This is a genomic window from Peribacillus sp. Bi134 (genome assembly GCF_918698065.1).
GTDB lineage: Bacteria > Bacillota > Bacilli > Bacillales > DSM-1321 > Peribacillus.
Genome location: NZ_CAKKLN010000005.1, coordinates 115,343 through 346,028 on the forward strand (window position 1 = coordinate 115,343; position 230,686 = coordinate 346,028).

A 230,686-nucleotide genomic window follows, 5' to 3' on the forward strand; every position below is an offset into this window, starting at 1 on the left:
GAACCTTCTCCGCCATCATAAGCAATGAGTACCGTATCATTGGTGATTCCATCTGATTCCAGTTTACCTTTAATGGTTTCCAGGTCAGGAAGAGGATGTCTTCCTCCATGTTTTTTAACCTGACCCGATAAGTCCTTTTCTAGATCGAAATAAACAGCGCCTGAAATATGGTCTTTTTTGTATGCCTTATACCCTGCATCAGGAGTGCCTAGCTGAAAGCGGCAGTCACAAATTCTGATATCATTGGAATTCAACAACGGCAACAGCTCTTCTTTTTCGATTATTAAACTCATCTGTATAACCCCCTACTTCAAAATGGCCCAAATTAATTCATTAAGCTCCGTTTCCATGCTCTTCCCTTGATGTAGCCCAGTTATCTCATTCTTTAAGGAAAGTGATTTCCCTTCCAATAGCAAATGATTCTTTTCACTTTCATTGTTGCTTATACATTCTTCCATTTGTTTTGCCTTGAATATCCGGGTCATCCCGGTTTTCAATTCTTGATCAATTGAAACCAAATCAAGTAATTCCCATACCGATAAAGGTGGCAGTGAACCCCGTTGGATGATATATTCCAAGATTAAATATGAACGGCATACTTGTACCCATATTTTTAGTTCTTTTCTTTTGGATTCTTTTGTTTTTGTCAATTGTTGAAGATTGTCGCTCATCATCCGATAATAATGGTGCCCCAGTGCCTTTTTGGAATAGCAATCCGCTATCAAACCATTCATCTTCCTATAATAATCCGGATGCATAATCAACTTGATTTGCGACTGAAATAATTCAAATAAAGCAGGATTACTCTTTAAGGTAAGACGTGATGTTTTAAATAGATCCCAGCCTTCCATGTCAAATTGGCCTTCTTTCATTTGAATGACTTCAACTGGCTGACTTAAGCTGAGGTATGATCGCTTATCATTATGAACATATATAAATCGAACATCATAATCAGATTGGCCGGATGCTAAACCAAAAGAATGGCTGCCAGTAACAGCAGCCATCAAAATGGTCATATCCTCTTTCTTTTCCAGGTATCTCAATCTTGAAATAAGGTTTTCTTTCATGAATGAACCTCGTTTCTATTTCGAATGCATTTTTGCCAATTCAGCTACAGCATTTTCATAATACGGTAAATCGACCGTTTCCTCCAATGCTGCACGTAAGCCTGCAAAGATATCCGATATTTCCGTTTTAAACTCTTTTTGAATCGCAAGTAACTCTTGATCGAGGACTTCAGTATACATTTCGAAAATCCGCTCACCCTGTTCTTTAACATATATAAGGGCAGGTTCATCCAAACTCTTCTGAAGCCCTTCGCTCATTTTCGCTTTCTCATTTTTTTCAAAGAAAGATTTTGGATTTTTAAATAATGATAATTCCTTTTTGAATTCTCCCGTATCCAATTGGGCAAAAGCTCCTGTAAATTCAATGGACTCCCTCTCATTAGGCTCATATGGCTGCAATGAAAGGGTTCTTCTTACTTTTTGCATTTGCTGAAGCAAACTGCTTTGTTTCTCATTCAGTAATTTATTTACGAACATTTCCGTCCTTAATGCCGTTGCCCGCATTTCCTGGGCAAGGTCAAAGCCTAACGCATCCAATAAGTTCTTCATCGATTGCTTGAGGACAATTTTCAGATCGCCTCCATCATCTTTTAAAACAGCCGGATTGAACGATTCTTTAAAGAAATCATTAAACCGGAAGAAGACTCGTTGTTTACTATAGAAGGTCAATTCGTCGACTTCTTTTTTCAAACGCTGCCTTTCTGCATCCCCTTTAATGACTGAGAGGAGTTCCGAAATGGACTGTGACTCTTGAGAAAGGGTTTCCAGGGCATTTCGTTTCGCTTTCTCATCCTGCCTTGAAGCTGTAATTACATCTCGTAGCAGTTCTTCCGTTCTTTTTACAGCCGCTTGAGCCGATTCAATTGCAAGTCCAGTTAAATCGTTTTCTATGAAAGAATCGAATTGGCCTTGGAATTCGGAAATTCCGCTATTAGGAAGGAAAGAATGCTTAAATGAACCAGGCGTTTGTTTTTCCATCAACGCTCCCTTACTCGTAAGCGGGAACAGTTTTGGAAAACGGATTCCGAATCCATTCAATTGATCTGTGACATAATCCATCACTTCGTCCAATTCGTCAGTGGTTTGAGCCAGATCGACGGCATTGACAATGAAAAACATCTTATCCATAGCGAATGAATCTTTCACACGTCCAAGTTGTATCAAGAACTCCCTGTCCGCCCGTGAGAATGGGTGATTATAATAGGTCACAAAAAGAATGGCATCCGAATTCTTAATATATTCGAAAGCTGCTCCTGTATGTCGTGCATTTATCGAATCCGCCCCAGGCGTGTCAACAAGGACCATCCCCTGCTTTGTCATTTCACAGTCATAACGCAATTCAATCAGATCAACAAGACATGACTTGGACTCTTCTGCAGCAAAACGTTTAAATCCTTCAAGATCTACCGTAACCACATTTCCTAGATCATTTTGGTACTCTGGCAGCCCTTGATGAAAAGCCCTTAGAAAGGATAAATGAGTCTTCCCCTTATCGACTTCCCCCGCCTTCGCAATGATTTGCCCTGCTAGTTGGAGGGCTTCATCTAGAGTCTTTGCCGATTTATCAAAAGCTGCCAAGGCCAGGCTTACATCTTCAAACAGCATCGCTTCGGTCTTTAATTTGACGGTTGCCGTTCCATGTGGATGCTCAGCGTCCGAAGACATGATTTTGTTGATTGCGGCAGTTGTCGGATTTGGTGAAACAGGAAGAACGCTTTCTCCCATCAACGCATTGGCAAAGGAAGATTTGCCCGCACTGAATGCACCGAAGAGGGCAACCGTGAACGTCTGCTGTTCCAAGCGATTTGCCTTCTCTTTCAATTCCTTATAAAGTGATTGAAATCCTCTCAAAGGTTGTATAAGCTTGGCTGCCTGTTGTAAACTCGCTGCAGTCTCCATCAGCTTTTCTTTTCCGCGTAAATCAGCAGCATCAGATGAAGAAACTGTCACGGAAGGTACAGCTTCCTTGTTTTCTTTATCATAATCACTTTCAGGTTGTTCGTTGACGGACCTTGAATTACTTCCTTTTTCGGTTTTCATGATTTTGACCGTAATATTTTTTTCCTCTTCATTCCATTGAGTTAACAGCATATCGATATCACGCTCATCTGCTAATGATTCAGTTTGATGGGCAATGGCCTCTAAACGCTCCGTTTGGTAAACGATTTCCGCGTTCATCGCAGCAGTAACTTTAAGGGCTTCCGCAAATTCAGAATATCCTTCAAGCTCCTTATCGATGGATATAGACTGCTGTTCCACTATTCCTTCCATAACGGTAACCATTTCATTCAAAAATCCTTCAGATACATCACGTGCTTTCTTTTTGATGGCTGATGCTAAATCATTCGTATAGTTTAAAACGTATTCACCCGTAATATCGACTTGAGGCCTCAAAGAATTTTTTATGTAAGATTCCGTTACCTCGATCTGAAGTGCCTGAGCCTTACCTTCAAGTGTTGAATCATGGATCTCCGCTTGATTAAGCATTTTAACTGCTAATTCTTTAATATGCCATTCAAGCTGGGTTTTTACCTTTTCTTGTAGATCGCTCAAGAACGCCTTGATACGTGCCTCACGTTCGGCATCCGTTTTTTTCTTGGCAAATAATAGACCCATTTTAAAATCTGGCTGAGCCGATTCCAAGAAAGATTTACCCAGGTCCCGTGTTGCCGCGGGCATGATGTACGCACCTTTCAAAATCGTTTCTAATGCATCAGCGTATTGGACCTTGATGTCCTCTATGCGTCCCGTTAATGATTTTTTTTCTTTCAATAGGCTGTCCACTTGATTCGTCAGGTGTACTCGTTCTTCATGAGGAAGTTCTGACAATACTTCAAAATCATCGGCATGTTCCTCTTCATACTGCTCCTTCAGCCAATTAAGATGCCTTTCGACAAGGGCATTAGCAGATTGCATGATGGCATCTTTGCCATCATTTAGACCTTTGCCAGCCATTTCATATATGAATTGCTTGACCACTTCTATTTCATTTTCACTATTGTTCAAGTCTCTTACGGAAGTATAAAAAATCCCGTCAGGATATACATTCCAGTTCGCAAATGCTTCAGAAACGGAAAGCTTGAAGTCTTGAAAGCTAAGCTCGTTCTCATCATGCTTATCAATCATATTGATAATTAAGTATGTCGGTTTTTCAGCCTCTAACAGCTCTTTAGTGAATAGGAAGTTCACCTCTGATTGGACGTGATTGTAGTCCATGACATAGAAGACGACATCAGCTAGATGCAAGGCAGATTCCGTAGAAACTCTATGTGCATCATCTGTTGAATCAATTCCTGGAGTATCCATGATCGCACATGAATCCGGCAGTGAAAAATCATTGGAGCTTATCGTTATTGCCGATACTGAGTCTCCATCCTTGGCAAATTTCTTGACCTCTTTAAAATCATAAGGTGCAGGAAATAATACTGGTGGCTGATGATGGTAATAGACCTTGGCATAGTCTTCGCCTTTTTGGACTTTTACCGTATTTGCACTCGTTGGAATCGGACTTGAAGGCAGTACTTGATCACCAAGGAAAAAATTGATCATACTGGATTTCCCCGCTGAAAAATGCCCGCAAAATGCAATGATGAACTCCTCTTTATTCACTTTCATGATTAACTGTTTCAGTTTATCGGCATTGCCTGTATCACCTGCCGATTGAAATTTCTCATACATGGCAGTCAAAATCCCCAATTTGGACTGTTGCTTTAATGTTTCTTGAATCATGAATCCATACCCCTTAATCTATCGTCATTTTGATATTCTTATTGTAAACGATTTCGTTTGTTATTCATACCATCAGCTTTATTTTTACTATATGATTCATTACAGTCCATGTTCAAAAAAAAAACCACCGATTGGTGGATTCATGCAGTTTGATTCATATTGACTTGGAATGCAAAAAAAAAACCAGGATGTTTACCTGGTTGTAGGGGTGGGGTTAAAAGCAGCTCGGTTTTCAATTGGTGACTCGGTATAAGGTTTTAATGCCTTTACCGGTTTTTGAATATTATTCAATACATGTTTCATCACAAAACCATATGTAGCGATTGTCAATAAAATGAATACCCAAACCATTACCAACACCATCCTCTTATATATTGTTTAGCTTTTAGTTATTAGTTATTTAAATAAAATTATCGAGATCCGAATGAGAATAATTTTCATCTTCATTTAGAATCTTATCACGAACGATAATCATTTTCAATAAGAAATTAAATTTATTTATTATTTTCCCTTAAAAACCGTAGAATATTCCGTATGTTCCTTTAATGCCTTCTCTTCCAGCGGGATTCTTACCGTCATCATCCAAACATTCAATAAACTAAAGATGATAGCAGTATAATATGCATTGAATAATAAGGAAATAACTAAAATCTCAGTTGCGACTATGATATAGTTCGGATGTTTGAAATATTTATAAGGACCTTTAATGACTACATCGGCATCAGGAACCACTATGATTTTTGTATTCCAATGTTTTCCCAATGAACGGATTACCCAAATCCTGCCTGACTGCGCAATTATAAAAAGGGTCAGCCAAATTGGCCAAAGTCCAGACATATTCCTTTCAAGCACGATCACTTCAATAATGAGAACAATAAAAAAACTAAGATGCATTAGAACCATCCACCTGTAATGGGACTCACCGTATTCCACTGCTCCTGCAGCTTTCAGCTGTTTTTCATTTTGTTTGGCGATATATAATTCAACCAGGCGCTGTATAGCGATCAAGATAATGAGAATGGCAAAGATCATCACTTCCACCTCATTAACACAAGTTCAGATGAAAACCCAGGCCCTAATGCAGCAGCCAGGCCCATCTCACCTTTATTCCCGCCCCGCTGCATGAACCTCTCCAGAACATACAAAATAGTCGCTGATGACATATTGCCAAATTCACGCAATACGCTCATTGACTCTGCCGTCATGCTTTCATCGAACCCGAGAGCTTCGTGATATGCATCAATTACTTTCTTGCCTCCAGGATGAGCGATGAAATCTTTTATATCATTTAAATCGAATCCATTCTCCATTAAGAACTCTTGAACATTCGGTTTAAGCCAATCCTTGATGATTGTAGGGATATCTTTCGAAAAGATCACGTATAACCCTTGATCTTTTACATCCCAACCCATGACATCCAATGAATCCGGCATAAGCGTCGATTGCGAATCCAAAAATTGCAAATGTCTTACTTTTTTTGAAAACTGTTCATTCGGCACTTCATCACCGCAAACCAAAACACAGCTTACTCCGTCGGAAAATAAGGAAGTCCCAATTAAATTGCTTTTGGAGATATCATTCCTTTGAAATGTCAAACTGCATAACTCCACGCTTAAAACAATGACCTTCGCAGTCGGGTATGCTTGGCAATATTCAAAAGCACGTGATAGTCCACTCGCTCCCCCTGCACAGCCAAGCCCCCAAATCGGAATCCTTTTAGCATGCGGGTTAAATGGAAGTTCATTCATTATCCTGGCATCAATGGTCGGGGTCGCAATCCCCGTGCTTGAGATAAAGAAGAAAGCATCTAACTCGTTTGCCGGCAGTTCTTCTTTTAAAAATGCTGTGTTCGCTAAGCATTTTTCTATAGCTTCTTTCCCAAACTTGACTGCCTGCTGTATATATAAATCATTCCGCTCGGCAAAAGAATGATCCTCTTTAAACCAATCGAGATCATTTGAAAAATATCGATTCTCCACTTGTCCATTCTTAAAGGCCTTCAGTAACCGTTCTATATTCTTAAAAGATGTTCCAAATATTTCTCTCGAAAATTCCATGATTTTTTCCTGTGAAAGTAAATATGGCAGCTTTACATGTGATGCAGATAATAAATACGGCATGATTCCACCCCTAATTATTCATGATATGGTTAATATACCCACCAGGATATCAATTATGCTTTATAGCTAAATGGTTATATTTATCTGGATTTTATAATATTTTTTCTTTTTTTCTTATAGAAAAAAAAGACTATAAATTCGATAAAAGAACATAACCATACAAGTGGGAATGAAATTGGAAATCAACACTATAATCACAAAATTGTTATATGGAACCATCCAGGGCGGTAGTCCCTTATTCCTTTCTCTTTGGACATTCAAAAGCCTTACATTATAAGACAGCCTTTCGAACAGGAACCCAATAGCGTCCTTATTGGCATGACAGGGGATATCCGTGGGAGAATAATGATTGAGGGGACTAACGGATGCATGAGTAAAATAGGTGAAAGTATGTTTGGCATGCCGTTAGAAGGTGAAATGCTTGATCTTATGCAGTAGAATTCGGCAACATAATTGCCGGTAATATTACCGCCCCTTTAGCAGAAGAGAATCCATTGATTTATATTACACCGCCCACCGTCATTGTGGGCTATGGCGAAATGCATGTTACCCATATCATAAAAAGGCGTAGGTACCCTTCTTATCATCTTAATGATCGAAATGTAATTCACGAAACAATAAAACCCCCTTACCGATTTTAGGTAAGGGGGCACTTTCATTCTTCCTTCTTTACTGAAGATTGATTTTGCACTTGTATGATGATATTTTGAAACTCCTCTTTTCCACACACACTGCACCTATACTCCTGGCTTAGAATGGTCCGACAATGAATACAATATTTTTTCTCCATCCCTATCACTACTTTCCTGAACATATACTATCAATATATTCAAAAAGTGAAGAGAGTTTCCTTTTATCTGACAAAACGCCAATTTGATTATCAATGATATTATTCGGCCTAAATGTAAAAATGCCCAAAATCCTCATCATCTGAGAAATTTGGGCATTTAATGGGTGAATCTATCAAGTTTAGCGAAACTATTTTCAGGCTACATTTTGACCTTCAATACGCGTTTCCTTCACTTTGCCTTTTGTAGGGACGATGTTAAAGACAATATTCAAGAAAATGGCTGTCAAACTTCCGGCTACAATACCGTTTTCAGTTAAGATTTGAAAGCTTTCCGGAATTTGCGCAAATAACTCAGGAACGACCGTCACTCCAAGTCCCATACCTACTGAACAAGCGATGATCAATAAATTTTCTTGAGAAGCAAAGTCCACTTTGCTCAACATCTTAATTCCAGCGGCAATTACCATCCCGAACATCGCAACCATTGCACCGCCAAGCACGGATGAAGGGATAATAGTCGTGAATGCACCGATTTTCGGAACAAAACCTATGAAAATGAGAATGCCGGCTGTTGTGTATATGACATTTCTTGTTTTAATGCCTGACAATTGAATCAAGCCGACATTTTGTGAAAAAGCTGTATAAGGAAACGAATTGAACAAACCGCCAATCATGATGGCAAGTCCTTCAGAACGATATCCGCGAGCTAGATCGTCTTCTGAAATCTCTTTGTCCGTGATTTCACCAAGGGCATAATAAACACCAGTCGATTCCACCAAGCTGACGATCGCCACCAATGTCATTGTAATGATTGCCGTGACGTTAAATGTCGGAGTTCCAAAGTAGAAAAAATGTGGCATATGCAGCCAATTGGCACTGACCACTGAGCTAAAATCCACTTTTCCAAGGAAGAAGGCCGCAAAGGTTCCGACTAACAGCCCCAATAAAATAGAAATGGAGCGTACGAATCCCGTCGAGAATTTATACATGAATATGATGAATAACAAAGTTCCAAAACCAAGAGCTACATTATTCAAGTCTCCGAAATCAGCAGCTCCCTGGCCTCCACCAAGGTTGTTGATGGCAACAGGAATGAGCGTAATGCCAATAATCAAAACGACCGATCCAGTGACAATGGGCGGGAAGAACCTTGCCAGTTTTCCGAAGAACTTACTAATGATAATGACGATCAATCCCGACGCCAAAATAGATCCATAAATGGAGTTGATTCCATATTGCGTACCAATTGCAATCATCGGGCTAACTGCTGTAAATGTGCAGCCTAGGACGACCGGAAGCCCAATTCCAAAGAATTTATTTTTCCACACTTGCAATAAAGTTGCTATCCCACACATCAAAATGTCTATCGAAACTAAATAAGTTAACTGCGCTGCAGTCAATTCCAGCGCCCCACCGACAATCAATGGAATGACGACGGCACCGGCATACATGGCGAGAACATGTTGTAATCCTAAGGATGCAACTTTTAATGGTGATTGATTAGACATTGACGGCTGCTCCTTCCTTTTCCTCAGCGAACGTTATCTCACCGAATTTCAACTCAGCAATTCTCGCAAGTGATTCCACTTGGAAGCCTTGTTCCCTAAGATCCTTACCACCACTTTGAAATGCTTTTTCAATCACGATGCCGATTCCGGCCACTTCTGCTCCAACCTGCTTACAGATTTCCACCAAGCCCCTGGCTGCCTGTCCGACCGCAAGGAAGTCATCGATGATCAAGACCTTATCTCCAGCTTCAATATATTTATTGGAAACCGTAATGGTATTGGTTTCTTTTTTTGTAAAGGAATGAACGGAAGCCGTCACTAAATCATTTGTTAAAGTAAGTGATTTACGTTTACGGGCAAAAATGAGCGGAACTCCCAATTCCAAAGCAGCCATCAAACCAGGACCAATGCCTGATGATTCAATTGTCAGCACTTTCGTGATTTCCTTGTGTTCGAAACGTTTAACGAATTCTTTACCAATTTCTTTCATTAGCATAGGATCCATTTGATGATTTAAGAATGAATCTACCTTTAAAATATCTTCTGATAAAGCTTGACCCTCGGACAAGATTTTTTCCTTTAAAAGTTGCATGAAGGTTCCTCCCAATCTTGGATGTTTATTGACCCATAAACCACACAATTATTTCCCGGCATATAAAAAAGCCCAAGAAATATTGCGGCACTTTTTTGGAGTGAAGCAATACTTCTTGGGCATGAATGAAAAATGAATCAACAAAAGCCTTCATTACGCAACAAGATCTATTACTCACCCATAGTCGAATTATTTACGGTAATTCGGTAGAAACTTGCAGGCCATATCCCTGCTATTATACGAGTGAAACATTATATTATATTAATATCTGAATTATACCAACGCTGGCTCTATTTGAAAAGTAATTTTTGATAAAAAGCCGAACTTTAAATTAAAAAAATAAATCATTATTCGTATTATTAGAAAATTGTGAAATCACCAAACCTAAATAACTTGGATTTCCTATCAAAAAAAACACCATTTTCCATTTTACTGGTATATACCATGCGTTTTTGTAGCGACCCTAAAAAAAGAAGAAGGGTTTGAGATTTAACCCAAGTCCTTCTCAGACTGTAGGCAAACTTCGATTAAAATCGAGTTTGTCTACAGTTATTTATGGTTTGTACAATTTGACCGTTGATTTCCTCTACAGGCACTCGCTTTCCGGGGACGGTCCGGGAGCCTCCTCGTCGCCTTTGTGCCTCCGGGGTCTCCCCTGGACTCGCTTTTCCCGCAAGAGTCTCGCACACCCGCACCAATCAACTTTTTTTAACTTTTAATAGAATCCTTTTGCTTAAAGTCTTGATTGTTTTTAAATTTATAAAACTTGAGGGAATGAGGATGCTTTCTATCATGATTCTATTCAGCGAAATCAAATGAAAATGATTACTTTAAATCAACTAGTGCCAGCGAACCATTTGGTTCGTGAAATGGAGGCTGCCATTGACTTTTTTTCATTTATGATTTGGTGAAAGATATGTATTCAACATATAAAGAGGGCTATCGTGAGTACAAATCACCAAAACACCTCTGTGCAACATGCTCATCATCTTTATCACCGTGTACAAAAGAATATCAAAAAGTGGTGACACGGCCTATCTGGCAAACATATGCGGAAGAAGCAGATCATCTGCGTCATCATTAAGATGTAAAACCTATATATGCGAAACGTAAAGAAACGATTGAGCGTGTATTCGCAAATGCAAAAGAATGGTATTCAATGGACTACTTTAAGGGGACTTAAAAATTGTCAATGCAGGCGATGCTTACTTTCGCTGCTGTTATTTTAAAGAAGATGGCCAATTGGACATGGTAAGGTCCAAAAATGGCCTAACCTGGTGGGCTTGTAGAGCCCCAATCTCTTAATTTCAGGCGGAAATTTAAAGGGAATTTCAAAAGGGGTTTCGGAATTTTTAATTCCGAACCCCTTTTGTCTACAAACTGAGAAGGGCTTGAGATTTAATCCAAGTCCTTCTTCTTTGATTCATTTGATTTTATAAACTTCTTTATATTTATCTTCAAGATACTTTATTAAATACTGAACATTCAGGCCTTCCCCTGTCGTTTCTTTCAAAATCTCCAGAGGCTTTTTTGTTTTTCCGTATTTATGTATTTTTTCATTAAGCCATTTCCTGATTGGTTCAATATCACCCGCTTCCAACAGTTCATCAAAATCAGGCAAATCTTTAAGCATCGATTGCTTGATTTGAGCTGCATACATATATCCCAATGCATAAGAAGGGAAATAACCAAAGCTGCCATCTGCCCAGTGTACATCTTGCAACACGCCCATTGCATCATTTTCAGGCACAATTCCCAGATAATCCTTGTATTTTTCATTCCAGACTTCCGGTAAATCCTTCACTTCAAGTTCCCCATTAAAGAGGGCCTTTTCCAGTTCATACCGAATCATAATATGTAGAGGATACGTCAGTTCATCTGCGTCAATACGGATGAACGATGGTTTTGATTCGTTAATGCCCCGGTAAAATTCATCCAGCGTCACATCTTGGAATTGTTCGGGAGCATATTCCTTTAATAAGGAAAATTTATTTTTCCAAAAGCTATGGTTCCGCCCAATGAAGTTTTCAAAAAACAAAGATTGTGATTCATGGATCCCCATTGATGTCCCGCTATCGAGAAGTGTTCCGGTTAACTCTTCAGCGATATTCTGCTCATAAATGGCATGTCCACATTCATGAATGGTACCAAAGATTGCCCCCCTAAAATCATTTTCATCGTATCGGGTCGTCACCCGGACATCGCCCCTATTTATTCTAATTTCAAAAGGGTGAACTGTTTCATCAAGCCTGCCAGCCTTGAAATCGTATCCTAGCTGTTTTAAAATTTCCAAGTTGAATTGATGCTGTTTTTCTTTTGGAAATTCTTTATATAGGAACGCTGTTTCCGGTCTATGTTCGCTTTTTGCAATCTGTTTTACCAAGGGAACGATCCTCGACCGAAGCTCACTGAATACGCCATCAAGTATATCTACAGTCATTCCTGGTTCATATATGTCTAAAAGGGTATTATATTTCGTCCCTTCATATCCCCAGTACTCTACGAACCTGCGGGTATATGCTACAATTTGCTCCAGATAAGGTTGAAATAAAGAAAAATCAGCTTTTTCCCTTGCCTCTTCCCATGCACTTTCGGAACGCGATTGTAAAATGACGAATTCCTTATATTCGTTCACAGGAATTTTCTTATTCCTTTCAAACTCTTTTTTACACTCTTGTACCATCTTATTCGTCGATTCACCAAGAATGGCTTTATCCATCGAAAGTTCTGCAATGAAGGATTCCATTTCCTTACTTGTGCTCATATTAAACACTTCGGAGGAAAGCATACCGATAACTTCGGAACGCTGCTCAACTCCCTTTTTAGGTGCACCTGTACGCAAATCCCAAAAAATTAACGCGAGAGCTTCATTATAAGCAGAGATTTTCTTTACATATTCTTTAAACTCTTTTTCTATCAGATCTATACCCTTTTTTTTCATATTCACTGCTCCTTCCAACTACACTTTACCATATTATACAAAAGTCTTTCATATCAGAACCACTCCGATTAATAAATTAAAATAAAAAAGAGCCAAGGGGTTCCCTTGGCTCTTTTTTTGGGGGTATATTTAAATCGTTACAGGAAGAATGGATACAATCTTCTCTTTCACATGTTCCGAAAGATTCTTTTCAATCAAAATCTGGACGGTTCCCGAATCATTGCTCGTCCTGATCAAACGCCCTATTCCCTGGCGCAATCGAAGGAGCATGTATGGAAGATCCACCTCTTCGAATGCATCGGTAACCGAGTTACGTTTGGCTTCGAAAACCGGATCGCGAGGCGGGAAAGGAAGCGAGTGTATCACTACATTTTGTAATGAAGGTCCTGGAACATCAAGTCCCTCCCATAAATGATAGGAGAAAAGGACAGATTGCTCATCCTCTTGGAACTTCTTAACAAGCTCGCTGATTTCCGCTTCCCCTTCAAAATAAAATGGATAGGATGATACTGGGCAGTTTTCCTTGAACCATTGCAATTCTTCTTTTGAGTGGAATAACACTAGTGTTCGACCTTCATTTTCCTCAATTGTATTCATTGTATATTGAAGTTTTGCCAATTGGTCTCCATTTTCGAAGACCGGCATGTTCATTTTCATGACTTCATCGTAATCAAATGGTGATTCAACGGAAAAGCTGTCATACTTTTCTATCCCTAAACTATCTGCAATATATTGGAAGGATTTATTATCCGATAATGTTGCCGATGAAAAAATGTAAGGGATTTTTTTCGAGAATACCTGTTCAGACAAGATATCCTGCACTAGCCTTGGCATGATCACCAATGTTTTGGTCATTTCATTTTCTTCAAACCAGGAAACGGCCTGTTCATCCTTCACAAATAGAGAAAGGGAGTAGCCCAGCTGCTCTAAATACTCTTCCGTCACTTTTAAATCATAATCATTGATCGTGTACATTTCCGCTTCAAAAACTAGGTTCTCCTCTAACTCTTCAACCTTTTTATGAAGCTTTTGGGCAAAGTTTGTTATTTCTTTTGACATTGGGATTTCATAACGATTAGACCCGCTGACATGTATCGCTTTTTCATCCAACAAATCAAAAAACTCTTCATTGATATCAATTAAGTCCTCGATGATGTATAAGGTTTCTTCACGAACCTGATTGGCTGTTAGCAATTCCAGAACCGAAGCGAGGGTTTGTTCCCCAACTTTATAAGTTAAAGCCTTTTGAGCAGCAAATTCCAAAAGATGGCCTTCATCAAAGACAACACAGCTATGTTCAGGCAGTAATGGTAACTGTCCTTCACGCTTACGCTTTTCCTTAGTCCATACATGCTCCATGAAGAAGTCATGTGAACAAATGATCAAATCACTTGATTTTCGATAGTGGTCCCGTGATAGGGTTTGCCCACAACGATGGCGTTTATCACAAGTAAAACAGTTTTGAAGCTGATCCCAGCCAACTTTAGACCAGTCTTCATCATTTAAATATGGATACTGTTTACGGTCCCCATATGGTGTATAGGCGTTCATGGATGAGTTATCATGAACAAACTTGGGAAGTTCATCATAGAGCTGATCTATCCCCTCGGAATCCTCATGATTCACAGCATAATCCAATTTCTTAAGACATACATATTGATCGTGATATTTGGCAAGCCGGACATCCACTTCAATACCTAAAGCATTCTTGATTTTTTGGATGTCGCCTTCCTCTTTGACAAGCTGTTCAATCAACGTTTCATCTGCACATGAAATAATTGCCGGTTTATTCGTATATCTCGCATAACAAATCGCATATAGTAAATAGACCAAAGTCTTACCAGTCCCTACCCCTGCTTCAGCAAAACTTATATTTTTTTCTTTAAAGGCTTTTTCTAACTGAAAAGCCATGAAGATTTGTTCGTCACGCAGCTCAAATCCTTTTTCGGGAAGAATATCGTAAAAAACATCACCGATCCATTCTGAAAGCTTATCGTAAAAAGAATCTTCCTTTGTTACCGAAAAAGGCAGTGTTTTAAGCATCATGGTCTCCCCTTTTATCTATCATCATTATATAAAATCCGAATCATTATTATCTTAGGCAAAAGTATATTATCCTTTATTTCACATTAGTAGTCAAGATATTTACCTATTATCAGAATGTAAGGCAATATGTATGTATGCTGTCTGGTTGCCCGATTCGTAAAATAAAAGACAGGCTCCAAGAGAGCCTGTCTGTAAATAATATAGGGTTGAATTAAGCTTTGTTTACGTTTGATGCTTGTGGTCCACGTTGACCTTGTTCTACATCAAATGTAACGTCTTGGCCTTCTTCAAGTGTTTTGAAACCTTCGCCTTGGATAGCTGAGAAATGTACGAATACATCGTCTCCACCTTCACGTTCGATGAATCCAAAACCTTTTTCTGCGTTAAACCATTTTACTTTACCTTGTTCCATTTTTGTTGCCTCCTAGTGTGTTCTCCACACATTATATTACTATCCTTGCTCAAAAGAATATTAAGGTATTCCTTAAATCTGAACAAAAATAATTCATTATTAGAATAACAGAAAAGGAAATGATAAGCAAGACTGGAACCTATTATGAATAAATCGTCCTGACTAGCAAAATCCTCCATTATATTCTACCTACTCATTCACCTTGAGGCTGCCTTGGCGGCCTTTTCCCCCAATATTGATAAAGGTCAGCACGGATGAAACCATTGAACAATTTCCTTTTTTTCGTTGCAGGCTTACCATAATGCTGTTCGAAGTCAGGATTGGAGGTAATCATGTATACCGACCATGTATCAAGCTTCTTGAAGGCTTGGCCCATTTCCCTATACATCTGCTCTACCGCTTTTTTCTCACCTAGACGTTCTCCATAAGGCGGGTTCCCGACAATGACACCATACTCTTTCTTGGTTGAGATATCCCTTACCTGCATTTGTTTGAATTCAATCAAATCACCAAGACCGGCTTCAAAACTATTCGCTTTAGCTATATCGACCATTCGATGGTCAATATCACAACCGGTTATGTCCAAGTATTGATCATAGTCGGCTAAATCTTCAGCCTCAATCCGCGCTTCATCCCATACCTTGCTGTCCATCCATGACCAGGTTTCAGAAACGAATTCCCTGTTAAACCCCGGTGCTATATTCTGTCCAATTAAAGCCGCCTCGATGGGAATCGTTCCAGATCCGCAAAATGGATCTATGAAAGGTTTATCCGGCTTCCAATTGGTCAGCATGATTAACGCAGCCGCCAATGTTTCTTTAAGGGGCGCCTCTCCCTGCCCTGTCCGATAACCCCGCTTATGCAAACCAGCACCTGAAGTGTCTATGGTAAGTGTCACTACATCTTTTAAAATAGACACTTCAATTTTAAACAAAGGACCTGTCTCTGCAAACCAAGATATTTGCTTATATTTACTTTTCAATCTATCAACAATCGCCTTTTTTACAATAGCCTGACAATCAGGGACACTGTATAGCTTTGACTTAACGGATTTTCCACTAACGGGGAACTCGACATCGGCTGATAAGAAATCCTCCCAATTCAAGGCCTTTGTTTTTTCAAACAACTCATCAAATGAATAAGCTTTGAATTCCGCGACTTTAATTTTCACCCTATCGGCACTGCGCAGCCATAAATTAGAGCGGGCAATGGCGGATTGATCCCCTTTATAGGTGATCTTACCATTTTCGACTTGACAATCGTAACCAAGATCCCGCACCTCCTTGGCAACAATTGATTCCAATCCCATTGCTGATGTTGCAATTATATCGAATTGTTTCATTAATCCTGCACCTTCTTTCCATTAATCCAATCAATGGCACTTTTTCCCGAATTTCTTTCATTTATGTATTTAGAATCAGGCATTGATTTTTTACATGTAAACCTTATGGCCCACCGCGTTTTTATATTTCAGTTAGCCGATCATGTAGCGTATTAATCACCGTGATGTAAAGCTATACTCAATTATCCATGTACCTTAGGATACATGCTGCAATTAAATCATCCGACCAATTATGTATGCTTCCCATCCATTATCCTGAAGTTTGAAGTTCTGTTTTGATACCTTCATTTTAGGGCTAATAAGGAACCTTTATAAATAGGATACCCAGAATCAAAGAAATGCTTAACATTCCAACACTATTTTTAAAAACGTTACCGACAGACTTCATTTAAGCCATTTTCCTAATCATTCGAACGCAATGAAAAACTTGCCAAGTTTTAAGTTTAACACAGCCATGTTTCAGAAAACGAAAAATAAATGGAAATGCCCAATCTTTTTATTATAATGCATTCTCCATAAACAAAAACTCTCCTTTTAAAAGGAGAGTTGTGCTTTTGGTGTTATATGATAACGTTTTGTAAGCCATGTTTTGTTCCTCAGTACTGCAAGCGACTCGCGTCTCGTACTTCGGCGGTAATCATCTATCTACAGAAGCATATGCTTCTGTCCTTCTCCTCGTTCAATTCCAAGGAAGAAAGCGCCCCTACCATTAATTTGGGTTTCTCGCTCGTGGGGTTTACCTCGTTCCACCCTTTACATTTCTGTAAAGGCTACGTCACTGTGGCACTTTTATAGGTATTCATGCCATATCCAAAAGGACTTAGGCATTTTCCCAGCCGTCAGCAATCCAAGATTGCTGCCCAAGCTTATTTTTTCGCCAGGCACGAACACTACGGACATCGCAGTCCGTGCGAGCATGGACTTTCCTCAACTGCATAAATGCAGCAGCAATTACCCAAACGTTAACATAACATAATTGATTATACTCCATTATTCACGAAAACACAATACCAAAATCATTTTCACTTTTACAATGCAAAATCTCAGTCAAAAAGCTTGTTACCAAAAACGTGCTTTTCCAAGTTGGATAACCGTTTAAGGATGTCAAAGTTAGTGGTTCCCGGAGTGGCACTGGGAGCAGGTTGATTTGGACGTTTTGTACTCTCTTCGGCTTGTTTTTTCAATTTAAGATTTTCTTGTTTAAGATCTTCAATTTCCTGATGGAACACTTCATAATCTTTAATGATCAGATCCAGGAATTGATCCACATCTTCAGGTTTATAACCGCGCATGGCTGTTTTAAAATCTTTTTCAAGAATATCTTTAGCCGTTAATTTTATCTTATCGGATAGCATAAGACTTCACCTCAATACTTTCGCCAATACAATCGACTTTTTATTATTTTTTCAAATCTGCTTGGGTTTGTCAACGAAACACCATTTTGTAAGCTTACTGTTTCAGAGAACGATATGTAATCCCATTAAATCTGTATCTAAATTTCATCATAATATGATTATGCTTTAGAAACAACTTTTAATCCATAATTATTTTCACTCCATCATTCTTCGGACCAGCTGGCTTCTTCCGCAGCCAGTTGCAGATCATCAAAGTTTATCTGAAAGATGGGGTATGGCTGTGTTTCCGCCTTTTTCATCGCCTCGAAATAAGGATATCGGGCTGATCCTTCTTTTTCAGCTTCGAAAATGATGAGCATGGCATCGCTTTTATGGACCATATACCTATTTTTGGTTTTCAGCTGTTGTGGCCCTTCATATGGTTTGTTGAAAATGGATTCGACAAAATCGGCACGGGCCAATATGGATCGGTAGTAATCTTGATTCGTCTCGTTCCATGACTCTTCCTGTTTCAGAAAAGGAGTAAGCACCCCTAATTTAAGCTGATGATATTCTTCCTGTAATTCGAACACCACTTCGGCACCCCATAGTTCCGTACCCAACTGACCTGAGATGATCACCCATTCCAGCCCGTCTTCCACCAATGGCAGGAGACGCTCCTTCATCGCTTTCTTTATATATTTTACGGCTTCATGGTCATTTTTGAATATCCCGAATTCAAAAGCTTTGTAGCCCGTCATATACAAAACCTTCATCGCTTGGCTAATCTCCTTTAACATGATTATGTATGAAAACAAGGGCTTAATAAGCCCTTATTTTTTAGTATCCGAAATGCTTAGGTGGACAGCATGGGTTTTGCGGCGGCCTGCCACAAATCAAGTGTTGATTATAGCACTCGTTCACCACGGATTGAGTATGCGGGAAATAATGCTTATACGTGTTCACATGTTTATTGACATTTGTAGTATGTGATGGATGAACGACAGGGATCACTGTGTTCGATACATTCGTATTGACATATTGCTGTGTTGGAGAGACTTGCGCTGGGGCAACTTGAGATGGAGATGTTTGGGTTGGACCATATTGCGCTGGAGACACAGCCGATGGACCATATTGCGCTGGAGATACAGCAGATGGACTATAGGCTCCCATTACGTTAGAGTTTTTACCAGCTGACGCTCCCATTACGTTGGAGTTTTTACCGGTTGATGCGCCCATTACTCCAGGTGCGTTCCCGTATGCTCCCATTACATTGGATGCTCCCATTACATTGTTAGATGCGCCCATTACATTGTTAGATGCGCCCATTACATTGTTAGATGCACCCATTACATTGTTGGATGCTCCCATTACATTGTTGGATGCTCCCATTACATGGGGTTTATTTCCTCCACAATTACGAAAATACATTTATAATACGTCCCCTTTCATCATGATAAGTTTAGTCTTACCATTACAGACTATGAAAAAAAGGGGATACGTGTACTGATGAAATGACCTATTTATACAGAATAAGTATAAAACGATGGATGGCTGTCAATAAGTACACTATCATTATTATATCTGTCTAACCGTCAAATGAAATGAGGAATTTTCTATAAAAAGGAATAGAGACTGTCTTTTAATGAAGTAAACAAAACTATCGTTAAACAAAGAACTACAAAAAATAGAAATAAAGTCGTTTTATACATTTCTCCGCTCCGCTTTCACCTTAATTTTATATGATGTAAAGGCATGAAATGAACGCTTCGGAATTTCACCCTCAACTCTTTCCATTTTACACACAATAGTTGAAGGCTACAATAAATGTATACATATTTTTTATTTTCGGCCTTTTGCACTAAAAGAAGTTTCTCGCTCCCTAATCTTATACAGAAATATCCTTTGATTCCTCTTTCTTTTCGAGCCGCCGGATCCTCTTTTCCAATTCCAACTGTTTTTTCCCCAGGGCGGTCCCTTCCCTAACCATCTCTTGATGCGCGATTATTGAACATTTTAGAGCATGACCGACGTCCTTAAATTGATGTTCGTATAATTTCGCACATTCAATCTGTGCCTGTACCCTAATTTGCACATTCCCTTTTAAGGCGACTTCCTTCCAAATTTCCAAAGCTTCATCGAATTGTTTTTGCTTCTTTTTCTGGAAGGCTAATGCATGGCCAGCTATAATCCGATCTTCCTCATTACCCGCTTCCAATATTTTTTGATATGTCTCAACTGACTCCTCTTTTTTCCCCAAATAAGCAAGCCATCGTGCAATTTCCATGGACTCTTCCGTATATCCATCGATTTGGAGGATTTTTCGGGACAAATGAATATACAAAGTGATCAATGATAAGATATCCAATTCATTATGCTTCATGATTCCAAACAGTATTTCCGGATTCTTCCTCTCAACAAAATCAAAATAAATCATCGGTGCCAAATATCCAGGAATATCATCCTCCCTATGTACACCTAGAATATCTGTTTCGACAGCTGATAATTTCACTCGTTCCAATTTGTTTCTCCATAGGCGTCTTGAAGCATGATACAAATCGAAATGTCCGAATTCCGGTAGTTTTGGCACATGTTCCTTTATCAAGGTATGTCTCGTTTTTAACTGTGGCCAATCAAAGGACTTACCATTATAAGTGACAAGTGTTTCGTAATTGATGTTTTCCAAAAAGCTTTGATAAAGCGGTATTTCACTTCCAGGCTGCGGAAGGATATGTTGCTTCACGACTACTTCTTCACCTTCTAAATAGGCATACCCTAGTAAAAAAATGGTATTGCCGGCTCCGCCTCCTAGTCCTGTCGTTTCCGTATCGAAGAAAAACAGATCTTCACTTTTAACGCTCCTGGCGGAAAGTGGATGCTCCAATGAAGTTTGATTCCACTCTTTTACGACCTTTTTCAGCTCGGAAAATTCATATAACCCGTGTTTGTGATTTATAGGGTAGCGGACTTCCCTAATGAAACAATAGTCACCGTCGAAATGAAAGGAAACGGTATCGTTCTCAAGCCACTTTTCAAAGTAAGGAATTTCTTCATTCACTTTCTGGTCATTTTCTTCTACAGGAGAAGGTTGTTTCCCTAGGTTCATATGCGTTTTCATACGGTTCAATTTATTTTTTAAAGACATGAAATTACACCTCTTTTCACCTATCAATGCAATCTATTAATGTTTTTGCTTACAAAATTGACCTAATAATTGTTTGGCATCACTCTTGGCTGTTTTCGTTGCGGATTCCGTACCGATACAGGAAGGGCAGCCACTCTCACAAGTGCAATTTTCAATCATTGATATTGTTTCCAGCAAAATGACTTCAGAGTTTTCATATACTTTATCACTTAACCCTATGCCACCCGGATAACTATCATAGATAAAAATGGTCGGTTTTTCATTATGCGCTGCTTTAACCTGCGGATAAACATGAATATCATGCGGATCGCACATAACATATAGCGGAATCATGTAATTAAGTGCATGCGACGCACCTATCATTCCTTGTTCTATTCGATTTTCGTCCCACTTAAATATATCAGGATCCATGGAAAGCATGGCCGAACTCGTATGCAGTTCCATCTCAGGGAGACTGATTGGACCTGAACCAATATTTTCATGAGTTTCGAATTTGATTTTTTTGAAGATCGTAGGCATCGCCCGGATTGCGACATCACCAAAAGCAGCTGCTGTGGAAGCGAAAGTTCGCTGTTTATCGACTTCCAATACAGACAATTGAACAGCAAGGTTAGCATCCGTATAATAGTCCACATTGACTTCACGTACATAAGCCTTCTTTTCATCCCAATCAAGTTCTTCCACCTGAAATTGAATACCCTGGTGCAAATAAATGGCTTCATCGTGAAGAAGGGTCATTGCACTGAAAGTATCCATTTCCCCTATGACCCGATTAACCGGTGCATTCGTTTGGTCGATGATCACGACATTTTCCTGTGCCGCTGAGCGCAGGCTGATATTGCTTGCGGGAAAAGCATCATTCATCCAATGCCATTTGTCCCCATTTAGGTGTAAGACCCTTTCTTCCGTAAGGAATTCAAGAACGTCGATAATCTCTGTTTTCCCAAAAGTATCGCCTTTTTTAAATGGCAGCTCATATGCTGCGCATTTTACATGATCAACCAAGATCAAAAGATTATCCGGATTGATTCTTGCAGTTTCTGGATTTCTGGTAAAGAAATAATCGGGATGTTGTACGATATATTGATCAAGGGCACTGGAACTGCCGACCATGATGATCAATGCTTCACCATGCCTTCTTCCTGCTCGCCCAGCCTGTTGCCAGGCACTCGATATGGATCCAGGGTAACCTGTCATTATGCAAACCTGAAGCTGACCGATATCGACACCCAACTCAAGTGCATTTGTGGAAACCACCCCATAAATGGAACCATCCCTGAGGCCTTGTTCAATTTCCCTACGCTGTGTTGGCAGATATCCGCCTCGATAGCCCCTGATCGATTTTGGCCCCAATTGCTTTGACACAAGTTCCTGTAAATATGTCAATAGAATTTCCACTCGAACCCTGCTTCGCGCAAAAACGATGGTTTGTATTTTATTTTTCAAAAATTCATTTGCCAGCTTCCTGACTTCCAATACCGCACTCCTTCGTATGTTGAGCGGTTTATTGACTATTGGGGGATTATAAAATACAAAATGCTTTTTCCCACTTGGGGCTCCGTTATTATTGATCAGGACCATTTGTTTTTCCGTAAGCTCTTCTGCTAACTCCTTTGGGTTATTGATCGTAGCGGAAGTACAGATGAAAACAGGGTCGCTTCCATAAAACTTGCAGATCCTTTTTAACCTTCTTATGACGTTGGCTGTATGACTTCCGAAAACGCCGCGGTAAATATGAAGTTCATCAATGACCACATACTTCAAGTTTTCAAACAAAGAGACCCATTTCGTGTGATGGGGCAGGATTCCCGAATGTAGCATATCAGGATTGGTGATCACGATATGCCCGGCCTGGCGAATTTTTTGCCTGATGTTTGAAGGTGTGTCCCCGTCGTATGTATAACTATTTATATTAGCATCCATTTCATCAATCATTTCATTCAATTCGCTTTTTTGGTCATAGCTTAGCGCTTTTGTCGGAAATATATAAAGCGCCCTGGTTTTTTCATTTTCCAGTATTTTTTGTAGGACCGGCAAATTATAGCATAATGTTTTACCAGAAGCTGTTGGTGTGACCGCCACAAGGCTATTGCCACTGACAGCAGTGTCGAATGCAGTTGCCTGATGGGTGTACAACCCATTTATCCCCCGTATTTCAAGAGCATGCTTGATCTTATCATTCATTGCAGCGGGAAAAGGGACATGTTTTGCCTCTTTCGCTTCAATTACTTGCCAATGTACGATGTTATCTTTAAAATCCTCATTAGTTTTTAAATCCTTAATAACTTCTTGTAAATTTTTTCGCAGTTTCATATAACCACCTCATACTCCTATTCTACCGAATGAACGTTCTATGCAAAAGGGAAACTATTTCCTATTCACAAAAAAAAGCTGGAAACGGCAATATCCCGTCTCCAGCTCGGTCTTTTTTATCATTTAATTCTTTTCGGCAAAGCGAATGATTTCTTCGAGTAGTCTGCTTGGAGCTTCCAGCATTCCCATATGGCCGCTGCCCTTAAGTATAACTTCATGGATATGGCTACCTTTTGCAGAAAAGGTTTTTTCAACGGGAATTAGCTTATCCTCTTCACCTGCAACCAATAAGACAGGCAGCTTTGTGTCTTTGAGTACATGATTTCTGTCTATTCTGTTCCTCATGGCATGTAAAGACCCTATCGCACCGCTTTCACTTGTTTTATATCCGATTTCCTTAGTTTGTTCAATATTGGAATCTTCGGGATTAGAGAAAAGCTTTGGTATAAGTCCGTCAATGAAAGCGGGAATTCCTTCACTTTTGATTTTCTCGACAGATTTTAAGCGCCCAGCCTTTCCTGTTTCATCGTCCGGCAAAGCTGTAGAATGTACCAATGAAAAACCAGACAATTTCCCAGGAAACCTTTCTGCGAACGCCAAGGTGATATATCCCCCAAGCGAATGACCAAACATATATACCTTTGCGATTTCCAGTTCGTCCAGTAACGACGCAATATCAGCAGCCATATCATCAATCGAGAAAGATTCCCCTATTTCCTCACTTGCACCATGCCCCCGTAAATCAACGGCAATAACCCGGTAATCATCCTTTAATTCAGCAATGATGTCACTCCAGTATTCATGACTTCCGCAAAATCCATGAATAAACAACAATGTTTTATTTCCTTTCCCGGTATCTATGTAGGAAAGCTTGCCATTATCTTTCATATAAATCCCTCATTTCCTTTTCTAATCATTCAGTAACGTTATTCCCTATAGTCCTTTATCTGAAACCCAACAGCGCATTCACATTTCTTAATTCCTCACATAGCCTATAGGCAAAGGAATTTTTTAGAAAGGAGCACCGTGATGACCTCTTCTGAAAAAAATAATAATCGGAGAATAGAACCCTTTACCCACTTCATTAACAAAATGGATCGGCTGTTTTCCGAAAGGCCTCCTAAAGGCATGCTGCAATCTCTTGACGATTTCTTCGGTTCGGCGAAAGAACGCAGCTTTCCGGTTGATGTTCACGAAACGCATTCAGAATATACACTTACCGCTACTTTGCCTGGAATTGCACGCAGCCAAATATCAATTGATGTACTGGCCCATGCTGTAACCATAACTGCAAAGCAAGTAGATAGAAGACATAAAAATCAAGGAATGTTTCAAAAAGAAGTTTCAGCAGGTACTCTTTCAAGAACCATTTCTTTTCCAAAACCCATTGATGAAGCAAAAGTCACCGCTCGACATCGCGATGGCATCCTCACGCTTCAGCTACCCAAAATCAGGGGGAATCGGATTGAAATCCATTAGACATGAATAAAAGCAGACTTAAAAAAGTGGCTGGGTCACTTGTAAGTCTGCTTTTCCTTTATTCACCATCTAAGCTTTGAAGAAGCCCCCTACTCCTTTGACCATTGAAGATACTTGAGAAACAGTATTCATCATTTGTCCAGCTGTATTCATCATCTTCGTTATATCCATCGAGCCATCTTGTGTTTTGAATTGATTCATGACCGATTTGAAACCCGATGGCTGGGGTTTTTGCATGAACTGCTGCTTAGGATATGGATTATGAGCCTGCTGCTGACCTTGCGGAGGTCTTTTAGCTGGCTGTAGCGGATTGGCGAACGGGCTAAAAGCTAGCGGCTGCTGATTGGACTGGATTGGCTGCATTTGTGCCATTGACTGCATTTGTGCCATTGGCTGCATTTGTGCCATAGGCTGACTTTGTGCCATTGGCTGCATTACACTGCTGCCCGGATAAGCTCCCACAGGCATCGCCTGCTGCTGGACAGATTGGAATGGATGATAGGCCGCTTGCTGATAAGGATCATGATATGGTGTCATATAGCCCCCTGTATCCTGGAGATGATATGGATACATAAATGGTTGTTCATGATTATTGGGCGGAGGATACGGCATTGGCTGCTGGTACCCTCCCCAATATTCCGTCATTGATTGAGGAAACTGTCCTTGATTTGGGGAGATATGGTTAAAACCGGATCTCATCATGTCAATGAGCCCTCCTCTTTTTTCATTACATGGTTCTGATAATATATGAAAAAAGGGGAATAAAGTGTAGGTATTTTTATGATAAAATCCGATTGATTTCCGTTCTTACATTATTAAGGATGAATTCCACCGATTGAACATGGCTTTTAAATCGCTTATAACTTGTTTTTGGAAAAAATGCCTGTACGGCCACATCAGAAAGGTTATGGGCGGTTTGTTCGATTTGCTCGGGGAAAAGATGCCTAAATTCAGTTTCTTTCATCCACTCCTTCATTCCGGTTTCCCATTCGATGCATGCGGTCCTTACCTGGTCTGCAAACGGCTTGACTTCCGAAAAAAAATCCTTTTCCTTTCCTTCCTTCCGTACACCCTCATAGATATCATCCACTTGGTCCGTATATTTTATTAATTGTTCTGTTAATAGCTGAAGTTTTTCTTTTTGCACAATATATTCCTCCGCACAATTGTTTCCCTTATTATAATCCAGTTCATTATAAAATGATATTCCTCTGGCTTATACGTGCAATTCAGTGAGAACATTGTGCTTTATTATTGTTTTTTTCGGGACAATGGAAAAGGAATGGTTTACACCTTCAGCATTCACCCAATAATCCTCGGCTTTCTCAATGGCTTCCTGGGCTTCGTTAACCAATGTATATTGCTCCGCCCATAGTTTGCACCGCACTGTATTTACAGTTTCCCCATATGAAATTTCCAAACGATCCAGGCTGGTACTGATCTCAGCTATCATCCTTAATATCTCCTCTGTTGCGACACTTTTATTGACCATGCTGATCCCTCCCATTCTTTACCTGTACTATTCTTTTTTTTATCAGAAAGCCCTTCATGACTGACAAAACTAGAAGGGAATCGGCAAAGAAAGTGCAATTCGCTTAATTTATTATGCCCTTCGACAACAATGGCAGAATGAAGAATGAAGTTTTAAACAAGAATACAGACAGGAGGTGATTTTATGCAGTCGAATGAAAGCAGACAGCAAAAAAACGAAAAACGACAAAAGCCGCCCACTAAAAAGGCAGGAACGGGAAATCCGAAGCTTAGCGGAGAAAACCGCCCCTCTACGTAAGACATAAATACTGACTGATAAAACAGGGAAGGCTTACATGACGCCTTCCCTGTTTGCTATTATAATATCCAATTTTTAATCATTGCTGCCGTATGTAGCTGCTTTTGTTTAAGGTCATACCAATCGGTCAAATGCGGGTCTTCTTCCCATTTGGGTTCAATGAACCATTTTTTTTTAAACTTTTTTTTCATATCCCATTGCTCTGTCATTCCTGCTTGATGATGAATCAATGGATATACTCCCCTCAGCATCGGGGTTTCATGGTACCTAGGATTTTTTCGATATTGTTCATAATCATATCTGGCACCCGTTGGTTCTGTCCTGCAGGAAAATTCATAGAATAGCGGAAACAAATCTTCAGAAAATAAAAGGCCGGCCAACCTTTTCCCCAATTCAATCCTTTTATCGATATTTCTAAAATGCGAAACGGACGATCCATATAGTTCTCCATTGCAAGCAGGAAATAAAACCGTGCTAAAATGCATCCAGTCCTGCAGGAAAAATAAGAGAGAATGAAATACGAAAGATTGTTTTTTAATAACCGGTTCTTCTATGATGTTTTGTTCATTTATGATGAGCGCAGTGACTAATTTTTCCCGATTTCCATGTTTCCAAAAGGAATACCATTCGTTCGTCATGAATTTGGTAATAAAAAAATAATGACATAAGTGAAACAAAGGACGTCCATACTTCGTCGAATAATGATAGAGAAGTAATTGCGGATAAGCATCTTGGAATATTCTCCAGTTGGCTTCTTCATACGTCAGGAATAAAAGATGCCTGTATTTCTGGCCAAGCAAATGGGAAAACCAAATCCCTTCAAGATCACACATATTCCAGCCTGCATTTCTAGAAACCATCCCCGCTAAAAAAGACCATTGTATTTCGGGATGCATTTTGAAAAATCGTTCATATGCCTTTGTCCTTGATATATTATCCCTATTTCCTTTAGCGGTTTGGGCTTTTATGGAATGTAGCAATTGCTTTTCCGTCATTAATATTCGCATCTATGTGTCCGCCTTTCTATAGAGATGAATTGTGACATATAGTTGTACATAAATCCTATCGTTCTAAGAAACAATTCTTTTTATTCACATTTTGGATTCTTTTTTTGCTAATATAGATAAGTGAAAAAAAGGAGGGGTAAAAGTGGCATTTCATTATCCCAACGGACGAAGATTTGTACCGCAGGCTATGGAAGAAAAGAAAAGCCCACTTAAAAAAATCAGTTACAGCAACCGGGGAAAAACATTGGAAGACGATTTGAACGAAACCAATCAGTATTATTTAGCACACGGCATTGCCGTCATCCATAAAAAACCGACACCCATTCAAATTGTCGATGTCCACTATCCGAAAAGAAGTGCTGCAGTCATTAAAGAAGCTTATTTCAAACAAGCATCGACCACCGATTACAATGGTGTTTATAAAGGAAAGTACATTGATTTTGAGGCAAAGGAGACGAAAAACAGCAGTTCTTTCCCTCTGAAGAATTTTCATGACCATCAAATTGAACATATGAAACAAATCGTTCAGCATGACGGAATTGCATTTGTGATCATTCGGTTTTCAGCAATGGATGATATATATGTAATGAGTTCTGAACAACTGAGTTTTTATTGGAAGAGAATGAAAGAAGGCGGGCGCAAATCTATAACTCTTCAAGAGGTTGAAAGCAGTTCACGAAAGATTACTCTTGGCTTTCAACCGAGAATTGACTATATTAAAGTAGTAGATTCGCTCATCGCAGAAAATTTTTAGTTTTTTTAGAAAGGCAGGTTAGCTGTAATGGCTGAAAAATATAATACTAGAGAAGAACGCCGAAAGCAGGGGCAGACTCAAAAAAAGGGACAGAAAACAGGTCCTAAAAAGCCAACAAATATGCTTAAGCGAATTTTCCTTATACTTGTTACAATCGGAATAATAGGTCTTGTTGCCGGAGGAGCTGCAATGGCTTACTTTATCAGCGACGCTCCAAAACTTGACGAAAAGCTTTTGAAAGATCCGGTCACATCCAAGATTCTCGATGAAAATGGTAAATTGCTAGCTGAAATCGGTAAGGAAAACCGGGATTATGTAAATTATGAAGACATACCCGACCTTGTCAAGGAAGCTTTCCTGGCAACGGAAGATTCACGATTTTATGAGCACCACGGTGTCGATTTCTTACGTCTGGGCAGTGCCGTCATAGCCAACGTCAAAAACGGATTCGGCTCAGAGGGTGCAAGTACATTGACCCAGCAGGTTATCAAGCGTTCTTATTTAACACCTGATAAGACCATCAAAAGGAAAGTCCAGGAAATGTGGCTATCCATACAGCTTGAAAGAAAATATACAAAAGAAGAAATTTTTGAAATGTATGTGAATAAGATTTTCTTTGCAAACCGCGCAAACGGAATCTTAACTGCATCGCAAACTTATTATGGAAAAGATCTAAACGAATTAAAATTGAACGAAGCGGCCATGCTTGTAGGATTACCGCAAAGTCCAAGCAGGTATGACCCGTATAAATACCCTGAACGTGCAAAAGAACGCCGTGATATTGTCCTGCACTTAATGAATAAACATGGATATATCACCGAAACGGAAATGAAAAATGCACAAAGCATCGATATAACAGAGGGACTTCAAGAAATCGATAAGAGTCAAATCGATACGACGGCTTACGATGCATTCATCGATTTGGTAATTGAGGAAGTCGGGGATATGGGTGACTATAACGTCTTTACCGATGGTTTGGAAATCCAAACGACAATTGATAAAGATGCCCAGGAATATGTCTATAACATGTTGAATAGTGATGAAATCATCAATTATCCAAGTAAAGATCTCCAAGCCGGAGTCACATTACTCGATACAGAAACTGGTGAAATTAAAGCAGTGGGCGGCGGCAGGAACACGACGGTTAAACGCGGCTGGAATTACGCAACGGATGCCAAGCGATCACCTGGTTCGACCATCAAGCCGATTCTGGATTATGGTCCTGCCGTAGAATATTTAAATTGGTCCACCTACCATCAAATCAAGGATGAGGAATATTCTTACAGTGATGGAACATCGCTTAAAAATGCTTCCGGACGACATTATGGTACTGTAACAACTCGTGAAGCACTGGCACGGTCATTAAATATTCCTGCCTTAAAAACGCTTCAAGCAGTCGGCTTGGACCGGGCACGTGGTTTCGCCACTGAACTTGGCATTCCTTTTGACAAGGAAATTACCGAATCTGCAGCATTGGGCGGCGGTAAGGATGTTTCAACACTTGAACTTGCCGGTGCATACAGTTCATTCGGAAACAACGGTATATATAATGAACCGCATAGTGTGAAAAAGATTGTTTTACGTGATAAAACAACCATCAAAAACAAGACGGAATCAAAACCGGTCATGAAAGATTCCACAGCTTTCATCGTGACGGATATGTTGAAAAGCGTCATGAAAGAACCTTATGGAACAGGAAGGTTAGCCAATATACCAAGTCTACCTGTAGCCGGTAAAACGGGTTCAACCAATTTCACACCTGAACAGCGTGCAGCGAACAACATCCCATCTTCCGGTGTAAAAGATAGCTGGATGGCAGGTTATACAACCAATTATACTGTCGCGGTTTGGGCTGGTTATGATAATGCATCTGGTGAGAAAATGGAATATCTGGGTGAATCATCTCAAAGGATCCCTAAATCCATCTTTAAGAACTTAATGGAACATATGGCTCAATCAAAAGAAACGAAAGACTTTGATCAACCTGACAGTGTTGTGAAGGTTGGAGTCATCAAAGGTTCGAATCCAGCTGTTAAAGCCAATGAATACACACCAAGCAGTAAAATCACTTATGAATATTATGTTAAAGGTCACGAACCGACACAAGTGACGACAGAATATGAAAAAATCGACTCACCTGGCATTAACGCTTCTTACAATCAGGAAAGCAATGAAATCAATCTTTCATGGTCATATCCTAAAGGAAATGGGAATACCCAATTCGAGGTTAAGATGTCCGTTGATGGCGGAGCAGAGAGCGTATTAAAAAAATCGAAGGATACTAGTTTAACGATCCCTAATCCAACCCCTGGTAGTAAATATACTTTCTCAGTGGTAGCTTTAGTGGATAACCAACAAAGTGATCCTGCGAGTACATCAGTCAAAATACCTGCTGAAGCGGAAGCTCCTGAGGATACTGAGGACGAGGAGATTAAAGATCCAGCCGAAGGTGAAGATCCTGAACAAGAAACGCCTGCTGAGGGCGAAGAAGATAAGCAAGACGAAGACAAAAATAACAATGGCGAAAACGGCAATAATGGAAATGACGAAAATAACGGCAATAATGGTAATAACGGTAATGGCAACAACGATAATAATGGTAATGGCAACAACACTGATGATGGAAATGGAAATGGCAATAATGGTGGTGATGAGGACGTCGAAGGCGGGGATGATGCCACTGACCCTGGAACGGTAGAAGAGGAAAAACCAGTCGAGACCCCTGACCCTAACCCTAACCCTAACCCGGACCCAGATCCAAACAAAGATACGGAATAAATATATATAAGGATTGACTTAAAAAACGTCTAAGCTAAAAGCTTAGACGTTTTTTTGGATGTTCTTATTTTTGATCATGAACTTCACATATTGCTTTTCAAATTCTCGGAACAACTCACTAAGCTGTCTATATGAATGAAAAAAAGCGGGTCTAGCAAGGATGAAAGAAAGCCTTTCAGCAAGGTTCACCGGAATATTGGTAAAGGATTCTATTTTTGCCCGTAAATCACTCAAAACCACTGGCTTTCCATGCATCCAGAAGATTGCGGTTAAAAATAAACCGATCCCCTGCTTCATGAGTAACAAAGTCTGCCCCACTTTTCGCTCGGAAAATAGCAAACTGCATTCTGAATCAATTCCCTTCCATTTTTCCAGCAGTTCCTTTATATGCAATGCCCCCATAGTCCAAGGAGCATAAGCCTCTACATTATTATAATAAAGTAACTCATACGGAAAAGCCTCGAATGGGATCGTTCCACTCCAACCTGCAAAACGCTCTTTTTCCAAGTTGGTTTCCTTTTCAGGAAAAAACAAAGGGTGGTCCAATACTTCAGGGACTTTTAATGATATGGACTGCGTCAATTGGCTTCTTTCCTTTTCATTCTTTTTTTTCCTTCACGGCATAATTCAAGAAGCGGGCAGGTTTCACATCTTGGTGACTGGGCCTTGCAATGATAGCGTCCAAAGAATATCAGGCGGTGATGCGTAACGGACCATTCATCCTTTGGTATCTTAGCCATCAACGTTTTCTCAACATCAAGGACACTATCCTTCCAACGGCATAATCCCAGACGCTTGGAAACACGCTCTACATGGGTATCCACAGCAATCGCAGGCACATCAAAAGCAACGGAAACGACTACATTCGCCGTCTTTCTGCCAACGCCAGGCAATTTAACAAGCTCATCACGATCTCTGGGAACTTCCTTACCGTATTCTTCGATCAGCATGCGCGACAACTTTTGTATATTCTTAGCCTTGTTACGAAACAAACCGATTGAGCGAATATCATTTTCCAGCTCTTCTATCGGAACGCTTATGTAATCCTCAGGCGTTTTATATTTTTGAAATAAATCCTTCGTTACTTTATTGACTAATACATCCGTACACTGAGCTGACAGGGCAACAGCAATCACCAATTCAAATGGATTGGAGTGATTCAGCTCACAATGGGCATCCGGAAACATTTCACCCATCGTATCCAGACAATATCGAATTTGAGCTTTATTCAACATATTGGTTCTCCTTCAATTTACATTACTGCTCGAGCCAGTTATAGAAAGGCACATCTTTCAATGGTCGTGCATTTTCCGTCTTTCGGTCCCTCTTTTGGTGAACTCTAAATTTTTGTCCTTGCTCCCTTGCCTGTTCCAAGGTTTTAATTCCATTCTTTTTCCACTCGAATAAAATTCGATCAATATATCTGAAATTCAATTTTCCGGAAATGACAGACTCCCTCAAAGCTGACTTAATGATTTCGGGTTGATGGTCATCCTCCATCCACATTGCCAATGTCTCACATTCATAAGGAGATAAAGGGCGGCCGAACTCCTGTTCAAAAATCGTATAAAGGCTCTCCCCCGCTTTTTGGATTTCAGCAGACTCTGTCTGTTTCAAAGTTTTCAAGAAACAGTCCATCATTTTTTCATAAAGTGGAGACAACGAGTATTTTTCCTGTCCGATTTCTTGGCTATCCTCAACCATCATTTCAATAAATCCCCTTTGGACCAAACGCTGGATCAAGAATAGACATTCCGTTTCCTGCAATGTCATTCGGTCAGAAAGTTGGGATGGTGCAGGGAAATGGTTACCTTTATCTATGAAGCTTTGCAATTGTAATAAAAGGACCATTTCTTGTTCATTTAGTCCCATTGTACTATAGTTAGTCAGCAAAAAGGATGGAATCGTTATCGTTCCTTCCTTAAACCACGCATATAAATGTTCTTTATTCATGTTTTTGGACACCTCTGGTTAAGTATAACATGAATACGGCTCCCCGAATAAGTTTATAATTTTAACAAAAAACGGTTATCTGCCAAATATGGCAAGATAACCGCTTCATTACGGAATCAAGGATATAATCGATTTAATAGGCGTGGGAACGGGATGGTTTCACGGACATGCTCGACTCCACTGATCCATGCAACGGTACGTTCCAATCCCAAACCGAAGCCTGAATGCGGTACAGAGCCATATTTTCTTAATTCCATATACCATTTGTAAGCATCCTCGCTCAAGCCATGCTCATTGATTCTCTGCTCTAGCAATTCCTGATCATGAATCCGCTCTGAACCGCCAATTATTTCTCCATATCCTTCTGGAGCGATCAAATCGGCACAAAGAACGACTTCTTCCCTGTCAGGGTCTGGCTGCATATAAAAAGGTTTGATTTTAGTTGGGTAATGAGTTATGAAAACGGGCTTATCATAACTTTCCGCAATCGCAGTTTCGTGCGGAGCCCCAAAATCATCACCCCATTGGATATCATTAAATCCTTGTTCATGAAGGAACTTAATGGCCTCATCATATGTAATACGCGGGAAAGGAGCTTGAATTTGTTCAAGCTTCGCTATGTCGCGGCCCAGTGTATTCAACTCAAGCTGACAGTTTTTCAATACGGATTGGACGATCGAAGAAACGAATTGCTCCTGAACCTCCAGGTTTTCTTTAAATTCGATAAAAGCCATTTCTGGTTCAATCATCCAGAACTCGATTAAATGTCGTCTTGTTTTGGATTTTTCTGCCCTGAAGGTAGGTCCAAATGAAAATACCTTCCCAAGTGCCATGGCAGCCGCTTCCATATAGAGCTGACCACTTTGTGAAAGGTATGCATCCTCATCAAAGTACTTGGTCGCGAACAATTCACTCGTTCCCTCTGGTGCGCTTCCAGTTAAAATTGGGGGATCCACTTTAACGAAACCTTCTTCATTAAAGAATTCATATGTAGCACGGATTATTTCATTACGGATCTTCATGACTGCATGCTGCCGTTTTGAACGCAGCCATAAATGGCGGTTATCCATTAAGAATTCAGGACCATGCGCTTTAGGTGTAATGGGATAATCCAATGATTCATGAATGATTTCAATATCTTTCACCTGTAACTCAAAACCGAACGGCGAGCGTTCATCCTTTTGAATGACACCTGTTACATACAAGGATGACTCTTGCGAAACCGATTTCGCACGAGCGAATATTTCTTCACCCACATCAGCTTTCACGACCACACCTTGAATGAAACCAGAGCCATCACGGATTTGAAGGAAAGCAATTTTCCCACTGGAACGCTTGCTGGCAAGCCAGCCTCCAATGGTTACTTCTTGTTCGACGAATTTGCTAGCATCTTTTATTGTAATTTTCACGGAATTTACCTCCAAAAATAGCTTAACTTACTAAGGAATTTACTCTACTTATTATACCCATAGCCCTGCTTACAAGCAAATAAATCAATTGAAGTAGAACTTCCATGCCTTTTCTATCACTCTTATTATGTTTGGAGCATACCCGCCAGATTATATGGTAGATTATTTTTCACTATCGCCCAAAGCTCATTACAGTAAAGTCATCTTGGTATATGTATCATTCGACATTTCCATTTTCAACAAGGGATTGAATCCTATCAACCAATGGTAATCATTTTCGCCTTCAACAAAGTTTCAAATGATGCATATAATTGAAAAGCACTTTTAGGATCTCTTATTTGGCAGGAAAGCAGCGCTTCAAGTCTTTTGATCCGATACCGTAATCCACTCATTGAAATGTTCAATTCTTTCATACTGCATTCAAGATTTCCACCACATTGCAGGAATACATAAAGCGTTTTCAATAATTCCTTCATTTTTGGGTCATCTTTCATTAATAAAGGAGCCAGCATTTTCTCTGCCTTTTTTAGTACCGTTGGAGTACTCCCCGTATGCATTAAAATGGATAGCAGATCTACTTCTTCAAATTTGATAATATCGCGAGTACCTTCATTCATATTCAATGCGGTTAAAGCTTCTTGAAAAACCTCGTGAGCCCGTTCCAATTCATCACTTATTGTGCTAAGACCCATTTTAAAGTTATATCCGCTAAAAACAGTATATAAGTGATTGATGCATTCCTTGGTACGAAGCTGATATTCAGTTCCCGGACTCAGCGGTATAAGCAATACGATATTACCATCCCTTAAGGCTGTTAAGACAACTTGATTCCGCTTTTTAAAGAAACTATAAATCTCTTCGATGATTTTCTGCTGAATGAAATAGTCATTCGCTGTCCCCCGATCGGAGGAAAAACCATAGCCAAGCAACGCAATGGTGAAAGGATGATCCAATGAAGCGTCTAAATACATGCTTTTTTTAATTATTTCTTCTCTGGAAGCAAACTCTCCATTTAATATTTGTTCAAGAAATAAACCTTTTACCCTTTCAAGGGCTTCAAAACTGCTTTTCTCATTTAAGAGGAATAAGGAACCGGTCATGGAAACCCTTTCAAGAATCATTCGATTGATTTCCAGGTTCGTTTTTCCTTCAACCGGATCCGATTGCGCAAAAACACAATAGCCGTAAGTTTTATTTTGTAACGTTATGGGAGTATAAAGCAGCTCCATCCCATCTTTTACGATTCTTCCGGTCTCCAATGTGACAGGACCATTTTCCCTCATCAGTTTGAGCTGATTCCTGACTTCCCTTACCTTCCCTATGTGAAACCCAGCATGATAAACCTGATTGCTATTGAAATTCTCCATCAACAAAGGAATTTTCGTTTTCTGATAAACCATCCTCACTATCGATTGAAGGCTTCTTCCGTTAATTAACTCCTCTGTCAGCAAATTATGAATATCCATCACTTTTGATAAACTATTGCGTTCCTCCAGCAGCTTTTCATATGTTACGGCAAGCTCTTGTACAATCGGTTTGGTTTTATAATATTTCAACTCATCTTGAATCTCCATGCCCCATAAATGTATCGATTTACCTTCGTATCTACACTCTGATTGCCCTGCTCCCTTACAGGCACTTTCTTTAAAAATCACTTCGTGACCGCAGACCGTCGAATAAAATCCACTTGCATAACCCGTCAATGTATAACAGACTGGCTTTTCCGCAATGCCTGTCTGGGTGATATGTTCCTCTGCCTCATAGGAATTCACCCAAACCCCTTCCACCTTTACAGAGTGTACATCCGTTTGATTATCCATTGATAATTCCAGGTTCGTAGTATTAACTTTTGTATAACCCTGCAGCATATGTAAGATTGGACCTTGCCTCAGTATTTCCTTTACCGTTGACAAATCCCCTTTTAGTGCCTTTTTAGCATCATTGACTCCGATATTCCAGCCATAACGTATTAAAAAAGACTTCATTCTTTCAAATCCAATATTCTCGATCAAGTCTTTTCTTAGGGTACCGAAAATTGAAGAGGAAGTCAGGATCATCCTCTCATCATTTAAATGAATTTCCCCTTCATCATTCTTAAGATTCAAAAGATTCGTCATGATTCCCCACGGCTTTCCTTTTACATAATATTATACTTTTTCCACACCTTACCTATCAAGATAAAAATGTAAACGCATTCATATCATGCAGTGGTGGAAAAGCCGGTGGGAGTCCGATACAAACCTTTCTTTTTCACGTTTTTCTACTCAGATTAATTCGTTCGGAGCCGGATCAAATCAGCATCAATGCCTTCATCTTCATTTATCCACTTATCGTTTGTCCAGCCATGAAGGTCATAATCGTCCATTGCCAAGTCCACAAAAGCTTTGAATTTATCTGATTGTCCATTTGAATCTGCCATTTTCATGGTTTCCAGCCTAATATTTTCATGGTTACCCGCATAATTGATTTCATATAATTCATTCCTGCCACCAAATTCAGTTCCGATGGAATCCCATATAAGTTTCATCAGTTTTACCCTTTCCACTGCCGAAACCCCGCCAGAACCCTTATAATATTTTTCGAGATACGGACGGACCTCAGGGTTTAAAAAATCCTTGGAGCTTGATGGGAGTTGAATGAGATTACCTGCTACAACCTGTTCAAATATCTGTTTTACCTTTGGCCATACCATAGGTGCAAACACCCTATATGCAGTTGCGTATGTGCTATTGGGCAGAACAGTGCCATACGGCCCTTCCATCGGATCTGTAGCCATCGCTGTCGAGATTGCCCAAAACATATTCCTGTAAGCAAGCACTTCCCCGATGTTGGCTTGTACTCCCCTAAATTGATTCGTTCCTGCCATCTCCGTAGCCTTCATCAGAAGCCCAGCCATAAAGCCCAATTTCACCGCATAGCGTGTACAGCCATGAAATGTATATCGGTTCATCCACCCAGTCTTGGATCTAAATCCATTGGCAATTTCCACATTATTATAGGCGAATACATTCTCCCATGGGATGAATACATGATCAAGGACGATGACTGCGTCATTCTCGTCGAACCGACTAGAAAGCGGGTAATCGAAAGGAGTGCCTGTCCTCGCAGCCGTTTCTTCAAAAGACTGTCTGCTGATCATTTTTAATCCCGGCGCATTCATCGGCACAAAGAAAATCAATGCATGGCTTCTATCCCCTTCCCCAAGATCGACAGGAGAATAATTCGCGACAAAATTATAATTCGTAAGTGCTGCTGAAGTTCCAACCATTTTAGCTCCACTTACGATTATTCCATCATCCCGCTCTTCCACCGTACGTACAAATACCTCTTTATTTTCATGTAGCGGTTTATTCCTGTCCATTGCCGGATTTATAATTGTGTGGTTACAGAAGGGAACGTCCTTTGTGGTTTTTTCATACCATCTTTTCGCATTATCTTCAAATCCCTTATAAAAATCGCTATACGGTCCCAATGATCCTGTAAAGGCAGCTTTGTAATCAGGGGTACGCCCCATGAAACCATAGCTCAATTTTGACCATTCTGCTATGGCATCCCTTGCTTCAAGCAGCTCTTTTGCGTTCTTTGAAGCCTTGAAGAACTTATGGGTAGTATGGCCTTCATCTGTCTTAGCCGTTAAAATCCGAGCACTAACCGGATCATGGAGAGCATCATATAGTTGGCCAATTGACCTGGCAGAATTGCGATATGCTGGGTGTGTCGTCACATCATCTACCTTATCGCCGTTCAAGAATACCGTTCTTCCGTCTCGTAAACTTTCTAAATACTCTTTGCCATTCATCATCGGAACATCCCCCATTCACAATCTTTCAATTTGGATTTCTAGCTTTATACTAACTAAATGTTCAAGGCATTTTTCTGTTGAAACCCATCTTTTTTCTAACATTTTTTGTCTGATTTTACTGAATAATCTAAATATGTTGAACTTAAACAAATAATCATATACGATATCATATATGATTATTAATAAAATCAAGGGGTGAGTGTCCATGGCAAAAGCAAGAGTGAAACTCAAACAGTCAGATTATTCGGAAGAAATGGAAATACTGTCGAACCGCTATATATTAATGAACGGTGATAAGTATGAGGTATCACAAATCAATTTGGATAACCCTATTTCAGGAACGGTATATGGAACATTATTAAACTATAAAGGATCATTGGAAGCATTGAAGGGAAAGATCGACCATCCTCCTTATAATGAACCTCCTAAAGGGCCGATCCTATATATTAAACCTAGAAACACGTTTTCTTCTTTTTCAAATCCAGTTCCCCTTCCAAACGGCATACCTGAATTGGAAATCGGGGCCGCACTGGGAATTGTAATCGGTAAAACGGCTACAAGAATCAAGAAAGAACATGCATTGGATTATATAGAAGGTTTTACGATCGCCAATGATATTAGCGTTCCACATGAAAGTGTTTTCCGTCCTGCTATCCGCCATAAAGCCCGTGATGGATTTTGCCCGATCGGTCCATGGGTCGTATCCAAGGAATCGATATCCAGCCCCGATTCTTTAGGAATCCGTGTATATATAAATGGAGAGCTAAAGCAAGAAAATTCAACTTCAAATCTAATTCGCTCCATATCCCGCCTTATTGAGGATGTAACAGACTTCATGACCTTGAGTACGGGTGACGTCCTTCTAGTTGGAGTTCCAGAGAATGCACCGCTGGCAAAAGCCAATGATCATGTCAGAATAGAAATAGACGAAATCGGGCATTTGGAAAATACTATCATTTCCGAGGAAAAACTATCACTGGAGGGGATTTTATGAAGAGAGCACGTGTAGCCTATGCAGGTGCCGTACATCCAGCAAGTGAATATTATGGCCAGCTCAAATTGGCGGATGGACGGATTGTCAATGAGCAGGATGTTGTCTGGCTTCCCCCGGTGGAACCACGAACTGTCTTCGCGCTTGGCCTGAATTATGCAGACCATGCGAAGGAGCTTGCTTTTAAAGCCCCGGAAGAACCCCTTGCGTTCTTAAAAGGTCCCAATACCTTTATCGGCCACCGTGGGCAGACAAGACGGCCTGCTGATGCAGCTTATATGCATTATGAATGTGAACTTGCAGTCGTCATAGGTAAAAAGGCGAAAAACATAAAAAAGGAAGAAGCCTATAAGTATGTAAGTGGATATACGATTGCAAATGATTATGCAATACGTGATTATCTGGAGAATTACTACCGACCAAACTTAAAGGTCAAAAATCGCGATACCTGCACCCCCATTGGACCTTGGCTAGTCGATGCCGAAGATATTCCAGATCCTTCGAACCTTGCCATCAAAACTTACGTCAACGGAAAATTGACTCAGCAAGGCAACACGAAAGACATGATTTTCGGCATTGCTGATTTAATTGAATATTTCAGCAGCTTCATGACATTGAGTCCAGGCGATATCATTTTGACAGGCACACCTGAAGGATTGGCGGATACCGCTGTAGGCGATGAAATCATCACTGAAATTGAAGGAATCGGGAAACTCATCAGCACAATAGTCGGTGACGATGCATTTACTGAAGGCGGGGATCGGCCGCATCTAAAAATCCATAATTAACGGAAGGGACTAATCACATGCCTCATATAATTATTGAATATACGGATAATATCAAAGATGAAATCCAGATTGATGGCTTATTAAAGAAGGTGAATGATGTCCTGATATCTTACCCTTCCATCTTTCCAATTGGCGGCATTCGATCCCGGGCCATTGAATTGAAGCATTATCGTGTTGCCGATGGTACAGAGGATGATGCCTTTGTTCATGCCATCCTAAAAATTGGCGCTGGACGCCAGGACAGTGATAAAACCAAAGTATGTGACCATCTATTCGAAACGATGGAATCTCATTTGGCATCCCTCTTTTCAAAAAGATATCTTGCACTCTCCATGGAACTTACGGAATTCAGTAATTTTGGCACATATAAAAAGAATAATATCCATGATCGATATCATAAATGAACAAGATTTCATATTTAAAGGCCTCCCCCTTCATTGGGGAGGCCTTTAAATTATTATGTTTTGCCACTGCTGCCGCGCTCAGTTGATTTCTGCAAGGTTTTCAGTACGATTCAAGAACTCCTTGACACGATCCACATATTCCTGTTTATCATAGCCGTTATATAAAGCGCTCGCCATACGGACCGGATCTCCAAAAAAGAATCTTTCGTACAGCGTTTGCCTGGATCCAAATGAACTCATGCATACATCCCATGCGAGACGATACAATTTGACCCTGTCATATGCTCCACCATTCGTGGCTTGAAGATATTTATCCAAATCCGGTCGAAGCTCCGAATTGAAATCGGCTTCATTTGGAATCGCCATTAAGCCGCTAGCTCCAAGAAGCTGCATTATTTCACTGAATCTAGGGTAAATCTTCGGATAATAATTACGGGCAATGTTTAATGGTGTAAAATCAGGTGTCATCATTCCCCATTTATCCAATTTCGCGTTTGCCTCCGAAGCTGTTATGAAAGCCTTTAGCGTTTCAAGCGCCATAATGACTTCCGATATTTTCTCCTGAACATGCTGGTATTGCCCGATATTGATGGTTTCCGCCATAAGTTGCAAAATCCCCAGAATGAACTCGGTTTTGGCGATATTCTTCGATACCACCTGATGGGTCATATGAACAACTGCATTGCTTTCGTTATATGCCTGGTTGCAAATGCCTACATCCCCATATGCAAATACCCGATTCCAAGGAACGACTACATCATCAAAAACGATAATCGTATCCATCTCCTCGAATCGTGAACCAAGTGGATGGTCAAAATGTGATTTGCCATAGTCGAATGATTCACGACAGATGAATTTCAACCCCGGTGTATTATTTGGAATGGAGAATGCGAATGCATAAGGGTTTTCTTCTTCTGATTGTTTTAGCAATGTCGAAGGGAAAACCATGATTTCATCCGTTATTCCTCCTTGTGTAGCTAATAATCTGGCTCCCTTTATAATAAGCCCTTCTGAATTCTTGCCAGCAATTCTTGCAGCGATGTAAGGATCCGGAAGCTTTGCGGCACTAACTCCCCTATTAACCTGTGGTTGAATCAAGGTATGTGTCAACGACAAATCCTTTTCCCGGCAGAGCTCATAATAATCCTTCATATTTTTTGAAAATGCCGAATCCTGAGTGCCGAACATATCCGCTGCAGTACCGTACGCCATCATCCCACTGTTGATATAGTCAGGGGAACGTCCCATCATTCCATTATTATGCCTTGCCCATTCTTGAAACATCTTCCTCCTTTTTTCAAGGTCTTCCTTTGTCCTCGGCTGCATGAATGAGGTCCCTACTCTTTCGTTTGAAGTTGGTGAAATATAAGTCATGATGTCATTTTTCGCGGAATCATGCTGCAAATCATATAATTCAGCCTGTGTTTTCATGACCCCTTTAAAAGCTGGGTGTTGACTGATCTTATCTTTTACTTGCTCTCCATTGATCCATACATTCGCCTTTGCTTTGTCTACCCTATCGATATATTCTTTACCTGTTTTAGCCGACATGCTTGCATCCCCCTTTAAAATCGATATAAATGAAGCGCTTACAATTAAAATTCCAAATATTGAATTAATTTATATAACAAAATATACCATGTGTTATGATATATATAAAATACTTTAAAAATTCAAAATGTATATGTAAATCATATGTATGAGGTGTATAAAATGGACATCCGGCAGTTAAAATATTTTGTGACAATCGTTCAGGAAGAACAAGTAACCAAAGCTGCAAAAAAATTACATATGGCTCAACCGCCTCTTAGCCAACAACTTAAATTGATGGAAATGGAAATTGGTGAAAAACTTTTCGATCGGAATGGAAAGAAACTTAAACTCACTGAGACTGGTCAGGTTTTATATAAAAAAGCTGAAGCTCTATTGAATCAGTTTGAAGAAACACTTCTGGAAGTGAAGGAAGTCAGTAAAGGGGTAAAGGGCACTCTTTCCATAGGGTCTGTAAAAACCTGCTTTTCTTACATTCCGCAAAGGATGAGAACCTTTAGAGTAAAATACCCTGATATACGATTCAAGTTAATGGAAGGTGATACGTTCCGTTTAACGGAAGGCTTAATAAACAGGGAAATCGAGTTGGCCATCGTGCGACTCCCAATTAATGGTAAGCAGTTTTCGTCGGTTAACCTTCCACCGGAAGATTTTGTACTTGTCACCCCACATGATTGGGATATCCCAGACTTCATCGAATTTAAACAAATCAAGGAATTTCCCCTCTTGTTGCTGCATAGGGTAAGCGGTCAAGGTACATATGAGCTTATAGTGGATGAGTGCTTCAGACATGGATTTGAACCTACGATTGTATGTGAATGTCCTGATGCTGCAATGATATTATCTTTAGTGAAGGAAGGAATAGGAGCTACCATCATGCCACGTACCACATCCAATTCGTTTTCAACCCAGGGTATAAATATAGTCGAATTGATAGATTGTGAAGTACAATCCGAAGCCGCCCTTATTTGGCTCGAAGAACGCTATCTTTCCAAAGGCGCCGTCAAATTTCTAGAAACTTTTTCCGAATGAATGGCCAGTTATCCTTAAATCTTCATTTCATTTGCACCTTTTCTAATAATCTATGGTGTTGATTGGAATTTCTATTCCATTGAAAAGAAAAAAAGCAACCTAGATGGCTGCTTTTAAAAATCGATTCACAAGTTCGATGAGCTGCACTTTATTTATATGCATATCATTCAATGTCGCAAAACACCCTTAACATCATGACCCGTATTGGACTTTACGAGGATCTCATTATAATTGTCTTTTGTAACCGTTTCCAAATCTGTCCTGCGGTTACTGAACAGGGAACCTAAATAGCATGCGAGGAACCCAAGAGGAATGGAAACGATTCCTGGTGAATTCAAAGGGAAAATCGGGTCACCTGTCATGATGGTGGCTCCGGGAACCGGGTTCCAGACATTTGGACTTAAGGCCACGAGCAAAAGTGTACCAAAAAGACCTGTCATCATACCGACCATTGCACCGGTTTTATTGAATTTTTTCCAATAGATGGTGAGAAGGATGACCGGCAAATTCGAACTGGCTGCCAATGTAAAAGCAATCGATGCCAGAAACGCTACATTGAATTCCTGTAGACCTAATGATAAAACGATTGCAAGTGCAGTCACACCAATGGACGCCCATCTAGCCATCGTCATTTGCTGTTTTTCCGTTGCTTTTCCATCTTTTAAAATTTCATTGTAAAAATCATGTGAAAATGCCGTAGCACCTGTTAAAACGATTCCCGCAACAACTGCCAGTATCGTTGCAAAGGAAACGGCCGCAATAAAGGCGAATAAGATGTCCCCGCCCACAAGTTGGGCCAATAATGGTGCAGCCATGTTACCCGCTGGATTAGCGGTCATGATATTCGATGTTCCAACCAACTTCGCAGCACCGAATCCGAGAAAAATGACCATGATATGAAAAGCACCCATAATCCACATCACCCAAACAACCGACTTCCTTGCCACTTGTGCATTCGGGACAGTCAGAAAACGTATTAAAATGTGCGGTAGACCTGCCGTTCCCAGAATTAGGCCCAGGGACAAGGAAGCTGCATCCCACCCACTGGCATATTTAATACCTGCCTTCAGGTAAGCTGCTCCCATGGGTGTCGCTGTTTTCATTTCCGTGAAAATTCCGATGAAACTAAAATTCAACTTCCACATGACGATCATAAATAATATAAACACGCCGCCAATCAGCAGGATTGCTTTAATGATCTGCACCCAGCTCGTCGCCGTCATCCCCCCAAATAGTACAAATACCAACATTACAATACTACGATAATGACAGAGGTATTATACGGGATTCTAAAAGCAATTTAAATAAAGCACCTGCCGCAACAAGTTGACCCAGCATGTACATCACTGATATCACCAAGGTATTAAAAGCGGTCACTCCCCGGACCTGTTTATATTTAAACCTTGTAGTCACCATATCAGCCAATGTGTATTTCCCTAAGTTCCTTAAAGGTTCAGCCACCAGGAATAATACAACAAGGAATGAAACAAGTGCTCCGTACATCAGGAAAAATCCATCATACCCCGTTAAGGAAAATGCTCCAATCAACCCTAAAAATGTGGAAGCCGACATAAAATCCCCGGCCAATGCAAGTCCATTTTGCCTAGCTGTCAAACCGCCCCCAGCCGTATAAAAAGAGCCTGCCGTTTTAGTTTTTTTGGAAGCGAAATACGTAATGAAAAGGGTGCCTATCGACATTAGTGCAAAAAGAATAATAACTGTCCAATTCATGTTTCAAAGCCCTTCTTTCTCGATGATTTCTTTTATTTGTTCATCGATTCTTTCGGATTTCCTTACATATACGCTGCAAACCCATACAGACATAACCGTGATGGAGACACCGTACACCCACGCCCATGTTATGTCTCCAATGAAAGGGTGATCCAGGATATCAGTGTAAAAAACTAAGAAGGGCAAAAGCAGGGAATATCCCATAAAGAATATCGTAAAAGGGATGACGAATTTCTTTTTATCGGAAAGCATATTCTGAAACTCTTTGGAAGCAACAATCCTTTCATAATCCACTAGATTAGTTTGTTCCGATTCTTGAAGGTTTTTTCCCAACCGAACCATCTCTTCACACCTCTTCTGATATTTATTTTTCAAAGGACGGCACTATAAATAGTATTGAGCCTTTCCATTGCCAAATCATTTTCCAAAAACCCAAACAACTTATCTGCACAAGAAGGGCTAAGCCCATCCCTAAGCTTTCCGAACGCATTTTGTCTAACCGGTGACACATACAGATAGGGCAGCAGTTAGTTCCCACTGCTGCCCTGTCCCAGACTATATCTTATAGAAGGCTTGCACTTTCGCAATAGACTTAGCTTGCATATCCTTCATCCGTTTTAGTTTATTTATACTTTCACGTTTCAAATCTTCCAGTTTTCCATCAAACTTTCACCAATTCCCTAAACGGTGACAATTGGTCTTGGAACAGGTATATATAAACAAGCGCCCTATCAAAATGACAATGTGCGGTCAATGTATGTTTTTGCCGAAACACTCGATCATTCATCCTGAATCCCGCTTTTTTCAGATGATGAATTCAGGCTTGCTTTTTGCCAGAATCGGTTCTTTAAGAGGAACTTCTTCACCTGATATTATATCAAGGACAGCAGAAGCCTCATCAAACCATGAATCCGGGGCTTTTGCTCCCCAAAATGTCTGGCGTCTTGGATCATTCAAATCCCAATGAATCGGTTCGATATCCGGGTCAGATGTTAAGTAATCCCCATTGTATAATTCGATTCTGTGACCGTCCGGGTCTCTTAAATATAGGAAGAATGCATTGGATAGGCCATGCCTTCCTGGTCCGCGTTCTATGGACTGTGCATATCCAAGTGATGCCAGTACATCACAGGCATGGATAATTGCAAGGGGGTCAGGCAGAAAGAAGCCTACATGATGAAGTCTTGGACCGATTCCGTTCATGAATGCCTGGTCATGGACGGTTTGCTTTCTATGTAGCCACGTAGCCCATAATTGGCCCGACTCATCCACTGTATCTTCCGAGCAGGCAAAACCTAATTCTTTCACATAAAAATCATAGGCTTTTTGGACATTTGTTACATTACAATTCACATGATCGATCCTTTGGACCCTTGACCCCCTATGCATATCGAATCTTTGCAGCAATCTCTCTGCTTTATCCATTTTGCTGAAAAACTCGATTGGCAATCCTGAAATATCCTGAACTCGGAGCGACTTGCCTAGTGCATGCTGTGTTCCTTCCTTCATCCACTTCATTTTCATTCCCTTGGACAGGAAGAAAGATTCCAATTCTTCAAGGTCTTCCTCTTTTTCAACCTTGTATCCTATCGCTTCAACGCTTGGCTTTTCTGCCTTTTGCAAGATAAGCGAGTGATGATGCGCTTCCTCTAAACCACGTAAATATATGTGATCATTCGTTCTTTCCGTTTCAATAAAACCTAAAGCATCCACATAAAAGGCTCTTGATTTATCTAAATCCGTTACATTAAGTATCGTTCTCGCAACACGAATAATAGAAAAATTCATTGTATTCTCCCCTTCTTTATGACACCCGATTATTTTTCAGCAGAAGAAACGGCATTTCGTTTTATGTCCCCAAATTTCGGAATGTGATGTTCTCCAATTGCTACGTGGATAACTTGTGTTTCCGTATAGAATTCAAAGCTATAATGGCCACCTTCACGTCCTACCCCACTATATTTCGATCCTCCAAACGGTATCCTCAAATCCCTTACGTTTTGGGAATTCACCCATACCATCCCACTATCGACAGCTTGAGCAAACCTATGTCCCCGTTTCATATCATTTGTCCATACATATGCAGCAAGCCCATACTTTACATCATTAGCCATTCTCAGTACTTCCTCTTCGGTCTTGAAAGGAATGACTGCCATGACTGGTCCAAAAATCTCTTCTTGTGCTACCGTCATATCATTTGTACAGTTCAAGAGAAGCGTCGGGGCAATATAATTCCCTTCGTTGAACGCACTTGGTATCGCACCGCTTATAATTTCAGCCCCTTCATCTTTTGCTATATCCAGATAACGGGAGACATTATTAAAGTGGTCACGATGGATCAGCGGTCCGATTTCCGTTTCTGGATCCATTGGGTTTCCAATTTTGATATTATGAACACGTTCCTTCAATTCTGCAACGAACTGGTCTATTATCGATTCATGGACAAATAATCTGGAATTGGCTGTGCATCGCTCCCCATTGAATGAATAGATTCCCCAAACCACCGAATCCAGGGCCTTTTCCAGATCGGCATCTTCAAAAATGACGGCTGGTGATTTACCTCCGAGTTCCATGGAAAAACGTTTCATCGTATCCGCACCATTTTTAATGATTTCAGCGCCAGTTGTCGTTTCTCCGGTAAAGGATATCAATTGGACCTCTGGATGGGCAACCAAGGACGCCCCAGCTGTCTCCCCAAAACCGTGAACGATATTGAATACGCCCTTTGGCAGACCGGATTGGTCAATGATTTGTGCTAATTTATTGGCAGTCAATGGAGACCACTCCGCCGGTTTAAGGACACATGTATTACCTGTAGCCAGAGCCGGGGCGATCTTCCAGGTTTCTAACATGAAAGGCGCATTCCAAGGAGTGATTAATCCTGCGACTCCTATCGATTTATGAATCGTATAATTGATGAAAGTGTCATCCACTTGATACGACTCCCCTATCAGCCTGCTTTTCACCATTTCAGAATAAAAACGGAAATTCTCCGCTCCCCTTGCCGCCTGTTTTTTTGTCTGGCTAATCGGCAACCCTGTATCAAGGGATTCCAAAAAGGAAATTTCTTCGGCATTCTCTTCAATTAAATCAGCAATCCTATTAATGTACTTCAATCTTTCTTCCACTTTCATCGTTCTCCATGGACCGTTATCGAATGCAGCTCTTGCGGCGGCTACCGCTTGATCAATATCCTCTTTAAATCCTTCTGCCACATTATTGATTGCTTGATTATTAAAAGGGCCTAGATTTTCAAATGTTTTTCCTGAGATTCCATCAACAAATTGACCATTGATGTAATGCTTGACATCTTGCACCGGAAAAGTTTGCATGAATAAATCCTCCTTTAAAAATTAATTCAGGAAGATGACAATAATCGTTTGGATTTGTGCAATCTTCCCAATCTAGCAATTATGACTGGATTTTTTGGTCAATCAAACCGTATGATTGAAGGGTTTCACGCAGTTCTTTTTCCAACGGTTCCGAAGGCGGTCCCATCGGCGGCCGTAATGCAGGATTGATTTTCCCCATCATCCCCATCGCAGCTTTTAATGGTCCTGGATTGGTTTCTTTAAACAAAACATCATTCAATGGCATTAATTTGTAATGGAGGTCAAGTGCCTTTTCCACATCACCCTCCACCCAATGGTTATAAATTTCAGCCACTTCTTTAGGAGTGATATTAGCTGTAGCACTAATATGTCCTGCTCCTCCAATAGCCAGCATCGGATAACATAATAATTCGATGCCAGAATATAAGAGAAAATCCCTTCCGCAATTCAATAAGACACGGTTCACATGTTCAAAATCTTTATTAGATTCCTTTACGCCAATTATATTTTCACAATCTTCAGCAAGGCGTGCCAATGTCTTAACTTCCAAATTCGTTGCAGTTCTTCCGGGAATGTTATAAACGATAAGCGGGATATCAACGGAATCGGCCACCGTCTTAAAGTGATTGTAAAGTGCCTGCTGATTCGGCTTATTGTAATAAGGAACGATGACTAAAGCAGCATCAGCCCCCATTTCCTGTGCCCTTTTAGTCAAATGCAATGTTTCTTTCTGATTGGCAGATCCAGTACCTGGTGCAACCGGAACACGTGCTTTTGCTGCTTTGATTGCCGTTTCCATCACTAATTCCCGTTCCTCAATCGTTAGAGAACTCGGCTCGCCGGTAGTCCCGCATACCGAGATTCCATGGGAACCGCTTTCAATATGCCAGTTTACTAGATTTTCAATGGCCTTTACATCCACTTCCATCTTGTCATCAAATGGAGTGATAATTGGAGCTATGGATCCTCTTAAACGACTTTTGATTTCCTCGTACATTTTTTCTACCGCCCTTTCGTTATTTGAATATTCGGAATAATTAAACGAAAAAATCGGCCTTGCTTTTATGAATAATCGATCGACTATTATAAAACAAGGCCTGGGTCATCAAAGTGCCTGATCGTGATTAGTTTCCGACCTCTGCTTGAATGTATTGATGGCATTCAGTTTATGCTTTCTCACCAGAGATTCAATTTCTTCAAAAGATGCTTTTTCCTTTAAAAGCTTTATGATGCTTTCATGTTCGCGAATCGATTGGACTGCGCGTTGCGGTACCATGGTGAACATGGACTTTCTGACTCTATTCATTCTTTGTTGAGCCTGTTTAATTTCCTCCTTCAAAAAGGAATTTCCGCACTTTTCATAAATTTCCTCATGGAAACATTCGTTTAACTTACCAAACAGCTCTAATTCAAAGTTATGGAGGGCTTTTTCCATTTCCTTGTTTAAATTAATCAGATTTTCAAAATCATCATCTTTCATCGTTAAAGAACTAAGGGCAGCTGCATATCCTTCAAGCAAAGATAGAACTGAAAGAGTTTCAATGTATTCGCTCTCATTAATACTTGTAACCACTGCTCCACTATAAGGCTTATATTGAATAAGGCCGTCGGATTCCAGTTGTCTGATCGCTTCCCTGACAGGAATCGGACTTAGACTAAGTTCTTTTGCCGTTTGATCGATAATGATCCGCTGTCCAGAACCATATGTTCCATCCAAAATTAATTTACGAAGGTGCTCATAAGCTATTTGCTTTTTGCTGGGTATTTTGTTTTTCTCTTCCATATTTTCATCATATATGAAATCATATATGATTGCAATCGATTTTTATTAAAAATCATATATGATTTTTTTCTTTATGTACTGTTTCTCTGCAGGACTTAATGGGACAAAAACTCCATTGATAAAAAGGGAGATCAGTAATCGACCTTTCCTGTGCCATAGATATAATTCAACTAAAATAACCTGCAGACACTGATGTAGCCAGGTAGTCTGCAGGTTATTAAAAAATTATGCCATTTTTGATTTAACGAATGAATGTATTCTTTCAACTGCTGCTTCCAGCAGCTCCAGTGAAGTTGCATAAGAGAGTCTGATGTTATCAGGTGCACCGAACCCTGAACCTGGAATAACAGCCACTTGAGCTTCTTCCAGCAACGCAGTCGTAAAATCTTCGACATTGCTGTACCCTGTTAATTCAACTGCACGTTTAACATTCGGGAATAAATAAAATGCCCCTTGTGGTTTAATGCAGCTTACGCCTGGAATTTCAACCAATTTATCATATATCTTATTCAAACGGCCTTCAAATGCCTGACGCATTTCCTCAACAGGCTCCTGCGTACCTTCATAAGCCGCAATCGCACCATATTGAGCAGTTGTGGTAGGATTTGATGTGCTATGGCTGGCAAGGTTCGCCATTGCTTTAATGATGGACTCATCACCGGCTGCATAACCTATTCTCCAGCCAGTCATCGAATGCGATTTAGAAACACCATTGATGATGATCGTTTGCTTTTTCAATTCAGGTGAAATCTCTGCAATGGATGTATGTTTAGCATTTCCATATACCAATTTTTCGTAAATTTCGTCGGAAACGATCAAGATATCATGAGCCAGGCAAACTTCCCCGATAGCCGCCAATTCTTCCCTGGAGTAAAGCATGCCCGTTGGATTGCTTGGCGAGTTGATGATAACCGCTTTCGTTTTTTCGGTAATTGCTTGTTCTAATTGTTCTTTAGTGATTTTATATTGATTTTCTTCCGTACCGACTACATAAACCGGCTTTCCGTCAGCAAGCTTGATTTGCTCAGGATAGCTCACCCAATATGGTATCGGAACAATGACTTCATCTTCTTCGTCCAGGATAGCTTGAAACAATGTGTAAAGCGAGTGCTTTGCACCTGAGCCAACTACAATTTCAGACGGTTTGTAATCCAAGCCTTGATCACGCTTCAATTTAGCCGCAATTGCTTCTTTTAGCTTCGGCAGACCAGCGGATGGCGTGTATTTAGTTTGACCTTCATTCATGGATAGAAGTGCTGCATCTATGATATGTTGGGGTGTATTATAGTCTGGTTCACCAGCACCCAAACCAATTATATCCAGACCTTGGGCCTTAAGCTCCTTTGCTTTTGCCGTAATGGCCAATGTTGTTGATGGCGTTAATGACTGAACCCGGTTCGCTAATTTCATATTAAATTAATCCTCCATTCTAAATGCTTCGATAATACTTTAGCCATTCCCCAGTTTTAAAATCATAATAGTCATAGTTAAAACGCTCGGATTCATCAAGATACGTTACTTCCCAAAGCGGAACGTTTTTTTCCATGCCTAGCTTAACCGAAATGATTTTTTGGGGATTAAGCTTTTCTTTGACAATGTTTAAAATCTCTTTTTTTGATTTACCATCTTTATAGTTTTCCACTACTATTTCTTTCTTCTTGTTCTCAGGAAGCCAGACTATTTTTTTAGTCCCTTTTTCTCCCTTACCAATGATGACGGAGTATGAATCCTGCCCATTATAAAGGTAGAATTCTTCCATGGTCACAAGGCCGCCCTCTTCCTTCGCCTTTTTAAAAGCCTCATTACCAGCCTCTTTTTTAGGCTGCAACGCTTTAATATATGCCCCGCTGACAAATCCGATAAAACAAAGGACCAGGATGGAAGCAATAATCAACCATTTTTTCAAAGCTGCTTTTCCCTCTTTCTATGTACGATAAATTGTAAATATCGCTTTTTCTTGATCTTCGGAATCCAATGCCAGACCGAACATTAAATCATCTTTTTTCAATGTTCGGTTCAAGGAATCCACAATTTTATACAGATCAGGAGAATGTTGCAACCTGACTGTTGAAATTACTTCGATTTTACTTTCCATGAGACGCCCCTCCATTTTAATAAATTGTCAACAACCACTGGTATGAATAGGATTTGAAGGCTTTACCACCTATCACATTATACCAGTTCAAAGGTTATTTTTCTTTATAAATTCATAAAAATCCATTTTAGATTAATGAAATATCTAAAGATTCTTTAAATCCACTTCTCTATCATTTCAGCCATTTCTGTTATTGAGGCTTGGTGCCAGTTCACTTCGGGAATGGCCTTTTGAAATTCAGGTCCGTATTTGGCAGTGATTATGCGGCGATCAAGTATAACCAAAACCCCTTTATCTTCTGGCGTCCGTATAAGCCTGCCGAATCCTTGCCGGAACCTTAACAGGGCCTCAGGTAAAGAAAAAGCAGAGAAAGGATTACGCCCTTGCTTCTCGAGAAGTTGACATTTTGCTGCTGTCACTGGTTCATCCGGTGGCGAAAATGGCAGCCTGACAATGATTAAACAAGATAAATCCTCGCCTGGGATATCGACGCCTTCCCATAGGCTGGTTGTTCCAAACAGGACTGCTTTCTCGAAGTTTTGGAAATTCCTGAGCAGCCTCATCCGGCTTCCGCCAGAAATCCCTTGTGCAAACAGGGTGAACTCATCCAGAACCCCACTGTCTTTGATGGAATTATAGGTCGCCCGCAGCATTTCATGCGAGGTGAATAATACCATCATCCTCCCTTTCGCTGCTTGAGCGGCAGCAATAATATGGTTTGCCGCGGTTTCGGAGAATTCCTCCACCGATAAGCAATTGATATCTGGTAGATCATTTGGAACCAGTACCTTTACGAGTTCCTTATAAGGAAAGGGAGAAGGAAAACTTGCTGTCTGCATTGGTTCATTCTCTAAACCGAGTTGTTCTTTAAAATACTTAAAAGAATCTTTCACAACGAGGGTTGCCGATGTCATGACCACACTTTTTTGGCGTCCGAAATAGGAATCCCATAACCGTTTGCTTCCTGCAATCGGCTGAACCGTCAAAGTCACCCCATGCTGGGGTGCTGCATTCGTATAATCAAGCCAATAAATATTTTCTTCATGCGGCTTGATGAAGAATTCATGCAAGGAGTCCCTGGTATCCTGTAAATGTCCAAGCAGCACCTCGATATCATTCAAATGAAATAATGAATTTTTTCCTAATGGGGACTCATTATTCAATAAAAGGGCCAATCTTTTCTCTAACTCCGTGATGATGTATCCTAATAAATCCACCAATCGCTCAGCGACCAGAATCGCCTTACCCCATCTTCCATCATCTATCTTGAATGAAAGCCGTTTCGGACTCTTGGAACGTGAAAGTTTTTCCGCCTGATTGGAAATGTAATAAAAAAGCTGTTCGAATTCATATGAAAAATCACTAAGCTTTTGATCTAATTCATGCGTGGACTTCCCCTCGGCCAGTCCATTATTTATGAGCATCCTGCCCAATTTATATAATAATTGCTTTTGATCTGATGTCCCTAGTCTGTTTAAAACCGTCTTCACCGAAATGTAATTTAGCCTGCTCCCAAGCTGTTTAGATGCTGCCTGTTCCAAATGGTGTGCTTCATCGAGTATCAAATACCCTTTTTTTGGAATCAAGGCATCTTCTGTAAGCAGATCCGTCATTAAAAATGAATGGTTAGTAATGATGATATCCGCCTTGGCGGCTGTTCTTTTTGCCCGTTCAAAAAAATCCAATTCAAGCCAGGGCTGTTTTAATCCGGCGTATGTAAGACCATCACTTTGCAGCCGATTCCAAAATAGCTGACCGCCGCTTGTAAGATTCAATTCATCTTTATCGCCTGTTAAGGTTTCGGTAAGCCAAACCAATATCTGCATTTTCGTTAATGCCGTTTCATAATTATCTTCCTTCTCACGCAATGCCCTTTCAAACTTTGCCAAGCTCAAATAATTACTTCTCCCCTTTAGCAAAACAGCTTGAAAGGTAAAGGGAAGTATTTTTTTAAGCTTGGGAACCTCATTTTGAAGAAGTTGATCCTGTAGCTGAAGCGTGTATGTTGAAACGACGACAGGTTTATGATGTTTTTTTGCAAAATAGACGGCCGGAAGCAGATAGCCTATGGATTTCCCAATACCTGTCCCAGCTTCAATGATTGCATCCTGGCTGGATTCGAAGGAATGGTGAATCATGTTCATCATATCAAGTTGTCCGCTTCTTGCTTCAAAGGCAGGGTATGCACTTTGAAGCATGGCTATTTTTTTCTCATCATCAAGCGGAAATTCCGCCCCCGTGTCTTTTTGATCACCTTCGTCTTCGGCCTTTTTAAATGCAAGGCCCCTATAAGTAATAAGATCAGGTGAATGGACTTCTGCTTTAGCAAGTTTGCTTGCAATGCAAGCATCTATCAATTCGGAAATCTCACTTTGTAAGGAATATGATAATCGATATAACTGTTTAAGTGTCATCACTGGAAGATTCATCAGCTTTTTTTTCAATTCCAATAATAATAAAGCGGTCGCATATGCATCACTATCCGCTTGATGGGGCCTGGAATGATCTAGATTTTCTTCTTTAGCCAGCTGGTGCAGCTTATATCCATCGGATGTTGGTTTTAATATTTTCGCTAACTCCACTGTATCAAGGGTGGAACCATAAAACGGCTCAAACCCGCATCGTACTAGTTCTTCCTGTAGAAAAGATAAATCAAATAATACATTATGGGCAACAAAACAAGCCCCTTCTATAAGCCGGGCAATATTTCCTGCAACATCTTCAAAGTCAGGTGCATTTTTTACCGTCTCGTTGCTTATTCCGGTCAACTCTTCAATAAACAAGGAAATTTCCTGTCCAGGGTGGATATATGTGGAGTATTCATCCACAATTTGGTCATTTTCGATGACCACGCCAGCAAATTGAATAATCCTATCCCCTTTTTTCGGAGAATTCCCTGTTGTTTCCAAATCGACCACTACATATCGTTGCATCATGAATTGTACACCTCAAACTTCACTTTCTCCACTTCCTGATGGAATTCTCTTATCTTTTTTATACCATAATAATCGTAATAAAGGAAACAAGCGGTTCATCAACGGACGAAAAGGGCCGGCACCTGTATGCATGATCCATGCATATTGTGCCGGCCCTCCGCTTACATGACAGTAGCTGCAGGTTCGTTTGAAATCAGATCAATGATTTTGTTATTTTCATCCATGATCGCAACTTTTGGTTTATGATCCCCCAGTTTATCCTCTGAAACCATCACATAAGAAATGATTATCACGATATCATCCGGCTGCACCAGTCTTGCTGCCGCTCCGTTCAAACACACGACACCGCTGCCCCGTTCTCCCGCAATCACATACGTTTCAAGTCGTGCACCATTATTATTATTCACGATGGCGACTTTTTCATTAGGCAGAATACCCACCGCATCAATTATATCTTCATCAATCGTAATGCTGCCTACATAGTTCAAATTAGCCTCAGTAACCCTTGCACGGTGGATTTTTCCATTCATCATCGTTCGAAACATCTCAATACCCCCTGATTTTCATGAATTATTCTACATTTAAAGTGATATTATCAATTAGTCTTGCATGCTTGAACTTTACAGCCATTGCAATGATGATGTTTCCAGCCAGCGATTCAAGCGGTTTAAGTTCAGGGTATTGATAGACTTCAATATAGTCGATCACTCCACTTGTGTGGGCACCAATATGTTCACTTAATAGAGCCGTGACGGTTGCTGCATTTCTTTCACCTGATTCAACCGCCTCTTTGGCCTTCAATAAACTTTGGTACAGCTCTTTAGCCTCCAAGCGCTCCTGAACTGATAGGTTCACATTTCGCGAGCTCTTCGCTAACCCATCTTCTTCACGTACAGTATCTACAGCAATAAGCTGAATAGGGAAATTGAAGTCTTTGATCAGTCCATCTATCACGGCGACTTGCTGGGCATCCTTCTTACCAAAGTAAGCTCTATCAGGAAGGATGATATTGAAGAATTTCGTTAAGACTGTCGCAACACCATCAAAGTGTCCGGGCCTTTGTCTGCCGCATAAAACATCCGTCCTGCTTTGGACAACAACTTTTACAGATGGTTCTTCACCGTACATTTCGTGGACAGTTGGATAGAAGAGATAATCAACTCCGCCATTGGCTGCGACTTTTTCATCCCGTTCCAAATCCCGCGGATATGTTTCAAAATCCTCATTGGGTCCAAATTGCGTCGGATTGACAAAAATACTTAATACCACAATGTCATTTTCTTTACGCGCCTTTTCCAGAAGGGTTGCATGCCCCTCATGTAAAAACCCCATTGTCGCTACATAGCCAATGCTTTTGTTATTGTTTTTTTCCTCTCTAAGTGCCAATTGCAAAGCAGCTGCTGATGTAAATGTTTTCATCTTTTCCCTCCGTAAAGTTCGGAAAGCTGCTCTTCCTTCATCGTGAATGTATGTTTCTCCGACGGAAAAACTTTAGATTTCACTTCATTCACGAAGCTTGTAATCGATTGGCCAATCAGTTCATTTGCATCTCCATAAACTTTTACGAATTTCGCCAGCCGGTCTACCCCGTACTTGATGACATCATGGTAAACGAGGACTTGACCATCCGTTTCAGCTCCTGCCCCAATTCCAATGGTTGGAATGTCAAGGTTCCGTGTGACGAGTTCCCCCACTTGATATGGAACACATTCTAAGACTACTGCCATCGCCCCCGCAGCTTCACACTTTCTCGCATCTTCCAAGAGCTGTGCTGCACTTTCGGCATCTTTTCCTTGTACTTTATATCCGCCCAGAACGCCGACTGATTGAGGAGTCAAGCCAAGATGGGCTACAACCGGGATGCCCGCCTTGGTCAATGCTGATATTTTTTCAACAACATCATCCGCTCCCTCAAGCTTTACGGCATCCGCATGACCTTCCTGCATGATCCGGGCTGCATTCTTGAGTGTTTCATCCATAGATAGGTGATAGCTCATAAATGGCATATCCGTTACGACAAATGTATTTGGTGCCCCGCGTTTTACTGCCTTTGTATGATGGATCATGTCATTCACCGTAACTGGAATCGTTGAATCATATCCCAATACGACCATTCCTAAAGAATCTCCGACTAAAATCATGTCTACACCTGATTGTTCGGCTAACTTTGCTGACGGGTAATCATAAGCCGTCAGCATGACAATCTTCTCTTGATTTTGTTTCATTTTCAAAAAATCTCCGGACAATTTCATTACGTTTCCTCCTTTTGATGGAGGAGATGAAAACATCAGCGAAAACTGGTGTCTATACATTCATCCGCAAAAAAAGGACTGACTAAAAAAGTATCTGTTTCGCTACGAAAAATGGCTGAAAAAGCCACAATTCGATCAATAAACAGACTCATCTTTTAGTCAACCCCTTTGTTTCATCAGAAGTTTCATCCCTCCGTCCCCGTCCAGTTCTCTGGATCAAGGCAGATTTTCAAATAATTTGGTATTTATGGGGGTGCAGTTCACATGATACTGCCCACTTGCATTATATCAAGCCAAATTGAAAATTTCTATTTAATTTTCACGAATTTGACAAAAATCTACTGAATTTCAATATCTGCAGAATATATCGAATGTACGGTTCCTTTGCCGTCTTCAAGAAGTAAAACGCCTGAATCCGTTATGCCCAACGCTTTTCCGACAATCGTGTCATTAACGGTACTCGCTTTGATTACCTGTCCAAGACTGATCGCATAACTCTCCCATAAATCCTTTATTGGCATGAAGCCCTGATCTAAATAGAGTTCGTACAAATTTTCCAGACGAAACAATGCTCGTTGAATGACCTTGGACCTTGAAACCGTCACTCCACTTTCTATGAGAAGGGAAGACGCTTTTTCCTGCAGATCTTCAGGAAAATCCTCCAATTGCTGATTGATATTCATTCCAATTCCGATAATGACAGAATGGATCCTATCTGATTCCGCCTGCATCTCCGTAAGGATGCCCACCACTTTCTTGCGATTCACCAAAATATCATTCGGCCACTTTATTTGCGGCTTCAAATCAGTGGTATCCTCTATAGCCTGAGCAACAGCGACCGCGGCCAATAATGTAAGCTGTGGAGCCTCATGAATCGGGATTTTCGGCCTCAAGATGAGACTCATCCATATGCCGCTGAATTTTGGGGAATGCCAAGATCTCATTAGCCTTCCTTTTCCGGATATCTGCTCCTCGGCAACGACGAGGGTCCCCTCCTGAACGCCTTCATTTGCGAGTTGATGCGCAATTTTTTGCGTGGATTCTACAGTTTCCTGATAGTGGATCAGCTTGCCGATCGTTTTTGTTTCCAAGCCAAGCTGTATTTCGCTCTCGGACACTTTTTCCGGCGCTGATATGATCCGGTAGCCTTTTTTCCTTACGGCCTCAACATTATACCCTTCACTGCGCAGGTCTTCTATATGCTTCCAGACAGCTGTGCGCGAACAGCCAATGTATTCAGCAATTTCCTGACCGGATATAAACGCACCATCCGCTTTTGAGAGGGCTTCCATCAGCATTGTTCTTAACTCAGATTGCATTTCACCAGCCACCTCTTTATTTCTTCTTTATCATTTCTTAATTCTTCATTCAAGACAGCTTTCAATACTTTTCCCAAGTATTCCTTGACCCATGGACCTGGCTTTTCTTGTTGCCAATTCAATAAATCCGTTCCCGTAACGGCAAGATCCGACATTTGTTTAATAATAAGTCCATTATAGCTTTGATGTGCATTCTCCTCCGCATCCGATACATTCCCGCCAGTCATCGCCGCCCTGACTTTTGCAGCTTGTACAGTTACGTCATGCCCTGCCTGAAATACATCGATGGCTGATGGATCTTCTTTCTTCACTAGCTGTATCGTACGTTGAACGTTTCTTATGCTTTTCAATGGCAGCTTCCATTCCCTCAAAGCCTCTTCCATTTCCTGATCTTTTGTGTGAACCATGATTATAGACCATATTTCTGCCGCTTTCAGTTGATGAAGCGGCAGGTTCAGTAATTCCATTAAATGTTCCTTTTTACTGGAGAATAGAGGTAGGTATTTATATAAACCGCTTTCCAGCAAGAGTGAAAAAGCCCTTAACTTATTCGAGCCTGCCAATAGTTTCTCAAATTCAACCAGGATTCTTTCGACAGCAATTTCACTGATGATCTGGGCGTTTTCTTTAAGGGAATCAAAGGTTTCTTGATCCAGTTCAAAATCAAGTTGACTGATGAATCTTAATGCACGCATCATTCTCAATGCATCCTCATGAAACCTTTCATGCGGGTTACCAACCGTGATGATCCTTTTTTCAGCCAAATCTCGCTTACCATTAAATGGATCGATGATTTTACCGGTCTTATCCATTGCCATTGCATTCATCGTAAAATCTCTTCTTTGCAAATCCTCAGTCAAAGAACGGACAAATTGTACAGCATCGGGTCTGCGAAAGTCCGAATACCCGCTTTCCGTTCTAAACGTCGTAATTTCGTATGTACCCGTATCCGTTATGACGAGCACTGTTCCGTGGTCAATCCCGATATCAGCCGTATTAGGAAAAATCCTTTTGATTTCCTGGGGTGTTGCGGAAGTCGCTATGTCCACATCGTTAATGGGTCTGCCAAGGATATAATCCCTTACAGAGCCGCCAACGAAATAAGCCTCGTATCCTGCTTCTTCAATCAATTCCAGAATGGGTACTGATTTTAAGAATAACCGATCCATCAGCATCCCCTCCCTATTCGATGGATTTACCTTCAAGTGCTTGAATATAGATGGCTTCATACTCAGCCATAATCGTATCACTGTGAAATTCAGTATTGGCCCTTTCCAGCGCAGCTTCAGAAAAGCGTTTATGTAAAACCGGGTCGCTTAAAAGTCCAATCGCTTTTTCAGCAACCATTTTGACATCTCCCAATTCACAAATATAACCAGTCTCCCCGTCAACGATGACTTCAGGAATTCCCCCGATATTTGTCCCTATACAAGGAACTCCACATGCCATCGCCTCGAGTAGCACAAGTCCGAAACTCTCTTTTTCCGATAACAGGAATATCAAATCACTGATTGAATATAATTCGGCAAGGTTATCCTGCTTACCAAGAAACAAGACCGAATCATCGATTCCAAGATCATTAGCCAATTTCAAAACGGTTGTCACTTCCGGTCCGTCCCCTACGAGCAGAAGCTTTGCAGGCATTTTCTTTTGAGTTAGATAAAAAGCTTGGATGACGTCTTTCACTCGTTTGACCGAACGGAAATTCGAAACATGTATGATCACTTTTTCATCTTCACTGATTCCGTATTCATCCTTAAGGTAATCGGAATTGGATATATGGTAATCTCTTTCATCAATAAAATTATAAACGGTTTTGATTTCCTTATCCGGTGCGATTAATTCGTGCGTCTGCTGAACTAGGGAATTAGATACTCCTGTAACGACATCCGATTGCTCTATCCCGAATTTTATCAAATTGGTCAATGAGGGATCATGGCCTAATACGGTTATGTCCGTACCATGCAGTGTGGTTACGATCTTTACTTCATTACCTGACATCTGCTTTGCAAGGATTGCACAAACAGCATGGGGAATTGCATAATGAACGTGGAGAATATCTAATTTCTCCCGTTTTACGACATCCGCTATCTTGCTCGCAAGCGCCAGGTCATATGGTGGATATTGAAAGACAGAATACGAGTTCACTTCAACTTGGTGATAAAAAATATTACAGTACATCTTATTCAAGCGAAAAGGGAGGCTTGAAGAAATGAAATGTATCTCATGTCCTTTTTCTGCAAGCATCTTGCCTAATTCAGTTGCTACGACACCAGAACCCCCAACTGTAGGGTAACAGGTAATTCCAATTTTTAATTTCATAAGATTATTTTTCTCCTAACAAGTCGGCATCGATCAGTAACGGTTTTTTAGTCATGAATCCCTCCGCATAGGCGACACCCACTTCTTTACCGAACATCCGCTCCCGTGCCTCGACAGTCTCGATATAGCCATTAACCAGCGGTGTTTCTACAGATACTTGACTTTCTTCGAATTGGCTGCGATATGCCCTAAGGCTATCCAGTTTTTTCGATATTGTGGAACTGATGTCCACGACGAAGTCCGGTTTGTGAAACCCATTGATCATATAATAGTACATATTTTGGACACGATGAGAATCCACGTCTGCTTCTTCCATATATTTCCTTACTCCTGCCGAAAAAACTGCTTCCTCCACTAATTTGGCACAGTTACCATGATCGGGATGGCGATCTTCCAAAAATGGTGCAAATACAAGTGCAGGCTTATATTGGCGAATGACCGTAATGATTTGATTTATGTATTCCGCTTTCATGTATAGGCCCCGGTCGGGTAAATCAAGGGAAATCCTCTTCACCCCAAGGATTTCAGCAGCCTTATGTGCTTCCTCCTGACGCAATGGAACGGTTCCATTGGAAGACATTTCAGCTTTTGTCAAATCACAAATGACAATTTCCCTGCCTTGTTGCGCATATTTGGCGATCGTGCCACCCATACCGATTTCAACATCATCCGCATGTGCGCCAAAAGCCAGAATATCTATGTTACTTTTGTTTATCATTTATCTCACCTTGTTTTTTCCGTAGTTTTAGCCAGTCCATATACCCATGCTTCAAACCTTGTATCAGCACTTCTGCCGTGCCCATATTTGTCGCCAAGGGAATTTCATAAACATCTGATAGGCGTATAAGCGCCGATACATCAGGTTCATGTGGCTGTGATGTCAATGGATCGCGGAAAAATAGGACCATGTCCATTTCTCCACGAGCAATCATCGCACCTATTTCCTGATCCCCTCCAAGAGGTCCTGAATGAAAACGATGGACAGGCAGCGATACTTCTTCCATGATTCTTTTCCCGGTCGTTCCTGTAGCATATAATTCATGCTGCTCAAATACATCTTTATAGGCTGTTACAAATTGAATGATATCTTCTTTTTTCATATCATGGGCAATTAAGGCAATTTTCATCGTAAACCCTCCTGATCCCTATTCAATAATATTTTCCAGGCCGTATACCAGAACATCCAATTTCATGACAGTATCGACAGCAAGTTTGACTCCTGACATGAAGGAAGCTCGATTAAAGGAATCATGCCGAACCGTCAATAACTCTCCATCACTTCCGAAAAGCACCTGTTGATGGGCAACCAATCCAGGTAGCCGGACACTGTGGATATGCATGCCATCTACATTTGCGCCTCTTGCCCCCTGGATGGTTTCTTTTTCATTAGGGTGCCCCTGTTGTTTCGTTTCACGTACTGCTGCAATCATGTCTGCCGTTTTTGAAGCAGTTCCAGAAGGTGCATCCAGTTTTTGATCATGGTGCATTTCTATGATTTCCACATCCGGGAAGTATTTTGCGGCCATTTGGGAAAACTTCATCATCAAAATGGCTCCAATTGCAAAGTTTGGCGCGATGATGCAACCAATGCCCTTTTCTTTTGTTAATGAATCCAGCTTCGTTAAATCTTCCTTAGTAAAACCAGTCGTTCCCACTACAGGGCGGATGCCATGATTAAGTGCCGTTTCGGTATGAAGCATCCCCACTTCCGGTGTGGTCAAATCAATCAATACATCCGCCTTTACGGAAGAAAAGCATTCATTTATATCAGAAAAAACAGGTGCTTCAATACCGTGAAAACCTTCTATTGCGGAGAGGCTTTCCCCGTTATGCTTGCGATCTATGACAGCTGCCAATTCAAACCCTTCTGTCCTATGTACAAGCTTCACCGCTTCATTACCCATTCTGCCACGTGGACCAGCTACAATCACTTTAACTTTACTCATCTTTACCTTCCTCCTCCATTTTTCCTTCTTTTCTTGTCCATCTATCTTTATCACGGGTTGTGAACTTTTTCATGACCAAATCATGCGAATTTTGAAGGTCGATCCCTAAAGAATTGGCAAAACAAATCAACACAAAAAGCATGTCCCCCAATTCCGCTTCAATCGTATTCTCTTCTTCTGTTGCCTTCTTTGGTTTTTCACCATGGTAATGATTGACTTCCCTAGCCAACTCCCCAAGTTCTTCAGACATACGGGCCAGCATGGCCAGAGGGCTGAAATATCCTTCTTTAAATTGTCCTATGTATTGGTCGACTTCCGCTTGCATTTGTTGAATCGTCTTATGGTTTTCCATATAGTCACCCATTCTTGAATTTCGTTTTCAAACATCATACCTTCTCCATGTTAGCTAAAAGTGAAACAGATGACAACAGATACGTTCACGAATCAAAATTGCCCATAGTTGGTTAATTAGTTATAATAAGTAAATTAATGAAATGTAAACCTTTGGAGGTATAGGACATGCTTTTGGGCTTAAAATTGAAAAATATCATCTTCATCCTTTTTGGGGCTGGAATCTTCGCCTTTGGCCTTGTGCATTTTAACATGCAGAACAACTTGGCCGAAGGCGGATTCACCGGTCTCACATTGATTATATATCAACTTATCGGGATAAATCCTTCTTATTCTAATTTGATTTTGAATATTCCCTTATTTTTAATAGGGTGGAAATATTTAGGGCGCACTTCTTTCTTTTATACGATTATCGGAACGGTTGGCCTCTCCGTTTGGCTATGGGTTTTCGAGAGATACGAAATCGAAATCGACCTCGGAAACGATTTGATGCTGGTCGCATTGTTCGCCGGGGTCTCTGTTGGTGTCGGGCTGGGCATCATCTTTCGTTACGGCGGGACAACAGGCGGAGTGGATATCATTGCCCGTTTTGCCCACCGTTACTTAGGAATGGGCATGGGACGTACGATGTTCATCTTTGATGCAGTCGTCATTAGCCTGTCCATCCTTACCTACCTGGATTACCGTGAAGCGATGTATACCCTCGTTGCCGTATTTATAGGTGCCAGAGTAATCGACTTTATGCAAGAAGGAGCCTATGCTGCTAGAGGTGCAATGATCATTAGTGATAAAAACATGGAAATTGCAGAAAAAATCATGAATGATATGGAGCGGGGCGTAACTGTATTAAGGGGATATGGATCCTTTACACGCAATGACCGGGAAGTACTCTATTGTGTTGTCGGGAAAAATGAGTTAGTCCGCTTAAAAAATGCCATAACATCGGTGGACCCTCATGCATTTGTATCAGTAAGTGAAGTTCATGATGTATTGGGTGAGGGCTTTACCCTTGATGAGAACAAGAACCCCATTGAAAGGTAATCCATTGATTAATGTTGCCCTGTCTAACTGCATTTTATTAACAATGTGCAGCAAAAACTCTTTAAAATGAAAGGCTTTGTTAAGTAGTATTGTTGTTGTTTTTCAGGAATAAGAATGGGAACGTCCGATTTGGACGTTCCCATTCTTATTCCATTAAAGCCCCCTATAATGGAATAACCGTAAAGCTAATGAAGCTTTTTTAAAAGCTGCGTTTCCCTGGCCAAGCTCCTTGCATTTTACTAAGGAATACAATTTGCCCAATATGATATGCGTCGTGCATTGCTAAACTCTTCAGTTCAAGCACTAATGAATTATCTTCTCCTGGGATCTGTCTATACAAATCTTCATGTTCTGATTTTGCTAGTATTTTTCCAAGTTCACGATGAACATGAAAGTATTCTTGTTTTGTTTCCTTCCAATTTTCTAACGTCATAGGTGGTAATCGAAATGTAGATTCATTATTTTCTGCCTGTGGTTCATTCGCTGTTTCACCAAGAAATCGCATCAGAAATCTCTTTTCATAGAAAAGTAAATGACAAACTAATTCCCAAATGGAATTCATTTCCACATCAACTGGTTTCCAAATTGCCTGTTCAAAAGTAATATCCTCTAGCACTTTTTCAAGTGGTGGAAACCAGTCTTCTTCATCTAAGCAGCTTGCCCATTGTTGTAGCAAAAGTGTCTTTACATCCATTTTCTATTCCCTCCAATTTAACCCCTTTAATAGATAATCCCTTTGGTCAAAATTCATTTGCGGCGTGTTGTAGATAGCTCACGGTGTCATGCCAATTCCTTGTTCAATTAAACTGGCCCTTTAACGGAACAATGAACGTTCCGTTATTTGGAAAATTCTGATAATATTAGTTTATCATAAGTTGTGTTAAGTGAGAAAGAACAACTGTCTAAAACCATTTTGGTTTTCGTAAAGTTATCTTTTATATGTTTGATGGTGTCTAAGAATTGGAACCAGCTCAAAAAATGGTCTAGATATTAAGTCGCTACATCATCATTACTTAACGACCATTCGATCAAATCAAATAACAACATTATTCTTTAACAAAGCCAAATGAAAAGGACCCTATCCCAAGATGGAGTCCTTTTTTCAAATTAATCTTCTTCCCTCATTCCTGTATACATAAGCAGAAGACGAACTAATTCCAGTACAGCTACAAGAGCGGCAGCAACATAAGTCATCGCAGCAGCACTTAATACTTTTTTCGTTTCCCGTTCTTCATCATTCCGGATGACCCCAGCGGAAACGAGTTGATCCATAGCCCTAGAAGAAGCATTGAATTCAACCGGCAGTGTTATCACTTGGAACAATACAGCAGCTGACATAAATACGATACCCGCCAAAAGCAAATTAGGAAGTGAAGCTAGCATCCCGATTAAAATCAAAATCCAAGATATGTTAGAGCCAAAATTAGCTACCGGTACTAATGCATGGCGGAAACGCAAGAATGCATATGCTTCTTTATCTTGAATCGCATGTCCCACTTCATGGGCTGCAACAGCTACGCCGGCAACTGAATGGCCGTGATAGTTATCAGTTGATAAACGCACCGTTTTGTCCCTTGGGTCATAATGGTCCGAAAGCATTCCAGGTGTCTCTTCGACCCTGACATTGAACAATCCATTTTGATCCAAAATGGCACGAGCCGTCTCAGCACCATTCATTCCGGAAGAGGCCGATACCTTTGAATATTTTTTATACGTGCTTTTCACTTTCATTTGTGCATAAATCGGGATTAAAATAATAATCGCCAAATAAATGAAATACATGGAATCCTCCTATAAATCTTATTACCCTTAATTCTATGGATTGAAGGCAACCCTGTCAAATATAGTGTTCTCTACCCGTGTCTTTTTAATCATTATGCTCTTTCCTTGGTTTTTCCCTATCACCTTTATATTTTCTCCAGCCTACATAAGAAAGCGTCATGATAATAATTGAGCCTGTCGAAATGATGACCCACCAAAGGGAAGGATCTGCATCATCCTCACCCATATCATCAAAAATGGAGGTTAGTTCGTTTTGCAACGCATCCAGTTCCTCTTGATTATCTCCATCACTGATTACCTCCGGTCGGTATTGGTTGATGTATTGAATCCTCGTGTCCAGTTGCTGCATCGTTTCTTTTGAAAGGTCGACTTTCAAGCTTGGATATATCATTTCATATTGTGATAGGAATAAGTTCAATTGGCTATTGAATGTAATTGTGTCTTGTTTGATGGCGGCATTCTTTGTCTGCTGGAAAGAATTCATCATTTGATCCTCCATCTCTGTCCAAAGTGGCTGATGAGTGGACTTGACCGCATCAACAACAAGCCGGAACTTTGTAACAGAATTAACCTTTTCGGAATCTCCCTTGTTCATATCCTTTATTGTCATCAACGCCTCATTATGAGCTACAGTGATAATTCGAAGTTCGTCCATGTCAAGGATCTGCTCTTTCGCTGTATCTTTTAAAAACCGGTCAGAAAAAAACGTCAGCATCTTTTCCGAATCTCCATATCGCTTCAACTTGGTCATTTCCAAGGCTCTATCGGAAATGTCATCTAATTGCTCCAAACTTGAAGAGGATTCTGCATAGACAGGGAAATGTAAGACGACAAATAAAACAGCAATGGTTAATATGAATTTTTTCAACATGCTACTCGTCCCTCCTCATATCTCTACTAAAACGATATGAAAGAAAAAACATGAGTAGACCTCGTTCAACATAAAAAAGTTAACCATACTTTTACAAAGCTGTATTTAGTGTTGATTTTTAAGAGATGAAGGACAGGGTGAACCGCTTTTTCCTATATCCAAAGAACCAGCCGACAAAAATGGAAAGTATGCTGAGCCAAAAAGTGAAATAACCTATCGAGTCCATATACACCAATAAATCACGGTATATTGGCATCATTTCAAAAACATAGTCGATTATGTCATTATGTATGGTCCAAATCCCTGCAACTATCAAATGCCAGGGTTTTATTCGATAAAACGGTGCATATAATACCCCTTGAATCGCCATCCCCAAATGAGAAGCCATTAACATATAACCTTCCCAAGGCAATGAACCTGTTGTCACGAGGGTCATCAAATTCATTGCAACTGCCCATATGCCATATTTGAATAGTGTCATTATCGCCAACGCTTCAATTAGTCCAAAATTCCTTCTTAACAGGAACCCCAATAAAACAAAAACAAAAAACAGGCTAGCTGTCGGACTGTCCGGTACAAATGCCAAAAAAATCGCAGGAGTGTTTTCCAATTGACTGCCATACCAATAATATCCATAGGCAGTTCCGAATATATTTATTATTAATAACAAAACGAGCATTTGCCGATTTGCAAGCCAACTGTAGATAACATTCATTCTTTTACCCTCACTAACATTCTCATGTATTCTCATTTTACAGGCCATCAACCAGAAAACCAAGCATTCATTTCAATTTCTTCTCATTTACACTTCAATTTACCAATAAAAAAGCCGACAACCGTAGTCGTCAGCTTCATTTGCAGCATATGAAAGAAAATGCTGTGGATGGATATATTATTTTGCCGATAAACCAGATACAAATTCAGCTAATGTTGCCAATTCTTCATCTGTACCTTTGAACATGCCAGCTGGCATAGCGCCCTGGCCTTTGACTGCGATTTTAGAGATTTCTTCTGGGCTCAAGCCAGTGTCAATTAAGCTTGGCGCTCCTGCTCCACCAGTTAATTCTGCTCCATGACAGCTAATACAGCCATTAGAATCCATCAATTTATACCCATCGCTCTCTTTATCAATATCTGCACCTTCCACGATTGCTCCTTGCTTCTTGGAGGCTTCCCAATCGTGATGGGCTGCGGACTCCCATGTTAAATAGAAAACGCCGGCCATTGCCAATAGCATGAAGCCTACAGCAAAAGGACGTTTCGCCGGGCTCCGCTCTGGACCACGATCTAGAAAAGGTGCCAAGAGCAATGCCCCGAAAGCCAAACCAGGTATTACCATGGACCCGATTGCGTTATAAGGACCTGAAGCATAGGTATACTTAAGTAATTGGTAAAGGAATAGGAAATACCAGTCCGGCAGCGGAATATACCCTGTATCTGTAGGATCTGCTATCCTTTCCAATGGTGAAGGATGTGCAATTGTCAGGCAAAGATAACCTACAAGAAATACGGCTCCTACCATCCATTCTTTTAAAAGGAAATTAGGCCAAAATGCTTCAGTTTTCCCAGGATATTCTGAATAATCTTTCGGAATATTCGGTTTACGGTCCGCGGAGATACGCGAGTCACCTACGAATTTCATACCTTTCCCACGATGCATTGAACAATTCCCCTCCTTTATGAAAAGGTTTTTTTGGTTTTTGGTTCACCATTCTTTTATAGCGGACCTGAAATACCTTGTTTTCGGATCATCAGGAAATGAGCCGCTAGTAAAGCAAATAATGCTGCTGGCAGGAAGAATACATGAATCGCAAAGAATCGTGTCAATGTCTGTGCACCAACGATTGTTGGATCTCCTGCTATCAAAGTCTTGAGTGCCGGTCCCATTAACGGTACCGATTCGACAATTGTCAAAGTAACTTTCGTTGCGAATAGCGCTTTCATATCCCATGGCAATAAATAACCAGTCAAGCCTAGCGCCAGCATAATGAAGAAAATCAATACGCCGACCATCCAGTTCAATTCACGCGGTTTTTTGTAAGCTCCCTGGAAGAAGACACGAAGAGTATGTAAAAACATCATAACGATAACTAGACTTGCTCCCCAGTGATGCATACCACGGACAATTTGACCGAAGGCAACTTCATTTTGTAAATAATAAACAGATTCCCAAGCGTTTTTAATGTCCGGGACATAGTACATCGTCAAGAACATGCCTGACAAGATTTGGATGACCGTAATAAAGAAAGTTAACCCACCAAAACAATATACGAATGCAGAAAAATGATGTGCGGGGTTAACATGTTCAGGAACCTCATGGTCAGCAATATCCCGCCATAACGGCGTAATATCTAAACGCTCGTCCACCCAGTCATATAACTTTGTTAGCAATGTTTACGCCTCCCCGTGCGGTTTTAGTTGACCCAAGTAAAGTATTCCATCTTTTTCTTTCGTGTCAAAGACATCCAATGGTGAAACCGGCGGTGTCCCTTTGACATTCATCCCATCTTTCGTATACCTGCCATAATGGCAAGGACAGAAAAATTGATTCGGATTAGTCTTATCCGTATTCCAGCCTACCGTACAGCCTAAATGCTTACAGATTGGAGATAAAGCAACGATCTTACCGTCATCCGTTTTGTAAACCCAAGCTGTATTTGTTTCTTCAGACTCATACCACCCATCGACCTGTTTAAAACTAAAGTCGACACGGGTTGGTTCGGTAGTCAGTTCACCTACCTTCTGTTTAGTTGCAACGTAATCCCCGCCTTTATCTGCTGATAATACAGGATCAATTGCAAACCTAACCATAGGCATCAACATACCGGCCGCCATAAATCCACCAACGCCAGTAAGTGTGTAATTAAGGAATTGACGTCGTGAAACATTATGCTTGCTCATGCGTTTTCCCCCCCTCTATTACTATACTGAGAGCCCAAAGGACCAATAAATAGCGACACTATAAAACTAGGACATTTCCATGATATCTCAATAATTTACCAAGGTCAATATTTGTAAAACCCAAAAGGTGGCAACTATGTGTCAAATAATGCGAAAAATCCTACTTTTTTTCATTTTTCCAATTATAAGAGAAAATATCAAGGATTTGGAGAACTTGCTGGTTAATCATTTCCCTTGCTTGTTCAATTTCAAGCCCTTCCAAGGGGATGGCAGGAATCCATACTAAATTATTTTCTAATTCCCGCTCTTCCTTTTTCCACTCGAAATCCGATGTAAGAAAAAAAACATGCTCGAAATCATTTTCTTTCACTTCATTGGCCCACCGCTTTAACCGCTCAACCTTATCCAATTCACCACTTAAGTAGTGAAATGTTGGCAATAGAAGAATCCTTCCTTTCATCTGCTTTTCAATTTCCAAGCTTAAAATGGTAAGAAATTCATTCATTGAGCCCGTTTGCTTCATTTGCCCTCGAAAAGATAGGGGAACCAAAGGAATTAAAACGGTATCCACATACTCTTTTGACTGCATATACATGTCAAGATCTTTTGCTGTCCACTTCATGTTTTTTCTTCACTCCCGATTTTTAAATCAACTCCTTATCATTTTACCATTATTTTTATAACATCTTTACCATATACCCATAGTCTTTACAAAAATGTGGATTTTATCAATGTTTTATAAAAAATAAAAACCTTTCCTGATTACGGAAAGGTCAATTTATTTCATCCAAGTACTTTTAATTGATTCAATTGTTCGGTTAAGTTCTTAAATGCTTGTTCATCATGCTTATCAAGGGCTTCATCGATTTCCTTAAGCAGACGGTCCCTTTGAAAATACAACATGCTTCTTTCCAAAAATTGTTCAGCAAGCAGCTGGTCTTTTTCATTCGATGCCGTTGATTTCGGCATGAAGGGATTGTTCTCGAGTACCGCTGCATATTGATAGGAAGAATAAGAAGATTTAAAATTAAGCTGAATATAAATGTCTTCATCTCGATTTAAACGGATATCATGAAAAGATTTCTCTGCATCGGTCGTCATGATATTGGACTTATAGAACCTGAAAGGGACCTCATCCACACAATGTGTCGACATAATCAGTCCACGTGGGCAATATTGTGCATTTTCTACAAAATGAACCTTTTTCATTAGTTGATCATGACTCATTAAGTAATTCAATATCCACACACATTCTCTTCGTTTCAGTTGATAATGATTTAAAAACCACCGAATAAAATCCTTCTTCTCATTCACAGAAACAGGGGCAGCCACCATGAATTCCCTCCTCTGTCTAGATTTAGTTTCGTTTCACTTATCTACATTTCATCTGTGCTTTCACCTAGCCGCTCCAAAATCATCGCATACTCATCATTCGCCGGGTTCATCTCAAGGAGCTTATTAAATACTTCTCTAGATGTGGCTCTGTCTCCTTCTTCAATTAAAAAGAAACCATAATCTTCAAGGAAATCTTGATTGTTCTTGAATGAATTATATGCTTTATGATAGCTGGTTAATGCCTCTTTAAATTGTTCAGTATGCTGATATGATACAGCAGCTATCCATTCAAACTGCGGATCATCCTCTCCATATCGCCTTACTTCACCAATACACTCCAATACATCTTCATACCTTTCGTGGTGCATATACAATTTCAAGAGGGTGAGTGCAGCTTCCAGGTATCCCGGATCAATGGCTAGTGCTTCTTTAAATAGATTTTCCGCCTCTTCATCAAGCCCGCTTTTCAAGGCTATCTTTCCACCAAAGAAGAAAAGTTCCTTATTGAATTCATCAGCCTTGATTCCTTCTTTGACTGTTTTCAAGGCATTTTCCAAATCTTCAAGATGTTCATAACTCTTTGCCAGGTACAAATATAAAGAATGGTATTCATGATCTAATTCTTTCAGTTCAATGAACTTTCGTACGGCTGTGTCATAAAGACCTGCCTGAAATGCTGTAAATGCATATTCAAATAGGGTATTGATTTCAAGTCCATCCTTTAAGGCCTTTTCAAAATGCGGAAGGGCCTCCTCGAACTTCCCCGAACTGCTTAATGCTTCAGCAAGCCTCTGATTGACATTAACACCAGCGATTTCTTGTTCCTGTTCCAAAACCTTTATGTAATTTGCAATGGCTTCCTGATCCCTTCCTTGATGAAAGAACAGTTCAGCTAGTGCAAAATCAATGATGATCTCATCTGGAAGCATTTCCTTGGCCTGCAGTAATTTCCTTTCGCTGACCTCGTCCATCCCCTGTAATTGATAGAGGTCCGCTTCCAAAAGCAAAGCACTTGGATATACTTCATCATCTGCACTTACTTTTTCAAGCATCAGCATCGCTTCATCTTCCTGGTCCATGTCAATCAGGATTTCTGCCAACGAAACAATTAATTCTCCTTCATTGGGATAGAGTTGCAGCAGATGTTCAAAAAGATCCTTTGCCTCCTCCGCAAAACCAAGCTGGAGCATTTCTTCGGCCAGCAACAATATGTCCTCTGCTGACTCTGATGATTTAATTCGATTTATATGTTTAAGAGCTTCTGTTAATTCCCCTTTTTTTAAATGCTGTATAACTTGTTCCACTGTGTTCATTGTTGAATCCTTCCTTTTGCATGATAGACTTGGTCCCTAGTCATACACACTCACGCCATAATGTAACATACTCTGCCATTAAGAACAAAATACCATATAATCGCGAGATGCATAGTAAACAGTATTCATTAGTTTACCATACTGTAGCCCTGTATTCCATCGATGAAGTCCCCTCCCATTCTCATTAAAAAAAGGTTACTAGTTAATTCTCCACGCTATGGTAAATCTCCTTTTTGATCATGAACACCATTTTCATCATTTTCATGATCAATACAGATAGAAAAGCCCAAATGTTAGCGCTTTCAACACTTTCCGGCATTTAAAAAAAGTTTACAGACCAAATAAGGTATGTAAACTTTTTTTATATTCACTTTATCAATTGCGTCAAATGCCCAAAAAATTGTGGATATGATACATCTATGGCATCAGGGTCCGCAAGTTCCACTTCCCCATCCGTTATCAAAGCCGCTACAGCAAGCATCATCCCGATACGATGGTCCCCATGGCTTGTAACCTTACCACCATTCAAGGCTTTACGCCCTTTGATGATCAATCCGTCTGCTGTCGGGGTTATATCTGCGCCCAGGACGGAAAGCTCATTTGCAACAGTATCAATTCGATTCGTCTCTTTTACTTTAAGTTCTGCTGCATCCTTGATTGTCGTTATCCCTTCAGCCTGTGTTGCCAGGAGTGCAATTACCGGTATTTCATCGATGAGACGGGGAATTAAATCACCGCTGATGGTCGTTCCCTTTAGCCGGGAGCTTCTGACAGTGATGTCTCCTGCAGGTTCACCCTTACTCGTCTTCTTCTCAATCGTAATATCCGCCCCCATCGATTTCATGACTTCGATGATTCCAGTCCTTGTCGAATTAAGGCCGACATTCTTTAAAACCACTTCACTATTTTCCGTAATCGCTGCAGCCACCATGAAGAAAGCCGCTGAAGAAATATCACCCGGGACATGGATGGTAGTCCCCTTGAAGACTTGGTTTCCGCTTACTTTAATCGTTTGACCGTCTTTTTCGATTCTTCCGCCAAACTCTTGAATCATTCGTTCTGTATGATCCCGGGTCTCTTCCGGTTCGATAATGATCGTTTCACCTTCTGCCTGTAAACCGGCCAAGATTATCGCTGACTTCACCTGCGCACTTGCCACAGGCAATTCATAGCGAAACCCTTGTAACTTGCCTCCTCTAATGAAGAGGGGGGTGTATTCGGCTCCTTTTCGACCGTCAATGACCGCTCCCATTTGACGAAGAGGGTTGACTACCCGGGTCATTGGACGTTTAGCTATCGATTCGTCACCTGCCAAAACGGCCGAAAATTCCTGTCCTGCCAAAATGCCCATCATTAACCTGATCGTGGTACCAGAGTTTCCGACATCCAGTACTGATTCCGGTTCCTTTAATCCATTAAAACCTTTGCCTTCAATTTTGACGTGCTGGCCATCTTGTTCAATATGAACTCCAAGCTGTTTAAAACAGGAAATCGTACTTAAACAATCGGCTCCTGGAAGAAAATTAGTGACTGTCGTTTCCCCCTCGGCAAGGGCTCCGAACATTATCGAACGATGGGAGATCGACTTATCTCCAGGTATGGCAATCGAACCACGTAATGATTGGATGTTCGTTTGTAATTTTTTTGTATTCATAAAACCATCCTTCCCTATAAATGTTATGCCAGGATCGTTTCATAATCTGTATGTCTTGAAATACACTCTGCAGCTTTTATGCGGTCAACATCCGTTTGGAAGCTGATGACCAGCACACCGTATATCTCTTCCCTGGTTTCAATGATCCTTATGTTTGTAATGCTGATACCTTCTTGTGCCAAATATCCGGTAATCTCAGAAATTATTCCGGCATAATCCGGTATATCGATATATAAATCATAAAACGCTGGTATGGCGCCTTTCGCATGTGTTGGCAAATCATCCCTGAAGATCTTGGCATCGGTAAAGAATCGAAGGATTTCTTCACTATCTTCATTCGCGACCAGGCCTTTTATATGCTCCATTTCATTCAGCCAATCATTCATTAATTCAAGTAACACATCCCGGTTATGTAACAAAATGTCACGCCACATTTCCGGACTGCTTGAAGCAATTCTTGTAATATCCCTAAATCCACCTGCTGCAAGCCTTGAAATCAACTTATTTTCCTTACTGTAATTTTCTGCCTGCTTAACGAGCCCTGATGCGACAATATGCGGGAAATGACTAATGACCCCAGTCAGCTTATCATGCATGGCAGGACTCACAACCAGAAAGTTCGCTCTTGTTCCTTGCAGCCACCCTTTCAGCTGCTCGACTTTTTCTTCTTCGATGGTATCTCCAGGAGTAAGCAAATAAAATGCATGTTCGAATAAATGCAATTTGGCTGCCGCAGCACCGCTTTTATGGGAACCAGCCATAGGGTGCCCCCCGATGAAGGCCACCCCTTTATCTATCAATGGTTTTGCTGCCTTAACGACTGTATCCTTCGTACTTCCTGCATCCGATATAAGGACATCACTTTTTAAATCCATTTCAGCCAATTGAGCTAAAATCTTCACGGTTTCATTGACAGGCACAGCAAGTAGAATCAAATCAGCATCACATGCTCCCGCTTCCAATGATGATACAGAATCATCAATGATCCCCAATAGCATCGATAGTTGAATATTCTTTTCACTTAGGTCCGTACCAACAATCACGGCTTCAGGATGTGCATGGCGTACAGCCATGGCCAATGATCCGCCAATTAGACCTAGACCTATTACAAAAACCTTACCTTTCACTCTTCTCTCCCCCGCATCTATTGTGCTCCTCTAGGTTTGATGAAACGTTAAAGCAGCGAATCAGAAGGTGCCTCAACTTCATTCAAAAAAGTTTTAATAGCGTTAATCATTCCTTCATTTTCTTCCGTCGAACCAACCGTGACCCTTAGGCTGTTAGGAAAACCGAAAGATTTCCCCGACCTTGCAATGTATCCGCGCTCAAGTAAATATTGAAACACCACATCGGCATCCTGTTTAAAATGGATAAAGATGAAATTACCTTGTGACGGGTAATAAGCTAAATTTACCTTATTGCAAAATTCATAGTACTGCTTGAGCCCTTTTTGATTTTCTTCCTTGCATTTTTCAATGAAGGCTTGATCTTCCAAAGCGACGATAGCAATATTCTGTGCGAATGTGTTGACATTGAATGGTTCCCGGGATGGATCCAGTTTCTGGATGATATCCTCATCCGCCAATCCGTACCCTACCCTAAAACTGGCAAGTCCATAGATTTTTGAGAATGTCCGGAGTATGATCAAATTTTTATATTTATTAATCCATTGATTCGTTCTCGGGTAATCCTCAGCCGTTGCATATTCACAGTAAGCTTCATCCAAAACGATAAGTACATCTTCCGGCACTCTTTCAATGAATGATAATAAGTCCTGTTCCGAAATGTATTTACCTGTTGGATTATTTGGTGTACAAAGCCAGACAACAGCTGTTTTTTCATCTATAACTTTAAGCATTCCTTCTAGATCATGAGCACCATCAATATGAGGAACTTCCCTGATTTCCGCACCTTCTAGCGTGGCATTATGGCGGTACTGTGAAAAAGTGCCTGTTGCCATGACCGTATTCTTTCCAGCTCCCAATAGGCTTCTGGAGATGATTTGAATGTTCTCATCAGATCCATTTCCAAAAATAAGCTGAGTTTCTTTCACACCTGTATGTTTTGCAACAGCTTCCCTTAGCATCGTTGCATACCCATCTGGATAGATGGCAAACGAATGGGTTGAATTCCTAACGGACTCCTGTACCTTTTCCGAACAGCCGAAAGGATTTTCATTTGAAGCTAATTTCGTGATTTTTTCCAACCCGTATAATTTTTTCACTTCATCAGTGGATTTTCCCGGTTGATAAGACTTCAAGGAAAGGACCGCTTCATTCCATTTCATGTCAATCACCTCTATATTTTTATCACTTTAAAGTAAGAAAGTGTGAGAATAGTATATCATATTCATAGATTTAAAATCATCTTATATCTGCTTTGTCAAATCTGGCCGTAATACCGTAGCCCCTGCCTGGTATACATGCTGTATCTCTTTTTGAGATTTCGTCGTATTTACATGGATCATGACCCGAATGCAAAATGGCAAGGAATTGCTGACCGGTATTTCCTTCATGCATGTAACCGGTACATAAGTCCAGCCTTCGAATTTCCTCAAGGCTTTGGCAGGGAAGACAGAACGAATCTCTTCCGTAGCAGAAAAAAACACAGAAGCTACCATTTCGGGATCAATCTCGTTGACCTGAATGATCTCTGCCATCAACTTTTCGGCAGCGGAAATCACTTCCATTTCCGTGTCTCTTTCTACAGTAGTGGCACCCCTTATTCCTCTTATCACACATAGTCCCCCCTTCTCCTGAACTCTATATCATATCGGCCATTTCCTCTATCAGCTCAGTGTCGGCTATATCCATTAATAGCGGTGACCCCACTTCGTTTAGCAGGACAAAAGTAGCTGAATCATTGACCGATTTTTTGTCTGTTTTCATTAATTCAAGCAGCATTGCATGTTCAAGCCTGGTCGGAATCGTTATTTGATAGCCTAAAGAAGATACCCAGCTAATAAACTCATCCAGTTTAAAATCGAGATCCACTTTCTTTTTGCTTAATCTAAGAGCATATACCATCCCGATTAAAATGGATTCCCCATGCGTAAAGTTTCCGTATCCCATTGAACCTTCCACTGCATGACCGAGCGTATGACCAAAATTCAAAAAGGCACGAATGCCGTTTTCCTTCTCATCCTCTTCGACAATTTTAGCTTTGATTCCAATCCCTTTTGTAATCATTGTCAGAAATTGCTCATCCGTTATATCATTCAAATCAACAATATTCGACTTTAACCATAGATAAAATTCATTATCGGCTATCAATGAATGTTTAATGACTTCTGCAAAACCTGACCTTAATTCTTTAAGGGGCAGAGTTTTTAAAAATTCAAGATCATAAATGACCGCTTCAGGCTGATGAAAGGCCCCAATCATATTTTTCCCTAGCGGGTGATTGATGGCAACCTTGCCGCCCACTGCACTATCGTGGGCGAGTAAAGTCGTCGGAACCTGTATAAATGGAATCCCTCTCATAAATGTAGCCGCAACAAATCCAGCCAAATCACCTACTGCACCACCGCCAAGGGCGATAATCAATGACTTGCGATTAATCTGTTGAGTTAAGCAGAAGCTTTGGCATTCATAAAACACATCGAATGTTTTAGCATGCTCCCCTTCTGGCACTACATGATGCAGAACAGGTTTCCCCGTCTTGATCAGGGCGTTTTTCACGGTCTGCAAATGAAGTGCCGCCACTTTCTCATCAGTTATGATCAGAATCTTGTTTAGATGATTTAATTCTTGTGATATTAATTCGGGCAATTCATTTATTGCCTTCTTGCCAATTAAAACCGGATATTGCTTGGAAGCCGTTTTTATTTGGATGGATTCCATGATTTAAAACCCCTTTACTTCTTCCCGATATGATCTTATGTATTCCGCTAATTGCTCATAACGATCTGAAGGGAATTGATCAACGATGGCAGCCGCCAGTTCCCATGCTACTACCGCCTCAGCAACCACCGCTGCTGCAGGAACCGCACAACTATCGGAACGTTCGACACTTGCTTCAAACACTTCCTTCGTATCAATATCAACGCTTTTCAAAGGTTTATATAAAGTGGGGATCGGCTTCATCACACCGCGTACAACTATCGGCATTCCAGTTGTCATACCGCCTTCAAAACCGCCAAGGCGATTGGTTTTCCGGTAATAGCCCTGTTCTTCGTCCCATGCTATTTCATCATGGACATCACTGCCAAATAGATGGGCAGCTTCAAATCCAAGACCTATTTCCACCCCTTTAAATGCATTGATGCTCATTATCGCTGCGGCTAGTTTTGCATCAAGCTTACGGTCATAATGCACATAACTTCCTACACCTACCGGCATTCCTTCTACAATCACTTCAACGATGCCGCCGATGGAGTCTCCTTTTTGTTTCGCTTCATCAATTGCATCCTTCATCTGCTGTTCTACGTTCTTGTCAAAACATCTAACAGAAGATTCTTCTGTTACTTGTTGCAATTGCTGAATATTTTCGTATTTTGGCGGTTCTGCCTTCACTCCGCCAATTTCCAAGACATGAGATGCCACTTCTATCCCCAATAAAGACAATAGTTTTTTAGCGACAGCTCCTGCTGCCACCCTTACTGTCGTTTCACGGGCTGAAGAGCGTTCCAGAACATTTCTCAAATCGCGGTGCCCATATTTAATCCCGCCGTTCAAGTCGGCATGACCAGGACGTGGCCGGGTGATTTTACGTTTAATTTCTTCAGCTTCCTCTTCTGAAAGCCCTTCGCTTCCCATAATCTTTGTCCAATGCTTCCAGTCATCGTTCTCAACCACCAAAGCAACCGGTGAACCGAGTGTGTAGCCATGTCTGATTCCCGAAGAAATAAAAGCCTGATCTTTCTCGATCTGCATCCTTCTTCCACGTCCATGCCCTTTTTGCCGGCGTCCTAATTCTTGATTGATATCCTCTTTCGAAATCGGCATTCCTGCCGGTAATCCTTCAATGATAGTAGTCAGTTGCGGACCATGTGATTCTCCCGCTGTTAAATATCTCATCTTCCAGCCCCCTTTTAGCACTTTAAAGTGTATATGTATCAATATACCACAATTTTATGAAATGTGGGTATATGTAAAACGTAAAAACCATATTGTTTGAATTTAATCACTTTTCTTTCTATTTTACAAGTACTTAAACATTTTCGATATAGTTTATTCTTTCAAATTAGAGTTCTACTGGAATTGCTATTACACGGCAAACGAAAAGGGACTGAATGCGCACGTGCAGAATCAGTCCCTTTTTTCTAAAGTATTTCCTTTTTCTTATAAAAAAATGTATCGATCGTTTCAAATTGATAGTTTCCTGGGGTGAATATTTGCTCTGTACTTCCTACAAAAAATACACCGCCGCTTTTTAGCGATACACTGAATTTTTCATATAATAAATTCTTGGCTTCTTCAGTGAAATAAATTAAAACATTGCGGCAAACGATTAAATCGAAGCCTTCGTCGAATCGGTCAGCAAGAAGGTTTTGTTTTTTAAAGGTCACCCTTCTCTTGATTTCATCATCGACACGATAATAATCCGCTTTTTTTTCAAAGTATTTCCTTTTTATTTCCTCAGGCACTTCATTTAAGGAACGTTCGGGATACATCCCCAATTTCGCTCGCGCCAATACATTTTCATCGAGATCCGTTGCCAATATCTCTATTTGGCTAAGTGGGACCAGATTGGATAATATCATGGCAATCGTATATGGTTCCTCACCAGTTGAGCAGGCAGCACTCCAAATTTTCAACTTTTTTTTGCTTTCTAATAACCTAGGCAGGATTTTCCGCTCCAACACTTCCCATCTTTTCGCATTTCTATAAAATTCGGAAACGTTGATTGTCATTCTATCCAAAAACTCATTTAAAACACCGGGATTGGTTTGCATGTCTTTGTAGTATTCACGAAATGAATGATATCCTCTTTTTTCATATAGAGATGTTAGTCGCCTTTTCATTTGTCCTTCCTTATATAATGCCAAATCAATGCCTGTCAGCATTTTGATATTACGAATAAACTCTTCATATTCTTGAGGCATTCCCACGACTCCCCTGCACATAATTATTTTAGTGATTCTTACCTTTATATATATCGGAGAGTGCCATATTTTCTTTAAACTAAAATAATCCCTTACGTTGCTGCTTGAAACTAAAAAAGCAATTAAAAAAGCGGGTTCCATCGCATAATGACGATGGAACCCGCTTTTTTAAAGAGATCGTATTAATTAATAAACCCACTCGTTAACAAGTTTAGAGTACTCAACAAGTTCTTCTTCTTTGAAGAATAAACCGATTTCGCGTACAGCGCTTTCAGCTGAATCAGATCCGTGAATGATGTTTTTGCCGACAGTTACGGCAAAATCGCCACGAATTGTTGCTGCTGCTGCATCTTTAGGGTTAGTGGCACCCATCATTTGACGTGCAGTAGCGATTACGTTTTCACCTTCCCAAACCATTGCGAAGACAGGACCTGAAGTAATGAAGTCCACTAGTTCGCCAAAGAAAGGACGTTCTTTGTGCTCGCCATAATGTTGCTCAGCCAATTCTTGAGAAATGACCATTAATTTTGCTCCTGCAAGAAGGAAGCCTTTCTTTTCAAAACGGGAAACGATTTCACCGATTAAATTGCGTTGAACGCCGTCAGGCTTTACCATTAAAAATGTTCTTTCCATGAATGTCACTCCTAATATGTATCATTGTTATTTGCCTATATAAGGCAATACTTTTAGAATATTACCATTGTTTGATGAGTTTCGCAACTCCCATTATCAAAACTTTCTTTTTCCGATATTTTTCGCGATATCCGATAAAGTTTTTCTAGCTTTAATGGCAGGAAGACCTTTCAACTCGGTAAAAGCCTTTTCTAAATACATATCACTGACCCTCGCTGCCTGTTCAATGGCACCGGAAGTTTTTATCGCATGAATTATATGGGACATTTCGTCTTTTGGCGTATCTTCCCGAACTGTTTCGATAAGCTTTTTTAACTTTGGATCTTCCATAGCAATCAATACGGGTAAAGTGATATTACCTTGAATCAAATCACTGCCGGCAGGTTTCCCAAGTTCTTCTTCCGAAGCAGTAAAATCCAATATATCATCGGTGATTTGATAAGACATACCGACATAATATCCGAATTTAAATAGCTTTTGGTGAATTCTCTCTTCAACACCCGCTGAAATGGCTCCCAACTGGCAGCTGGATGCAATGAGCAGTGCTGTTTTCCGTTTGATCCTTCTAAAGTATATCCGCCAATTCTGTTCGAAATTGTATTTATCTTTTATTTGTTCAATCTCCCCAAGACATAGTTCAACCATAGTATCAGCGAGAATTTGATGCGCTAGCGGAGACTCGATAACCGCCATCATTTCCAGTGCACGAGCAAAAATGAAGTCGCCTGTGTACATGGCGACACGATTATCCCATTTTGATTTAATGGTAGCAGATCCCCTGCGTAAATCCGCATCATCCACAACATCATCATGCACAAGGGAAGCTGTATGAATTAGTTCCAAAGTCGCTGCGACATGCTTTACGACATGAATATCATAGTTGCCAAACTTCGCACCCAATAGGACGAATACCGGACGGATCCGTTTTCCACCGGATTGCAGCAAATGCAGGGAAGCTTCCCTTAAAACCGTGGAATCCGCTTCGATTGCGGCTTCCAGTTCTTTTTCTATTAATTGCAAATCTGCATTCAAAAATGAATACATCATTTTAAATTTCATACATTCCACCCAGCTTTGTCCATTGCTATTATGCTTATTTTGAAGGCTTGTACCCGAAATGTGTTGCTGCTACCCCACCGAAATGGGCCTTATAACTGACTTTTTCCATTCCCGCCTGCTTGAACATGTTTTCAAGCTTTTTCATGCCAGGGAAATCCCGAGCCGATTCTTGCAGCCATGAGTATTCACTATAGCTTTTTGCGAATAATTTACCGAACATGGGCATGATGAAACGGAAATAAAAATAATAGCCCTGTTTAAAGCCAAGCATCGTAGGCTGTGAAGTATCCAGGCAAACGATCATTCCACCCGGCTTGGCTACCCTGTTTAACTCTTTAAGCACTTTCATGTAATCGGGGACATTCCGCAGCCCGAAACCGATCGTGACATAGTCAAAGCTATTATCCTCAAAAGGAAGCTCCATTGCATTCCCATGCATAAGGGACACTTGCTCTAGATTGAGTTCATTTACCTTTTGTTCGCCGATTTTCAGCATGTTCTTACTAAAATCCAGACCAACAACCTTTCCTTCTGGTCCTACTTCATTAGCAAGGGCAATGGTCCAGTCCGCTGTTCCACAGCATACATCCAGTGCATGGGCGCCTTTTGGGACATTCATGATGGCCATTGTAGCCTTCCGCCATTTAAGATGCTGTTTAAAGCTGATGAGGGAATTCATCTTGTCATAATTTCCGTAGATCTTTTCAAAGACATGATGAACTTTTTGCTCTTTAGACTGCTCCATGATTCACCCTTCTTTCACATATGAATTTGCTATACTCTCTGTTTGTTCCAAGATGGCCTTCACTCTTTCAAGAAGTTCATCATCCAACTTTGCCAGCTTCCGCATCGAGCACTGTACGGATTGCCTGGCATCCCTCAGGCACTTGTCGAATTGGGTGCGTACCTGTTCTTCTTTTTCCGAAATGGTAACTTCCCCGCCAATCGAGTCATCGAGAGGCATTTCCCTTAGGACATCAAAAACTATCGATTGCCCCGACTCCATATAACTGCTCTTCTCGGCATGCAACCGTTTTAAAAGCAGCAGATCTTCCGCTACTTCTATCCAGGCAGGCTCATTATAGTAATCCGCGAGTTTATGAATCAGGGAAGCCTCGATCGCTTTGATCGTCATTAAAAGCGTTGGGACATCATTAATGGACCCTTGTTGGTAAAGAATGATTTTATTGTCATTTATTTTTTTTATTGCGCTCGAAAGTATACGGATCATATCAACATTACCTACACTGGCAAGCACTTGATAATATAAGCCACTATAGTAATCACCGGCAAGCACTTGTAATTGACGATTTTTCAATACCTCGGGCAACTCGGTTCCTTCTCCTGAATTCGAGACGATTTCATGGGTATCCAGAGCTATTTGCACTAACATGGTTGAAATGATGTATTGATTGCGTTTTTCGCTTAAAACGTCCAAATCGTTAAACAATCCCCAAAGCAATATCAGTTTATCTTCGTCCAGGCTTGGCTTTTGTATATACTTCAATAAATATGGATGTTGAGCTTTCGTTTCTATTAATCGCTTTAATTGCCTTATGTCGTCCGTTATGTTTAACAATTGAGATCACCCTTGCATCCCCGAAAGATAATTTTTTTCATACATATTGGTTTCTGTCTGTGTAAAATACACATTATTATACCATAAAAACAATCAGATGAAATGGTCAACGTTTATAAAATGAAACTTCCAAAGGTAAGGAAATTATCGACTTTTGCTCTTCAAAAAAATGGATGCGGGAAATTTACAGCTTGTTAAACGTGATATCAGATGATTGATTTACTAATTAACCAAGTATTGAGAATATCATTTGTCAGGTGAATTCTTTTTGGAATCACTTTCTATCTCGCCGAATGGAGTATAGACTTTTGCATGGCCCCTGATTTTAATTGCCGAGGTATGTTCCGTGAATTGTGCGATCATCACCTCTCCTGAGTCAAGTTTTTCGGAGTGATGAAACTTGGTGTCCGTTCCCCTTGTCAACCCGATGACGTTCACACTATCCTCAATGGCTTTGATTACGACAAAATCATTCAAGATCTTTTTTTCATTCATTTTTTCCTGCCCCCATGTCCTTAGTCTTTAATGAATGCCAGCACTTCAGCTCTAGTACGATGATCCTTCGCAAAAGTTCCCCTTACAGCTGAGGTCACTGTTTTAGATCCAGGTTTTTTTACACCTCGCATGGTCATGCACATATGTTCAGCCTCTACTACAACCATTACACCATGAGGCTCGAGCTTTTCCATTATCGAGTCAGCAACTGTGGAAGTGATGCGCTCTTGAAGCTGCGGACGCTTCGATACAGCCTCAACCGCCCGTGCCAATTTACTTAAGCCAGTCACTTTTCCGTTTTTCGGAATATATGCTACATGGGCTTTCCCGTAAAAAGGGACTAAATGATGTTCACATACTGAGTAAAACGGAATATCCTTTACAAGTACGAGTTCTTCATGGTCCTCTCCAAAAACAGTATCGAAATATTCCTTTGGATCCTGATTAAGTCCAGAAAAAATTTCTTCATACATTCTGGCTACACGGCCAGGAGTATCCAGCAGTCCTTCCCTCGTTGGGTCTTCCCCTACAGCCTCAAGAAGCATTTTAACCGCTTCTTCCAATTTGGCATGATCAACATTAGCCATTTTTGTACCTCCTAAAAAATCAATAATATTATGTATTCAGATAAAAAATCCAAAGCGCGTTGCACCCGGATATCCATAATTGCAATTATTAAAGAAGACCCCTACATTGAGCCCTTGAACGGCAGTTTCGCCGGAAGCGGTTTTTGGATGGTCATTTCCTTGTGACGGATTAACCATCTACAGCGTTCCTAAAATATTCACTGTCTTTTATATTATCACAGATGGAATTTAAGAAGCAAAAAAAGGGCCGCGTTTTCACGCGGCCCTTTTCGGTTAAGCACCCGTATGTAATGGTAGAATTACTTCACTGCATCTTTCAGCGCTTTACCGGGTTTGAAAGCTGGCACTTTGCTAGCTGCAATTTCGATTTCGTCACCAGTTTGTGGGTTACGGCCTTTACGAGCCGCACGTTCACGAACTTCAAAGTTACCAAAACCAATCAATTGGACTTTATCACCGTTTTTTAGAGCTTCTAAGATTGTATCAAAAACAGCATCAACAGCTTTTGTAGCGTCTTTCTTAGAAATTTCAGTTGCTGTAACAACTTCATTAATTAATTCTGTTTTGTTCATGCCATTCACCTCCTCCCAAAAGGAATCTTTATAAAAAATCATTATTACAACACTATAATAGTGATTTGATATTAGCTTCGGTCCAAAATTTTCATTCCCTGGCAATCAAGGATTACCAAGCCGAATTGATTTCCAAATAATTCATACGAAAAGTTTATAAATACCGTTGAAATCGCTGTTATAACGCGTTTTCTGTATGTAGATTATCACAAACCCTATTAGCTTAGCAAGGGAATTCAAAAAATAATGGGAATCTTTTCATTAATAATTGTATATATTATAAATTTTGTCTTTCGCTATTCATCATTTCCCTTTTTTATAGAAATTAAACTTATTATATTGCTGAAAATCGCTTAACCACAGGGTTTTTTCAAGATTATACTAAAAAACAGCAGATTATTTCAAATTTTAGCGCTCATAAATGATATTTTTCTTGTGATCCTGAGTATTTCGCATGCAAAAAGACCAATCCATAAATGGAGTTGGTCCAGCTTTTAAACATTTTTATAAGATGATGGCAATCAATCCCCCACTGCCCTCATTGATAATCCTCTCCAGTGTTTCTTTCAATTTGTAGCGGGCATTGTCAGGCATCATCGCTAATTTCACCTGTATGCCTTCCCTTACATAGGAACTTAGGCTTCTGCCAAAAATATCTGAGTTCCAAATGGAAAGTGGATTGTCTTCGAAATCCTGCATCAGATACCGGACTAATTCTTCACTTTGCTTTTCAGTACCGATGATTGGCGAGAATTCGGATTCGACATCGACCTTGATCATATGGATGGAAGGAGCTACGGCTTTTAGCCTGACACCGAATCTGGCTCCCTGACGGATGATTTCCGGTTCATCAAGACTCATATCGTTGAGGGAAGGGGCTGCGACACCATATCCTGTTTGTTTGACCATTCTCAATGCATCGGCCACCTGGTCATACTCTGCTTTGGCATACGCAAAATCCTGCATTAAAGATAATAGATGATCCTTGCCCCGAATCTCCACACCGACAATTTCCTTCAGAATATCATCATAGAGTTCATCAGGGGCGTATAGGTCGATCTCTGCAACACCCTGCCCCATCTCAATGCCTGCAAGCGCTGCACGGTCAATGAACTCGAATTCATTGAAATGACCGACAACACGATCTACATCCCTCAGTCGTTTAATGTCCTTGACGGTCTCTTTAACCGCTTCCTGGTAACTTTCCCTCAACCAATGATCCTCGCGCAAAACCATTACCCAGCTCGGAAGATTAACATTGACCTCGAGAACTGGAAATTCGTACAGGGCCTCGCGGAGTACGCTGTAAACGTCCGATTCCCGCATACCTTCGACACTCATGGCCAATACAGGGATATCATACTTTTCCTGCAGGGATTCCTTCAGGGCTATCGTATTCGGGTGGTGAGGCTGAACGGAATTGACAATCATGATAAATGGCTTGCCAACCTCCTTCAATTCTTCGACAACCCGTTCCTCTGCCTCTAAATAATCACTTCGCGGGATTTCTCCTATCGACCCATCCGTCGTAACGACCACGCCTAATGTGGAATGATCCTGAATTACTTTGCGAGTACCGATCTCAGCTGCTTCATTGAATGGAATCGGCTCTTCATACCAAGGCGTGTGAATCATCCGGGGACCATTTTCATCTTCATACCCTTTAGCCCCAGGTATTGTATAACCGACACAATCGACTAAGCGGATATTCACGTCGAGACCTTCAGCCACTTGAATCGATGCTGCCTGGTTCGGTACGAATTTGGGTTCCGTCGTCATGATCGTCTTTCCAGCAGCACTTTGAGGCAATTCATCCTGTGCCCTTGCGCGGTCCGCCTCTGACGGAATATTCGGAATGACGACTAGCTCCATGAATTTTTTAATAAATGTGGATTTCCCCGTCCTGACGGCACCGACCACCCCCAAATATATGTCGCCACCGGTCCGTTCAGCTATATCTTTAAAAATATCTACCTTTTCCAAGGTATCCCCTCCCGAATTAGAGTTTTGGGATTTCGTTTATCCATTTGCATTTATTTAGGACAATATATATCTATGATGTTGTCCTAAAAATTTATTCCAATTATTTCCCTGGTTCAATCCCTTCCTCCACCAGAAATTTTATATAAGGGTTGTTATTTTAAAAGTAAGATGAAATAAAGATAAAAGAAATAACCCTTCCCCTACAATATATTTTGTAGAAGAAGGGTTATGCCTATTTTGTAAGAAATATTGGATTTTTTGTTTTTTCATCAATTGTATATGGCAATGAATAGGCAGGGACGAACTCCGAACTCTGCACCAGCAGTTCCCGGATATCTTCACCTGGCTTCATTTCCCCCTCATGTTTCTTCAATGCCTCAATTAAATCCGGGGTATAATCAACAAAAATACTGCCTTGACCATCAACTACGAGATATAAGTCTTTTTGTGAAAATGGACTCGTGACCGTCGGAGCTTCCTTCAGGCCCATTTTTTCATAATCAAGCGTGAAGACATTACCGGATAACCTTTCCTTAAATGGCGGATATCCGTTGCTTTGCTGATAGGCAGTCAATCTCAAGGAAACATCCTGAATCTTTTGCGCCATCCTGACATCCAACAGCTTTACGGTCGGATCATTTTCAACATTAACGAGGATGTATTGAAAGACGCCTCCTGATTCAAATGCATTGTCCGGCGGTTCAGCCATATACCTCGGTGAAATCTTTGAAAACTTTATGACATATTTTTGATAAATCGGTGTATCAGCATCTTTTGTAACGATGGGCAGTATGCCACCTTCATCTTTCTGAAATTGATCCACTGCACTTTGGACGGATTGTATTTGCTCTTTATAAGGCAATTGGTTTTGCATTTTTTGCTTCTCTGGATATAAGCAGCCAGATAATGATACAGAGATGCAAAGTAAACATAATATTTTGAAAAAATTTCTCATCATTTCTCCTCACCTATCAAGTGGTTGGCCCGCTAAGAACAACGATAAGGATGATCAATCCGGCCAGAATCATAAGTATGTATGCGATAATTGCTGTCAAGACTCTCCAAAAACCTTTTAATTTATAGCGGCTTAAGTAAATTAGAAATATAGAGATAATCATAAAGCCCATCGCTATAAAGGATATCCACATTTTTTGCAGAGCAGGTGTCATATCTTCATCACTCCTTTTTCCAGAAATTATTATAACATACCAAATTACGTTAAAGGAATTAAATCCTTTTCCAATCTGGGTAATTCCCGTTTTCATGACGCATTTTCATGAAAAAAACTATAAAACGGGAACTAAGTATAGTAAAAGTGATTTCCATACCTCCTCCCTCCAAGCAACAAAAAAAGCCCAAAGGCTGTTTCAGTTTATAAACAAACTCGATAATAACTGAGTTTGCCGACAATTTTTTAAGGTGTTTAAAATTTACCGTTGATTGGAACGCAGGGCACTCGCTTTCCGCAGCCGGTCTTTGGAGCCTCCCCGGTGCTATTAGCGCCTGCAGGGTCTCTCTTGGACCGCTTTCCCCGCAGGAGTCTCGTACCTTCCGTTACTCCTTAATTAGAAGGATGAAAACTTGAGGTGATGAGGGTACCTTTGATCAGCTTGAAATGTTTACTTTAGACCACCTGGTGCAGCAAACCATTTGGTTAGTTAGGCTGCCATTAATGTAAAGAAGATGGCCGACTGGACTTGACGAAGGGTAGAAATGGTCTAAATAATGACCTTGGAGTGTTCACTATTCCTAAAATTGCTACAAAGCAAAAAATAACAAAAAGGTTTCGGAATAAGACCATTCCGAAACCTTTTTATCTAAAATCCGAATCAGCCCAAAGGCTGTTTTTCTGCTTTTTTAAATTAAGATTGAAGCGTCGGCAAGACCTCTTTAAACGCTTCAATGACTGTATCGACTTCATCCAACTTAATAGTCAATGACGGCTCAATCCTGATTGTTTTGGAATTGATAAGCGTACCTGCCACCAAGATGCCTTTATCAAAGAGGGCTTTTGAGAATTCATAACCCACTTCATCTTTATGGAACTCAATACCAATCATCAATCCTTGGCCGCGGATTTCCAAAACCTTATCTTTGTGCTCAGCAGCAACTTCCCTTAACCCATTTAGGAAGTATTCACCAACTTCTGCAGCACGCTGCGGTAAGTTTTCTTCCAAAAGTACGTCGATCGTAGCAATGGCCGCAGCACAAGCGAGTGGATTTCCTCCAAATGTAGTTGTGTGCATGAATGGATTGTCGAACCAGCTTTTAAACACTTTCTCATTGGCTACGACAGCCCCTGCAGGCATTACTCCGCCGCCAAATGCTTTCGCTAAACAAATAATGTCCGGAACAACATCATATAGCTCAGAAGCGAACATTTTACCTGTCCGTCCCATCCCTGTTTGCACTTCATCCAAGATCAATAACGCATCATATTCGTCACATAATGCACGAACCTGCTTTAAATAATCTTGCGGAGGAAGAATGACCCCTCCTTCACCTTGAATAGGCTCCAACAGCACAGCAGCAACATCTTCACCGACCAATGCACAACTTTCAAACGTTTTTCTCATCATATCCAGATCACCGAATGGTACATGACGCACACCTGGTACCAACGGGATGAAAGGTTTTCTGAACATGCCCTTTGCCGTTGCCGATAGGGAACCAAGGCTTTTCCCATGAAATGATTTTGTCGTGGAAATGATCGTGAATCGGTCACTGTACATTTTAGCCAGCTTAAGTGCAGCCTCCACGCTCTCGGTACCGCTGTTCGTAAAGAACGAGTATTTTAGATCTCCCGGTGTGATTTCGGCAAGGATCTTGGCAAGCATTGCACGTAATGGATCAAGTAAGTCCTGGCTATGAAGGGCTTGTCTTTGCAATTGATCGGTTACGGCCTTTACTACTTTAGGGTTACGATGGCCAACATTATAAATACCAAAGCCACCTAAACAATCAATATATTTTTTTCCATTTACATCGGTAAAACAGGAATCTTGATCAGACCACTCCACGGAAGCGAATTGCGTGTCTTTAGTGACCGTCTTCCGATATTCCAAAAATCCAGGGTTTACATGGTTACGGAAATTCTCGACCGTTTCTCTTGTTACCCACTGCGCGTCTTCTTTTGAAATTTCTTTTTGTTCGATTAATTGAAGCACTTTTTTAATATAATCTTGGGTTGCTGATTGGTTAGCTTGAGTGTTTTTACTTTCTACGTTAATTGACATTTTATAAGCTCCTTTTTTTTATAACTTTAGTGGATGGTTAATTGAGATTGCTTCTTTTATAAACTTTGATGCTTACCTCCCTTTTTTCTTATACTTACTTATCAAGCAAGAACCATGCCAAGTTAATTTACCAACAAAACAGCATTCTTTTTGTTAAATTACGTTATAATTATGCAAATTTGCATAACGATATTTCAATTTGCATAACCATCCTTGTAAATCATCAAAAAGACTGCCCAAATGCTACTATAAAAATAAAAGCCGTTGACAAGCGATTTTCATCACTCGGCAACGGCTTTTATTCAATATGCATTTTTTTCGATTTTCTTACTCTGTTCAGCTAACACTTTTTGATACTTCCTGCTCACTGACGATTGACTTATCCCGAGCGCTTTTGCCGCTTTGGTCGTAGTTTTATACTGTTTCATGGCAAGCATGATCAATTGCTCTTCGACATGATCCTGTGCTTCCTGCAGCGGAAGGATTCTCGTAATGATGGGTTTCGATTGTTTAAAGTCACTGCCCACAGGTATGAACCTTTGAATGAAATCAGCATCGATCGTCTCTTCATCAGCAGAAACAACCAATCTTTCAATCATGTTCTGCAATTCACGGATGTTCCCCGGCCATGTATAGACTTCCAGGATATTTAATGCATCAGGGGAAAAGTGGTAATTCCGCTGATACCTTTCATTCAGTTTTTGCAGGAAATGAAAGGCTAGTGGCGGTATATCCTCCGGCCTTTCCCTTAAAGGGGGCACATGTATGGGTATGACGTTTAATCTATAGAATAAATCTTCTCTGAACGTCCCCATCTCGACCATTTTTTCCAGACTCTTATTCGTGGCCGCAACAATTTGAACATCAATGGAAATGGGTGTAGTGCTGCCAATCGGAATCACTTCCTGTTCCTGGAGGACCCGCAGTAGCTTGACTTGCAGGTGTATGGGCATGTCACCCACTTCATCAAGGAATAAAACACCTTTATTGGCCTGCTGAAAGTATCCTACCTTCCCATTTTTATCTGCTCCTGTAAAGGAACCCTTCGTATAACCAAACAATTCACTTTCGAGGAGGTTTTCCGGAATCGCCCCGCAATTTATCTTTAGGAAAGGCTGCTTGGACCGCCTGCCCATTTTATGAATGGCTTCGGCTATCACTTCTTTACCTACTCCCGACTCCCCGTTGATCAATACGGTTGATGAGAAATGAGCGATTTTCTTGACTTGGCTGATTATCTGCTCCATTTTAGGACTTGCAAAAACCAACTCTTTATAAAATTGATCCTGTTTTTTGAATGAATCCAGTTCTTTCCTCATTTCATTTAATTCAGATTTCAATTGTGTCGTTTCCGTTATATCCCTTGATGCAATGACTATTCGATCTATATCCCCTTTTTCATTGAACACAGGGGTGCCGACGGAAAGGACTTTCTTATTCATTTTCGTATCTTGGACAATCGATACTTTCTTTTTTTGTTCAAGGACTAACCGGGTGACCGAAGGATTAAAAATCCCTTCATCTTCTAATTGCAAAAGATTCTTCCCAATATAATCTTTTAAATCCTTACCCCAGAATCCTGAGATGATGCTGTCACTATAACGCAGCAGCTCTCCTTTTTGATTGACTACAAGTATTTCATCATAGATATTCGCTAAAATGGCATTCAAGTCTTTATTCGAGCTTTTTATCAATTCTATTTCCATGGCCATTTCCTCAACCATCGGTAAATCCTGAACGATGATGATCAGGCCTTCAACTTCTTTTTCATGGTTCAGAATCGGGCTATAGTCGACAAGCACACTCATGACATCAGTAATCTCCAACTGATTCAGAATACTGCTCCCACTGGCAAACACGCTATGTATATGCTGCTTATTGAAGATGTCCGCAGCAGGTTCATTTAGGACTTGTTCAGAAGGCTTTTTTATCATCTTCAAGCCTGATTCATTGAAGTTCACGATATTTTTTTCTTTATCAGCTACAAAAATCCCCATAGGTATGGAGGTTAAAATAACATTTAGCAGGTCTAAATTCTGTTTGCTGTCCTGCTTGAATAATTCTGCTAACACATCTTCCCTTTTTACATAACCGGTAAGCAGGCCATCATCCGTTTTTATCAGCACGATAGGTTCTCCGATAATTTGAAACAGAAGCGGCAAGGATATGTTAGGGGTTAATTTACAGACATTATCAATCGAAAAAGCATACTGTAAAAGCTGATCGACTGTCGTTATTTTTTCATTTAACGGGAGGTCATCCATGCGGATATACGCAAACACATGATTTTCCTTCATAAGAAAGAAGAAAGGTTCCTGTATCTCATGAATTTTTTGGTCTGATAATGTAGGCTGATCAATTGTAATAGTTATGAATGGTCTTATTTTATCATCCGGAATAGATAACACAGTTTCACTCTCCTTTTGTAACCTAACCTATATTTTATCACAATTCTGAATTGCTAGATAAGAAATAACATGTACGATTACTCATATCCAGCATTTACCTTTATCCATTCCACAACAAAAGGGTCCTTTAACGGACCCTTTTGACCTAAAAACCTGCTATGCACTCTAGACTTATTTTATAAAGGATCATTCACCTTTTCTTATTATTCCTGATCAGGATAGATAAAGCGATGAATATGATAATGAAAAAGCAGCCTTAGTACAGAACTCAGCCGGTTTCACCTATATCATATTGATAACAGTCACAATAATCAGTAAATTCAACACCTATGCAAAAGCCGGTACAGAAGGTAAAGCTGCTGAAAAGAAAAATGCTGAACAAGTAATTGCCCTTTGAAATGAATAAATAATCCATCTAAGAAAACCGGCATATGTATTGATGGAACTTTGCGCATACGCTTATACCGAACCTGCCGCAGGAATGACCTTTTCCTTCTGTCCATAATATACGCTGTGAGAAGCATCACCATTAAAGCGAGCAGGCAGGCCTCCGGAACCATTCCATATGACATCTATGCAGCAATCCAATTTGCGCTAAATCACTGTTGCTAATTCCATGTACAAAAAAACGAATAGAAAGACCTTTTCATTTTCTAATCAGCGATATTAAACCTCCTTCGTTCATGAAGTGAGTAAATTCACTATGCCTCTTCAAAACGGAATAACGGAGGGGATTCCGTAAACCATTTTGTTCGATACAGAAGATAACCAATCCCAATTACCGCCCATACAATTCCTAGGATCAATGAACTCGTCTCGAGATTAAGCCAAAGGATGAAGACCGATGCAGCACCTAAAACCGGGGACAGAATTGTTGAAAGAAATCCTTTAATCGTTCTGAAGCTTTTGTTTCTTATTGAATGGACGATTACACAAATATTCACGAAAGTAAAAGCAATTAATGCCCCGAAGTTTATGAGGGAAGTGGCGGTAACCAAATCAAGGAATAAGGCAACCAATGATATGGACCCGACAAATATGACATTAAAAAATGGCGTGTTGTATTTTGGGTGGACAAACCCAAATAGTTTTTTCGAGATCATTTGGTCACGCCCCATGACATATAGCAACCTAGAAACACTAGCATGGGATGCAAGCCCAGAGGCAAGTGTACCGCATAAAGTTCCTGCAAGAAAGAAGGCTTGAAATAACTTCCCGCCCACAAAAAGGGCTATTTCCGGAGAAGCTGCTTCTGGATCGCTAAAACGGGAAACATCCGGGAAAAATAACTGTGTAAAGAATGATGCCGTCACAAATAAAACCCCTCCGATAAGGGCGGTCAAAAAGATGGCCCGGGGAACCGTTTTAGATGGATTCGGTGTTTCTTCCGATAAAGTTGTGACAGCGTCAAACCCCAAGAAAGAAAAACACAGGATTGTAGCACCAGTTATGAGCGTCGACATCTCCATATGATGCCCGAAGAATGGCTGAACCGATAAGACCTCTCCAGTCCCTTCTCCACCCATGACCCCTTTTACGACAAGCGCCACAAATATAAGGATCACCAACATTTGAAAAAATACAAGGAAGCTATTAAAGTTGGCTGCAAAATTAACATTGAATAAGTTAATGCCTGTCATTAAAAGGACAAATGCCACCACCCATATCCACGGGTACACCTCCGGAAAAAGAGCGGTTAAGTATATTTTTGTTAATATGCCATTCACCATCGGTAAAAATAAATAATCAAGTAACGAAGACCACCCGACAAGGAAGCCTAAATGTGGATTGATCGTTTTTTGTGTGTAAGTATAGGATGAACCTGCCTGCGGATAAATTTTTACCATTTTCCCATAACTTGCGGCAGTAAACAACATCGCTAAAAGAGCAATGACATAAGCGGTTGGCACATGCCCCCCCGTTTTTTCGGAAACTATCCCAAATGTATCAAAAACAACCATCGGTGTCATATATCCAACACCAAGCAATACGATATGCCACAAGTTTAAAGACCTTTTAAGATTACCTGTTTGCATGTATCATTCCCCTTCCTTTTTTAGCGAGAAAAGTTAACCAACTTTTCTGGCCTCCCTTATAATTCTTTGGTCATATTACACCTCGCAATTTTCATACCAAAAAAAATAGTCGATTTATAACAAAAAACAAGGAAATATGTAGAATGTTTTATGCAAACTTGAATAACCTATTCAATTATTCATAATAGAACAGATGATTTTTTGCCCATAAAAAAAAGCAGAAGATATTAGATATCTTCTGCTCATTTGACTAAATCCCCCGTGCCGAGGTCAAATTACTAGTTTACTTTCGTTGCATTGTATGCTGATACACGGCAAGGCGCATCATCAAATGCCTAATTTAATGAAATTCTTTTATAAAAATCAACAGATTCGGATTTCAATCGTGCTGTCTGCTATCCAAAATGTTATAAAGTTCTTCCATTTCATTCGTTTTTGAACGATTCATCAAGAGGTCAACTGCCTTTTTCACTTCTTCCCCATTGAATAAAACATCGTACAGGGCTTCAGTGATCGGCATGTTCACTTCGTACTTTTGAGCTAGTTGATAGGCGGCTTTAGTGGTTCTGACACCTTCAACGACCATACCCATGTTTTCCAAAACTTCTTCAAGCTTTTGCCCTTTTCCAAGCATATTCCCAGCTCTCCAATTACGGGAGTGTACGCTTGTACAAGTGACGATCAAGTCGCCAATCCCAGCTAAACCTGAAAACGTAAGCGCGTTAGCCCCCATGGCCACCCCTAGACGGGATATTTCAGCCAATCCTCGTGTCATTAATGCAGCCTTGGCATTATCCCCATAGCCTAAACCATCCGTAATTCCGGCAGCCAATGCTATGATGTTCTTTAATGCCCCTCCGATTTCAACACCAATCAAGTCCGGATTTGTATATACACGGAAATTATTATTGATGAAGATGTCCTGAACCCTTTCGGCAGCCTTCATATTCTTGGAAGAAACGGCAACTGTTGTCGGGTGACGTAGACTGACTTCTTCAGCATGACTCGGTCCTGAAAGAACCACTATATCTTTAAGCCAATCCGCCGAAGAGACTTCTTCAATCATTTCCGATATACGAAGCAGGGAATCAGGTTCAATCCCCTTACTTACATGAACGATTGTCAATGGCTTATCATGAGCCTCTTCAATCTGACCAAGCACTTCCCGGTAGGCTTTGGTCGGCACAGCCAAAATTATTATTTCAATCCCGACCAATGCTTCCTTAATCGAAGAATAACCTTTAATCCCCAAAGGCAATTCAATCCCAGGCAAGTATTTTTCATTCGTATGTTTTTGATTTATTTCATTGATTTGATTCTGATTATGTCCCCACAATCTCACTTCATGCTGGTTATCAGCGATCACGAGCGCTAAAGCAGTTCCCCAGCTCCCTGCTCCGATCACTGCGATACTTTCTTTATCTTTCACCATGGTATAACCACCTTTACTATTTTCTCTGACGTCCAAAAATTCGTATTGGTGTTCCTTCAAAACCAAAGGCATCCCTAATTCGATTTTCTAAAAATCTCTCATATGAGAAATGCAATAACTCCGGATCGTTAACGAATACAACGAAAGTTGGCGGCTTGATCGCTACCTGAGTCGTATAATAAATTTTCAAACGGTTGCCATTATGTGTCGGTGTCGGATTCATCGCCACGGCATCCATGACCACTTCATTCAATACATTTGTCTGAACCCGGATAGCATGATTCTCACTAGCCTGATCAATGACCGGTATCAAGGTATGTGTCCGTTTTTTCGTTAAGGCAGAAAGATAAATGATTGGCGCATAATCCAAGAATAGGAAATGGGCACGGATCTTCTCTTCAAAATCCTTCATCGTTTTTTCATCTTTCTCGATGGCATCCCACTTATTGACGACGATGATGACCGCCCTACCCGCTTCATGGGCATATCCGGCAATTTTTTTATCCTGCTCACGAATTCCTTCTTCAGCGTTCAGGACTACAAGAACAACGTCTGAACGTTCAATTGCCCTTAATGCACGAAGTACGCTATATTTTTCCGTGCTTTCATACACTTTACCTTTTTTCCGCATACCTGCTGTATCAATAATGACATATTCTTTGCCATTGTATTTATACGGAGAGTCAATCGCGTCACGAGTCGTACCTTCAATATCACTGACAATGACACGTTCTTCACCTAACAATGCATTGACCAGAGAAGATTTACCTACGTTCGGTCTTCCAATCAAACTGAATTTAATGACATCATCAGCATAATCCTGGCCGTCGAATTTAGGGAAATGTTTAGCCGCTTCATCCAGAAGGTCACCAAGACCAAGTCCATGAGACCCGGAGATTGGGAATGGATCGCCAAAACCTAACGCATAGAAATCATAAATTTGATCCTTCATTTCTGGATTATCTACTTTGTTTACTGCAAGGACAACTGGCTTTCTCGATTTATAGAGAATCTTAGCGACTTCTTCATCAGCAGCCGTTACCCCTTCACGACCATTCGTCATAAAAATTATCACATCAGCTTCGTCGATGGCTATTTCAGCCTGCTGGCGAATTTGTTCCAGGAACGGCTCGTCACCGATATCAATTCCACCTGTATCGATAATGTTAAAATCATGTGTCAACCATTCACCAGAACTATAAATCCTGTCCCGGGTCACTCCAGGAACGTCTTCGACAATCGAAACCCGTTCTCCAACTATTCTATTAAAGATTGTCGATTTTCCCACGTTCGGACGACCGACTATCGCAATTACCGGTTTTGGCATTGCTCTTCACCCTTTCTGCTACTATATCTCTGTCAAAGTCACGAAATTCATGAATGCATTTATACGGTTGCTTTGCATTATTGATTTTCATTATTTCCTTTTAAAGGAAAGAGCTGTATCCATCATCATTTAAAGGAATCTTTCATCAGTAAAAAATTCGCAACTGATGTTCATTTAAATGCAAGTATTCACGGGCAGTTTGTCCACTTGACGCCCCAATTCCTGAGGTGACGTGAAGCTGACCCTCTGCTTGCTCAAACTTGATTATAAACAGCCCAAAAAAATGAAGAAAGCTTCGGCATACGGCTTCCTTTTTTATTGTTTAGAGCATTTTACGATTATCTACAGACCTCTAACTATCCTATAGTAACAAATTTCTCGCCAATCAACAATGATTGTATGAATAAAAGCCTTCTAATTCCAGTTTGCACCATTTTGATAAATTTTTCACCATACTCTTCATTGATTAAAATTCTCTTTTCCTTGTTTTGATAAAAATCTCGATTGAGAAATTGAATAAATGTATTGGCCAGCCAGTTCCAATATTCTCCACAATATGTTTGCGCCCAAAACCAGCACTGCATTATCATGCCATGCGTAAGCAAGGGCCACATAAGGTAAAGAGTGGTAAGCAAGCAATCCAGAATATATGATATCTCCCATCATCATCCCAATTAAAAGGACGAACAATCGATGTTTCCAATTTTTAAAAAGTAATAGGATAAGATAATTCAGGAAAATACACAAAAGATAAATCGGTTTCATGATGAGCCATATCGGATCAAGCAAAGAAAAAAGTTGAAAACTGGCATAAGCGAGAGTGATAATAAGACTTCCGCTGATCAGTTCCATCATCTTGATGATTGATTCCTTCCTAATATACACACACAGTATAAAGAAAAGATACGGCCCGCTCAAATGCACGGAAACCAAGGGAGCATCCAGTTTATAGCCAGCTAATACCATAACGGCTAATAGATGAAATAGAAAATCAAAACGAAAGGGAACCGTTTTCGGAATAAAAAACATGACAATGACCCAAACTATCCATGAAATCCAATAAAATATTATTCCATCCATGCAGCGCCCCCCTTTTAGGAACATTATGGCTTGTTTATTCAAAGTATAAACGTATAGCACGGCATTTAATGAGGAAACCTTTGTCCTATCATTAAAAAAGGAGGTGTAAACATGGGAAAAGATCGGCAAGAGAAGAAATTGAAAGAAAGTAAACGGGTGGAGTCCGACAGGGACCAATCACTGGAGCATAAAGGAGCAACTAGAATGGAAAGCCCTGAAGAGGCTCGAAAAAGGAATAGTTAAGTCTATCCCTGAACAAAAAGAAGCATCTCAATCCGTTCAATTGAGATGCTTCTTTTTCTGGTCATTCATTTAGCATATGCCGAACAATCAATGCCTCTTTGAGATAACCAATGATAGGTATTGCCCTTGATGACTAATTTCGATTTCCTTAGGTCTGAGATATTACCGCACCCGAGCGCAGTCATGATGATCTTTAAATCTTCATGTATGTAATTTATTTCTTTAATCAGTTGTTCCAAGCCCAGCTCTTTATAGAGCTTGAGGAAATGCCCGGCCAAGCCGACACCCTTCGCTCCTAATGCCAGGCTTTTTGTAATTTCCAGAGGACTTTGAATTCCGCCTGATCCAATGACTGATAGCTGTGGTGAAACATTAACTGCTTCGACGATCGAAGCGGCTGTCGGTATGCCCCATTCATTGAAATATCCGAGTATTTTTGCGCGTCTCTCATTCTCGATTTTAGCAAAATTCGTTCCGCCAAACCCGCCTACATCAATGATCGAAATACCAATAGAATGTAATTGCTGCACCGTTTCCATACTCATCCCAAATCCAACCTCTTTTACGATGACAGGGATTCCGATCGTTCTATTGATTTTTTCAATTCTCGAAAGGGTACCGGCAAAATCCCTGTCCCCTTCAGGCATCGTCAATTCTTGAATTACATTGATATGAATCTGAAGGGCATCTGCCCCGATCATATCGCTGGCCCGCTTAGCCTGTTCGACTGTTGCTTCTCCACCGAGATTACCAATCAACACACCATTAGGATTTTCCTGCCTTACAACTTTAAAAGAAGCCTGCTGGCTAGAATCCTTGATGGCTGCCATTTGAGATCCGACCGCCATGGCGATTCCTGTTTCCCGAGCAGCAATGGCTAGGTCACCATTCAATTTTTCGGTTTCAGGGCCCCCGCCCCCGGTCATGGCATTTATGAAAATTGGCGAACTTAATTCAAGTCCGCCAACTTCTGCTGTGAGGTTCACATTATTCAAGGAAATACCTGGTAAGCTTTGGTGAATAAACGAAATATCTTCTAATCCTGTTTTATGCTGCTGCCCTGTCTTTAGCGCAAATTCTATATGATCTAATTTTCGTTGTTTTCTCTCCAAGGACATCACCATTATTATCTTATTTTAGTTTTTTCAATTGATCGCCGATCATTTCACCTAGCTGAAAGCCCTTCGATTCCTCAGGGATCTCATAATCCGATGTATTGTAATTAGCTTGAGGTTCTTCAAGTTCCTTAATGCTCAATGATAGACGTTGATCCGTTTCATTGACTTCCAGTACCTTCACTTCGACAGACTGACCTTCTTTAAGCACTTCTTGCGGCGTGGCAATATGCTTGTGGGAAATCTGGGAAATATGAACAAGCCCTTCCACCCCTGGGAAAATCTCCACGAATGCTCCGAAAGAAACAAGGCGTTTGACGATCCCTTCCAGTGTAGAGCCTTTGGCCGCTTTTTCTGCAATGCCTGCCCAAGGTCCCGGAAGGGTATCTTTAATGGAAAGTGAGATCCTTTCGTTATCACGGTCGATGGATAGTACTTTAACTTGCACTTTATCCCCTTCGGAAACGACATCGGATGCCTTGTCGACATGCTGATGGGAAAGCTGGGAAATGTGGACAAGACCGTCTACGCCCCCAATATCCACGAATGCACCAAAATCGGTAATCCTTTGGACCACGCCCTCAAGCACTTGCCCGCTTTCAATCTTATCCAAAACGTTTGCTTTTTGCTTTTCCTTTTGTTCTTGGACGACTGCCCGATGCGAGAGGATTAAGCGATTCTTGTCTTTCTCAAGTTCAACGATCTTGAATGTTAAAGTTTTGTTTTTGTAATCAGAAAAATCTTCAACGAAATAGTCTTCTACTAGAGAAGCCGGAACAAAACCACGTACGCCTAGATCTACAACAAGCCCGCCTTTGACGACATCTTTAACTTCAGCCTCAAATACGTCTCCATTTTCAAATTTCAATTCCAGGTCATCCCATGCTTTAAGAGCGTCAATTTTACGTTTTGATAGAATGAGAGCTTCTTCTTCGACCTTAATGACTTCCAGCTCCAATGCATCACCTTCCGAAACGGCATCTGACGCCTTTTCGACATGAAGGCTTGAAAGCTCACTGATTGGTATGATTCCATCAGTCTTGCTGTTTTCCACATCAACAATGACCTGTTTTTCTTCTACCTTTGAAACGGTTGCTTTAACTTGATCCCCAACTTTGTAATTGTTCACTTCTACCTGGTTCATATCTTCTGTCATTACTAACTCCTCCTTAACCCATGACTGATCAGCAAAATTCCTCTTCATCGGCCACATTTTTTATTTAAAGTGGTTCAATAAAAACACTTTCCTAATAAAGATAAAAACAGTTTTTTTAGAGTAATAAAGTTATATTCCTTTTTATCGGCAATAAGGAACAATACCCTTATTTTATAAATTCTAACAAAATCAGAAAATTGTCAAGTATGAAGGACTATTTATGCTCGGAAATCAATTTCCCGATTTGGTCCATGATGATTTTGGTAGCTTCATCGGCTGATATTTTCTGTTCGCGATATTCAGTAAAATTTATTGGAGGACCGTAAACGACCTTCAACGGACGCAAAAATTTATATGGGCCGATGATTGCACATGGTATGATAACGGCATCAGACCGCAAAGCGAAAAATCCAGCACCCGCCAACCCTTCTCCCAATTCACCAGTCTTGCTTCTGGTTCCCTCGGGAAACAGTCCGATCGCCTTGCCCTCCTTCAAAAGCTTTAAACCTTTTCTCAGGGATTCCCGATCGCTATTGCCTCGCTTCACGGGAAATGCATTTACTCTGGGTAATATACCCTTTAAAACAGGTGCTTGAAACAACTCTTCTTTCGCCATGAAATGAATATCCCTAGGAGATGTCATTCCAACTACGGGCGGATCAAAATTATCAATGTGATTGGCACAGATCAATACTCCGCCCTCTTTAGGGATATGTTCCTTTCCGAGCGCTTTAACCCTAAACGAAGGCGTTAAAACGCCTTTTACGATGTTCTTGGCAAATGTGTAAAAATCCAATGTCATCTTTTCCTCTCTTCTATTAAAGACATGATACTTTCTGCAACTTCCTGAATCGATAATGAAGTCGTGTCGATTTCGATAGCATCCGCAGCCTTTTTCAGTGGCGATACCTCGCGTTCCGAGTCCAGCTTGTCCCTTGTTGCAATTTCCTCCCTTAACTTTTCAATATCTGAAGGAAAACCTTTCAATAAATTTTCCTGATGCCTCCGCTGTGCCCTTTCGTCCACAGATGCGATAAGAAATACCTTAACTTCGGCGTTGGGTAAAACATGCGTACCAATATCCCTGCCATCCATGACGACACCGCCATTTTCACCAAAGATTTGCTGCCTGCGAACCAATTCTTCCCGGATGCTTCGGTGCTTTGCCACTTCCGATACGGAACCAGTCACTTCATTATTCCTGATTTGGGCTGTCACGTCCTCATTATCCAAGAACACCAACTGTCCATTTTCACTTGGTCTTAATTCGATTTCCGTATTGATGAGAACTTCTGATAACGCTGGTTCATCATCAAGAAGAATCTTTTGATTAAGGGCCTTATAGGTAAGGGCCCTATACATTGCACCTGTATCCACATATATGTAATTAAACTTTTCTGCAACAATTTTAGCAACCGTGCTTTTTCCAGCAGCAGCTGGTCCATCGATTGCGACTGATAATTTTTTTTCCATAAATCCTCCCAAGAATCCTACAATCATGCTGATTATTTAGTACCCTTTCATTTTATCACAACTAGCGGGAAAATCATTAATAAAAGGGATGTGTAGGTTCAAAATCACCTTAGTTCTTTTTTTATCACTACAGCCATCAATAGTTATCCTTTTTTGAAAATCTTCATACAAAAAAGCGGATCACCGCTTCAGACTGTAGACAATTCATAGAAAAACGAGTTTGCCTGCAGTATTATCATTAAATTGTTCAATCTAGGTAGTGGTTTTTTCCATATAAAAAGGAAAATAAATATCACTTCTAAATCACGGTTCGGAGGAGATTCCTAACCTCATTTTGTCGACAAGATGAAATTAATCACCGCTTTTACTATCGGTCCCATTGAATGTTTCAATGATTTTCGTATAATTATTGCTGGTGACACCTTCATATCTCGAGAGCTTGGTCAAATCAATGATTTGATCCTCCCTGCTCAAAAGGAACTGGAAAAAAAATAAGCAGGCCAATTGAATGATGATCACTTTAATTAATAGTCTTTCAAATGTTTTCATAAGCCGCACCCTCCATCTGTTTATATTAGCAGTATGGATGGAATCGCTGTTTTTCATTCAATCATGTTAAACGTGCATGCCTTTTTTCTTTAATTCGACCTGCTTTTCAAATATAAACCTCATTAATGTCTGTACATCATTTTTTGTAGGTTCAAGAAATTTGACGTGCAGCAGCATATTTCCATGCTCTTTCTCCGTTACGCGAATGATTTTGCTTTTTAACCTTAAATAATGAATCTCACCTGATTTAAGCGTGAGCGCCATCCACAGGTATAAGTGGGAAACCGATGGTATATCAGTGCCTTTTAAAAGCCTTATCGAAGCCCCGCCTGCACTTATATCCTCTGTTAATGCGCGAAAAGGGGGAAACTCGGAATGTTCTGGATGAATGGCTGTATCCAGGGTCACATCCAGGCGCACGTATTGCCTCCGTTGGATTTTCACAAACGTTTCTGCTTCGGGCAGCAAAATTTGCATCATGGGTATCCTGCCTTTCACTTTTCCAAGCACTTCAGAATCAAATATATAAACAGCCTGCTCTTCATTGGAAAATGTGACGTTCAATAGTGTCCCGTCCATAAGGAATGCAGTTTTAGCAGTCTCTAAATTGATGGGAAAGTCGGTATAGACACAGCCATGTCCCATTTCGACAACCATACAATTGAACTTTTCCTTCTGTGATGAGTATTTCGGTTCGAGCATTAATATATCACCAATTTTAAACATTGTTATCCACGTCCTTTGACAGAAAGGGAACTACGTAATATTACCTATTGATTTCCCATATTATCCAATGATCATTTACGTTATTATGCCATGAAATAAGAAAAAGGGAAAGTGACTAAGCACTTTTCCCTACAACTAATGATTCATGATAACAATTAACATTAAATTAAATTCTCGTATATCGGTTCGGAATTCTTTAATTTTTCCACCTTTTCTTCTTGACCGGTATCTGCATTAATGAAAATACGGTAGGTATCATCTTTAATCGTACCGAGAAATTCATAACATAGGACTTCTTCACCAATATCATTGGTGATTAACGCCTTTCCTTCTTCCATTATTTTTACATTACTGTTGATTTTGTCCTTAGCTTCTTTCTCGGATATGTTCGGATTCGCTAATTCCCTGGTTTTATGTGATTTTAAATACTCGTCGGCTGAAAATCCAATAATTGATCCATCATCCAATGCGACTTTGACCTTGACTGAATCCGGGTAAATCTTGACGCCATTTTCTGATGTCACGAAATTCAATAACGCGATATTATCGTACTGAGCACTTTCAAATAATTCAAGTGAACTGAAATCATGTTCCTTTAAAAATTCTTCGGCTTTTGTATAGGCTTGATTCAAATCAATATTTGTTTTGTTCACGTCCCTATTATTGATATACCAAATAGGGTAACCGCCTTTTTTTGTCAAATCCATATTCAATTCGGTATCGGAATCTTTATCGAGGATGCTCACACTATAAAATCCAAAATCGGAACCTTTTCCGTTTTCCTCCACATTCACCTGCAAATTTCTGCTTTTTGAGTGTGCATAGTTTTTAGCTGTCGCAATGGCTTCTTTTTTTGTTATGGTTTCACCTTGCAAATTTTTAAAGTTTTCATCCCTCTGTTGTGCAGATGTAAAAGTCGGATTCATCTCATTCGTTTCGCCGTACCCAGATACTTTTTTCTCCACCGTCTTTAATCCGTCGATGATCGTGTTATCCGAATTTTCTTTCCCTGATGCAAGAGCCATTTCGACATCCATCCATCTTAAATTGTTTTTCAGGACTAGATATTGCACTTTTCTTAACTCGCCCTGGATGTCCCCTGCCTGTGTGTACAAGGATTGTAGAGTCGCATATTCCTTATCATTCAATGGTTCTTTTTCAAGGTCACGTACCGCTGTTTTATAACTGAAGTCTGCAATTTTCGATAAAAATTCTTCTGTCTTATTAAAAGGAAGCAAGGTCAATGGCAACTGCCCGACATCACTTTGGGCTTCGGAAGTGATACGCCAAACATCCGTTAAAGCCGGACTTAATGAATAACGTGAATTCATGGCCAAAGTACCGCCGACCTTATCATGCAATAAATCCACTTGATAGCTTAAATCATGAAAGGCTCGCTGATACGTATTTTCAGCGTTGATTAATACAGCATTTTTTTCCTTATGTTCTTGATAGCCCCAAAATGCAGTTCCCGCAACAACTACAACAAGCAGGGCAATCACTATATTCCTGATCATTTTCCTTCACCTCTTTACTTACAAAAGATATGTTTTCCGATTCTTTTAATTTGTTCCCTTGACCAGATCCATTTGCTTGTTGCCGTGTCGGGGTTAAAATAATATTCTGCATTACCGCTTGGATCCCATCCATTGATAGCATCCACCACGGCTTCTTTCGCCCTTTCGTTCGGTGTCAGCCAAATTTGTCCATCCGCAACAGCCGTAAAGGCCCCAGGTTCAAAAATCACTCCTGAAATGGTATTAGGAAAAGCAGCACTTTCCACTCGATTCAGTATTACTGCCGCAACGGCAACCTGACCTGTATATGGCTCCCCTCGTGCTTCTCCATAAACTGCATTGGCCATCAACTGTATATCGTTTTGAGAATATCCTCCTGGAAGATTGGCTGTAGTTGTTTTGGAAGGAGCTTTTCCGGAAGCGGCCCCTCCAGACGTAGTGCCATTTCCTTTCGCTTTTACCTGATTTTCAATGGGGACTCCCCCATAATAGGTGAACTCGTTCCCTTTATTGATCTGTTCGTGAACAAATTCTTTATTGAAATTAGAGGCATTCGTCAACTTCTGTTTTGTTGTAGTCCCTGCCAAACCATCTATTGGAAGCCCGAAATCTTGTTGAAAATTCCGAAGTGCCCAATAAGTTCCCCATCCATAGGCTCCATCAATCTTTCCATTATAGTAACCGATGTTTTGTAGGCGTGCCTGCAGTTCAATTACATCGTCTCCAACCGCACCTTTTTGAATGGTTTGGCTCGAAAAGGCGTTTGTTCTTGTTTCCGGGTAAATTCCGAAACAAATAGTAATACACGAAAACAGCAAAAGCCATTTCCAATTTGACGAAATTCCTTTCATCAAAAACACTCCTCTTTTTCTTGAATTAATGTAATTCTATTTTCTTCTTTACTGGCTTTTTTATTCCAAACATAAAAAAAACGGAGCGGGCAAAATATGCCAGCACTCCGTTTTGATAGTATTCTTCATTTGCTAAGGAATTGATTTTGAGAAAGTTTTTCAGCATGAAAGTCAGACAACAAACGTGCTTTCTTTACTTTTTTCATGCCTAGCCACCATAGATAAATCATGAATGGCATGATAAAGTACACCCAAAATTTTTGGGAAACTAAAATATAATCGTAAACCCCATGTAACGAAATTGGTATGATCAATGCCAATGATAAATAGACCTTATTATTCGATGCTGAAAATTTCGCCTTGCCCAAATAATATCCCATGATCACACCGAACAAAGCGTGACTGGATACAGGGAGAATGGCCCTGAGAAAAGCATGTTCCACCCCGTTGGCCAACAGGTACAAAATATTCTCCATTGTAGCGAATCCAAGGGAGACTGCAGCTCCGTAAACAATCCCATCATACGGCTCATCGAATGCTACATGCTGATAAATGACATAAATGAGTATGAACCACTTGAAGAATTCCTCAAGCAGTGCAGCCCATAAAAAAGCATTTGCTAAATCGGTATTCAAGATATGTTCGGTTTCGAGCACATACTGTATGAACATAATCGGCAATACAAGAAAGACACCGAATAAAAATGTTTTGACCACAACCGATATCGGTTCGGTTTCATATTGATCTTTCAAATAAAAATAGCTCAGTAGCGCCAATCCAGGCGCAATGGCCGCTGACAACATGACCAGCATTAGCTGACCCTCTTTTCATCTTCGTTTCCTTAATCGTACCATGGAATGAAGAAAAACTGAATCCAAGAATCAAGTCTTCCAAATTTTATTTTATCCTTCAGTATTTAAAGAAGGTCTCATCTATAGTGTTTTCGCTTGCCAGCATGACAGCTAACTTGATCCGGGCCTTCTTGCTGTCATAGTCTGCGCCTAATATCACACCGCGTTGTTTTAGATCAAATGCGCTGCCTTCATAATCATAAGCTGGGTAAACTTTTCCTTCTTCCGCACTTGTAGTCATGATGATCGTTATGCCTTTATCGATTGCAGCCTGTATGGAAGTTACCATTACAGGGGTAACCTGTCCCCTTCCTACACCCTCGAGCACGATGCCTTTCGCACCGTTTGCAACCGCAGCATCAATAAAGAGGCCATCAGCGCCTGTATGGCACTTGATGATATCCACCCTGGGAATGCAATCCCCAATATCATAACACTCCCTATGTAATGGTTTTTGATAGATGCTGACGACATCATTATCAATTATCCCCAAATATCCATAGCCAAAAGATACGAACCCCTGCAAATTGGAAGCATGAACTTTTTTGACATACTTGGCTGAATAGATCCGCTCATTAAAAACGACTACTACTCCGACATCCCTTATAAGATCACTCGCAGCGCATAATATCGAATTCCTTAGATTGGAGTATACATCGGTGCCCACGTCTTGAGGAGAACGTTGTGAGCCGGTTATTACGATTGGACGTTGATCCTTAGTCGTGACATCAAGGAAATAAGCCGTTTCCTCAAGTGTATCCGTACCGTGGGTCACGACGATTCCCGTAACATCAGGATCCTCCAATTCCTTTTGAATGGCTGATTTAAGCTGCTGCATTTTCTCGAAGGACATGGACATGCTTGAAATCTGGAAAAGATCAACCACTTTAACCTCGATATCGTTGGGCAATTCGCAAAGTGCTGCCAATTCATGGCCAGTCAATGCACCAGAGGCCAACATACCATTCGCTGTTGCTTTACTGGCAATAGTCCCACCAGTCGTTATTAATGATATTTTTTCCATACGGTCCCAGCTCCTTATTTATATAATCACTTTTCTTTAACAGCCAAATGATAAGCAATCAATCCACCATGGAACCTGCCGTTCTCGATGAAGATTTCGTTCGCATTATTTCCGGCTGCCAGAACTCCTGCAATATAAAGACCTTTAACGTTCGTCTCCATCGTTTCCTCGTTATATGCGGGCCTTCCAGTCTCCTTATCAATAGTAATGCCCATTGAAGCTAAAAATGAATGATCAGGATGGTATCCAGTCATAGCAAATACAAAATCATTTTTAATGACTTTTTCCTCATCGCCGACATGATAGATGACGCTGTCTTCCGTTATCCTGTCAACATTCGCATTAAACTCCATCTTGATCGTTCCATTGCGTACCAATGATTCGAATTCGGGAAGGATCCAAGGTTTGACACTTCGAGAGTAATCCGATCCTCTATAAAGGACTGAAACCCTTGCTCCTGATTTGACCAATTCCAGAGCTGCATCCACGCTTGAGTTTTTGCCACCGATGACGGCAACATCACAATTAAAGTAGGGGTGGCCCTCCTTGAAGTAATGAAACACTTTTGGAAGCTGTTCACCCGGTATGCACATATAGTTCGGATGATCATAGTATCCGGTCGATACGATGACATGCAGAGCAGTATAGTCACTCTTCGATGTCTTGACTAAAAATTTCCCATCTTCACGCTTTTCCACTTTCTCCACTTTTTCGAATTTATTGACCCGCAATTCTTTCCTTCTGACTACCTCCCTATAATAGGCTAGCGCTTGATTGCGGACCGGTTTACGGTTTTCGATTATAAAAGCGATATCACCAATCTCCAGTTTTTCACTCGAACTGAAAAATGTTTGATGTGTCGGATAACGGTAAATGGAATCAACCACATTGCCTTTTTCAATAATCAGGGACTGTATTCCCACTTCTTTAAGAGCGATTGCAGCAGCCAATCCACAAGGGCCCCCACCTATGATAATGACTTCTTCAACATTCATCTTTATTCCACTGCCTTTCCATGCACTATGTAATTCGTTCGTCTAAATATAAAAAACTCCTATCAATACATGATAGGAGTTTTTACAAATCATTTCAATGATAAAGCAATGAACATGATTTTAACTATAAATTAATACATGATTTGAAGTTTTTAGATCCAACCGCGGAAGCGAGAAGCTTCAGCCATTTTTCTTACGCCAATCATATAAGCAGCTAGGCGCATATCTACACGTCTTGATTGTGCAAGTTCATATATATTATTAAAGGATTTCACAAGGATTTTTTCCAGCTTTTCGTCCACTTCTTCTTCAGACCAGTAATACCCTTGGTTATTTTGTACCCATTCGAAGTAAGAAACCGTAACACCACCAGCAGAAGCAAGGACATCAGGAACAAGAAGGATTCCGCGATCCGTTAGGATTTGTGTCGCTTCAATTGTTGTTGGTCCGTTAGCTGCCTCGACAACGATCGATGCTTTGATATCTGCAGCATTTTCTTCAGTGATTTGGTTTTCAATTGCAGCCGGAACTAGAATATCACATTCCAATTCAAGCAGTTCTTTATTAGAAATTGTGCTTTTAAACAATTTCGTTACGGTTCCGAAACTATCTCTCCGATCGAGAAGATAATCGATATCCAAGCCTTCAGGATCATGAAGAGCGCCATATGCATCCGAAATCCCAATAACTTTAGCACCAGCGTCGTGCATGAATTTAGCTAAGAAACTACCTGCGTTACCAAAACCTTGAATGACGACCCGTGCCCCTTTAATATCGATGCCGCGTTTCTTGGCAGCTTCATTGATACAAATCGTTACACCCTTGGCAGTCGCTGATTCACGGCCATGGGAACCACCAAGCACTAGCGGTTTACCCGTAATGAATCCTGGCGAGTTGAATTCATCCATACGGCTGTATTCATCCATCATCCAAGCCATGATTTGAGAGTTTGTGAAAACATCAGGTGCCGGGATATCTTTAGTCGGCCCAACGATTTGGCTAATTGCGCGAACATAGCCCCGGCTCAGCCTTTCAAGCTCACGGAATGACATATTACGAGGATCACATACGATACCGCCTTTACCCCCGCCGTATGGCAAATCAACGATGCCGCATTTCAAACTCATCCAAATGGATAATGCCTTCACTTCACGTTCCGTTACATTAGGGTGAAAACGGATACCACCTTTTGTAGGCCCAACAGCATCGTTATGCTGTGCACGGTAACCCGTGAAAATCTTAACCGAGCCATCATCCATGCGGACTGGTATCTTCACCGTTAATAAGCGCAATGGTTCCTTCAACAGCTCAAAAACTTCTTCCGGGTAACCCAGCTTATCCAAAGCTTTATGTATTACAGTTTGGGTAGACCTCAGTACGTCGTGTTTTTCTTCTTCATTTACATGGCTATTGCCTTTTGCCGATTCCATTAAAGTACCTCCTAGAAAATCTCATCCATATATAAAATCTATAATGTACAAATAGTCCTCTTCATGTGCTAGTATACACCTTCGATACAGATATGCAAGAGTAAAAATGGGAATTTAAAAGTTGGAAATATTCTAAAAATGAAAACGTTATCATATCAACTGTTTTCATACACTTTAACCGTATATCTTCTTCGGCCGAGGGCTGAGACAAATAAGGCAAACCGCATTGTTTTTTCCTAATGTGGCTGCCTTGTCTCATTCGTTTTACATCAACTGAAGTGTGTGAGCAAAACATGTATCGCTTCATTTTCGATTATACATGTTCCGTATTCGTTGATGCGGCAGAGTGTCAATGTAGATGCATGGCCATACTCAGCCGCTAAGGATATGACCGTGTCGTAGGTGGTGTCTTTAACATTTTCGATAAGTAAATAGTATCTTCCCTCAAAATGATAAAGAGTACTTTTAAGCAAACCTTGAAAAGATAACCTGTGAGATAATTGGACGATATCTTCAAAGTCATTGAAAACATACAGAATATGGGGGAAGTCATCAATTTTCACTTGTAAATCCAAGTACTCCTCTTCATCTGTCAATAATTCCTCTTCGTCCTTTGTCACAATGATTATCAATCCTTGAGCAGGCAAGGAGAAAATTTCAATTGCAATGGAGCCACTCATTTTAAAGCTGAGTTCTTCGCATGCTTCTTCGACCATATCCTGAAATAGCTTGTGGACCTTTAAGGAATTCCCTAAAATATCTTCTTTTGTAATGCCTCTATCAATTAAATCATCAAGGGTCAAAAAAATCTTGATTTTATTATTGGTTAATCGCTCCAGCTTCATAAAAAAATGCCCCCTGGTTACCATCTTCATACATCATATGAAGCCTTGGTCGCAGGGTGCATATCCATTATTTCGCCTAAGCGGCGCAGCTAACCTTTCAGCCATTCCTCCCATTTAGATTGCGTGTCCCCCATTAAAACTCCGCTGAAGGCCGTACGGTTTTCTTCGGATATATCGCTCAGCGCCGCACCGCCAAGACCCACCTTCAAATCCGGGAAATCCTTTATTAACGATTCAAGCAGCATAAATGTTCCATCAAGATTCTCTTTCAGTGAACATGACATGAATAGGTATGAGGGCTTTATGATGTTTAAAACGGTGAAAAGGTCCTTATCAGCAATGGATTCACCTAAATAAATGGTTTCATACCCTTTCCGCTTCAAAAAAATGGTGAAGACCAACAGTCCAAATTCATGTTTTTCACCGGGAGCACAAACGGTAAGGGCTTTCGGAAGGAAACCATTAGTCGGAATCGCATGCATGACTGAACTGATCCTGGATTTTAGGATGTTCGACGCAAAGTGTTCATGAGCGGAAGTAATTTCTCCCCTTTCCCACTTATCCCCAATCTGAACCAATATTGAACCGAGTATTTCAACTATGGTTTGTTCGATTGTATACATACTGAATGCTTGGCTTATCAGCATATGGGCTTTATTTTCATTGAAATTCAATAGAGCTTCGATTAATTCATCCGATAACTTAATCGCTTGTTCATCCTTACGGTTCGTTTCAGGAACTCCAGGCGCTAGAGTGCCTGTACTTTCGAGAAGTGAAACGGCTTGGCTTATTGTAAAACCTTGCTTTGTTTTAGTAATGAGCCACTTAAGGATTTGCAGATGTTTTTCAGTATACAGCCGGTGCCCCGATTCATTCCTGACAGGTTCGATAAATTTATAGCGCCTTTCCCAAGCCCTAAGGGTTCCCGACTGAATGTCCAGCAGTTTTGATACTGCCTTTATATTATATTTACCTTCTTGCATGGTTTTACAAGGCCTCCAATAACTGTACGATCATTTGATGAAATTATAGTGGATTTTTCAAGGTCTGTAAAATCCCGGTATGCTCGCTTAAAAGCAGCCTAATAGGTTTTTTCCACAGCTTCGCCTATTTCAGTTTCTGTCCCCCTTTTCAGGGTGAAGAGGTGCGTTTCAGGCTTAGCTTCAAGCCTTAAAGGCACTGCGCTTGTCCCATAGCCATTACTCGTCATATATATACAGTCCCCCTCTTTTTTAACGCTTCCGATTTGATAGGGCCCGAATCCGAATATGCGAATCTGCCCGCCATGGGTGTGACCTGACAGGACAAGACTAATATGGTGTTCCGGAGTCAACTGTTTCTTGACCAATGGATTATGGCTCACCAAAATCCGGAAATCTTCATTCCCGCAGTCCGACAGGGCAAGGTCAAGCCTATCACGTTCTTCCGATATATCATCAATGCCCAGAAGAGCGATTTTACTGCCATCCTGAGACTCAAAAGAAACAGCTGTATTATCAAGGATCTTCACCCCATGTTTCAAAAGAGTCGCATCCAGTTCATGGAAGTCGCCTTCATAATCATTATTACCCCAAACAAAATAAAGGGGACCAAGTTCTTTTAGTTTCAATAAATTTTTTTCCACACGTTCTAAGGGAACCCCGCTTTCCCTAATGTCACCGCCGATTATCACCAAATCTGCCTTGTCACGTGTTTCCTCAATCAATTTATCCGCAACGATTCGCCGATGAAGATCGGAAATGAAAAAAATCCGCACATCGCCAAAGCCTTCAGGAAAGTCTTTAAAATATAGGTCTTGAGAAATCACCCTATCTTGCATAGCCGTACGCCACATGTAAAAGATCGTGGCAAATGACAGCAGGATGATGATTAAAAATAATCCAGATAACCATAACATCTTCGTTAAACCTTCTTTCCATCCTTATCCAAACGTACTTTCATATAACCATAAAACGGTATTACCCGCAATTAAATATGATTTAACGCGAACATCATTTATTTTCATGATATAAGTTAATATCATAATTCTTCTTCATCATTTCAAAAACCTTATGGCGATTTTTCCATTCTTCCTCTTTTTCCCACAATTGCTTACTTTTATTAATGATTTCACAGCGTAGCAGTTGAAACTCCTTTTCAGCTTTATCTAGCTTTTTTTTAATTAAAACCATATATCCATATAGACCAATTGCTGCCGCCAAAAAAAGGAAATGGCTAAAATGGTCGACGAAAACACTAAACATACTGAAAAAGGAATAGGAATAAGGTACAACGATATAAAAATAAAGATAAATCATAAAAAGGACAGCAACAATCATGGTTGCCCATAAGCTTTGAAGGTGCTTCTTTTTAAGTGCCTCGAATTTTTTCTTCCGATCCACGACATTTTGCAGCATTTGTTTTGTTGCTTGATCCGTTTTCTCATCCAGTAAAATGATTGTCGATTCCATCGCATTTCCTCCTCTGCTCTTTCAAATCATGATATGAAAGAGTAGAGGAAAAAATGATAATGTACCTGACACGATTGCCTTCATACTTACCGAGTCAAACAATTTTAAAAACACCCTGCCTATAAAAGACAGAGTGCCATCATTATTTCTTGATTGGAATTTTCAATACTTGACCTTTGGAAATTTCATTGCCATTCAGCCCATTCCACTCCCTGATCAGAGCAATCCCTTCCTGTGATTTGTAGTAATTCATGGAAATGCGAAATAATGTTTCTTCACCTTGAACAGTATGTAAGACAACTTTGTATCCCTCTTTATCCGGTTTAGCGGCTTGTACATTTTTCTTTTCTGCTGCTGCTTTCTTTGCCTTTTCCTCAGCTTCTTGCTGTGCTTTGGCCTTTTCCGCTGCTTCTTGCTGTGCTTTGGCCTTTTCCTCTGCTTCTTGCTGCGCTTTGGCTTTAGCCTCAGCTTCTCGCTGCACTTTAGCCTTTTCTTCAGCTTCTTGCTTTGCCTTGGCTTTTTCCTCAGCTTCTTGCTGCGCTTTGGCTTTAGCCTCAGCTTCTTCTTTCTCTTTCTCCGCTTCAGCCTTTGCCGACTCTTTTTCCTTTAAGTCCTCTGCCGTTGCTGTAGTTGGAATCGATTCTTTATCTTCCTCTTTTAAGACGACTTGGTCACTTTTAGTAACAGGTACAGGCCTATCCTGCAGATATGTATAAAGGGTATAAAATCCAATTGGAAGCAAAATAAAAAATAACGCTAATAATTGTATCATTGGGAACTTAATCTTCACTTTACTTTTTTTCTTTTTATTCTGGTGGACTTTGCTGCGCTTGGGCAATGATGATTTAGCCTTCTGACGTTCAATTCGCGAACGAAGTTCACCAGCCTGATCATTTTCTTTTTCATTCTTTTGTACCCGGCTCATTCAAGTCACCCCCTTTCTTGCTCAACCCTCTTTGCTTTTTGTTCCTGATTAAAATACCAAGGATAAAGTCAATCAAAAAGTGGGCCGTAATCGTCACGATGATATTATTAGTCATTTCAAATAGAAAACCGATAAAGAAGCTTAAAACCAAAACATTCAAAAATAAAAACCAATTAAAAAGGTAACGATAATGGACGGCTGCAAAAATGAGGCTCGTAAGAAGCAAACCAAAATGTGTTTGCAGCACTCCACGGAATAATAATTCTTCGCTAATCGCCACCACTAAAGCTACGACAAAAATCATCGGGTATGACAAATTACTGAAAATGCGTTCGTTAATACCACCATCATCCTGATAGGAAGAGGGTGTCACTTTCATAAGCAATAAGTCAAATAGCACGACAATGACTCCTGCGGGAATTCCAATCAGCAAAATGTTCAGGTCATCATAGATAAATAAGTCGAAAAAGGCAGAACGGTCTTTAAATAAAATAATACCTAAAAAGATGGCTAACGTTAAGAGAATAATTTGTGTAAGAAACAAATTAAATAGCAACTGTTTATCTGTAAGTTGTTTAATCATTTCAGCTTGCTTATTTTTCATTGCCATATTCCTTCTTTAATAAGATATAAGCCAATTCCTTTTTCCACGAGGAAAAGGAATTGACCGGATCCACCTTGACTTCCGGCCATACATCAGCCATTTTTTCGGTATCCATCCCACAAATATCACAACAGATGGGATTCACTTCCCGATGCTCTTCTCCAAAGTAGTCCAGTATTCCTAAACGTCGACATTCCGGTGCATAGATCCAGTGCAGGAAGTTATGCAGCTTTTCTTGATTCCTGGATTTCCTCTTTTGACAATACTCTTTCATCGCAGCCACTTGATGTAGGTTATTACCCGTAAACTGGGTAAAAAAACGCAGCTGGACTTCGTTTAACGAAAAGGATTGAGACAGCTGTTCTTTTTCTGAAAGGGTCAAATTCACCGGAATCTTTTGTGATGCATTAAGGAAAGAACATACACCATCGATTTGCGAATCCGAAGGCAACTGCTGCTCCATCAAATGCAGCGGAAGCCCTTCATCCCCTTCGCTATATAATAAGACAGCCACACTTTGCTTACGATCCCGTCCCGCCCTGCCTATCTCCTGAAGATATGCTTCCATCGTCGATGGGATATGAAAATGGATAACATATCTGACATCGGATTTATTCACACCCATTCCAAAAGCACTTGTTGCACATATAATCTTTAACTGGCCAGAAATGAATTGCTGCTGAATCAGCATCCTTTGTTCCTGTTCCATTCCACCGTGATAATAATTGACACTATCAATCCCGTTTTCCTGTAAAAATCCTGTGACAGATTCCGCCACTTTTTTAGAGGAAAAATAAATAATCCCGCTTCCGGTAAATTTCCTGACAAGCTCCAGCACACGTGCTAGCTTCTCATCGTAGCTGAACATTCGCTCGACAATAATTGCGATATTTTCCCGATCAACAGATGAGACTGTTTCATTGACCGGCTCAATATTGAGTTTACCAACGATGTCCCTCCGGACCTCAGCGGTTGCAGTTGCAGTCAGGGCAAGAGTCAACGGATTGTTCAATTCACTCCTCACTTCTCCTAAATTCAAATAATCCGGACGGAAATCATACCCCCATTGTGAGATGCAGTGAGCTTCATCTATGACGAACAAACCTATATCTATGGATTTCAAGGATTTTATTACACCATCCAGGCTTAACATTTCAGGAGATAAAAAGATAAAACGATAACTATGCAACCGGTCGAAAGCTTTCCTTTTTTGATTTAATGTCAAAAAAGAGTTGAGGGTCAATACACTTTTTTCGCCACTCATCTTCAGCTGATCTGCCTGATCCTGCATTAATGATAATAATGGGGAGACAATTAGGACAGTCTTATTTAAAAGATAAGCCGGCAGCTGGTAGCATAATGATTTACCTGATCCGGTCGGTAGCATCGCTAAGGTATGATTGCCGGACATCAATGATTCAACCACTTCCTTTTGTCCAGGACGGAATTCATCAAAACCGAATTTTTCTTTGAGGACTCGTTCTATATTCATCATCACTCACCTATTTTCGCAAGTACAAGTCTTATTTGGAAAAAGCTTATCTCTTTATTATCGACCATCTGCTTGATTGCTTTAAGCTTTTTTGTTCCAAGTTCCTTAATAGCTTCAGCAATTTTCCTCTCATCCTCGATATTCACATAATCTGAAATCGGAAAACTCTTGTCCGATAAGACAATTTCTACGAGGTGATCTTCGATGGTGTTGACTTTCAATCTGCGGATTTCAGCAATTTCACCCAGACTTTTCCCTTCATGGATGTATCGTAAAGTAGCCTGTGTAGATTGTGTCAAATGAGGATTCCCACTACTTTTCCAATCATTTGTTAATGTGGACAAGAGAGGGTAATCCTTTCCCGTTTCCATTTCAGCAAGCATTTGATGCAATGAATCAAGGAATGTAAAGCGGACATACTCTTCTTCTACATCCTTCCTTTTTGCAATCTGTTCAAACGTAAGTCCAATCCTGTTTATCCCGGTTATTTTCAAAATGAATATGTCTCGTTTCATATCACTTTGACTTTCTAAAAGGGATATCAGTTCATCATATAGATGTTGGGCAATCAATGCTCGATCCTGACGATTGGCATGTAAAAATTCCTTTACGAAGAATTGGATTTTGGGATTTCTTTGTATCGGATAAAAACGTCTTTCATTGTGGACAATATGGGATATGGTTTGAATGAGTAAGTTTAACCTTCCCCAGAAAACCGGGGTGATATTGTGATATTTCCAACCATTAATATACGCCGGAAAAGGATTATTTTTAAAGTAATCGACTAACATTCCTTCACCTTGCATACTAATTTCATATGCATCTGGTTTATCCGTTAATTTAATCAAGTCATGCTTAAGTAAATGTTCAATGTTTTGATTTAATTGCTGACGGGTAAATCGAGGTATTGTCCCAAAAATATCCGTTAGCCCGAATAAATGGGCATCCTGGATTGTTTGTGACGATTTCTTCCCCTGCAGCATATGGTATATAGCATAAATGGAGCGTTCGCCTTGAAATTTTTTTATCGCATATAGAATGATGGCCTGTAGATAATTATTCATGGGACTCACATCCTTGTTTCATTTAACCAATAAACCCATTGTAACAAATAACTGCAAAAATCGCCGTTATTATTGATGAATACAAGGAAAATTATGTGACTAAATGACGAATCATGGAAAGAACCAAGTTAAGTATTTCGATGTTTTCCGTTGACATTGTGCTACATGATAGTTATTATCAATACAATTTCTATTGAAAAGTTTGGCATTCGGTCTTACAATAAGAAAGAGATAATAATCTGAAATAAAAAGATTATCAGTTGTCAATCAACTTAGGAGGGGTTATATTCATGGCTAAATTTACTATTGTGGATAAAGAAACATGCATAGCTTGTGGAGCTTGCGGAGCAGCGGCACCAGATATATATGATTACGATGACGAAGGGATTGCATTTGTTACCCTTGACGATAACGAGGGAATCGTTGAAATTCCTGATGTACTTATAGATGACATGATGGATGCATTTGAAGGATGCCCAACGGATTCTATTAAAGTTGCTGACGAGGCATTTGACGGAGATGCACTTAAATTCGAATAACGTACAAGCCATTTTCAATCGAAAATGGCTTTTTTTTTGCCATCTCCCCATCCCAAAATGAAACAGGCATAAAAAAACAACCGAATACGAATATCCGGTTGTTTTTTATTTCTATCGTTAATGCCATTAAGCATTTTTATATAATGTTTGTTTATTGATCCATGTCTGTAATTTAATGAACAGCAACATGAATACGGATGTGATGAGTACGCCTTTTATCACATTGAAAGGCAAGATTGCCGTCGTAACGAGCTTTCTTGACTCGGGTGCCGACATTGCATCCCATCCCATAAAGAAGGTATAAGCCGGTAAGAAGACATAATAGTTTAAAACACTCATGAATACTGCCATGGAAACTGTTCCCGCAAGTAAAGCGAATGTCATCCCTTTTTTTGAATTGATTTTCTGAAATACATAATAAGTCGGCAAGACAAACAGTATTCCGGCTATGAAGTTAGCGATATGCCCCACAGGTACAGCAGTCAAGGTCCCTGTCATGACTAAATCCAATAGGTTCTTAATGAACTCGACTAGAATTCCAGCCATCGGTCCGAAAATTAATGCCGCCATCAGTGCTGGTATGTCGCTAAAATCAACATTGAGAAAAGGCGGGAATCCCGGAAACGGGAAATTTAAAAGCATCAATAAATAAGAAATGCTTCCCATCATGGCAAGTGTGACCGTTTTTTTCACTTTGTTCTTTTTCATAGGTCTCTCTCCTTCTTTTTCCGATCTACCTGAAAAAGAGGTTAGGGTTCCATATGTTGATGTTCAATAAAAAAACCTTTAATTCCAATAGAATTAAAGGGATAAATTAAAGGTTACATCAAACAAACGTTCAGCAAATAACTGTTGAAACGCACTCAGGAACCTCCATCTTCTCCCATCCAGACTATACTGTCGGCTTTGGAATCGCACCAAATCCTGCCTTGTAAGGCTCGCGGGCTTAGAAGAAGAAACTCTTCATCACCGCCGGTGGGGAATTGCGCCCCGCCCCGAAGATAGATCTATAAAATTTTTTTATACTTCCCATTATATCTGAATTACTTGTTTTTTGATAGCACTTTTTTTCTCAGTTGATTCATTCAGGATGAATATCGATCATCACAGTGAATGGCTTAAAATAAATAGTGGATACACAAAATGAAAATTCGAAATAATGAAAATTATTTTTTATACTATTCAATCCTTGATGAAGCCATTTATATCGCGACATTAAACAGATGATCAGAAGATCACCATTCTATTAAGCGCTTACATCCGGTTAAGCCAAATTGACATATTCAGCATTTCAATTGTAAAATTAACTGAAATTTAAGATAATTTTTTCCTAGGAAGGTGTTAAGTCGTGTATCGGATTTTAGTAGCAGACGCCATTAAACCAGAAGGACTCGGACCGCTATCTGAGGCATCCAATATTCATCTCATTCAAAAGACCGTAGAGGAAGCTGCAAACGAACTTGATCAGATTGATGCAATTCTTGTAAGAAGTGCTACGAAGGTTTCAGAGGATTTAATGAACCGTATGCCGCAGCTAAAAATTATAGCACGCGCTGGTGTCGGTGTAGATAACATAGATATCCCCTCGGCGACAAAACGCGGGATTGTCGTGGTTAATGCACCTGACGGCAACACCATTTCAACAGCTGAACATACATTCGCCATGATGGCTTCATTAATGCGCCACATTCCGCAAGCTTATGCTTCACTGAAGAATGGGGAGTGGAAACGTTCTTCATATACGGGTACTGAACTTCGTGGTAAAACATTAGGAATAGTTGGCTTTGGACGTATCGGAGGGGAAATTGCCAAACGCGCTAAGGTATTCGGCATGGATGTCATTGTCTATGATCCGTTCCTTACTGTCGATCGTGCAAAGAAAATGTCCGTAACTGCCCTGCCGTTAGATGAATTGCTTCCTAAAGCAGACATCATTACTGTTCATACACCACTTACGAATGAAACTAGAGGATTAATCAATAAAGAAAAACTGCTTACCTGTAAAAAAGGGGTTTATGTACTTAACTGCGCCCGGGGCGGTATTCTGGACGAAGATGATTTATATGAAATGTTAGTTCAAGGACATGTCGCAGGGGCGGCCCTGGACGTTTTCGTCGAAGAACCTCCAATTGGCCATAAACTGCTTGAACTGGATAGCGTCATTGCTACACCTCATCTGGGTGCTTCAACTAAAGAAGCCCAATTAAATGTTGCCGTACAGGTTGCCCAGGAGGTATTGACCTATTTCGAAGGAAATCCAGTCTCAAGTTCTATCAACCTGCCAGCCATATCTAAAGAAGTGTTTGAAAAGGTACAGCCATTCTATCAACTTGTCCAGCAAATGGGATCCATTGCTTCTCAGTGCATGAATGAAGGAATTCAGGAAATCTCCGTTACGTATGCCGGAGAATCATTGGATTTCGATACAGCGATTCTTACAAAAAGTCTAATCTCCGGCTTTTTCAGATCAAGAGTCGATGCATCTGTAAATGAAGTGAATGCCTTGTTGATCGCAAAAGAGCGTGGCATAACCGTTGGTGAAAAAATCTCTACGGACTCTTTAGGTTACTCGAATTTGATCAGCCTTAAAGTAAAAGGTGACCACCGTGAATTAACAATCAGTGGGACCTATATCGAAAATTACGGTTCTCGAATTGTAAGTTTGAATGGTTTCAAAATCGACTTTCATCCAGAACCGAATTTACTTTATATCCAGCATACCGATAAACCTGGTGTAATCGGTAACGTAGGTAAGGTCCTGGGTGATCACGGAGTGAATATCGCCACCATGCAGGTTGGCCGTAAAGAAGCTGGCGGGGAAGCCATCATGGTTTTGAGCTTTGATTTACCATTGGAAGATAACATGAAACAATTTTTAATGGAAACAGAAGAAATTACATTCATGGCCCGTATTTCATTATAAGACAAAAAAGTGCCCGTCAGCGCGGGCACTTTTTCTGTGAATGCAAGGGGCTTTTGCTTACCATGGACAGTGTGTTTATAACGCACCAACATATGAAAAACCTTCATATTTATTAAATCTTAGCCCGCTGCATCAATTTACTTGGTTCGGAGCTTTGGGCACCAATATGTCTTCAGTTAAATTCAGCTGGCCTACCTCTTCAATTGGAGCATTTTCAAACTTCACTTTTTCAAAACCAAAATCCTTAGCTATGAAGAGGATGGCTTCTAAAGCTTGAAGGGATTCCTCACTATTTTCAATAGCAGCTTGATCTGATAATTGAATGATCACAAGATCTCCATTCGAGCTTATCCTTTCCCATTTCAGGTCAGGCGGGATTGCAGGTGAAATTCCCTCGATGTCTGCCTCCCCTTTTCCAGCCTGCAGCGCTTCCTCAAAGTCCTGATATCCCATATTGCTTGGAACAAGAAACCTTGGGGAGGACTCATCCTTCTGGTAAAGCAGGTATGTGCGATTTTTTTGATGAGGTATATCCAACTCCTTTAAATATCCCGCATGCGCAAACATGGCACCTTGCTCACCATCTGTAGAAAATGTCATTTTCTCTATATTATTATAGGAAAGAGTTTCCTCCAACGAATGGAGAAAAAGTGTATCTTCATCCAATAGTTGGCTTTTTTCTTGAAAGTCAATATGAGCAGTGGCCGTATCGTTTCCTTGGCTAATCTTTATATCAAGTGGAAAATAATCAGATAGCCCATATTGCTCTTCATTGATGTCGGACATTTGATTAACTAACTGTTTCAATGTATCACTTTGATCGTAATGTTTGAGTTTAATTGAAATGGGAACGATGAAATTCATTTGATCATCTGGGATCCCCATCGTAATGATCGATGCATCGTTAAGGTCATTTTGATAAATCGCTTGTGCAAAGTTTTTTTCCTTTTTCCCTTTTCCGGGTTCCATTTCTGAAACCTCGTCTTTAGATTCAATTTTTGCTTGCTTACTCGAAAACTCTTGATAATCCTGTTTATCTTCTGGAGGAATTTCTTTGTTGCTTGCATCCTGCCGTTCATGATCTGCCGTTTCCTTATTTTCAGATAGAGATAATTTCCCACTACTTCCGCTGTCCTCTTGACTTGTCGTTCCTTTTTTTTCGATAATTAACGATGATGCCAAAACAACCATTAAGAATAAGGAGGCAAAACCCGCAATTAGAGGTATCCAGTGTTTCTTTCTCTTTTTATCATGTATTCTCGCAAACACCTCTGCCTTGGCTCGGTCATCTTTAAATTTCGGAAGCTCTCGGAGCAAGTCTTCAATTTCGCTTTCTTTCCAACGGGACCTTCTCAATGCGGTGGCCCTCCTTTCCTGATAAATCCTCCATCAACTTTTTAATAGCCTTCAAAGCACGGTGCTGGGTTGTTTTTACCTTACTTTCACTCCAATTCAATACTTCAGCAGTTTCCGTAATGGACAATCCCTGAATATATCGTAAAATGATGACGGATCTTTGATTCGTGGTACACCGGTTTAGGCATTGATAAATATCTTGGATTTCATCGTTCATGATAGCCACTTCTTCGGGAATGGGTTCTTTATCTTTTATCAATTGCCTATCCCATTCAAAGTTGGGAAAGATTTTGTCTTTCCACCCTTTTTGTTTCCGAAAGTAATCAATCGTCACATTTCTAGCAATCGAATACATCCACGTTTTTTCACTGCTCTTACCTTCGAAGCGTTCATAGGCCTTCATCACCCGGATATAGACCTCCTGAACAAGGTCCTCAGCCGTTTCTCGATTCTTGGTCATATAAAAAATGAATTGATAAATTTCCTGATGATATTTCTCATAAAGATCGTGGAAAACGGAATCCATCATTTCCCCACATCCGTTCATAAATATAGTCGTCAATCCTAAATAAAAGTTACATACTTCGGCTTTTATATTATTATAAAATTCCGTTAATTTCCACATATTCGGGACTTTCCTAAAAAAAAACAAAGGCAAGTTGGAAAGAAATCCAATTGCCTTTGTCTTCTCAGTTCCTTATGAAACAAGATTTTTTGGCAAGCCACCCGTCATTCATTCAGCATTCTCCAAAATTCGAGGCAGGATAAAACTGAACGTTGTCCCTTTATCAGGTAAACTGTTTACAGATATGAAGCCATCATGGGCATTGATTATATTTTTTACGATTGCCAAACCCAATCCGGTGCCCGAACGCCCGCGGGTCCTTGCTTTATCCGCTTTATAAAACCTCTCGAATACAAAAGGTAAATCTTCTTCGGGAATTCCAGATCCAGAGTCCTTCACATCAATGATCAGACCCCTTCGATCACTTGTCCTCTGAATGACATCAATGTTACCTCCTGGAGGAGTATGACGAATCGCATTATCAATTAAATTGGTCAAAACCTGTTCAATACGGTCCGGATCGAAATGCCATTGAATTTGATCATCTTCAAGACTGGCTGAAATTGTAATCCCTTTTTCTTTAGCTAGCCCGGAAAACTTACTTGTAATCCTCTTTAAATAAGGAGAAATAGGTACGCATTCATAGCTAAGGTTCATTTTACCCGATTCCAATTTAGCAAGATCGAGCAGATCATTGACCAACCGTCCCATTCTCAAAGACTCATCATAGATGATGCGGGCCATTTCCACCTTTTCCTCTTCACTGCTCGCAATGTCATCTACGATCGCTTCACTATATCCCTGCAACATTGAAATCGGCGTTCTTAACTCATGCGAGACATTAGCTATGAAATCAGTCCTAAGTTTGTCCATACGTCTTTCATCACTCATATCCCGTATGATGGCCACCGCTCCCCGAATATTGTCGGCATTTGTGTATAGGGGACTGACAATCAATCCCCAATCTCGGCCCTGCAAGGTAATTTCACCGACCTTCTCCTTATCGAAGGATTCTGATTCATCAAAAAGATTCATTAAAACCAACGGGACATTCACATTATCTTCCCGGTTATAGCCCTTTTCAAAGTACCAGGATTGCAGGAACCTTTCCGCAGGCGGATTCGTTTCAAGAATTGTGCCATCTTTATTGAAGGTAATGACCCCATCTGCCATACTGCTAAGAATGCTTGAGAGATGTTCCTTTTCCTGACTAAGTGCATTCATATTGAATTTCAGCTGCTTCCTCATCTGATTAAACGCTATGGCCAGCTCACCGATTTCATCTTGAGTCAGAATTGGAACCTTTGTATCAAATTTCCCTCGGGCAATCGCTAGAGCGGCTTCCCTCATCTTCACCAATGGGGCATTGATTCTTGTGGATAAAAAGAAAGCAAAAATCGTTGTCAAAATAATGGCGATGCCTGCTGCCAATAAAATGAACTGTGTAGTGGATTTTGTGGTTTCTTCCATGGACTCCAACGATTGAAATAGAAATACCTCATCCTGTTCTCCATTCAATTCAAGTGGAATGCCTACTACGATTGCTGACAATTCCTCGTTACCCGCATCATCGGAAAGCGACATTTCCTTTTTCACAGTCTTTCTTTCCGTAAAAACCTTGAGTAATTCGGAATCATTTTTTATGAGTTCCGGTGTGATTTCGAACTCCTTATCTCCTCCGATGGACGAGAATATCATTTTGTCATCATTTAGAATGATCATTTTCGCTTCGTTGCCTATTAGTTCCGAAGCTATTTGTAAAACCTCATTGCTGGATCCCTGATGTTCATTGGTAACCTTTATGATTTGTTCAGCGGTTTTGGTTAAATCATTTTCAATATTTTCAATTTGGAAATTCTCAAAGAATTCGACCAGCAGAACAGTTAACACGATTAATACAAACGACACGAGCAATAGGATCGTTGCCCATAGCTTCCCTACAACACTGCCCCATAGCATCAGTCATTAACGACTTCGAACTTGTAACCTACACCCCAAACGGTGACAATCATCTTGGCTGCGTTTTCGGATATGCGGTTTAATTTTTCACGTAAGCGTTTAACATGCGTGTCTACAGTTCGAAGATCTCCAAAGAATTCATAGTGCCACACTTCTTTTAACAATTGCTCCCGATCGAAAACCTTATCTGGGGATTTCGCCAAGAAATATAATAATTCATATTCTTTTGGTGTTAATGAAACCTCTTTGTTATCTGCAAGTACACGGTGGGCATCATTATCAATGGTTAGATGTGGGAAGACGATCACATCTTTCGCCGTCGTTTCCGTCTGCATGTAACTTGTGCTTGATGATCGACGTAATAAAGCCTTAACCCTTAACACCACTTCACGCGGACTGAAAGGCTTTACGATATAATCATCGGTACCCACTTCGAACCCTTGAACGCGGTTCACTTCTTCACCTTTAGCAGTCAGCATGATAATCGGTGTCGTTTTCTTTTCCCTTAATTCACGGCAAACTTCGATTCCATCTTTACCAGGCATCATAATATCCAATAAAATTAAATCATAATCATTTTCAAGGGCTTTTGTTAAAGCCACATCTCCATTTTCAGCTTCATCGATCATGTATTCTTCTCTTTCCAAATACATCTTTAACAGCCGGCGGATTCTTTCCTCATCATCCACCACGAGAATTTTAATAGCGTTATACATTATGTAATCAGCCTCCTATCATATATTCTACAAAATGAAAACTTCCATGACTAATACTTTTTCCTCACAAAGTACGATAAAGAGCGTATTTCGCATGGCTTCCATGAACCTTTCACCATTTTGTCACAAAAAAAGACTTTGACCGCCCACTTAGAATTCTTAAATGCTATTTCAACGAAATATTGTTTTATTAAAGGGAGCGACAAAAAAGGGGGCATTTTCCAGAAAAATCGATAAGCCTACTCCTCGACGTTTCTATCAAAAGACCCCCTTCATCTAAATATTACAATACAGAATCAAGCATATGAATGCAAACCAGCAATAACAAGATTTACGAATATCAAGTTAAACATTATGATGGCAAAACCGATTACGGCAAGCCAAGCTGATTTTTCCCCTTGCCACCCCTTTGACATGCGGAGATGCAAGAAAGCCGCATAAAACAACCAAGTAACCAGTGCCCAGACTTCTTTCGGATCCCAGCCCCAGAATCGTGTCCAGGCCACTTGAGCCCAGATCATTGCAAAAATGAGGGCACCGAGTGTAAAGATCGGAAAACCGATAAGGACCGAACGATAACTAATCTCGTCCAATAAATTCAAATTCACATTTTTAACGATCGGTTTAATCAATGCCGCCACTCTTTTGCGAGCGATCAACCTTATTAAACCATACAGGACGAGTCCCGCACCGATTGACCAAATTACAGTATTCAGTTTCTTGGCATTGATCAGTGCAGGCATGTCCACCAGAGGTTCAAACCGATCCGTCTCGATAAGTTTCCCTTCATGGGGACCTACCAATGCCGGCAGGTTGAATTCCTGTTTGACCTCGGCACCATGTTTATCGACCCAATCAAAATTTGCCTTATAATCCATGGCAGCAAAAGAAGAAGTGATGATGACGAAACCGAGGGTGCAGACTAATGTAAACATGATGGCTTCAAGCCAGAACGTTCTTTTGCTTGATTGTGTCTGATCGACGAATTTGATTAAATAAATGATGGCAGTAACGAAACTTATGGCAAGGATTGACTGTCCTGCCGCAGCAGTCGTAACATGAATATGAAGCCAATCGCTCTGCAAAGCAGGAATGAGTGGCGAAATTTCTGTTGGGAACATACTTGCATAAGCGATTATCAATAATGCGATCGGTAAAGCGAATAGCCCAAGGGCAGGTGTTTTATAAAGAAAATAAATTAATATGAAAGCACCGACCAGCATCATTCCGAAAAAGGTCGTAAATTCAAACAGGTTACTTACCGGGGCATGGCCTGCAGCAATCCATCTTGTGATGAAATACCCAATTTGCGCTGCAAATCCGATAATGGTAATGAAAATGCCCAGCTTAGCCCATTTGTTTTGTTTCTTTTCCTCCGCCCCGCGTTTATCCTTGATCGATCCCCCAAATAAAAAGGTAGCGATCAGATATAAAATGAAAGCGGCATATAAAAGGTTACTGCTTAATTCAGCCATTTAAAACTTCCCCCTTACTAGAAGATTTCTCCTCTTCAAGTTGATCCATTGGTTCGGAAAGTGATGTTGATTCTATCGCTTGTTTTATATCTCTTTTAATGCCATGCCAGTTTTTGTTTGTATGGCCGGCCAAAAGTATCTCATCATCTTTCCTTTTAATCCATATACGCCGGTGATTCCAATAAGACCCTTGGACAACGCCGATCATGAAGATGATCCCACCAGTGAATAGGATCCAAAGCGTTAAATCCTTCCTGACGGTCAAAGCCGTGACATCTTGGGTTTCCACACCATTAAAAGCCATTTTATAAGTGTTTTCCCCTAAGGGCTCCACAGTCTCCTTAATCGCCACGAAACTGACTTCACCCTCTGGCTTATCCGGAGTATGCATTTTAAAGATAAATGCTGGATTATTCGGAATCTTCGATATCGTTCTAGGCTCGCCTTTTTCATCGAACTCGAAATCTGGGAAGTAACTGATCAAGTCAACGGAATATCCTTCTTTCAACTCGTATTTCTTTTGAGGATTATTCAAATCAACCTTTAAGCTGCCATATTTCTCTTCGGTTTTTTTATTTATCAAATTAAAAGCCATCGTACTGAGCTCATCCAATTTATAGTCTACTTGGTAGAGAGCATAATGATCATGTTTCAGAGGTTCATTGACTTTGATTTTGTAATCTTTAAGCTTATCAAGGTCCACTTTTTCCCCTGGTAAGGTTTCTCCCTTGCGCTCATAGAGCGTAACATCGGATTGATAGGTTTTTGCGATCGTACCGGTTTTATCAATTGCAGCACTGTACTGCTCATCTTCTTCATTCTCTTTGTCATACACCTCTAAGGTAAATTCATTATTCTGGAGGTAGTATTCACCATTTGTACCCGGGATTTCTTTTCTCTCGCCTTCACGCAGCCAAAGTACTTTGTCGATATACATCCCAGGGACGGAACGCAATAATGCTCCAATTAAGAAAATGATAAGTCCAATATGATTTACATAGGGTCCCCAACGTGAAAAACGACCCTTTTCGGCAAGTATATGACCGTTTTCCTCTCGTATATGATAACGCTGCCTTTTTAGTCTATCCTTTACTCCTTCAAGGTTTATATCTTGGTCTTCAAGCTTTGTCACCCCATAAATCCGCTGACGTTTCATGAACCCGTCATGACGTGTGACCCCTTGTTTTTTTAACGATCGATATAACGGAAAGAACCGGTCGATACTGGCAATCAATAGTGATATGCCCAGCATGCCTATGATAATCAAATACCACCATGAGCTATACAAGTTATGAAACCCGAGTTCATAATACACCATTCCGAACCAGCCGTATTCCAGTTCATAATGCTCTGCAGGCGTAGCTGTTGAAGGAATGTACATTTCCTGGGGTAGAATCGTCCCGATAGCCGAAGCGATCAAGGCAATGACAATGAGCGTCACCCCGACCTTAACGGAAGAAAAGAAGTTCCATATTTTATCGATGATCGTTTTTTTATATGTTTGTGAACGCCTGGCACTTCCTTCATATCTCATATCAATAAGCTTGTTCTCTTTTTCGTTATCAAGCACCATACCGCATTTCCCACAAATCTTTGTGCCAAACGGATTTACATGACCACAATCGCATTTTACTTCTTTCATGTCAAAAACTCCCCAATATTATGGTTTAATTCTCTCCATATGCTTTTGGATGCTCTCTTCTGTCAAAGCTCCAGTGATGATATCTATCACTTTCCCCTCTTTATCAACCAAAAAGGTGACAGGCAATATATCCACGCGATAAGCATTTTCCACTTCCCTACCTTTATCGATCATGACAGGAAAGGTAAGATCATGCTTTGTAATGAAATTATTGACAGCATAGTCAGATTCCCCGACATTAACCGCCAATATCTCAACGCCCTGGTCTTTAAAGTTTTTATATTGATTTTCCATATAAGGCATTTCATATTCACACGGCTTGCAATATGTACCCCAAAAGTTCAGGAAGACGCCTTTTCCCTTGTAATCGGAAAGTTTATGCTCTTTGCCTTCCATATCAGTCAAGACGAAATTGGGTGCATCGGATCCTTTTCTCAGGCTTTCATTCTTATCTTTAGTGAAGTTCGTATAAAGGGCAAACACTAAAGCTGCACCTAAAAGCAGGAGAATGATGGTTCTGCTAATTAGGCGTCGCTTCTTCTTATCCATAGATATCCTCCTAAGGCCACACTAAATTTAACCATACCATTATACCATTTAACGCCATGTCCTTTTTATTTACATTTCTGAAGGTTTTGTGACATTCTTTCCCGATTCATGAAGGAAAAGGTATTTACAGGTTGTTTTCCACCACCCATTCTTCCAGGAGAAGAATGGGGTAGTGGTTTCAACCTATCAATACAGGAAAAAATCTTGTCTACATTCTCCGCTGTTTAGGTTCGGTCGTTGCTAATGTCCGCATTAATTTAACTTCATGTGGAGTCAGCTCCCGGGAATCTCCTGCTGTTAAACCGTCCAATGTCAAGAAACCATATTGTTCCCTCTTCAATTTAATGACGGGATGGCCAATTGCTTCGAACATCCGGCGGACTTGCCTGTTCCTGCCTTCATGTATTGTGATTTCAACGATGGCCGTTTCCTTTTTCTTGTCGGTAGACAATACCCTTGTCTTGGCTGGAGCAGTCTTGCCATCCTCCAACTTGATACCTTTATCCAGCTTTTTCAAGCTTTCACGCAAAGGCATTCCTTTCACTTTTGCCACATACACTTTATCCACTTCATGCTTCGGATGCATTAACGTGTTTGCAAATTCTCCGTCATTCGTTAAAATCAATAAGCCCGAAGTATCGTAATCCAATCGGCCAACTGGATAAATCCGTTCATTGATGTAAGGGAAAAAGTCCGTTACGACTTTTCTGTTCTTATCATCAGAAACTGCCGAAATGACGCCGCGCGGTTTATAGAATAGGAAATAAACCGGGGCTTCTTTTTCAAGCGGGACTTCATTAACCTCGACCTTATCATTAGGCCCTACCTTCACACCTAATTCCTTCACTACTTTGCCGTTCACTTTTACCTTACCTTCTAAAATCAACTCTTCTGCTTTACGGCGGGAAGCCAGTCCAGCATGTGCTATCACCTTTTGTAATCGTTCCATCTATCTTCACCCCATAGTATAATCATTCGTTTGTTATTGTCTATACATACACAATCATACAATTATTACATATTGAGAGGCAAAAACAAAAGGTTTTTCGCTATTAAGAGCTTTTCTTTTATTATTACACCAATAATGGGACGGTTAAATGGGTTGGTTTCCATAATGAGTGTAACATAGCTTATTTTTCCATACAAAAAAATGTTTCTTTTGATGAAATTTTGAATGAACCCTATTAATGGAGGACTAATTTTAAGAAAAAAGACAAAAAAAAAAGAAATGGAATCGCCCATTTCCCTACCTTTAATTCATACCGAAAACCAGTGTGACGACAATAACGGCAGCTATGATTCCGATCAAGTCTGCCAATAGGCCGACCTTAAGGGCATCACCCATTTTTTTGATTCCGACGGCTCCAAAATAAACGGTCAATACATAGAAGGTGGTATCTGTACTTCCCTGAATCGTGGCAGCCAAGCGCCCAATAAAGGAATCCGGTCCATAAACCGATATCAGGTCGCTGGTGATTCCTAAAGCGGCGGTTCCGGATATTGGTCTAATAATCGCAAGGGGTAAAACCTCAGACGGAAAATGAAGAAAGGAAAGCAAGGGCTGCAGTGATTGTACAATGAAATCCAACGCCCCTGATGCTCTAAATACTGAAATCGCCACAAGCATCCCTACCAGGAAAGGGATGAGGGAAAAAGACATGCTGATTCCTTCTTTCCCCCCCTCAACGAAGGTCTCATAGGTGGGAACTCTTTTCAATGTGCCGTAGAGTAATATGCAGAGTATCAATATCGGTATCATCCAAATCGAAATGGTGGTCATCCAGTGCAACATCCTATTCCCTCCCGTTCCTCTTTCTCCTGTAATAAAAATATCGATCTATCGCGATTCCTCCAACGGCAGAAATGGCCGTTGCTATTATGGTCGGAAAAACGATGTCCGTCGGGGAGTGGGCATCGTAATTCATGCGGATCGCAATGACAGTAGTTGGAATCAACGTTACGCTTGAGGTATTGAGTGCTAAAAAAGTGACCATCGAGCGGCTGACCGTTGCTTTTCCTCCATTTAGTTTCTTTAGCTGTTCCATGGCTTTTATACCAAGAGGCGTAGCTGCATTCCCCAATCCGAATGTGTTTGCCATCATATTGGAAAGTATATACCCCATAGCGGGATGATTAGGAGGAACTTCTGGGAACAGCCATCTCATGAATGGTTTGAACAAGTTGGATAGTTTATCTAACAGCCCCGACTCCTCCGCTATTTTCATCAGGCCCAGCCAAAAAACTAGTATGCTCATCAATCCCAGACAAAGCGTGACCGCTTCCTTTGCGCTGACAAAAAGAGCTTCATTCACCTGTTCCATCGTCCCATTAACCATGCCAAAGACAATACCGATCACAAACATCCCGAACCAAATGTAATTAACCATTTCGTCCGATTCCCAATACCGCTTCAAATACCTCAGCCCATGAAGATTGGAATGATTGTTGCTTGAAGCTTTCTTTTGCTACCCCATAAAAAATCGAACGAGTGCCTATTTTCTTTCCATCGAGATAGATGGATGCTCTGCCAACCACTTCCGGGATTTTCCTTTTATCTTTCCAAGCCTTCTGGGGCTTCAGCAATTTCATTTTCACATTGACCATTTCTCTCTCTTCTTTTGTCAGTGGGTACGAAAAATCATTTTTAATGTAGACATGCCCTTTATATATTTCATTTTCCATATTTTTTACCATGCCTTCGGGTAAAATTTCTGTCGGCTTATAATCCTTAAAGGCGGATTCGTACATTTGAATATGATCATTCCAATCATCCGGGCCATTCAATGTCACAGCAATCAGGTCATGTTCGTTTTTTGTTGCCGTCGTGACCAAGGTACGTTTTGCTAGTTTGGTATAACCTGTTTTCCCACCTGTGCAATACTCATATAGTTGTGTAAGCAAACGGTTTTTGTTCTTCCATACATAATCCCATTGTTCTGTGGAATTAGGTGCCCTGTGTTCCTTTGTGCCGGCAATCTTTACATACGTTTTATTTTGCATGGCATAACGAGTGAGTATGGCCATATCATATGCGGTTGAATAATGGTTCTTCGTATTATCCAAACCATGTGGATTTGAAAAATGGGTATTTTTCATTCCGATTTCTTCAGCTTTTTGATTCATCATCCAGACGAATCCATCCAGGCTTCCGCCAACCTTTTCGCTGATCGCGACTGCTGCATCATTACCTGAACGAAGCATCAAGCCATAAACCAAATCTTCGAGCTTAATTTTTTCTCCTTCTTTTAAATAAAGGGAAGAGCCCTCCGTCCCGAAGGCATTGCTGCTTACCTTCACTTTTTCATCCATTTGTCCCGATTCAATAGCCAAGATAGCCGTCATTATTTTCGTAATGCTTGCAATACGGTTCTTTTCATGGGCATTCACTTCATAAATGACCCTTCCGCTATCCTCATCCATTAAAATCGCACTATGGGCACTTACGGATACATTTGCTTTGGCGCTTTGTACAGGAGCCATAAAAGACAACAGGAGAATGACGATACACAAACTTGATAACCCTTTATATGGAAAACGCATGAGTGCCCCCTCGTCTCTTTACTTGTTTTTGTACAAGTTTATGCAAAGGGACAAGGGTTATGAATAAAAGAATGTAATCCTTCATGTCATCCACTGATTTTCTCAGTGATTTCCCATAAAAAAAATCGATAGGGGACCCCTATCGATTTAGTGTTCTATCATACTAATAATGCAGCGATTTCATCAATTTTCTTAGCTCCGAATACCACTTCTTCATCATTGATGATCATGGCCGGCACGCTCATGACTTTATATTTCTTCTTGATTTCCTGGAAATTGCTTATATCGACCATTTCAGCTTCAACGTTAGGGTTTTCAATCGCTATGCGCTGAGCGCCCACTACAACGTCAGGACAGTAGTGACATGCCAATGAAACCATAATCTTAATGTTCGCTTTTTTACTGATACCCTTGATTGAATTCAATACGACTGAATCCAATGCTTGACCAGGTCCGGCCAGGTTATAGATAGCCAGAATGAAGGAATTCAACTCATGGCCGCCTGGTACACCGTGGTATTTGACGCCACTGTATTCACCATTCGAATTTAAGAGGGAAACGACAGGGAACTTATCTGCATTGATTTTTTCTTCAATTTCCGTATTTTCCCCTTTGTTGTATAACTCAAGATGGAGCTTATCTCCTAATTCCGCAACATCCAACAAGAAGTCTCGCAATTCGACTGATTTTGGCAAACTTTCATCGACGATGGAAACTAATGTAACGTCGCTCTCCATCTTGCCGAAGATTCCCTTTAATTGGCCACGTAACGCATCACTCAATAAAGCGCTCTTGCCTGCTGGGACAGTGGCCTGTTCTTTTTTCGCCGGTTTCTCAACTTCAGGTTCATCTTTGATTCCCAGGCGATCTTTTTCTTCTGCAATATATTTACCGGCATCCGTTGCTGCAATCGCTCCATCAGATACAGCTGTGATAATCTGGCGCAAGGATTTGGGTCTTAGGTCGCCCGCTGCATAAACACCCTTTACACTAGTCTTCATATCATCATCGGTTAAAATGTAACCAGCATCATCCATTTCGATATGGCCATTGAAAATCTCTGTTTTCGGCTCGTAACCTATGAAAACGAATACGCCAAACGTACTGTCTTCTTCCTTCGCCTTATATTCAAACTCTTCTTTAGTCGCATTATTGATGAAACGGGCACTTTGAATCATCCCGTCTCCATATACCCCAAGGATTTCCGTATTGAATTTCACTTCAATCTTATCATTTGCCATTACTTTATCAACAATGGACGGGGCACACGAGAAGCTTGATTCCCGGGCGATGATTGTAACTTTTGTTGCAAAGCGTGTCAGGAAAATAGCTTCTTCAGCAGCTGCATATCCTGCCCCGATAACGAAAACTTCCAACCCTTCAAAGAATTCACCATCACATGTTGAACAATAAGCTACACCGCGGCCGGTAAATTCCTCTTCACCTGGAAATCCTAGTGTTCTTGGAGAAGCACCCGTTGCAATGATGACGGCGCGTGCATGGTAGTCCCCTCCAAGGGTTTTTACTACTTTCACCTCACCGGAGAAATCAACGCCCGTTACATCGGCTTTGGCGAACTCAACGCCAAAATCTTCATTTTGAAGCTTCATTTCTTCAACTAACCTAGGGCCCGATATATGACGGATACCAGGATAATTGGCTATTTCCGATGTAGTTGCAGCTTGTCCGCCGCCAGTTCCTTTTTCTAGGATTATTGTTTTTAGCTTGGCTCTTCCTGCATAAACACCTGCTGAGAGGCCTGCAGGACCGCCACCAATAATTAATAAATCATATATTTTTTTCATCTTTTGTGCTCCTTGCTGAATGATTATAACGTGCTAAAATGATTATTTTGAAAAACAAAAGGCACTTATTTTAGGTAAGTGCCTTTTGTCATTAGATCATGTCGGACGAATTGTCCAGTAATCGTAATCAATGCTGGGTATGTCCATTACCTTTAGAAACGGACCCTCCCATTAAAAATTAAAGTTTACCTACAAGGTCTAGGCTTGGTTCAAGTGTATCTTCACCTGGAGTCCATTTTGCAGGGCAAACTTTATCTCCATGTTCCGCTACGAATTGTGCAGCTTGAACTTTTCTTACAAGTTCTTCTGCATTACGGCCAATTCCTAAATCATTGACTTCGTATGCTTTAATTTGTCCTTCTGGATTTACGATGAAAGTTCCACGTAGAGCCAAGCCATCTTCTTCAATCAATACACCGAATTGACGGGATAAAACGTTTGCCGGGTCAGCTAGCATTGGATATTGGATTTTACCGATTGTATCAGTAGCATCAGCCCATCCTTTGTGGCTGAAATGAGTATCTGTTGAAACTGAGTAAACTTCACAACCGATTTCCTTGAATGTTTCATAGTTATCTTGAAGATCAGCTAATTCAGTTGGACATACGAAAGAGAAGTCAGCTGGGTAGAAAAAGAATACTGCCCATTTTCCTTTAACATCTTCAAGTGTAACTTCTTTGAACTCTCCTGCATGGTAAGCTTGTACTTTAAAATCTTCAACTTGTTTATTGATTAATGACATAATAAATTCCTCCAATAGCTAATTTTTTTATCTGCTCCTATTTATAATAATTATTAAATAGAAACTAGTCAATAAATATACCTTAATAATTTTTAAGTTCACAAATTGGTCACAGTTTTTATATTGATATAAATTAATTATTTTTAAAAACCCATAGTACTTCAGATATGCAGTAATAACACATTTCCAATGTTATTTCAAGGATTTAAATAAGACATGTACTCACTATTTCGTGAGATGATATCATCTCCCTTTCAATCTAATTATAATATCCAAATGAGAATCATAAGTCGCTTTAAAATTAAATTAGCAGGTTCTCCTTTATATCCTTGCCATAATTTCCCTAAAAAATTCTTGATACAAAATTTCAGGCAAAAAAACACGAACCTTTACGGCTCGTTTCAGTTTGGTGGCAAAATGTTGTTCGGATTCCAAATAGTAAGGTGAAGGTCGAAAAAAATTTGTGAACGGTCGAATATAGTGCCTCGACGGTCGAATACTGTGCGAGGTAGGTCGAATAAAGTGTAGTTTAGGTCGATAAACTGCGTTAACGTCCCACGACAGTGCTGCGGGTCGAAAAAAGCTCTCCGGTCTTTATGGTTTTTACTGTCATCTTCATTGAATTGAGAAATTTACGACACTACTGCCGAAAAACTGGCTGCAGAGACACCAAAGGCGCTTGCTTTGATTTTGCTTGGCAGACAGTCGGCGGAACTTTTCAAATAAAAAACTGCAGGCAAACTGAGTTTTCATCGAGTTTGTCTACAGTCCGGAATGAACCTTTACGGCTCTGTATTTGTATTTGGTTCTCCAAAAACTTTACTATATTTTATCTGTTATTGCATTTTCCAAATAAGCTTTTTCGCTTCGGTGAACCTTACGGCTGTTTTCGGCCAGTTTACAATGTCCCACCATTTGTCCACATAGGCTGCCCGATTATTTTTATATTGCAGGTAATAAGCATGTTCCCATACATCAAGAACAAGGATCGGGATTGTATCCCACTGAGTCAAAACCATATGCAATTCCGATTGAAGTATTTCTAGCCGCCGCGCACGCGGAACCCAGACTAAAATCGCCCAGCCAACACCTTCCACTTGTTTGGCAGCTTCACTAAAATGACTTTTAAAAGCGGCAAAGCTTCCAAAATCCTTCTCAATCTGGTTAAGTAAATCCCCCCTTGGCTGTCCGCCCCCTCCCGGGATCATCTCTTCCCAGAACAGCGTATGGAGATAATGGCCTGACCCATGAAAGGCTGCTTCCTTTTCCCAATGTTTCAACAAGGAAAAATCTTTTGTTTCCCTCGCTTTTTTCATCATCAATTCCGCTTTATTCAGACCATCGACATATGCTTGATGATGCTTATCATGGTGCAGATACATGATTTCCCTCGAAATCGTCGGCTCCAACGCATCATAGGCATAAGGTAACGGCGGTAGCGTATGCTTCCCAATCGGCACCGATTGCCTTTCCTGTATATTAAATTCCCTAGCGAGCTCTTCAATTTCCTCGTAAACCCGAGCCATCTCTTCTTCAATCAGGACCATATCCTCATAATCCATTTCTTCTGCATCCATATCTTTTGTCATCTCGGAAAGCCGTTCAATATTTGACAGCAATGGCGAATCGGTGATATCGATCTTCTCAAGATATTCCATCACTCCATCAACCCAATCACTTACCTCTTTAGCATAATCTCTTACATCAGACATCTTGCAACCTCCTCTTAGCCTTTATGCACATAAATCATCAAAGTATTTTATGTTTCGAATAAGCGGAGATTCCATTTATAGATAAAAAAAAACAGCTAGGCCTATTAAGCCTAGCTGTTTCATTATCTTGACTGTAACATTTTCGTCCGGTAATCCGTTTCATAAAACTCCAATTCTTCACGCATGGTCTGGAATCCACTTTCCACTGCCTTCAGAATGGTTATTATGCTGTCAGGTACACTTTGGTGAAATTTAATCGAGTTTTTCCCTGTATAGGCAGATCTGCTGTCCTCAAACCACCGATCTGATTTTGGGGAAAAGTATTCTTCGATACATTGATGATAAATTCTATAAAGCGTCTTTTCAGCTGCAGCTTTATTGAAAACATCATTTTTCAGAACGATTTGGCAAGCCTCCAAGCCCTCTTCACAACTTACAAGCATTCTTCTTAAACTAGAAAGAATCCCTTTATAATAGGTTTCATCCCCGCTTTTTTCTTCTTGCAGCTTAGAATAGGTCGTCTCATTTATAAATTCCTCTAGCTGAGCCACTGTCGTTTCTAAAAAGCCTTTTACATCCTCAAGCTGAGATTTTACCAATGTATTCCCCAACCGTGAACCCTCCTCAAAATGATTAAGATTGAATATAATAGTCAACATGTGATTCTATATCATATGGTTTAGCTTGGTCAATAGATATAAACACTTTCTCCAATTTTTCAAAATCCATATTTTCGAAATAACCAGCCAGCTCTTTTTCTGCATTTATATATATACGTTTTCGGTTAACCAGGCTCGGGTCCTTGAGTAAACAGACCATGGCAATGATATCAGCCATATAAATATCCCTGTTAGGGCTTTTGAATATGGGATTGGCGGGATATGGGGTCCAACGAGTGACCATCTCATCAAAATAGCGAAGATACAGTACATTCAGCGTCTTTTCTTCTCCATCCTTTATGTATTGTATAACGGATCGATTAAAAAAATCCTCAGGTGAATTTGACTTTGACTTTTCAAGCCCAAATCCATTGCATGCTACAATTTGCACCCGCAATCCCCCCGCATTCATTTTTTTCTATATTATCACAATTTAAAGAAAAATGTTATTCGATTGTTTGCTGAAATTTTTCAAAAAACAGATCGGCTTCACCATTTTCAAAGCTATCATCCGAATTATCGGCTAGTGGCGGTAATTCTTCTATGGAATTCAGGCCGAAGTAATCCAAAAACTCTTTTGTTGTCCCATATAAATAAGCCCGGCCGGAGCCTTCAGCACGGCCGACCTCTTTTATTAAGACTTTAGTGACAAGTGTATGAATGGGGCGTTCCGTTTTCACTCCCCGAATTTCATCAATTTCCGCTCTGGTAATCGGCTGCTTATAGGCAATGATTGCGAGTGTTTCCAAGGCAGCCTGGGACAAACCTTGAGTGCTTGATGTTTCCACTAGCCTTTTCAAGTAATCCGAGTGCTCTTTCTTTGTCGTCATTTGATAAACACCCGCTATTTCGATCACCTGAATCCCGCGTACATCAGATATATATTCTTCCTTCAAACTTTCAACGATGTCCGTTGCTTGATATTCCGTAATTTCCAGGACAGAGGCAATTTGTTTGACGGAGAGCCCTTCATCTCCGGCAGCAAACAATAATGCCTCAAGAATCCCTTTCCAATTAATAACTTCCAACTGGTTCTACACCTTCCTTAGCAGCAATCATGATTTCCGAAAAGTTATCTTCCTGTTCAACGATGATTTCATTTAGTTTCATCAGTTCCAGCACCGCCATGAAAGTGATGACGATATGCTCCTTAACCGGGAGCGAAAACAGTTCAAAAAAACTTTTCTTCCCTTTTATTGATTGTAACTCAATCATGATTTCATCCATTCGTTTCTCGATCGATATCTCTTGTTTCGTTACTTTCGTGTATAGCGGCTTTTGAATTTTTTGCCTTCGCAGCAGTTTTTGCAGAGCACCCAACATATCATATAGACTTATATTCAACTCTTGTTTATCACTTTCCACTTCTTTAACATAAACAGATAAATCACTTGGGGGTTTAGTGAACAGCAAGCTGCGTTCTTCTTCCATACCTTTAAATTCTTCGGCTGCATATTTATACTTTTTATATTCTAATAGTTTTTCCACAAGCTCGTCCCGTGGATCTTCCTCAAATATTTCCCCATCTTCATCAATCAATTGTTCATCTTCATGCTTTGGAAGCAACATTTTACTCTTGATGGCAAGCAGTGTTGCAGCCATCACCAGATATTCGCTGGCCACATCCAATTCCAGATGCTGCATCGTATGGATGTACCCTAGGTATTGATCTGTTATGTCAGCCATCGGAATATCATAGATGTCTATTTCCAGGCGATTAATCAAATGCAGGAGTAAATCCATCGGACCTTCGAAAGCGTCAATTTTAATATTATAACCCATTAAATTACCTCATTTAAATCTAATTGGCCGATAAAGGCCTATTTCTTTTACTTATCAAGTATAGTGGATTGCCGCCCTTTATCCAAATAATAATTTACTGTCCTCAGAAAAGTTCTTTAATGGATTTCCGACAAATGGGTTGATGCCCAATCACATTCCGAAATCCAACATAACCTAGAAATGTAAGAATAGCAGAACAAAGGAGGTACTCATTATGGGTGCAGGTGGTTTTGGACACGGCGGCGGATTCGCGTTTATTGTAGTATTGTTCATTTTATTAGTTATCGTCGGTGCTTCTTGGTGTTAAATGAAGGCTGATGAATCAAGCTGATTGCCTTGCAATCGGCTTTCTTTATTTTCCAAGAAAAAATTCTATGCTAAACTTGGTGAGTATACATAGTGGGTGTTAGGCTATAAGAAAATGTTATTTGCCTTACCTTAGATAATTCCATCAAACAAAAGGGGTGCTCCTATTGAATTACGCGGAAGACTACCTTTCTTTCCTAGTCCATTTCCATGGGACTAGGGATTACTTCGAATGTCATGAAATTCTTGAAGAATATTGGAAAGAAACCGCACCAAAAGAGCGTGACTCTCATTGGGTCGGGCTCATTCAAATTGCGGTTGCCCTGTATCATGATCGTAGGGGAAACAAAAAAGGGGCTGCAAGGACCTTGTCTAAAGCCCTATCAAATCTCCACCATAAAAAGGCCGAGCTCCTGGAGTTGGGACTCGATCCAGAACGACTGTACAAATTGCTCGAGGACACACATGAGCGAATGTTATCTCAAAAGCCATATGAAAGCATTAATCTGCCTATTGCGGATCAAGGCTTGATCGAAATTTGCCAGACCATGTGTTTGCAAGAAGGGTACATATGGGGTGCAGACAGCGACATGGCTAATTCCTCCATAGTCGATAAGCATCTAATGCGTGACCGTTCGGATGTCATTTCTGAAAGGGCTCGGCAGCTATCCCTTCGAAAAACAAGAAAGGAGGACCGCCCTTAAAGGTGGTCCTCCTTTCCAGCTTTCATATTCAGAATTCTTCACATCTGTCAAGAAAGCTTTCGGTAAACTCATTTGCTTTTAATTCTTTGTCAGGATATTGCTCCTTGATGGCCCTGACCATCGTTTTACCGATACCTTGCTTCCGGAAGGATGGATTTACAGATATATGTTGTATCTCAATGTGGTTTGGAGAGACTTCTATTCCGATCAAGCCCGTAATCTCTTCATCTTTCCATAAGAACAGCTGTAGATTTTCATCCGTTTCATAATTCTTCATCGTATTCCGAAGTGTTTTTATCTCTTTTTCATTTGGCATGAAAGATAATAATCCCATGGCAAACTTCTCATAACTTTTCTTATACTTAATCAACATAATATCCCTCGTTACTAAATAACGTTTTTATTATCTTCCTGTTTCCAATTAATTTGCTTTGAATAATAATCCTCACATATAACATTTACATCATACATAAAAACCTCGTTCGTTTCAACATCACTTTCAGCACTTGATTTATCGATGTGCTATGTGCTAAGCGATAAACAGCCAGTAAACGATTCCCCACATCAAAGCGATAATAAGCATCATAAGTAAAAGAGTCTTATTACTTTTCCTCATCCCATACTCCCTTTATGAATGGTCCAAATATTTAAATAACGAATTCATTCTACTATAACTTAACACAATCTGACAAATATCCTTGCAATCTTGCTTCGATTTTACTACATTGGTAAAGTGATCTAGGTTCATAGAATGCCCTCATAGGTATAAAAGACAAAGATACACCAAACTTTTTCGTTAAAAAAACGTAGCTATCTTGGGCTATATAAATTTTTTCTAGAAAATATGTATCTTTTTTATCCTTTGTTTCGTCAAATACTATGAATCTGATTTAAAGTGCCGCCCTTTTATTGAAAGATTCCCAATTCAGCAGGAAAGGTTAAGGAGGATTATCATGAAAAAAATGAATAAATGGGTCATTGTAACCATTTTATTATGCCTATTATTGCCATATAAGGCTTTTGCAGATGCAGCTGTTGGTGAAATGATCGTCACACTTGGTGAGAATCTGACGAATGAACAAAAAAATATGATTTTATCAGAAATGAAAGCACCTAATGATGTTGAGGTCCTTACGGTTACAAATGCGGAGGAACATGAATACTTAGGAGACTATATTGCTAGCCGTCTGATCGGTACAAAAGCGATTTCATCTTCTGCGATTACTTTGGAGGAAAAAGGGACCGGACTTAAATTGGAGTCGAAAAACATTAACTGGGTTTCCGATGAAATGTATATCAATGCACTGGCAACAGCTGGAGTAAAGGATGCTACCGTTTATGTCACAGCGCCAATACCCGTCTCCGGTACAGCGGCTTTGACAGGGGTCATTAAAGCCTATGAAATCTCTGCCGATAAGAAGATTCCTGAAGATGTGAAACAGGCAGCGAATGAAGAAATGGTGAAAACAGCAAAATTGGGTGACGAAATCGGTACAGAAGAAGCCTCTGCACTTGTAACGAAAATCAAAGAGGAAATGGCTGCAAATCCACCAGCCAATACTGAGGAGGTCCGCGAGGTTGTCGAGTCTTCAGCAAAAGACCTTGGAATCACCTTAAATGATGCTCAAGTCCAAAGTTTAATTGATTTATTCAATAAACTAAAAGAATTGGATATTGATTGGAACGCTGTCGGTGATCAGCTTACTGCAGCTAAAGATAAGCTTTCCAATTTTCTTGAATCCGAAGAGGGTCAATCATTTCTGGATAAATTGAAAGAAGTCTTCAGTAGTTTAATAGACGCGATCAAGTCACTTTTCAGTTGACTCCAATAAAAAAAGGATGGCCAATGCCATCCTTTTTTTTATTCTTTATTGACGACTGCCTCTTCATGAAGGGCCAAATCCAAATGGATAAGATCTTCGTACGTCTCGCGTTTGATGACCAACCGGGCTTCTCCATTTTCGGCAAAGACGACTGCCGGTCTCGGAATCCGATTGTAATTATTCGACATGGAATAACCATATGCCCCTGTACAAAATACCGCCAAAACATCACCGCGGCCGGCTTTTGGCAATGGTAAATCCCAAATCAGCATATCTCCGCTTTCACAGCATTTCCCGGCAATGGACACTGTCTCTTCTACAGGGTCAAGCGGCCGGTTTGCCAGAATTGCATCATACTTCGCCTCATAAAGAGCTGGACGTATATTATCACTCATGCCCCCATCAACGGCAATATATTTACGGACATTAGGAACTTCCTTTTCAGAACCGACCTTGTACAACGTCACACCGGCATCTCCGACTAAAGAACGGCCAGGTTCAATCCAGATTTCAGGCATTACTAAATCGGAATCAGCAATCAGGTTCTGCACTTCCCTAACGATTTCCTCAACATATTGAGACGCCGGTAGCGGATCATCCTCTTGTGTATATCGAATCCCGAATCCCCCTCCAAGATTCAATACCTTTGGTTGATACCCTACCGAATCGTGCCAATCATTCAGCTTGCCAATAATTTTTTGGGCCGCGAGAAGGAAACCTGTCGTTTGAAAGATCTGGGAACCTATATGGCAGTGCAGCCCTAGAACTTCCAGGAATTCACTTTGCAGCGCTTGCCTAAGGGCTGCTTCGGCCTGGCCATTAATAAGATCAAAACCAAATTTCGAATCTTCTTGCCCTGTCAAAATATAATCATGCGTATGGGCTTCAATACCCGGTGTTACACGAAGAAGGATTTTCACCTTTTGTTCACGGTTTGTACAAATTTCTTCCAACAGTGTCAACTCTGAAAAATTATCGACTACTATACAGCCAATGTCATAATCCAAAGCCATATGTAGCTCTTCTTCACTTTTGTTATTTCCATGAAAGTGAATCCGTTCTGTTGGGAAATTTGCCTTAATTGCCGTATACAATTCCCCCGCTGAGACAACATCGAGAGAAAGTCCTTCTTGCTCAGCCAACTGGATCATGGCAATCGAAGAAAAGGCCTTACTTGCGTAAGCAACTTGAGCCGAAATCCCCAATTCCTCAAAAGTTCTCTTAAACCCTCTTGCCCGTTCGCGAATTAGCTCTACATCATAAACATATAATGGTGTGCCAAATTGTTCGATCAATTCGATCGTGTCCACTCCGCCAATCTCCAGATGTCCACGTTCATTGACACCACCGGTTCCGTACAAATGCATGATAGCCTCACCTTCCTGACTTAAAACTAAAGATTAATAAGAAATGAGGCAGCCTCAAATAAAGAAACCCTGCTGTAAAAGGTTCTCTATATGAACAAGCCTCATCCGAATCGATTATCCCATGTAAATATTGTCCTCTATGACTGCTTAGTAGTTCGAAGGGAAAGACAGATTGGTTTAAACTCCAAAGAGTCATAGTAGCTTTATCTCTTTGTGAATCCTAACTTTACCGCTTTATCCGAATAAAATTAAATTACCACAACTTTTCGACAACATCAACCTTTAGATTTTCTTGGCTGCCTATATAAATCCTGGGGATGTACAATACTCGGACGTTCTATAGAACCTGGATAAGGTCTTCTAAATATTATATGTGACAAGGCTTTCGGCTGAAACGGTAGAAGCGGCCATAAATAAGGTGTATTTAACGTCTTTATGCTAGTAAGCATAATAATGTAGAGCGTGATGCCTATGACTAGGCCAGGCACTTTAAATATAGCGACCAAAACTATCAGTGCCAAACGGGAAATTTTATTCGCAACCCCTAGTTCTAAACTCGGAGTGACAAATGTACCGATTGTAGCCACTGAAGCGTAGAGAACCACTTCAGGAACAAAGAGGCCAACATCTATCGCTATCTGCCCTATCAAAACTGCCGCAACCAAGCCCATCGCCGTTGAAAGCGGGGTCGGAGTATGAACGGCTGCCATCCTTAGAAATTCTATCCCAATATCGGATATGAAGATTTGGACTACAATGGGTATATGCGTTTTTTCATTCGGTCCGATAAACTCGAACTTTTCCGGCAGGAGGGAAGGCTCTAAACAAAACAATAACCATATCGGCAGCAAGAATAACGAAACGAAAATCCCTAGAAACCGGACCCAGCGCACCAATGTCCCAACGGCAGGTGCCTGCCGATACTCCTCAGCGTGTTGCATATGATGGAAAAGAGTGGACGGGGTAATGATGACACTCGGTGAAGTATCCACATAAATAAGGACATGCCCCTCAAGCAAATGCGTTGCCGCCACATCAGCCCGTTCCGTGTATCTGACAAGCGGGTATGGATTATACCTTTGATTGACGATGAACTCTTCGATCGTTTTATCAGACATCGTTATGCCATCAACCTCAATATTATTCAATTCCTTACGAACGATTTCTATTAAATCGGGATCGGCAATATCTTTAATGTAGCCGATGGATATATCCGATTTCGATCGTTCCCCTACATGCAGCATTTCGAAACGTAATCTTTCATCCCGGATTCTCCGTCTGGTTATCGCTGTGTTAATGATGATATTCTCGACAAAACCATCCCTTGATCCACGGACGACTTTTTCCGTATCTGGTTCTACTGGCTGTCTCCCGGGATAACTCCTGACATCCACAACCAATCCTATTGGTTTGCCATCAACAACAACGACTATTAAACCGGATAATACCTGATCAACAAGCTCATCCATCGTCTTTATTTCCTGAACGGATTGGTGTACGAGCAAGTCTTTGACTACATCAAAAACTTTAGTAGACACGATATCGGCATTTTTGTTATGAATAAGAGAATCGAGGATATCAATGATGTACTCTGTATCCGTCAGCCCGTTTATATAGTAAATATGAACATCTTTTCTATAGACCTTTATCTTTCTTACTCCTAAGTCGAAGCTGACGCCTAGACCTACTTTCTCTTCCATGTACGCGTCAACTTCCGCTACCCTACTCGGAATCGGCATCATGTCTTGAGGTTTTTCTGAAGTCATCATGACCACTCCTTTCCAATATGATTTCCACCGCTAGCTTCGTTATCGGTGCTCCTCTTTTAAAATCGTCCTGATGGGACATTTTCCCTATATCTCCTATCCCCACTACGATGGGAACATGTAATTGATCAATGCAATACACCGTATCTCCTGTTATCTTTCCCAGTTCAAATTCCTCGGCGCCGTATTTATCAACCCCGTTCGGTGTCAAATTACCATCACGGTCAATACAGATATCCACCTTGGTCCATTCTTCCCTTCTAGTCTTTGAAGCGACCGCTATTACGCCAAGGACATTAATATCAGGGTGTCCGGCAACTACCTTCATTGCCTGTTCGCCTGATCCTTCTCCTATAAAACCGCTATCATCAAACATGACCAATACAGGATCATACTTCGCCTTTTTTATTAATTCAACTAACTCCAAGCCCGTATATCGTGATGGATTACCTTGGGACATGGAGATACATCTTCCCCCAATTTCCTTGGCTACATGCTCGACAGCCCGTTTCGCATACTCATCTCCATCCGTAATCAATATCACTTTTCGTTTGGTCACCATCTTGGGCCTACCTTTCATCATCAGGAATAGTTACCTCATAATCTTATAAATCGACAAAATAAATCCATTGGAATAATGATCCGGCTATTTTCCCCAATACGAGTGCCATCAACAGATAAATGATCTTCTCTTGAATTCCGATTCGTTTTGAAAGAACCGGAAATACATTAAGGACTTCAGTTAAGGCAGCAGCAAGCATCCCATTAAATATCCCGTCAGCCAAACCGATTGGAATTAATAAAAAATGCGGGAGGTAAAGTTCCGTCTCCTGTAATCCTAACCAAGTTCCTGCGACAACTCCGGCTATGATGGCTCCTTCGTAGTAATGTATCATTTTCATTGTTTTTGTCAGCTGAGTCAGCCTCGGAATCACCCCAAGTACAGTTAAAAACGCTACAAAACCGGCACCTGTCGCAAAACCCCCGGCTAAACCGACAAAGATTCCGAAGATGATTTTACCGGTCATCAAGGTGGCGCACGTTCTCCTTATTTTCATTCATGATTACATAGCGGTCCAAATCCTGCTGATAGTTGAACATTTCAACCTCGAGCGGACTAGGCTCCTCATTGAAGCGTTTTTTAAAGAAGTGATTAAAAAATAGAATCATGCCCATACCAAGGCCGAAGCTATATGGGATTTGAATCAATAACGGCTTATCATCCACTTTTCCCGTTATTATAGTAAAGATTTTTTGATGCACTTCCCCCATGCTGACATCCACATGAAAATTCATTATCGTCATTCCGCCGCCGACAAATAATAAAAACCAAACTAAGGCGAATGTCAGGTATGACATTTTCTTTTTCGAGAGGATGATTTCGATGATCGTTTGAGATGGCCCGAATGTCTCCACTTCAATAGTCGAATCCACCTTGCGGATGGCCATGATAACTTGAGCCAAATCAATGACAATAATATTCCTATCTTCCTTCTTGACCGTTAATAATATGATTTCTTCAATTAAGGTGATCACTTCTTCAGGTCCGATTATCCTTGCAATATCTTTTATCCTCACCGTTTGATTTCCCTTTACTTGTACACGGTTCCTCATCCTGATATATACAACTGCCACTATCATCACATCCCGACCTTTTATTTCCTTATGCTAGTAGTATGGATTGGAAGCAGTTTGAAAATGCAGGAAGTGAACCATGTCCATATATTACTAATTTGAAAACAAAAAAAGACATGCTGCAATGACAGCATGTCTTTTTGATTTAGATTCATACTTTAATGAGTGGGGAAGAAAATCAGCTGAACCAAAAATATCAATCCAAAAATATAAATGAGCGGATGTACGGATTTTCCTTTTCCACTAAATACCTTCATAAGGGGATAAGTAATGAACCCGATTGCAATGCCTGTAGATATACTTGAAGTAAGCGGCATCGTTAAAATGATCGCAAATGCAGGAAATGCCTCATCGAAAATTTTCCAATTGACTTTAGCCAGCCCTTCCATCATGAAACATCCCACGATGATCAAAACAGGAGCTGTGATTGCTTGAACTGAAGAAATTGCCGATATCAATGGAGAAAAGAAAATCGATGCAGCAAACAAGATTGCCACGACTGTAGAGGTTAATCCCGTACGTCCGCCAGCGGCCACTCCCGTACTTGATTCAACATAGGCAGTCGAAGGGCTTGTACCAAACATCGAGCCGACTGTTGTCGCAATCGCATCACCTAAAAAGGCTTTCTTGGCTCGGGGGATTTTCCCATCCTTCGTTAGTCCTGCCTGTTCCGTCACGCCAATCAAGGTTCCTGTCGTATCAAAAATCGTCACAAGTAAAAAGGCGAAAACAATTGAATATAAAGAATTCGTGAAGACCCCGGCAATATCGATATCAAAAAATACCGGTGTTGGAGGTACAGATAAGACCCCATCGAAGTTGAGCAAACCGATAAAGTAGCCAATGATTGCCGTAACGATCATACCAATGAAAATTGCCCCTTTAATATTACGGGCCATAAAAATCAAGGTAATGAATAAGCCTGCTAATGCTAAAACGGTTCCAGGCTGATGCAAATCGCCAAGAGTCACCATAGTTGATTCATTAGGAACTACGATTCCTGCATTTTTTAATCCGATAAACGCAATGAATAAACCAATTCCTGATGTGATGCCATATTTTAATGAATTAGGAATCGCATCAATTATCATTTTACGCAAGCTTGTCACGCTAATTAGCAGAAATAGCAAACCAGCAATGAAAACCGTACCGAATACGGTCTGGTATGAAAGACCCTGAGCACCCACTACGCTGGCAAAATACGCATTCAAACCCATCCCTGGTGCTATCGCAATCGGGTATTTTGCAACGAGTCCCATGATAAGGGTACCGATCACCGCTGATATGACCGTTGCCATGAAAACTTGCTCAAATGGTATTCCGATTGAAGACAATAAAGCCGGATTCACGATTAGGATATAAACCATAGTTAAAAATGTCGTAACACCCGCCATGACTTCTGTACGGACATCCGTCCCATTTTCTTTCAGGGAGAAAAACTTTTCCATAAACATATTTTAGACCTCCAGATCTAAAGGAAACACCGACAACCGTTTGCACGAAAAGACAAGGTGTCCTAATATTGTACTGCATCAACGTTTTTCCTAATCAATATTGATTAAAAGAAAGCTAAAAAAACGAATGAAAAACGCGACCTTTACTATAATATTCGTTTTTAATCCTAAATTCAACTAAAAAATTCGACCCCGCTCATATTTTCATTCTACTTGATAAGAACCACTTTTACTTTTTCCTAAAATCAATCATTTATTTTCAAGCTCAATGAAAAACCACATGAATCATTGATTCATGTGGTTTTTCATTTGCTGAAGAATCTTCTTTTCCAGCCTTGACACCTGGACTTGGGAGATGCCAAGCCTTGCCGCCACTTCCGATTGCGTCTGATCTTTATAATACCTCAGGAAAACAATCAGCCTTTCACGTTCATTCAATTCTTGTATGGCTTCTTTCAAAGCAATTTGATCGAACCAGGAGGTTTCATTATTGTCGGCAATCTGGTCAAGAAGAGTAATCGGATCTCCATCATTTTCGTAAACCGTTTCATGGATGGATGAAGGGCTCCTGCTAGCTTCTTGGGCCATGATGATTTCCTCTGGCGACAGCTCTAGATGTTCCGCCAATTCATTGACAGTCGGAACTCGGCCATACGTCTTTGAAAGCTCCTCTTTGGCCCTGCGAATTTTATTCGCCATTTCCTTTAATGACCGGCTTACTTTAACCGTTCCGTCATCACGGATAAAACGTTGGATTTCACCAATGATCATAGGCACAGCATACGTTGAGAATTTCACTTCAAACGATAAGTCAAATTTATCCACGGACTTTAACAGACCAATACAGCCTATTTGATAAAGGTCATCCGGTTCGTAACCTCGATTGAGGAATCTTTGCACTACTGACCATACAAGCCTCAGATTGCTGTTGACAATCAGATTTCTCGCATCTTGGTCACCGCTCTGGCTGCGTTGGATTAAATTCCGCAATTCCTCATCTTTTAAATGGGGCTGGCCTTTCTTGCCCTTCTCGTTTTTAACCTCCACATCCATATGCAAGTCTCCCTTAATTGCACAAAGCTCTGCTTGTAGTTAAGTGCTTTTTTAATCGAATGATCGTGCCTTCGCCCTTATGGGAAATTATATTGATTTCATCCATGAAGTTTTCCATGATGGTGAATCCCATTCCGGAACGTTCAAGTTCGGGTTTTGTCGTAAATAACGGCTGTTTAGCCTCCTCGACGTCTTCAATGCCCAGTCCCTCATCCCGGATGGTCAATTCCACAGTATCGCCTTCGATGATCACTGAAATGTATACCCAACCTTCCGGGTCACTCTCATACCCATGGATAATCGAATTCGTAACGGCTTCTGACACGACAGTCTTGATCTCTGTCAATTCATCCATCGTCGGGTCCAATTGGGCAATGAAAGCCGCAACAGTTACCCTGGCAAAAGATTCATTTTGGCTAAGTGCAGAAAATTTCGTTTCCATTTTATTTTTCATTTTAGGCAACCCCCAGTCTTTGCAAAGCGTTTTTTTCGGATAGTTCCATTTTAACAATTTTAAACAACCCTGACATCTCAAATAACCGCTTTACTGCCGGAGAAATTGCACATACCACCATTTCACCTTGCTTTTTATTCACCTGCTTATAGCGCCCTAAAATAACTCCAAGCCCTGAACTGTCCATAAAATCCAATTCTTCCATGTTAAGGATGATATGTTTGATATTATGCTTTTGAATGGCTGCCTCTGCCTGGTTTTTCAATTTTTCTGCTGTATGATGATCTAAATCACCTTTGAGACGAATGCACAATACGCGATTTTTCGCCTCCATATTAATCGTAAGACTCATTATATACAGCCTCCTTCACTGTCTTATAAAGAGTCAAATTCTCTTTTTCACCTGCCGATTCCTCCTTACTAGCAAAACTAGTGGAGTTTCGCCTAAATTAGTACGATTAACAGGTATTGCGACAATTTATTCTATTTCGCTTGGGTAAACATGCCGAAAGCCCGTTTATACAATTGCCACCAGCTGGCATTTTCAACAGTTTCCTTCGCAACAATCGGAGATTCGACATACACCTTGCCGTTTTTCTTCAATTCAAGCGTACCAATTTCATCACCTTTTTTAATCGGGGCATCCAAATCTTTATCAAGCGTGATTTTTTTTGTAAAGTCCTTTGCCGTTCCATTTTTGGCTGTCAAAACTGAAATAGGTTCACTTGTCACACCCACCACCGATTTCTTGTCGCCTTTACTTACCTTTGCTTCACCTAACACCTCGCCGCGTTTATAAATCGGGTATGTGATATATTGTGAAAATGCATAATCTAACATCTTTGTGACCTGAGCATTTCGTTCCTTAGGAGAAACGGCTCCGAAAACGACGGCAATGACACGCATATTCCCTTTTTTTGCGGTCGCTGTCAAACAATACTTCGCTTCATTTGTGAATCCTGTCTTCAGTCCATCGACCCCAGGGTAAAATTTCACTAATCTGTTCGTGTTGACTAGCCAGAATTTCTTTTCGGTATTTTCACGGAGATAATCTTCATATGTACCCGTGAACCTTGTAATCGTATCGTATTTCAATAATTCCTTCGCCATGATCGACATATCATGTGCCGAACTGTAATGATCTTTAACAGGAAGGCCTGTTGCGTTTTGGAACTTTGTATTTTTCAACCCGAGGTCTTTCGCCTTTTTGTTCATTTTCCTAACAAACTCTTCTTCCGATCCAGCTAGACGTTCTGCCATCGCCACCGATGCATCATTCGCCGAACCAATCGAGATGCCCTTGAGCATTTGTTCTGTGGTCATTTCTTCACCTGGCTCGAGGAAGATCTGGGAACCGCCCATTGATGCTGCATACTCACTAGTCCTGATTTTCTCCTTCATGCTAAGTTCGCCTTTATCGATCGCTTCCATGATCAGCAGCATTGTCATGATTTTCGTCATGCTTGCCGGCGAAAGACGAACGTCTGCATTTTTATCATAGAGAACAGTACCTGTATCCCGTTCAATCAAAATAGCCGATTTAGCATTTGCCGCCAATTCGACTCCTTTTTCCTCAGCTGCTTTTGTATGTGGGACGCTAAAACCCATTGCTACCAATACGGTTAAAAATAGAGAAAGAATCCGCTTCATCTCCATACCCTCCAATCTTTATAGGATTTATTTTTTCCATTAAACCCATTTTTATACAAATAAAGATGAATTTTGAACATATACTGGATATAGGGTAACGAAGTGAACCAAATTAAAAGAGGATGCGCATGGGCATCCTCTTTTAAACATTCAATGAAATAAACGTAAAAAGGCCACGCAAAAGCGCGGCCTTTTTTGGAAAATATTTATTCCATGATCTCTTTATAGATCAATGTAGGTTTTTCTACTTTCTCTTTTGAAATCGCAATGCTTTCATACAATTTTTCTTTTACCTTTGAAACATCTTCAAAGTTGCTGTAAATCGTCACAAGGGATTCACCTTTTGCCACGGTTTCCCCTATTTTTTTACGAAGTACCAGTCCGACTGCCAAATCAATCTCTGATTCCTTAGTCGCCCGCCCGGCACCTAACAGCATGGCTGCCGTTCCTACTTCATCAGCGATGATCTCCGATACATATCCGTCCTCTTTCGCTTCCAGCTCGAAAGTATGGGCAGCCTGCGGCAGTTTTTCCGGCTGATCCACAACCGAACCATCGCCTCCCTGCGCTTCTAGGAAAACCTTGAATGAGTTAAGTGCAGAACCATCCTTAATCGCATTTTCCAGCAAGGTTCTTGCTTCCTTCAGAGAACTTGCCTTTTTGGCAAGGTATACCATATGGCTTCCTAGTGTTAAAGAAAGTTCCGTTAAATCTTCCGGTCCTTCTCCTTTAAGTGTATCGATGGCTTCCTTCACTTCTAAAGCATTTCCGATTGCGTAACCCAACGGTTGGCTCATATCGGAAATGACAGCCATCGTATTTCGCCCTACATTGTTTCCGATGCTAACCATTGCATGCGCCAACTCTTCGGAATCTTCAAGCGTTTTCATGAAAGCGCCCGCTCCCGTTTTAACATCAAGTACGATTGCATCAGCACCAGCTGCGATTTTCTTACTCATGATCGAGCCAGCAATCAAACCGATACTGTTAACGGTAGCCGTAACATCACGCAATGCATATAGCTTTTTGTCGGCTGGAGTCAGGTTACCACTTTGTCCAATGACAGCTATCTTATTTTTATTAACAAGTCGTATGAACTCGTCGTTTTCTATTTCGACATGAAATCCCTTTACAGACTCCAACTTATCGATCGTTCCGCCTGTATGGCCAAGACCGCGTCCTGACATCTTTGCCACTGGAACACCTACAGCAGCAACCAATGGCCCAAGCACTAATGTTGTCGTATCACCAACACCGCCTGTTGAATGTTTATCGACCTTAATTCCTTCAATCATCGATAAATCAATTTGATCTCCTGATTCGACCATTGCCATGGTTAAATCAGCACGTTCCTGCTCATTCATGCCTTTGAAGTAAACAGCCATTGACCAAGCGCTCATTTGGTAATCCGGAATCGATCCGTCGGTAAACCCTTTGATGATGAACTGTATTTCTTCTGTAGTAAGAGCCTTTCCATCACGCTTTTTCTCGATTAAATCTACCATTCTCATATTAGAATCCCCACTTTTTTAAGGACACCGCTTCTCTTTAGGTGTACTTGTATTTTTTGGTCCGTTTTATATGTCTTTAACGATGTGCTTAACAAATTCCAGAAAGCTGCTTTTCACTTTTTCCGTCGTTTCAATTACCTCTTCATGCGACAAAGGCTGATCCAGAATGCCTGCGGCCATATTGGTAAGGCATGAGATTCCGAGCACTTTCATATCGCTATGCCTTGCTACGATAACTTCCGGAACTGTCGACATACCAACTGCATCCCCGCCAAGGATCCGTGCCATTTTCACTTCTGCAGGTGTCTCATAGGTCGGTCCTGTATTCCCGATATAGACACCTTCTTTAATATCCAATCCTAGTGAAGCTGCTATTTTTTTCGCTTGTGACCGAAGGTCTTTATTATAAGCTTCCGACATATCAGGGAATCTAGGACCGAAACGCTCTTCATTAGGACCAATCAATGGGTTTGCCCCCATTAAATTAATATGATCCGTAATGAGCATCAAGTCACCTGGTTCATAGCTTTCATTAACGCTTCCGGCAGCATTCGTTACAATTAACTGCTTAACACCAAGAAGTTTCATTACACGTACAGGAAAAGTGACCTTCTCCATGGAGTAACCCTCATAAAAGTGGAAACGCCCTTGCATGGCTACAACTTTTTTGCCACTTAATTGTCCAATGACAAGCTGTCCAGCGTGACCTTCAACAGTCGATACCGGGAATTCCGGGATTTCGTGGTATGGAATCGTAATGGGATTTTCAATTTCATCTGCCAATACTCCAAGTCCGGAACCAAGAATCAGGCCTATCTCCGGAGAGCCTTCAATTTTACTTTTTATGAATGACGCAGCAGTTTCTATTTTATTAAACATCTATTTAATCTCCCCTAAATTTAGATCGCCCAATATATTTTTCCCGTAGGCAGGCATTTTTACATCAAAGTTAGCAGCGACCGTCGCCCCGATATCAGCAAATGTATCTCTTATCGGGAGTTCGGCACCTTCTGTAAATCGTTTGGAATAGACTAATAAAGGTACAAATTCACGTGTATGATCGGTTCCTTCATGGACCGGATCATTCCCGTGATCGGCAGTGATGATCAATAAATCATCCTCTTTCAGTTTATCAAGGACTTCCGGCATCCTAGCATCGAATTCTTCCAATGCCTTTCCGTATCCCTCTGGATCGCGGCGGTGACCGTATAAAGCATCGAAGTCGACTAGATTAAGGAAACTTAACCCTTTAAAATCCTGTTCCACCGTTTGGATTAATTTATCCATTCCATCCATATTGGATACGGTCCTTAATGATTCAGTGACGCCTTCCCCATCAAAGATATCCGAGATCTTCCCGATTGCGAGCACGTCATATCCAGAATCTTTCAATTCATCCATTACTGTCCGATTGAAAGGCTTCAATGCATAATCATGACGATTAGGCGTTCTTTTGAAGTTTCCTGGTTCACCTGTGAAAGGTCTGGCAATCACGCGTCCAACCTTGAACTCATCAGCCATTGTCACTTCACGGGCAATTTCACAAATCTTGTACAATTCGTCTATCGGGACGATGTCTTCATGTGCAGCAATCTGTAATACGGAATCTGCTGATGTATATACGATCAGCGCACCCGTTTTCATATGTTCCTCGCCGAGCCTTTCAATGATTTCCGTGCCGCTTGCAGGGACGTTCCCAATAATTCCCCGACCCATCTTCGCCTCGAGTTCATTGACTAATAATTCCGGGAAACCATCCGGAAATACACGGAATGGAGTCGATATGTTCAAACCCATGATTTCCCAATGTCCAGTCATCGTATCTTTTCCTGTAGAGGCTTCCTTCATTTTCGTATAGTATGCGAGAGGTTGCTGAGCTTTTTCAATCCCCTTGATTTCACGGATATTGCCTAAACCCAATTTTGCGAGAGTCGGCATGTTCAATCCATTCATTCTTTCTCCGATATGGCCGAGTGTATCCGCCCCTTTATCACCGAATAAATCTGCATCAGGTGCTTCACCAATTCCAACTGAATCCATAACTATTACAAATATTCGATTAAATGCTGAATTCCCTTTCATAAGTCATTCCTCCTAAAATAGTAAATCACTTTTTATACTCTCTATAATACCCTTATTCTGCTCATTTACTCTTCATTTTAAATGAAACTGCGAGAACGTCAGAAGTCTGACCTCTCTACATTGTAAACGATTACCATGATGGAGACAAATAATATATTTCGGAATAAACAAACTGACACTAGAGCATGCTGTAGCCTTACTGAAATAAAAAGGCTGCTCCTTCAACCGCTTCGCAGTTAAATTCACAACCTTTCTATCATTCTACTATTCTTTTAAGCGCGCGGATGGAATTTTGAATATACATCCTTGATCCGTACGTTCGTAATATGTGTATAAATTTGAGTTGTCGAAATATCCGCATGACCAAGCATTTCTTGGACGGCACGTAAATCAGCCCCGTTCATCAATAGATGTGTCGCGAAAGAATGTCTTAGTGTATGCGGTGTAATTTCTTTTTCAATTTGTGCCGATTTTACAAGTTTTTTTAGAATTTTCCAAAATCCCTGCCTTGTCAGCCTGTTTCCATGATGATTCAAAAAAAGTGAATCTGTCCTGTGCTTAGGGCTGGCCATTTTTCCCCGGGAACTTTCCATATAATGTTCAATCGCACCCAATGCAGTTTGGCCAATCGGAATGATTCTCTCTTTATTTCCTTTCCCTACACAACGGACAAAACCCATGGATGCATGGACATCACTTACATCCATGGATATCAACTCACTGACACGCATACCCGTCGCATACATCAGTTCTAGCATCGCCTTATCGCGTAAGCCGAATTCATCCATTTTCTTTGGGGCTTCCAATAGTGCTTCAACCTCTTCCATGCTTAATACCTTTGGAAGACTTCGTTCTGGTTTTGGCGTTTCTATATGTATGGACGGATCCTGATCGGTTACTTTTTCCCTTAGAAGAAATTGATGAAAAGACCGAATGGAGGCTATATGACGCGCCACCGTCTTCGATGATTTCCCTTGATCCTTCAAATGCACGAGAAAATGCAGGATGTTGACCCGCCGTGAATCATTCCAATCTTCGATGGCTTCAGCTTCTTTCAGGAAGCTCCAATATGATCTTAAGTCACGCTCATACGAAACGAGCGTATTCTTGGCAAGCCCTTTTTCAATGGTTAAAAAATGAATGAAATCCCTAATTTGATTCTCCATATTCATTACTCCCCGTTTAAATAAAACAACATTAAGCGTTCAAGCCATGCATCATCACCCGTATCTACTGCCTTCGATACTTTTACAGCCATGCCTTTCGGTTCATCATAACGATGATAATCTTGATATTCCTGATTTAACCATACCATTCCTATATAAAAAAGAACAGTGAAGCTAACAAAGAGAATCATCACTTTAGCCGTATGCAAAACAAGCGATAATGATGTTTTCATCATCTTTCCCCTCCCATTCGATCCTTTGTATCAATCTATGCCCAACAGGACAAGTTTTATACGTGTTTCGGAAAGGAGAAAACAAAAACAACTCTTACTTGAGAAAATAGGTTTTAAAAATGCAGAAAACCTTCTCCATTAAATGGAAAAGGTCCGACTTCATTCACCTTTATTTTCTTCTTTGTCATGACATCGATGACAAATGCCATGAAAGGTTAATCTATGGTCTTTTATCTTGAAGTTCCAGTCGCGTTCCACAATGTCTTCTACGTCTTCAAGTAGGTCTTCCTGAATCTCATCTACCGCACCACATTCCACACAAACAAGATGATGATGGAAATGCGCAGCTCCTTCTTGTCTTAAATCATAACGGGAAACCCCGTCTCCAAAGTTAATTTTATCTACTATCTTCAATTCAGTCAGCAACTCTAGTGTACGGTAAACTGTTGCCAATCCAATTTCCGGCGACTTTTCTTTGACAAGGAGGTAAACGTCTTCTGCGCTTAAATGATCCTCTTCATGCTCAAGTAAAACGCGGACGGTCGCTTCTCGCTGAGGCGTTAATTTGTAGCTGGACGAGTGTAACTGCTTTTTTATCCTATCAATTCTGTTTTCTATTTCCATACCTAATATTCCCTCCCGCGCCGCTATCCTATCCATTATATCAAAAGAGGGAAAACTGTCAAAATAGATTTCTTGTTAATGATAAAAAAATTTGCGGGAACGGCAAATTTCAATCAATGACCCAATAAACTTACGACATTTTTCATTAAAGAAGGGGATAGGTACGCTTCAAATGCAGCAGCTGTAATCAAAAATACTCCCGACAAGATCAATGAGAAAATATACCGTGAAATTATCGGCTTCAGCGGTTCACGAACCTGCTTTAGGAAAATCCGGCTGATCATTTTCATTGATAGCGAGACGGCAAGCACGGTTATCACGATGAATATCGGGACGATGAATATGTTTTGGGGCAAAATAGCGACAAACGATAATAAAAAACCGCTCCATCCCATTTGATTGACTAAAAAGCCGACTGTGAATCCAACAACCATCCCTTTTATAAATAACAAAACCAGGATGACTGGCAAACCGATGACCGATATTCCGAGAATCCAGATGACCCCGATATATTTTATATTATGCATAATACTTTGGCTGAACATATCATGCGAAGAGGCAAATTCACCTTTGGATACTTGTCCGAAAAATTGCGATAAATAATAGAACAAGTCTTCCTTTTGGGTAAAGCTCAAACTATTCACTAATATTGCCCCAAAAATGACACCCATCAAAAAAAGCACAGTGATAAAGACATATAATGAGGAATGTTCGTTAATATGTTTCATTACGGCATTTTGTACGACAGATTTTTTTTTCATCTTTCATCCTCCCAACTCCGCTTACTAGAATCTATGTTTTCACTCTCTCATTTATGCTAAGAAAACTTTCTCCCTCAGCCGAACACCTTGAGCTCAATTCATGTTATAATTTTCCATAATAACGATATGGAGGCAGGATATGAAAGCTATATTAATGGATTTCCCCGAAAAAATTGAAACCCCACGATTATATCTAAGGCCCTGTCAGCCTGGCGATGGCCTGGACGTTCACGAGGCCATTGTCCATTCCAAACCTGAATTGAAACAATGGCTGCCGTTTGCCCATCAAGATGTTTCTTTGGAAACTTCTGAACAGAATGTCCTTAAGTCCTTTTCGGATTTCATTTTAAAAGAGGATATCAGACTCCATATTTATAGGAAAGAAGACGATCAATTCATCGGCTCCACCGGTCTGCACCGAATTAACTGGGATATTCCCAAATTCGAAATTGGCTATTGGATTGATACGAGATACAGTAAACAAGGCTACATAACGGAGGCGGTAGAAAAGTTAACCAAATTCGCCTTTTACCATTATGGAGCAAAGCGGGTCGAGATCCGCTGTGATCCTAATAATATCGCCAGCAAACGGATTCCCGAAAAGCTGGGGTATACCCTTGAAGGAATTTTGCGTAATGACTTTCTTAGTGCAGATGGCAAGGAAGTGCGGGACACATCCATTTATGCAAAAACAACTAACTAAAAAAGCCCTGACAGATCTCCATCTGTCAGGACTTTTTTCAGGTTAATTCCTTTTTGACCTTTCCGTACTTTCCTCCGCCCCCCACTTCAAAAGATAGCGTCCCTTTTCTGGCAGAATCGATATAGCCCGCCAATTTTTCAGGAACGATTTCCTTGAGCTGTTCAAGCGTAACTTCATGTAGGATATTCATCTCTGTTCCAAATGCCACCAGCAGTTTTTCCATGGATTTAGGACCGAGTCCCGGGATGAAATCAAGTGGTACTTGGTGGATATACGGCGGCCTTTCCCTGCCATTTCTTCCGTCCGTCCCGGAAATGGAGAGCTCTTCAATCCTGGACGATACCCCTTTTATAATGGATTTATTACCGCATTCGGGACATTGTTCACTATCCCTCAATACCTGGTGTAAGCACCCTGAACATACAGTTTGATGATACTTTCCCAATAAGGGGTTCAATCCATAATTAACGGTCACCTTACGATTCCCTTTTTCTTTAAGGGCTTTTGCCAGCTCATTGAAACTTGGTTCCTCAAGCAGGACTTTTTGATATTCCCGAGCGATTTTCCCAAGCGAATGCGCATCGGAATTTGTTACGAATACATAGGAGTCCAACTCCTCGATATCCTTGACCATTTCTGTATCAGAACTTAAACCAAGTTCGATGGCATCAATTAGCTCCGGATCGAATACTTCTGTAAGACTGGATCGCACCCCTTTTCCATATAAGCTTTTAAATGGGGTGAAAACATGTGCCGGGATAAACAGGCCGCCCAGTGATTTCACGATCTTTTGCAGTGTTCTTCCATCACAATAAATCCTTTGGGAGCTCAAGGTAATATTTTTAACATGTCCGCTCATCCATGAGGAGAATTCCTTCATCGCTTTTATAGTGGGAAAATAAGCGAGGACATGGATCGGTCCATTACAATTCTGATCATAAATTTCAATCTCCGAGCCTGGAATGATGGTTGTATTCTTGTATTGAAGTCCGCCTTCAATCTTCTCCGTGATTTCGCCGTCCAGCATCCCCGCTTCGATTTCTTCGATAATTTCAGGAGAATGGCAATCGATTATCCCGATTAGATCAAGGCCCTTCCTTTCACTTGCCACTTGCAGCACATTGCTGAAGGTTAACGTTTTAGCACCTGTTATTTTCACGGCACTTCCGCTTCTCGTTCTGCCTATATGGATATGCAGGTCAGCGTAAAACTCTTTCATTTACGATTTCATCGCCTTTTTCAACTGTAGATACTGAACTGCATATGCCGTTTTGGCATCTTTGATCTTCCCTTCATCCATATAAGTTTGAGCTTCCTCCAGCGTGAGTTCAATCATCTCGACGAATTCATCTTCATCCAGCGGGGCTGCATTTTCTTTCTTTTTCAAATTGTGGGCCACATATAGGTGGACCAATTCATCGGCGAAACCTGGCGATGTATAGAAGGATATGATGTGCTCCATTTTTTCACATTCATAACCTGTCTCCTCTTCCAGCTCCCGTTTAGCCGACAGAACCGGTTCTTCGCCTTTTTCCAGCTTTCCTGCAGGAATTTCCACCAAGCTTCTCTCCAGCGCTTTACGGTACTGTTCAACCATGATGATTTTATTTTCTGCCGTGAGAGCTATGATGGCAACCGCTCCCGGATGCTTGATTATTTCACGTTTACCCGTTTTCCCATCAGGAAGCTCTACATCATCCACTTGCAGGCTGATTACCTTTCCTGTGAAGATTTTTTCCGAAGACAGCGTTTTTTCTTCAAATTTTTTCATCCTGACCACTCCTCTGTTCTAATTGCAGCATGATTCCTCATACATTTTACCATAATAGAGATGGAGGGCGATTTTAATGAAAGTTTACGTACTGGAAAAAAGCGTTACTTTATCCGGAAAGAGTTGGGAAATCCTTCAAAAACTAAAACAATTGCAAAATCAATATGTCTATATCAATGATTGGATAGCCGACATACACGATCAGGTGCCGCCCACTCCTTTAAAACGGATCAAGTGAATTCTTTGAGTGAAATGGATTTCTCCTTTACAATGAAATGTAAGGGAGTGGATAACATGAAAAAACGCAGACTAGGAAATTCAGACTTGCTAGTTTCTGAAATCGGGCTCGGATGCATGTCATTGGGGACTGTTGAAAATCAGGCATCCGAAATCATACAGGCCGCTTTAGATGAAGGAATCAATTATTTTGATACTGCTGACTTATATGATTTCGGCATGAATGAAGAAATCGTCGGAAAGAATTTAAAATCGGTCCGCGATAAGGTATACATAGCCACCAAGGTCGGAAACCGCTGGAATGAAAACAAAGATTCCTGGAGCTGGGATCCATCTGGCGAATATATTAAAACGGCAGTAAAAGATAGCATAAAGAGATTGGGAACTGACTATATTGATCTTTATCAGTTACATGGCGGCACCATTTCAGACAATATCGGAGAAACGATAGAAGCATTTGAAGATTTGAAAAAAGAAGGCTATATCCGATATTATGGAATTTCCTCGATTCGTCCGAATGTGATCAAGGAATTCTCGGAAAAGTCTAAGCTTGATTCCGTGATGATGCAGTTTAATCTACTCGACCGCCGCCCAGAAGAGTGGATGTCCCTTTTGGCCAACAAACAGATCAGCATTATTGCCCGTGGCCCCCTTGCCAAAGGGCTGCTCAGTGAAAAAATGCTTGAAAAGGCAAATGAGGATGGATATCTTGACTATAGCTATCACGAACTTAAAGATTTGCTTCCGGAAATAAAGGACAAACTTTCCGATAGGAAGTTAAATGAAACGGCACTTCAATATGTATTGTCCCATCCAAGCGTCGCTACCGTTGTACCAGGAGCAAGCTCAGTACAGCAGCTCCGTGAGAACTGCCAGGCCGCTAACAGTCCTTCACTGTCCAAAATCGAGTTGGATATCTTAAAGCAGTTGACCAAAGCGAACAAATATGAAAGTCACCGGGATTAAAAAGAATGGAACTAAACTAAATGTTTCAAATAAATTAGGCTGCACTATCTCCGTTTAACAACGTGATAGGCAGCCTTTTTCCGTTCCAACGTTTTTTTTCGCCATACTCTCTTCTGTACAGCTTTCAAGTTTCCGATCATTCTAATTCCTTTCCAAACCCATTTAACGGTTTTAAACTTTTCATTGGACATCCCAAAATTAATATTATACAATTCAGTTGTGCACAATTAAAAATAAAAAGATAAGGGAGAAAAAATGATGACAAAAACATTATTTACAACGTCTGTAACAGTTGATGGCGGAAGAGAAGGAACGGCAATTTCTGCTGACGGCAACTTCACGGTTGATATTGCGATGCCTGGAACACCAAGGGCTAAACAGATGCCTGAAGCATCTAATCCGGAACAGCTTTTTGCAGCTGGATATGCTGCATGTTTTGATAGTGCTTTGCAATCAGTTGGTAAAATTGAACGCGTTCCCTTCGATTCCAAGGTTACCGCAAGCGTCAGCCTATTGATGGGTGAGATGCATCAGTACAGCTTGGCTGTAACTTTGGCTGTGAAGGGTTCCGGGGTCGATAAGGCGACATTCGAAACCCTTGTTCATAAAGCACATCAAATGTGTCCTTATTCAAAAGCAATCAACGGCAATGTGGACGTCACTTTTGAAATAGATGTAGATTAAATCCGACAAAAAGACGCTGGGGAACCCCAAGCGTCTTTTCTTTGCTAAAATTGCTGTAAAGTTTTCAATAGTTGGAGCAGTGAAGCTTTTAAATCCTCAACCACCTTCTTATCATCACCCGACATAGCCGAAATGCGATCGGGAATGAAGCAGGCCTCTTCCTGTAAACCAAGTCCCTTTTCCGTCAGCTTGATCATGACAGACCGTTCATCTTCAGTCGAACGTTCACGGACAATCAAGCCATTCTGCTCCATTCGTTTCAACATGGGAGTAAGCGTTCCTGAGTCGAGGGCAAGGAGCTCCCCAAGTTTTTTTACTGTAAGTGTATCCTGTTCCCATAATAGAAGCAGGACAAGATATTGAGGATATGTCACTTCAAGTTTATCAAGCAGCGGTTTATATTTCTTCGTCATTTCCCGCGAACTTGCATAAAGCAGGAAACATAATTGGTCTTCCAGTACTTTTTCTATTTTATTTTGCATCATATCACCAGCTAATAGTAGTCCATCCGATATGAAAGCATATCGAACTTATCTTTAATATAATCGTTATACTTTATAAAATAAAGGAATATCAGCAAGGAATGGTCTTCCTGAACAGAAAAAGGGAGCCAGCCCACTTAAAACTTAAACTGCTCCCTGTCCTTCATTTATAGTTCTTCCAGTTCAGATTGCTTTCACCCAATAGTTCTTCAAATGATTTATTCTTCTCCCGCCGCTTTCTTTCTTCGCGTTTCTTTTCTTCTTCCGCTGCCCTTTTTTCTTGTTCAGCCTCATTAAGTTCCTTTTGCTTTTGACGAAGCTGGGACATGATATCTTGATTGATCATATCACCAAGTTTCAATGAAGATGAATCTTTATCTTGGTTTTTGCTTTGAGTTTGATTTCGCGGCTGTTTCTTTTTCATCCTTAAAACCTCCTGGCCATTTATGAAATTATTATATCACGACTGCCGTTTTCCTCGTCATGGTTTTCAAACAGTGTTTTCCCATTTCCCACATGGTAAAATAAAGAAAATAAACCTAGGAGGACCTTCCATGAAGAAATGGTGGTTTACACTCGCCGGAATCCTATCGTATATCATCGGCGTCGGCATTTATTTTTCCAATCGGATCATGTACATGAAAAAGAAGGAAGATGATTTTATCCAGAATCGTGAAATCATGGCTAAACGCCTGATCCGGGAGGATTTTGATAATCTGCCTAAAACGGAAATTTGGGTATCGTCACCATCCGGATATTCCTTGAAATGCTTGTTTATCGAACCGCATGACACCAATAAGTGGGTGATCATTTCTCATGGTGTGACGGAAAACAAAGTCAATTCGATTAAGTACATGAATATTTTTCTTAAGCGGGGCTTCAACGCAATCATTTATGACCACCGCCGGCATGGGGATTCCGGTGGCAAGACGAGCAGTTACGGACATTATGAAAAATTCGACCTGAAGGCCGTAATCGATGAATTGAAAAGACGTAAAGGTTCCGACCTTCATATTGGCATTCATGGTGAATCCATGGGGGCCGTAACCCTGCTTTTATATGCCGGAATGCTTGAAGACGGTGCTGATTTTTACGTTGCCGACTGTCCATTTTCAAATTTCGAGGATCAAATCAAACACCAGCTCAAGCATGAAGTCCCATTTCCTTCCTGGACCGTGTTTCCGCTTGGGCGTACGTTCATCAAACTCCGTGACGGATATTGGACCAACGAAGTGTCCCCAATCGATTATATAAAAAATATCCGAAACCCGGTGCTCTTCATCCATAGTGAAAATGACAGTTTCATTCCCGCTTCCATGACAGCGGAATTATATGCAGCAAAAGAGGGCCCAAAGCAGCTTTACATCGCTAAAAAAGGGGCCCACGCTCAATCTTATAATGAAAATCCAAAAGAATATGAAGATCAAATCGATCAGTTTCTAAAACTTGTCTGAGAAGAAAAAAGAGGGTATCCAAGATCCCCTCTTTGCTTTTTAGTCAGATTTTATTAAAATAACTCATCCTTGGATTCAAGATTTGATTCGGACTTTTTAATTGAAAGCTGTTCGCTTCCGGAACAAAGTCTATTTTCATGACTTCATCAAGAAAAATCATTTTTGATTTCTCCACATATAGTGGAATCCCGTTTGTTTCCACTTTTTCGGTACCTTCTTCAGGTTCGTTGACCCACCATAGCGCGGTCACACCGCTTACCACGCAGCCACAGCCATCAGTATCATATTTCAACTGTAAATATCCTTCTTGTCCCTGTACCTTATCGGCCATTTTCTCAGCCGCTGTTTCCGTCCATTCAATATACATGATTGCACGCCTCCCGATGTTTCCCCCATTATAAACGATAAATACGCTTCTGTTAAAGAAACTGCCTTCCTTTGCAAGCGTCAGCCGACACGAAAATCACTTTCTTCATTGACCGTGCTAACAAATGCCGATTCTCATACTCCTCCGTGATACCTTTCATCACGATGCCGTTTTGAAAGGCTGTCCCTTGGGAACAGCCCTTCGGCTCATCATTCCATTATCCTTACATCCGCGATATCGGAAAGCCTGATATAGTGAGCCTGCTGAAACCGATCGACGATATGAAGCTTTTGGGTGAGCTCATTATAATAATGGATCCTGCCGATTAACAGCTGATACCGGTTTCCTTCATAATGAGCAATCGTGACATCCTTTCTTTCCTCCATCGCTTCCCCCATTACCGCATTCATTTCTTCCAGTTGCTGCTCATCCAGGATGCGCTTCGTTTCATAGCCATCCTCCACCACCCAATCCCGAAGCATCTTCACATGCTCCGGCAACATCATCGATGTCCATTTGATACGGCCGCGATCACGTATCATTCTTTTCCCTCCCTTCAAAGTCAACCTTACGCCTTATGACCACCAAGCAGCTTACTTCGGTAAACGGCTGTACCTGCTTCTGTATACGAAACGGCACGCAATAACGATTTGGCTCCATATTTATGGCGGATTCGATCAACCGTGTAACTCAATTCCCGCTTCTTCCAGCGCGAAGCATCGAATAAAGTCAGCTGCATTTCGTTATCATCCACAATATTCGAGAGCCTGACCTCTATGCTCCGAACCGTTTTTTGCTTATAGTTCTCATGAAAAAGCTCCAGGCAAACTTTATATAGCTCCATCGTAATGTTGGTCGGTTCGCTAATTGAACGCGAACGTTGGAAACCTCCGCCGAACTCATCCTTGCTGTAACCAATGCTTAGGCTCACCGTCCTTCCTGCCTTGCGATGGGTGCGTGCCCTTCTTCCAACTTCTTCGCAAATTTCCAGCATGACCTGCTTTACCTCATGCTCCTCCTTATAATCCCGCAGCAGGATTTGACTTTTGCCGAAGCTTACCTGCCCTTCGATGATCGCTGCCCCCATATCGGATAAATCTATTCCCCAAGCATGGTGGTAAAGCTGATTGCCCATAATTCCAAACTTCGCTTCAAGTAATTCAAGATCATAATTGGCAAGCTGTCCAACCGTAAATATTCCCATTCCATGAAGGGTTTTTTCTACGCGCCTGCCGATCCCCCACATTTCACGAAGCGGGGAAATCGGCCAAAGTTTGCTTGGCACATCCTCATACTTCCATTCTGCAATCCCATTATGTTTGGCTTCCAAATCAAGGCAAAGTTTTGCCATAAGCATGTTCGGTCCAATTCCAATGGCACAGGGGAGCTGTAATTCCCGTTCGATTTCATCCTTTATCTTTTCAGCTATCATCCGGGCATCTCCCCATAAAGAAGCGGCACCATCGACTTTCACAAAACTTTCGTCCACACTATATACGTGAATCGCTTCTTTGGGCACATAACGGTTGAACAAGCGGGTGATTTCCGTCGAAACCCTTAAATAGGTCGCCATTTTAGGTTCAACGACGACAATCCTCGGATCATTCGGGATCTCAAACATCCGCGAACCTGTCTTGATGCCAAATTCCTTCTTCATCTTTGGAGAAGCCGCAAGCACAATGCTCCCTGTCCTCTTCAAATCACCAACCACCGCCAGATAACAATCAAGCGGGTCCAGACCAAGCATGACCGCTGAACAGCTTGCATAAAAACTTTTCATATCGATACACATAATTGATTGTTTCGGCATCGTCCCATAATCCATCACTTCTCACCCTAACAAGAATATACGTTCGCTTTTATTATATTCATAACTTTAACCGAATATACGTTCTTATTCAATGGAAGTTTTCATACAAATTTCTACTTTTTAATGTAATTTCCTTGAAAAATATAATAGATACTAAAAATGGTTAAAATACCATATTTAAACTGAATACCCAAATAGTTTTTTTAAAAAGAATCAATTCGTATCTTGAATAATTTTTAATGGATCCTTATACTTAGTTTTTTTAATTTTTTTCACCCTTTTCAACATTCTTTCGTCTATTTTAAACTTAGTCTTACTACTCATTTTTTGTAATAAAACTGTAACCAAAATTATGTCTAATTGTCATAATGGTATTGTAGGATAATATTGTTAAGAATATAGAGAGATAGATAGAGAGGAAATGAAAATTATGAAGAAATGGATCGCTTCAGCTGCTGTTGCTTCTGCCATGATGCTAACCCCGCTGCAAGCCTTTGCAAATATTGGAGATCAAACCCTCAGACCCGGAATGACACATAGTGATGTCAAACAACTACAACAACTTTTAAAAACCAAAGGTTATTTCACATATTCAGGTTCACTGACTACATATTACGGCACCTATTCTGTATCAGCAGTAAAAAAATTCCAAAAAGCCAAAGGACTGACTGCCGACGGAATTGCGGGCCGTAACACATTTAATAAGCTTGGTGTTTATAAGGTCAATAATACAAGCTTGATCAGCTATGCAAAAACCTTAATAGGCAAACCCTACAAATGGGGCGGAACAACACCAACTGGATTTGACTGCTCAGGCTTCGTCTATTACGTATTCCAGAAATCACAAGGAATCACCTTACCGCGTACAACATCCTTGCTTTATTCCAATACAGGTTTAAAAGTATCTTCACCAGCTAAGGGTGACCTTGTATTCTTTGATACTTCTTCTGGAAGAACAGGGGTATCCCATGTTGGTATCTATATCGGAAATGGTCAATTCATCAGTGCTACTTCTTCTAAAGGAATAACCATCACGGATATGGATAATTCTTATTGGAAACCAAAATATTTAGGTGCGAAAACTTTATAAAATCCCATAAAACAACCGGACAGAATTCATAGTGATTCAGCCCGGTTGTTTTATTTTATATATAATATTTCATCCGTTAAATCCTCAACTGTCACCATGAATGAAGCGTCCAAGTTGGAACGGTTCATCATTTCGATATTATAAACATGCTCTGACGGTAAATGGACGACTTCGAGAACCATGAATCGCTGACTTTCCGCTTTACTGACATGATTGAGGGCAGCAGTGACCGCCCTTTGTTCGGCCAAGCTTTTTACATCCGTCAAAACAAGAATCAGTTCCGCTTCCGCTTTCCCAGGAAATGATTTCTTCACCCCGCCCCGGTGCCATGGTTTCACTTTCATCCCGATTTCCAGGTCGGAATAATCGAGAGCGTTACCATGTTGATCTTGAATGGATGTATCAGTGGTCACCTTATAATACGTCCTTTTAATCAAAATCCTTTTATCGTCAAGATCCGTAATGAAACCTTCTTCCCCCTTACCGACGGCATCATCCCTGTTCCAATCAGGGGATTGACAGCTACCCAGAATAAAGGCAACGAATATGGATATATAAAGGTTTACAATCCTCTTCATACAAATCCCTCCTACTAGAAATAGACGGATCCCGCATGAAATAGTTACCAATTCATATGAAAACTTCGGTTATTTCAAAAAAGGGGAATGTCATCGACATTCCCCTTTTGCCTATTATATTAGACCATCTTTCGCCTTGTCCGACATCGAAAGTTGCTTACTTTTTAAAAAATGCTTTTTTTCCTAATGTTTCGGTGATTTTTGGAAACATGTTATACCATTTCCCAGCAAAATTCATCCAGCCAGGGAGATTGATTTCCCTCTTATTGGTCAGCATCGCCGCTACGATTTTAGCAGCGACATCTCCAGGCTTAAGCATGAATTTTTCAACATTTTTTAAATATGTACCTGATTCATCGGCAATGTTAAAGAAATTCGTTTCTATGGGGCCAGGATTGACGGTGGTCACAAAAACATGATCTTCCATCAGCTCAAGCCGAAGTGCGTTTGAATAGCCAAGAACCGCGAACTTAGTCGATGAGTACAATGTTGATTTAGGAGTGGCGATTTTACCGGCCTGTGAAGCGATATTGATGATATGCCCCGATTTTCTCTGCTTCATATACGGAAGAACCAGCTTTGTGCAGGCCATCAATCCAATGACGTTGACAGCAAACATTGCTTTCGTTTCATTTAATTCCGTATCCTGCGCTTCTTTAAACGTGCCGAAACCGGCATTGTTGACCAAAACATCCACTTCACCTATTTGCGCATGGATGTCATTAAATACATTTGCCACCTGATCAGTGTCTGCCACGTCAAGCTTATAGACATATGCATCAATTCCATATCGGGCGATCAATTCATTCCTTAGCTGTAGTAATTTATCCATACTTCTGGCCAAGAGGACGAGACGCCCCCCCTGCTTTGCACTTTGAATGGCAACTTCCTTGCCAATCCCTCCGGAAGCTCCAGTAATAACAATGACTTTGCCTTGCAACTTATTCAAAAAAGTGAGCCTCCTTGCGAACATTAAGCGATTGAATACAGAATGACCCCTGATTGAATTTCTGTTTCGACTTCACCCAAGTCTTCTAAATAGTCCAGCTGACCGACCGTTTCCGAAAGTGTCAGGCCCACTTCCTGAAGGTATACTTTCGGAAACAACTGCTGACATACTTCAAAGACCGATAAAGGCTTATCTTGAAGCATGCTTTTCACCTGCATGGCACGGTTATGCTGCCGCTCGAATCTATAGTGAATCAAGTCGGCAACCGCATCACCATCCACTTCAGATCCATGTCCGGAGTAAACGGTGGATATGGAAAAATCCAATAATTTCTGAAGTGATGCATTATACTGCAGTAACGGACGAGGCCTCATGCCTCCGGGAAGTAAAGGTGGTTCCATTAATGGATTAGGTGAAATCTTGGCAAGCAAATGATCGCCAACGATCATGACCCCGTCACTTTCGCGGTAAAAGGATAAATGGCTTTGCGCATGCCCTGGAGTCTCGATCACTTTCCAGCCTGGAAGACCAGGGAGCTCATCTCCCTCAGCCAAATATCCATGCAGCTTCCGTTCACTAAGGAAACTGATTTCGTCGCGATTGTGGATCAGTTTATTTTTCAGCTCTTCTGCCACTCCGAACTTTGCGGCATAATCAAGGAAAAAACGATTATGGGTTTCTAGGAATTCATCACTGATGGTCAGCCAGCGCTGATTGTTTTTGTGTCCATAAACCGGGATCTCTTTTTCAAAGAAATCGAGTCCACCAGCATGATCAGGATGATGATGAGTTAAAATGATTTGTTCGATATCAGTCAGTTTCAGACCCAAATCCCCAAGCCCATTAGTCAAGGCTTCTTTTGATCGTTTTGTTTTCACTCCAGTATCGATTAGCGTTAAAGCATCCCCTTTAACTACATAAACATTCACATCGCCCACTGCAAACGGCGTAGGCAAAGTAATTTTTGCAATATCTCCATTCCAATTCGCCATAATCTTTTTCCACCTTAGAAAATTATATTTATATAAAACTTTTTATACACTAAACAGAATTCTAAGTATACTTATCATGTATAATTACCATTTTACATGTATTTTTAATTACTGTCATTATTTTCACATAATTCATGTCTATTTTTTCTCGTCCATGCATATATTATCATTGACAGAGTGCTAATTTATCCTTCATAATCACAAGTAATTAAAGACGGCATGGCTTTGATTAAGGCCAAGTAAATTATTGATGGCGTAAAGAGAGTGAAGCTCGGAATGTGCTGAAAGGCTTCATCGCCCCCTCATTATTGAACCTACCTTATGAGCCTTCAGGAAAACCTGACGTAATTCCCGCGTTAGAGGATTCAAGTGCAGCTTTTCTGTTTATTTATTATGGGAAAGTTGAACAAAGGTGGTACCACGGAAGCTAGACCTTTCGTCCTTTATTGGATGAGGGGTCTTTTTGTTTTTTAAAAAAAGGCCGAAAACTTTAAAAGAAAAAGGAGCGGGAAATATGAAGAAAATCGCATTTATCGGAGCTGGATCGATGGCAGAAGCAATCATTTCGGGGCTGGTGACCCAACAGGTAATTGAACCGGCAAATATTTTTGTAACAAATAAATCAAATGATGATCGGTTCGATTATTTAAAGAACCAATATGGTGTAACTGCCACAAGATCGCTGCAGCTATTAGTACAGGATGCCAACCTTGTCGTGCTAGCGGTGAAACCGAAAGATATTTTAGAAACAATGCAATCAATAAAAGAATATATTCGTGAAGAAATGCTGTTCATTTCCGTTGTTGCCGGGGTCCATACAACAAGCTTGGAAGGTATCGCCAACAAACGGTTCTCCATTGTCCGTGCCATGCCTAATACATCGGCAGCTGTAGGGAAATCAGCAACGGCCCTTGCGGCTAACTGTCATACGAAAGAAGCGCAATTACAAACGGCGATTACCCTTTTTGAAACGGTAGGTACAGTGGCAGTTGTCGAAGAAACCCAGCTAGATGCGGTAACAGGCTTATCAGGCAGCGGTCCGGCTTATATTTATTACTTGGTCGAGGCATTGGAAAAATCAGCAGAAAAAATAGGTCTCGATTCCGAAACCGCTAAGCAATTGATTCTCCAGACACTGATGGGTGCGGCCGATATGTTACAGAAATCACCTAAAACGCCTGCCGTACTAAGAAAGGAAGTAACTTCACCAGGCGGAACGACTGAAGCAGGTCTGAAAGCACTTCAAGCACATCAGGTGGAAGAAGCATTCATTGCCTGTGTACAAGAAGCGACTGAGCAATCGAAGCGGATGGGCAATCAAATAAGTAAAGAACTAGCTAAATATGTAGTTTCGCAGTAAGGCGCATGATGATGATCGGCTGTTGCAAGGCAACAGCCCTTTTTTTCTAAGGGATAATCTTTCCGTAGTGTGCGTTACTTTATAATCAGCATATCATTTTCATCAAAACTCCAATCCTTCGAATACGCTACCTCCCAATAGTAACCATCGGGGTCTGAAAAATATCCGCTGTACCCTCCCCAAAAAACATCCTGAGGTGATTTCTCGATTGTTCCACCGGCCTTTTCAGCTTTGTTGATCACATCATCCACTTCTTCAATTGATTTGGCATTATAAGCAAGCGTAAGTCCCGGGAAACCATTTTTCTTAGGCGGTTCTTTCTCATTGATGTCTTTTGCTAGCTCCTCTAAAGGATACAAAGCAAGTTTCGTTCCGGCATTATTAAAAAAAACGATTGCGGGTTCGTCCTCTTTAACCGTTGTATGAAATCCCAACCCGTCCCGGTAAAACCTTAATGATTCAGCAATATCCCTGACACCTAAAGTTATAATATTGATCCTGTTCATACTGGTCCTCCTTTTTCATGTTTTAAGGGTAAATTCGACATCTGCATCACATTTCCCTTTTTAGCTTGATTACCATCATCCATGCCATCACAAATGCTTCTAAAAGTTCCTAACAACGCTACCATTTGCAAAAAGCTGTCCACAGGGAATTCCACCTTGGATTGCCCCTCATGCAAATTACGTAGGAATTCCACTTTCTTTGCCGAATGAATACATGTTTTGTCAACTGTAAAGGAATTCCCTTATACTTATCGAATTCAACAACCAAAAGGGGGAATCTCGATGAATACAAGTGCAGTTGCCCGGTTACTGAATGTTTCCCATAGTACGATTCAACGCTGGGTCACCCAATTGAACATGGAAGTAGAACGGAATCAGCTTGGCCACTACCAGTTTTCGGATGAAGACATTGCATTATTGAGAAAAATCCAAGATCAGCTGAACGAGGGCATCATTCTCCAAAAGGTCAGCATCTCAGAGAAGAAGCTTAGAAAAGCAACCATCCAGAAACACTCCGAACCGAATGATCAACTGCTTGAACGGGTCAACAGGCTTGAAAATGGCCTGAAAACAAAAGCGGACGATGTTGTATCTTATCAGCTTTTACAGCACAGAAGTGAAATGGAAGAAATGCACAAACTCGTTAAGAAGCTTGAAGCCCGTATCGAAGCGCTAGAAAAACCAATGGGTCAAAACTTTGATTATTTCCTCGCGGCTGAAGAAGCTGCTGCCACTAAAAAGACGAAGAAAAGGCCATTCATAAAAATGATTTTTGGAAACAGAAAGAACGATAGTTCATCATGGAGCACAGCCGACAGCGATTGACATCGTTTTTCAAGATTGCTCATGAACACCCACGATAGCCATTTTTCTTAAGCAAAACATTTCTTCAGTAACAGGACTTCAGTAATAGGACCTGACCTTATTAATTACCCCAAAATAAAAAGGCCCTGACCCAATATTAATCTATCTGGGTCGGGCCTTTTCATCATCTTAAATCAACACTGCACGGTCATTGAGCATTTTTTCGCCTTTAATGCGCTGGAATTCGTTAAGCAGTTTTTCGACGGTTAGCTTCTGCTTTTCAGCGCCTCTGGCTTCAAAAATGATCTGTCCCTTATCCATCATAATCAAGGAATTTCCAAGATCGATTGCCTGCTGCATATTATGAGTCACCATCAACGTCGTTAACTGGTTCTTTTCGACGATTTCCTTTGTCAGGTTTGTAACGAGCTCTGCCCGTGAAGGATCAAGTGCTGCTGTATGTTCGTCAAGTAGCAGGATTTTAGGGTCGGTGAAGGTCGCCATCAGCAATGATAGTGCCTGGCGCTCCCCTCCTGATAATAATCCCACTTTTGCAGTCATCCGATTTTCCAAACCTAAATGAAGGGTGCCCAAACACTCTTTAAAAAGTTCTTTCCGTTTTTTTGTCACCCCAAAGCCTAAACCTCTTTTATTAGTTCTGCCATAGGCAATCGCCATATTTTCTTCAATAGTCATATGTGGTGCCGTCCCCAGCATGGGATCCTGAAAAACACGGCCAATCATTTTGGCACGGGCATGTTCTTCAATGGCCGATACGTTTTCACCATCGATGATGACTTCACCTGCATCAGGGAGAATTTTACCGGAAATCATATTCATCAACGTCGATTTACCTGCTCCATTACTTCCGATGACTGTTACAAATTCACCTTTTGTCATCTGCAGTTCCAGATTTCCAAGGGCTAACTTTTCATCTGGCGTTCCCTCATTGAAAACTTTATAAATCTGATTTAACTGAAGCATATTCTTCCCTCCCTTTCGGTAAAGTCCCATCATGGCGCATCTGTATTTCTTTAAGCCGCCTTTTCTTCCGGGTTTTTTCCTTTTGTTTATCAGAAATTTTAGGAATGACAAGTGCCCCGACCACAATAAGTGCCGTAATTAATTTAACATCACCCGTTTCAAGGAATTCAACGCGAAGTGCCAAAGTTACGACGATTCGGTAAATGATCGCCCCTCCTATGACTGCCAGCGTAGCACGTGCAATCGTTTTTGCACCAAATAGAGCCTCACCGATTATGACGGATGCCAATCCGATGACAATGATTCCAATCCCCATGCCTATATCGCTAAAACCGTTATATTGGGCAACCAAGGATCCCGAAAAAGCCACTAGTGCATTTCCGATTGCAAGTCCCAGGATCTTCATGTTGCCGGTATGGGCGGAAAAACTCTTGACCATGGCCTCATTATCACCAGTCGCCCGTAAGGCAAGACCAATTTCCGTTTTTAAAAAGGCTGACATTCCTGCTTGGATGACTACAGCCACAATCAGCATAACGATTAATATGGCCCACGTTTTCGGCAGGCTGTCACCGAGACCCACGAATGATAAAAGACCATTCAACAAATTGTCCAACCCGGTGCCAGCCCAGGCATCCTGGATATTCGTGATAATGGTTGTTTGGGAAAGCAACGGAATGTTGGATGCACCCATGATCCTCAAATTGATCGAGTAGAGCGCAATCATCATTAAGATACCCGCCAAGAGAGGATTGATTTTCCCTTTCGTATGAAGGAACCCCGTTATCGTCCCAGCGATGAACCCTGCCACCATGGCACTCAACGTGGCAACGATCGGCGAGTAACCGTTAACGATCATAATCGCGGCAACAGAGGCCCCTGTCACAAAACTGCCTTCCACAGTCATATCCGGGAAGTCGAGAATCCTGAATGTTAAATAAACACCTAGTGCCATGATCGCATAAATCATTCCCGACTCAAAAGAGTTGAATAAGGCTGAGAACATTTTTTTCTTCCTTCCCCGAACAAAAGCAGAGTTTATTTTACAAACTCAGCATCTGCTTTCCATTCTTCTTTTATTTCAACACCCATATCTTTTGCTGCTTTTTCATTGATGACCAATTTCAGTTTTTGTGGATATTGAACCGGGATATCTCCAGGTTTTTTACCATCCTTCAGGATTTCAACCGCTTTTTGCCCCGCTTCATAACCAATGTCATAGTAACTGAAGCCATATGCTGCAAAACCGCCAGCATTCACGGAATCAAGTTCGCCGACAAACAATGGGATATCTTGATCATTTGCCACGGAAATGACCGATTCCAATGCCGAGACAACTGTATTATCAGTAATGATATAGAAAGCATCCGCTTTTCCGATTAAAGATTCCGTTGCCTGTTTAACATCCGCTGAAGTCGAGACGGATGCTTCCACGACTTTCAAACCAGCTTTTTTCGCTTCCGCTTTCACATTCTTTATTTGGACGACTGAATTTTGCTCCCCTGTATTATAGACAGTTCCAATTGTCTTCGCCCCAAGCTCTTCCGCTAGGAATTTCATTGACTTTGCAATGGCTTCAGGATGGGAATCCGTCGTACCCGTCACGTTTCCGCCTGGTTTTTCCAAAGAAGTAACAAGTTCACCCGCTACAGGATCGGTAACCGATGTAAAGACGATCGGGATATCCTTGGTCGCATTTAAAGCACTAAGAGCACTAGGAGTCGAATTCGCAAATATCAGATCCACTTTATCCCCAACAAAGTTATTGGCAATCGTCTGACTGTTGTTTTGGTCACCCTGTGCAATTTGAAGATCATATTTGGCATTGATGTCACTGTCCTTCAGTGCCGCCTGGAATCCTTCATATGCTTGATCGAGGGAATCATGCTGAACGATTTGCGTTACCCCAATGTTGAAGGTATCCTTTCCGCTTTCATCCTTTGCCGTATCTTTTTCCTTGTCATTTCCACACCCAGCCAATAATAAACCTGCGACCAATGTCATGGCTGCTGTTGAATATAATTTCTTTTTCATATTTTCCCCCCGCTTTTTCCTTATTTAAAATAATGTTTTTCTAATGATGCCAGCTTTTTTCGCTTTTATTTCCTAAATTATAATCGTTTAGTCCCAATTATTCCAATATATTTTTTAACTTTTTAGAATTTTTTGAGTTCTAAAGATAAAACATGAAAAAAGCTGCTGTGAAAGGTATGGTAACTTTCACAGCAGCTTTTTGAAAAATCAGTGTTCGACGACCTGGCTGACAATTTCGGTAACTGTAGCACGATCAATTTTTTCTTTGCCTTCTTTTAGGGCTTTCAATGTGGCTTTTGCCAATTCCAAAGGTATTTTACAGAATTGGATGATCTCTTTCGTTTCAATCTCTCCAATATACGCATCGGCTAATGCAAGATTATGTTCGGTATGGGCAAGCATCTCGTCGAAACCCCAGCCATCCGGATAAAAGTTCACACCACGTTCTGCATCTTCCTCACGGTTACGCAGGATATTGACCGTTTGGAGTCCACGGCCAAATGCGATGGCAAGTTCACGGTCCGTTTCGGTTCCATCGTACCAGTTCCACATATCGGACAGCATGACCCCCACTAAACCTGCAACATAATATGTGTAATCATCTAGTTCCTCTTCATTATGGATTTGCCAGTCCTTAGTAACCCATTTTGCCATGCCTTCGGCCATTTCCTTAGTCGACTCCAAGACTTTGGATTTTGCACCGGGAGGACAAAATTCAATCCAGTCCGAAAGAAACAGGGTCACCTCGGGCAGATCATCCTTATATGGTTCAAATAACGATTGAAGATCTTCTTCCCTGAAATCAGCATCAAGCTCACTAAGGGCCTGTAACAGGGAAACCTTAATATCTGCTGGAAGACCTGGGTGGTCCTCGATCTCATCGATGGCGCGCATGCAAAGGTATGCAGCTCCAATGGCCTCTTGTAATCCCTTTGGAAGATAGCTGATCGGAATGAAAAAAGTCCGGCTTGTTTTTAGGAGAAAATCCATTGCTTTAGTATGTAGGGCACTTTTGTCAGTCATATTTACACTCCTTTAAATATCCAATGAACAATTGATTAATTATATCAAACATTAGCTTTGATTTCAGCTGCCCGATTCCTCTGAATACAAAGGAATTTTAATGACCATTAGATCTTCACCCATAATCGTGTTTGGAAAAATCGCTTTACTTTCCTCTTTTAGCCTCTCAGCATCCTCCGGAGTATACCGTGAGCTGATATGCGTTAGGATTAGATGCTTAGCTCCCGCTTTCAAAGCCGTTTCTGCAGCCTGAACGGTGGTCGAATGATAATAGGCTGATGCCATTTCCGCTTCTTCCGCTGAAAATGTAGCTTCATGAACAAGGTAATCCGCCGATTCAGCAAGAATGAGCGCATTGCTGCACATTCTTGTATCACCAAGAATCGTGATGATCCGGCCTTTTTGCGGAGCACTGAGATAGTCCTTCCCATTTAAGACACGGCCATCATCGAGAGAGACCGTTTGCCCATTTTTCAATGCTTTAAAAAGAGGCCCCGGCTTCACACCTTCAGACCGCAACCGGTCGACCAGTAAGCTTCCCGGACGATCTTTTTCCACAATCCGGTAACCGATGCTGTAAATGCCATGATCAAGCGACATGGCCGTCACTGTGAATTGTTCGTCCTCAAACACTTCTCCTTCTTCTATTTCGATGATTTCCAAGGGATATTTTAAATGAGTTCCACTCACCTGTAAGCTCGTCATAATAAATGCCTCTATGCCTTGTGGACCATATACGGTCAATTTATCCACTCCGCCCTGAAAAGATCTGCTGCTTAAAAATCCAGGTAGTCCGAAGATGTGATCACCATGTAAATGGGTGATGAAAATTTTTTCAACCTTTCGCGGTTTGACTGCCGTTTTTAATATTTGATGCTGTGTTGCTTCCCCACAATCGAATAACCAAACCGTCCCACGTTCTTCCAATAATTGAAGGGCGATTGATGTCACATTACGCGCTTTAGCCGGAACCCCAGCGCCTGTACCCAATAAAACGAAATCCACTCATACTACCTCCGTTGCAAATACTTTATGACTTAACTATAGCATAACCAAGGTGCTCTTTCATTTATGACCCATTAAAACAGAAACCAGATTAAACTTTTAATGAAATATAGAGAAAAAATGCGCAAATTGATTGCTTTGAGGGAAAGCTAAACGTAAAATTAGAAATTGGTACACATTCGGGAATTCCAACTTTATAGACAGATTTAACGGAAAGTTGAGGTTTTAAACATGACAGAAAACAATAAACCCACAGCATTGATCATGATTTTTGGTGCTACCGGAGATTTAGCGAAAAGGAAATTGTTTCCTTCCATATATCGACTATTTCAAAAAGAGAAAATCAATAAGTTCGCCGTCGTTGGAGTGGCAAGGAGGCCATTGACGAACGAGGAGTTTCAAACAAGTGTCAAGGACTCGATACTTACGTTCGGACATGCGGAAGAAAAGGTCGACGAATTCATTTCCCATTTCCATTATCACTCCCACGACGTTTCCAGCTCGGAATCATACCTGCAGTTAAAAGACATTGCCGAACAATTAGACGGACAATATCAATTAGAAGGAAACCGGATCTTCTATTTGGCGATGGCGCCTGAGTTTTTCGGAACGATTGCCGAACAGATTAAAGCACAAGGCCTGAGTGACACGGATGGATATAAGCGCCTGGTCATAGAAAAGCCATTTGGACACAGTTTCGAAACAGCACAAAAATTGAATGAGCAGATTCGAACTGCATTCGCTGAAGATGAAATCTACCGTATCGATCATTATTTAGGTAAGGAAATGGTACAAAATATCGAGGTCATCCGTTTTTCCAATGCCCTATTCGAGCCGCTTTGGAATAACAGATATATATCCAACATCCAGGTTACTTCAAGCGAAACACTTGGCGTTGAAGAACGCGGGCGTTATTATGAAACCAGCGGTGCCCTAAGGGATATGGTCCAAAACCATCTGCTGCAAATGGTGGCCTTGCTAGCCATGGAGCCTCCGATCGCTTTGACGACGGAAGAGATTCGAAGCGAAAAAGTGCGGGCATTGCGTTCACTTCGACCAATGAAAGTGGACGAAGTCAATCAATACTTCGTCCGAGGCCAGTATGGTGAAGGAACGATAGACGGTCAAACACTTCCGGCCTACCGCAATGAACATAACGTAAATCCGGAATCAAACACAGAGACCTATGTTGCGGGTAAATTGATGATTGATAACTTCCGATGGGCCGGTGTTCCTTTTTATATCCGCACCGGTAAGAGAATGGATGTCAAATCAACGAATATAGTTGTTCAATTCAAAGATATCCCAATGAACCTGTATTATAAAACGGAAGAAACACTGAACCCGAATCTTCTCGTTATCAATATTCAGCCTGACGAAGGTATCACATTGTACCTAAATGTGAAGAAATCCGGGACGACATCCAATACAAAGCCAATGAAGCTGACCGTCTCGAACAAAGGGATCGAACACATCAATTCTCCCGAGGCATATGAAAAGCTACTGTTTGACAGCATGCGCGGGGATGCTACAAACTTTACGCATTGGGACGAGGTTGCCCTCTCATGGAAGTTCGTCGATACCATTTCCAATGCATGGGAAAACACTAAAGACGAGTCTTTCCCTAACTATGAAGCTGGATCCACAGGTCCACTTGCATCCGATGAACTCCTGGCAGAAGATGGACATATTTGGTGGCAAGTCAAGAAAAACGAAAATAATAATGATTGAAATGAAGAAGGGACGCAGATTTGAATCTGCATCCCTTTTTTCATTCATGAAACACTCTTCCTCAGCAATTTATCACGGATAATATGATACATTTCCTTGGGCTTAGAGATTTCTTCCCCCACTTCCGAATTGAGCCAAAATGAAACACCGAATTCCAAGGCGATGAAAAATAAAAATATGGCTACAGCCCACCAGATGATGAACATAAGTCACCCGCTCCTTCTCTCTTCTATCTGCCTACTGTATCCTACGGTCCGTCCATCTCTTTCAATGTTTATATTCCTTTTTCCGCAGGTGTTTAAACCTAAAAAGCATGGATGAATGACATACATCATACTATGTTTTTCCTAAAAAAGGTAAATTAATTGGAACTATTTACAACTAGTTCATCTTTACCATTTTAACCCTTCCAACCTCTTTATAGAAATAGAATGGTAAGTCCTTGCTAAGGTTACACTAGAAAAGGCGCCAGTGACGGCACCACTAACTTCGATGTGGAGGGATTAAACGATGGACATTCGTGAAGGATTAATTCCAACAGCCTTGGGCACAGCCGTGACAGCTGCGGGTTATGCAATGAAGCAGACCCGTGGCTCAAACAAAATGGTAGCTAATACGGTTTTTGGTTTCGGTCTGGCACATGTTGTATTAGGGGTCATTGACCTTGTAGAGCATCGGAGATAGTAAAAAAAGAGGGCGCCAAGCGCCCTCTTTTTTTACTACAACTGGATCCCGAAACAAAAAAGCCGGTTTAAAAGGGAATCCCCTTCAAAGCCGGCTTGAACTTTTTATTTTTCCATCCATTCGGTATGGAACGTTCCTTCTTTATCAATGCGTTGATAAGTATGAGCTCCAAAATAGTCACGCTGTGCCTGAATAAGATTAGCTGGCAGCGTTTCTGTACGATAGCTGTCGAAATAGGCAAGTGCTGATGACAAGCAAGGAACCGGGATTCCATTCATCACTGCCGTTGATACTACCTCACGCAAAGCTCCTTGATAGCTTTCGACGATTCCTTGGAAGTAAGGATCTAGAAGAAGGTTGTTCAAGTTCGCTTCACGATCGTATGCTTCCTTGATTTTTTGGAGGAATTGTGCACGGATGATACATCCGCCACGGAAAATCATCGCGATGTCCCCATATTGCAAGTTCCAGTCATTTTCTTCCGATGCTGCTTTCATTTGTGCAAATCCTTGTGCATATGAACAGATTTTGCTCATATAAAGTGCTTTACGGATACTTTCGATCAAAGCCTTTTTGTCGCCTGTAAATGATTCGGCTTTTGGCCCACGAAGGATTTTACTCGCTTCAACACGCTCGTCCTTGATTGCTGAAATAAACCGGGCGAATACGGATTCCGTAATGATTGGAAGCGGAACACCAAGATCAAGCGCACTTTGACTTGTCCATTTCCCAGTACCTTTTTGGCCAGCTTTATCTAAAATGACATCGACCATCGGCTTGCCGGTTTCTTCATCATATTTTTTAAATATATCAGCAGTAATTTCAATTAAATAGCTATCAAGTTCCCCTTCATTCCATTCAGAGAAGACTTCATGCAATTCTTGAGCAGATAATCCAAGAAGATTTTTCAGAAGGAAATAAGATTCGGAAATCAATTGCATGTCTCCGTATTCAATACCATTATGTACCATTTTAACATAATGACCTGCCCCATCCGGTCCGATATACGTGCAGCAAGCATCCCCATCGACCTTAGCTGAAATGTCCTTCAAGATCGGTGCAACCAGTTCATATGCTTCTTTTTGACCTCCAGGCATGATGGATGGACCTGTCAGAGCTCCTTCTTCCCCTCCTGACACGCCTGTACCGATGAAATGGATGCCAAGCTTGCTTAACTCCTCATTGCGGCGCTGAGTGTCCTTGAAGAAGGTATTCCCTCCATCAATAACGATATCACCTTTTTCAAGTAACGGTTTTAACTGCTCGATTGTTGCATCCGTTGCCGCTCCTGCTTTAACCATCAATAAAATTTTGCGGGGTGTTTCCAAAGAATTGACGAATTCTTCAAGCGTATAAGCGGCTGTTACGTTTTTGCCTTCCGCTTCCTTCATCATTTCGTCCGTTTTTGATCCTGAGCGATTATACACGGAAATTGAATATCCCCTGCTTTCAATATTAAATGCAAGGTTCTTGCCCATTACGGCTAGTCCGATAACGCCAATCTGCTGTTTTGTCATGATTCATCTTTCCCTTCTCTATATCTTTACACAGCCTGTACGCTAATCTTTGTCAAAAGAAGGATCATTCCTCCTGGTTTGCTCAAAGAAATCTTTACTGAAGCTAGTGTCTGTTCCAATTGAACGATTTTTCAAGGGTAATCCCTTTTTAATAATATTTTCTCCGTACTTATTTTGCAAGTGTTCCATCGCTTCATACAGAGGTTCTTTTTCTGCATCCTCTTGAAAGGAGAAAATATCCAGTTGCTTGAAGGCCGACTCTTTTTCGATGACATCATAGGCAGTGACACCAAGAAGCCTGATTCCTTCCCCATTCCAATTTTTCATGAATAGATCGATAGCTCCATCCAAAATATCCTTTTTTTCAAAAACTGGATTAGGAACCGTTCTGCTTCTCGTTATAGTGCGGCGGTCTTTGTAACGGATCGTCACACCTATTTTTTGACCAAGCAGGCGTTTATTTCTCAAACGGACGGCTACCTTGCCGGAAAGCTTATCCAATACACCAATCAGTTCTTTTTGATTGGCAGAGTCATGCGGAAGAGTTGTCGAGTTCCCAATGCTCTTATGCTCAAAAATCGCTTCGGGATCCACTACTCTGGGGTCGATTCCATTAGCCCTATCTTTCAAACGAATGCCATTGATACCAAGTAGCTGTTTAAGTTGACTATCATTGGCGTGTGCTAGGTCCCTTATCGTCTTTATCCCGATAGTTTGAAGCTTTTCCGAGGTCTTATCCCCGATGCCGTGCATTTCGCCAACTTGTAAAGGCCAGAGCTTTTCCGGAATGTCCCGTTTCCTTAACACAGTGATTCCCATAGGTTTCTTCATATCGGAAGCAGTTTTGGCCAAAAATTTATTAGGGGCAATCCCGATGCTGCAAGGGAGATCCATCGTATTAAAAATTCTTTCCTGAATGCTATTGGCTATATCTAAAGGCGAACCCAACTCGGCGCATTCACTAATATCCAGATACCCCTCATCAATCGAAACCGGTTCAACCATCTCTGTATATTGCCTCAATACATCGAAAATAGCCAGTGATGCCTTTCGATAGCGCTCGAAATTCGGTTTCTGAATGACTAATTGAGGACATAGTTTTTTTGCCTGCCAAATCGGCATGGTCGTTTTAACCCCGAACTTCCTCGCCTCATAGCTGCAGGTGACGATTATCCCCCTTCTCTCTTCAACATTGCCCGCAATGGCTAGCGGTTTGCCTTTCAATGAAACATCATATGACATTTCCACTGAAGCATAGAAACTATTCATGTCTACATGGAGAATGACCCTGCCATTTTTGGGATACATGTCCTTCATGTTTGACCGTCACATCCTTGTAAAAATAAGAAACACCGGATTATAGGGACAATAAAAAACCATTTCTATTAAGGTACCCCTATTTATCTTTGGTAACCTCGGTGAAAGATGCTCCACTCCAAGAAAAACAGCCATCATGTCATTGATGACTGTAATCCTTCAATACTTTGAACGCCTTCCAAATATATACGAGTTCTTGCTGATCAATGTCGTAATCAAACGGCAATACCGATTACTTAATAAGGCACCGTTCAATGGATATAAATCAAGAATTTCACGGGTTCAATCGAAAAGGCATATCCCTTATCCTTCGCAAGAAATGCGACCACCTTTTCGATTCACTCAGGAAAACTCCTACATTACACTGTCATATTGCAGGTGATTATTCCCCTGATACTTCTTTGATGATAGCGACGACCATTTCAGCTAGCTTCGTTAATTCCTCAACCGGAATTCTTTCATTCGTAGTATGGATATCTTCATAGCCCACTGCGAGATTGACAGTAGGGATGCCAAAGCCTGCAATGACATTCGCATCGCTTCCTCCGCCGCTTTTAACCAGCTCGCATGGACGGCCGATTTTCTCTGCTGCCTTCCTTGCAATTTCGACTACATGATCACCAGCACCATATTTAAAACCAGGATACATGACGTTAACTTCAACTTCAGCACGTCCGCCCATTTCAATGGCTGCAGTCTCAAATGCCTCTTTCATTTTCGCTACCTGTATTTCCATTTTTTCAGGAATCAAGGATCTTGCTTCTGCAAGGATTTCCACATGGTCACAAACAATATTGGTTTGCTGTCCACCCTGGAAACGTCCGATATTGGCTGTCGTTTCCTCGTCGATTCTGCCTAATGGCATTCTAGAGATTGCTTTGGCAGCGATCGTAATGGCCGAAACGCCTTTCTCAGGAGCGACACCAGCGTGAGCAGTCTTGCCTAAAATGGTTGCAGACACTTTCGCCTGAGTAGGTGCAGCAACAACCACATTGCCCACTTTTCCATCACTATCAAGTGCAAAACCGAATTTAGCCGTTACAAGGGAGCGATCCAATGCCTTTGCACCAACCAAGCCAGATTCTTCACCGACTGTTATGATGAATTCGATTGTTCCATGTTCGATATTCTGTTCTTTCAACACTTTAAGCGTTTCTAGCATGACCGCTAATCCAGCTTTGTCATCCGCCCCTAAAATGGTCGTTCCGTCTGACACTATGTATCCATCTTTGATGGAAGGCTTGATTCCATTCCCTGGAACAACCGTATCCATATGGGAGGTGAAATAAATGGTATCTACGCCTTCTTTCATTCCTTTTAAAGTACATACTAAATTCCCTGCACCATGACCGGTAACTGCTGTTGTATCATCTTCAAAAACTTCTACACCCAGTGCCCCGAATTTTTCTTTCAGCACTTTGGCGATGGCTGCTTCATTTTTCGTTTCGGAATCAATCTGCACCAATTCCATAAATTCATTAACTAAACGTTCTTCATTAATCATAAAATAAAACCTCCAAAAAAGTTTTCCTCTTTAATTATACTTCTAAAAGCCGCGCCCCGGCAAATAATGTGATAGGAAGAACCAGCCTGATAAAACATGCTGGTCATTTCCCTGCCGGGGGGCCTTGTTAAAAAGGTGAATGAAGACTTAAATATTGTTTTCTTTAAAATGATAGCTTCCCAGTATGGAAAAGAGCCCAAAACAGATGGTTTGGGCTCTTTTCCATGTTGATCACAACGGGATATTTCCGTGTTTTTTCCATGGTCGAGTTTCTTTTTTGTTGCGCAGCATTTCTAGAGATTGAATGATCTTAATCCTGGTTTCACGGGGATCAATAACATCATCCACCATTCCAAGACTTGCGGCAACATATGGATTGGCGAACTTCTCACGGTATTCTTCAATTTTAGCTGCACGTGTCGCCTCCGGATCTTCGCTATTTTGTATTTCACGGGCAAAAATGATATTTGCCGCTCCAGCAGAGCCCATTACCGCAATTTCAGCATTCGGCCATGCAAACGTAAGATCCGCACCGATGGATTTACTATTAAGTGCCACGTAAGCTCCTCCGTATGCTTTACGCAGGATGATCGTCAATTTTGGTACTGTCGCTTCCGAATAAGCATACAGGAGCTTTGCACCATGGCGAATGATCCCGCCATGTTCTTGTTTAACGCCCGGGAAAAAACCCGAAACGTCTTCAAACGTAATTAGCGGAATGTTAAACGAGTCACAGAAACGAATGAAACGGGCAGCCTTATCTGATGAATCAATATCAAGCCCCCCTGCCAACACCTTTGGCTGGTTACAGACAAGCCCCACTGATTTCCCTTTGATGCGCGCCAAGCCGACAACTATGTTTTTTGCAAAACCCTCTTGAACTTCCATAAAGGAATCCTCATCGACAACCTGCTCCAATACTTTCCGGACATCATATGGACGGATCCCTTCATAAGGTACTACATCCGTTAAGTCCGGACGGTAGTCATCTCCATCGTCAGCTTCCAAAACCGGCGGCTTCTCTTCATTATTTTGTGGAAGATAGCTCAGGAGGCGTCTAACGTCTGCCAGTACTTGCTCCTCAGATGCCCCCTTGAAATGGGCATTACCGCTTATGGTATTATGTACAGTCGCTCCACCCAATCCTTCAGATGAAATCTTTTCACCTGTAACCGTTTCAATGACTTTAGGCCCTGTTATGAACATTTGGCTCGTTTTTTCAACCATGAAGACAAAGTCGGTTATGGCTGGGGAATATACGGCTCCGCCTGCACAAGGTCCCATAATAACCGAAATCTGTGGGATGACCCCTGAATAAATCGAATTCCGGTAAAATATTTGGCCATATCCGTCAAGCGAAACTACACCTTCTTGAATACGAGCCCCGCCAGAATCGTTCAAACCAATGAATGGCGCTCCATTTTCCGCTGCCAAATCCATAACATTGGCAATTTTCAGAGCATGCATTTCACCGAGTGCTCCGCCAAAAACAGTAAAATCCTGTGAAAACAGATAAATGTCGCGGCCGTTGACCTTACCGTAACCGGTGACAACCCCTTCTCCCGGCCCTTCTTCCTTTTCCATGCCAAAATTGGTATTACGGTGTTTGATAAAAGGATTAAGCTCTATGAAAGTACCCGGATCAACTAAAAGTTCAATTCTTTCCCTTGCAGTTAGTTTGCCCTTTTCATGCTGCTTATCGATTCTTTCTTCACCGCCGCCCATTTCCACTTTACGGCGTCTGTCATATAGGTCATTGATTGTATCATATATGTCTGTCATTCCTGCTCCTCCTTTGATAATGCTTGTTCACAAAGCTCATATAATACACCCGCGGTTGACTTGGGATGAACGAAAGCAACATTCGCATTGTGCGCTCCCTTTCTTGATGAGTCATCAATCATGCGCAATCCAGATTCTTTGATTTCCTTTATTCTATCTTCAATATCATCGACCCCAAGGGCAACATGATGAATCCCTTCACCGCGTTTTTCAATGAATTTGGCGATTGGGCTTGCCGGTGATAACGCTTCCAACAACTCCAAACGCGTATTGCCTGCCAGGATGAAGGCCACTTTCACTCCTTGGCTCTCCACTGTCTCGATTCCTTCAAGTTGCAATTTCAACGTTTCCGTGTAAAGCGGCAAGGCTTCATCCAGGGACTTGACGGCAATACCGATATGATCGATATTTTTAATCATCATAAAAACCTCCATGCTATGTATTATTGGATGACTCCATTAAAATACTACTAATCTTGCATAAAACCTTTTAAGATTCGGAATAATATGAACATTATACTTTTACTTGTTTCTACTAAATGTTCAAGTTAAAATAAAATCAATTAAACTGTTTTAAGGGAGAGGGCATATGGGAAACAAGAAAATCAGAAAAATCGTCGTGTATTTAATGCTTATCTCAATGTTATTAACAAGCTTATTATCAGGTATCGCATTTCTTTTGTAATAGACACCGTAATCGGGAGGGAAGCAAAGCTTCCCTCTCTTTATTTTATCGCTCCATTTTTCTTTGCTAACGTTTTGAAATCCTCGTTCGATATGGTGATCAACACCTTAGTGCCGATGGGGACTTTTTCGTACAAACGCTCTACATCGGATTTATGCATCCGTACACAGCCATTTGATATGTATTTACCAATTGATGATGGCTGATTCGTACCATGGATGCCGTAAATCCTCCCATCGGTATTTCGTGCATCGAATCCAATCCACCGCGACCCGAGAGGGTTCCTTGGATCGCCTCCAGGAATATTCTTTTTCCGGTAATATGGATTGACCGCTTTTACTTTTACCGTGAAAATCCCTTCAGGCGTCAGTTCCTGACTCTTTCCCGTACCGACCGGCAGAATCTCCTTGACCTCGTTATCATCAATGAACGCCAATTTATTGTTGGCTTTATTGATGATGATAAACGGATCGCCAGGCTTGACCGACTGAGGTTGGGCCTGTACCTGAAGCGGCCACAACGATAGCATAAGCAACAAAGAAAGGATCCATTTCATTTGTATCAATTCCTTTACTTTTTTGCTTAGTTTAAGCCAAGTGCCTCTTTTTCATTCGGTTGCTGGTCAGCTTGGGCAACCCCTTGAAAGAATGCTTCAACAATAAATAGCGCTCCATTTCCTTCATGAGCTGCAGTAATGCGGCCCTGGATTCGAACTCTTCCCGTGTCTGCGGCAGTGCCATTCCCCTAAAATGAATCTCCATTTCTTCAAGTTTTTTCAGATAAAGAATGGCCGTATTTTGCGGGTGGACGTTTTCTGCCAAATCTTCTATAAAATCAGCCACTATCCCGCTTTGCTTCACGACCAACGGAATATTCGTGACTAGGGGAAGAATTCGTTCAATTATTTCAAACTGCTTTTCACGCATTTTGAAATAATGGTAATACAGGTCTTCTTCCCTTAAAAAATGATTTTCCACATCCCTGAAGGCAAGGCTTTTGGCCTGATTAAGAAGATTGGCCGTTTCGGTGATTTCCTTACCATCCCATGTGTGATCATTATCCCTTAAGTAGCGGACAATCCCCATCAAGATCGCACTAAAATTAGTTTCGATACTTTCCTGATAGGCCAGCAGTTTGTCATCGACACTGGGCATGTACAGGTTCATGACAAGCGCCACTCCAACTCCAACTGCAATTAATATCGTTTCATTGATCAGCAGGGAAAAAGTGATGTCACCAGACCCATATAGGTGCATGATGATGACGCTGCTCGTTACAATCCCCTCATTAATCTTCAAGGCAACTGTCGTTGGAATGAAAATCAAGAGGATCAAACCTATTACCAGCGGGTGGAATGCGATGAACTGAAACAATAGGGATGCATAGGCCATTGCAATCAAACAAGCTAATAACCGGTGCCAGGAGGCATACACCGACTTCTTTTTCGTAACTTGAATGCATAAGATCGCAATGATTCCCGCAGCAGAGAAATATTCGAGATTAAGCATTTGTGCAATAATAATTGCCAGGGTGGCCCCCAAAGCAGTTTTAATCGTCCTGTATCCGATTTTAAACATTGTTATGTATCACCTGGCTCTTTCTCTATCTATTATAATACTATCAGGAAATGAGATATTTTCACAGTCCTTTGCGAGTTAAATTTCCAATTTTTCTAAATACATTCACGCAAAAATACATTATAGGAAAAAAATAAAAAAGGTAACCTAAACGTTACCTTTTTTCACAATTATATACTATTCACTTTAACTTATAAAACTTTTTCCAAAAAGTCTTTTGCACGCTGGCTTTTCGGATTGGTAAAGAATTCTTGCGGAGCACTTTCCTCAACGAGCAGACCTCCGTCCAGGAATAGTACTCGATCGGCCACTTCTTTGGCAAACCCCATTTCATGCGTTACGATCAGCATGGTCATCCCCGTATGTGCCAGTGACTTCATAACCTCAAGCACTTCTTTTACCATTTCGGGATCAAGCGCTGAAGTCGGCTCATCGAAAAGCATTACTTCCGGGTTCATTGCCAATGCCCGTGCAATAGCGACCCTTTGTTTTTGTCCGCCTGACAGTCGATTTGGATAAGCCGATTCTTTATCGGCCAAACCGACTTTAGTCAAAAGCTCACGAGCTTGTTTTACAGCCTCGGCCTTTGATAATTTTTTCACCTTCATTGGTGCATATGTCAGATTCTCCAGTACGGTTTTATGCGGAAATAAATGAAAATGCTGAAATACCATTCCGACATTTTCACGCACCTTCATGATATTGGTCTTTTTTTCAGTGATGATTTGATCTTTAAACCTGATTTGACCATCAGTTGGAGTTTCAAGCATATTGATGCAGCGCAAGAAAGTTGATTTTCCCGACCCTGATGGACCGATGATCGCTAACACTTCACCTTGCCCTATCTCGGTGCTGATTCCTTTTAATACCTCGAGCTTGCCATAGTTTTTTTTGAGTCCATCAATTTTAATCACTGCGTCTCATTCTCCTTTCAATCACTTTGCCTAAGATGGTGAGAACCATGACCATCACATAATAAATGAGGCCGGCAAATAATATCGGCTCGAAGAATTTATATGTCTCACCGCCGACAATATAAGAACGGCGCATGATATCCCCTAATCCAATAATCGTGACGACGGCTGATTCCTTCGTTAAGGAAATCAATTCGTTCACAAGGGATGGCAGGATATTCTTGATGGCCTGCGGTAGGATAATATTAAGCATCATTCCTGAATAGGGAACACCAAGTGCAAGCGAAGCCTCGCGTTGGCCTTTATCGACAGCTAAAATGCCTCCCCTGATAATTTCAGAGATGTATGCTGCTGAATTTAGCCCGAATGCTAAAAATGCTGCTTGGAACGCTTCGATTTGAATCCCTAATATTTGTGGTGAACCAAAATAAATCAGCATTAATTGCAGCACTAAAGGGGTACCGCGAAAAATGGATGTATAAAAGTCAGCAATCCAATTTAAGGGCTTGATTCTGCTGATCTTAAGTATAGATAATAATATTCCCAAAACAAATCCGATTACTGCCGCTACCGCTACAACCTTTAATGTAGTCGGTATCCCCTCCAGGATATATGGAAGGGAAGGAATAATCCTTTCAAATTCAAGATTCACTCCATTCATCCTCTCTTATGAAGGCCGTTATCGGGCCTTTCTCCTGCTTCATTTTATTAACAATAAAGCGCGGAAAAACGTTCAGAAGGCATTCTGAACGCTTTTCATCTCTCTGTTTTATTCAGTTTCACTGCCACCGAACCATTTTAATATTAATTTTTCCATTTCACCATTTTCCATCATTTTTTTCAACTCGGCATTGAATTCTTCAGTTAACTTGCTTCCTTTTTGGAAAGCGATTGCCGAACCGGCATCTTGATCACCAGACTTGATCAAATGGCCCACCAATTCTTTATTATCTTTCAAGTAGCCTTTTGCAACAGTATCTTCCATGATCACGGCGTCAAAACGTCCTGTTGACATTTCTTGAACAACCTCAGGAATACGATTCCGTTTTTCAACTTTCATCCCGATATCTTGGGATTTATTCAAGTCATTTGCCAATGTCTCCTGGATGGATGCAAGCTGTACGCCTACCGTTTTCCCTTTTAAATCTTCAACAGTTTTGATTTTACTATCCTCTGTCGTGATGATCATGTTTTTAGCTGTATAGTAAATATCACTGAAATCGACTGATTGCTCACGTTTTTCAGTTGGAGTCATTCCAGAGATAACGAAATCGACCGATTTATTTTCCAGAGCAGGCACAAGACTATTAAAGTCAATGTCCTTCACTTGGACTTCATAACCTAATTTTTTTCCGATTGCTTTAGCGATATCAATGTCAAATCCTTTGATTTCATCACTTTTAGACGTTTCAACAAATTCAAATGGCGGATAATCCGCAGATGTTCCCATTACCAGAACCTTTTTGTCTTCTTTGTCAGCTGTGTTCTTATCTTCTTTCTCTGATGTTCCGCATGCCGCTAAAATACCTACTAATAAAACAGAAGTAAGCAACAATGCTAACTGCTTTTTCAACTTCATTATTATTCCTCCAAAATGATATTTTCAATTCTCTTGTTATTAAATTCGGTTTAGTTAAATTTTGAATAACTAATATTCATACACTAATGTGTATTTTAACACACTCTAATAATTATTCAATAACGTAAATAATAGATTCATTTTTCAGAATATTAATATAACTCCATTTCTGGAATCGCGCTTTTTCCCCAAAGGGAATATTTCTGCTTCCTTATCTATCTTCTTTCCTAAATGTTCCTAACTTATGCAGATTCATTAATAAAAAAACCCGCCGATTGGGCGGGTTCAGACTGTAGACAAAATTCGAACAAAAGCCAGTTTTCATATAGTTTTTTTCTTAAAAAAGTATTTCTATTGATTCCAGAAATCTGCTCCCTTTCCGCCGACTGTCTGCCAAGCCTCCTCAGCGCAAGCGCCTGTGGGGTCTCGGCTAGCCAGTTACTCGGCAGGAGTGTCGCAAATTTCTTCCATCCATTAAGGAATACTATAAAAAAACATGAAGGATCACCTATTCTAAAACTTAGTTCGGGATGTGTCTTACAGGTTTTCTAAAAATTACATTTCTGTGATTCCAGAAATCCGCTCCCTTTCCTCCGATTGTCTGCCAAGCCTCCTCAGCGCAAGCGCCTGTGGGGTCTCGGCCCAGTTACTCGGCAGGAGTGTCGCAAATTTCTTCCATACATTAAGGTTTACTGTAATAACCACCTATGATACACTAGCTTTGTTTTAAGATCCTGTTCAGGATGAGACCATTCCGAACCTCTTTTTGTCGACAAACTAAAACCCGCCGATTGGGCGGGTTTTAGTTATCGCTATGGATTAAACTTCTTCGCAATATTGATCGAAGTAGTCTTGTAATTTTTCCACTACAGACATCGGGTGGTGTCCTTCAATTTCATGGCGCTCTATCATCGTGATGATTTTTCCATCCTTCAGCAATGCAAATGATGGAGATGACGGCGGATATCCTTCGAAATAATCACGGGCTTTCTCCGTCGCCTCTTTATCTTGCCCAGCAAAAACGGTTACAAGCTGATCTGGGCGTTTATCATTATGGATTGCATGTGCCGCTGCAGGTCTAGCTATTCCCCCAGCGCAGCCACAAACGGAATTGACCATAACAAGTGTCGTTCCTTTTTGTGCAAATACTTCCTCAACTTCCTCGGGAGTAGTCAATTCTGTATATCCAGCAGTCTTTATCTCATCGCGAGCCTGTTTGACTACGTCGTTCATTAAAAAATTAAAATCCATATTCATGGCATGTGCTCCTTCCAAGTTTTCTCTTCAATCCTATCATAACAATTGCCACTTCGTGATTCAATAAATTTACCTGTCAAAACTGCATAAACCATTTCCGAACACGTTTAAAACGAAAGGTATGCGGGAATCATGTGTGTAACAACAAGACTTACAAAAGGATGGGGCAGGCGTGGGAGACAATCCACGCCTGCCCCATCCCATTTCTTTTTAATTTGACTTAAATGTATCGGTAAAAGATTGAAAGGCCTGCTTAACAGCAGCAGTGACCGTTTTATTCCCTGACATCACTTGGTTCTCGAGAATTGGGAGAAGATTCTTGACGGTTTCATTTTTATAAAACATCGTTTTAAGCTGGTGATCCATCAATGAATAAAGCCATTCCTTAGATTGCATTCTTCTCCGTTCTTGAAAAACACCCGATTCCTTGGTCAAATCGGAAAATTCATTCATTACATCCCAAAGCTCAGGAATTCCTTTACCGGTTATCGCTGAACAAGTATATGCCTTTCCTGCCCAACCCTTTGTTGCTGGCTGAAGGAAGTGCAAGATTCTGCTATATTCGGACTTCGTCCTAATCGCCAGCGGAATGTTCTCTCCATCGGCTTTATTGACCACAATTCCGTCCACAAGTTCCAGAATCCCTTTTTTCATCCCTTGTAATTCATCTCCGGCACCTGTAAGGACAAGGAGCATGAAGAAGTCGACCATACTTCGAACTATAGCTTCACTCTGACCGACACCGACCGTTTCAATCAGTATCACATCAAATCCTGCCGCTTCACAAAGCAACATCGTTTCCCTCGTTTTGCGGTGAACTCCTCCTAGAGTGCCTTCGGATGGAGAGGGTCTTATGAAGGCATGGGGGTTTCTTGCCAACTCCTCCATCCTTGTCTTATCGCCTAGTATACTTCCGCCATTGATCGAAGAGCTTGGATCGACGGCTAGAACGGCAACCTTATGGCCCCTGTCACACAAATAGGTTCCGAACGTCTCGATGAAGGTACTTTTTCCGGCACCGGGCACTCCGGAAATCCCGATGCGAATCGAATTTCCTGTATGAGGAAGGATGCTATGCAATAATTCCTGTGCATGATCCAAGTGGTGGGATGCATTGCTTTCAACCAATGTAATCCCTTTAGCTAGCTTGGCCCTGTCACCTTTTATGATTCCCTCTTTAAGTTCATGGACCGGTATGTTTACATTATGTTTTTTGACGAATTTGCTTTTAGAAGGTTTGTTATGGCTTGCTGCTAATTCTACACCTGGCTTTAATGAAGAAGCAAAACCTTCCTGATTGTTATGATCGACCCATTCGGGCTTCTTGTCTTCACTCATTATTGAGCCACTTCCTCATATCCAAGGCGATTGTATATTTCCTGAAGCACTTTCTTTGCTGCCTGCGGAATGACCGTACCAGGTCCAAAAATGGCTGTAGCGCCATTTTCCATTAGGTAATCATAATCCTGTGCAGGGATGACCCCGCCTACGATCACTATAATGTCCTCACGTCCCAAGTTCTTCAGTTCCGTCATAAGCTGCGGCAACAATGTTTTATGGCCGGCAGCAAGCGAACTCATTCCGACTACATGCACATCATTTTCCACGGCCTGGATGGCGGTTTCTTTCGGTGTTTGGAATAATGGACCGATATCTACATCATAGCCCAAATCCGCAAACCCCGTTCCGACTACTTTAGCTCCACGATCATGACCGTCCTGACCCATTTTAGCCATTAACAATCGCGGTCTTCTTCCTTCATTTTCAAGAAACTCTTCCGTCATGCGGACGACTTCTTCAATTTCCGCTTCCTTTGAGTATGCCGAGCTGTATACACCGCTGATAGAACGGATCGTTGCTTTGTGACGTCCAGCAACCTCCTCAATCGCATCGGAGATTTCACCTAATGAAGCCCGTACTCTTGCAGCTTGCACAGCCAGTTCAAGAAGATTGCCTTCGCCAGTTCTGGCAGCCATGGATAGCGCTTGAAGGGCTTCATCCACCTTTTCCTGATCACGTTTCGCTTTTAATTCGCTCAAACGCTTAAGCTGACTTTCGCGAACTGCTGTATTATCAATCTCCAGTATTTCAATCGGATCTTCTTTTTTCAAACGATACTTATTTACACCTACGATCGTTTCATCCTGAGAATCGATTTTAGCCTGACGCTTTGCAGCGGCTTCCTCGATCCTCATTTTTGGAAGGCCGGTTTCAATAGCCTTCGCCATTCCGCCAAGGCCTTCGATTTCTTCTATGTGAGCCCAAGCCCGTTCGATCAATTCATTTGTGAGTGATTCTACATAGTATGAACCCGCCCATGGATCGATTACTTTTGTGATCCCCGTTTCCTCCTGCAGATATAACTGTGTGTTACGTGCAATTCGTGCCGAGAAATCCGTTGGCAGGGCAATGGCCTCATCCAATGCGTTCGTATGCAGGGACTGTGTATGCCCAAGTGCAGCGGCATGCGCTTCAATAAGGGTCCTTGCGACATTGTTAAACGGATCCTGCTCGGAGAGGCTCCAGCCGGAGGTTTGGGAATGGGTTCTCAATGCCATCGCTTTATTATTTTTCGGCTCGAATTGTTTCATCAGCTTTGACCAAATGAAACGAGCCGCCCGCATTTTCGAGACTTCCATGAAATAGTTCATTCCTACAGCCCAGAAGAATGACAGTCGTGGTGCGAACTTATCGATATCAATACCTGCTTTCATTCCGGTACGTGCATACTCAAGCCCATCCGCCAACGTATAGGCAAGTTCGATATCAGCCGGTGCCCCCGCTTCTTGCAGATGATAACCGGAGATGGAAATGGAATTGAATTTGGGCATATATTTGGATGTATACTCAAATATATCAGCTATGATTTTCATGGACATTTCAGGTGGGTAGATATACGTATTCCGAACCATGTATTCCTTTAAGATGTCATTTTGAATCGTGCCTGAAAGCTTATCCTGTGTTACGCCTTGTTCTTCAGCTGTCACGATATAAAATGCAAGTATGGGTAATACTGCGCCGTTCATCGTCATTGACACGGACATTTGATCAAGCGGAATGCCGTCAAATAGGATTTTCATGTCAAGAATTGAATCAATGGCAACTCCCGCCTTCCCCACATCACCGACAACGCGTGGATGATCGGAGTCATAACCGCGGTGTGTAGCTAAATCAAAGGCAACTGAGAGCCCTTTTTGCCCCATCGCAAGGTTACGTCTGTAAAACGCATTGGATTCCTCAGCAGTCGAAAAACCTGCATACTGACGTACCGTCCAAGGACGATTGACATACATCGAAGGATAAGGTCCCCTTGTAAAAGGAGCGATGCCTGGCACACTTTCCATATGCTCCAAGTCACGATTATCTTTCTCAATATAAAGCGGTTTGATTTTTATTTGTTCATTGGTTTCAAACAAAAGATCCTCAATGTTTTTCCCAACGGCTTTTTCGGCTTCCTTTTTCCATGCCTCCACCGTACCTTTAACCTCAGACTTAGCAGGATTTATAGCAGAAAAATTCGGTTTTTTCATTTCAGTTCACCCCCAGCTTCTGCAATAATTCCGATAAAATGGCTATTGCATTCGTTTTGACATGGATAAAATCTTTGACTCCGGCTTCACTTAGTGTAATCTCAAATTCTTCTTGCTGCTTGCCGGCACTATAAATAGTGATTTCAGGGAATTGCTTTTTAATTTCTTTAATGGTGACTGGCGCCAATTCCGAATAGTCACCATCACTGCCGCAAACACAATAGATAGGGAGCTTGGTCGCAGCTACATAATCGACTGCTTCCTCAACGGTTTGACACCCCTTACTGCCGGTTGTTTCAATACCACCTGCTGCAGCAAGACTTGTAACGAAATCTGCACGAGGTTTATAAGATTTGAGATTTTTCAAATTAATTAAACCAATAGTTGGGGCCGTTCCACTTATTTCTTTATACTTTTCACTGCGTAGCCTTAACTGTTCGAACTGAATGGATACCCGATCCAAGTAAAGTGGTGTAATGCCAACCGGCTTCTCAACTTTCATATATGACACATGGTTATCCCGTGTCGTGGTTTTAATCTTATCAGCAGGATTCGGATATACATTCGTTCCGATGATACTTTCTTTTCTGAAAGCCGCATTTTGAACCTTTTCTTGGTAAACTTCAGCTATTTCCTTCTGAAGGGTGCCTTGTTTAATTAGCTCAAGAATCCCTCCAGCTGCATCGATTTCAAGGAATTCCGCCCAAGCCTTTTCAGCCAATTCATCCGTTAGTTGCTCAACATACCATGAACCGCCAGCAGGATCGACCACTGTTGTGATATTTGTTTCTTCTTTTAAAATCAAGTGAGTATTACGGGCAATTCTTTCTGAGAAATCATCGGTTTCACCAGTTGCGTGTGTGAATGGATGAATTTGAAGATATTGAATGCCTCCAATTGCGGCAGCGAAAGCTTGGTTTGTTGTCCGAAGAATATTGACGTGCTGATCATATAGCGTTTCTGTCAACTCGGAAGTAACGGCATGTATCGCCATTTTAAAATGGTCAGATGCTGTATCGAAAGCTTCTGCAAGACCTGCCCAGAGCCTTCTTGCAGCCCGTAGCTTAGCGATGGACATGAAGTAATTCGAATCCACAGCAAAAGAGAATACTATTCTTTCGGAAACCGAAGCAATAGGAAGCCCTTGCTTTTGCCCTTCCAATAGATATTGGACCGCTGCCGATAATCCGTAAGCTATTTCTTGTACGGCATTGGCTCCTCCATTATGGTAGACTGCCGTATTAATCAAAACTGTTTTTAAATCCCTGCCTACCTTCTGATAATCTTGGATTGTCTTCAGCCAGTCTGCAAAATAGTTATCCGTATCTTCTGGCAGCTGACCGCAAATGAGCCATTCTGCAATGGGATCTTCAGCAATAACGCCTGTCATTTGGGTATTTTGTGCTTCGGCAACCGCTTTGAATTGAGGGAATAATCCTTTTTGTTTCCCCTTAAGGTCAATGAAAACCGGTATTTCTTTTAATGGGATATCCTTAAACAATTTTTCAGCCCTTGCTCCCTCGGCAAGCAATCGTGCAGGGTATGCCACGACATTTTGACCGCGCTTGAATGAAGCCTTCATCTTTTCATTTGCTTCTTCAGCCGTGATACCGCTTACAGGTTGAACGACAAGCCAAGGTTTCTCATGATATCCCGTTGGGGACGTTCCTCGGGTGAAAGGGAAGAATCCTGGCAATTCGGCTACTTTTTCCGTTGATTCCGCCTTTTCTGTATAGAGCGGATATAAAGTAATGCCCTCATATGTATTCGTTTTTAGCTTTTCTACACTTTTCCCTTTTAAACTTGCTTCCGCAGCTTCTTTCCACTCTTCAAAAGAAGGCTTAGGAAAGGTTATGTTTTTTACATCTTTCAGTTCCATCTGTAATCGCTTTCTTATCTTTTGCCGCCTCATACGCCCTGTCCCTTCATTCGGAGAACGAACGCTCAGTCAGTTTTGGATAAGAAAACCACCCTCCCGTCAATTTAATCTGGATTATACTAACATTCTACCATATTTTTCTTTAAATTTAAGACAATAGAAATTAGCAAATCTGTTATAAGGGAAAACACTAGCCTATTTCGCCTCTTTATAAATCAAGTACAGCCCTGATCTGTATTAGAACAGCTCTTAATAAAATAATAGCAAAAATAAAATTTTTGTCGATGTTTTTCTACGGAAAAGAGAAATGACTGGGTTAAACTTTGGCGAACGAATCGGCATACTTCATCTTTGACTAAATCAAAAGTGAAAGGGAAATCGATAACTGCTAGACTAAATGAAGTTCAGGAACCACCCTCATCACCTTAGGTATGGTTTCAAAATTTTAAAACAATGGTGATTGAAACGGGTTTGCGAGACTCCTGCTTGGAAGAGCGCGTCCAGTGGAACCCCATGCCTGGAGTTCCAAACAACGTTCAAATTGTAGCAATCATAAAAAAACTGTAGGCAAACTCGATTCATCGAGTTTGCCTACAGTCTAAAGGAATAACCCTCGGCCTTCCTTTTTTTCATTTTAGTATATGGAAGTGTTATCTTTGGAAATCTTTTCGATGATTTCTTTAACCCTCGCGAGGAATCGTCCGCATACCAGTCCGTCCAAAACACGATGATCAAGTGATAAACAGAGATTTACCATATCTCGTACTGCAATCATGTCATTTATGACCACTGGCCGTTTTACAATCGTTTCAACTTGTAAAATGGCCGCCTGTGGATAATTGATGATTCCCATGGACTGGACAGAGCCGAATGAGCCAGTGTTATTAATAGTGAACGTACCACCTTGCATATCCTCTGCTTTTAACTTACCTGACTTCACTTTGGATGCAAGTTCCTGTATCTCCCTTGCTATACCTTTGATTGATTTTTCATCTGCATTTTTAATGACCGGTACAAATAATGCATCTTCAGTTGCAACGGCTATCGATATATTGATTTCTTTCTTTTGTATGATTTTTTCGCCTGCCCACATCGAATTGAGCTCTGGAAATTCCGTAAGGGCTTGAGCAACCGCTTTTACGAAAAAGGCAAAGTACGTTAAATTATAGCCTTCTTTTTGTTTAAAGTCGGATTTTAGATTATCACGCAATTTCACCATATTGCTTGCGTCAACTTCCACCATCGTCCAAGCATGCGGGATTTCGTGCTTACTTTTCAACATATTGGACGCAATTGCCTTACGGATTCCGGTAACGGGTATTTCCTTGTCACCAGCAGCAGTCGGCACATTTGTTACTGGACTGGTTTGACGACTAACTTGAGGGGCGACCTCTTTTGGAGCCGGATCGGATATCACGGAAGGCTCATCCGCCTTAGGAAGATTCCCTGATTCAACAAGTTTCAGTAAATCTTTACGGGTGATCCGTCCCTCATTCCCCGTTCCTTTAACCTTTGAAAGATCGATTCCATGCTCCTGGGAAAGTTTTAACACGGCAGGCGAATAGCGAGCTTTCCTTGATGGTTCGGCCGCTTGCTGCACTTCTCTTGTAACAGGTGCATCAACATTTTCCTCATTCTGAGAAACAGCTTGCTCAGCATTATCGTTATCCGTCTTTGCCGTTTCGACTTCAATCGAGCAAATGACTTCCCCGACTGCCAATGTTTGATTCTCATCCGCTTTCAATTCCTTGATGATGCCCGTAAAGGAAGAAGGAACCTCAGCATTTACTTTATCCGTCATCACTTCAGCTAGCGGATCGTATTTCGTGACATGATCCCCAGGCTTCACTAGCCATTTACTGATGGTTCCCTCTGTGACACTTTCTCCTAGTTGAGGCATCTTCATTAATTCCATAGCCATAAATCGTTCCTCCTTCTTAACAGTCATTAATACTCAGCCAATTCCCTCATTGCTTTTTCCACTTTATCAGGATTCACCATAAATTGTTTTTCCATCGTAGGCGCATATGGCATGGCTGGTACATCAGGTCCGGCCAATCGTTTTACAGGGGCATCCAAATCAAAAAGGCAATGCTCGGCAATGATGGCTGCGACCTCACTCATGATGCTTCCTTCTTTATTATCTTCCGTAACCAGTAATACTTTCCCCGTTTTAGAAGCCGCTTCTATGATAGCATCCTTATCCAAAGGATAGACGGTACGCAAGTCAAGAACATGTGCAGAAATTCCATCTGCAGCTAATTTTTCTGCTGCCTGAAGGGCAAAATGCACACAAAGGCCATAGGAGATGACAGTAATGTCTTCCCCTTCCCTTTTCACATCCGCCTTACCGATGGGAAGTACATAATCTTCAGTGGGTACCTCACCCTTGATCAAGCGGTACGCGCGTTTATGTTCAAAGAAAAGCACTGGATCTTCGTCGCGAATGGCAGCTTTAAGCAAACCCTTTACATCATAAGGAGTGGAAGGCATCACTATTTTCAAACCCGGCTGATTGGCAAAGATTGCTTCAACCGATTGTGAATGATAAAGAGCTCCATGAATCCCTCCGCCATATGGAGCACGGATTACCATTGGACAGCTCCAGTCATTATTAGAACGATATCTAATTTTGGCTGCCTCTGAAACGATTTGGTTAATGGCAGGCATGATGAAATCAGCGAATTGCATCTCAGCTATCGGCCGAAGCCCATACATGGCGGCTCCAATTCCCACTCCTGCAATTGCAGATTCAGCGAGCGGGGTATCGATGACCCTGGCTTCACCGAATTGGTCGTATAAGCCATTAGTGGCTTTAAAGACCCCACCTTTTTTTCCTACATCCTCACCCAATACGAATACACGGGAATCACGTTCCATCTCTTCCCTCATTGCCATTGTCACGGCATCTATATATGAAATCACTGGCATTCTATTACCCCCTTACTTTTGTGCATACACATGATTCATAGCACTTTCAGCCTTCGGATATGGAGCATTTTCAGCATAATCGGTTGCTTCGTTGACTATCTTCATGACTTCATCATTCATTTGTTTCTCTAGGTCATCATCCATGATTCCCACTTCTTTTAAATACGCTCCAAATGTCATTATGGAATCCTTCGTTTTGGCTTCGGCCACTTCGTCTGCCGTCCGGTAGCTTCGGTCATCATCATCACTTGAATGAGGTGTGAGCCTGTATGAAACGGTTTCTACCAGTGTAGGACCTTCTCCCCTTCGTGCACGGTCAGCCGCTTCTTTCACCGCTGCATACACTTCCAATGGATCATTGCCATCCACCGTTATTCCAGGCATCCCATAGCCAATCGCCCTGTCGGAAACATTTTCACACGATAGCTGTTTCGAAATAGGAACGGAAATCGCATATTTATTATTTTCACACATGAAAATGACCGGTAGCTTATGCACACCTGCAAAGTTGGCCCCTTCATGAAAATCGCCCTGATTGGATGAACCTTCCCCAAACGTTACGAATGTTACCAAATCCTTACCTTCCATCTTCCCTGCAAGGGCAATTCCAACAGCATGCGGGACCTGTGTCGTTACAGGTGATGATCCAGTGACAATCCTATTTTTCTTTTGACCGAAATGACCAGGCATCTGGCGCCCGCCGGAATTGGGATCTTCCTCTTTGGCGAAACCGGAAAGCATCAAGTCTTTAGCGGTCATTCCGAAGGTAAGTACCACACCTACATCCCGATAATAAGGCAGTACATAATCCTTTTGCCGATCTAGCGCAAACGCTGCCCCAACCTGTGCAGCTTCTTGCCCCTGGCAGGAAATCACGAAGGGAATTTTCCCGGATCGGTTTAAAAGCCACATGCGCTCATCAATTCTGCGGGACAAAAGCATTGTCCGGTACATATCTAAAACCGTTTCCTCATTTAAGCCTAATTGTTCATGACGTTTTTCTACCATCATAAAACCTCCTGACCTTATTCTTTAAGAATGTATGGCACGTCCATCGACAGCAAGGGCCGCCTCTCCGATTGCTTCAGAAAGACTTGGGTGCGGATGGATTGTCTTGCCTATCTCCCAAGGTGTCGCATCAAGCACTTTAGCAAGTCCCGCTTCAGAAATCATATCCGTAACATGTGGCCCGATCATATGAACGCCCAGTATATCATCCGTTTTCTTATCGGCGATGATTTTGACAAAACCATCCGCTTCCCCGAAAACAAGGGCCTTACCAACTGCACGGAATGGGAATTTCCCAATTTTAAGATCAAAGCCTTCCTTGTTTGCCTGTTCTTCCGTCAAACCGACACTTGCAGCTTCAGGGCTTGAATACACACATTTTGAAATGAGCGAATAATCCAGCCGTTCCGGTTTTTGGCCTGCGATATGTTCAACGGCCGTAATGCCTTCATGGGAGGCAACGTGAGCCAATTGCAGACCGCCGATGCAATCACCGATCGCATAAATATGTGTTTCCTTCGTTTGGAAGAAGTCATTGGTTTCAATAAAACCTTTTTCTTTCACAATTTCCGTATTTTCAAGGCCGATCCCTTCAACATTTGCTGATCTGCCTACGGACACCAACATTTTTTCAGCTATGAATTCCTCTACCGAACCTTTGACTTCAGCAGAAATGGTTACTGAAGCATCCGTTTTCAGGGTTTCAGGCAATACCTTGGCACCTGTAACGAACTTGACGCCTTTTTTCGTTAGGAGACGAAGCATTTCACTGGAAATATCATGGTCTTCAGTCGGGATGATTCTATCTGCATATTCGAGTACTGTCACTTCCACACCAAAATCATTAAGCATCGAAGCCCATTCAATGCCGATAACTCCACCGCCTACAATAATCATTGATTTTGGCAGGCTCTCAAGCTTTAGAGCTTCATCCGATGTAAGCACCAATTCCCCATCAATCGCTAAACCGGGCAGTGTCTTTGGACGCGAACCCGTTGCAATGATGACATTCTGGGGAATGAGCATTTCATTTTCACTGCCATCATTCATTTCCACGGAAATTGTCCCAGGCATCGGTGAAAATATAGAAGGACCCAGTATACGCCCTAACCCTTCATAAACCGTTATCTTTCCTTGTTTCATCAAGTGCTGAACACCTTTATAGAGTTGATCGACCACTTTATTCTTTCTTTCCTGCACCTTAAGGAAATCTACCTTTACATCCCCGGTAACAATACCGAATTCCTCACTTTTCACTGCAGTCTGATAAACTTCCGCACTCCTTAAAAGTGCTTTCGAAGGGATACAGCCTTTATGTAGACACGTTCCGCCGAGCTTGCCTTTCTCCACGACAGCCGTTTTCAATCCTAATTGAGCAGCCCTTATTGCCGCCACATACCCGCCTGTTCCTCCTCCGAGGATAACGAGGTCAAATTCTTCAGCCAAAACCACTCCTCCTCACAAATACATACAGTTTGTCACCATTTTTACTTGTCCTATGTTTATTACGTTATCCATGTTGAAAATTCCTGTGTTTATTAAAAAAAACACAGGAATCTAATCTTGTAAAACTACATTCATTTTCTTCCATTCAAGATATGTTTTTCATTTTGCAAGAATTGGCTCCTTGAATTCCTCATGCGAGCAATTCGCTCCTCTGCCATCCTATCCGCGGCTTTATAAGTTGGGATTTGATCACGTTTTGCAATCTCGATGACTCTTTCAATTGTATCATAAACCGTTTCCACTTTCTTAAGGGCTCTTTCCCGATTATACCCTAAAAGCTCATCGGCCACGTTTATGACTCCACCTGCATTAATAACATAATCAGGGGCGTATATAATACCTTTTTCATGAATTTGATCGCCATGAACAGTTTCTTTTAACTGATTATTGGCCGCACCTGCAATGACCTTCGCCTTGATTTGATTGATTGTTTGATCATTTATGACAGCCCCTAAAGCACAAGGTGCATAGATATCACAGTCGACTCCATAAATTTCATCTGGATTAACTGCGGACGCCCCAAAGGATTCAACCGCACGGGCCACGCTTTCTTTATTGATATCCGTAACGATCAGCTTGGCGCCCTCCTCATGAAGGTGACGGCATAAGTTATAAGAAACATTCCCGACGCCTTGGACCGCAACCACCTTACCTTCTAAAGAATCAGTTCCGAATGCCTCTTTTGCAGCAGCCTTCATACCTCGGTATACCCCATATGCAGTTACAGGGGAAGGATTACCCGAAGAACCGAATGCAGGGGAAATCCCAGTGACAAAATCCGTCTCCTCATGAATGAGATCCATATCCTCAACCGTTGTACCTACATCTTCAGCTGTTATATAACGCCCATTCAGCCCTTGGATATATCTTCCGAATGCACGGAACATCTCTTCATTTTTATCCTTACGCGGGTCGCCGATGATGACGGTCTTCCCCCCGCCTAAATTCAAACCTGCAGCGGCGTTCTTATATGTCATTCCTCTCGAAAGCCTTAAGGCATCTTCAATGGCATCTTCTTCAGATGCGTACGTCCACATCCTTGTGCCTCCAAGCGCAGGCCCTAATGTTGTATCATGAATGGCAATAATCGCTTTCAAACCCGATTGTTTGTCCTGACAGAATAGCAGTTGCTCGTAATCATACTTCTCAAGATATTTAAAAATTTCCATAAAGGAATCCTCCCTAGATGTTTTAATACATGTCAGATATGAGGACACTGAATTTCTCCTCATTCCTACTTGTTCCCACGTTCATTTTAAATAAAATCCGCTACTCACATGATATTTTCCCTATGGGGAATGGTTCCCTTGAAAAATCCATACACCTTTAAATATGCAAATAACATGCCAATAAAATACATAATGAGAGCGTTTTTATCCAAAATAAGGAGATGCTGGTTTATATGTTGGGCAACTATAGCCTATAACAAATTGAAAAAAATTTCATGTTAGAAGTGGAGTCTCGCTTAAATTAAAATAAATCAGAAAATTCCGTGCAGTTTTTTTCATAGTGCGCAATTACTTGCGTGCAAAAAATTTCACAGTTTTAGTTTTTCCATTTTGTAATATAGATTTCTGACAGATATCCCAAGAGCTTTTGCCGTAAGTGTTTTATTTCCCTTGTGGGTATGGAACGCTTGCTGAATGATATCGGCTTCATACTGGTCTATTATCTCCGAGAGCGGTTTCCCCGATACGTAGCCAGAAGGGTGCATTAATAATTTCTCTTGCTTTACTGGAATCTCTTCGATAAAATCCGGAATATGCTGTATATCAATGATCGTCTCGTTCAATTTCATGAAAATGATTGCCCGTCCTAAGATATTTTCCAGTTCCCTAACATTACCTGGCCAGTTGTAGATTTGCATTTTATGTATAGCTGCTGCTGTAATTCCCTCTATGCTTCGTCCATACTCCTGATTGATTTTATTAATCAAATGCTCCGCCAATTCTCTCAAATCCTCTTTTCTCTTTCTTAATGGAGCAATGAAAATAGGCATGCGGTTCAGCCTGAAATATAAGTCTTCCCTGAATGATCCGTTTGCGATTGCCTCTTCGAGATTGATATTCGTAGCGGCTATGACCCGGACATTGATGGGAATCGGCTTCGTCCCCCCCACTCTGACGATTTCCTTTTCTTGTAAAACTCGAAGTAACTTAGCTTGGATGTTGGCTGGTAATTCACCAATTTCGTCCAAAAAGATACTCCCTTGATTTGCCTCTTCAAAAAAACCGACCTTTCCGCCCCTATTTGCTCCTGTAAAGGCTCCTTCATCATAACCGAACAGTTCACTTTCAAGTAATGATTCCGAGATGGCCGCACAATTTACACGAACGAATTTATTGAATTTCCTATCGCTCGCATTATGGATGGCATGTGCAAATAACTCTTTGCCAGTCCCTGATTCCCCTCTTAATAAGACAGTAGCAGGTGTTCTTGCCGATAATTTCGCCTGTTCAATGGGAAGCTTCATCTCTTCGGAAGCCCCGATTATATCATCAAAGGAATATTTAGCCTGCAATGTCCGGATGATCTGTCTTGCCCGATTCAGTTCGTGGGTCAGGGCTTGAATTTCCGATACATCATGAATGACGCCAACGCTCCCTTTCAGGCACCCGTCCACAATGATTGGAGCAACATTCACGATCACTTCCTTATGTTTTGGGCCGACACGCATATTGACACCCCGAACAGGCTTTTTTGTCTGAAGTACTTTCATATGCATACTTTCACCTTCATAAATATCGATGGAAGCCGGCTTACCGATCACTTGGGTCTTTGTTAATCCCGTGATTCTTGTATATGCCGGATTGATCAAAAGCCCCCTGCCTTGATCATCCACAACGGATATGGCTTCATCACTGGATTGAATGATCGCCTGAAGCATCGTCTGTATCTCTTTTAAATCGGTGATCTGCTCCGCCAATTGTACAGCTTCCGTTTTATTCCTAAACACTGAAAAAGCCCCTATGATTTCCTTATCGGCATTCACAAGAGGTATCCTTGTCGTTATGAGTTCCATTCCATTGCTAAGGGTGATTTCCTGATTCACTTCTTTTTGGTTTGTTTGCATCACTCGCAGCAATCCAGTTGAAGGGATGAAATCTTTGATATGTCTGCCTATCACATCCTCGCGCTTTGTGTCAGTTGCTCGTTCGGCACTATCATTGAACATGATGATGAATCCTCCATGATCAATCACCACCATCCCTTCACTGGTCGTATTAAGGATCAAGTCCATTTTTGCCGAGGTATTCTCCAATTTACTTATTAAACGATTTTTCTCTTCAAACAACTTAGTCATAATGAGGGCGACACTTCCAGGAATGAGAATCGTTTGTTCGTCCATGTCCCTTTTTATCCTTTTATAGACAGACGGGTCTCCGGTCGTATCAAAAATGATGTCCAAATCCCGCTCCAATCCAAGGCTCCAATTAGTCACTGAAGGGATCCCTCGTTCCTTTGCAGCAAGCATCCCTTCAGCGGATTCATTCTTATCAGCCATACAAACAATGGAGAATACTTCACTTTCCGATAGGAGTTTCAACACGGTTGTCCCTCCCACTCCTCCCCCTACTATCATGACCTTTTGCATGAGCCATCCCCCTTAAGATATAATTACCCCTTTTATTAGATCAATCTATGCAATTTTTTTCATACTTCACACCATTTTACCATATCGGCTCCCTTTAAAAACAGCCACCAACTCCCAGCCATTATCTACATTCCCGAAACTTGACAAATAATTTATATCCTTTATCATTTTTTAAAGACGGAATTTTCGGAAGGGATTTGACTGCATGAAACGTTTAATCGCTTTTTTGATTCTTTTTATACCCGGTGCCTTTGCTGCCTATGGCATAAAAATAATGAGGGACATGGTGTTCGGTATTCTACAGCCTCCCTATCCAGTCCTTTGGCTGCAATTTTTAATAGGACTTCTCATTACGATTGGCGGAATAGCCTTCATCGCCGGCTTCGTCCTTCATCGAGATCGAAAACAAAATAAGGTCCAAAGCAGGTTCAATAAATTTTAAACGCAAAAAGAAGGTGCCATGTATCATATGGCACCTTCTTTCTTTATCTTGATTTCAATCCTTCCCTGACCCGTACGGCTGCCTCGGGAAAATCGGTTATGATGCCGCTGCACCCCAATTTGAATAGCCTCTTCATCTCGGCTTCTTTATTAATGGTATATGGCCGTACAGGAACACCCATACTCACAGATGTTTGAATGAGCGCATCAGGGACAACCCGGATATTTGGATGGATTGCACTTCCTCCTATTGCCTTGGCATATATCCAAGGCATGTATAGACCATCCCTATAAAGCGGTGCGGTTTCCAATTCAGGTGCCAATTGATGGCAATTGACCAAGCTATAATGATTGAAAGAAGAAAGGATAATCCTTTCCTCCATATCGTAAGTACGGATGAGTCGGATGACTTTCTCTTCTAAGCCTGGATACAAAAAAAGTGTATTTTTTAACTCAATGTTGCAAAAAAGCTGATTATCGTCAAGCCAAATGAATAGTTCTTCAAGTGTCGGAATCTTTTCTTTACCCAATTTACCATTATAGTTTGAAGAAGCATTAAGGTTTTTCAACTCCTTCAAGGTCCTGTCTTTTACATATCCCGAGGCATTCGTGGTCCGATCGAGCTTTTCATCGTGAATGATGACCACTTCCCCATCTTTTGAGAGCTGGACATCCGTTTCAATACCGTCCGCCCCGACACGGGCAGCTTCTTTGAACGCCGACATCGTATTTTCCGGATGTGTTCCTGCTGAGCCTCGATGTGCAAAGATTAAGGTCATGGAGAAACGCCGCCTCTCTCAATAATGGTTATATCCCAATGTTATGAACAGAAACAGCAAATTATTTTCATCTAGTTCAATACTTTAATAAAATGCAGTTGATTATTTTCTGCATAGAAGGTTCCTTTCGTCAAATCACTCAATTTTTTTTGCATGCTTTTGATTTGCAAGCAAGCATCCGGAAAAGCCATTTGACCAATCGTAATTTCCCCTCCCCCTTTTGATTCAAGCATATCCATGATTGACTTCCGTTTTTCATCCAATATATATATTTGAACCATCAACCTCTCGTATTGATTTCCTGTTTGTTCATATTGAAAATTTTGCTCACAAGTCAATTCTCCAAGAGGCGTTTGATACACTTCAAGCTTTTCATTATTGATTCAAGTTTCATTATTATTGAAACATATTTTGTCTTCCCAATTCCTCAATCAGCGTCTATAAATAACCTGAAAGAAATTTTACCAAAAAATATCATAAATTTAGTTTAATATCCGTTTCAATAGTGTACAAAAAAAGATTGTCCAAAATGGAAAACCTCCAATATGTTTTGCGCCTCTGAACTTTATAACTTAAGATTAAACTATGCTTCTTTTTTAACGAGCTTCTTCTACTTTTTTAAACATTTCTCCCCTCCGGTCCTTTTCTAACAGGTTTCCGGATTCCCATTACACCAGCTTTATCACTCGTTTAAGTCCACTTTATTAACTGAGTTGAATCTGTTACGGAATCGAAAGGTAAAATAACCGACATTATTACGCAACTATTTTCCAACTGTGTTGCAATGCGCATAGTCGAGTGTTTGAAAATGTGCGTATAAAGATGCCTGACCTTACAAATTTACAAACGAAGTCGGCAAGTCGAAATCATAAAAAAAACGCCCAACAATGGACGTCATGACTCTTCCCTATAAAATATTTGATTGACCGTGATTTCCTTTCACTAATGAGCTTTGCATTGTTAAAAGGTTCACTGGCCTCTTTTTCGTAGCGGTTATACTGATATACGCTTAGCCCTATAATTGCGCAAATTCCGTTCGGGTCATACGATGGTCATGACGTCATTCTTTCAATCGATACGGATTGACATAAATACCAGGCCCCTATACAAAAATAATAGCCGCCCAGTTTGGACGACTGCGGAATTTTCCTATATACTGACTCGTAACGATGCCGTTTATCCGCAAAATACGATCAGTCTTTATTGATATTCCACCGGAAAGTTTATCGGATTAGCGATAAATTCACGGTTAAATTCCCGTCCAAATTGCCGTCAAATCAACGATCCTACACTTGTCAAGAAGCTTTGTGTTCGAGGCGCAGCTTATCGGCAACCATGGCAATGAATTCGGAATTTGTAGGTTTTGCCTTAGTCATGCTTACGGTATATCCGAAAAGGGATGAAATGGATTCTATATTGCCACGGCTCCAGGCCACTTCAATCGCATGCCTGATAGCACGTTCAACACGGCTCGCCGTAGTATTGTATTTTTTTGCGATATCCGGATATAAAACTTTGGTGATGGAGCCCAATAGTTCAATATCATTATATACCATGGATATGGCTTCCCTTAAATACAAATAGCCCTTTATATGTGCAGGGACTCCAATCTCGTGTATGATGCTTGTGATGCTGGCATCGAGGTTCTTCGGCTTGGATTCATTTTGGGGACGATAGCTAAACTGACTATGATTTTTTAAAACTGCCTGACCTTTACTGCTTACCTGACGTATGTGATTGGCCAGATTTTCCATATCAAATGGCTTCAGGATAAAGTAAGACGCACCCAAATCAACAGCTTTTTTCGTTACATCTTCTTGACCAAAGGCAGTAAGCATAATCACATTAGGCATGGCACCCCGTTTTACTTCACGAAGTTTTTCTAGCACACCTAACCCATCTAAATGAGGCATGATAATATCGAGGATCAATATATCCGGGTCAACGCTTTCAAGCATACCCAGGCAATCTTGACCGTTATGTGCCACCCCAATTACTTCCATGTCATCCTGTGCAGAAATGTATTCTTCCAGAAGGCCAACAAGTTCTCTATTATCATCTACAACGCACACCTTAATTTTTTTCACGCTTGATTTCCTCCTCAACTACAATTGGTCTTTTTTTCTATATGACTAAATTCTATTGTAATTGAACTTTTCGACAATGGAAACTAAATTCCTTTTATTTTTGAAAAAATATAAGGAATTCAATATTATTCTCCGGATATCTCTTGTTTTCGACTTCGTTTGCTATTCGAATAAAGCGATTGTCGAAAAATCTTCATTTCGTTATCATTTTATCACATCGTTTCAAAAAAACCTCTATTTTTCGAAGAAATCAATTTAATTCCTACCCAAAATCTATGCTAATCATAACTTTCCATTAAAAAGGGGCATCCAAAAGGATACCCGGATTCTTAGCTTGCCTTTTCATAATTATCTTTGTCGTATATATTAATACCGGCTTCGTTTAACATCCATTCGATATGGACTCCATACCCACTTGTAGGATCATTAACGAATACATGGGTGACTGCACCGATTAATTTCCCATTTTGTATGATAGGACTGCCGCTCATACCTTGAACGATCCCACCCGTTTTTTGAAGCAATTCCTTATCCGTCACTTTTAAGACCATTCCCTTAATTGCGGGGAACTTCTGTGGTATGGAACTGACGATTTCAACATCGAATTCCTCCACTTCAGAACCATCCACCACTGTAAGGATTTTTGCTGGTCCTTCCTTTACCTCATGGGAAAGGGTGATGGGGAGTGGCTTATCGTTAATTCCATTTTTAAAATCTTGATTTAACTTCCCAAAAATTCCAAAGGGACTATTGCGATTGATATTTCCTATTTTTTCTTTATTGGAAGAAAAGCGTGCAAGTTTTTCTCCCGGATCACCATTGCTTCCCTTTTCGATGGATGTGACCGTCGATTGAACAATCTGTCCGTCCTTTACAACAATCGGCTTCTTTGTATCCATATCGGATATGACATGTCCCAAAGCCCCGTATTTTTTCGAATCCGGGTGATAAAACGTCATCGTTCCGATGCCAGCTGCCGAATCACGGATATACAAACCCAATTTGTAAGTTCCTTCATTCTTATCTTTTAGAGGTAATAGGGTACTGTGAAGCACTTCATTATCACGGTTAATGACAAGATTCAACGCCTCACCCTTTTCACCTGCCTGCTGAACAAAAGGGGTTACATCCCCCATCTTCTTTATCGTCTGACCATTGATTTCTGTAATAATATCACCGATTTCAATTTTTGCTTTTTCTCCCGGTGATTTTTTCCCCTGCGCAGTATCAATAAGATGATGACCTACTACGAGAACCCCAAGAGTATTAAGCTTTACTCCAATGGATTGGCCTCCAGGCATGACCTTAAAGTCTTTTAACACCCTGATGTCGACCTTTTTGGCAGGTAAGCCTGCTACATCGAGTAACACTTCATTCGTACCTGGTTTCTCAGCACCAAGTGTAATCGAGGCTTGTTCATCATGAAGCGAAATTCCATCACTGGATCCCGAAGTTTTTGCAGTAACAGGCAATGATTTGGAAATACTATATTGACTTCCTTCAAATAGTACAAGATGATTTGGAATTAAAAAATATTCACGAGATGGCTGGTATAACCCTAATGTTAATAGCGAAACAAGGAGAATTCCACCGATGATCCTGTTTATCCATATAAATTTCAATCCATTCACTCTCCTCGCTCTCTGAAACTTTATGGCTACACCTTTAATTTAGCCCTCATGACAATCATTTATAACAGGTGCAAAAAATAAAAGCTATCCGTTTTTGGATAGCTTTACAATGAATGCTTATGATAAGTTTAAATAATGTTCTTACCGGCCCTTCATGATGTAATCTTCAGCCTTTTGGCCAGCTGGATTAATTCATTGGCATGCTGCTTCGTCAAATCCGTTATCTCGACTCCTGAAATCATCCTGCCGATTTCTTTTACTTTTTCGGTTTCAATTAGCGGCTTGACCGAGGTATTCGTGCGTCCGGCCCTTACATTTTTCGCTATAAAAAGATGGGTATCCGCCATAGCGGCCACTTGTGGCAAATGGGATATGCACAATACTTGTGATCCAGTTGCCACTTTATAGATCTTTTCGGCAATGGATTGTGCAACCCGTCCGCTCACACCTGTGTCAACTTCATCAAATATAATGGATGTTATGCCTTGATGCTTGGAGAAAATGCTTTTCAAAGCCAGCATGATCCTCGACAGTTCTCCCCCAGATGCGATTTTGGAAAGAGGTTTTAACGGTTCACCTGGATTGGTGGAAATATAAAATTCCATTGAATCCAGACCTGACTGATTAATGCCCCTATCTGACAATTCATCGAAAGTATAAGCCGTTTGAAGGAAATGTGGTTCGAAAATTGTCTTTTCCATGTATAAATCTTTTAATTCCTGATGGATCTTTTTGGTTAACTGCTGAGCGAATTTCTGGCGAAGTTCAGAAAGATTCTTTGCTTCGACAATTAAATCTGCCTTGATGGATTTCATTTCCTTTTCGAGCTTCGCTATATGGGTTTCCCTATTTTGCAGTTTTTCGACTTCTTCTTCTATAGCGGCTCCATATTCCAGGATTTCCTCGATGGTCCGCCCGTATTTCCGCTTTAATTGATTTATTTCATTAAGGCGGCCTTCAATGAATTCCACACGTTCTGTATCATAATCCAAGGAGTCTAATTGGTCTCGGATGTTTGACACGGCCTCTTCAAGCAGGAAGTAGCTATTTGAAACGGTTTCAGAGCTATTCTTTAAACCCTCATCAAGCCCTGCAGCTTCCTCTAAATTATTCATGGCTACGGAAAGCCAATCAATTGCATGCTGCTCACCATTTAAAGCATTATAACTGGTTTGCAGCGCTTCATGAATTTTTTCGAAATTATTAATTTTCTTCCGCTCTTCCATCAATTCTTCATCTTCGCGTAACTTCAAATCAGCTTTTTGGATTTCATCGAATTGAAATTGGATCAAATCAAGGCGATGGACCATTTGCTGTTCATTTTGGCTCAAGCCATTCAATTGTTTAGAAGCGGTTTCATAACGTTTAAATAGCTTTTGGTATTCAGTGAGCGCAGATGCGATTTTTTCACCGCCGAATTGATCGAGCAGTGGAAGATGGAGTCGTTCATCCATTAATTCCTGATGCTCATGCTGACCATGGATATCTATCAATGTCCGGCCTATCTCGCGTAAAGTGGAAATCGTTACAAGCTTACCATTCACCCTGCAAACGCTTTTGCCGCTTTGTGAGATGTCCCTTCGAAGTATCGCCATCCCATCATTCATATCCAGGCCAAACTCTTCCGCTTTGGCAAAGACCGGGTGTTTTTCATCTTCAATTTGGAATAATCCTTCTATTTCGGCCTTAGACTCTCCATGCCGAATGAACTCTGCTGAACCACGTCCCCCAACCAAAAGATGAACGGCATCTATTATGATTGACTTCCCTGCCCCTGTTTCTCCTGTCAAGACCGTCAAGCCTTTCTCAAATGAAACGGACAGGCTGTCTATGATCGCAAAATTCCTAATCGATAGTTCTGTTAACAAACTAGGTCACCTCACAACATTATTAGAGCATGTCCAAGAATTTGCCGGAAATGATCTTTGCATCTTCCTCAGAACGGCAGATAATCAAACAAGTATCGTCGCCGCCGATCGTCCCGAGTATTTCTTGCCAATTTAAATTATCAATCAATGCGCAGATTGCCTGGGCATTACCTGGGAGCATCTTCATAACCAGTAAATTGTTGGCTGAGTCAATGCGTACAAATGCATCGACAAGGATTCTCTTTAATTTTTGAAGTGGATTGAAGCGCTGGTCGGCCGGCAGACTGTATTTATACCTTCCATCCGTCAATGGAACCTTTACAAGGTGAAGCTCTTTAATATCCCTTGAAACAGTAGCTTGAGTTACATTGTATCCAGCTAATTTCAATTCTTCAACTAACTCATCCTGGGTTTCGATATCATTATTCGTTATGATGTCCCTTATTTTTATATGTCGTTGTCCTTTATTCATAAGTAGAAGCACCTCTTCTCAACTGTTGCTCATATTAATGGTAATTGGTATCACTTTCATTTTTCACTTAAGCAAGCTGCCCCAATATGGGATTGCTCGTTATCTTCAGTACGTGCAAATAGGCCGCTTTAGAAAGTGGCTAATATTAATGTTATCGGATTTTTATGCAATTGTACAACTTTTTCTCTAAAAATGAATACAAGTCTATTTTTTGTACGTACCTATTTTATGTATGCACCCTTAAATGATTCAATGGGATGACCACAATGTAAAGTTAAAAAGCTCCTTTAGCCAACCATTCAGCCAAAGGAGCCCATACAAGTACTAACTATTCTTTTTTAAATTGAGCATGGGCCTCTCCAACGATGTCATCAACCGTTTTCGAAAGCAATATCGCTCCATCATCCTTCGACCCTTGCCAGTGTAAATGAAGTAAGAATTCAATATTCCCATCACCGCCTGTAATCGGTGAGAAGGAGGCATCCTTAATATCATAGCCTTCCTTTATAGAAAAAGAAATGATCTTATCCAATACTTGTTTATGAATTTTGGGATCGCGAACAATCCCCTTTTTACCCACTTGATCCTTTCCAGCTTCGAATTGCGGTTTAACCAATGCAACGACATCACTATTCGGGACGAGCAAGGTCTTTAGCACAGGTAAAATTAACGTAAGCGAGATGAAAGAAACATCAATGCTTGCAAAGTTTGGCATCTCCCCATCGAGATCGGCGGGTGTAACATAACGGAAATTGGTTCGTTCCATTACCTTAACCCGCTCATCCTGCCTGAGCTTCCAGGCAAGTTGATTATAGCCCACATCAAGCGCATATGACATGAGAGCGCCATTTTGCAACGCACAATCCGTGAACCCACCAGTCGATGAACCGATATCAAGCAGTACTTTTCCATTCACTTGTAAATCGAATTCCCTTAATGCCTTCTCAAGTTTAAGACCGCCTCTTGAAACGTAAGGCATGACTTTTCCTTTGATCGTGAATTCGAGATCGACCGGCACTTTTTCCCCCGGTTTTTCGTACCTTTCTTCATTCGCGTAGACAAGGCCTGCCATGACCATACGCTTCGCTTTTTCACGTGTATCGGCCAAGCCTTGTTCTACAAGTAATACATCTACTCTTTCTTTCATCACTTTCATATTGTCAGGCCCTTTTTTCTTTTTTGGGTGTTATCATTTTAATCTTTTTGATCGCGGTCTCAGTCGTTAAACCGATTTCTTCAAGCAGTTCATCGACACTTCCATGTTCAATGAAATAATCAGGTATCCCCATTCGATCTATAATTGCCCCATAAAATCCTTGATCATGGGCATATTCAAGTACTGAACTACCAAAACCACCTTGAAGAACCGCTTCTTCTATTGTCAAAATCGGCATTTTTTCACCAAGGAGACTGCTTAGCATGTTCTCATCCAAAGGCTTAATGAAGCGGGCATTGATCACCTTAACTGAATAATCCTCTTTCTCGAGCAGTTCTGCCGCTTCAAGAGCCATCGGAATCGTTGTACCGAACGTTAAGATGGCGGCATCCGTTCCTTCTTTAAGAACTTCCCACGAACCGATTGGAATCTGCTGTAATTCAGTATCCATCACAACTCCCCAACCATTCCCACGAGGGAAACGCATAGCAATCGGACCATCATTATAGTTTAAGGCCGTATTGACCATATGCTGACCTTCGTTTTCATCTTTCGGCATCATCAATACCATATTCGGTACATGGCGTAAGAAAGCAATGTCGAAAACGCCTTGATGCGTTTCACCATCGGAGCCAACCAATCCGGCACGGTCGATCCCGATGAATACGTTCAAATTCTGACGGCAGATATCATGCACCACCTGGTCATAAGCCCTTTGCAGGAATGTTGAATATATAGCCAGGAAAGGTTTCATTTTTTGAGTTGCCAATCCGGCTGCAAAAGTTGCAGCATGCTGCTCGGCAATCCCTACATCATAGAAACGCCCTGGAAACTCTTGGGAAAAGCCCACCAATTTCGAACCTACGGGCATTGCAGGTGTAATCGCGACAATCCGTTCATCGTCACGGGCTAGCCTGCTGACAGTATCGCTTACAAGAGCGCTCCAAGCAGGACCTTTACTAGGGGATTTCACGAAATCGCCTGTCTCGATTTTGTATGGGCCTGTCCCATGCCAGTTTCCTGTTGTATCCAGCTCGGCAGGTGAATAGCCCTTGCCTTTTTTCGTGATGACATGCAGCAGTACAGGTCCCTTCGTTTTCTTGGCATATCTTAAATTCTCCAGCAATTCTTCATAATTATGACCATCCACTGGTCCTAGGTATGTGAAACCGAGCTCCTCGAAAAAGATTCCTGAAACCAATAAGTACTTCATGCTATCCTTCAGGCGTTCAGCTGTAGCTGCAAGTTTGCCACCGACTGCAGGGATTTTTTTCAAAAGCAGCTCCAATTCATCTTTTGCCCAGTTATATTTGCCTGCTGTACGCAATCTTCCCAATATCGTGTGCAGGGCACCTACGTTAGGGGCTATGGACATTTCATTATCATTCAGGATAACGATCATGTCCTTTTTTTCATCACCGATATGATTTAACGCTTCAAGCGCCATTCCGCCTGTTAGGGCACCGTCCCCGATCACTGGCAAAATAAAACTGTTTTCACCTTTGATATCACGGGCAGCCGCCATTCCCATTGCAGCTGAAAGGGAAGTCGAACTGTGACCGGTTTCCCAAACATCATGGGGGCTTTCAATCATTTTAGGAAAACCGCAAAGACCTTTGTATTTCTTTAAGGTATCGAACTCCCCTGCTCTGCCAGTCAGGATCTTATGGACATAGGATTGGTGTCCGACATCCCATAAAATTTTATCATTCGGACTGTCGAATTCTTTATGCAAGGCTATAGTCAACTCGACGACACCTAAATTCGGACCAATATGCCCACCTGTCACCGATAATTTTTCCACAAGGAATTTACGTACTTCCACACTTAACTCGACAAGTTCTTCATTATTCATCTTCTTCAAAAAAGAAGGGTCTTTTATAGATAGAAGATCCAAACAGGACCACTCACTTTCTGTCATTTTCGGTTGTAAGCATAAACAAAGCCTCATGAAAGAGGGCTATGGGGGACTTGACCGAAAAATTGGTTTTAAGTTAAAAAATAGCCGCCAACACCCAGGTGATTTCGGCGGCTTAATATACCTATTTTATCACGTATCTCAATTAAAAAATTCATTATGATTTTCACATATTTTTGCACAATGAGTATACCATAAAACCTCAATTGATAACAAATTTAGCTCAATCAATGGTTACGGTTCGCTATTAAATCGGTTAGTTCATTCAACAAACCCGTTTGTAGGGTTGTTTTTCCTAAAGCGGCATGGGCAAGTTCTATATGATGCTCCAACTTTTCCTTTGCCCCTTGAAGCGTAAGTAAAGAAGGATATGTGCTTTTATGATTACCCACATCACTGCCAACCGGCTTGCCGATCAACTCGACGGACCCTTCAATATCCAGAATATCATCCCGAATTTGAAATGCAAGCCCCAGGTGGTATGCAAAGTCACGTAAATGGAGTTGCTGTTCTTCATTCGCTCCGGATAATATAGCACCGGAAAGGATGCTTGCATTCAATAACTTCCCTGTTTTATGTTCATGGATATACTCCAATTCCTGAAGGGTCAGCTGTTTATTTTCACCTTCCATATCGGCAACTTGACCTCCAACCATTCCTTCGGCTCCGGCAGACTTCGCAATTTCACTTACAAGGTTCAGCTTCATTTCAGCCGTCACCTCGGGATCGATCATATCCGTCACCAATTGAAAGCTGTATGTAAGAAGCGCGTCACCTGCCAATATTGCAACCGCTTCACCGAACACTTTATGGTTAGTCGGTTTTCCGCGGCGGAGATCATCATCATCCATCGCTGGAAGATCATCATGAATCAAAGAATATGTATGGATCATTTCAATGGCAGCCGCTGCAGGTATCCCGATCCTCAAGCTTTTCCCAAAGGCCTCCAGAACCGCAAAGACCAATAACGGGCGAATCCGTTTACCCCCTGCCTCCAGCGAATAGATCATGGCTTCTTTGACCACTGCCGGTGCTTTAAGTTTATTGACATATTCTACGATTTCCCGTTCTATAACCGTTTTATATTCTTTAGAAAACATTTCAAAGGACGCCGTACCCATGTCATTCTTCCTCCTGTACAGCGAAGTTTTCAAGTTCCCCATCTTCGCGTAAAATTTGAGTCAACTGATCTTCAACAGCCTTAAGCTTTGAATGGCAAAGCCTTGATAAATCCATTCCTTGTTTATATATGGAGATGGCTTCTTCCAAGGGCACATCGCCTTCTTCCAACTGTTCCACAATTTTTTCGAGATTCTCCATCGCTTCTTCAAATGTAGCTTCTTGTTTTTTTGTCATGGTTCAATCCGCTCCTTTATTTCTTTAATTTCACATTCAAGGGTTCCATCTTTAATCGAAACCGCTATCTTATCCCCTTTGGATACTTGCTGTGTACTTTTCACTAATGTCTCATCTTCAGCAAAAACCAATCCATAGCCCCGTTCCATGATTTTTAGTGGACTGAGGGCAGACAAAGTGGCTGTAATATGAACGAATTGCTGTGATTTTTGCCGATAGATGGCTTCCATGGCCCTACGTAAAACCTTTGCATGCTGCTGCAATTCATCTTTCGCATTTTTCACCGCTTGTTCAGGATGCTGCTTTTTCAGAATTTCGTTCAGCTGATTCAGCTCATCTCTCTTTTTCATGAAATATCGCGTGCTGGTCCTCCCTAGCCTGTCCATCGTCTTGTCTAGCTGTTCCAGCTTCTGTTCATACATTTTATGCGGATAACGGAAAGCATAAGACCTCTCCATCCTGGTCAAACGGGTTCGTTCAAAATTGACCGCTTCTTGAATGGAGCGGGTCAACCGATTTTTGCGGTTCATCAGGCGTTCGAGTATTTCATTTAAGTGAGGAACCGCTAACTCCGCTGCACCAGTCGGTGTAGGAGCACGCATATCGGCGACAAAATCAGCAATTGTAAAATCGGTTTCGTGACCGACAGCAGAAATTACCGGTATATCGGAATCATAAATCGATTCAGCCACTATCTCCTCATTAAAGGCCCATAGCTCCTCGATCGACCCGCCGCCCCTTCCAACAATGAGAACATCACTTTCCGCCCTTGCGTTAGCCATTGAAATTGCCTTGGCAATCGATTTAGCGGCATTATTCCCTTGTACAAGTGCCGGATAAACGATAATCCTGGCGATTGGATATCTCCGCTTGATGGTTATAAGGATATCTCTTAATGCAGCTCCGGTCGGGGATGTTATGACTCCTACAGACTTAGGGTACTGTGGGATCGGCTTCTTATGTTCGGCCAAAAACAAACCTGCCGCCTCCAGCTTTTTCTTCAGCTGTTCATAAGCAAGATACAAATCCCCCACACCATCAGGGGCCATGCTTTTCACATAAAGCTGATACTGTCCCCCAGCTTCATATAATGATATATCGCCCTTAACAAGTACCTTCATACCATTTTCGGGCAGGAATTTCATCCCTTTATTATTGGCGGCAAACATAACGGAAAGAAGTCGGGCCTTCTCATCCTTTAAAGTAAAATACATATGTCCGCTTGTATGTTGTTTAAAATTCGAAATTTCACCTTTTATGTATACATTTTGCAAATGGGGGTCGGCATCGAATTTCCTTTTGATGTACTTAGTTAAAGCCGACACACTCAAATATTGTTGGTTGCTCATATAATGTCTCCTTCCGATTGAAATCGGATTTAAAGAAAACTCACCTATGGATCCATGAATGGAAAAAAAGCGGTCTCCCGTTATTATAAAACAAGAGGTCCGCTTCTTTAAAATAATTTAACGTTTTTTTCAGCTTTTTAATGCTTGCTTGTTCAGTTCAAGTGCTTTTTGAGCAGATTTGACCGTATTCTTCATAAGCATCGTAATCGTCATGGGACCAACGCCTTTAGGAACAGGTGTAATGTATGAAGCCTTATTTTTCACTTCATCAAACGCCACATCACCGCAAAGCTTCCCTTCATCATTCCTGTTCATTCCGACGTCAATGACGACTGCGCCTTCTTTAATATGGTCACTCGTGATCGTGTCCCTCTTTCCGACAGCTGCCACAACGACATCGGCTTGCTTGGTATAATATGCAAGATCCTTTGTCCGTGAATGACAGTAAGTAACGGTTGCATTTGCATTCAAGAACAATTGTCCGGCTGGTTTTCCGACGATATTACTTCTCCCTACGATGACAACATGCTTACCTTCAAGGTCATAGTCGATATACTCAAGCATCACCATGACGCCGTATGGGGTACAAGGTAAAAATGCATCCTGTCCCGTCATCATCCGCCCAATATTAATCGGGTGGAAACCATCTACATCCTTTTCAGGGGAAATCGCTTCAATGATCGCTTTTTCCTGAATATGTCCAGGCAATGGCAGCTGCACCAATATACCATGAATGCTGTCATCCTGGTTTAATTCAGCAATGCTCTGAATTAATTCCTCCTGAGAGAGCTCCGCAGGCTTTTTAATTAATACGGAATGCATGCCCAAGTCCTCACAGGCCTTTTGCTTATTGCGCACATAGGTTTGTGATGCTTGATTGTCACCCACCAGGATTACAGCCAAACCTGGAACGATATTTTTTTCACGTAACTGTTGAACTTCCTTACTGATTTCCTGCCTAACTGACTCTGCAATTTCTTTACCATTAATGATTTGAGCTGACATGTGTTTATTCCTCCCAAGTTAATTTTGCTAAAGAAATTGCTGAGAGAATCCTTGCTCAAGGCTGCAGCTTTAGCTGCCGCTTTTCACCTTTACTTTGGATAAAACGGCATTTACAAAGCTGCTCGATTGATCATCACCGAATTTCTTAGCAATTTCAATAGCTTCATTCATTGCAACACTTACAGGAACATCTTCACTGTGAATCATTTCATAAACCGCGATACGCAGTAAATTCCGATCAATGTTCGCCAGTCTTTCCAACGTCCAATTCTCTAAATTGTCCCTGATCATTCCATCAATTTGTTCACGATTTTCCGTTATCCCCATTACTAATTTCTTGAAGTATTCATCAGTAGGAGCACCATCCAGTACGCTTTCCATTGCTTCTTCTGCATTCGAGTTGGCAATATCTATTTGATATAGTGCTTGAAGGGATTTTTCACGGGCTTCTCTTCTTTTCATAATCTTACTCCTTTAACATCTACTATTATATATGAAAATGCTAGAACAAACGAACATTAAATAACATTTTTTCAAAAATATTAAGATTTTCGCTATATTATTAAAAAAATAAGCTAAATCCCACTAAAATTAAGGCCAAAAGACTCAAATATCTTGATTCAGGATAACAATACAAGATTACATTCGGAATTAAACGGCCAACACAGTCCCATACTTTTTGAAAGTGTCAAAAAGCTCATGCCTAGCTTTCATGCTCATATTTCACCTTTTACACTCTAACAGAAATCACCCTTGAATTAAAGGGAAACTTCCAGACACCGCCTTATTATGTTCATTTAAATTTAATATTATAAGCAGGCCTCAAAAACGGGGTATCTGGAGTTAACATTCAAAAAAACAAAAACCCGGCTTTTGCCGGGTTTTTGCAGGTGCGAATCGAATGAAGCCACTTACACTTCTTGTTCGTAATCCGCTTCTTGTTTAGCGTTTTCAAACGCAATGCCCACTACATGAATGTTCACTTCGCCCGCGTCGATAGCGGTCATATTCAACAAAGCTTCACGAATGTTATCTTGCACTTCCTGAGCAACTTTCGGAATTGAAACACCAAACTTCATGACACAATAAAGTTCGACTTTGATGGATTCTCCCGTTAAGTCCACTTTAACACCTTTACCGTGGTTCTTTTTCCCAAGCTTTTCAACCACACCCGTGGCGAAATTCCCGCGCATATGTGCAACACCTTCAACTTCCGATGCAGCGATACCCGCAATCACCTCTATTACCTCAGGTGCGATCTCCACTTTGCCCAGCCCACTATTATAATCATTCATTTCGAGTAATTGGCCTTCCATTTCACTCATTCAAAAGCACCTCCTGTCTTCCTTTACATTATGAGTTCATTACATCATATATTTCAAGGAATTTGGTATTAAATTCTCCGGAAACAAATTGTTCATGCTGAAGTAACTTAATATGGAAAGGAATTGTGGTACTGATCCCTTCAATGACAAACTCACCTAAGGCGCGTTTCATCTTTTCGATTGCCTCTTCCCTAGTAGGTGCATGGACAATCAATTTAGCGATCATGGAATCGTAATACGGCGGTATCGAGTACCCAGGGTATGCCGCGGAATCAACACGAACTCCGTAGCCGCCTGGCGGTAAATACATTTGAATCTTACCTGCGGAAGGCATGAAATTCTTTTCTGGATTTTCAGCATTGATCCGGCATTCGATAGACCATCCGTTATAAGTGACATCCTCTTGCGAAAGCGATAGTTTGCTGCCTGAAGCAACTTTGATCTGTTCTTTAATCAAATCCACGCCCGTTACCATTTCTGTAACAGGGTGTTCAACCTGGATACGTGTATTCATTTCCATAAAGTAGTATTTTCTATTCACATAGTCATAAATAAATTCTACTGTTCCGGCACCTGAATAATTAACGGCAAGTGCTGCCGTTACTGCAGCCTGCCCCATTTCCGCACGTGTTTCACCATCCAATGCCGGTGAAGGGGTTTCTTCAACAAGCTTTTGCAAACGTCGCTGGACCGTACAATCACGCTCACCTAAATGGATGGCATTGCCATGATTATCTGCCATGACCTGTATTTCAACGTGTCGGAAGTCCTCGATGAACTTTTCAATATACACGCCTGGATTCCCAAATGCCGTCGCGGCTTCCTGTTGTGTGATGTTAATGCCTTTAATTAGCTCTTCTTCCGTCCTTGCGACGCGGATACCTTTACCGCCCCCGCCGGCAGTAGCTTTGATGATGACTGGATAGCCCATTTCATTAGCTAAAGCTACACCCTCATCCGTATCCTTGATTATGCCTTTAGAACCTGGAACGATCGGTACACCAGCTTTACGCATGGTTTCCCTTGCTACGTCCTTTGTTCCCATTTTATTGATAGCTTCGGGGCTAGGACCGATGAAAATGATATTGCATTCACGGCATAGCTCAGCAAAGTCAGCATTTTCAGCAAGGAAGCCATATCCTGGGTGAATCGCATCGGATCCGGTTTTCTTGGCTGTGCTGATAATGTTCGTTGTATTTAAATAACTGTCTTTTGATAATTTAGGACCGATGCAATATGCTTCATCCGCAAGCTGGACATGTAATGCTTCTTTATCAGCTTCTGAATAGACCGCAACAGTCTCGATTCCTAATTCCTTGCATGCCCGGATGATTCGGACAGCAATTTCCCCGCGATTGGCAATTAATACCTTTTTAATCATTTAGAAACAGCTCCTCATTCCGGCTTTACTAAAAATAATGGTTGACCATATTCTACAAGCTGGCCTTCTTTTACAAGGACTTCAACGATTTCACCGCTTACTTCGGCTTCAATTTCATTGAAAAGCTTCATGGCTTCCACGATGCAGACGATGGAATCCCCCGTTACTTTATCGCCTGTTTTTACGTATGCAGGTGAATCCGGTGCAGGAGATTGGTAGAATGTCCCAACCATCGGAGAAGTGATTTTATGTAAATTTTCAGTGTCTGCTGCAGCCGGTTTTGCAGGTTCAACAGCTTTCGGCACTTCAGGGGCAGGGGCCGCTGCGGGCTTGACCTCTACAGCTGCATTGGTTTGAACAACTGCTGGAGCTGCTGCTTGGTGTAATACTGTACCCGTTTCAGTTTTTTTCAATTTAATTTTCGTTCCTTCATTTTCAAAAACGAATTCACTGATATTTGATTGATCGACTAGCTTAATAATTTCACGAATTTCTTGCACTTTCATTTTGTGGCACCCCTTGTCTAATTTAATATGAGTTTGTGAGGCAATAATATTTTATGTAACCTTACCCTTAGCTTATCCTACTTTGTCCAATACTGCACAAAGTAGCCGCTTTCTTTATGCGAATGCGAATAAACTGAATACAAACCTCATCTGTATTATAACAGATATTTCACTTTCTCAAAATATTGTTTCCCTTAGAGAATTGAAAAGTTTATGACCAGCTTCTAACATCATACAATATTAGCTTATACAAATTCAATGATAGATTAGTTGTAACTTGTTATCCATACTTTTATATTACACCTTTATTATAATATTGTGAATATTTTTCAACTGGGGCACCTTAACGCTTTCTCTTGAATTTTGCATTTCATTCGTAGAAAATCAGCAATAATATCCACTATAATTACTTTTCTAGAATATTTCGGTGGATCATTATCACCGATTCTATTTGAGTTCCTGATATCAATTGACATAAAAAAACTTTTCCTCTAAAGTTTCCCGGTTTAAGCTATTTAAAAAAATCATAATAAAAAGCCTCCCTTTTTTTATTAAGGAGGGCTTTCTAATTTTTTGGATGTTGCACTGTTCTGTATCAGCGTTCTGTATGTGTCATCACTTTTCCGGTTGGAAATCGACCACTACATTTTGCGCATCGCTCACTTCTTTCCTTACGAGGCGGATAATGTTATTAGCCTCTGTTTTCGTTTGTTTATCGGCCTTGACACTCACCTTTACATCCGTTCCGTCCACCCTGACCAGTGCGGCATTGTAATCCATGGCAACAATTAAGTTTTCGATGATATTTTCTTTTACTTTCGTTTCACTTAATTGTTCGATTTTTGCATAAGCCTCGTCTCGTTCTTCAGCTGATAATTCTGTGTTGCCCATCTTTGCAGTCAATTCTTCATTCAGCTTCGCCCGTTCATCTTCAATCTGCATCCTTAAAGATTCGAACTCATCTCCAGATGCAATGGTTACAGAGGAACCTTCTGTATTTTTGGACGTTTCTTTTTCACTTTTAGTTTCCCCTTTTGTATCCGCTTTGTTCTCTGTTTTGCTTTCAGTTTTATTTTCTTCCTTTTCCATTTGCTCTGTTGACGTCATATCGGCGGCATTTTCTTCCGGAGCGGTTAAATAATAGACTGAAAGCACAACGACCAAACTTAGCATAGTCAATAACCAAACGGTTTGTTTTTTTAATAACATGTAGATTTTCCCCCTTATTTTTTAGGCATGACAGAAACCCTATGACTCGGTACATCAAGTGAGCGTGTGACAGCCTCGATGATCCACTTCTTTATTTGAATGTTTTCGGCCCCTTTTGCGACTACCAGGACTCCTCGTACACTAGGTTTTTTCGTTTCCGAAATGATCGGTCCTTCTTTCTCACCGCTCTTGACCAAAACGAGCTGTTCATCAACCGATGTGTCTTCGACCGTCCTTTTGCCGCCTTCCTGGTCGGTTTCTTCGGTGACTTGTTTTTGGGTGACTTTGTTTCGTTCATATACTTTCTTCTCGGATGCATCGACGTAGATTACGACTTTTACATCCTTGACACCTGCAATGGATTCAAGCGCTTCCTTCATTTCATTCTGTAGATATATTTCATAGTCTTTTGTAGTCTTGAATTCTGATTTCTTCTGACCGAATGTTTCAACATCCTCTTCATCATCCTGCTGTTTATCATTATTGAATACAGTCGTCACTTCAGATGTTTGTCCCGTCTGGTTGGTGGTTAACAAATTCCCGGCCATCATGATTCCCGATCCCAAAAGGACAACTATTAGAGCATAGACATACAGGGAAGGTTTTTTTTCCTTAGGCTCTTTTTGGTCAGGGTCTTTATTTAATAGTTTTTGCAGCCAGGATAATGGACCTTTGTCTTTGTTCAATACTCAGTCACTTCCTTTCCCCGGCGATTTCAATGATCTCTTCATCAACGGACCAACTTGTTGCCAGAAACCTTTTGACAGCATCCAGATTGGCATCATTTGAAGTGGATGGGCTATCTGCATTAATATCAACCTTCGCTACTGCCTCTATCTCCGAGTTTTCTTTCCCTTCTGCCTTTTCCAATGAGATGGTTATGTTCTGCAGATCATCAACACCAGGTTCTTCCTCATTCTTGACCCCTACATCAATTGAACTAATCTTCATGTTATAATCCACCATCAGCTCCTCTTCCACTTCTGTCTGTAATTGGACAGCCATTTGTTCTAAAATATATGCACCCTGTGCTGCTTGTATTTCTTTTTTCTTCATTTCTGTCAAATTTCCTAAATCTTTTTTTTTCTGATCCTCAAATTCACTAGTAGCCGCAGAGAGGATTTCGTCGAAGTCCTTATTGAATAATCCCAATATAGGAGTGATGATGATCGCAATCAGTAAAAGTCCGATTACCATTTTGGCATACTTCTGTAAAGCCGAATTCGGAAGAAGCATATCGATCACAGTAGCCAGCAATACAAATATGATGATGTTGGATACCCAGCCAGCTAAAAAACTCACCAAGCCCTCCTCCTTTCTAACGAACCATCAAGGTAATGTTTCCAGAGGCGATAATTACCGTGATACTTAAAAAAAACATGAGTGAGACAATGGCCAATGCAGCGAAAATATAAATCATGCTTTTACTAATAATGTCTAGGCATTTTATTACAGGTCCTCCGCCAAGCGGCTGCAAAAGGCTCGCTGCCAATTTATAGACAAAAGAAATCATCAGGATTTTTATGGCGGGAAACGTGGTAATGAGCAAGAGTATGATGACGCCAGACAAGCCGACTGTATTCTTCAATAGAACGGAGGCACTTATGACCGTATCCGTTGCATCGGTAAACATGCGCCCTATTACCGGTATAAAGTTACCTGTCACGAATTTGGCCGTCCTGATCGTCACTCCGTCAGCTACAGCAGATGATGCCCCCTGAACGGATATCACACCAAGAAATATGGTCATGAAAGCCCCAAGGATACCGATAGCAAAATTACGGAGAAGCTGTGCCAGCTGTGTCACTTTGTAATGTTCCGTCAGCGTACTGACAATGCTTAAAATCGCTGCAAAGAATAATAACGGAAGGACGACAAACTGGATCAAGATACCGCTTGTATTCATCAAAAACATCAAAACCGGATGAAAGAAAGCTGCCGATACAAGTCCCCCTGAAGCAGCTATCAATGCCAAGAGTAAAGGGATGAGTGCCATTAAAAAGGAAATCATCAAATCTATCGTATCTTTTGTATATTCAATCGCCACATGAAAACTGTTAAGAGCCAAAATGATCAGCACCATATAAACGATTGCATAAGCGACCTTACTCACGGAGCTTTGCTCGAACGCATTCTGCAAAGACTGGAGGAACATGCTGAAAACGGTTAATAAAATGAGTGATCCCAGCAGCTTTCCATTCACGAGCAGTTCATGAAAAATGAATTTTGTCATTCCCTTCATCCATTGCTCAAAGGAAAATTTCTTGTCGCCGCTTACGAAGTCCATAAAGCTCCCTTTCTGGCTTTCCGGTAGAAATCCTCCATATTCCGTAACGATGTCATCCCAATATTGTTTGAGCTCATCGACACCCAGCCTTTCTATTTGGGCTTGTACCAGCTCGGACTGCATGATGGGCTCTTGTTCGATTTCACCATTTTCAGGATTTTCGGCAGCTTGTCCAATAGATGCATGCAAAAAAAAGAGTAAAACGAATAGAATGGATAAGTAAGGCATCCGCTGCTTCATACATTCACCTCATTGACTAGTAGGAGTAATCCGTTAACTTGGGAGCATCTGTATAATCGTTTCGATAATGACCGTTAAAATCGGAATCGCCATGGCAAGTATCAAGATTTTTCCGCTTAATTCTATTTTGGAAGCGAGGGAACCTTGCCCTGCATCTTTTGTAATTTGAGAAGCGAATTCTGCAATATAGGCAATTCCGATTATTTTTAAGATGGTCTCTAGATACACGGTATTTACATTTGCATTAACCGCAATTTTTTCTAACATTAAAATAATTTCGTATATTTTGTCAGCTAAAAAAAGAAAAATGGAACATCCTACAAAAACGACAAGCAGGAATGCTAAATTTGGTTTTTGCTCTTTGACGATCAGTGCCAAGAAGGTGGCAACTAGGGCAATGGCCACGATTTTTATGATTTCAATCGCGAATCCCTCCCTTACTGAAATAGAAATACAGATTTAATTTTTTGAAATAAATCCTCTACTACAGAAGCTACCATGAATAAAATATAGATGAATCCGAAAAGTGTCACCCACTGGGCATATTCCTTCTTCCCAACCTGATCGAGTATCGTGTGAAGAAATGCCACTACTAGCCCTACACCCGCTATTTTAAATATGATGTCCACATCAATGCCCATTTTCATTCCCCCCACATATTCCTACATCAGCAAGATGATCAATAATAGCCCTGATAAAAAACCAAGACTTTTCATCATTTTTTCATATTTCCCCTGTCGGTCGAGTGCATCGCTCTCTTCCCGTTCCAAGTGTGCCATCGTTAGCATGATTTGCTTTTGCTGATGATATTTATCGCTTTTTCCAAGCGTCTCCCCAAACTGTGAAAGAATCTCGAATTCTCCCTGTTTTAAAGCAAGGGATTGCCATATTTTCTTCAAACTATCATCCCATGCTTCCTTGACGGTGGTCTCTCCGGACTCGAGCCGGTTTGCAAATGCATCGAAAAAGATGGATAAAGGTTTGGCCATCTGTTTAGAAAGTTTCCTCGCCGCTTCTTTCAAAGGTGTATGACCAAACATTATTTCGGCTTCAAGCGATTGCATGGCGACTTTCAGCTGTCTCAGTTGACGAGGCCTCATACTTAATTTTTTCGCAGCTTCGAAACCTGCCCATGTCGTTGCAATAATAATGATCGCAGCTCCTATTAACTTAAACATGCGGGTTCACACCTTCCCCTAAGAAAATGGGAACTCCAGCAGCATCAAGGACTTTGTAGCTCCTCTTACCTGATTTACATCTCTGTAATTCTATAAAACGTTCAAAGATGTTTTGCTTTAATATTTCGGCTATAAAAGGTCGCTTCTTAATTTCATCCAGTGTATGGCCATGTGTAGTTATCATGAGTTTAATACCTGCGTTCACCGCTTCCAGCACAGCCTGCGTATCCGCCGCGCGGCCTATTTCATCCACGATCAATACATCCGGGGACATCGAACGGATCATCATCATCATCCCTTCCGCTTTAGGACATCCATCGAGCACATCAACCCTTGTTCCAAATTGGAGCTGCGGCACTCCATGAACACATCCGGCAATTTCCGAGCGCTCGTCCACTATCCCCACCTTTTGAGGGGCAATGCCGTGTTTTTCATTACCACTGGATATCATTCTTGCAATATCACGTAATATGGTCGTTTTTCCCGTTTGCGGAGCACCGATCAACATTGTATGCTGCCATTCCCCGTCATATAAGTAAGAAGTGAGCGGTTCAGCTGCACCTATTTTTTCACGTGCAACCCGAATATTGAAGGAGGAAATATCCCTGATCGCTTTGACAGATCCATTTTCCAAAATCACCTTGCCAGCAAGCCCCACCCGATGTCCGCCTGCTATGGTTATATAACCTCGCTTTAATTCTTCCTCAAGTGTATATAACGAAAATTGACCTATTTGATTCAATAATTGATCCGCATCCGAATGGGTCACTTCATAGGAAAAGAAGTATGGTTCCCCACCTACAATGACCTCAAGCGGCCTTCCAACCCGAATTCTCAGCTCTTCCATCTTATCGATCATCATCGGTGTCATACCCCGGAGTTGCTCACATATTTTTTTCGGTAAAAAAGAAAGAATCGTTTCCATTTTGACAATCCTCCTGTATACACCACTTTCAATAAAATATATGCCGACCAGCCTGCAATGATGACAGGCTATTAAAGAAACAGACCATTTATTGATTTTTTTATACTTCGGGGTCTAAAAAACACACAAAAAAAAGCCGAGAAATTAATCTCGGTCTCAGGCTGTAAAAAAATTCGAACAAAGCGAGTTTGCCCACAGGTTTTTATGGCTTGTACAATTTGGAAGTTGATTATAACGTAGGGGCACTCGCTTTCCGCTGGCGGTCCGCCCTTGGCGGCATTGCCGCCTGTGGGTTCTCACCTGGACGCGGTTTTCCCGCAGGAGTCTCGAACACCCGCTCCAATCAACTTTTTTTAACTTTTAGATAGATCCCTTTTACCTAAAGTCTTTATTGTTTTAAAAT

General features: G+C 41.0%; 226 protein-coding genes, 1 other RNA gene, 3 pseudogenes and 2 riboswitches (1 of these 232 only partly in view). Of the genes and pseudogenes, 27 read left to right on the forward strand and 203 right to left on the reverse strand.

The window, feature by feature from the left end; translation table 11 throughout:
- The 8 genes from LQ188_RS11795 to LQ188_RS11835 all read right to left on the reverse strand — a co-directional run.
- Nucleotides 1–293, reverse strand: the 5' end (the start) of a protein-coding gene (locus LQ188_RS11795) for a sulfurtransferase (RefSeq protein ID WP_230176923.1). It extends 535 nt beyond the left edge of the window; 293 of the gene's 828 nt are visible here — the first part of the coding sequence; the start codon lies at nt 291–293; its stop codon lies off the left edge, out of view.
- A gap of 12 nt (nt 294–305) precedes the next feature.
- Nucleotides 306–1,067, reverse strand: coding sequence for a nucleotidyltransferase domain-containing protein (locus tag LQ188_RS11800; protein WP_101222357.1), 762 nt, complete (start codon nt 1,065–1,067; stop codon nt 306–308).
- A 15-nt stretch (nt 1,068–1,082) separates the two neighbouring features.
- The gene (locus tag LQ188_RS11805) at nt 1,083–4,796 is read right to left on the reverse strand and encodes a dynamin family protein (RefSeq protein WP_230176924.1); all 3,714 of its coding nucleotides are present in this window, start codon (nt 4,794–4,796) and stop codon (nt 1,083–1,085) included.
- 192 nt (nt 4,797–4,988) lie between these two features.
- Nucleotides 4,989–5,153 (reverse strand): hypothetical protein, encoded by a 165-nt coding sequence (locus LQ188_RS11810; protein WP_230176925.1) that lies wholly within the window; start codon nt 5,151–5,153, stop codon nt 4,989–4,991.
- Nucleotides 5,154–5,297: 144 nt separating this feature from the next.
- Nucleotides 5,298–5,828 (reverse strand): isoprenylcysteine carboxylmethyltransferase family protein, encoded by a 531-nt coding sequence (locus tag LQ188_RS11815; RefSeq protein WP_230176926.1) that lies wholly within the window; start codon nt 5,826–5,828, stop codon nt 5,298–5,300.
- The gene (locus LQ188_RS11820; RefSeq protein ID WP_230176927.1) at nt 5,828–6,916 is read right to left on the reverse strand and encodes a 3-oxoacyl-[acyl-carrier-protein] synthase III C-terminal domain-containing protein; all 1,089 of its coding nucleotides are present in this window, start codon (nt 6,914–6,916) and stop codon (nt 5,828–5,830) included. The genes LQ188_RS11815 and LQ188_RS11820 overlap by 1 nt, the downstream gene beginning before the upstream one ends.
- Nucleotides 6,917–7,900: 984 nt before the next feature.
- On the reverse strand, nt 7,901–9,214 hold the full coding sequence (locus LQ188_RS11830; RefSeq protein ID WP_101222361.1) for a nucleobase:cation symporter-2 family protein: 1,314 nt from the start codon (nt 9,212–9,214) through the stop codon (nt 7,901–7,903).
- A complete protein-coding gene (locus LQ188_RS11835) occupies nt 9,207–9,806 on the reverse strand; it encodes a xanthine phosphoribosyltransferase (RefSeq protein WP_101222362.1) in 600 nt (199 codons plus the stop codon). The genes LQ188_RS11830 and LQ188_RS11835 overlap by 8 nt, the downstream gene beginning before the upstream one ends.
- 161 nt (nt 9,807–9,967) lie before the next feature.
- Nucleotides 9,968–10,069, reverse strand: a riboswitch (purine riboswitch).
- A 659-nt stretch (nt 10,070–10,728) separates the two neighbouring features.
- Here LQ188_RS11835 and LQ188_RS11840 point away from each other — a divergent pair.
- Nucleotides 10,729–11,061 (forward strand): annotated as a pseudogene (locus LQ188_RS11840) (transposase); the annotation flags it as partial.
- A gap of 168 nt (nt 11,062–11,229) precedes the next feature.
- On the opposite strand, the gene LQ188_RS11845 reads toward LQ188_RS11840, so the two are convergent.
- The 11 genes from LQ188_RS11845 to LQ188_RS11895 all read right to left on the reverse strand — a co-directional run bounded on the left by LQ188_RS11845 (nt 11,230) and on the right by LQ188_RS11895 (nt 24,227).
- Nucleotides 11,230–12,747, reverse strand: coding sequence for a carboxypeptidase M32 (locus tag LQ188_RS11845; RefSeq protein WP_101222363.1), 1,518 nt, complete (start codon nt 12,745–12,747; stop codon nt 11,230–11,232).
- Between the two features lie 129 nt (nt 12,748–12,876).
- Nucleotides 12,877–14,790, reverse strand: coding sequence for an ATP-dependent DNA helicase (locus LQ188_RS11850; RefSeq protein ID WP_101222364.1), 1,914 nt, complete (start codon nt 14,788–14,790; stop codon nt 12,877–12,879).
- 214 nt (nt 14,791–15,004) lie between these two features.
- The gene (locus tag LQ188_RS11855) at nt 15,005–15,205 is read right to left on the reverse strand and encodes a cold-shock protein (RefSeq protein ID WP_034307871.1); all 201 of its coding nucleotides are present in this window, start codon (nt 15,203–15,205) and stop codon (nt 15,005–15,007) included.
- A 193-nt stretch (nt 15,206–15,398) separates the two neighbouring features.
- Nucleotides 15,399–16,547, reverse strand: a complete 1,149-nt coding sequence (locus LQ188_RS11860) for a class I SAM-dependent RNA methyltransferase (protein ID WP_230176928.1) — start codon at nt 16,545–16,547, stop codon at nt 15,399–15,401.
- A gap of 573 nt (nt 16,548–17,120) precedes the next feature.
- Nucleotides 17,121–17,510: RNase P RNA component class B (rnpB, locus tag LQ188_RS11865), an RNA gene on the reverse strand.
- An 80-nt stretch (nt 17,511–17,590) separates the two neighbouring features.
- On the reverse strand, nt 17,591–17,902 hold the full coding sequence (gene gpsB, locus LQ188_RS11870) for a cell division regulator GpsB (RefSeq protein WP_061463822.1): 312 nt from the start codon (nt 17,900–17,902) through the stop codon (nt 17,591–17,593).
- Between the two features lie 203 nt (nt 17,903–18,105).
- Complete coding sequence (locus tag LQ188_RS11875; RefSeq protein WP_101222367.1) at nt 18,106–18,657, reverse strand: DUF1273 domain-containing protein; 552 nt, start codon at nt 18,655–18,657, stop codon at nt 18,106–18,108.
- 64 nt (nt 18,658–18,721) lie between these two features.
- Entirely contained in the window at nt 18,722–19,312 is a 591-nt protein-coding gene (locus tag LQ188_RS11880; protein ID WP_230176929.1) for a CotD family spore coat protein, read from the reverse strand.
- Between the two features lie 457 nt (nt 19,313–19,769).
- The gene (locus LQ188_RS11885; RefSeq protein WP_230176930.1) at nt 19,770–21,026 is read right to left on the reverse strand and encodes a ribonuclease H-like domain-containing protein; all 1,257 of its coding nucleotides are present in this window, start codon (nt 21,024–21,026) and stop codon (nt 19,770–19,772) included.
- Between the two features lie 36 nt (nt 21,027–21,062).
- Nucleotides 21,063–23,339, reverse strand: a complete 2,277-nt coding sequence (locus LQ188_RS11890) for a DEAD/DEAH box helicase (protein WP_230176931.1) — start codon at nt 23,337–23,339, stop codon at nt 21,063–21,065.
- Nucleotides 23,340–23,462: 123 nt separating this feature from the next.
- On the reverse strand, nt 23,463–24,227 hold the full coding sequence (locus LQ188_RS11895; RefSeq protein ID WP_230176932.1) for an alpha/beta hydrolase: 765 nt from the start codon (nt 24,225–24,227) through the stop codon (nt 23,463–23,465).
- 141 nt (nt 24,228–24,368) lie between these two features.
- On the opposite strand from LQ188_RS11895, the gene LQ188_RS11900 reads away from it, so the two are divergent.
- Nucleotides 24,369–24,818, forward strand: a complete 450-nt coding sequence (locus LQ188_RS11900; RefSeq protein WP_101222371.1) for an Hsp20/alpha crystallin family protein — start codon at nt 24,369–24,371, stop codon at nt 24,816–24,818.
- A gap of 69 nt (nt 24,819–24,887) precedes the next feature.
- Here LQ188_RS11900 and LQ188_RS11905 read toward each other — a convergent pair whose 3' ends face one another.
- The 4 genes from LQ188_RS11905 to LQ188_RS11920 form a co-directional block, all read right to left on the reverse strand.
- Entirely contained in the window at nt 24,888–25,520 is a 633-nt protein-coding gene (locus tag LQ188_RS11905) for a YppG family protein (RefSeq protein ID WP_230176933.1), read from the reverse strand.
- Nucleotides 25,521–25,596: 76 nt separating this feature from the next.
- Nucleotides 25,597–25,965 (reverse strand): YppE family protein, encoded by a 369-nt coding sequence (locus LQ188_RS11910; protein ID WP_157830997.1) that lies wholly within the window; start codon nt 25,963–25,965, stop codon nt 25,597–25,599.
- 69 nt (nt 25,966–26,034) lie between these two features.
- A complete protein-coding gene (locus LQ188_RS11915; RefSeq protein WP_101222373.1) occupies nt 26,035–26,310 on the reverse strand; it encodes a hypothetical protein in 276 nt (91 codons plus the stop codon).
- Nucleotides 26,311–26,666: 356 nt separating this feature from the next.
- Complete coding sequence (locus LQ188_RS11920; RefSeq protein WP_230176934.1) at nt 26,667–27,614, reverse strand: DUF2515 family protein; 948 nt, start codon at nt 27,612–27,614, stop codon at nt 26,667–26,669.
- A 142-nt stretch (nt 27,615–27,756) separates the two neighbouring features.
- Here LQ188_RS11920 and recU point away from each other — a divergent pair, with 142 nt between their 5' ends.
- Entirely contained in the window at nt 27,757–28,368 is a 612-nt protein-coding gene (gene recU / locus LQ188_RS11925) for a Holliday junction resolvase RecU (protein ID WP_101222375.1), read from the forward strand.
- A 27-nt stretch (nt 28,369–28,395) separates the two neighbouring features.
- A complete protein-coding gene (locus LQ188_RS11930; RefSeq protein ID WP_101222376.1) occupies nt 28,396–31,146 on the forward strand; it encodes a PBP1A family penicillin-binding protein in 2,751 nt (916 codons plus the stop codon).
- Nucleotides 31,147–31,188: 42 nt separating this feature from the next.
- Here the strand turns inward: LQ188_RS11930 and LQ188_RS11935 are convergent, their stop codons facing one another.
- From LQ188_RS11935 to LQ188_RS11960, 6 genes are all read right to left on the reverse strand, one after another.
- Nucleotides 31,189–31,728, reverse strand: coding sequence for a YpoC family protein (locus LQ188_RS11935; RefSeq protein WP_101222377.1), 540 nt, complete (start codon nt 31,726–31,728; stop codon nt 31,189–31,191).
- The gene (gene nth, locus LQ188_RS11940; RefSeq protein WP_101222378.1) at nt 31,725–32,381 is read right to left on the reverse strand and encodes an endonuclease III; all 657 of its coding nucleotides are present in this window, start codon (nt 32,379–32,381) and stop codon (nt 31,725–31,727) included. The genes LQ188_RS11935 and nth overlap by 4 nt, the downstream gene beginning before the upstream one ends.
- 22 nt (nt 32,382–32,403) lie before the next feature.
- The gene (locus tag LQ188_RS11945; protein WP_101222379.1) at nt 32,404–33,099 is read right to left on the reverse strand and encodes a DnaD domain-containing protein; all 696 of its coding nucleotides are present in this window, start codon (nt 33,097–33,099) and stop codon (nt 32,404–32,406) included.
- Nucleotides 33,100–33,215: 116 nt separating this feature from the next.
- Nucleotides 33,216–34,508, reverse strand: a complete 1,293-nt coding sequence (asnS, locus tag LQ188_RS11950) for an asparagine--tRNA ligase (RefSeq protein WP_101222380.1) — start codon at nt 34,506–34,508, stop codon at nt 33,216–33,218.
- Between the two features lie 257 nt (nt 34,509–34,765).
- The gene (locus LQ188_RS11955; protein ID WP_101222381.1) at nt 34,766–36,625 is read right to left on the reverse strand and encodes a XylR N-terminal domain-containing protein; all 1,860 of its coding nucleotides are present in this window, start codon (nt 36,623–36,625) and stop codon (nt 34,766–34,768) included.
- A gap of 152 nt (nt 36,626–36,777) precedes the next feature.
- A complete protein-coding gene (locus LQ188_RS11960; RefSeq protein ID WP_101222382.1) occupies nt 36,778–38,310 on the reverse strand; it encodes a 4-hydroxyphenylacetate 3-hydroxylase family protein in 1,533 nt (510 codons plus the stop codon).
- 205 nt (nt 38,311–38,515) lie between these two features.
- On the opposite strand from LQ188_RS11960, the gene LQ188_RS11965 reads away from it, so the two are divergent.
- The 3 genes from LQ188_RS11965 to LQ188_RS11975 are packed head-to-tail and all read left to right on the forward strand — an operon-like array spanning nt 38,516 to nt 40,493.
- Nucleotides 38,516–39,304 (forward strand): fumarylacetoacetate hydrolase family protein, encoded by a 789-nt coding sequence (locus LQ188_RS11965; protein ID WP_101222383.1) that lies wholly within the window; start codon nt 38,516–38,518, stop codon nt 39,302–39,304.
- Nucleotides 39,301–40,089: a fumarylacetoacetate hydrolase family protein gene (locus LQ188_RS11970; protein WP_230176935.1), complete on the forward strand. Its 789-nt coding sequence runs from the start codon at nt 39,301–39,303 to the stop codon at nt 40,087–40,089. Before LQ188_RS11965 ends, LQ188_RS11970 begins: the two co-directional genes overlap by 4 nt.
- A 17-nt stretch (nt 40,090–40,106) precedes the next feature.
- Nucleotides 40,107–40,493, forward strand: coding sequence for a 5-carboxymethyl-2-hydroxymuconate Delta-isomerase (locus LQ188_RS11975; protein ID WP_230176936.1), 387 nt, complete (start codon nt 40,107–40,109; stop codon nt 40,491–40,493).
- Between the two features lie 78 nt (nt 40,494–40,571).
- Here LQ188_RS11975 and hpaB read toward each other — a convergent pair whose 3' ends face one another.
- Nucleotides 40,572–42,044, reverse strand: a complete 1,473-nt coding sequence (hpaB, locus tag LQ188_RS11980; RefSeq protein ID WP_230176937.1) for a 4-hydroxyphenylacetate 3-monooxygenase, oxygenase component — start codon at nt 42,042–42,044, stop codon at nt 40,572–40,574.
- 162 nt (nt 42,045–42,206) lie between these two features.
- Between hpaB and LQ188_RS11985 the strand changes: the two genes are divergently transcribed.
- Nucleotides 42,207–43,076: a LysR family transcriptional regulator gene (locus LQ188_RS11985; protein ID WP_101222387.1), complete on the forward strand. Its 870-nt coding sequence runs from the start codon at nt 42,207–42,209 to the stop codon at nt 43,074–43,076.
- A gap of 167 nt (nt 43,077–43,243) precedes the next feature.
- On the opposite strand, the pseudogene LQ188_RS11990 reads toward LQ188_RS11985, so the two are convergent.
- From LQ188_RS11990 to LQ188_RS12085, 20 genes and pseudogenes are all read right to left on the reverse strand, one after another.
- Nucleotides 43,244–44,807 (reverse strand): annotated as a pseudogene (locus LQ188_RS11990) (cation acetate symporter).
- 3 nt (nt 44,808–44,810) lie between these two features.
- Complete coding sequence (locus LQ188_RS11995; RefSeq protein ID WP_230176938.1) at nt 44,811–45,149, reverse strand: DUF485 domain-containing protein; 339 nt, start codon at nt 45,147–45,149, stop codon at nt 44,811–44,813.
- A 462-nt stretch (nt 45,150–45,611) separates the two neighbouring features.
- A complete protein-coding gene (gene hpaD / locus LQ188_RS12000) occupies nt 45,612–46,595 on the reverse strand; it encodes a 3,4-dihydroxyphenylacetate 2,3-dioxygenase (protein WP_101222390.1) in 984 nt (327 codons plus the stop codon).
- Between the two features lie 29 nt (nt 46,596–46,624).
- On the reverse strand, nt 46,625–48,139 hold the full coding sequence (hpaE, locus tag LQ188_RS12005; protein ID WP_230176939.1) for a 5-carboxymethyl-2-hydroxymuconate semialdehyde dehydrogenase: 1,515 nt from the start codon (nt 48,137–48,139) through the stop codon (nt 46,625–46,627).
- A gap of 79 nt (nt 48,140–48,218) precedes the next feature.
- Complete coding sequence (gene hpaI, locus LQ188_RS12010) at nt 48,219–49,136, reverse strand: 2,4-dihydroxyhept-2-ene-1,7-dioic acid aldolase (protein WP_101222392.1); 918 nt, start codon at nt 49,134–49,136, stop codon at nt 48,219–48,221.
- A gap of 108 nt (nt 49,137–49,244) precedes the next feature.
- Entirely contained in the window at nt 49,245–49,922 is a 678-nt protein-coding gene (locus tag LQ188_RS12015) for a GntR family transcriptional regulator (protein WP_230176940.1), read from the reverse strand.
- A 225-nt stretch (nt 49,923–50,147) separates the two neighbouring features.
- Nucleotides 50,148–51,332: a pyridoxal phosphate-dependent aminotransferase gene (locus tag LQ188_RS12020; RefSeq protein ID WP_230176941.1), complete on the reverse strand. Its 1,185-nt coding sequence runs from the start codon at nt 51,330–51,332 to the stop codon at nt 50,148–50,150.
- A gap of 19 nt (nt 51,333–51,351) precedes the next feature.
- Nucleotides 51,352–51,828: a DUF5590 domain-containing protein gene (locus LQ188_RS12025; RefSeq protein ID WP_230176942.1), complete on the reverse strand. Its 477-nt coding sequence runs from the start codon at nt 51,826–51,828 to the stop codon at nt 51,352–51,354.
- Between the two features lie 18 nt (nt 51,829–51,846).
- Nucleotides 51,847–52,017: a YpmA family protein gene (locus tag LQ188_RS12030; RefSeq protein ID WP_064505144.1), complete on the reverse strand. Its 171-nt coding sequence runs from the start codon at nt 52,015–52,017 to the stop codon at nt 51,847–51,849.
- A gap of 155 nt (nt 52,018–52,172) precedes the next feature.
- On the reverse strand, nt 52,173–54,953 hold the full coding sequence (gene dinG, locus LQ188_RS12035) for an ATP-dependent DNA helicase DinG (protein WP_230176943.1): 2,781 nt from the start codon (nt 54,951–54,953) through the stop codon (nt 52,173–52,175).
- Between the two features lie 161 nt (nt 54,954–55,114).
- Nucleotides 55,115–55,498, reverse strand: a complete 384-nt coding sequence (gene panD, locus LQ188_RS12040) for an aspartate 1-decarboxylase (protein WP_101222396.1) — start codon at nt 55,496–55,498, stop codon at nt 55,115–55,117.
- Between the two features lie 25 nt (nt 55,499–55,523).
- Nucleotides 55,524–56,372: a pantoate--beta-alanine ligase gene (gene panC / locus LQ188_RS12045; RefSeq protein WP_230176944.1), complete on the reverse strand. Its 849-nt coding sequence runs from the start codon at nt 56,370–56,372 to the stop codon at nt 55,524–55,526.
- Nucleotides 56,369–57,205: a 3-methyl-2-oxobutanoate hydroxymethyltransferase gene (gene panB, locus LQ188_RS12050; protein ID WP_230176945.1), complete on the reverse strand. Its 837-nt coding sequence runs from the start codon at nt 57,203–57,205 to the stop codon at nt 56,369–56,371. The genes panC and panB overlap by 4 nt, the downstream gene beginning before the upstream one ends.
- Before the next feature lie 338 nt (nt 57,206–57,543).
- Nucleotides 57,544–58,524 (reverse strand): biotin--[acetyl-CoA-carboxylase] ligase, encoded by a 981-nt coding sequence (locus LQ188_RS12055; protein WP_230176946.1) that lies wholly within the window; start codon nt 58,522–58,524, stop codon nt 57,544–57,546.
- A complete protein-coding gene (locus LQ188_RS12060; RefSeq protein WP_230176947.1) occupies nt 58,509–59,693 on the reverse strand; it encodes a CCA tRNA nucleotidyltransferase in 1,185 nt (394 codons plus the stop codon). The genes LQ188_RS12055 and LQ188_RS12060 overlap by 16 nt, the downstream gene beginning before the upstream one ends.
- A gap of 13 nt (nt 59,694–59,706) precedes the next feature.
- A complete protein-coding gene (gene bshA / locus LQ188_RS12065) occupies nt 59,707–60,846 on the reverse strand; it encodes an N-acetyl-alpha-D-glucosaminyl L-malate synthase BshA (RefSeq protein ID WP_230176948.1) in 1,140 nt (379 codons plus the stop codon).
- 4 nt (nt 60,847–60,850) lie between these two features.
- Nucleotides 60,851–61,564 (reverse strand): bacillithiol biosynthesis deacetylase BshB1, encoded by a 714-nt coding sequence (gene bshB1, locus LQ188_RS12070; protein WP_101222402.1) that lies wholly within the window; start codon nt 61,562–61,564, stop codon nt 60,851–60,853.
- Nucleotides 61,548–61,973: a methylglyoxal synthase gene (locus LQ188_RS12075; RefSeq protein ID WP_101222403.1), complete on the reverse strand. Its 426-nt coding sequence runs from the start codon at nt 61,971–61,973 to the stop codon at nt 61,548–61,550. Before LQ188_RS12075 ends, bshB1 begins: the two co-directional genes overlap by 17 nt.
- A gap of 18 nt (nt 61,974–61,991) precedes the next feature.
- A complete protein-coding gene (gene dapB / locus LQ188_RS12080; protein WP_101222404.1) occupies nt 61,992–62,792 on the reverse strand; it encodes a 4-hydroxy-tetrahydrodipicolinate reductase in 801 nt (266 codons plus the stop codon).
- Nucleotides 62,785–63,144 carry a nucleotide pyrophosphohydrolase gene (locus LQ188_RS12085; RefSeq protein ID WP_101223448.1) on the reverse strand — a complete coding sequence of 120 codons (360 nt, stop codon included), beginning with the start codon at nt 63,142–63,144 and terminating at the stop codon, nt 62,785–62,787. The genes dapB and LQ188_RS12085 overlap by 8 nt, the downstream gene beginning before the upstream one ends.
- Nucleotides 63,145–63,311: 167 nt before the next feature.
- Between LQ188_RS12085 and LQ188_RS12090 the strand changes: the two genes are divergently transcribed.
- Nucleotides 63,312–64,184, forward strand: a complete 873-nt coding sequence (locus LQ188_RS12090; RefSeq protein WP_101222405.1) for a YitT family protein — start codon at nt 63,312–63,314, stop codon at nt 64,182–64,184.
- A 199-nt stretch (nt 64,185–64,383) separates the two neighbouring features.
- Here the strand turns inward: LQ188_RS12090 and LQ188_RS12095 are convergent, their stop codons facing one another.
- From LQ188_RS12095 to LQ188_RS12260, 34 genes and pseudogenes are all read right to left on the reverse strand, one after another.
- Nucleotides 64,384–64,878 (reverse strand): DinB family protein, encoded by a 495-nt coding sequence (locus tag LQ188_RS12095; RefSeq protein WP_230176949.1) that lies wholly within the window; start codon nt 64,876–64,878, stop codon nt 64,384–64,386.
- A gap of 143 nt (nt 64,879–65,021) precedes the next feature.
- Nucleotides 65,022–65,192 (reverse strand): annotated as a pseudogene (locus tag LQ188_RS12100) (IS1595 family transposase); the annotation flags it as partial.
- Between the two features lie 99 nt (nt 65,193–65,291).
- Nucleotides 65,292–65,966 (reverse strand): zinc metallopeptidase, encoded by a 675-nt coding sequence (locus LQ188_RS12105; RefSeq protein WP_101222407.1) that lies wholly within the window; start codon nt 65,964–65,966, stop codon nt 65,292–65,294.
- A gap of 85 nt (nt 65,967–66,051) precedes the next feature.
- Nucleotides 66,052–66,837, reverse strand: coding sequence for a sporulation protein YpjB (gene ypjB / locus LQ188_RS12110; protein ID WP_101222408.1), 786 nt, complete (start codon nt 66,835–66,837; stop codon nt 66,052–66,054).
- A 118-nt stretch (nt 66,838–66,955) separates the two neighbouring features.
- The gene (locus tag LQ188_RS12115) at nt 66,956–67,552 is read right to left on the reverse strand and encodes a DUF1405 domain-containing protein (protein WP_101222409.1); all 597 of its coding nucleotides are present in this window, start codon (nt 67,550–67,552) and stop codon (nt 66,956–66,958) included.
- Nucleotides 67,553–67,729: 177 nt separating this feature from the next.
- Nucleotides 67,730–68,497, reverse strand: a complete 768-nt coding sequence (locus LQ188_RS12120; RefSeq protein ID WP_101222410.1) for a menaquinol-cytochrome c reductase cytochrome b/c subunit — start codon at nt 68,495–68,497, stop codon at nt 67,730–67,732.
- Nucleotides 68,498–68,553: 56 nt separating this feature from the next.
- A complete protein-coding gene (gene qcrB / locus LQ188_RS12125) occupies nt 68,554–69,228 on the reverse strand; it encodes a menaquinol-cytochrome c reductase cytochrome b subunit (RefSeq protein WP_034307974.1) in 675 nt (224 codons plus the stop codon).
- A 3-nt stretch (nt 69,229–69,231) separates the two neighbouring features.
- Nucleotides 69,232–69,738: a ubiquinol-cytochrome c reductase iron-sulfur subunit gene (locus tag LQ188_RS12130; RefSeq protein WP_034307977.1), complete on the reverse strand. Its 507-nt coding sequence runs from the start codon at nt 69,736–69,738 to the stop codon at nt 69,232–69,234.
- A gap of 160 nt (nt 69,739–69,898) precedes the next feature.
- Entirely contained in the window at nt 69,899–70,360 is a 462-nt protein-coding gene (locus LQ188_RS12135) for a YpiF family protein (protein WP_230176950.1), read from the reverse strand.
- Nucleotides 70,361–70,521: 161 nt separating this feature from the next.
- On the reverse strand, nt 70,522–71,073 hold the full coding sequence (locus LQ188_RS12140) for a ReoY family proteolytic degradation factor (RefSeq protein WP_101222412.1): 552 nt from the start codon (nt 71,071–71,073) through the stop codon (nt 70,522–70,524).
- Between the two features lie 41 nt (nt 71,074–71,114).
- Nucleotides 71,115–72,386 (reverse strand): tetratricopeptide repeat protein, encoded by a 1,272-nt coding sequence (locus LQ188_RS12145; protein ID WP_230176951.1) that lies wholly within the window; start codon nt 72,384–72,386, stop codon nt 71,115–71,117.
- Between the two features lie 367 nt (nt 72,387–72,753).
- The gene (aroA, locus tag LQ188_RS12150; protein WP_101222414.1) at nt 72,754–74,040 is read right to left on the reverse strand and encodes a 3-phosphoshikimate 1-carboxyvinyltransferase; all 1,287 of its coding nucleotides are present in this window, start codon (nt 74,038–74,040) and stop codon (nt 72,754–72,756) included.
- Nucleotides 74,041–74,063: 23 nt separating this feature from the next.
- Nucleotides 74,064–75,167 (reverse strand): prephenate dehydrogenase, encoded by a 1,104-nt coding sequence (locus LQ188_RS12155; RefSeq protein WP_230176952.1) that lies wholly within the window; start codon nt 75,165–75,167, stop codon nt 74,064–74,066.
- 47 nt (nt 75,168–75,214) lie between these two features.
- Nucleotides 75,215–76,327 carry a histidinol-phosphate transaminase gene (hisC, locus tag LQ188_RS12160; RefSeq protein ID WP_101222416.1) on the reverse strand — a complete coding sequence of 371 codons (1,113 nt, stop codon included), beginning with the start codon at nt 76,325–76,327 and terminating at the stop codon, nt 75,215–75,217.
- A gap of 81 nt (nt 76,328–76,408) precedes the next feature.
- Nucleotides 76,409–76,777 (reverse strand): chorismate mutase, encoded by a 369-nt coding sequence (gene aroH / locus LQ188_RS12165; protein ID WP_101222417.1) that lies wholly within the window; start codon nt 76,775–76,777, stop codon nt 76,409–76,411.
- Between the two features lie 25 nt (nt 76,778–76,802).
- On the reverse strand, nt 76,803–77,882 hold the full coding sequence (gene aroB, locus LQ188_RS12170) for a 3-dehydroquinate synthase (RefSeq protein WP_230176953.1): 1,080 nt from the start codon (nt 77,880–77,882) through the stop codon (nt 76,803–76,805).
- A 3-nt stretch (nt 77,883–77,885) separates the two neighbouring features.
- Nucleotides 77,886–79,058 carry a chorismate synthase gene (aroC, locus tag LQ188_RS12175; protein ID WP_101222419.1) on the reverse strand — a complete coding sequence of 391 codons (1,173 nt, stop codon included), beginning with the start codon at nt 79,056–79,058 and terminating at the stop codon, nt 77,886–77,888.
- 245 nt (nt 79,059–79,303) lie between these two features.
- Entirely contained in the window at nt 79,304–80,086 is a 783-nt protein-coding gene (locus LQ188_RS12180; protein WP_230176954.1) for a protein-glutamate O-methyltransferase CheR, read from the reverse strand.
- Between the two features lie 186 nt (nt 80,087–80,272).
- Nucleotides 80,273–80,719 carry a nucleoside-diphosphate kinase gene (gene ndk, locus LQ188_RS12185; RefSeq protein WP_034308008.1) on the reverse strand — a complete coding sequence of 149 codons (447 nt, stop codon included), beginning with the start codon at nt 80,717–80,719 and terminating at the stop codon, nt 80,273–80,275.
- Nucleotides 80,720–80,815: 96 nt separating this feature from the next.
- Nucleotides 80,816–81,778, reverse strand: a complete 963-nt coding sequence (gene hepT, locus LQ188_RS12190) for a heptaprenyl diphosphate synthase component II (protein ID WP_101222420.1) — start codon at nt 81,776–81,778, stop codon at nt 80,816–80,818.
- 34 nt (nt 81,779–81,812) lie between these two features.
- On the reverse strand, nt 81,813–82,523 hold the full coding sequence (locus LQ188_RS12195; protein WP_101222421.1) for a demethylmenaquinone methyltransferase: 711 nt from the start codon (nt 82,521–82,523) through the stop codon (nt 81,813–81,815).
- Between the two features lie 3 nt (nt 82,524–82,526).
- Nucleotides 82,527–83,357: a heptaprenyl diphosphate synthase component 1 gene (locus tag LQ188_RS12200; RefSeq protein WP_101222422.1), complete on the reverse strand. Its 831-nt coding sequence runs from the start codon at nt 83,355–83,357 to the stop codon at nt 82,527–82,529.
- Nucleotides 83,358–83,603: 246 nt separating this feature from the next.
- Complete coding sequence (mtrB, locus tag LQ188_RS12205) at nt 83,604–83,852, reverse strand: trp RNA-binding attenuation protein MtrB (RefSeq protein WP_076365643.1); 249 nt, start codon at nt 83,850–83,852, stop codon at nt 83,604–83,606.
- 20 nt (nt 83,853–83,872) lie between these two features.
- On the reverse strand, nt 83,873–84,439 hold the full coding sequence (gene folE / locus LQ188_RS12210; RefSeq protein ID WP_063233209.1) for a GTP cyclohydrolase I FolE: 567 nt from the start codon (nt 84,437–84,439) through the stop codon (nt 83,873–83,875).
- A gap of 299 nt (nt 84,440–84,738) precedes the next feature.
- Complete coding sequence (locus LQ188_RS12215; RefSeq protein ID WP_034308023.1) at nt 84,739–85,011, reverse strand: HU family DNA-binding protein; 273 nt, start codon at nt 85,009–85,011, stop codon at nt 84,739–84,741.
- A gap of 504 nt (nt 85,012–85,515) precedes the next feature.
- On the reverse strand, nt 85,516–86,994 hold the full coding sequence (gene spoIVA, locus LQ188_RS12220) for a stage IV sporulation protein A (RefSeq protein WP_101222423.1): 1,479 nt from the start codon (nt 86,992–86,994) through the stop codon (nt 85,516–85,518).
- A gap of 232 nt (nt 86,995–87,226) precedes the next feature.
- Nucleotides 87,227–87,952: a hypothetical protein gene (locus LQ188_RS12225; protein ID WP_101222424.1), complete on the reverse strand. Its 726-nt coding sequence runs from the start codon at nt 87,950–87,952 to the stop codon at nt 87,227–87,229.
- A 13-nt stretch (nt 87,953–87,965) separates the two neighbouring features.
- Nucleotides 87,966–88,163, reverse strand: a complete 198-nt coding sequence (locus LQ188_RS12230) for a DUF2768 domain-containing protein (RefSeq protein ID WP_101222425.1) — start codon at nt 88,161–88,163, stop codon at nt 87,966–87,968.
- Between the two features lie 693 nt (nt 88,164–88,856).
- The gene (locus tag LQ188_RS12235) at nt 88,857–90,230 is read right to left on the reverse strand and encodes a putrescine aminotransferase (protein WP_230176955.1); all 1,374 of its coding nucleotides are present in this window, start codon (nt 90,228–90,230) and stop codon (nt 88,857–88,859) included.
- A 302-nt stretch (nt 90,231–90,532) separates the two neighbouring features.
- Nucleotides 90,533–92,638 (reverse strand): sigma 54-interacting transcriptional regulator, encoded by a 2,106-nt coding sequence (locus tag LQ188_RS12240; RefSeq protein WP_230176956.1) that lies wholly within the window; start codon nt 92,636–92,638, stop codon nt 90,533–90,535.
- 701 nt (nt 92,639–93,339) lie between these two features.
- Nucleotides 93,340–94,674 carry an APC family permease gene (locus LQ188_RS12245; protein ID WP_101222427.1) on the reverse strand — a complete coding sequence of 445 codons (1,335 nt, stop codon included), beginning with the start codon at nt 94,672–94,674 and terminating at the stop codon, nt 93,340–93,342.
- Nucleotides 94,675–95,053: 379 nt separating this feature from the next.
- Complete coding sequence (locus LQ188_RS12250; RefSeq protein WP_101222428.1) at nt 95,054–96,106, reverse strand: NAD(P)H-dependent glycerol-3-phosphate dehydrogenase; 1,053 nt, start codon at nt 96,104–96,106, stop codon at nt 95,054–95,056.
- A gap of 16 nt (nt 96,107–96,122) precedes the next feature.
- Nucleotides 96,123–97,433, reverse strand: coding sequence for a ribosome biogenesis GTPase Der (der, locus tag LQ188_RS12255; protein ID WP_101222429.1), 1,311 nt, complete (start codon nt 97,431–97,433; stop codon nt 96,123–96,125).
- A gap of 459 nt (nt 97,434–97,892) precedes the next feature.
- Nucleotides 97,893–98,513, reverse strand: a complete 621-nt coding sequence (locus tag LQ188_RS12260; protein WP_101222430.1) for a hypothetical protein — start codon at nt 98,511–98,513, stop codon at nt 97,893–97,895.
- Between the two features lie 111 nt (nt 98,514–98,624).
- Here LQ188_RS12260 and LQ188_RS12265 point away from each other — a divergent pair, with 111 nt between their 5' ends.
- Nucleotides 98,625–98,756 (forward strand): YpzI family protein, encoded by a 132-nt coding sequence (locus LQ188_RS12265; RefSeq protein WP_101222431.1) that lies wholly within the window; start codon nt 98,625–98,627, stop codon nt 98,754–98,756.
- A 65-nt stretch (nt 98,757–98,821) separates the two neighbouring features.
- On the opposite strand, the gene fni is transcribed toward LQ188_RS12265, so the two are convergent.
- The 20 genes from fni to LQ188_RS12365 form a co-directional block, all read right to left on the reverse strand.
- Nucleotides 98,822–99,868, reverse strand: coding sequence for a type 2 isopentenyl-diphosphate Delta-isomerase (fni, locus tag LQ188_RS12270; protein WP_101223450.1), 1,047 nt, complete (start codon nt 99,866–99,868; stop codon nt 98,822–98,824).
- 19 nt (nt 99,869–99,887) lie between these two features.
- Entirely contained in the window at nt 99,888–101,027 is a 1,140-nt protein-coding gene (gene rpsA / locus LQ188_RS12275) for a 30S ribosomal protein S1 (protein WP_101222432.1), read from the reverse strand.
- A gap of 214 nt (nt 101,028–101,241) precedes the next feature.
- Nucleotides 101,242–101,829 carry a lysophospholipid acyltransferase family protein gene (locus LQ188_RS12280; RefSeq protein ID WP_202190568.1) on the reverse strand — a complete coding sequence of 196 codons (588 nt, stop codon included), beginning with the start codon at nt 101,827–101,829 and terminating at the stop codon, nt 101,242–101,244.
- Nucleotides 101,826–102,500, reverse strand: a complete 675-nt coding sequence (cmk, locus tag LQ188_RS12285; RefSeq protein WP_230176957.1) for a (d)CMP kinase — start codon at nt 102,498–102,500, stop codon at nt 101,826–101,828. Before cmk ends, LQ188_RS12280 begins: the two co-directional genes overlap by 4 nt.
- A 351-nt stretch (nt 102,501–102,851) precedes the next feature.
- Nucleotides 102,852–103,049, reverse strand: coding sequence for a YpfB family protein (locus LQ188_RS12290; RefSeq protein ID WP_101222433.1), 198 nt, complete (start codon nt 103,047–103,049; stop codon nt 102,852–102,854).
- A gap of 66 nt (nt 103,050–103,115) precedes the next feature.
- Entirely contained in the window at nt 103,116–103,775 is a 660-nt protein-coding gene (locus LQ188_RS12295; protein WP_230176958.1) for a PilZ domain-containing protein, read from the reverse strand.
- A 161-nt stretch (nt 103,776–103,936) separates the two neighbouring features.
- Entirely contained in the window at nt 103,937–105,292 is a 1,356-nt protein-coding gene (gene ypeB, locus LQ188_RS12300; RefSeq protein ID WP_230176959.1) for a germination protein YpeB, read from the reverse strand.
- Between the two features lie 14 nt (nt 105,293–105,306).
- On the reverse strand, nt 105,307–106,143 hold the full coding sequence (gene sleB, locus LQ188_RS12305; RefSeq protein WP_230176960.1) for a spore cortex-lytic enzyme: 837 nt from the start codon (nt 106,141–106,143) through the stop codon (nt 105,307–105,309).
- Between the two features lie 125 nt (nt 106,144–106,268).
- On the reverse strand, nt 106,269–106,955 hold the full coding sequence (gene prsW, locus LQ188_RS12310) for a glutamic-type intramembrane protease PrsW (protein WP_101222437.1): 687 nt from the start codon (nt 106,953–106,955) through the stop codon (nt 106,269–106,271).
- A 97-nt stretch (nt 106,956–107,052) separates the two neighbouring features.
- A complete protein-coding gene (locus LQ188_RS12315) occupies nt 107,053–108,018 on the reverse strand; it encodes an asparaginase (RefSeq protein WP_101222438.1) in 966 nt (321 codons plus the stop codon).
- Nucleotides 108,019–108,044: 26 nt separating this feature from the next.
- Nucleotides 108,045–109,013, reverse strand: coding sequence for a YpdA family putative bacillithiol disulfide reductase (locus tag LQ188_RS12320; protein ID WP_101222439.1), 969 nt, complete (start codon nt 109,011–109,013; stop codon nt 108,045–108,047).
- A 152-nt stretch (nt 109,014–109,165) separates the two neighbouring features.
- Nucleotides 109,166–110,443: a Glu/Leu/Phe/Val dehydrogenase gene (locus tag LQ188_RS12325; protein WP_048681753.1), complete on the reverse strand. Its 1,278-nt coding sequence runs from the start codon at nt 110,441–110,443 to the stop codon at nt 109,166–109,168.
- 269 nt (nt 110,444–110,712) lie between these two features.
- The gene (locus LQ188_RS12330) at nt 110,713–111,288 is read right to left on the reverse strand and encodes a genetic competence negative regulator (protein WP_101222440.1); all 576 of its coding nucleotides are present in this window, start codon (nt 111,286–111,288) and stop codon (nt 110,713–110,715) included.
- 89 nt (nt 111,289–111,377) lie between these two features.
- Nucleotides 111,378–112,271 carry a MerR family transcriptional regulator gene (locus LQ188_RS12335; RefSeq protein WP_230176961.1) on the reverse strand — a complete coding sequence of 298 codons (894 nt, stop codon included), beginning with the start codon at nt 112,269–112,271 and terminating at the stop codon, nt 111,378–111,380.
- 98 nt (nt 112,272–112,369) lie between these two features.
- A complete protein-coding gene (locus LQ188_RS12340) occupies nt 112,370–113,185 on the reverse strand; it encodes a metallophosphoesterase (RefSeq protein ID WP_230176962.1) in 816 nt (271 codons plus the stop codon).
- A gap of 94 nt (nt 113,186–113,279) precedes the next feature.
- Nucleotides 113,280–113,738, reverse strand: a complete 459-nt coding sequence (locus LQ188_RS12345; protein ID WP_034308074.1) for a YpbF family protein — start codon at nt 113,736–113,738, stop codon at nt 113,280–113,282.
- 142 nt (nt 113,739–113,880) lie between these two features.
- On the reverse strand, nt 113,881–114,663 hold the full coding sequence (locus tag LQ188_RS12350) for a LysM peptidoglycan-binding domain-containing protein (RefSeq protein WP_101222444.1): 783 nt from the start codon (nt 114,661–114,663) through the stop codon (nt 113,881–113,883).
- On the reverse strand, nt 114,641–115,267 hold the full coding sequence (locus tag LQ188_RS12355; protein ID WP_101222445.1) for a CPBP family intramembrane glutamic endopeptidase: 627 nt from the start codon (nt 115,265–115,267) through the stop codon (nt 114,641–114,643). Before LQ188_RS12355 ends, LQ188_RS12350 begins: the two co-directional genes overlap by 23 nt.
- On the reverse strand, nt 115,257–116,759 hold the full coding sequence (locus LQ188_RS12360) for an ATP-dependent DNA helicase RecQ (protein WP_230176963.1): 1,503 nt from the start codon (nt 116,757–116,759) through the stop codon (nt 115,257–115,259). The genes LQ188_RS12355 and LQ188_RS12360 overlap by 11 nt, the downstream gene beginning before the upstream one ends.
- Nucleotides 116,760–116,761: 2 nt before the next feature.
- The gene (locus LQ188_RS12365) at nt 116,762–117,823 is read right to left on the reverse strand and encodes a helix-turn-helix domain-containing protein (protein WP_230176964.1); all 1,062 of its coding nucleotides are present in this window, start codon (nt 117,821–117,823) and stop codon (nt 116,762–116,764) included.
- 290 nt (nt 117,824–118,113) lie between these two features.
- Between LQ188_RS12365 and LQ188_RS12370 the strand changes: the two genes are divergently transcribed.
- Nucleotides 118,114–118,362, forward strand: coding sequence for a ferredoxin (locus tag LQ188_RS12370; RefSeq protein WP_034308087.1), 249 nt, complete (start codon nt 118,114–118,116; stop codon nt 118,360–118,362).
- Nucleotides 118,363–118,488: 126 nt separating this feature from the next.
- Here the strand turns inward: LQ188_RS12370 and LQ188_RS12375 are convergent, their stop codons facing one another.
- A complete protein-coding gene (locus LQ188_RS12375) occupies nt 118,489–119,070 on the reverse strand; it encodes an ECF transporter S component (RefSeq protein ID WP_101222448.1) in 582 nt (193 codons plus the stop codon).
- 163 nt (nt 119,071–119,233) lie between these two features.
- Nucleotides 119,234–119,369, reverse strand: a riboswitch (FMN riboswitch).
- 341 nt (nt 119,370–119,710) lie between these two features.
- Between LQ188_RS12375 and serA the strand changes: the two genes are divergently transcribed.
- Nucleotides 119,711–121,285 (forward strand): phosphoglycerate dehydrogenase, encoded by a 1,575-nt coding sequence (gene serA, locus LQ188_RS12380; protein ID WP_101222449.1) that lies wholly within the window; start codon nt 119,711–119,713, stop codon nt 121,283–121,285.
- A gap of 132 nt (nt 121,286–121,417) precedes the next feature.
- On the opposite strand, the gene LQ188_RS12385 is transcribed toward serA, so the two are convergent.
- The 18 genes from LQ188_RS12385 to LQ188_RS12470 all read right to left on the reverse strand — a co-directional run bounded on the left by LQ188_RS12385 (nt 121,418) and on the right by LQ188_RS12470 (nt 139,787).
- Nucleotides 121,418–122,641, reverse strand: a complete 1,224-nt coding sequence (locus LQ188_RS12385; protein WP_230176965.1) for a hypothetical protein — start codon at nt 122,639–122,641, stop codon at nt 121,418–121,420.
- The gene (gene sigX / locus LQ188_RS12390) at nt 122,607–123,167 is read right to left on the reverse strand and encodes an RNA polymerase sigma factor SigX (RefSeq protein WP_230177091.1); all 561 of its coding nucleotides are present in this window, start codon (nt 123,165–123,167) and stop codon (nt 122,607–122,609) included. Before sigX ends, LQ188_RS12385 begins: the two co-directional genes overlap by 35 nt.
- A gap of 207 nt (nt 123,168–123,374) precedes the next feature.
- Nucleotides 123,375–125,168 carry an ATP-binding protein gene (locus LQ188_RS12395; RefSeq protein WP_230177092.1) on the reverse strand — a complete coding sequence of 598 codons (1,794 nt, stop codon included), beginning with the start codon at nt 125,166–125,168 and terminating at the stop codon, nt 123,375–123,377.
- A complete protein-coding gene (locus LQ188_RS12400; RefSeq protein WP_101222452.1) occupies nt 125,165–125,881 on the reverse strand; it encodes a response regulator transcription factor in 717 nt (238 codons plus the stop codon). The genes LQ188_RS12395 and LQ188_RS12400 overlap by 4 nt, the downstream gene beginning before the upstream one ends.
- Before the next feature lie 296 nt (nt 125,882–126,177).
- The gene (gene ccsB, locus LQ188_RS12405; RefSeq protein ID WP_101222453.1) at nt 126,178–127,356 is read right to left on the reverse strand and encodes a c-type cytochrome biogenesis protein CcsB; all 1,179 of its coding nucleotides are present in this window, start codon (nt 127,354–127,356) and stop codon (nt 126,178–126,180) included.
- Nucleotides 127,349–128,998 carry a cytochrome c biogenesis protein ResB gene (locus LQ188_RS12410; RefSeq protein ID WP_101222454.1) on the reverse strand — a complete coding sequence of 550 codons (1,650 nt, stop codon included), beginning with the start codon at nt 128,996–128,998 and terminating at the stop codon, nt 127,349–127,351. The genes ccsB and LQ188_RS12410 overlap by 8 nt, the downstream gene beginning before the upstream one ends.
- Nucleotides 128,999–129,016: 18 nt before the next feature.
- Nucleotides 129,017–129,547: a thiol-disulfide oxidoreductase ResA gene (gene resA, locus LQ188_RS12415; protein ID WP_144478468.1), complete on the reverse strand. Its 531-nt coding sequence runs from the start codon at nt 129,545–129,547 to the stop codon at nt 129,017–129,019.
- Between the two features lie 208 nt (nt 129,548–129,755).
- Entirely contained in the window at nt 129,756–130,496 is a 741-nt protein-coding gene (rluB, locus tag LQ188_RS12420; RefSeq protein WP_034308106.1) for a 23S rRNA pseudouridine(2605) synthase RluB, read from the reverse strand.
- A 303-nt stretch (nt 130,497–130,799) separates the two neighbouring features.
- The gene (locus tag LQ188_RS12425; protein ID WP_101223454.1) at nt 130,800–131,336 is read right to left on the reverse strand and encodes a spore maturation protein; all 537 of its coding nucleotides are present in this window, start codon (nt 131,334–131,336) and stop codon (nt 130,800–130,802) included.
- Nucleotides 131,337–131,340: 4 nt separating this feature from the next.
- Complete coding sequence (locus tag LQ188_RS12430; RefSeq protein WP_230176966.1) at nt 131,341–131,934, reverse strand: nucleoside recognition domain-containing protein; 594 nt, start codon at nt 131,932–131,934, stop codon at nt 131,341–131,343.
- Nucleotides 131,927–133,087 carry a D-alanyl-D-alanine carboxypeptidase family protein gene (locus tag LQ188_RS12435; protein ID WP_230176967.1) on the reverse strand — a complete coding sequence of 387 codons (1,161 nt, stop codon included), beginning with the start codon at nt 133,085–133,087 and terminating at the stop codon, nt 131,927–131,929. Before LQ188_RS12435 ends, LQ188_RS12430 begins: the two co-directional genes overlap by 8 nt.
- A gap of 158 nt (nt 133,088–133,245) precedes the next feature.
- Entirely contained in the window at nt 133,246–134,892 is a 1,647-nt protein-coding gene (locus tag LQ188_RS12440; protein ID WP_230176968.1) for an FAD-dependent oxidoreductase, read from the reverse strand.
- Nucleotides 134,893–135,070: 178 nt separating this feature from the next.
- Nucleotides 135,071–135,634: an alkyl hydroperoxide reductase subunit C gene (gene ahpC / locus LQ188_RS12445; protein ID WP_034308115.1), complete on the reverse strand. Its 564-nt coding sequence runs from the start codon at nt 135,632–135,634 to the stop codon at nt 135,071–135,073.
- Between the two features lie 836 nt (nt 135,635–136,470).
- Nucleotides 136,471–137,346 (reverse strand): superoxide dismutase, encoded by an 876-nt coding sequence (locus LQ188_RS12450; protein WP_230176969.1) that lies wholly within the window; start codon nt 137,344–137,346, stop codon nt 136,471–136,473.
- 122 nt (nt 137,347–137,468) lie between these two features.
- Nucleotides 137,469–137,957 (reverse strand): YpuI family protein, encoded by a 489-nt coding sequence (locus tag LQ188_RS12455; RefSeq protein ID WP_101222461.1) that lies wholly within the window; start codon nt 137,955–137,957, stop codon nt 137,469–137,471.
- Between the two features lie 22 nt (nt 137,958–137,979).
- A complete protein-coding gene (locus LQ188_RS12460) occupies nt 137,980–138,396 on the reverse strand; it encodes a hypothetical protein (RefSeq protein ID WP_202190569.1) in 417 nt (138 codons plus the stop codon).
- Nucleotides 138,397–138,451: 55 nt separating this feature from the next.
- Nucleotides 138,452–139,033 carry an SMC-Scp complex subunit ScpB gene (gene scpB, locus LQ188_RS12465; RefSeq protein WP_230176970.1) on the reverse strand — a complete coding sequence of 194 codons (582 nt, stop codon included), beginning with the start codon at nt 139,031–139,033 and terminating at the stop codon, nt 138,452–138,454.
- Nucleotides 139,020–139,787 carry a segregation/condensation protein A gene (locus LQ188_RS12470; RefSeq protein WP_230176971.1) on the reverse strand — a complete coding sequence of 256 codons (768 nt, stop codon included), beginning with the start codon at nt 139,785–139,787 and terminating at the stop codon, nt 139,020–139,022. The genes scpB and LQ188_RS12470 overlap by 14 nt, the downstream gene beginning before the upstream one ends.
- 214 nt (nt 139,788–140,001) lie before the next feature.
- On the opposite strand from LQ188_RS12470, the gene LQ188_RS12475 reads away from it, so the two are divergent.
- Both LQ188_RS12475 and LQ188_RS12480 read left to right on the forward strand, forming a co-directional pair.
- Complete coding sequence (locus LQ188_RS12475) at nt 140,002–140,094, forward strand: YjcZ family sporulation protein (RefSeq protein ID WP_081108854.1); 93 nt, start codon at nt 140,002–140,004, stop codon at nt 140,092–140,094.
- A 166-nt stretch (nt 140,095–140,260) separates the two neighbouring features.
- Nucleotides 140,261–140,797 carry a DUF309 domain-containing protein gene (locus LQ188_RS12480; RefSeq protein WP_230176972.1) on the forward strand — a complete coding sequence of 179 codons (537 nt, stop codon included), beginning with the start codon at nt 140,261–140,263 and terminating at the stop codon, nt 140,795–140,797.
- A 28-nt stretch (nt 140,798–140,825) separates the two neighbouring features.
- Here the strand turns inward: LQ188_RS12480 and LQ188_RS12485 are convergent, their stop codons facing one another.
- Nucleotides 140,826–141,170: a GNAT family N-acetyltransferase gene (locus LQ188_RS12485; protein ID WP_101222466.1), complete on the reverse strand. Its 345-nt coding sequence runs from the start codon at nt 141,168–141,170 to the stop codon at nt 140,826–140,828.
- A 580-nt stretch (nt 141,171–141,750) separates the two neighbouring features.
- On the opposite strand from LQ188_RS12485, the gene LQ188_RS12490 reads away from it, so the two are divergent.
- Entirely contained in the window at nt 141,751–142,620 is an 870-nt protein-coding gene (locus LQ188_RS12490; protein ID WP_230176973.1) for a DUF1002 domain-containing protein, read from the forward strand.
- Between the two features lie 38 nt (nt 142,621–142,658).
- Here LQ188_RS12490 and lysA read toward each other — a convergent pair whose 3' ends face one another.
- The 17 genes from lysA to spoIIM all read right to left on the reverse strand — a co-directional run bounded on the left by lysA (nt 142,659) and on the right by spoIIM (nt 158,376).
- On the reverse strand, nt 142,659–143,987 hold the full coding sequence (gene lysA, locus LQ188_RS12495; RefSeq protein WP_101222467.1) for a diaminopimelate decarboxylase: 1,329 nt from the start codon (nt 143,985–143,987) through the stop codon (nt 142,659–142,661).
- 275 nt (nt 143,988–144,262) lie between these two features.
- Nucleotides 144,263–145,753: a spore germination protein gene (locus LQ188_RS12500; protein ID WP_101222468.1), complete on the reverse strand. Its 1,491-nt coding sequence runs from the start codon at nt 145,751–145,753 to the stop codon at nt 144,263–144,265.
- On the reverse strand, nt 145,710–146,315 hold the full coding sequence (locus LQ188_RS12505; RefSeq protein WP_230176974.1) for a stage V sporulation protein AE: 606 nt from the start codon (nt 146,313–146,315) through the stop codon (nt 145,710–145,712). The genes LQ188_RS12500 and LQ188_RS12505 overlap by 44 nt, the downstream gene beginning before the upstream one ends.
- 43 nt (nt 146,316–146,358) lie before the next feature.
- Nucleotides 146,359–146,781, reverse strand: a complete 423-nt coding sequence (locus LQ188_RS12510) for a stage V sporulation protein AB (protein ID WP_230177093.1) — start codon at nt 146,779–146,781, stop codon at nt 146,359–146,361.
- The gene (locus LQ188_RS12515) at nt 146,771–147,394 is read right to left on the reverse strand and encodes a stage V sporulation protein AA (RefSeq protein ID WP_363320591.1); all 624 of its coding nucleotides are present in this window, start codon (nt 147,392–147,394) and stop codon (nt 146,771–146,773) included. The genes LQ188_RS12510 and LQ188_RS12515 overlap by 11 nt, the downstream gene beginning before the upstream one ends.
- Nucleotides 147,395–147,546: 152 nt before the next feature.
- Complete coding sequence (locus tag LQ188_RS12520; protein WP_230177095.1) at nt 147,547–148,836, reverse strand: NCS2 family permease; 1,290 nt, start codon at nt 148,834–148,836, stop codon at nt 147,547–147,549.
- A 291-nt stretch (nt 148,837–149,127) separates the two neighbouring features.
- Complete coding sequence (sigF, locus tag LQ188_RS12525) at nt 149,128–149,895, reverse strand: RNA polymerase sporulation sigma factor SigF (protein ID WP_101222470.1); 768 nt, start codon at nt 149,893–149,895, stop codon at nt 149,128–149,130.
- A gap of 13 nt (nt 149,896–149,908) precedes the next feature.
- On the reverse strand, nt 149,909–150,349 hold the full coding sequence (gene spoIIAB / locus LQ188_RS12530; RefSeq protein WP_053346844.1) for an anti-sigma F factor: 441 nt from the start codon (nt 150,347–150,349) through the stop codon (nt 149,909–149,911).
- Nucleotide 150,350: 1 nt separating this feature from the next.
- Nucleotides 150,351–150,701 (reverse strand): anti-sigma F factor antagonist, encoded by a 351-nt coding sequence (spoIIAA, locus tag LQ188_RS12535; protein WP_034308142.1) that lies wholly within the window; start codon nt 150,699–150,701, stop codon nt 150,351–150,353.
- Nucleotides 150,702–150,832: 131 nt separating this feature from the next.
- Nucleotides 150,833–151,999: a D-alanyl-D-alanine carboxypeptidase family protein gene (locus tag LQ188_RS12540; protein ID WP_230176975.1), complete on the reverse strand. Its 1,167-nt coding sequence runs from the start codon at nt 151,997–151,999 to the stop codon at nt 150,833–150,835.
- Between the two features lie 206 nt (nt 152,000–152,205).
- Nucleotides 152,206–153,510, reverse strand: coding sequence for a pyrimidine-nucleoside phosphorylase (locus tag LQ188_RS12545; RefSeq protein ID WP_101222472.1), 1,305 nt, complete (start codon nt 153,508–153,510; stop codon nt 152,206–152,208).
- A 66-nt stretch (nt 153,511–153,576) separates the two neighbouring features.
- The gene (locus LQ188_RS12550) at nt 153,577–154,389 is read right to left on the reverse strand and encodes a purine-nucleoside phosphorylase (protein WP_101222473.1); all 813 of its coding nucleotides are present in this window, start codon (nt 154,387–154,389) and stop codon (nt 153,577–153,579) included.
- The gene (gene deoB, locus LQ188_RS12555; protein WP_230176976.1) at nt 154,390–155,592 is read right to left on the reverse strand and encodes a phosphopentomutase; all 1,203 of its coding nucleotides are present in this window, start codon (nt 155,590–155,592) and stop codon (nt 154,390–154,392) included.
- A 272-nt stretch (nt 155,593–155,864) separates the two neighbouring features.
- Entirely contained in the window at nt 155,865–156,758 is an 894-nt protein-coding gene (gene xerD / locus LQ188_RS12560) for a site-specific tyrosine recombinase XerD (RefSeq protein ID WP_101222475.1), read from the reverse strand.
- Between the two features lie 5 nt (nt 156,759–156,763).
- Entirely contained in the window at nt 156,764–156,991 is a 228-nt protein-coding gene (locus tag LQ188_RS12565) for a YqzK family protein (RefSeq protein ID WP_101223458.1), read from the reverse strand.
- Between the two features lie 159 nt (nt 156,992–157,150).
- The gene (locus LQ188_RS12570) at nt 157,151–157,609 is read right to left on the reverse strand and encodes a Fur family transcriptional regulator (protein WP_101223459.1); all 459 of its coding nucleotides are present in this window, start codon (nt 157,607–157,609) and stop codon (nt 157,151–157,153) included.
- Between the two features lie 119 nt (nt 157,610–157,728).
- Complete coding sequence (gene spoIIM / locus LQ188_RS12575) at nt 157,729–158,376, reverse strand: stage II sporulation protein M (protein ID WP_230176977.1); 648 nt, start codon at nt 158,374–158,376, stop codon at nt 157,729–157,731.
- 139 nt (nt 158,377–158,515) lie between these two features.
- Here spoIIM and LQ188_RS12580 point away from each other — a divergent pair, with 139 nt between their 5' ends.
- Entirely contained in the window at nt 158,516–159,079 is a 564-nt protein-coding gene (locus LQ188_RS12580; protein WP_101222477.1) for a GNAT family N-acetyltransferase, read from the forward strand.
- 37 nt (nt 159,080–159,116) lie between these two features.
- Here the strand turns inward: LQ188_RS12580 and LQ188_RS12585 are convergent, their stop codons facing one another.
- Entirely contained in the window at nt 159,117–160,298 is a 1,182-nt protein-coding gene (locus LQ188_RS12585) for an endonuclease Q family protein (protein ID WP_230176978.1), read from the reverse strand.
- Nucleotides 160,299–160,850, reverse strand: a complete 552-nt coding sequence (locus LQ188_RS12590; RefSeq protein WP_230176979.1) for an NUDIX hydrolase — start codon at nt 160,848–160,850, stop codon at nt 160,299–160,301. It abuts the gene before it with no gap.
- 76 nt (nt 160,851–160,926) lie between these two features.
- Here LQ188_RS12590 and mciZ point away from each other — a divergent pair, with 76 nt between their 5' ends.
- The 3 genes from mciZ to LQ188_RS12605 all read left to right on the forward strand — a co-directional run bounded on the left by mciZ (nt 160,927) and on the right by LQ188_RS12605 (nt 162,737).
- Nucleotides 160,927–161,088, forward strand: a complete 162-nt coding sequence (gene mciZ / locus LQ188_RS12595) for a Z-ring formation inhibitor MciZ (protein WP_076365517.1) — start codon at nt 160,927–160,929, stop codon at nt 161,086–161,088.
- 56 nt (nt 161,089–161,144) lie between these two features.
- Entirely contained in the window at nt 161,145–162,053 is a 909-nt protein-coding gene (locus tag LQ188_RS12600) for an aldo/keto reductase (RefSeq protein ID WP_230176980.1), read from the forward strand.
- Nucleotides 162,054–162,311: 258 nt separating this feature from the next.
- Entirely contained in the window at nt 162,312–162,737 is a 426-nt protein-coding gene (locus tag LQ188_RS12605) for an organic hydroperoxide resistance protein (protein ID WP_230176981.1), read from the forward strand.
- Between the two features lie 44 nt (nt 162,738–162,781).
- Here LQ188_RS12605 and LQ188_RS12610 read toward each other — a convergent pair whose 3' ends face one another.
- Both LQ188_RS12610 and LQ188_RS12615 read right to left on the reverse strand, forming a co-directional pair.
- Entirely contained in the window at nt 162,782–163,219 is a 438-nt protein-coding gene (locus LQ188_RS12610; RefSeq protein ID WP_096337652.1) for a MarR family transcriptional regulator, read from the reverse strand.
- Nucleotides 163,220–163,382: 163 nt separating this feature from the next.
- Nucleotides 163,383–163,643, reverse strand: coding sequence for a YqkE family protein (locus tag LQ188_RS12615; protein ID WP_101222483.1), 261 nt, complete (start codon nt 163,641–163,643; stop codon nt 163,383–163,385).
- A gap of 130 nt (nt 163,644–163,773) precedes the next feature.
- Here LQ188_RS12615 and LQ188_RS12620 point away from each other — a divergent pair, with 130 nt between their 5' ends.
- The gene (locus tag LQ188_RS12620) at nt 163,774–164,673 is read left to right on the forward strand and encodes an alpha/beta hydrolase (RefSeq protein ID WP_230176982.1); all 900 of its coding nucleotides are present in this window, start codon (nt 163,774–163,776) and stop codon (nt 164,671–164,673) included.
- Between the two features lie 43 nt (nt 164,674–164,716).
- On the opposite strand, the gene LQ188_RS12625 is transcribed toward LQ188_RS12620, so the two are convergent.
- From LQ188_RS12625 to LQ188_RS12635, 3 genes are all read right to left on the reverse strand, one after another.
- A complete protein-coding gene (locus tag LQ188_RS12625) occupies nt 164,717–165,040 on the reverse strand; it encodes an iron-sulfur cluster biosynthesis family protein (RefSeq protein WP_101222485.1) in 324 nt (107 codons plus the stop codon).
- Nucleotides 165,041–165,249: 209 nt separating this feature from the next.
- Entirely contained in the window at nt 165,250–165,582 is a 333-nt protein-coding gene (locus tag LQ188_RS12630; RefSeq protein ID WP_101222486.1) for a YolD-like family protein, read from the reverse strand.
- Between the two features lie 26 nt (nt 165,583–165,608).
- The gene (locus tag LQ188_RS12635) at nt 165,609–166,868 is read right to left on the reverse strand and encodes a UV damage repair protein UvrX (protein WP_101222487.1); all 1,260 of its coding nucleotides are present in this window, start codon (nt 166,866–166,868) and stop codon (nt 165,609–165,611) included.
- A 412-nt stretch (nt 166,869–167,280) separates the two neighbouring features.
- On the opposite strand from LQ188_RS12635, the gene LQ188_RS12640 reads away from it, so the two are divergent.
- Complete coding sequence (locus LQ188_RS12640) at nt 167,281–167,940, forward strand: NlpC/P60 family protein (protein WP_101222488.1); 660 nt, start codon at nt 167,281–167,283, stop codon at nt 167,938–167,940.
- A gap of 50 nt (nt 167,941–167,990) precedes the next feature.
- Here LQ188_RS12640 and LQ188_RS12645 read toward each other — a convergent pair whose 3' ends face one another.
- The 3 genes from LQ188_RS12645 to LQ188_RS12655 all read right to left on the reverse strand — a co-directional run bounded on the left by LQ188_RS12645 (nt 167,991) and on the right by LQ188_RS12655 (nt 170,459).
- On the reverse strand, nt 167,991–168,518 hold the full coding sequence (locus tag LQ188_RS12645) for a DUF3221 domain-containing protein (RefSeq protein WP_101222489.1): 528 nt from the start codon (nt 168,516–168,518) through the stop codon (nt 167,991–167,993).
- Between the two features lie 157 nt (nt 168,519–168,675).
- Nucleotides 168,676–169,467: an SDR family oxidoreductase gene (locus tag LQ188_RS12650; RefSeq protein ID WP_230176983.1), complete on the reverse strand. Its 792-nt coding sequence runs from the start codon at nt 169,465–169,467 to the stop codon at nt 168,676–168,678.
- A 23-nt stretch (nt 169,468–169,490) separates the two neighbouring features.
- A complete protein-coding gene (locus LQ188_RS12655) occupies nt 169,491–170,459 on the reverse strand; it encodes an MBL fold metallo-hydrolase (RefSeq protein ID WP_230176984.1) in 969 nt (322 codons plus the stop codon).
- A 514-nt stretch (nt 170,460–170,973) separates the two neighbouring features.
- Between LQ188_RS12655 and proC the strand changes: the two genes are divergently transcribed.
- The gene (gene proC / locus LQ188_RS12660; protein WP_057278877.1) at nt 170,974–171,819 is read left to right on the forward strand and encodes a pyrroline-5-carboxylate reductase; all 846 of its coding nucleotides are present in this window, start codon (nt 170,974–170,976) and stop codon (nt 171,817–171,819) included.
- 74 nt (nt 171,820–171,893) lie between these two features.
- Here the strand turns inward: proC and LQ188_RS12665 are convergent, their stop codons facing one another.
- Both LQ188_RS12665 and LQ188_RS12670 read right to left on the reverse strand, forming a co-directional pair.
- A complete protein-coding gene (locus LQ188_RS12665) occupies nt 171,894–172,325 on the reverse strand; it encodes a VOC family protein (protein WP_101222493.1) in 432 nt (143 codons plus the stop codon).
- Nucleotides 172,322–172,468 (reverse strand): hypothetical protein, encoded by a 147-nt coding sequence (locus tag LQ188_RS12670; protein ID WP_230176985.1) that lies wholly within the window; start codon nt 172,466–172,468, stop codon nt 172,322–172,324. Before LQ188_RS12670 ends, LQ188_RS12665 begins: the two co-directional genes overlap by 4 nt.
- 139 nt (nt 172,469–172,607) lie before the next feature.
- On the opposite strand from LQ188_RS12670, the gene LQ188_RS12675 reads away from it, so the two are divergent.
- Nucleotides 172,608–173,150: a MerR family transcriptional regulator gene (locus LQ188_RS12675; RefSeq protein WP_101222495.1), complete on the forward strand. Its 543-nt coding sequence runs from the start codon at nt 172,608–172,610 to the stop codon at nt 173,148–173,150.
- 168 nt (nt 173,151–173,318) lie between these two features.
- Here LQ188_RS12675 and LQ188_RS12680 read toward each other — a convergent pair whose 3' ends face one another.
- The 5 genes from LQ188_RS12680 to rnz form a co-directional block, all read right to left on the reverse strand.
- A complete protein-coding gene (locus LQ188_RS12680; protein ID WP_101222496.1) occupies nt 173,319–174,113 on the reverse strand; it encodes an ABC transporter ATP-binding protein in 795 nt (264 codons plus the stop codon).
- A complete protein-coding gene (locus LQ188_RS12685) occupies nt 174,088–175,119 on the reverse strand; it encodes an ABC transporter permease (protein WP_095678594.1) in 1,032 nt (343 codons plus the stop codon). Before LQ188_RS12685 ends, LQ188_RS12680 begins: the two co-directional genes overlap by 26 nt.
- A gap of 32 nt (nt 175,120–175,151) precedes the next feature.
- Nucleotides 175,152–176,147 carry an ABC transporter substrate-binding protein gene (locus LQ188_RS12690; RefSeq protein WP_101222497.1) on the reverse strand — a complete coding sequence of 332 codons (996 nt, stop codon included), beginning with the start codon at nt 176,145–176,147 and terminating at the stop codon, nt 175,152–175,154.
- A 207-nt stretch (nt 176,148–176,354) separates the two neighbouring features.
- A complete protein-coding gene (locus LQ188_RS12695) occupies nt 176,355–177,170 on the reverse strand; it encodes a phytoene/squalene synthase family protein (protein ID WP_230176986.1) in 816 nt (271 codons plus the stop codon).
- Between the two features lie 63 nt (nt 177,171–177,233).
- The gene (gene rnz, locus LQ188_RS12700) at nt 177,234–178,175 is read right to left on the reverse strand and encodes a ribonuclease Z (protein ID WP_230176987.1); all 942 of its coding nucleotides are present in this window, start codon (nt 178,173–178,175) and stop codon (nt 177,234–177,236) included.
- Nucleotides 178,176–178,406: 231 nt separating this feature from the next.
- On the opposite strand from rnz, the gene zwf reads away from it, so the two are divergent.
- Nucleotides 178,407–179,906 (forward strand): glucose-6-phosphate dehydrogenase, encoded by a 1,500-nt coding sequence (gene zwf, locus LQ188_RS12705; protein ID WP_230176988.1) that lies wholly within the window; start codon nt 178,407–178,409, stop codon nt 179,904–179,906.
- A 44-nt stretch (nt 179,907–179,950) separates the two neighbouring features.
- Here zwf and LQ188_RS12710 read toward each other — a convergent pair whose 3' ends face one another.
- Nucleotides 179,951–180,112: a hypothetical protein gene (locus LQ188_RS12710; RefSeq protein ID WP_230176989.1), complete on the reverse strand. Its 162-nt coding sequence runs from the start codon at nt 180,110–180,112 to the stop codon at nt 179,951–179,953.
- Between the two features lie 304 nt (nt 180,113–180,416).
- On the opposite strand from LQ188_RS12710, the gene LQ188_RS12715 reads away from it, so the two are divergent.
- Nucleotides 180,417–180,590 carry a hypothetical protein gene (locus LQ188_RS12715; protein ID WP_034308217.1) on the forward strand — a complete coding sequence of 58 codons (174 nt, stop codon included), beginning with the start codon at nt 180,417–180,419 and terminating at the stop codon, nt 180,588–180,590.
- A 104-nt stretch (nt 180,591–180,694) separates the two neighbouring features.
- Here LQ188_RS12715 and gndA read toward each other — a convergent pair whose 3' ends face one another.
- The 5 genes from gndA to mce all read right to left on the reverse strand — a co-directional run bounded on the left by gndA (nt 180,695) and on the right by mce (nt 187,132).
- Nucleotides 180,695–182,107, reverse strand: a complete 1,413-nt coding sequence (gene gndA / locus LQ188_RS12720) for an NADP-dependent phosphogluconate dehydrogenase (protein ID WP_101222501.1) — start codon at nt 182,105–182,107, stop codon at nt 180,695–180,697.
- 42 nt (nt 182,108–182,149) lie between these two features.
- Complete coding sequence (locus LQ188_RS12725) at nt 182,150–183,424, reverse strand: DNA polymerase IV (protein WP_101222502.1); 1,275 nt, start codon at nt 183,422–183,424, stop codon at nt 182,150–182,152.
- A 382-nt stretch (nt 183,425–183,806) separates the two neighbouring features.
- Nucleotides 183,807–184,928, reverse strand: coding sequence for a tripeptidase T (locus LQ188_RS12730; protein WP_101222503.1), 1,122 nt, complete (start codon nt 184,926–184,928; stop codon nt 183,807–183,809).
- A 231-nt stretch (nt 184,929–185,159) separates the two neighbouring features.
- Nucleotides 185,160–186,710 carry a carboxyl transferase domain-containing protein gene (locus LQ188_RS12735; protein ID WP_230176990.1) on the reverse strand — a complete coding sequence of 517 codons (1,551 nt, stop codon included), beginning with the start codon at nt 186,708–186,710 and terminating at the stop codon, nt 185,160–185,162.
- The gene (gene mce, locus LQ188_RS12740) at nt 186,707–187,132 is read right to left on the reverse strand and encodes a methylmalonyl-CoA epimerase (RefSeq protein WP_230176991.1); all 426 of its coding nucleotides are present in this window, start codon (nt 187,130–187,132) and stop codon (nt 186,707–186,709) included. Before mce ends, LQ188_RS12735 begins: the two co-directional genes overlap by 4 nt.
- A gap of 166 nt (nt 187,133–187,298) precedes the next feature.
- On the opposite strand from mce, the gene prli42 reads away from it, so the two are divergent.
- Nucleotides 187,299–187,394 carry a stressosome-associated protein Prli42 gene (prli42, locus tag LQ188_RS12745; RefSeq protein WP_155726463.1) on the forward strand — a complete coding sequence of 32 codons (96 nt, stop codon included), beginning with the start codon at nt 187,299–187,301 and terminating at the stop codon, nt 187,392–187,394.
- Between the two features lie 40 nt (nt 187,395–187,434).
- Here prli42 and LQ188_RS12750 read toward each other — a convergent pair whose 3' ends face one another.
- The 15 genes from LQ188_RS12750 to LQ188_RS12820 all read right to left on the reverse strand — a co-directional run bounded on the left by LQ188_RS12750 (nt 187,435) and on the right by LQ188_RS12820 (nt 207,170).
- Nucleotides 187,435–187,950, reverse strand: coding sequence for a L,D-transpeptidase (locus tag LQ188_RS12750; RefSeq protein WP_063233115.1), 516 nt, complete (start codon nt 187,948–187,950; stop codon nt 187,435–187,437).
- Nucleotides 187,951–187,981: 31 nt separating this feature from the next.
- A complete protein-coding gene (locus tag LQ188_RS12755; protein WP_230176992.1) occupies nt 187,982–188,971 on the reverse strand; it encodes an aromatic acid exporter family protein in 990 nt (329 codons plus the stop codon).
- Between the two features lie 191 nt (nt 188,972–189,162).
- Nucleotides 189,163–189,885, reverse strand: a complete 723-nt coding sequence (locus LQ188_RS12760) for an amino acid ABC transporter ATP-binding protein (protein WP_101222507.1) — start codon at nt 189,883–189,885, stop codon at nt 189,163–189,165.
- Entirely contained in the window at nt 189,878–190,537 is a 660-nt protein-coding gene (locus LQ188_RS12765) for an amino acid ABC transporter permease (protein ID WP_101223460.1), read from the reverse strand. The genes LQ188_RS12760 and LQ188_RS12765 overlap by 8 nt, the downstream gene beginning before the upstream one ends.
- Nucleotides 190,538–190,654: 117 nt before the next feature.
- Nucleotides 190,655–191,464, reverse strand: a complete 810-nt coding sequence (locus LQ188_RS12770; protein WP_101222508.1) for a transporter substrate-binding domain-containing protein — start codon at nt 191,462–191,464, stop codon at nt 190,655–190,657.
- Nucleotides 191,465–192,283: 819 nt separating this feature from the next.
- On the reverse strand, nt 192,284–192,721 hold the full coding sequence (locus LQ188_RS12775; RefSeq protein WP_034308239.1) for a BrxA/BrxB family bacilliredoxin: 438 nt from the start codon (nt 192,719–192,721) through the stop codon (nt 192,284–192,286).
- Nucleotides 192,722–192,931: 210 nt separating this feature from the next.
- Nucleotides 192,932–194,059: a methylmalonyl Co-A mutase-associated GTPase MeaB gene (gene meaB, locus LQ188_RS12780; RefSeq protein WP_230176993.1), complete on the reverse strand. Its 1,128-nt coding sequence runs from the start codon at nt 194,057–194,059 to the stop codon at nt 192,932–192,934.
- Nucleotides 194,059–196,251, reverse strand: a complete 2,193-nt coding sequence (scpA, locus tag LQ188_RS12785) for a methylmalonyl-CoA mutase (protein WP_101222511.1) — start codon at nt 196,249–196,251, stop codon at nt 194,059–194,061. Before scpA ends, meaB begins: the two co-directional genes overlap by 1 nt.
- A gap of 1 nt (nt 196,252) precedes the next feature.
- Nucleotides 196,253–198,163, reverse strand: coding sequence for a methylmalonyl-CoA mutase family protein (locus LQ188_RS12790; RefSeq protein ID WP_230176994.1), 1,911 nt, complete (start codon nt 198,161–198,163; stop codon nt 196,253–196,255).
- Between the two features lie 601 nt (nt 198,164–198,764).
- On the reverse strand, nt 198,765–200,051 hold the full coding sequence (locus LQ188_RS12795) for a dihydrolipoamide acetyltransferase family protein (protein WP_230176995.1): 1,287 nt from the start codon (nt 200,049–200,051) through the stop codon (nt 198,765–198,767).
- A gap of 26 nt (nt 200,052–200,077) precedes the next feature.
- Nucleotides 200,078–201,061, reverse strand: coding sequence for an alpha-ketoacid dehydrogenase subunit beta (locus LQ188_RS12800; RefSeq protein WP_101222514.1), 984 nt, complete (start codon nt 201,059–201,061; stop codon nt 200,078–200,080).
- Nucleotides 201,062–201,073: 12 nt separating this feature from the next.
- Nucleotides 201,074–202,069 carry a thiamine pyrophosphate-dependent dehydrogenase E1 component subunit alpha gene (locus LQ188_RS12805; protein ID WP_101222515.1) on the reverse strand — a complete coding sequence of 332 codons (996 nt, stop codon included), beginning with the start codon at nt 202,067–202,069 and terminating at the stop codon, nt 201,074–201,076.
- A 24-nt stretch (nt 202,070–202,093) separates the two neighbouring features.
- Nucleotides 202,094–203,515: a dihydrolipoyl dehydrogenase gene (lpdA, locus tag LQ188_RS12810; protein ID WP_230176996.1), complete on the reverse strand. Its 1,422-nt coding sequence runs from the start codon at nt 203,513–203,515 to the stop codon at nt 202,094–202,096.
- A 131-nt stretch (nt 203,516–203,646) separates the two neighbouring features.
- Nucleotides 203,647–204,744, reverse strand: a complete 1,098-nt coding sequence (gene bcd / locus LQ188_RS12815; RefSeq protein WP_101222517.1) for a branched-chain amino acid dehydrogenase — start codon at nt 204,742–204,744, stop codon at nt 203,647–203,649.
- 368 nt (nt 204,745–205,112) lie between these two features.
- Nucleotides 205,113–207,170, reverse strand: a complete 2,058-nt coding sequence (locus LQ188_RS12820; protein ID WP_230176997.1) for a sigma-54-dependent Fis family transcriptional regulator — start codon at nt 207,168–207,170, stop codon at nt 205,113–205,115.
- Nucleotides 207,171–207,375: 205 nt separating this feature from the next.
- Between LQ188_RS12820 and LQ188_RS12825 the strand changes: the two genes are divergently transcribed.
- Nucleotides 207,376–207,612, forward strand: coding sequence for a DUF2627 domain-containing protein (locus tag LQ188_RS12825; RefSeq protein ID WP_101222519.1), 237 nt, complete (start codon nt 207,376–207,378; stop codon nt 207,610–207,612).
- A gap of 43 nt (nt 207,613–207,655) precedes the next feature.
- Here the strand turns inward: LQ188_RS12825 and LQ188_RS12830 are convergent, their stop codons facing one another.
- The 24 genes from LQ188_RS12830 to spoIIIAA all read right to left on the reverse strand — a co-directional run bounded on the left by LQ188_RS12830 (nt 207,656) and on the right by spoIIIAA (nt 230,283).
- On the reverse strand, nt 207,656–208,390 hold the full coding sequence (locus LQ188_RS12830; RefSeq protein ID WP_101222520.1) for a glycerophosphodiester phosphodiesterase: 735 nt from the start codon (nt 208,388–208,390) through the stop codon (nt 207,656–207,658).
- Nucleotides 208,391–208,461: 71 nt separating this feature from the next.
- Complete coding sequence (locus tag LQ188_RS12835; RefSeq protein WP_230176998.1) at nt 208,462–208,671, reverse strand: hypothetical protein; 210 nt, start codon at nt 208,669–208,671, stop codon at nt 208,462–208,464.
- Nucleotides 208,672–209,685: 1,014 nt separating this feature from the next.
- A complete protein-coding gene (spo0A, locus tag LQ188_RS12840) occupies nt 209,686–210,477 on the reverse strand; it encodes a sporulation transcription factor Spo0A (RefSeq protein WP_137016177.1) in 792 nt (263 codons plus the stop codon).
- A 329-nt stretch (nt 210,478–210,806) separates the two neighbouring features.
- Nucleotides 210,807–212,099 (reverse strand): SpoIVB peptidase, encoded by a 1,293-nt coding sequence (gene spoIVB, locus LQ188_RS12845; RefSeq protein ID WP_101222522.1) that lies wholly within the window; start codon nt 212,097–212,099, stop codon nt 210,807–210,809.
- A 161-nt stretch (nt 212,100–212,260) separates the two neighbouring features.
- Nucleotides 212,261–213,976: a DNA repair protein RecN gene (recN, locus tag LQ188_RS12850; protein WP_101222523.1), complete on the reverse strand. Its 1,716-nt coding sequence runs from the start codon at nt 213,974–213,976 to the stop codon at nt 212,261–212,263.
- Nucleotides 213,977–213,998: 22 nt separating this feature from the next.
- On the reverse strand, nt 213,999–214,448 hold the full coding sequence (gene argR / locus LQ188_RS12855) for a transcriptional regulator ArgR (protein ID WP_034308279.1): 450 nt from the start codon (nt 214,446–214,448) through the stop codon (nt 213,999–214,001).
- A gap of 328 nt (nt 214,449–214,776) precedes the next feature.
- A complete protein-coding gene (locus tag LQ188_RS12860; protein ID WP_230176999.1) occupies nt 214,777–215,604 on the reverse strand; it encodes a TlyA family RNA methyltransferase in 828 nt (275 codons plus the stop codon).
- Nucleotides 215,605–215,608: 4 nt separating this feature from the next.
- Nucleotides 215,609–217,501 (reverse strand): 1-deoxy-D-xylulose-5-phosphate synthase, encoded by a 1,893-nt coding sequence (dxs, locus tag LQ188_RS12865; RefSeq protein WP_230177000.1) that lies wholly within the window; start codon nt 217,499–217,501, stop codon nt 215,609–215,611.
- A gap of 248 nt (nt 217,502–217,749) precedes the next feature.
- On the reverse strand, nt 217,750–218,643 hold the full coding sequence (locus LQ188_RS12870) for a polyprenyl synthetase family protein (protein ID WP_230177001.1): 894 nt from the start codon (nt 218,641–218,643) through the stop codon (nt 217,750–217,752).
- 1 nt (nt 218,644) lies between these two features.
- The gene (locus LQ188_RS12875; RefSeq protein ID WP_034308286.1) at nt 218,645–218,878 is read right to left on the reverse strand and encodes an exodeoxyribonuclease VII small subunit; all 234 of its coding nucleotides are present in this window, start codon (nt 218,876–218,878) and stop codon (nt 218,645–218,647) included.
- A complete protein-coding gene (gene xseA / locus LQ188_RS12880) occupies nt 218,875–220,227 on the reverse strand; it encodes an exodeoxyribonuclease VII large subunit (RefSeq protein WP_101222526.1) in 1,353 nt (450 codons plus the stop codon). Before xseA ends, LQ188_RS12875 begins: the two co-directional genes overlap by 4 nt.
- Nucleotides 220,228–220,356: 129 nt before the next feature.
- Nucleotides 220,357–221,232: a bifunctional methylenetetrahydrofolate dehydrogenase/methenyltetrahydrofolate cyclohydrolase FolD gene (gene folD, locus LQ188_RS12885; protein ID WP_101222527.1), complete on the reverse strand. Its 876-nt coding sequence runs from the start codon at nt 221,230–221,232 to the stop codon at nt 220,357–220,359.
- 69 nt (nt 221,233–221,301) lie between these two features.
- Nucleotides 221,302–221,694: a transcription antitermination factor NusB gene (nusB, locus tag LQ188_RS12890; protein WP_101222528.1), complete on the reverse strand. Its 393-nt coding sequence runs from the start codon at nt 221,692–221,694 to the stop codon at nt 221,302–221,304.
- Nucleotides 221,695–222,143: 449 nt separating this feature from the next.
- Nucleotides 222,144–222,557, reverse strand: coding sequence for an Asp23/Gls24 family envelope stress response protein (locus LQ188_RS12895; protein WP_034308298.1), 414 nt, complete (start codon nt 222,555–222,557; stop codon nt 222,144–222,146).
- Between the two features lie 28 nt (nt 222,558–222,585).
- Nucleotides 222,586–223,938: an acetyl-CoA carboxylase biotin carboxylase subunit gene (accC, locus tag LQ188_RS12900; protein WP_101222529.1), complete on the reverse strand. Its 1,353-nt coding sequence runs from the start codon at nt 223,936–223,938 to the stop codon at nt 222,586–222,588.
- Nucleotides 223,939–223,952: 14 nt separating this feature from the next.
- Nucleotides 223,953–224,444 carry an acetyl-CoA carboxylase biotin carboxyl carrier protein gene (gene accB, locus LQ188_RS12905; RefSeq protein ID WP_101222530.1) on the reverse strand — a complete coding sequence of 164 codons (492 nt, stop codon included), beginning with the start codon at nt 224,442–224,444 and terminating at the stop codon, nt 223,953–223,955.
- Between the two features lie 615 nt (nt 224,445–225,059).
- A complete protein-coding gene (locus LQ188_RS12910; RefSeq protein ID WP_230177002.1) occupies nt 225,060–225,653 on the reverse strand; it encodes a SpoIIIAH-like family protein in 594 nt (197 codons plus the stop codon).
- Nucleotides 225,654–225,667: 14 nt separating this feature from the next.
- Nucleotides 225,668–226,339: a stage III sporulation protein AG gene (spoIIIAG, locus tag LQ188_RS12915; protein ID WP_230177003.1), complete on the reverse strand. Its 672-nt coding sequence runs from the start codon at nt 226,337–226,339 to the stop codon at nt 225,668–225,670.
- A 7-nt stretch (nt 226,340–226,346) separates the two neighbouring features.
- Nucleotides 226,347–226,955, reverse strand: coding sequence for a stage III sporulation protein AF (spoIIIAF, locus tag LQ188_RS12920; protein WP_101222533.1), 609 nt, complete (start codon nt 226,953–226,955; stop codon nt 226,347–226,349).
- Nucleotides 226,956–226,971: 16 nt separating this feature from the next.
- Nucleotides 226,972–228,180: a stage III sporulation protein AE gene (gene spoIIIAE, locus LQ188_RS12925; RefSeq protein WP_101222534.1), complete on the reverse strand. Its 1,209-nt coding sequence runs from the start codon at nt 228,178–228,180 to the stop codon at nt 226,972–226,974.
- 33 nt (nt 228,181–228,213) lie between these two features.
- Complete coding sequence (gene spoIIIAD, locus LQ188_RS12930) at nt 228,214–228,594, reverse strand: stage III sporulation protein AD (RefSeq protein ID WP_230177096.1); 381 nt, start codon at nt 228,592–228,594, stop codon at nt 228,214–228,216.
- Nucleotides 228,595–228,617: 23 nt separating this feature from the next.
- A complete protein-coding gene (spoIIIAC, locus tag LQ188_RS12935; RefSeq protein WP_034308319.1) occupies nt 228,618–228,821 on the reverse strand; it encodes a stage III sporulation protein AC in 204 nt (67 codons plus the stop codon).
- Nucleotides 228,822–228,842: 21 nt separating this feature from the next.
- Nucleotides 228,843–229,358, reverse strand: coding sequence for a stage III sporulation protein SpoIIIAB (spoIIIAB, locus tag LQ188_RS12940; protein WP_101222536.1), 516 nt, complete (start codon nt 229,356–229,358; stop codon nt 228,843–228,845).
- The gene (gene spoIIIAA, locus LQ188_RS12945; protein ID WP_101222537.1) at nt 229,351–230,283 is read right to left on the reverse strand and encodes a stage III sporulation protein AA; all 933 of its coding nucleotides are present in this window, start codon (nt 230,281–230,283) and stop codon (nt 229,351–229,353) included. Before spoIIIAA ends, spoIIIAB begins: the two co-directional genes overlap by 8 nt.
- Between the last annotated feature and the right edge of the window lie 403 nt (nt 230,284–230,686).

What these genes read in the sequence shown, in the direction of transcription:
- LQ188_RS11800 (WP_101222357.1), bottom strand. Translation starts at nt 1,067, where the DNA reads ATGAAAGAAAACCTTATTTCAAGATTGAGATACCTGGAAAAGAAAGAG.
- LQ188_RS11805 (WP_230176924.1), bottom strand. Translation starts at nt 4,796, where the DNA reads ATGATTCAAGAAACATTAAAGCAACAGTCCAAATTGGGGATTTTGACT.
- LQ188_RS11815 (WP_230176926.1), bottom strand. Translation starts at nt 5,828, where the DNA reads ATGATCTTTGCCATTCTCATTATCTTGATCGCTATACAGCGCCTGGTT.
- LQ188_RS11820 (WP_230176927.1), bottom strand. Translation starts at nt 6,916, where the DNA reads ATGCCGTATTTATTATCTGCATCACATGTAAAGCTGCCATATTTACTT.
- LQ188_RS11830 (WP_101222361.1), bottom strand. Translation starts at nt 9,214, where the DNA reads ATGTCTAATCAATCACCATTAAAAGTTGCATCCTTAGGATTACAACAT.
- LQ188_RS11835 (WP_101222362.1), bottom strand. Translation starts at nt 9,806, where the DNA reads ATGCAACTTTTAAAGGAAAAAATCTTGTCCGAGGGTCAAGCTTTATCA.
- LQ188_RS11845 (WP_101222363.1), bottom strand. Translation starts at nt 12,747, where the DNA reads ATGAAAAAAAAGGGTATAGATCTGATAGAAAAAGAGTTTAAAGAATAT.
- LQ188_RS11850 (WP_101222364.1), bottom strand. Translation starts at nt 14,790, where the DNA reads ATGCTTAAAACACTGCCTTTTTCGGTAACAAAGGAAGATTCTTTTTAC.
- LQ188_RS11855 (WP_034307871.1), bottom strand. Translation starts at nt 15,205, where the DNA reads ATGGAACAAGGTAAAGTAAAATGGTTTAACGCAGAAAAAGGTTTTGGA.
- LQ188_RS11860 (WP_230176928.1), bottom strand. Translation starts at nt 16,547, where the DNA reads ATGAAACAATTCGATATAATTGCAACATCAGCAATGGGATTGGAATCA.
- gpsB (WP_061463822.1), bottom strand. Translation starts at nt 17,902, where the DNA reads ATGCTATCCGATAAGATAAAATTAACGGCTAAAGATATTCTTGAAAAA.
- LQ188_RS11875 (WP_101222367.1), bottom strand. Translation starts at nt 18,657, where the DNA reads ATGAAGGTTTTGTATATGACGGGCTACAAAGCTTTTGAATTCGGGATA.
- LQ188_RS11880 (WP_230176929.1), bottom strand. Translation starts at nt 19,312, where the DNA reads ATGTATTTTCGTAATTGTGGAGGAAATAAACCCCATGTAATGGGAGCA.
- LQ188_RS11885 (WP_230176930.1), bottom strand. Translation starts at nt 21,026, where the DNA reads ATGTCTTTAAAAAATAAATTGAACCGTATGAAAACGCATATGAACCTA.
- LQ188_RS11890 (WP_230176931.1), bottom strand. Translation starts at nt 23,339, where the DNA reads ATGAAACTGCGAAAAAATTTACAAGAAGTTATTAAGGATTTAAAAACT.
- LQ188_RS11895 (WP_230176932.1), bottom strand. Translation starts at nt 24,227, where the DNA reads ATGAAAGATAATGGCAAGCTTTCCTACATAGATACCGGGAAAGGAAAT.
- LQ188_RS11900 (WP_101222371.1), top strand. Translation starts at nt 24,369, where the DNA reads ATGACCTCTTCTGAAAAAAATAATAATCGGAGAATAGAACCCTTTACC.
- LQ188_RS11905 (WP_230176933.1), bottom strand. Translation starts at nt 25,520, where the DNA reads ATGATGAGATCCGGTTTTAACCATATCTCCCCAAATCAAGGACAGTTT.
- LQ188_RS11915 (WP_101222373.1), bottom strand. Translation starts at nt 26,310, where the DNA reads ATGGTCAATAAAAGTGTCGCAACAGAGGAGATATTAAGGATGATAGCT.
- LQ188_RS11920 (WP_230176934.1), bottom strand. Translation starts at nt 27,614, where the DNA reads ATGCGAATATTAATGACGGAAAAGCAATTGCTACATTCCATAAAAGCC.
- LQ188_RS11930 (WP_101222376.1), top strand. Translation starts at nt 28,396, where the DNA reads ATGGCTGAAAAATATAATACTAGAGAAGAACGCCGAAAGCAGGGGCAG.
- nth (WP_101222378.1), bottom strand. Translation starts at nt 32,381, where the DNA reads ATGTTGAATAAAGCTCAAATTCGATATTGTCTGGATACGATGGGTGAA.
- LQ188_RS11945 (WP_101222379.1), bottom strand. Translation starts at nt 33,099, where the DNA reads ATGAATAAAGAACATTTATATGCGTGGTTTAAGGAAGGAACGATAACG.
- LQ188_RS11955 (WP_101222381.1), bottom strand. Translation starts at nt 36,625, where the DNA reads ATGACGAATCTTTTGAATCTTAAGAATGATGAAGGGGAAATTCATTTA.
- LQ188_RS11960 (WP_101222382.1), bottom strand. Translation starts at nt 38,310, where the DNA reads ATGATGAATGGCAAAGAGTATTTAGAAAGTTTACGAGACGGAAGAACG.
- LQ188_RS11965 (WP_101222383.1), top strand. Translation starts at nt 38,516, where the DNA reads ATGGCAAAAGCAAGAGTGAAACTCAAACAGTCAGATTATTCGGAAGAA.
- LQ188_RS11970 (WP_230176935.1), top strand. Translation starts at nt 39,301, where the DNA reads ATGAAGAGAGCACGTGTAGCCTATGCAGGTGCCGTACATCCAGCAAGT.
- LQ188_RS11975 (WP_230176936.1), top strand. Translation starts at nt 40,107, where the DNA reads ATGCCTCATATAATTATTGAATATACGGATAATATCAAAGATGAAATC.
- hpaB (WP_230176937.1), bottom strand. Translation starts at nt 42,044, where the DNA reads ATGTCGGCTAAAACAGGTAAAGAATATATCGATAGGGTAGACAAAGCA.
- LQ188_RS11985 (WP_101222387.1), top strand. Translation starts at nt 42,207, where the DNA reads ATGGACATCCGGCAGTTAAAATATTTTGTGACAATCGTTCAGGAAGAA.
- LQ188_RS11995 (WP_230176938.1), bottom strand. Translation starts at nt 45,149, where the DNA reads ATGGTTCGGTTGGGAAAAAACCTTCAAGAATCGGAACAAACTAATCTA.
- hpaD (WP_101222390.1), bottom strand. Translation starts at nt 46,595, where the DNA reads ATGAATTTTTCTATTATTCGTGTTGCGAGAACGATACTTAATGTAACG.
- hpaE (WP_230176939.1), bottom strand. Translation starts at nt 48,139, where the DNA reads ATGCAAACTTTTCCGGTGCAAGATGTCAAGCATTACATCAATGGTCAA.
- hpaI (WP_101222392.1), bottom strand. Translation starts at nt 49,136, where the DNA reads ATGTACGAGGAAATCAAAAGTCGTTTAAGAGGATCCATAGCTCCAATT.
- LQ188_RS12015 (WP_230176940.1), bottom strand. Translation starts at nt 49,922, where the DNA reads ATGGAAGAGAAAAACAAAATACCCAGCAAAAAGCAAATAGCTTATGAG.
- LQ188_RS12020 (WP_230176941.1), bottom strand. Translation starts at nt 51,332, where the DNA reads ATGAAATTAGCGAACCGGGTTCAGTCATTAACGCCATCAACAACATTG.
- LQ188_RS12030 (WP_064505144.1), bottom strand. Translation starts at nt 52,017, where the DNA reads ATGGAAAGTAAAATCGAAGTAATTTCAACAGTCAGGTTGCAACATTCT.
- dinG (WP_230176943.1), bottom strand. Translation starts at nt 54,953, where the DNA reads ATGATGCAACGATATGTAGTGGTCGATTTGGAAACAACAGGGAATTCT.
- panD (WP_101222396.1), bottom strand. Translation starts at nt 55,498, where the DNA reads ATGTTTCGAACGATGATGAATGGAAAAATCCACCGTGCAAGGGTTACT.
- panC (WP_230176944.1), bottom strand. Translation starts at nt 56,372, where the DNA reads ATGAAAACATTTACATCAGCAGCTGCTTTGCAATTGGCACTTAGAGAG.
- panB (WP_230176945.1), bottom strand. Translation starts at nt 57,205, where the DNA reads ATGAAATTGTCCGGAGATTTTTTGAAAATGAAACAAAATCAAGAGAAG.
- LQ188_RS12055 (WP_230176946.1), bottom strand. Translation starts at nt 58,524, where the DNA reads ATGCAATCTGAGTTAAGAACAATGCTGATGGAAGCCCTCTCAAAAGCG.
- LQ188_RS12060 (WP_230176947.1), bottom strand. Translation starts at nt 59,693, where the DNA reads ATGGATCGGTTATTCTTAAAATCAGTACCCATTCTGGAATTGATTGAA.
- bshA (WP_230176948.1), bottom strand. Translation starts at nt 60,846, where the DNA reads ATGAAATTAAAAATTGGAATTACCTGTTACCCTACAGTTGGGGGTTCT.
- bshB1 (WP_101222402.1), bottom strand. Translation starts at nt 61,564, where the DNA reads ATGATAAACAAAAGTAACATAGATATTCTGGCTTTTGGCGCACATGCG.
- LQ188_RS12075 (WP_101222403.1), bottom strand. Translation starts at nt 61,973, where the DNA reads ATGAAAATTGCCTTAATTGCCCATGATATGAAAAAAGAAGATATCATT.
- dapB (WP_101222404.1), bottom strand. Translation starts at nt 62,792, where the DNA reads ATGAGTAAAGTTAAAGTGATTGTAGCTGGTCCACGTGGCAGAATGGGT.
- LQ188_RS12085 (WP_101223448.1), bottom strand. Translation starts at nt 63,144, where the DNA reads ATGGAAAACCATAAGACGATTCAACAAATGCAAGCGGAAGTCGACCAA.
- LQ188_RS12090 (WP_101222405.1), top strand. Translation starts at nt 63,312, where the DNA reads ATGCTTTTGGGCTTAAAATTGAAAAATATCATCTTCATCCTTTTTGGG.
- LQ188_RS12095 (WP_230176949.1), bottom strand. Translation starts at nt 64,878, where the DNA reads ATGGATGTAAAGACACTTTTGCTACAACAATGGGCAAGCTGCTTAGAT.
- LQ188_RS12105 (WP_101222407.1), bottom strand. Translation starts at nt 65,966, where the DNA reads ATGTATTTCATTTATTTGGCGATTATTATTTTAATCCCGATTTATGCA.
- ypjB (WP_101222408.1), bottom strand. Translation starts at nt 66,837, where the DNA reads ATGTTGAAAAAATTCATATTAACCATTGCTGTTTTATTTGTCGTCTTA.
- LQ188_RS12115 (WP_101222409.1), bottom strand. Translation starts at nt 67,552, where the DNA reads ATGAATGTTATCTACAGTTGGCTTGCAAATCGGCAAATGCTCGTTTTG.
- LQ188_RS12120 (WP_101222410.1), bottom strand. Translation starts at nt 68,497, where the DNA reads ATGCATCGTGGGAAAGGTATGAAATTCGTAGGTGACTCGCGTATCTCC.
- LQ188_RS12130 (WP_034307977.1), bottom strand. Translation starts at nt 69,738, where the DNA reads ATGAGCAAGCATAATGTTTCACGACGTCAATTCCTTAATTACACACTT.
- LQ188_RS12135 (WP_230176950.1), bottom strand. Translation starts at nt 70,360, where the DNA reads ATGAAGTGGACAGCAAAAGATCTTGACATGTATATGCAGTCAAAAGAG.
- LQ188_RS12140 (WP_101222412.1), bottom strand. Translation starts at nt 71,073, where the DNA reads ATGGTGGCTGCCCCTGTTTCTGTGAATGAGAAGAAGGATTTTATTCGG.
- LQ188_RS12145 (WP_230176951.1), bottom strand. Translation starts at nt 72,386, where the DNA reads ATGAACACAGTGGAACAAGTTATACAGCATTTAAAAAAAGGGGAATTA.
- aroA (WP_101222414.1), bottom strand. Translation starts at nt 74,040, where the DNA reads ATGAATACAAAAAAATTACAAACGAACATCCAATCATTACGTGGTTCG.
- hisC (WP_101222416.1), bottom strand. Translation starts at nt 76,327, where the DNA reads ATGAAATGGAATGAAGCGGTCCTTTCCTTGAAGTCTTATCAACCGGGA.
- aroB (WP_230176953.1), bottom strand. Translation starts at nt 77,882, where the DNA reads ATGGAATCCATCCAAATAAAAACGGCTTCCAAGCAATATCCGGTTTTA.
- aroC (WP_101222419.1), bottom strand. Translation starts at nt 79,058, where the DNA reads ATGAGATATTTAACAGCGGGAGAATCACATGGTCCGCAACTGACTACT.
- LQ188_RS12180 (WP_230176954.1), bottom strand. Translation starts at nt 80,086, where the DNA reads ATGCCTCAAGAATATGAAGAGTTTATTCGTAATATCAAAATGCTGACA.
- ndk (WP_034308008.1), bottom strand. Translation starts at nt 80,719, where the DNA reads ATGGAAAGAACATTTTTAATGGTAAAGCCTGACGGCGTTCAACGCAAT.
- hepT (WP_101222420.1), bottom strand. Translation starts at nt 81,778, where the DNA reads ATGAAATTTAAAATGATGTATTCATTTTTGAATGCAGATTTGCAATTA.
- LQ188_RS12195 (WP_101222421.1), bottom strand. Translation starts at nt 82,523, where the DNA reads ATGGAGCAGTCTAAAGAGCAAAAAGTTCATCATGTCTTTGAAAAGATC.
- mtrB (WP_076365643.1), bottom strand. Translation starts at nt 83,852, where the DNA reads ATGAATGAAAAAAAGATCTTGAATGATTTTGTCGTAATCAAAGCCATT.
- folE (WP_063233209.1), bottom strand. Translation starts at nt 84,439, where the DNA reads ATGGCTAATGTTGATCATGCCAAATTGGAAGAAGCGGTTAAAATGCTT.
- LQ188_RS12215 (WP_034308023.1), bottom strand. Translation starts at nt 85,011, where the DNA reads ATGAACAAAACAGAATTAATTAATGAAGTTGTTACAGCAACTGAAATT.
- LQ188_RS12225 (WP_101222424.1), bottom strand. Translation starts at nt 87,952, where the DNA reads ATGATGAGAAATTTTTTCAAAATATTATGTTTACTTTGCATCTCTGTA.
- LQ188_RS12230 (WP_101222425.1), bottom strand. Translation starts at nt 88,163, where the DNA reads ATGACACCTGCTCTGCAAAAAATGTGGATATCCTTTATAGCGATGGGC.
- LQ188_RS12235 (WP_230176955.1), bottom strand. Translation starts at nt 90,230, where the DNA reads ATGTCAATTAACGTAGAAAGTAAAAACACTCAAGCTAACCAATCAGCA.
- LQ188_RS12245 (WP_101222427.1), bottom strand. Translation starts at nt 94,674, where the DNA reads ATGCAAACAGGTAATCTTAAAAGGTCTTTAAACTTGTGGCATATCGTA.
- LQ188_RS12250 (WP_101222428.1), bottom strand. Translation starts at nt 96,106, where the DNA reads ATGGTGAAAGATAAAGAAAGTATCGCAGTGATCGGAGCAGGGAGCTGG.
- der (WP_101222429.1), bottom strand. Translation starts at nt 97,433, where the DNA reads ATGCCAAAACCGGTAATTGCGATAGTCGGTCGTCCGAACGTGGGAAAA.
- LQ188_RS12260 (WP_101222430.1), bottom strand. Translation starts at nt 98,513, where the DNA reads ATGGATGGAATAATATTTTATTGGATTTCATGGATAGTTTGGGTCATT.
- LQ188_RS12265 (WP_101222431.1), top strand. Translation starts at nt 98,625, where the DNA reads ATGGGAAAAGATCGGCAAGAGAAGAAATTGAAAGAAAGTAAACGGGTG.
- rpsA (WP_101222432.1), bottom strand. Translation starts at nt 101,027, where the DNA reads ATGACAGAAGATATGAACCAGGTAGAAGTGAACAATTACAAAGTTGGG.
- LQ188_RS12280 (WP_202190568.1), bottom strand. Translation starts at nt 101,829, where the DNA reads ATGACATTGGATTTTTACACATTTGCCAAGAACATCGTAAAAGGCGTT.
- cmk (WP_230176957.1), bottom strand. Translation starts at nt 102,500, where the DNA reads ATGGAAAAAAAATTATCAGTCGCAATCGATGGACCAGCTGCTGCTGGA.
- LQ188_RS12290 (WP_101222433.1), bottom strand. Translation starts at nt 103,049, where the DNA reads ATGAAAACATTTGAAAGACTATTAATTAAAGTGATCATCATTCAATTG.
- LQ188_RS12295 (WP_230176958.1), bottom strand. Translation starts at nt 103,775, where the DNA reads ATGTTTAAAATTGGTGATATATTAATGCTCGAACCGAAATACTCATCA.
- ypeB (WP_230176959.1), bottom strand. Translation starts at nt 105,292, where the DNA reads ATGATCAGGAATATAGTGATTGCCCTGCTTGTTGTAGTTGTTGCGGGA.
- sleB (WP_230176960.1), bottom strand. Translation starts at nt 106,143, where the DNA reads ATGAAAGGAATTTCGTCAAATTGGAAATGGCTTTTGCTGTTTTCGTGT.
- prsW (WP_101222437.1), bottom strand. Translation starts at nt 106,955, where the DNA reads ATGCTGGTCATGTTGTCAGCGGCCATTGCGCCTGGATTGGCGCTACTG.
- LQ188_RS12315 (WP_101222438.1), bottom strand. Translation starts at nt 108,018, where the DNA reads ATGGAAAAAATATCATTAATAACGACTGGTGGGACTATTGCCAGTAAA.
- LQ188_RS12320 (WP_101222439.1), bottom strand. Translation starts at nt 109,013, where the DNA reads ATGAATGTTGAAGAAGTCATTATCATAGGTGGGGGCCCTTGTGGATTG.
- LQ188_RS12325 (WP_048681753.1), bottom strand. Translation starts at nt 110,443, where the DNA reads ATGGAATCGGCAAAAGGCAATAGCCATGTAAATGAAGAAGAAAAACAC.
- LQ188_RS12330 (WP_101222440.1), bottom strand. Translation starts at nt 111,288, where the DNA reads ATGAAGCTGGAGCGATTAACCAATAATAAAATCAAGATTTTTTTGACC.
- LQ188_RS12335 (WP_230176961.1), bottom strand. Translation starts at nt 112,271, where the DNA reads ATGCAAGAAGGTAAATATAATATAAAGGCAGTATCAAAACTGCTGGAC.
- LQ188_RS12340 (WP_230176962.1), bottom strand. Translation starts at nt 113,185, where the DNA reads ATGTTATGGTTATCTGGATTATTTTTAATCATCATCCTGCTGTCATTT.
- LQ188_RS12345 (WP_034308074.1), bottom strand. Translation starts at nt 113,738, where the DNA reads ATGGAATCGACAATCATTTTACTGGATGAGAAAACGGATCAAGCAACA.
- LQ188_RS12350 (WP_101222444.1), bottom strand. Translation starts at nt 114,663, where the DNA reads ATGAGCCGGGTACAAAAGAATGAAAAAGAAAATGATCAGGCTGGTGAA.
- LQ188_RS12355 (WP_101222445.1), bottom strand. Translation starts at nt 115,267, where the DNA reads ATGAAAAATAAGCAAGCTGAAATGATTAAACAACTTACAGATAAACAG.
- LQ188_RS12360 (WP_230176963.1), bottom strand. Translation starts at nt 116,759, where the DNA reads ATGAATATAGAACGAGTCCTCAAAGAAAAATTCGGTTTTGATGAATTC.
- LQ188_RS12365 (WP_230176964.1), bottom strand. Translation starts at nt 117,823, where the DNA reads ATGAATAATTATCTACAGGCCATCATTCTATATGCGATAAAAAAATTT.
- LQ188_RS12370 (WP_034308087.1), top strand. Translation starts at nt 118,114, where the DNA reads ATGGCTAAATTTACTATTGTGGATAAAGAAACATGCATAGCTTGTGGA.
- LQ188_RS12375 (WP_101222448.1), bottom strand. Translation starts at nt 119,070, where the DNA reads ATGAAAAAGAACAAAGTGAAAAAAACGGTCACACTTGCCATGATGGGA.
- sigX (WP_230177091.1), bottom strand. Translation starts at nt 123,167, where the DNA reads ATGGATTCCGTTTTCCACGATCTTTATGAGAAATATCATCAGGAAATT.
- LQ188_RS12400 (WP_101222452.1), bottom strand. Translation starts at nt 125,881, where the DNA reads ATGTATAACGCTATTAAAATTCTCGTGGTGGATGATGAGGAAAGAATC.
- ccsB (WP_101222453.1), bottom strand. Translation starts at nt 127,356, where the DNA reads ATGGCTGAATTAAGCAGTAACCTTTTATATGCCGCTTTCATTTTATAT.
- LQ188_RS12410 (WP_101222454.1), bottom strand. Translation starts at nt 128,998, where the DNA reads ATGAAAGAAGTAAAATGCGATTGTGGTCATGTAAATCCGTTTGGCACA.
- resA (WP_144478468.1), bottom strand. Translation starts at nt 129,547, where the DNA reads ATGGATAAGAAGAAGCGACGCCTAATTAGCAGAACCATCATTCTCCTG.
- rluB (WP_034308106.1), bottom strand. Translation starts at nt 130,496, where the DNA reads ATGGAACGATTACAAAAGGTGATAGCACATGCTGGACTGGCTTCCCGC.
- LQ188_RS12430 (WP_230176966.1), bottom strand. Translation starts at nt 131,934, where the DNA reads ATGGTTAATTACATTTGGTTCGGGATGTTTGTGATCGGTATTGTCTTT.
- LQ188_RS12435 (WP_230176967.1), bottom strand. Translation starts at nt 133,087, where the DNA reads ATGCGTTTTCCATATAAAGGGTTATCAAGTTTGTGTATCGTCATTCTC.
- LQ188_RS12440 (WP_230176968.1), bottom strand. Translation starts at nt 134,892, where the DNA reads ATGAAAAAAATATATGATTTATTAATTATTGGTGGCGGTCCTGCAGGC.
- ahpC (WP_034308115.1), bottom strand. Translation starts at nt 135,634, where the DNA reads ATGTCATTAATCAATAAACAAGTTGAAGATTTTAAAGTACAAGCTTAC.
- LQ188_RS12450 (WP_230176969.1), bottom strand. Translation starts at nt 137,346, where the DNA reads ATGTCTGATGTAAGAGATTATGCTAAAGAGGTAAGTGATTGGGTTGAT.
- LQ188_RS12470 (WP_230176971.1), bottom strand. Translation starts at nt 139,787, where the DNA reads ATGGGTTATAATATTAAAATTGACGCTTTCGAAGGTCCGATGGATTTA.
- LQ188_RS12475 (WP_081108854.1), top strand. Translation starts at nt 140,002, where the DNA reads ATGGGTGCAGGTGGTTTTGGACACGGCGGCGGATTCGCGTTTATTGTA.
- LQ188_RS12485 (WP_101222466.1), bottom strand. Translation starts at nt 141,170, where the DNA reads ATGTTGATTAAGTATAAGAAAAGTTATGAGAAGTTTGCCATGGGATTA.
- LQ188_RS12490 (WP_230176973.1), top strand. Translation starts at nt 141,751, where the DNA reads ATGAAAAAAATGAATAAATGGGTCATTGTAACCATTTTATTATGCCTA.
- lysA (WP_101222467.1), bottom strand. Translation starts at nt 143,987, where the DNA reads ATGCATTTGTACGGAACCGGTGGTGTCAATGAACGTGGACATCTGGAG.
- LQ188_RS12500 (WP_101222468.1), bottom strand. Translation starts at nt 145,753, where the DNA reads ATGACTTCAGAAAAACCTCAAGACATGATGCCGATTCCGAGTAGGGTA.
- LQ188_RS12505 (WP_230176974.1), bottom strand. Translation starts at nt 146,315, where the DNA reads ATGGTGACCAAACGAAAAGTGATATTGATTACGGATGGAGATGAGTAT.
- LQ188_RS12510 (WP_230177093.1), bottom strand. Translation starts at nt 146,781, where the DNA reads ATGACCGGTAAAATCATCTTCGGAATCTTTGTCGGTTTAGCCGGGGGT.
- LQ188_RS12515 (WP_363320591.1), bottom strand. Translation starts at nt 147,394, where the DNA reads ATGATAGTGGCAGTTGTATATATCAGGATGAGGAACCGTGTACAAGTA.
- LQ188_RS12520 (WP_230177095.1), bottom strand. Translation starts at nt 148,836, where the DNA reads ATGGAAAAGTTTTTCTCCCTGAAAGAAAATGGGACGGATGTCCGTACA.
- sigF (WP_101222470.1), bottom strand. Translation starts at nt 149,895, where the DNA reads ATGGATGTGGAGGTTAAAAACGAGAAGGGCAAGAAAGGCCAGCCCCAT.
- spoIIAB (WP_053346844.1), bottom strand. Translation starts at nt 150,349, where the DNA reads ATGAAAAATAAAATGGAAACGAAATTTTCTGCACTTAGCCAAAATGAA.
- spoIIAA (WP_034308142.1), bottom strand. Translation starts at nt 150,701, where the DNA reads ATGAGTCTTACGATTAATATGGAGGCGAAAAATCGCGTATTGTGCATT.
- LQ188_RS12540 (WP_230176975.1), bottom strand. Translation starts at nt 151,999, where the DNA reads ATGAAGCGGATTCTTTCTCTATTTTTAACCGTATTGGTAGCAATGGGT.
- LQ188_RS12545 (WP_101222472.1), bottom strand. Translation starts at nt 153,510, where the DNA reads ATGAGAATGGTAGATTTAATCGAGAAAAAGCGTGATGGAAAGGCTCTT.
- LQ188_RS12550 (WP_101222473.1), bottom strand. Translation starts at nt 154,389, where the DNA reads ATGTTTAATAAAATAGAAACTGCTGCGTCATTCATAAAAAGTAAAATT.
- deoB (WP_230176976.1), bottom strand. Translation starts at nt 155,592, where the DNA reads ATGAAAGGGAATTCAGCATTTAATCGAATATTTGTAATAGTTATGGAT.
- xerD (WP_101222475.1), bottom strand. Translation starts at nt 156,758, where the DNA reads ATGGAGAATCAAATTAGGGATTTCATTCATTTTTTAACCATTGAAAAA.
- LQ188_RS12565 (WP_101223458.1), bottom strand. Translation starts at nt 156,991, where the DNA reads ATGAAAACATCATTATCGCTTGTTTTGCATACGGCTAAAGTGATGATT.
- spoIIM (WP_230176977.1), bottom strand. Translation starts at nt 158,376, where the DNA reads ATGAAAAAAAAATCTGTCGTACAAAATGCCGTAATGAAACATATTAAC.
- LQ188_RS12580 (WP_101222477.1), top strand. Translation starts at nt 158,516, where the DNA reads ATGAAAGCTATATTAATGGATTTCCCCGAAAAAATTGAAACCCCACGA.
- LQ188_RS12585 (WP_230176978.1), bottom strand. Translation starts at nt 160,298, where the DNA reads ATGAAAGAGTTTTACGCTGACCTGCATATCCATATAGGCAGAACGAGA.
- LQ188_RS12590 (WP_230176979.1), bottom strand. Translation starts at nt 160,850, where the DNA reads ATGAAAAAATTTGAAGAAAAAACGCTGTCTTCGGAAAAAATCTTCACA.
- mciZ (WP_076365517.1), top strand. Translation starts at nt 160,927, where the DNA reads ATGAAAGTTTACGTACTGGAAAAAAGCGTTACTTTATCCGGAAAGAGT.
- LQ188_RS12600 (WP_230176980.1), top strand. Translation starts at nt 161,145, where the DNA reads ATGAAAAAACGCAGACTAGGAAATTCAGACTTGCTAGTTTCTGAAATC.
- LQ188_RS12605 (WP_230176981.1), top strand. Translation starts at nt 162,312, where the DNA reads ATGACAAAAACATTATTTACAACGTCTGTAACAGTTGATGGCGGAAGA.
- LQ188_RS12610 (WP_096337652.1), bottom strand. Translation starts at nt 163,219, where the DNA reads ATGCAAAATAAAATAGAAAAAGTACTGGAAGACCAATTATGTTTCCTG.
- LQ188_RS12615 (WP_101222483.1), bottom strand. Translation starts at nt 163,643, where the DNA reads ATGAAAAAGAAACAGCCGCGAAATCAAACTCAAAGCAAAAACCAAGAT.
- LQ188_RS12620 (WP_230176982.1), top strand. Translation starts at nt 163,774, where the DNA reads ATGAAGAAATGGTGGTTTACACTCGCCGGAATCCTATCGTATATCATC.
- LQ188_RS12625 (WP_101222485.1), bottom strand. Translation starts at nt 165,040, where the DNA reads ATGTATATTGAATGGACGGAAACAGCGGCTGAGAAAATGGCCGATAAG.
- LQ188_RS12630 (WP_101222486.1), bottom strand. Translation starts at nt 165,582, where the DNA reads ATGATACGTGATCGCGGCCGTATCAAATGGACATCGATGATGTTGCCG.
- LQ188_RS12640 (WP_101222488.1), top strand. Translation starts at nt 167,281, where the DNA reads ATGAAGAAATGGATCGCTTCAGCTGCTGTTGCTTCTGCCATGATGCTA.
- LQ188_RS12645 (WP_101222489.1), bottom strand. Translation starts at nt 168,518, where the DNA reads ATGAAGAGGATTGTAAACCTTTATATATCCATATTCGTTGCCTTTATT.
- LQ188_RS12655 (WP_230176984.1), bottom strand. Translation starts at nt 170,459, where the DNA reads ATGGCGAATTGGAATGGAGATATTGCAAAAATTACTTTGCCTACGCCG.
- proC (WP_057278877.1), top strand. Translation starts at nt 170,974, where the DNA reads ATGAAGAAAATCGCATTTATCGGAGCTGGATCGATGGCAGAAGCAATC.
- LQ188_RS12665 (WP_101222493.1), bottom strand. Translation starts at nt 172,325, where the DNA reads ATGAACAGGATCAATATTATAACTTTAGGTGTCAGGGATATTGCTGAA.
- LQ188_RS12675 (WP_101222495.1), top strand. Translation starts at nt 172,608, where the DNA reads ATGAATACAAGTGCAGTTGCCCGGTTACTGAATGTTTCCCATAGTACG.
- LQ188_RS12680 (WP_101222496.1), bottom strand. Translation starts at nt 174,113, where the DNA reads ATGCTTCAGTTAAATCAGATTTATAAAGTTTTCAATGAGGGAACGCCA.
- LQ188_RS12685 (WP_095678594.1), bottom strand. Translation starts at nt 175,119, where the DNA reads ATGTTCTCAGCCTTATTCAACTCTTTTGAGTCGGGAATGATTTATGCG.
- LQ188_RS12690 (WP_101222497.1), bottom strand. Translation starts at nt 176,147, where the DNA reads ATGAAAAAGAAATTATATTCAACAGCAGCCATGACATTGGTCGCAGGT.
- LQ188_RS12695 (WP_230176986.1), bottom strand. Translation starts at nt 177,170, where the DNA reads ATGACTGACAAAAGTGCCCTACATACTAAAGCAATGGATTTTCTCCTA.
- zwf (WP_230176988.1), top strand. Translation starts at nt 178,407, where the DNA reads ATGACAGAAAACAATAAACCCACAGCATTGATCATGATTTTTGGTGCT.
- LQ188_RS12710 (WP_230176989.1), bottom strand. Translation starts at nt 180,112, where the DNA reads ATGTTCATCATCTGGTGGGCTGTAGCCATATTTTTATTTTTCATCGCC.
- LQ188_RS12715 (WP_034308217.1), top strand. Translation starts at nt 180,417, where the DNA reads ATGGACATTCGTGAAGGATTAATTCCAACAGCCTTGGGCACAGCCGTG.
- gndA (WP_101222501.1), bottom strand. Translation starts at nt 182,107, where the DNA reads ATGACAAAACAGCAGATTGGCGTTATCGGACTAGCCGTAATGGGCAAG.
- LQ188_RS12725 (WP_101222502.1), bottom strand. Translation starts at nt 183,424, where the DNA reads ATGAAGGACATGTATCCCAAAAATGGCAGGGTCATTCTCCATGTAGAC.
- LQ188_RS12730 (WP_101222503.1), bottom strand. Translation starts at nt 184,928, where the DNA reads ATGATTAATGAAGAACGTTTAGTTAATGAATTTATGGAATTGGTGCAG.
- LQ188_RS12735 (WP_230176990.1), bottom strand. Translation starts at nt 186,710, where the DNA reads ATGACAGACATATATGATACAATCAATGACCTATATGACAGACGCCGT.
- mce (WP_230176991.1), bottom strand. Translation starts at nt 187,132, where the DNA reads ATGATGATTAAAAATATCGATCATATCGGTATTGCCGTCAAGTCCCTG.
- prli42 (WP_155726463.1), top strand. Translation starts at nt 187,299, where the DNA reads ATGGGAAACAAGAAAATCAGAAAAATCGTCGTGTATTTAATGCTTATC.
- LQ188_RS12750 (WP_063233115.1), bottom strand. Translation starts at nt 187,950, where the DNA reads ATGAAATGGATCCTTTCTTTGTTGCTTATGCTATCGTTGTGGCCGCTT.
- LQ188_RS12755 (WP_230176992.1), bottom strand. Translation starts at nt 188,971, where the DNA reads ATGTTTAAAATCGGATACAGGACGATTAAAACTGCTTTGGGGGCCACC.
- LQ188_RS12770 (WP_101222508.1), bottom strand. Translation starts at nt 191,464, where the DNA reads ATGAAGTTGAAAAAGCAGTTAGCATTGTTGCTTACTTCTGTTTTATTA.
- LQ188_RS12775 (WP_034308239.1), bottom strand. Translation starts at nt 192,721, where the DNA reads ATGAATATGGATTTTAATTTTTTAATGAACGACGTAGTCAAACAGGCT.
- meaB (WP_230176993.1), bottom strand. Translation starts at nt 194,059, where the DNA reads ATGAGTGAAGACAAGAAGCCCGAATGGGTCGATCATAACAATCAGGAA.
- scpA (WP_101222511.1), bottom strand. Translation starts at nt 196,251, where the DNA reads ATGAAAAAACCGAATTTTTCTGCTATAAATCCTGCTAAGTCTGAGGTT.
- LQ188_RS12790 (WP_230176994.1), bottom strand. Translation starts at nt 198,163, where the DNA reads ATGAGGCGGCAAAAGATAAGAAAGCGATTACAGATGGAACTGAAAGAT.
- LQ188_RS12795 (WP_230176995.1), bottom strand. Translation starts at nt 200,051, where the DNA reads ATGGCTATGGAATTAATGAAGATGCCTCAACTAGGAGAAAGTGTCACA.
- LQ188_RS12800 (WP_101222514.1), bottom strand. Translation starts at nt 201,061, where the DNA reads ATGCCAGTGATTTCATATATAGATGCCGTGACAATGGCAATGAGGGAA.
- LQ188_RS12805 (WP_101222515.1), bottom strand. Translation starts at nt 202,069, where the DNA reads ATGGTAGAAAAACGTCATGAACAATTAGGCTTAAATGAGGAAACGGTT.
- bcd (WP_101222517.1), bottom strand. Translation starts at nt 204,744, where the DNA reads ATGGAAATTTTTAAATATCTTGAGAAGTATGATTACGAGCAACTGCTA.
- LQ188_RS12820 (WP_230176997.1), bottom strand. Translation starts at nt 207,170, where the DNA reads ATGCAAAAGGTCATGATAGTAGGGGGAGGAGTGGGAGGGACAACCGTG.
- LQ188_RS12825 (WP_101222519.1), top strand. Translation starts at nt 207,376, where the DNA reads ATGAAACGTTTAATCGCTTTTTTGATTCTTTTTATACCCGGTGCCTTT.
- LQ188_RS12830 (WP_101222520.1), bottom strand. Translation starts at nt 208,390, where the DNA reads ATGACCTTAATCTTTGCACATCGAGGCTCAGCAGGAACACATCCGGAA.
- LQ188_RS12835 (WP_230176998.1), bottom strand. Translation starts at nt 208,671, where the DNA reads ATGGTTCAAATATATATATTGGATGAAAAACGGAAGTCAATCATGGAT.
- argR (WP_034308279.1), bottom strand. Translation starts at nt 214,448, where the DNA reads ATGAATAAAGGACAACGACATATAAAAATAAGGGACATCATAACGAAT.
- LQ188_RS12860 (WP_230176999.1), bottom strand. Translation starts at nt 215,604, where the DNA reads ATGAAAGTGATGAAAGAAAGAGTAGATGTATTACTTGTAGAACAAGGC.
- LQ188_RS12870 (WP_230177001.1), bottom strand. Translation starts at nt 218,643, where the DNA reads ATGGGTACGGCGTCCTTTGAAATGTTTTCTAAAGAATATAAAACGGTT.
- LQ188_RS12875 (WP_034308286.1), bottom strand. Translation starts at nt 218,878, where the DNA reads ATGACAAAAAAACAAGAAGCTACATTTGAAGAAGCGATGGAGAATCTC.
- xseA (WP_101222526.1), bottom strand. Translation starts at nt 220,227, where the DNA reads ATGAGCAACCAACAATATTTGAGTGTGTCGGCTTTAACTAAGTACATC.
- folD (WP_101222527.1), bottom strand. Translation starts at nt 221,232, where the DNA reads ATGTCAGCTCAAATCATTAATGGTAAAGAAATTGCAGAGTCAGTTAGG.
- nusB (WP_101222528.1), bottom strand. Translation starts at nt 221,694, where the DNA reads ATGAAAAGAAGAGAAGCCCGTGAAAAATCCCTTCAAGCACTATATCAA.
- LQ188_RS12895 (WP_034308298.1), bottom strand. Translation starts at nt 222,557, where the DNA reads ATGAGTGAAATGGAAGGCCAATTACTCGAAATGAATGATTATAATAGT.
- accC (WP_101222529.1), bottom strand. Translation starts at nt 223,938, where the DNA reads ATGATTAAAAAGGTATTAATTGCCAATCGCGGGGAAATTGCTGTCCGA.
- accB (WP_101222530.1), bottom strand. Translation starts at nt 224,444, where the DNA reads ATGAAAGTGCAAGAAATTCGTGAAATTATTAAGCTAGTCGATCAATCA.
- LQ188_RS12910 (WP_230177002.1), bottom strand. Translation starts at nt 225,653, where the DNA reads ATGTTATTAAAAAAACAAACCGTTTGGTTATTGACTATGCTAAGTTTG.
- spoIIIAE (WP_101222534.1), bottom strand. Translation starts at nt 228,180, where the DNA reads ATGAAGCAGCGGATGCCTTACTTATCCATTCTATTCGTTTTACTCTTT.
- spoIIIAC (WP_034308319.1), bottom strand. Translation starts at nt 228,821, where the DNA reads ATGGGCATTGATGTGGACATCATATTTAAAATAGCGGGTGTAGGGCTA.
- spoIIIAB (WP_101222536.1), bottom strand. Translation starts at nt 229,358, where the DNA reads ATGTTTAAGTTAATAGGAGCTGCGATCATTATTATTGCAACGACATGG.
- spoIIIAA (WP_101222537.1), bottom strand. Translation starts at nt 230,283, where the DNA reads ATGGAAACGATTCTTTCTTTTTTACCGAAAAAAATATGTGAGCAACTC.